This is a genomic window from Pseudomonas sp. S2_E01 (genome assembly GCF_054668365.1).
The window spans coordinates 743,599-972,506 of the sequence record NZ_CP162762.1 but is presented as its reverse complement, the minus strand read 5'-3'; the positions used below and the strand labels follow the sequence as shown (position 1 = coordinate 972,506).

Below are 228,908 nucleotides of genomic sequence, written 5' to 3'. Positions count from 1 at the left end.
GGCTTCCAGGATGCCGGCGGCGAACGCGGCGATGAGTTCCAGTATTCGGACCTGATCGCCCAACATTTCGGCACCCGGCATCACCAGTTGCGCATCGACGAAAAAGAAATCATCGAGCAACTGCCCGCGGCGTTCCGCGCCATGAGCGAGCCGATGGTCAGTCATGACTGCATCGCCTTCTACCTGTTGTCCCGGGAAGTGGCCAAGCACTGCAAGGTGGTGCAAAGCGGCCAGGGTGCGGACGAATTGTTCGCCGGTTATCACTGGTACCCACAGGTGGATGGTGCCGCCGATCCTTATGCGGCCTATCGCGAGGCGTTTTTTGACCGCAGTTACGACGATTACGCTGCCACGGTACAGCCGAAGTGGCTGACCGCGAATGACGCTGCCGGTGACTTCGTCAAAGAACATTTCGCACAACCCGGTGCTGACGCTGCGGTGGACAAAGCCTTGCGCCTGGACAGCACCGTGATGCTGGTGGATGACCCGGTCAAACGCGTCGACAACATGACCATGGCTTGGGGGCTGGAAGCGCGTACGCCGTTTCTGGACTACCGCCTGGTGGAACTGTCGGCGCGCGTGCCGGGCCAATTCAAGTTGCCCGACGGCGGCAAGCATGTGTTGAAGGAAGCGGCACGCCTGGTGATCCCGAGCGAAGTCATCGACCGCAAGAAAGGTTACTTCCCCGTGCCTGGCCTCAAGCATCTGCAGGGCGACACCCTCAACTGGGTACGCGACCTGCTGCTGGACCCGAGTCAGGATCGCGGCCTGTTCAACCCGGCGATGCTCGACCGCCTGCTCACCGATCCCCAGGGCCAGTTGACCCCGTTGCGCGGCTCGAAGCTGTGGCAACTGGCGGCGCTGAACCTGTGGCTCAGCGAACAAGGAATCTGACTGATGAAACCTCACGCCACGGCGTACAGCCAACGCCTGTTGCGCGGTCAGGCGCCCTCCTACGAACGCTTGCAGGCGCGACTGGCCGAAGACGGCAGCGAGCTGGCCGCCGACCCCATCGCCGTTCATTGCGGCTGGGGCCGGTTGCTGATCGGTCATACCTTTCCGGATCCGGCAAGCCTTGCTCGGGAATTGCTCAACGAGCAGCCCGGCGAACGAGATATTGCCCTGTATGTCGCCGCCCCCCAGCAGGTCTTGGGCCTGGAGCCAGCACAACTGTTCCTCGACCCTTCCGACACCCTGCGTCTTTGGTTCAGCGATTACCGCCAGGCCACCCGCGTGTTTCGGGGTTTTCGCATTCGCCGCGCCCAGAGCGAGGCGGATTGGCAAGGCATCAACCAGCTCTATCAGGCGCGAGGCATGTTGCCGATCGACCCTGCCCTGCTGACACCTCGTCATCTGGGTGGGCCGGTGTACTGGCTTGCCGAGGACGATGACAGCGGCGCGGTCATCGGCAGCGTCATGGGCCTCAATCACCAGAAGGCCTACAACGACCCGGAACATGGCAGCAGCCTGTGGTGCCTGGCCGTTGACCCGCATTGTTCACGCCCCGGTGTCGGCGAAGTGCTGGTGCGGCATTTGATCGAGCACTTCATGAGCCGCGGCCTGAGCTACCTGGACCTGTCGGTGCTGCATGACAATCGCCTGGCGAAAAACCTTTACGCCAAGCTCGGCTTTCGCAACCTCTCGACCTTCGCGATCAAGCGCAAGAACGGCATCAATCAGCCGCTGTTCCTTGGCCCCGGCCCAGAGGCCGAGTTCAACCCCTACGCGCGGATCATTGTCGACGAAGCGCATCGGCGCGGCATCGAAGTTCAGGTCGATGACGCCGAAGCCGGTCTGTTCACCCTGGTCCATGGCAGCCGACGCGTGCGCTGCCGCGAGTCCCTGAGCGACTTGACCAGTGCCGTCAGCATGACGTTGTGCCAGGACAAAAGCCTGACCCACAAGGTGTTGAAAAACGCCGGCCTGAATCTGCCCGCGCAACAACTCGCCGGGAATGCCGATGACAACCTGGCGTTTCTCGACGAGCACGAGCGGGTGGTGGTCAAGCCGCTGGACGGCGAACAGGGCCAGGGCGTGGCAGTGGACCTGCGCGACATCGAGGAAGTGCAACAGGCCATCGAAGTCGCCCGCCAGTTCGACACCCGCATACTGCTGGAAAGTTTCCACGAAGGTCTCGACCTGCGCATTCTGGTGATTGGCTTTGAGGTGGTGGCGGCGGCGATTCGCCGACCCGCTGAAGTCATAGGCGATGGACACCATTGCATCCGCGCGTTGATTGAAGCCCAGAGTCGCCGACGCCAGGCAGCCACCAGCGGTGAAAGCAAGATCCCCATGGACCAGGAGACCGAACGCACCCTGCAGGCAGCTGGCTACGAATACAGCAGCATTCTGCCGGCAGGCGAGCACTTGTTCGTACGGCGCGCGGCGAATCTACACACCGGCGGCATTCTCGAGGACGTCACTGCGATCCTGCACCCGACGTTGATCGATGCCGCCGTGCGCGCCGCGCGGGCGCTGGACATCCCGATGGTCGGCCTCGACCTGATGGTGCCAGCGGCAGATCAGCCGGAATATGTGTTTATCGAAGCCAATGAGCGTGCCGGACTGGCCAATCACGAACCGCAGCCTGTGGCTGAGCGGTTTGTCGATTTGCTGTTTCCGCACAGTCAGGCGGTGGTCTGAATAACGCCATCGCGGCCGTGCGATGGCGTCACCCCAGACACCCAACGAGGAGTTTCCATGACCCACAAAACCCCCGAACCGGATCTCAATTACCTGCAAAAAGTCTTGCTGGAAATGCTCGCCATACCGAGCCCGACCGGCTTCACCGACACCATCGTGCGCTACGTTGCCGAGCGCCTCGAAGAACTGGGCATCCCTTTCGAAATGACCCGACGCGGTACCATCCGCGCCACGGTCAAGGGTAAGAAAAACAGCCCCGACCGCGCCGTTTCCGCTCACCTGGACACCATCGGCGCCGCCGTCCGCGCGGTGAAGGACAATGGTCGCCTGACCCTCGCCCCGGTGGGCTGCTGGTCCAGCCGATTCGCCGAGGGCAGCCGCGTCAGCCTGTTTACCGATAACGGCGTGATCCGTGGCAGCGTGTTGCCACTGATGGCGTCGGGGCATGCGTTCAATACGGCCATCGATGAGATGCCGATCAGTTGGGACCACGTTGAACTGCGCCTTGACGCCTACTGCGCGACACGTGCCGACTGCGATTCGCTGGGCATCAGCGTCGGCGATTTCGTGGCGTTCGATCCGCTGCCGGAGTTCACCGAAAGTGGCCACATCAGCGCTCGCCACCTCGATGATAAAGCCGGTGTTGCAGCGTTACTGGCGGCGCTCAAGGCCATCGTCGACAGCGGCGAGGAACCGATGATCGATTGTCATCCGTTGTTCACCATCACTGAGGAAACCGGCAGTGGCGCGGCGGCGGCGTTGCCCTGGGACGTCAGCGAATTCGTCGGGATCGACATCGCGCCGGTCGCCCTGGGCCAGCATTCCAGCGAGCACGCCGTCAGCGTGGCGATGCAGGACTCCGGCGGCCCCTACGATTACCATTTGTCCCGCCACCTGCTACGGCTGGCCAGCGACAACGAGTTGCCCGTGCGCCGTGACCTGTTCCGCTATTACTTCAGCGATGCCCACTCGGCCGTCACCGCCGGCCACGACATCCGCACCGCCCTGCTCGCCTTTGGCTGCGACGCGACTCACGGTTACGAACGTACGCACATCGACAGCCTGGCAGCGCTCAGTCGCCTGCTCGGCGCCTACATCCTCAGCCCGCCGGTGTTCGCCAGCGATGCCCAACCGGCCAAGGGCTCGCTGGATCGCTTCAGCCATCAAATCGAACATGACACGCAGATGGAAAGCGATACGCGGGTGCCGTCGGTGGACAGTCTGGTGGGGCAGCGGTCGGAGGGTTGATCTGACATTTGGGTTGCCTGACCTGGCTCTATCGCGGGCAAGCCCGCTCCTACAGGGGTTGCGGTGAACCTGTAGAAGCGGGCTTGCTCGCGATAGCCATTCACCCGGTACCCCATCATCCCGGGCTAGCCGCAACCCGCCATTCACCGTAGCATCGCGCCATTGTTTAGCCGAGGTGCCTATGCTGATCCCCCACGACCAACTCGAAGTCGATACCCTGACCCGCTTGATCGAAGACTTCGTGACCCGCGACGGCACGGACAATGGCGACGACACGCCGCTGGAGACCCGCGTACTGCGAGTTCGCCAGGCGTTGACCAAGGGCCAGGCGCTGATCGTCTTCGATCCGGAAAGCGAGCAATGCCAACTGATGCTCAAGCACGACGTGCCCAAGCATCTGTTCGACTGACAGCGTCAGGTGGCCTCGTTTTTCGCCAGTTTGGCCTGGATACGTCTGTGCACCTCCGCCCGGTGCACGGTGACACTTTTTGGAGCTTCGATGCCAAAACGCACGTTGTTGCCGTTGACGGCTACAACACGGAGGGAGATGGTGTCACCGATAGAAATCATTTCACCCACAACGCGGCTGAGTACAAGCATGGCATTCGTCCTTCAGGGTTATCGAGCCCTGAAGATGCACGGTGCGTAGCGGCCCTTCAATGCAGTGGGGGAAAAACAGTCTCGCCCTACAAGGCTAAACGTACGACTCCCTAGGAAACGTCCGACAAAGCTGGGCGAAACGTCAGGAAGCGGTGAAGCGCGGGCCAAACAGGATGACACTCGCACCGATCACGCACAACGCAACGCCAATCCAGTCCGAGCCCAACGGACGAATTCGCTCGACCACCGCCAGCCAGCCAATCGACGCAATGATGTAAATGCCGCCGTAGGCAGCGTAGGCGCGCCCTGCATAGGTTGCTTCGACACGGGTCAGCAACAGCGCGAACAGGGTCAGGCTGAGCAGCGCCGGGACCACCCACCAGACACTCTTGCCCTGGCGCAACCACATCCAGAAAGCAAAGCAGCCGGCGATTTCAAACAGCGCGGCAAGAAAGAACCACAGGTAATTGAGCATGCCAGGTGTCTCGTTAGGTTGACCAATGGCGGCCACCCTAACGACGACGTTTCGTTGGGGCAAGTTCAACCGGCGGTTTGTTTGGCCTTGGCGCGCATTTTATCGGCCATTGCAGTCATTTCATCGTAAAGCAGCTGCGGGTTTTTCTGCTTGAGCGCCCAAGCCATGCGCCCCTGCTCGTGGGGCAGGATCATGAACTCACCCGCCTCAACCTGCCGATAAATGTAATCGGCAATATCCGAAGCGGTAATGGGCGAACTTTCCAACAGTTTGCCGACCTGGGCTTTCATCGCCGGGGTGGGGCCACGGAATGAGTCCAGCAAGTTGGTCTGGAAGAATGAAGGACACACCACATGCACACCGACTTCCTGCTGCGCCAGCTCCACCAGAAGGCTTTCGGACAACGCCACGACACCGGCCTTGGCGACGTTGTAGTTGCTCATGGCCGGGCCCTGCATCAAGGCGGCCATCGACGCGATGTTGATGATCCTGCCTTTGCTTTTTTCCAACAGCGGCAGGAAGGCCTTGCAGCCTTTGACCACCCCCATCAGGTTGATCGCGATCTGCCAGTCCCAGTCTTCCAGCGACAGCTCGCTGAAAAAGCCACCTGAGGCGACACCGGCATTGTTGACGATGACGTCGATGCCACCGAATTTCACTTCACAGGTCTGGGCAAACGCTGTCAGTTGACTGTAGTCACGCACATCGCAGCGCTGTATGAATCCGTCGCCACCGGCTTCGCGAACGAGTTTCAGGGTTTCCTGCAAACCAGGTTCGCTGACATCCGACAAGGCCAGTTGCCAGCCTTCACGCGCCCAGCGCAGCGCGATTTCGCGACCCAGGCCCGAGCCCGCGCCAGTGATCATCATGCGATTTTGCATAGCAAACAGCCTTGTTGTTCCCGAGGAAGATGCCTGAGTGTAGCGAAGGACCCTGACCGACCCACGCTCCATCAGATTGCTGAATAGCCCGAACAAACCCTGGACAGGGGCACGACAAGTTGCCCATTGAAAAGAAATAAGCGAACTCGCAAAAAACATTAAAAAAACATGGAATTTTCTTTCAAGTGCAAGAGTCGGACTTGGTAAGCAGCTTGGGTTTATAGCAATCCAGCTGACTATTTAGCGCCAGGTAATTCCAGAATGCTTCCCACAAGGAAATAGACATGGGCACAATCTTAATCATTATTCTGATTCTCCTGCTGGTAGGCGGTCTGCCGGTATTCCCTCACTCAAGAAGTTGGGGTTACGGCCCGTCGGGTATCATTGGCGTAGTGTTGGTAGTGCTGCTGATCCTGCTGTTACTCGGCAAGATATAAAGCAACAACAAGCGAAAAAAAGGCAAAAAAAAGAGGCCCTGCGAAGGGCCTCTTTTTCATTGCGTCTATAACTTATTCCGGTACGCCGTGGACCACACCAGCGGTGTTGTCGATCAGGCTCTTGGTCGCGGTCTGGATGAACGACTCAAGTTTCTGCCGCAGGGCCGCTTCGTCTTCCGACGCGGGGATCATCTCACCTTTCGGATTGGCGCCCAGCTCGTAGTGGTACAGTTTGGGCGGCATTTCCTTTGGCAGCACCAACACGCGATCGGCGGTGAGCAAGGCAACCGTCTGGTCGCTGCCCGACGGCTTGATCACGCCGAAGCCCTTGTCGCCTTCCGGCAGGTTCAGCAAGTCGCGACCCCAGCACTGGTGAAGCACGTCGCCACCGATGCGCCCCATGATGGTCGGCACGATGTCGATCTGGGTGCCCACGGTGTGGTCAACCTGGCCGAACTTGTCCTGCACGCCTGGCCCGATCAACAACATCGGCACGTTGAAACGACCCAGGTCCATTTCAGTGATCTGCTGCTCGTTGCCGAAACCGTGGTCGCCGACGATCACGAACAGCGTTTCCTTGAAGTACGGCTCCTTGCGTGCCTTCTCGAAGAACTGACCCAGCGCCCAGTCGGAGTAGCGCATGGCGGTCAGATGCTCGTTGAGGCTGCCGCGGTCAGTGACACGTTCTACCGGCAACGGCGTCGGCAAGGCGTACGGCGTGTGGTTGGACAGGGTTTGCAACAAGGCATAGAACGGCTTCTTGTCCTTACCGTCGCGAGCTTTCAACTCCTCCAGGCCACGGTTGAACATGTCCTGGTCGGACACGCCCCAGGTCGGGTCGGAGAACACCGGGTTGACGAAGTCATTACGCCCGATGAAGTTGGTCATGCCCTGGTTGCTGAAGAAGCCCGACTGGTTGTCCCAGGCAAAATCACCGTTGTAGACATACACGTCGTCGTAATCGCGGGCACTGAGCAATTGCGGCAGGCCGGACAGCTTGTGGCTGCCTTCCGGTGTCTGCATCAGATACTCGAACCCGGGCAGGTTCGGGAAGCAGGCCATGGTGGCGAACATGCCCTGGTGGGTGTGCGTGCCGTTGGAGAAGAAACGGTCGAACAACAGGCCTTCTTTCGACAGCTTGTCAAAGTAAGGCGTGATGTTGCCCGGACGGCCCAGCGCGCCGACCGAGTGACCGGCGAAGCTTTCCATCAGGATGACCACGACGTTCTTGATCGGCAGGGTCTTGTCGGCGTTCGGCGAATAGGTGCGGCGAACGGCGGCGGTCTCGGCATCGACCAGCTTGTCACTCGGCGTCAGCAGCATGTCGCGTACGGTCTGCTGGGCGACGGGTTGCTCAATGGTGGCTTTCCAGATGTTGTCGCGATCTTCAGAAAACCGGCTCTTGGCCGCGGCAATCAAGGAGAGCGTGCCGTTGAGGCCCAACTGGTTGGCGAAGTTCGAATCGGTGGTGTAGACGTCACCCCAGCGCAGCGGTGGCCCCTGACGCAGGGTGCCGCGAGCCGCGACCACGCAGATCAGCAGGCAGACCACGAAAACCACTGCCCGCATGTACCACGGGGCGACCTGACGGGCACCGATGCTGCCACCGCTGAACGGCCCGCGTGGCCGGGTTGCACGGTCGGCACCCTTGAATGCCAGGGTCAGGATCAAGGTACCCACGGCCCAGGCCAGCAGGTAGCGAACCACCGGGAAACCGTACCAGAGCATGCTCATCACGGTTTTCGGGTCTTCCTTCACGTACTGGAAAACCAGGCCGTTGAGACGTTGGTGGAACTCGCGATAGAAGTCCATCTCCATCAGGCCAAGGAACAGCGCGATGCTCGATGCGATGGTCAGCCACAGTCGGAAGAACCCACGTGCGGCCATCGCCCGGGTACTGAACAGGGCCAGTACCAATGGAATGATGAGGTAGACCACCAGGCGCAGGTCGAAGCGCAGGCCGTTGGCGAACGCCTCGGCAAAGGTCGAGGCCGGTGTGTCGAGGATCATCGCGCTGTTGTAGACCAGCAGCGCCAGGCGCAGCAGGCTGAACATGACCATCATGACCAGGGCGCACAGCAGCGTGTAGGCCAGGTGGGATTTGACGGTGGGTTGCAGCAGGCGACTAGAAGCTCGCTGCTGATTAAGGGCGTCCGGGATTGCCATGTCGTTTTAGGACCCTTGGAAGTTAAAGTTGCAAAAGGCAGCTGCGCCCAGCCCTCTGTTGGCCAATTCTCGGCCCCGGGGTTTGCGCGGTGCGCAAATGTTGCACGATCAATCGTGGCATTGCCATTGATTAGTGAGCGGCACAGTTACGCGGGCGGATTGTCTTGGAGACTTTGTGAAAATTTCGTTCAACGCATATTGAGAAACAAAATAAAGTGCGCTGTCTGTAGGAGCGAGCTGGGTCGCGATTCTGCGTATCAGCTTGCATATTTGCTCCCTGACCCACCGAATCGCGAGCAAGCTCGCTCCTACCGTAAAATGAACGATCTGAATGGGGCGTTTTTTTACTTCTCGGCCTTGGCCTTCAAAGCCTTCAGGGTATTGAACGGCGCATCCACCACGAACTTGTTGGCAACCATCGACGGCACGCTGCCGCCCGGCTCCGTGTGGACCTGATAGGTCACTTCGACCTGATCACCCTTGGGAACGAACTTCCAGAAACCGTCGATCTTGGCCACCCGCACGAAACCCTTCTCCTCTGGAATGTAGTTCGGTACGCCTTCGAGTTTACGGGTCAGGCTGCCGTCGGCGCCTTCGGTGGTGGTGACATGCAGCACCGAATCACGCGGGGTCACCGGCCATGGCGTATTGAACTGGCTGTAGGTCCAGCTCTGGTTCCCTTCGTGCTTGAGCAGTTTCTGCAGTTTGCACTCGTGAATCCAGGCGCAGGCACCTGCCACGTCATCCTGCAAGGCGCGCAACTTGGCCACGGTGGTTTTCATCAGGGTGACCCCCTGATAGGCCTTGTAATCGGAGCCGGCCACTTCAGTCAAGGACACCTTGATACCGTCCTCATTCTTGGCCACTTTCCAGTCTTCGGCCTGGGAGACACTGGTCGCCAGCATCAGCGTCAACCCACACAGCACAGCCATTCGATGCAGCGAACTCATAGTCTTATTCCTTATTGTTGAAGTTCCGTTCGTAAACACATCACGCCGCCGTCATCTGCTCCCACCAGCCCAGCAACCTGATCGCCTCTTCGCTGCTGGCGCCGCAAACCTCGACGTCGGCCTTGAAGCCCGAGCACACGGCAGGACGCTCCGGTTGGCCGAAAATAGCGCACAGGTTTTCGACAGACAGCTGCGCGCAACGTTCTCCTGCGGCTTTGCCATGGGGCATGCCGGGAATCGGGGAGCTGATGGAAGGGGCAATGCAGCAGGCGCCACAGCCTTCACGGCAGTTCATGACGAAGGGTTCCTCGCGACGGGCGATGTGTGATTGGACGGCCACAGAATAACGACTAAAACAGTTGTTTTAAATTACTGGCCGCGAGTTTTTACGCGCAAACGGGCGTGACTGACCAGTCTGCGACAAAGCGCCTGCGAATCAGCGCTTGAATTCGAACTCCAGCGCGGCGCCGTCCACCTCACGGCGCTCTTCGTTACGCAGTTGCAATTGCATTTCGTTGCTGATCAGCCGCCCGTTGAGCTGGAAGGGAGAGGCCTTCTCACCAAACATTTGTGGCAATACCGCCGGACGCTTGGGCAGCGCAACGGTGCCGACCGGATCCAGCTCCTCGACCATGTCCCGGGGCAGACTCAAATCCAGGTTCGCCGAAGGCAGCGCAGTCTTCGCGACTTCGCTCGCGGGTTTGGACTTGGAGACAATCGGCGCGCGCTTTTTCACCTTGGTCGCATTTTTTGTGACTGGCGCGGCTTTCTTGACGGGTGTGGCTTTCTTGGCCGGAACAGCTTTCTTGACGGGAGCGGCTTTGTTGGCAGCCGCTTTCGCCGCAGGTTTTTCCTGCACTGAAGCCGCCTTGACGCTTGGCGCCGGTAGGATCAGCGCCAGACACACCGCCAGGCATACAGAGGAAAACAATGATTTCATGGACCCAACGGAGCTCACGGCACTATCGGCGAGGGACATATGCTCGCTCGTTGGGCACAACAAGACAAGCTTGCTGGAGGGCGACTTGTATCAAAAGACGCCAGTCGTCTCCTGGCACAGTTGTGTGGCCAACATGCCCAGGGTCATCAACGCCCGTTCCGCCTCACGATTCCATGGCGTACCGCAGTTGAGCCGGATGCAATGGTTGAACTGCTCGGTGTTACTGAAAATCAGCCCCGGCGCGATACTGATGCCTTGTTGCAGCGCACGCACATGCAGTTCCTGCGTGTTGACCCTGCCGGGCAGGCTTACCCATAGAATGAAACCGCCGGTGGGCCGGGTCATCTGAGTGCCTTCCGGAAAGTACTGCTGCACCGCGAGCTGGAAGGCGCTGAGATTCTTGCGGTATTCCTGGCGGATGAACCGCAGATGCCTGTCGTATCCACCGTTTTCCAAATAGGCAGCGATGCCCATCTGCGTCACGCTGCAGGCGGAATGGGTACTGAACGTCTGCAGCCGCTGGATTTCCTGCTGGTACTTGCCGGCGATCATCCAGCCGATGCGCACCCCCGGTGACAAGGTCTTGGAGAAGCTCGAGCAATAGATCACCCGGTCCAGCCGGTCGTAGGCCTTGAGCGCTTTGGTCCGCCCCTGTTCGAACATCAATTCGCCGTAGATGTCGTCTTCGACCACCTGGATATCGAAATCCGAGGCCAAGCGCAGCAATTGTTTCTGCCGCTCTTCGGGCATCGTGCCCCCCAGCGGGTTGCCCAGGCGCGTGGTCAGCACCAACGCCTTGATCGACCACTGGTTGGCCGCCAGCTGCAAGGCTTCCAGGCTCATGCCGGTGGCCGGATCACTGGGGATCTCGATGACTTTGAGGCCCAGCAGGTCGGCCAATTGCAACAAGCCGTAGTAAGTCGGTGACTCGGCGGCGATCAGATCGCCTGGCCGTGTCAGCACGCGCAGGGACATCTGCAGGGCATCGACGCAGCCGTGGGTGATCACCACTTCGGAGGGATCGACCACCACGCCCGCATCGCGCATGCGAATTGCCACTTGGCGGCGCAGCGGTTCGAAACCGGGGCTGAACATGTAGCTGAACGCCCGCGGACTATGGAATCGGGTGACTTTGGCCAGTTGCTGATGCAATGCGCGAACGGGCAGATAGTCAACGCTTGGCACGGCCGCGCCCAGGGGAAACACCCCTTCACGGCGCGACTCGACCAACACTTGCTGGATGATGCTGCTGCGGGTAACCAGCCCAGGGCGCTCTACCCGTGCGATGTCCGGCGTCGGCGCCGTCAGGGCTGGCGTCTGGTGCACGTAGTAACCGGACTGCGGCCGGGCACGGATCAGCCCCTGATCCTCGAGGTTTGCGTAAGCCTGCAACACAGTGGCATGGCTGACGTTGAGCTGCGAGCTCATCTTGCGTACCGAAGGCACGCGCTCCCCCGGTTGATAGACACCCCGACGGATGTCTTCGGCCAGTTGTTGAGCAATACGTTGGTAGAGCAAGAGGTTGGTCATGACGCAGCACTCGATTTCACGGGCATTTTATTCTTGTGTGAAACAATACCGGAACAGTTTAGAAGTGTACGGGGACAGTTACCACAATAGTCGACAGTACAGTGCAGTGTCAGCAAAATCTGTACTGCTTACATCAAGAGTGTGAGCCGTTGGCAGGCGTAAAAAAACCCGGCACTGACTGGCAGGCCGGGTTTTCCAGTAACGCCGCCCTCAGCGGGCGGCGCCGAGCTGGCCTTTTTCGTCGGAGAACACGATTTCCACTCGACGGTTCTGCGCGCGGCCCCGTTCGGAGGCGTTCACGTCCACCGGGTATTCGTCGCCGTAACCTTCGACCTGGATGCGCTTGTCGTCGATGCCCAGGTCCATGAGTACATCCGCCACCGACTGTGCGCGGTCACGGGACAGCTTGAGGTTTTCCTGCTTGCCGCCGGTACTGTCGGTGTACCCTTCGATGCGCACGACGCGCTTGGGGTTGAGCTGCAGGAACTGGACAATCTTGAGCACCACGCGGTTGGCAGAGCTTTTCAGCTCAGCTTCACCGGTATCGAACAGCATGTCGCCGAGTGTCATCACCAGGCCGCGATCGGTCTGGGTGGTGGCGAGCGCGACGATCTGTTCTTCCAGCCACTTGCCCTGCTGCTGCACGCTGAGCAGCTTGGATTCGCGCAAAGCCAGTTGCAGGCGCTGTCGCTCCAGCTCGAGCTTGGCCGCACGCTCTTCATTGAGCACCAGATTGGTGTGCTCCCGGGCGATTTCGCTGTAGCGGCGACTCAGGTAGGCGTAATGCACCACGTCTGAACCGCTGCCCCAGTAACTGGACAGGCGGTCGGCACGCGCCAGGGATTCGCCGGCGCGAATCACGTCCTTGGGGGCGATGCGCAACACGTTGGCATCTTCCTTGACCTTCTGGAAATCGGCACCGGCATCCTGCAACGCAGTTTCGCTGCGTTGACCGGCACAGCCGTACAGACTGGCGCAGCCGGCGAGGATCAGGGCCCCGACAATCCTGGAATCGAGATTCATTGGGCATCCCCCACTTGCTTGCGCAGTCGGGTAATGCGGCTGTTGAGCACCTTCAATTGCTCTTCGCTCTTGAGCGTCAGCACCTTGGCTTCGGCCAGGCGTGCGTCCAGCTCGGCCTGTTCAGCCCGCATCCGCGCATGTTTGTAGGATTGATCGGCCATATCGCCCTGAGCGCGACTGAACTTGTCTTCGGCCAGTTTCATTTCCGGCACTTCGTCGGCGGTGGCCCCTACGGCCTTGGCTTGTACCAGTGCCTGCTCGGTCAGGCGGAACTGTTCATTGGGCGCCGGATCGGCTGCACACCCCGCCAGGGCCATTACGGCCAAGGCAGCGAAAAGAGGTCGAATACTCACTAAAAATCCCTACTGTTTTGGGGCACCGGCGGGGGGCTGTTGGGGTTGGGAGAGTTGGGTTTTCCAACGCTCGATATTGCGCAACAGCGCGGCCTCGGCCAGTCCGGACGCGGGCAATTCTGTCATCTTTTTGGCCAGCTGTCCGCGCAACCACGGATCGTTACAGGCCGAATTATGGGATATCGCCAGGTACAGGCCCGGTTTATCCACCGGTTGGGCTCGCGCCACCAAGTCGTTGGCCATGCCCAATGCCTGCACGGCGGCCATGCCTGAGTAACGCCCTGCCAGTACATATTCCACCTCGCCCAGCAGCAGTTTCTGGAACGCCTGCGTCAGGTTGGCTGTACGAACGAGGGCCAGTTGTTGCTCGGCGAACAGGCTGAATGCCGACGTAATCCGGGACTTTTCCGACAGTGCACCAGGGTGGCCGTGAAGGTCATGCGCGTCGTTGTAAACCAGCGCCGAGTCCTTGCGTGTCCAAACCAGGTAATCGTTTTCCAGCAATGGCGGATGGATGTAGTCCAGGCTTTGCAGTTCACTGAGCGTCAACGGCGCGTCTGCCAGCATGTCCATGCGTCCACTGCGCACCTCTTCCAGGGCTTGGGCGCGTTTACCGGCATAGAGCAACTCGACCTTGATCCCCAACTCCCCTGCCACTTGCTGCAGCAGATCGGCACTGGCCCCGATCAGGTGCTTGGGATTTTGCGGGTCCTGCCAAAGGTACGGCGGCGCATCCGGGCTACCGGTGACCACCAAGCGCTCGCACTTGCCGGCGGCGACGGACAGGCCCGGCAACAGCGCCAGCGCACTCAATATCAGACGCAGATTCATACACCTCCCGTAATCCCCCCTGTAGGAGCGAGCTTGCTCGCGATGGACGACAGAGCACCGCGGGGTGTCAGGCGCCCAGCGTTTTCGTTGACAACCATCGCGAGCAAGCTCGCTCCTACAGGGGGGCAGAAAAATCGAAAGCAAAAAAAAGCCCGACCAAAAGGTCGGGCTCTTTATAGGTCAAGCGGCTGGATTAGACCAGCTTCTCGAACTCGGGGATGGCTTCGAACAGGTCTGCCACCAGGCCGTAATCGGCCACCTGGAAGATCGGCGCTTCTTCGTCCTTGTTGATCGCAACGATCACTTTGGAGTCTTTCATGCCGGCCAGGTGCTGGATCGCGCCGGAGATACCGACCGCGACGTACAGCTGTGGCGCAACGATCTTGCCGGTCTGGCCGACCTGCATGTCGTTGGGTACGAAACCTGCGTCGACCGCGGCACGCGAGGCACCGACGGCAGCGCCCAGCTTGTCGGCCAGGGCGTACAAGTGCTTGAAGTTGTCACCGTTCTGCATGCCACGGCCGCCGGAAACGACGATCTTGGCAGCGGTCAGTTCCGGACGATCGGACTTGGCCAGTTCCTCACCAACGAAGCTGGAGATACCAGCGTCGTGAGCCGCAGCGACGGCTTCAACGGCAGCCGAACCACCTTCGGCGGCAACCGGGTCGAAACCGGTGGCACGTACGGTGATCACCTTGATCGCAGCGTTCGATTGCACGGTAGCGATGGCGTTACCCGCGTAGATCGGACGCTTGAAGGTGTCGGCGCTTTCTACCGAGATGATCTCGGAGATCTGGTCAACGTCCAGTGCAGCGGCAACGCGCGGCAGGATGTTTTTGCCGTTGGAAGTCGCGGCAGCCAGGATGTGACTGTAGCTTTTGCCCAACTCTGCAACCAGCGGAGCAACGTTTTCTGGCAGCTGGTGCGCGTAGGCCGCGTTATCAGCATTCAGGACCTTGCTCACGCCAGCGATTTTCGCGGCGGCTTCGGCCACGGCGCCAGCGCCCTGGCCAGCGACCAGAACGTGGATGTCGCCACCGATTTTGGCGGCGGCAGCTACGGTGTTCAGCGTGGCCGGAGCCAGGGCTTTACCGTCGTGTTCAGCGATTACCAAGATAGTCATTGTTAGATTACCTTCGCTTCGTTTTTCAGTTTCTCGACCAGTTCAGCCACCGACTTGACCTTGATGCCTGCGCTGCGTGCCGCAGGCGCTTCGACTTTTACGGTCTTGTTGGTGGAGGCGGTGGAAACGCCCAAAGCGTCCGGAGTCAGCGTCTCGAGAGGCTTCTTCTTGGCTTTCATGATGTTTGGCAGGGACGCATAGCGCGGCTCGTTCAAACGCAGGTCGGTGGTGACGATGGCCGGCAGCTTCAACGAAACGGTCTGCGCGCCGCCATCGATTTCGCGAGTCACGGCAACGCTGTCGCCAGACACTTCGACCTTGGATGCGAAGGTGCCCTGACCGTAGCCGCTCAGTGCAGCCAGCATCTGGCCAGTCTGGTTGTTGTCGCTGTCGATGGCTTGCTTGCCCAGGATCACCAGTTGCGGCTGCTCCTTGTCGACAACGGCCTTCAACAGTTTGGCGACGGCCAGGGATGTCAGATCTTCAGCGGATTCGACGAGGATGGCGCGGTCGGCACCCAGAGCCAGTGCGGTGCGCAGCTGCTCCTGAGCGGTGGACGGTCCGACGGAGACGACGACGATTTCAGTCGCAACGCCTTTTTCTTTCAGGCGTACGGCTTCTTCCACTGCGATTTCGCAGAATGGGTTCATCGACATCTTCACGTTGGCGAGGTCGACGCCGGAATTGTCCGCCTTGACGCGGACCTTGACGTTGTAATCCACAACGCGTTTGACAGCTACAAGAACCTTCATGGATTCCTCGTTACTCTCCGGTGAAAAGAAAGTCGCCTGGGCGTACCTGGCGGTTGATGCTCATCGGGCGCAAGGGCACCTCCAAAAACGCCGGCCTGTGTGTCAAGTGATGGACGCTCATGATGTTGATGACCGTTCGTCAGGGGTGACTACTCGGTCATCGCATTACACGGCGTGTAAACTGCGCGGATAACCCCACGCCTTGCATCACCTTCTACTGCCATCGCCCTGTCTTTAGGGGTGCTCTTGAAACCACCGGTCAGCCTACGGCGAGCGCAAAACCGACCGTATCTTGACCGGAACGCCTATTCCGGTCAATACGGCAAAATAGCCGTTCATAAGCCGCGTGACTTTGATTTATCTGGCTTTGAGCCATTTCAAACAAACGTTTGTATTGGACGCTGAGAGTGGTGTAGATATAATGCGCCACCCAGAGAGAAAGGTGGCTCATCGATTGTCCTCTTCCCCGTTCACGCAGGGATTCATGGATGCGACACCAAACCTCCAAATAGAAAAAAACCGTTGAGCCTTGAGTAGGAGAAAACCTGTGGAACGCGAATACATGGAATTCGACGTGGTCATCGTCGGTGCCGGCCCCGCTGGTCTTTCCGCCGCCTGCCGGTTGAAGCAGAAGGCTGCTGAAGCCGGTAAGGAAATCAGCGTCTGCGTGGTCGAAAAAGGCTCTGAAGTGGGTGCTCACATCCTGTCCGGTGCCGTGTTTGAACCGCGCGCCCTGAACGAATTGTTCCCGGACTGGAAAGAACTCGGTGCACCGCTGAACACGCCGGTGACCCGCGACGATATCTACGTACTGAAGAACGCCGACAGCGCGCAAAAGATTCCTGACTTCTTTGTGCCCAAGACCATGCACAACGAAGGCAACTACATCATTTCCCTGGGTAACCTGTGCCGCTGGCTCGCCCAGCAGGCCGAGAACCTGGGCGTGGAAATCTACCCGGGCTTCGCCGCCCAGGAAGCGCTCATTGACGAAAACGGCGTGGTTCGCGGGATCATCACCGGCGACCTGGGTGTCGACCGTGAAGGTCATCCCAAAGAAGGCCTGTACACCCCCGGCATGGAACTGCGTGGCAAATACACGCTGTTCGCCGAAGGTTGCCGTGGCCACATCGGCAAACAGCTGATCAAGCGTTTCAACCTCGATACCGAAGCCGACGCCCAGCACTACGGCATTGGTCTCAAGGAAATCTGGGAAATCGACCCGGCCAAGCACCAGCCAGGCCTGGTGGTCCACACCGCCGGTTGGCCAATGGACATTATGGGCACCGAGAACACCGGTGGCTCGTTCCTCTATCACCTGGAAAACAATCAGGTGTTCGTCGGCCTGATCGTCGACCTTTCCTACAGCAACACCTACCTGTCGCCGTTCGACGAGTTCCAGCGCCTCAAGCATCACCCGGTGCTCAAGCAGTACCTGGAAGGCGGCAAGCGCATCAGCTACGGCGCACGCGCGATCTGCAAGGGCGGCCTGAACTCGCTGCCGAAAATGGTCTTCAAGGGTGGCGCGCTGATCGGTTGCGACCTCGGCACCCTGAACTTCGCGAAGATCAAGGGCAGCCACACCGCGATGAAGTCGGGCATGCTCGCTGCCGAATCGGTGGCTGACGCGCTGTTCGCCGACAAGGACGGCAGCGAAGAGCTGACTTCCTACGTCGACGCGTTCAAAAACAGCTGGCTGCATGAAGAACTGTTCGCCAGCCGCAACTTCGGCCCGGCGATCCACAAGTTCGGCGCTATCGTCGGTGGTGGTTTCAACTGGCTGGACCAGAACATCTTCGGCGGCAAAATGCCGTTCACCCTGCACGACAACAAGCCGGATTACGCCTGCCTCAAGCTCGCGGCCGACTGCAAGAAGATCGACTATCCGAAACCGGACGGCAAACTCAGCTTCGACAAATTGAGCTCGGTGTTCATTTCGGGGACCAACCACGAAGAAGAACAACCCTGCCACCTGAAGCTCACCGACCCGAGCATTCCGCTGAGCAAGAACCTGCCGCTGTACGACGAACCGGCACAGCGTTACTGCCCGGCCGGCGTTTATGAAGTCGTGACTCAGGAAGACGGCGAGAAGCGCTTCCAGATCAACGCCCAGAACTGCGTTCACTGCAAGACCTGCGACATCAAGGACCCTGCACAGAACATCACCTGGGTGACACCCGAAGGTGCCGGCGGCCCGACTTACCCGAACATGTAAGCCGGTTGCTCTGATAAAAAGGCTCCCTACACGGGGGCCTTTTTGTTACCCACAATTCCTGTCGGAGCGAACACGTCAGAAACTGCGCTCGAAACAGCGCCTGTGCCGCAATTGTGCGTCGAGCACCTCGAAGCTCAGACCTTCAGACCAAGCTCCGCCGACAGCCGGGCTGTGACCCCTTTGATCAGGGGAATCAGCTCGGCCATTTTTTCCAGTGGCATGTACGGCACCGTGCTCGCAATGCTGATGCCGGCGACGATGCGCTTGCTGGCATCGCGTATCGGTGCGGCGACGCAGCGGATCGACGGTTCGTTGTCTTCCAGGTCGAAGGCGTAGCCACCGGCCACGTACTCGACCATGCGCTGGCGGAACTGCGCCCAGGATTGCTCCGGGTGCTGCGGCCAGAACTGATTTTTCCCACCTTCTGGCAAGCTGACTTCGTACAACCGTTGCCATTCTTCCTCGGTGTCATCCAGCATCAGCGCCTTGCCGATCCCGGTGCGTGCCAACGGCATGCGGTGGCCAACCCGTGAACGCATTTCCGGGCCGTTGCGCCCTGGGTTCTTGTGCAGATACAAGACTTCGTCGCCTTCGCGAATCGCCAGGTGAATGGTGTCGCCGGTCAACGCCGACAACTCATCCAGATACGGCCCGGCCAGGGTCACCAGCGGCAGCTCTTCACGGGCCTGGAAACCCAGCTCGATCAACTTCGGCCCCAGCAGATAACCGATCTGCGGCACCACGCGTAAGTAACGCTCGTCCACCAGGCAACTGGCCAGTCGATGCGTGGTACTGCGCGTGGTGCCGATCAGACGGGCGATTTCCTTCAGGTCGCGTGCACCACTGGCCACGGCCTGCACGACACCCAAACCGCGAAGCAAAGTCTGGGTGCCAGTGGGCGCAGCGTCCTTGGTGTGTTTTGCAGCGTCTTCCTGCATATCCAGCCTTTAGCGTTGAGCGAGTGAACGGGCGGCATTATGGTCGCCCGAGGGCTGCGACTACAACTCGATACGCTCGACCTTGCCCACCAGCAGGATGTAGGAAAGCGCACCCAGCAAGGCCAGAACCGAGATGTAGGTAATGGCTGGCGCGAAGGAATCTCCGCTGGCGAGGAAACCGATGACGATCGGCGTGGCGATGGCCGACAGGTTACCGATGAAGTTGAAAACGCCACCGGTCAATCCCAGCAGACGCGCCGGTGCCAGGGTCGAAACCAGCGACCAGGTGATGGACGCCAGGCCGTTGCCGAAAAAAGCCAGCGCGAGGAAGGCAATCACCAGCGGCGTCGATTCGACGAAGTTGGCCCCGATGATCGAGGTCGAAATCAACAAACCGCCGATGATCGGCAACTTGCGGGCAAAGCCCACGGAGTAACCACGACGGATCAGGAAGTCCGAGAAGAAACCCGAGCAGAGCACGCCCACGAAGGCCGCCAGGAACGGCAACGATGCCAGCAACCCGGACTTGATGAAGTCCATGCCACGGTATTTCACCAGGTAGGTCGGGAACCAGGTGAGGAAGAACCACAACGTCGAGTTGAGGCAGAACTGGCCCAGGTAGATGCCCCAGAGTTTGCGTTTGGTCAGGACGATGCCCAGGTCGGTCCAGCTGAATTTGGCTTTGACCTTGGCTTGTTCCTTCTGGATGTCCACCAACCCGCCGCCTTCGCGGATCAAGTCGATTTCAGCCTGGTTGGCGCCCTTGAAGTCCCGTGGCTCACGATACACGGCGTACCAGATCACCGCCCACAGGATGCCCACCGCGCCGGTGGTGACAAACACCATGTGCCAGCCGAATTCATGCTGCAGCCAGGCGAGGACCGGCGTCAGGAACGCCAGGCCGACGAACTGCCCGGAGGTGTAGAAACCGATGGCCGTGGCGCGCTCGCGCTCGGGGAACCAGGTGGTGACCACCCGGCTGTTGATCGGGTACGCAGGGGCTTCCAGGGCGCCGACCGCCATGCGCAGGACGAACAGCGCGATGAAGCTGCCAGCGAAGCCGAGCATCACCGTGGCGATCGACCACAGCAACAATGCGGCAGTGTAGAGAATGCGCGGCGGAACACGATCGACCAGCCAGCCGCCGGGGATCTGCATGGCGGCATAGGTCCAGCCGAACGCGGAGAAAATCAGCCCGACATGAATCGGGTCGATGCCCAGGTCGCTGGTCAGCGCCGGGGCGGCGATGGACAGGTTGCTGCGGTCCAGGTAGTTGATCACCACGGTGATGAACAGCAGGACCATGATGAAAAAACGCTTGCGGCTGGGCGTCACCAGTGACGCCTGCCCGGTGAGGGTTTGCGATTGCATGGGGGGTGCCTCTTTTTATCTTTATTGAGGTCGAGCTGAAGCGCTGAGTCAGTCCCCTTGTGGGAGCGGGCTTGCTCGCGATAGCGGTGTGTCATTCGACATCGATGCCGGCAGACAAACCATCGCGAGCAGGCTCGCTCCCACAGGGGGCTATAAGATGAATCAAACGAGACTCACCACTCGGCAAAACTGCCATCGGCATGACGCCAGATCGGGTTGCGCCAGCGGTGGCCGACCGCTGCACGCTCGATCACGTATTCCTCGTTGATCTCGATGCCCAGGCCCGGGCCGTTGGGGATCTTCACCATGCCCTGGTCGTAGTCGAACACCCGCGGGTCCTTCACGTAGTCGAGCAGGTCGTTGCTCTCGTTGTAGTGGATGCCCAGGCTCTGTTCCTGGATGAACGCGTTGTAGCAGGCCGCGTCCAGTTGCAGGCAAGCCGCCAGGGCAATCGGGCCCAGCGGGCAATGCAGCGCCAGCGCGACGTCGTAGGCCTCGGCCATGTTGGCGATCTTGCGGGTCTCGGTGATCCCCCCGGCGTGAGAGGCGTCGGGCTGGATGATGTCGACGTAGCCTTCGCTCAACACACGCTTGAAATCCCAGCGTGAGAACAGGCGTTCGCCCAGCGCAATCGGCGTGCTGGTCAGTGGTGCCAGTTCCTTCAACGCTTCGTAGTTTTCACTGAGCACCGGTTCTTCGATGAACATCAGCTTGTACGGGTCGAGTTCCTTCATCAGCACCTTGGCCATTGGCTTGTGCACCCGGCCATGGAAGTCCACGCCAATGCCGACGTTCGGGCCGACCGCATCACGCACGGCGGCAACGTTGGCCAGGGCCAGGTCGACTTTTTCGAAGGTGTCGAGAAATTGCAGTTCTTCGGTACCGTTCATTTTGACGGCCGTGAAACCACGAGACACCGCTTCTTTCGCCGCGCGGGCGGTGTCTGCAGGGCGGTCGCCGCCGATCCACGAATACACGCGAATCTTGTCGCGAACCTGACCACCGAGCAGGTCGCTGACCGACACGCCCAGCGCCTTGCCCTTGATGTCCCACAACGCCTGGTCGATGCCGGCGAGTGCGCTCATGTGGATGGCGCCACCCCGGTAGAAGCCGCCGCGGTAAAGCACGGTCCAAATGTCTTCGATGTTGCGTGGGTCTTTGCCGATCAGGTAGTCGGACAATTCTTCGACGGCAGCCGCGACAGTGTGAGCGCGGCCTTCGACCACGGGCTCGCCCCAACCGGTCACGCCTTCATCGGTTTCGACCTTGAGGAAGCACCAGCGCGGCGGAACGATGAAGGTGGTCAGCTTGGTGATTTTCATCTGATTGTCTCTCTTGTTAGATGCAGCGCATGCAGCGCCGAAAATGCTTAGCGAAGAGCCTTCCAGGCCGCGACGTAGGCCTTGGCATTGGCCGCTACTTGCTCGGGCGACATGCCCGGCTTGAACAAACCGGAACCGAGGCCGAACCCTCGAACGCCAGCGTCGATGAACACTTGCATGTTGTCCGGGGTGATCCCGCCCACCGGTGCCAGGATGGTTCCGGCCGGCAACACGGCCAGCCAGGCCTTGACCACCGTCGGACCCATTTGCTCAGCCGGGAACATCTTCAGCACATCGGCGCCTTCAGCCAGCGCGGCAAACGCTTCGGTAGGCGTCGCCACACCCGGTGACAGGAACAATCCGGCCGCCTTCGCCGCGCGCAACACCTTGGCATCGCTGTGCGGCATGACGATCACCTGGCCACCAGCGGCTTTCACCTGCTCGACCTGTTCCGGCGTCAACACCGTGCCGGCGCCGATCAGGCAATCGGCAGGCAAGGTGCTACGCAGGATGCGGATACTTTCGTACGGTTCGGGTGAATTGAGCGGCACTTCGATGACGCGAAATCCGGCGGCGTACAGCACTTCGCCGATGGCCGCCGCTTCTTGCGGACGCAGGCCGCGCAGGATGGCAATCAGACCGTTTTGCGCCAGGGCTTGCTTGAGCATGTCAGACCTCCAGTCAGGTTTAACGCGAGGGTTGTTGGGGGACGAGGCCAGCGGCAACCGCCAGTTGCCACAAACCGCGCTCGGTGGCCTGCTCGGCCAGCGTCACACGAGCAAAACCGCAGGCGTCGAGGGCCCGGCTGTAGCGGGAGCAGAGTTGGCTGTTGCCAATCAGAATGACCGAAGGCAGGTGCACGCTGCAGCGCCGACGACGCAGTACGGCGGCCAGCGCCGTCAGTTCATGGCCGATGAGCAGGCCGGACAGGTAATCCGCTTGAGCACTGGCGCTGAGCTCGCCGGTCAGGCCGAGGCTGCGGGCACTGAACATCGTCGACAGCGGACCGGTTTCGCCCTCGGTCGACAGCGCCACTTGCACGCCACGGTCAAATGCAGCGCTGTCAAAGGACCCGCCGCGTTGTTGGGTGCGTCCCAGAATGCTGTGATCGCTGAGCACCGCGAAGACTTCGCCGGTCATGAAAGTGTCGAAATGCACGATGCAACCGTCGGCCACTTCCACCCACTTCGAATGACTGCCCGGCAGGCCGATCAGCAGATCGTCACCCTTCTCTTCCGGCAGACGTTGCAGAACGCCCAGGACCTGGGTTTCTTCGCCGCGCATCACATTGGGCAGGCGCGAACGCTGGATCACGCCCGGCACGATATGCACGTCGACACCGCGCACACTGCGCACGGTTTGCAGCGAAGTGCCCAGATTGGCGACATTGGCCGGTGTGTCGCAGTACGCCGCTTCGCGCCAGCCCTGGGCGCTGCCGACCATGCCACAGGCAATCACCGGCAGACCAGGTTGGGCGTCAAGCCAATCGCCGCAGGCATCAAGGAACGCCAGTTCAAAACCGTCGGTGCACATCACGCCGCCGATGTCTCGCGGCGTGACGGGCAACTGCATGATGCCGCACGACAGCGAGCGCTGTTCCAGCACCTGGCCATCTGCAGCGAGTTTGTAAGCACGTAATGAGGTTGTCCCCCAGTCGAGCGCGATCAATTGCGCCAGCATCGCTTCACCTGTTTTGTTTATTGGGCAGTGAGTGAGCCGGACTATAAACCCGCAAAGGGATAAATCTCAATATATAAATACTTATCCCATATTGTGAGACAAAACAAAAAAAAGACCGCAGCCATTGCGATCTTCTCAAATGTTTGGGAGCAGTCAGTTGCCTTGGGCAAACTCGCGCAACACCGCACCATCCATCCGGTAACGCACCCACTCCTCTTGCGGTTGCGCCCCCAGCGACTTGTAGAACTCGATAGCCGGCGTGTTCCACTCCAGCACACTCCACTCGAAACGCCCGCAATCATTGGCGCAGGCGATTTTCGCCAGGTGGCGTAGCAGGGTCTTGCCTGCTCCGCCGCCGCGCTGTTCGGGTGTGATGTACAGGTCTTCCAGGTACAGGCAATTGCTGCCCAGCCACGTCGAATAGCTGAAGAAGAACACGGCGAAACCGATCGGCACGCCGTCACGCAGGCAGATCAGGCCATGGGCCGTGGCGCCTTCGCTGAACAGGCTGCGTTCGATGTCGGCAACGCTGGCGATGACTTCGTGGCGGGCGCGTTCGTAGTCGGCCAGTTCGGTGATGAACCCGAGGATTTGCGGGGCATCGCTCGGGGTCGCCGGGCGGATCTCGATGGTCATGGACGGGCCTTCGTCAAAATGGAAAACGTCATGGTATGTCGACGCGGCGCACGCGTCACAGGGATTTATCCCAAGCCCTGCGCATTACTCCGGTCATTACTCATCCTGAAATCGAGAACCAGAGACCTAACATCCTCGCCTCGCGTGATAGATAGAAGACTCTTTGCAATGAACGGGTCAAGGAACCACGTCATGTCCAGTGCTCCACCCCAAGTCTCGCGCAAGCTGTTTGGCATGTTTTGCCTGGCCAGCTATCTGTTGTCGCTGTCGTACGGCTCGACGTTTCTGTTGTCACTGCTGATCGGTGCACGCGGGGGGAACGAACACGATGCCGGTAGCGTGATCTCTGCGGCAATGCTCAGTACGTTCGCGGCGGTGATCGTCTCCGGGCATTTGTCCGATGTGTTCGGTGCGGCGCGCTCGATTGCGTTGTTCGGCGTTCTGCTGGTGGTGGCCAGCCTGGGGTTCGCCATGACGCCGGGCTTCGGGCACCTTCTGCTGTTTTTCGGCCTGTTGCTGGGGTTGGGCTGGGGCGTCTTCTATACGCTCGGGCCGATCATCGTCGCCAGCCTGGTCGTGCCCGCGCAACGCGCCAAATACTTCGCCCTGCTGTCGGGCAGCATGATGACCGGCATCGGCAGCGGCCCGTTGCTGGGGCGTGCGGCCAGCGCACTGGGCTACCCGCTGACTTCGGCGTTTTACCTCGCGGCACTGGCCAGCCTGATCGGCGTCGTGCTGTTCTGGCGCCTGGACGCGCGGTTAAACAAGGCGCCCTCGCCCACCGCCAGCGTCGCGCGCATCTCGTGGAGAGCCACCTTTGAAGTGCTGTCGTCCAGGGCGGTGCTGCCGATCGTCATGGTGGGTCTGGGCGGTTGCGTCTTTGGTGGCCTGTCGAGTTTCCAAACCAGCTATGCGACATCACGTTCGCTGGATTACTCGCTGTTCTTTTTCGGCTTCATGGGCGCCGCAATCAGTAGTCGCATGTTGATCGCGGGCTTCGTGGTCAAGCGCGATCCGCTGCGCGCTTCATGCCTGTTGTCGGGGTTGATGATGGGTTCGATCGTGCTGTTCGGCTTTGTCGTCGACAACAGCTTCACCTACGTGCTGGCCGCAATGACGCTTGGCGTAGGCTATGGACTGACGTACTCGGTGATCAACGGCCTGGCCGCCAACGAAGCACCCGGCGGAGTCACCGCGCAAGCGTTGCTGCTGTTCAGTCTGTCGTACTTTATCGGCGTGTTCGGCTTCCCGTTGCTGGCGGGCAAGATCATCGTCGAACAAGGCATGGGAACACTTTTGCTGACAATTCTGGCGGTGGCGTTGTTGAACTGGTTGATCACCGTAGGCCGCCTGCTCTGGCGCCGGTTCAACCTCAAGACGCCACAGCCGGCCTGAACCGTTCGTCGTTCATCAGGCACCAATCCAAAGGGAGGGTGGACCAACATCAGGTAAGGACTCTTAATGAAATGGAGACGACACCATGCTCATGTCCCGACTGACCGCCCTCACCTTCGCTACCCTGTTGTCCTCTGCAGCGTTCGCTGACACTACCGCCTCAGGAACAGGCCCGACCGACCCAGTCACCAAACCTCAATCTCCAGCCATTCAAAGCGCGCCCGGTATCAACACCGATGGCGGCGGCGTCGATCAGAACCTGCCGCCGTCTACCGGCACCGACCCACGCACCAAAGGCAACGACACGGGACGCCAAGGCGTACCAGACGGCGCCACTCCGGACAATACCGGCACTCGCTCCAAAACCACCACTGGTGGTTCGGGCTCCGAAGGCGGCGCCAATCAGTAAATCGCCACGCCAGTAATCCATTGCCATGAAAGAGGTAACCATGAACGTCGATGAAAACCTTGAGAAAGAAGTCCTGACCCGTTTGCTGCACGCTCATCCGAGCGGGCTGGGTAAAGAGGTCCTGGACAATTACCGGGGAGAGAAAGTCGTGGCCAGCACCCTGGCCACACTGCAGGAGCGCGGGTTGATCCAGCAGGGTCACGTGGTGTGCAACGAGGCTGGCGAGCACTCGTTGAACCTGCCGATCAAGCTCAGTGCCGCCGGGGTCGAGGCGGCGCGCAAGCTGGATGTCTGACGCGAAAAATCCGGTCGCCGCCACGAGCGGCGGCGACTTTCGATGCATACACCAGGAGAATTGCCATGCCTCGTGGAAGCAAAGACAAGTACACCGCCGAGCAAAAACGCAAGGCTGAACACATCGAGGAAAGTTACGAGCACAAAGGAGTGTCGAAAGATGAAGCCGAGGCTCGGGCTTGGGCCACGGTCAACAAACAGTCAGGTGGCGGGGAGCGCAGCGGATCGGGTCGTAAGAAGCCGGCGCGGGCGAAGTCCGAAGATCGCAAGGAGTCCTCGAGACGCGCTGTGGCCAGCCGTGAGGGGCACCCGCGAAGCAGCAAGGCCTCCCGAGAAACCCAGACCGTAGCGAGCTTGAAGAAAGAAGCCTCGGCGAAGAAGATTCCGGGGCGCTCCACGATGCGCAAGCAGGAGTTGATCGAGGCGTTGCGCAAGGCCGGCTGAGTCTTGAGTGTTGCAATGAGGCTGATGGCCTCTTCGCGGGCAAGCCCGCTCCCACAGATTGGATACGCCCCTGTAGGAGCGAGCTTGCTCGCGATGGGGCCGGTACAGGCACCGGAATTTTGTGTTGAAGCCTATGGCCTCTTTGCGAGCAAGCTCGCTCCTACAGGGGCACGCATTCAGCAGAAGGAATAAAATCTCCCGTGGGAGCGGGCTTGCTCGCGATGGGGCCTGCTCAGGCTCTATAAGGACTGGCGAATAAACGCATCCACCTCAGCAGCCCCAGGCGCCGTCGCCGGCCCCCAGCGCGTCACCGCCAAAGCCGCCGCTGCATTCGCCCGCCGCGCCGCCGCGAGCACCGGCAGGCCTTGCGCCAACCCGGCGAGGAACACCCCGGCATGGGCATCACCGGCACCGTTGCTGTCCACCGCTTCGACTTTGAAACCCGGTACATGACTGCGGATGCCACCCTGATTGATCCAGCAGCCCCGAGGCCCGTCACGCACCACCATCATCACCTTGGGCGAAAGCAATCCAGCCAACTGACCGAGTGCTGCGTCGAGGTTCGATTCCCCGGTGATCTTCAGCGCCTCAACGCTGTTGCTGGTCCACACATCAATGCGCGGCATCAAGGCCCGCAACAACGGCGCATCCGGTGAGTCCACCAGTGGCCCCGGATCAAACACTACGCTGATTGCCGCAGGCAGCCCCAGCACCCAATCCACCAGGGCCTGGGCCTTGCCGACCTGCGACAGGCTATAGCCACTGACGTAGACAAAGTCTCCCGCCTCGACCGGCACGCCGGCCAGTTCCTCGGCGGACACCTCACCTTCTGCACCGATGTAGGAAATGAAGCTGCGCTCGGCTGACGCCTCGGTAACCGCCACGCACAAACCGGTATCGCGCTCGGCAGGCTGGACGATGCCAAGGTGAATGCCTTCAGCCGCCATCGCCGCCCGGGCCAGGTCGCCGAAACGACCATTGCCATGACGCCCGAGGTAAACCACTGGCAAGCCATTGCGCTGCGCAGCGGCCATCACATTGAAGCCGCCGCCGACCTCAAAATCGGCGGACTGGGCCAACACATCGCCACCCGGTGGTGGCAGCTTGTCTACCGCCATGACCAGGTCGATGATGACCTGGCCGGTGTGTAACAACTTAGGCATGAGCATTCTCAATCACGGCAGCACGACGATCCCTGGCCCCGCCGAGTACAGCGTAAATCCCACCGGCGACCAGGAACGTCACGATCCAGCCCAAGCCGTTATGACCGAGCCAGGAGTCGGAGAGGAAACCGCGAAACCAAACGGTCTGTTCGGTGGTGCCAATCGTGGTGAAGCTGAAACCCAGCACGATCGCCACGGCCCAGGCACCGAACGCCCGCCATTCGACGCCGCCGCGATACCAGTAGGCGCTGCTCGGGGTGACATCCAGCAAGTCGGCAGGGCTGTAGTAGTGACGGTGAATCAGGTCGACTACAAAGATCCCGACCCAGGCCGTGATCGGCACCGCCAGCAGGGAAATGAACGTGATGAACGGGCCGTAGAAGCTGTCAGCGATCAGCATGAAGTAGATGGAGCCGGCGAAGATCGCCACGATGTCGACCACAACCGCGTACACGCGCTTGACCTTCAGGCCCAGGGTCAACGTAGTCAGGCCAGCGGAGTACACCGACAGGTTGTTGGACAGCAGCAGACCGCCAAATGCGGTGATCAGGTACGGCACCGCCATCCAGGTCGGCAGCATGTCGCGAATCGCGACGATCGGGTCAGTGGCCGACGCCAGGTCATTGTTGCCCACCGACAGCAGGCCGCCGAGGGTGATCAGCAGCACCAGTGGAATGCCGGCACCAAACGCTGCCGATGCAACCAGGCGCACGGCCTTGACGCTGCGATGCTGGTAGCGCGACATGTCGGCACCGGCATTGGCCCAACCGATACCGGTGCCCGCCGCCATGGTGCCGATGCCGATGATCATTGCGCTCATCGGCGCCGGCGTGGCGTTGAACACGGCACTCCAGTCGATGGTGGCGCAGAGGAAGCCGCCCACCAGAATGTTCAGCGCCCCAAACACATAGGTCGCCCATTTTTGGATCACCAGCAGCGTCGCGTGGCCTAGCCCCGACACCGACAACGTCAGGAGCACGAAAATCGCGATGAAGACCAGCGTCAGCAAAGGTGCGCTTTTCGCTTCCACCGGCGAGCCGAACAGGATCGAACACAACGACAGCAGTACGAAGGCCGCAGTGGTGGTGTTGACGGTTTCCCAACCCAGACGCGACATCAGCGAAACCAGCGTCGGGCCGATGTTGCCGCGCACGCCGAAGATCGCCCGCGACAGCGTCAGGCTCGGTGCTCGGCCACGACGACCGGCAATGGAAATGATCCCCACCACCGCGAAGGAACCGGCGGCCCCGAGAATCGCGACGATGATCGCCTGCCAGATCGCCAACCCCCGAAACGCTACCAACGTGGCCCCCAGCGGCAGGCCGAGGATGGAAATGTTGGCGGCGAACCAGACCCAGAACAGTTGCAGCGGATGCCCGTTGCACTCCGCTTCCGGTACCGGTTCGATCCCCCGGGTCTCCAGTTGCCCGGCGCTTTGCCCGACGTTTGATGAACTCATGTAAAAGGCTCCTGTTGCCATTTTTGTGCTTGTGGGCAATTGCAGAAATCGACAAAACATCCCGGCGGTCCTGGCCGTGTTGTGCGATCCATTGCGGTGAATAATTCGATAAAGCGGTGCACCCCTGTAGGAGCGAGGTTGCTCGCGATGGTAGCCCAGACACCGCGGGGATTCAGACATCCCGCGTTATCGTTGACGACCATTGCGGGCAAGCCCGCTCCTACAGGGTGTGCGTCAGCGCAGTGCGAGAAGCCCTTGCACCAAAGGCTCCAGCTTCAACCCGTTGACAGTCTTGACCTGCTCGATCATCGAGGCTGGCCAGCTTTCAAGGCCCAGGCAGGCCCCCAGCATAGCCCCGAGAATCGCCGCGATGGTGTCGGTGTCGCCACCCAGGCCGGCGGCCATGCACAGCGCGTCGAAGGCATTCATCTCACCGATGGCCACTTGCTGCGCCAACGCGAACGAAACCACCACCGACTCCTGCGACGCCACGGACGTGCCGATCACGTCGTAAAGCAGATCCGCAAGCAACGCCTTGTCACGATCAACGCTGATGGTACGCGCCCAACTGATCCGCGAGGCAATGCGCCCGCCCGCGACCCAGTGTCCATGCTCTTCGGCCTGCTGTGCGATCTGCTGGCCGAGGTTCAACGCCTCGCCCAGATCCATGCCGTTGATACCGGCCGAGACCACCGCCGCCACCGCCGCCGCACTGGAGATGCCCAGCGTGGTGTTATGGGTGACCTGGCAGGCCTGCACCACGGCAGCGATGAATGCCTGTGGCTTGGCGACATCGGCGGCAATGCCCACCGGTGTAATGCGCATCGCCGCGCCGTTGGTGGTGCCGTAGCGCCCGGCTTCTTCAGGCGAATGGCCGGCAAGGATCATCTCGATGGCGCGCTTGGTCGACGGGCCGAGCAAATCCTGCGAGCCCTTGGCCTGCATCGCCGCTTCCCATTCGATCAGTCGCTGCGCCAGCAACGCAGGTTCGATGGTGCCCCGGCCATCAACCAGCAACTGGCCGACCAGGATCGCCTGCTCGGTGTCATCGGTGATGGAGCCCTTGGGCATGTTGGCGGCAATCGGCTGATGGGGGCCTGCATCTTCCAGGCGTGTGATCTCGCCGAAACGGGACTGGATTTCGGCACGGCTCAGCGATTGGGTCGGCATGCCCAGCGCATCACCCAGGGCCAGTCCGTAGAATGCGCCCAGGGCACGATTGAGCGCCGTCATTGTGTATTTCCAAATTGCAGGTGCAGGCGAAAATGTACGGGATCGAGCAGGCTTTCGACCTGTTCCATGAAACGGTTTTGCCGGTCGTAGGTCGTCCGCAACGCTTTGAGGAATACGGTGCCGGTGGGGCGTCCGAGTAGCTGGGCGTCTTCGGCACTCAAGGGTTCGGCGCCAATCCACTGGTCGCCGCGTTCGCCGATGTAGCCGTAGGCGGCCAGGGTAATGGTCAGGGAGTTGTCGATCAGGCCGACTCGCGGCAGGCTTTCCAGGCCCCCGGTGGCAGGCATCAATGAGCGTTCAAGGGAGACCAGCGTGCCGTCGTTGGCGCGACGGCGGCGGTCGAGTGTGATGAACTGGTCGGTGCCAAAGCGCGACAGCAGGTCCGGTCGCGTGACCGCCTCCAGCCGCAGTACTTCGGTATTGACCAGCGCCCCGCTGTCGGCCAGTGCCTGCGCCCAGCCGCTGCGCTGATCAAGCACCACGCCGTCGAAAGTGACGATGGAACCTACTCCGCTTTGGGTCGCAATGTATTTGCGCCGTTTCAGTTCGGCCAGCGCTTCACGCAGCGTGCCGCGGCTGACCTTGAATTCTTGAGCCAACTGATGCTCACCCGGCAATAGAAAACCGTCCTCCAACAGACCGCTTTCAATGCGCCGGATGAGTTCGTCGACCACCCGTTGTTTCTTGTCGAATCGTACCTGTCTAATCATGTACAAATTGATACCCGAAACATGCTGTTACGGGCAAGGAATATTTAAGGGAGGTGACAGGTGGAGGGCTGACCGCTGCGCGGTCAATCGCGACGGTTCGACGCCTCGACAAGCTCGCTCCTACAGTGATCGCATTTCAACTGTAGGAGCGAGCTTGTCGAGGCGTCGAACCGTCGCGATTGGCAATATCAGATCAACACGATTCTCAACGCTGCTTCAACCGGTCAATCACCACCGCCAACAGCAGGATCGAACCGCGAATCACATACTGGTAGAAGGTGTCGATGTTCTTGAGGTTCATGGCATTCTCGATGATCGCCAGAATCAACACCCCGGCAATCACATGCCGGATCATGCCAATACCGCCACTGAGCGATACGCCACCCAGAACGCAAGCCGAAATTACCGTCAGTTCAAAACCCTGGCCAATCATTGGCTGGCCCGAAGTCATGCGCGACGCCAGGATCACCCCGGCCAATGCGCCGATCACGCCGTGCACGGCGAAGATGATGATCTTGGTCCGGTCAACGTTGACGCCGGCCAGCAACGCCGCTTCCTGGTTGCCACCGATGGCCATGGTGTTGCGTCCGTACGTGGTGTAGTTCAGCAGCCAGCCGAAAAACAGGAAGCAAACGATGGTGATCAGGATCGGCACCGGTACGCCGAACAACTGGCCGTTGCCGTAGACGAAGAACGATTCCTGGGACACGCCCACCGCTTTGCCGTTGGCGAAGATGTAGGCCAGGCCACGCACGATTTGCATGGTCGCCAGCGTAGTGATCAAGGCATTGACCCGCAGCTTGGCAATCACGATGCCATTGATCAGCCCGACGATCAGCCCCATGCACAGCGCCGCCGCCACGCCGAGGAATACGCTGTCGGTGTCACGCATCACCACCGCCGCGACCACACCGGCACAGGCAATCACCGAACCTACCGACAAGTCAAAATGCCCCGATGCCAGGCAATACAGCATCGTGCACGCGGCAATGCCGGTGGTGGAGATCGCCAGGCCCAGGCCGCGCATGTTGAGCGGCGAGAGGAAGTTGTCGATCAGCAGTGTGCAAAGCACGAAGATACCGACCGCTGCCGCCAGCATCGCCCAGTCATCGAGAAAGCGCCGCAGGTCCAGCGGTTTGCGCGTCGTCGGCAGGGTTTCGTTTTGGGTTGTCATCATAGTCACCTCTCAGTTCGCCACGCCGTCAGCGCGTTGGCGCGGCAAAGCCAGTTGCAGCAGGTTGGATTCATTGGCCTGTTCGCGGCTTAGCTCGCCACGCATTGCCCCTTCGCACATCACCAGGATCCGGTCGGAAATGCCCATGACTTCCATCAGGTCGCTGGACACCACGATGACCGCGATCCCACTGTCGGCCAGGTTATGAATGATCTGGTAGATCTCGGCCTTGGCGCCGATGTCGATGCCACGAGTGGGCTCGTCGAGCAGCAGCACCTTCATCGGCATCGACAGCCATCGACCGAGGATCGCCTTCTGCTGGTTGCCGCCGGAGAGAAACTTGATCTGTTGTCCGGCATGGGGCGTTTTCACCCTGAGCGCCTTGATCTGCTTGTCAGCATTGTCCTTTTCCCAGAGCCCGCGAATCAGGCAGCGGAAACCGGAATGGGCCGGGCGTGCGCTGATGTTGATGTTTTCGGCGACACTGCCCAACGGAATGATGCCCTCCTTCTTGCGGTCCTCCGGACACAGCAGAATGCCGGCGGCGATCGCGTCCCGGGGTGAGCGTAGTTGCAATTCATGACCGCGCAATTCCAGGCGTCCGGCGCTGCTGCGCTCCAGGCCACTGAGCAGGCGGAACAGCTCCGTGCGCCCGGCACCCACCAGCCCGAACAGGCCGAGGATCTCGCCTTTGTGTGCGTCGAAACTCATCGGCTCGCGCAAGCCCGGCCCGAGGAGGCCATCGGCTCGCAACGCCACCGCCCCCCGCTTGCGCGGACGGTAATCGTAGATGTCCTGGATGTCGCGGCCGACCATGCAAGTGACCAGTTGATCGTGGGTCAGCTCGCTCATGTCCTCGAAGGTACGCACGTAGCGGCCGTCCTTGAAGACCGTCACCGCGTTGCAGATGCGGAACACTTCTTCCATGCGATGGGACACGTAGAGCACCACTTTGCCTTCATCGCGCAGGCGACCAATGATTGCCATCAAGCGATCGATCTCCCGCGCCGACAGGCTGCTGGTCGGTTCGTCAAAGGCGATCACGTGCGCGCCTCGGGACAGGGCCTTGGCGATTTCCACCAGTTGCCGCTGACCAAGAGACAGGCGCCCGACTTTCTCCTGCGGGTCGATTTCGTCCGCCAGGCCCTTGAGGCAGGCCAACGCCTGCTGGCGCAACGCGCCGCGATTGATCAGGCCGAAACTGGCGGGCAGATGCCCGAGAAACAGGTTTTCGGCGACGGTCATTTCCGGCACCAAGTGCAGCTCCTGGTGAATCACCGCCACCCCGCTGGCGATGCTGTCGGCCGTGGACTTGAAGGCCATCGTCCGTTCACCGATCTGTAAATCGCCGCTGCTGGGCGTGTAGGCACCGCCGAGGATTTTCAGCAGGGTCGACTTGCCGGCGCCGTTCTCGCCCATCAAGGCATGGACCTGGCCTGGATGTGCGACGAAGCTGATGCCGTCCAGCGCCTTGACGCCGGGAAAGGTCTTGCCGATCCCGTTGAAACGTAAACTGCCGCCGGCGCTGTCTTGTTGTGTTTGTACTTGCGCGTGCATAAACCACCTCATCCCACGGATCAGGCAGCCCCGTTGCCAGGGCCGCCGGGGAAATCAATCGAGCCTCAGTTCCACAGGCCGATTTTTTCCAGTTCCTGCTTGAAGTTGTCCCGAGTGATCAGCGTCACGTCGTCCATGGCGGTGTACTTCGGCGGCTCCTTGCCGGTGGTGACCCACTCGAACATCATGCTGGCGGTGTTATAGCCTTCGATGTGCGGGCTGGGCAGCATCGAACCGAAGAAACCGCTGTTGGGCTTTTTCAGTTCACCGATGGCATCGGTGCCGTTGATGCCGATGCCGATCACGTTGGCCGCCGCAAACCCGGCGCTTTCGGTGGCGCGCACGCCGCCCAGCACGGTGTTGTCGTTCATGCCGCCAATGATCAGGTTTTTTGCCGCGCCCGGCAGTTTCACCAATGCAGAGTTGGTGGCGTCCATGCTGCCCGGCACGTCGAGGGTCTTGAGCGCCGAGAACAGGATGTGATCCTTCGGCATCCCGGCGTCTTCCAATGCCTTGACCGAACCGTCGGTGCGCTTCTTGCCTGTGTCCAGTTCGTTGTAGGTGTTGATCACCGCGTAGGTGTCTTTCCAGTCCCAGCCACGTTTTTTCGCTTCGGTGGCCATCGCCGCGCCCTGCTTCTGCCCGACCTCGTAAGCCGCCATCCCGAGGTACGGCACGTCTTCCATGAATTTGCCGCTGGCATCGACGAAGCGGTCATCCACGGCAATCACTTTCAAACCGTTGAGCTTGGCCTTGGCCATGATTGCCGGGCCCAGGGAGACGTCCGGCGGACAGATCACGAAACCCTTGGCGCCGTTGGCGGCAAGGCTGTCGATGGCAGAGAGGGTTTTCTCGCCGTCCGGCACGGCAATCTTGATCACGGTGAAGCCCTTGTCCTTGCCGGCTTTTTCCGCGAAGGCCCATTCGGTCTGGAACCAGGGCTCTTCCGCCTGCTTCACCAGAAAACCGATTTTGATTTCCTCGGCAGCCAGCAGCGTACTGCTCAGGCTGACGGCGGTAACCGCCAAGGCAACACGGCACAGGGAACGGATCCCACGACGACGATTCATAAGCTGACTCCTTGTTATTTTTTTTGAGCGTTAGTTGAAAGCCAATCAAAGGTTACTGCAAATAGTCATATTATATGATGATTGAATTACAGCCGCACTTTAGCGCCTGGAACCCCGGTTACTCAGTCGTGGTACAGCACCGAGCGACCACCATCGATGGTGATGCATGAAGCATTGATGAAGGGCGCTTCATCACTGGCCAGGAACACCGCGGTCATCGCCACTTCCATGGGCTGGCCGATGCGCCGTGGTGGATGCAGGTCGAACGCCCGTTGACGCTCGGCGTGCGGGTCGGCAAAACCGTTCCAGTAATCGATGTTCAGTTGGGTTTCGATGTAGCCTGGGGCGATGGCGTTGACCCGAATGCCCTTGGGCGCGTACTCGATGCCCAGCGCACGGGTCAGGCCGAGCAACCCGTGCTTGGCCACCGGATAGGGAAAACAGCCTGGAATGATGTGGCTGGAATGGGTCGAAGCGATGTTGATGATGCTGCCGACACCCTGTTCGATCATCTGTGGCAGTACGGCCTTGCAACCGAACCAGGCTCCGTCCAGGTCGATGGCGAAACAACGGCGCCAGTCTTCCTCGGTCATTTGCAGGGGATCGCGAAATACATTGACGCCTGCGCAGTTGACCAGCACGTCGATGCGGCCGTAACGCTCGACCGCCAGCCGTGCCATAGCATGCAAGTCCTGTGGGCTGGATACGTCGGCCCTGATCGCCTGGACGTCGAAGCCCTTGTCGCGCCAGAGAGCAGCGACTGCCTCGACCTTCTCGCCCTGGATATCACTGATGATCAATCGGGCCTGCTGGCAGGCGAAGGCCGCAACGATTGCCTCGCCGATGCCCTGGGCTGCGCCGGTCAGCAGTACGACCTTGTCTTTCAGGCGCTCACCCTGCGGCGGCTCGGGCACCGCTGGCAGCGAAAGGAGCTCAGCCATGCAGCGCGACTCCCTTTTCCAGGCACGACAAAAACCGGGCATCCATCGATGTCCGGTTGAAAATCCTGTAGGTAAATCGTTTCATCACTTCACCTGTTTTATTCTTTTTAAGTGTGAGTGCGTGCAACTGATGGATCTGACTATAAACCCGGCGGGCAAATAATCTCAATATATAATTTTACATCCCATATTTTGGGATTTAACCGGAAAATCTCGTACAGAGCTTTCCGGGCACATCGACCTCAATGGCCAGCACCGCGCCGTCCAATGGATGATTCTTCGGGCTCGCGGCACTGGTGACGTAGAGCGTTTTCAGGTCCGCGCCGCCAAATACACAGCTGGTAGGGCGACTGACGGGTAGCTCGATCACCTGATCGACCTGCCCCTGCGGGGTCAGCCTGAGCAGACAACTGCCGTCCCACCGTGCGTTCCAGATGAAACCTTCAGCATCCATCGCCGACCCGTCCGGCCCGCCGCGCTCATGGGGGCCGAACCACACTTGCGCCGGCTCCAGACCGCCATCGGTGCGGATGAAATACTGGTAGAGCACGCCGTCCAGGCTGTCGGCGAAATACAGCGTGGTGGCGTCATCGCTCCACAACAGGGTGTTGGGAATACCCAGCCCACGCAGCAACGGCGTGACCCGCGCATCCCGGTCGACGCGAAACAGACCGCCGCTGCGTCTCTCCAACGGCAGGTCTTCACCGCTTTCACCAATGTTGTTCTGCATGGTGCCGAGCCAGAGCCGGCCCTGCGCATCGCAACGGGCTTCGTTACCCCGATTGCCAGGTTGGGGGTCGGCAACGCAGAACAGCGTCAGCCTGGGTTCAAGACCGGGCGAATCGAGGTCCAGCCGATAGACGCCACTGCTCAACGTCACCAGTGCGTCGCCACTTTCACAGGGAATGAAGGCGGACACGTGCTCGGGCATCTGCCAGATCTGCACGTTGGCTCCGATCAGGCGCAGTGCCTGACGCCCGGCGATATCGACCCAATACAGCGTCTGGGTCGGTGCGTCCCAGAACGGCCCTTCACCCAATTGCGCACGGTGTTCGGTGACTGCGGTGAAACTCATGAAACCTCCGGCATTGTTGTTTTTATTGGGAGAGCCAGGTCAGCCTGCTTTCTTGTCGGCCATGACCTGTGGGTAAAAACGTTTGATCGCCAGGTCCGCATTATCGATCAGCGTCATGCAAGCCCACACGCCCCGCGCCGAATCCCGAGCGGCGATGGCGTCGGCCATCTCCTTGTGGATGGGCAGCGTGCGGCGCAGTTCGTCAGGGTCGGCGGCGGACACTTCGAACGACACCGCCAGCAACGCGCCGAGCGCCGGGACCATCTGCTCGATGAATTGGTTGTGGCTGGCGGCGAGGATGCACTCGTGGAAGCAGCGATCAGCCCGGTTGTAATCCGCATCGCTGCTGACCGCGCGCTCCAGGGCGTTGTAAGCCAGCAGAATCGCCTCCACCTGCTCGACCGTCGCTCGCTCGCATGCCCAGCGCACCGCCATGGGTTCGATGGTGCGACGCAAGTCCAACAGGTCGTCGACGAAGTTCTCCGGCAGACCGCTGCGCGACAGCCAGCCGACAACTTGCGGATCGAAGAGGTTCCAGCGTCGCACCGGTAGCACCCGTGTGCCGACCTTCGGCCCGACTTCGAGCATGCCCTTGGCAACCAGGGTTTTGATGGCTTCGCGAATGACCGTACGACTGACGCCGAGTTGCTCACCCAGATCGGCCTCAACCTTGAGGGCTTCGCCTGGCTTCACATGGCTCGCGGCAATCCAGCAACCCAGCCAATCGACTGTTGATGCATGAAAGCTGCTGGACATGGACACCTCGGACCTGATTACTGTGGAGGCCTACGCTAATCATCATATGATTGGGTGTCAATTTGAATTTCAGGAGAACCACTTTTTTACATGTGGGAGCGGGCTTGCCCGCGATTGCGGTGTGTCAGATGAGCATTGATTGACTGACACACCGCCATCGCGAGCAAGCCCGCTCCCACTGGGATCTCTCACTCGTGAGATTTCAGGTCAGGGCTCGAGACCAATGGGGAAGAATTGGCCACCACTCCGAACCCCCAACCACTGCTGCCCATCGATCTCGCGACTCACCGCCAGCTCCACCATCTGGTAGAACACATTGCGATGAATCAGGGCTTCGAGATTGGTGCGCACATGCACGTAAGGGGCGGGTTCGTCGGTCCGAGTATCGATCACCACGCGAATCGGATGGTCGGGCCCGGCTTCGGTGGTTTCCTCGACGTTGGTGGTAAAGCGCAGGATTTGCGACTCACCCTCGCCTTGCACATCCAGGGTCACCGCCACGAACGGCGCATCGTCAACCTTGATGCCGACTTTCTCGACCGGGGTGACCAGGAAATAATCATCGCCATCGCGGCGGATGATGGTGGAGAACAGCTTGACCATCGGCTTGCGCCCGATCGGCGTGCCCAGGTAATACCAAGTGCCGTCGCGAGCGATGCGCATGTCGATGTCGCCGCAGAACGCAGGGTTCCACAAGTGGACCGGTGGCAAGCCTTGGGTCTTGGGGATCTGCCCCAACAGGTCGTTGGCTTTTTGCGGGCCACTCATGGCGTTCTCCTGACGATTACTGGTCACTGAGCCCCAGCAGGCTGCGCGCATATTGTTCCAGCGGCGGGCCCATCAGGTCTTCCGGCTTTTTGTCGTGGAACGTCAGTAAACCGCCACGACTCTTGATGCGTGCAGTATCAATCAAATACTGGGTGCTGGTCTCGATCAACATGACCTGAATGACACCCGTGTCGACGCCGAGGCGGTCCACGGCTTCCTGGTCCAGCCATTCGTCAGAGTTACCGATACGGTCATCGGACTTGGCGAAACGGGTATAGAGCAGATAATGGGCACCCACTGCACGGGCTTCACCCATGGCCTGGTCCAGGCCTTCCGGCGCCCGAGCACGGCGCACCATCGGGAAGTATTCGATAAAGCCGTCAAAGGCGACTTCGGCGATCACATTGGGTCGCGGATACACGGCACTGTTCGGCGGCGCAAAGGCACCCTGGGCGATGTACACAAACGAATCCGGTTGAATGCGCAGGTTGTTCACGCGACGGCTATCGCTGTGGTCGAGCAGACCCGCGTCGCTCATGTGGTAGCGAGTCCCTTCAGCCATGTCGCTGACATTCATGCAGCCACCAAGCGCCAAAACGGCCAGCAGCAAAACCAGGCTACGCATCCTACCCTCCAGGAGCCGGTGACGGAAAACCGGCGAATGGCCATGGGATGCAGCTTCCGCGCCAGCTTGATACCTCGGCGGTGTCTGAGCCACCATCGCGAGCAAGCTCGCTCCTACAGGATCAGGACAGGATCAGCCGCCGATGATCTTCATGACAGTCGCCCCGCCGGAAAACGCCACATCCTGCTTGTCGCCCAAGGCTTTCATCAGCAAGCGCTGCAAGGCCGGCAAGGCTTGATGACGCGGCTTGTCCAGCAGATCGCCAACGTAGTGGCGGTTGCTCGACGACAGGCAGCCATGCAGCCAGCCGGTCGAGGACAGGCGCAAGCGCGAGCACGTTCGGCAGAAGGGCACGCTTTCGTTGGCAATCACGCCGAAATACCCTTGGCCCGGAATCTCGTAGCGCACCGCTGTGGCATCGACCGGTGCATCGGCCTGAAGGTATTCATGGTGATGGCCGATCAGGCTCAACAGTTGTTGCAGGCTGACGAATTGCTGTACGAACGCATTGGAGTCACTGGCAAGGTGGCCCATGCGCATCAGCTCGATAAAGCGCAACTCATAGCCGCGCTCCAGACAGTATTCGAGCAGGGGCATCACCTGGTCCAGGTTCTGTCCGCGCAACGGCACCATGTTGACCTTGATCTTCATACCGGCGGCACTGGCCTGCGCCATGCCATCGAGCACCGTCGCCAGATCGCCGCCGCGAGCAATACTGCGGAATGCACCGGCATCCAGGGTATCGAGCGAGACGTTGAGACGGCGGATACCGGCGTCGACCAGCAATGGCAGTTTTTTTGCCAGCAACTGGCCGTTGGTGGTCAGGCTGATGTCTTCAAGCCCCATCTGGCCGACGGCGGCCATGAAGGCTTCGAGCTTGGGACTGACCAGTGGCTCGCCACCGGTTATCCGTAAACGCTCGATGCCGGCGGCTTCGATCAGGTACGCCACGCCTCGGGCCATGGCCTCGGCCGACAGTTCATCCTGCGCAGCGACCAGCCGCTTGCCGTTCGGCACGCAGTAGGTACAGGCGTAATTGCAGGCTGAAGTCAGGCTGATTCGCAGATTGCGGAAACGCCTGCCTTGACGGTCAACGATCATGATCACTCCGGCACAGGGAAATCGGACTCACTGAAACTTGACTCACAAATCAAGTTTTAGCAAGCCCCATGCCTGAGTATATTACTGTGGTACTGCGCCATATAGCGAAATCATGGCGCGATGACGCAGCGGGATAACTCAGCTGCTCGGGGTGTCGGTATCACGCTTGCGCTTGTTGCCCATGCGTACACCGATGTCCATCAGGAACTGGAAGAAACCTTCCTGATCTTCCAGCACATTGCTCCAGAACGGCGAGTGATACAGCGCCACCGCGCCGTGCACCAGCGCCCAGGATGCGCAGTAATGGAAGTATGGAGGCACGTCTTCAAGTTTGCCTTCGCTGATCCGGCCCTTGATGAGCAGCGTCAGGCGTTCGAAGTTCGAGGCGCGGATCTTGTGCAGCTCCTCGATCATCTCCGGGACCTGGTTGCCCTTGACCACCTTTTCCTCAAGGCGATCGAACAAGCGGTAGCGTTGCGGATCGCGCATGCGGAATTCGAAGTAGGCCCGGGACAGGGCTTCCTTGTCCTTGTCGACGTCGGCCGAATGCAACAGCTCGTTCAGGTCGCGCTCGTAGTCGAGCATCAGGCGCAGGTAAATCTCCGCCTTGGACTTGAAGTGCTTGTAGATTGTGCCTTTGCCGATACCGACGGCATCAGCAATCATCTCGACGGTGACACTGTCTTCACCTTGGTCGAGGAACAGCTTGAGCGCGGTATCGAGAATTTCCTGCTCGCGGCGACGAAATTCACGGACCTTACGAGGTTCTTTATGCATAAGAAAAGGTCTGTCGGGGTCAAAATTCGAAGCCGCGTATTATGCCTAACTTGCGCAAAAATGCACGGATCATCCGCGCATTCCTCTGTTTGTCGATGATTTCTCGCAAGGTTCTGTTTTGATGAGAACGCTTCCGAAGCGGCTGTATTCCAAAATTGTTTAAAAACCGCGACCGGTGAACTGGACTCGGCGCAATCCTGATCAATACTTCAACTGTCGGCGGGGCATCTCCCCCAAGTGTCTCGCCGATATTGGTACCAACGGACCGCGTACCATTGTTTTACTCCTAATGGTCTTAACCCGGATTCACCCCCCAGAACCCGGGTTTTTTTTGCCTGCGATTCAGCCTTTTACATGAGCCAGCGGGAACAGACGCTTGAAGTTCGCCGTGGTCTGTTCGGCAAATCGTGCGTAGGATTCGCCGCGCAACATCGCCAGGAACTCTGCCACTTCCCGCACATATTGCGGCAGGTTCGGCTTGCCGCGATACGGGATCGGGGCCAGGTATGGCGAGTCGGTTTCCACCAGCAATCGGTCGGCAGGCACCTTACTCGCTACATCCCGCAGCGCATCGGCATTGCGAAAAGTGACAATACCGGACAGAGAAATGTAATAACCCATGTCCAGCGCTTCCTTGGCCATCTCCCAATCTTCAGTGAAGCAGTGCAGGACACCGGCCTGGGGCAACGCGGCTTCGCGCAGCAGGCTCAAGGTATCGGCCCGGGCACCCCGGGTATGGATGATCACCGGCTTGCCGGTCTGCTGCGCGGCTTGCAGGTGCAGTCGAAACGACTCCTGCTGTAACTGCGCCGCTTCGGGCTCGTAGTGATAATCCAGCCCGGTCTCTCCGATCGCCACCACCCGTGGATGGTTGAGCTCGCGCAGCAGCCAGTCCAGCGCTGGTGCGGCACCGGGTTGCACGTCCAACGGGTGCACGCCCACCGAACAGTCGACATCCTCGTAGCGCTCGGCCAGGGCTTTGACGTCGGCCGCATTATCGGCACTCACGCCAATGCACAGAAAATGTCCTACGCCGCGCTGCCGCGCGGCATCGAGTGCGGCATCGAGAGAGCCATCGTGTGCGGCGAGGTCAAGGCGATCGAGGTGGCAATGGGAATCTACAAGCATAAAAAAGTTGGCAACTTACATCGTATGGGTGGGACGGTCGGACTTTAGGGCTCCGACCAGATGGGTTTCGATTCGACTGCGCGCGGCGTTATCGCCATCGTTGAATTGAACACCAACGCCAGCGGCACGATTGCCTTGGGCACCTTTGGGTGTGATCCAGGCAACTTTGCCAGCCACCGGAATTTTCTCCGGCTCGTCCATCAGGTTCAGCAGCATGAATACCTCGTCACCCAACTTGTAGCTCTTGTTGGTCGGGATAAACAGCCCGCCATTCCTGAGGAACGGCATGTAGGCCGCGTAAAGCACGGACTTGTCCTTGATGGTCAAGGACAAAATGCCGTTGCGCGGCCCCGGGTTCTCGGCTTCATTCATGCTGACCTCCACTGCTGATAGTCAGAGTCTAGGCATAGTCGATCACTTCTGGATAGGCAAAGACGCCCATTGCACCAGCAAGGCTTCCAGCAACAACACGCGATTGAGATTGGCCTTGCTGAGCACTTTCTGGCGCTGGGCGAGGATCCAGTCCTGAATATTCAAGGTTTTTTCCTGGCTGGTTTTCTGCGCCAGGTACTGCACGACCTTGCGCATATCGGACAATCCCAACCCGTCTTCATCCTGGGTCAACTGATAGCGCAGGATCAGGCTCGACCAGTCGCAAAACCAGTCGAACAGCAACAGCAGCGGCACCGAATTCCAGCCCTCGGCCAATTGCGTGGGGGATTGTTGCTGCTTGAGCAGCTTCTTCACACCGTCGACCACCAGTGCTCGTTGCTCCTGTACGCCTTGAGCGTGCAGGCTGACCGCTGCCAAGGGCGAACCGGCAGCGAGGGTCAGCAGTTCGTTGCGCTCTTGTTCATTGCAATCGGGCAGAGCGGTCGCCAACCACGCCAGGCTCACGGCCTCGCTCGGCAACGGGCAGGCTTGCTGCACGCAACGGCTCTTGATGGTCGGCAACAGGCGGCTGCTCTGATGGCTCACCAGCAATAGCACCGTATCGCCGGACGGCTCTTCAAGACTTTTGAGCAAGGCGTTGGCGGCGTTGATGTTCATCGACTCGACTGGCTCGATCAGCACCACCTTGCGCCCACCCAACTGCGAGGTCTGAACCACGAAGCTGACCAGGTCACGCACCTGGTCGACCTTGATCGCCTTGTCGGCTTCTTCGGGCTCCAGAATGTAGTTGTCGGGGTGGCTGCCGGCCTTTAGCAACAGGCAGGATTTGCATTCCCCGCAGGCGTTCTGAGCCGTCGGCTGCTGACACAACAGCTGTGCCATCAGGCGCTCGGCCAACGCACGTTTGCCAATTCCCGCCGGCCCGTGCAGCAAATAGGCGTGCGCATGCTGCTTGCGACCGGCCAATTGCTGCCAGAGGCTGTCCTGCCACGGGTAGGCTTCAGCCACGGCTCAGCTCCAGCAGGCGCGGTAGCAGCGCATCCAGCGACTGTTGAACCTGCGCCAGCGGCTGTGCGGCGTCGACGAGCACGTAGCGCGCTGGCTCGGCGGCGGCGCGCTTGAGGAAAGCACCGCGCACCGCATCGAAGAATGTGCGCCCTTCCCGCTCGAAGCGATCCAGGCGACCCCGTGCGCTGGCACGGGCCAGGCCCACTTCCACCGGCAAGTCGAAGATCAGCGTCAGGTCAGGACGCAGATCGCCCTGGACGAAGGTTTCAAGGGTCGCGATGCGCTCCATCGACAGGCCGCGGCCACCACCCTGGTAGGCGTAGGTCGAATCGGTAAATCGGTCACACAGCACCACCGCACCCCGCCCCAGCGCCGGGCGAATCACCCCGGCCAGATGCTGGGCGCGGGCAGCGAACACCAACAGCAACTCGGCATCCGGATCCATGATTTCTTCGACAGGCGTCAGGAGGACTTCGCGGATCCGTTCGGCCAGCGGCGTCCCGCCCGGCTCCCGGGTCAGCACCACTTCAAGACCGGCGGCACGCAAGCGCTCGGCGAGGTACTCGCGATTGGTGCTCTTGCCCGCACCTTCAGGGCCTTCCAGGGTAATAAACAAGCCAGTCACAGGCAGTCCTTAGTCGAGTTCATTGCGAGCCTTGCGGCGTGGCGGCGTCCGTTTCGGGCGCAACAGCAGGTTCTTTGGCAGGTTCTTCAGTCGATTGCGGGGCCGATTGTTCAATGGGCGCAGACGGCGTCACGGGCGGCAATGCCTGCGGCGAAGTGTCTGGTGAATCTGGCGTGATCGGCGCCGGCTCACCCGTGGCTTCCGGCGCCGTGACTGGCGCGGGGCTTGAGCGGTAATCGGCGCGACGCTTGAGCTGGAACTCACGCACAGCGTTGTTGTGGGCATCCAGGTCATCGGAGAACACGTGACTGCCATCGCCCCTTGCCACGAAATACAGGCTGTTGCCAGCCACCGGGTTCAGAGCGGCATGGATCGCCTCGCGGCCAACCATCGCAATCGGGGTCGGCGGCAGGCCCGCAACCATGTAGGTGTTGTAAGGGTTGGATTCCTTGAGGTGGGCGCGGGTCAGCTTGCCAGCGTAACGATCGCCCAGGCCATAGATCACCGTCGGATCGGTCTGCAGCAGCATGCCCAGTCCCAGGCGACGCACGAACACCCCGGCGATCTGCCCACGTTCTTGCGGCACACCGGTCTCCTTCTCGACCAGCGAGGCCATGATCAGTGCCTGGTAAGGCTCGGTGTACGGCACATCTGCGGCGCGTTGCGCCCATTCCTTGGCCAGGACTTCATCGAGGCGATCATAGGCTTTTTTCAGCAGCTCGACGTCGGTCATGCCCCGTACAAAGCGGTAGGTGTCCGGGAAGAAACGTCCCTCCGGGAAGATGCCCTTGTGGCCGAGCTTGTCCATCACCTCGCTATCACTCAAGCCGTCGAGCGTCTGGTCCAGCTTTTCAGCCTTGGCCAGGGCAGCACGTACCTGGTGGAAATTCCAGCCTTCGACCAGGGTCAGGCTGTACTGGACCATTTCGCCACGCTTCCACAGGTCGATCAGCCCGTCGACAGTCATGCCGGGCTGCATGCGGTACTCGCCGCTGTGCAATGGCTGGCCGGCCAGGTTGAAGCGCCAATACACGCGCAACCAGAAGGCATCCTTGATCACGCCATCGGCTTCAAGTCGGTAAAAAGTGCGGGTGGGCGTGGTGCCCTTGGGCACGTCCAGCAGCTCTTCCTGGGAAATATTCAAAGGCTGGTGTAACGCCGTATGGATCTTCCAGGCCGAAGCGCCCAGACACAACCCTGCCAGAACCAGGCCGGTTTCCAGCAACAGCAAGAGTTTACGTCTCACGTATCAAGCATCCAGTAGCGCACGGGAAATGTGTTGGAGTTTACGGGTGAGCGGCCCAACCGGCCAGCTCAGCGCTGCATAGGCGCGCACTGGCCAGACGCCGTAGACGCTGTTGCAGACAAACACTTCGTCGGCCCATTGCAGTTGTTCGAGGGTGATATCGGTGATTTGCGTGGGAATTGCCGACGACTCGGCTTGAAACAATAATTCCGCACGCATCACCCCGGCCACGCCGCAGCGCTTGAGATCGGCGGTGATCAAGACACCATCGCGTACGATGAACAGATTACTGAATACCCCCTCGATCACCCGCCCCGCGTGATCGAGCATCAAGCCTTCGGCATATTCGGTGTCCTGCCATTCGGCACGGGCAATGACTTGTTCGAGGCGGTTCAGGTGCTTGAGCCCGGCGAGCAAGGGTTGCGCGGACAGGCGCGTGGTGCAGGGGAACAGCCGTACCCCCTGTTCTGCATGAACGGCAGGATAAGCAGCGGGCGGATTGCCCTGCAGGATGCGTCGAGCCACAGCTGCCGGGTCGGGCGCGTAACCGCGCAGACTGTCGCCGCGCGTGAGGATAAGCTTGAGTACACCCTCGCCCAGTGCTGCGGCATAGGCCAGCAACTCGCTGCGGACCAAGCCGTGATCGGCGCTGATCGAAAGCCTCGAACAGCCATGGGCCAGACGCGCCAGGTGGCGATCCAGCAGCAACGGCTGGCCGCTACGCACGGCAATGGTCTCGAACAGACCATCACCGTAAGCCAGGCCGCGATCCTTCAGCGACAGAGCGTCAGCCGGCTGACCGTCGACCCAACTGTCCATCAGCCTGCGAACCGCCGGAACACGAGCGAGCCGTTGGTGCCACCAAAGCCGAAGGAGTTGGAGATGACCACGTCGATATCCATGTTGCGCGCCGTGTGCGGCACGAAATCGAGATCACAACCTTCGTCCGGTTCATCGAGGTTGATGGTTGGCGGCGCCACCTGGCTGTTGATGGCCAGCACGCTGAAGATCGCCTCGACCGCGCCCGCCGCACCCAGCAGGTGACCGGTCATGGACTTGGTCGAACTGACTGCCAGCTTGTAGGCGTGATCACCGAATACCGACTTGATCGCAGAGGCTTCAGCCAGGTCGCCAGTCGGCGTCGAGGTGCCATGGGCGTTGATGTACTGGACCTGATCGGCATTGATCCTGGCATCGCGCAGGGCATTGGTGATGCAGCGCGCAGCACCGGCGCCGTCTGCAGGTGGCGACGTCATGTGGAACGCGTCGCCACTGGTGCCGAAACCCACCAGCTCGGCGTAGATGGTCGCACCACGAGCCTTGGCGTGTTCCAGCTCTTCAAGCACCAGCGCACCGGCACCGTCGGACAGGACGAAACCATCACGCCCCTTGTCCCATGGACGACTGGCGCGGGTGGGCTCGTCATTGCGGGTGGACAATGCACGCGAAGCGCCAAAGCCGCCCATGCCCAGGCCGCAAGCAGCCATCTCGGCACCGCCGGCAATCATCACGTCCGCTTCGTCGTACATGATGTTGCGTGCCGCCATGCCGATGCAATGCGTACCGGTGGTACATGCGGTGGCAATCGCGTAGTTGGGCCCCTGTGCACCCAGGTGGATCGACAGGAAACCGGAAATCATGTTGATGATCGAGCCTGGCACGAAAAAGGGAGAAATCCTTCGTGGGCCGGAATCGTGCAGGGTGCGGCTGGTTTCTTCGATATTGGTCAGTCCACCAATACCCGACCCCATGGCCACGCCAATGCGCTCACGGTTGGCATCGGTGACTTCAAGGCCGGCATTACGCACCGCCTGGAAACCGGCCGCCAGCCCGTACTGAATGAACAGGTCAAGCTTGCGAGCTTCCTTGACCGACAGGTATTCCTCGACATTGAAGCCCTTTACCGAGCCGCCAAAACGGGTGGAATAGGCAGAAAGGTCGGTGTGTTCGATCAGACCAATGCCACTGCGGCCAGCCAGAATGCCCTGCCAACTGCTTGGCACATCCGTGCCCAGTGGCGACAACATACCCATACCGGTGACTACGACGCGTCTACGCGACACAACACTCTCCTTTTTCTAATGACGACTTTGCATCAGGCCTAAAGAAAAAACCGCACGCCGTGACGGCAGTGCGGTTTTTCCACGACAGCAAGCAACGATTACAAACGATTAACCCTGGTGGGAGTTAACGTAGTCGATTGCAGCTTGTACGGTAGTGATCTTTTCAGCTTCTTCGTCAGGGATTTCGGTCTCGAATTCCTCTTCCAGAGCCATCACCAGCTCAACGGTGTCAAGGGAGTCGGCACCCAGGTCTTCAACGAAGGAAGCAGTGTTGATCACTTCTTCTTCTTTAACACCCAGTTGCTCGGCAACGATTTTCTTGACGCGCTCTTCGATGGTGCTCATACCTTGTTTTCACTCCTAATGGACAAATTCAGGCAGCTGGCCAGTGGGTAAGTGTATAGAAAGGCTTTTCAGCTTTTCAACTGAAAGCTTCACTCCCCGTACCCGGTGACCCTCTGCCTATAAATAGATTGCAGCTTTATAACGGATTTTAGACAGCTCGTATGACATTTTTTTGAAGCAATCCGTCACATTTTAACCTACATGTACATCCCGCCGTTCACCGGGATTGTAGCTCCGGTAACGTAAGCCGCACCGTCGGATGCAAGAAAAGCGACCACGGACGCGATCTCTTGCGCTTGACCCAGACGGCCCAGCGGAATTTGCGTCTGCAAGGCTTCACGCTGCGCCTCGGGCAGTTCGCGAGTCATATCGGTGTCGATGAACCCAGGGGTCACCGAGTTTACCGTAATCGAACGCGAACCGACTTCACGCGCCATGGCACGACTGAAACCTTCCAGGCCAGCCTTGGCGGCGGCATAGTTTACTTGGCCTGCGTTGCCCATGGCACCCACTACCGAGCCAATACTGATAATTCGCCCCCAACGCGCCTTGGTCATGCCACGCAAAACGCCCTTGGACAGGCGATATAGACTGTTCAGATTGGTATCGATCACGTCGAACCATTCGTCGTCTTTCATGCGCATCATCAGGTTATCGCGGGTGATACCGGCATTATTGACCAGGATCAAAGGCGCACCGAACTGCTCCTGGATGCTCGCCAGCACGGCGGCAACAGACTCATCGTTGGTGACATTGAGCTCCAGGCCGGTGCCTTGAATACCGTTTTCCTTCAGGGTCGCGGCAATACGCTCGGCGCCGGAAGCGGAGGTCGCGGTGCCGACGACGATGGCACCCTGGCGACCCAGTTCCAGGGCGATAGCCTGGCCAATACCGCGGCTCGCACCGGTGACCAGTGCAACTTTACCTTGCAGACTCATGCAAGCTTCTCCTGATTCAGGCCAATGCTGCACGGGCGGCAGCGAAAGCGTCTGGGGTGTTGAGGTTGGATGTCGATACGCCTTCGGCGCAGCGTTTGTTGAGACCGGCCAGTACTTTGCCAGGACCGCATTCGACCAACTGGGTCGCGCCTTTGGCGGCCAGGGTCTGAACCGATTCTACCCAGCGCACTGGCTTATAGAGCTGTTCGAGCAGATCGCGCTTGAGGGTTTCCAGATCGGCCGGCACCTGAGCGCTGACGTTCTGTACCAACGGAATCTGCGGCGCCTGCCAATTGATGGCCGCGATCGCCTCGGCGAAACGCTCAGCCGCCGGACGCATCAGTTCGCAATGGGACGGCACGCTGACCGGCAATGGCATGGCACGCTTGGCACCACGAGCCTTGCAGCCTTCGATGGCGCGTTCGACCGCTGCCTTGGCACCGGCGATGACCACCTGGCCAGGGGAATTGAAGTTGACCGCACTGACCACTTCGCCTTGCGCCGCTTCGGCGCAGGCAGCCAGCACGTCAGCATCTTCCAGGCCAAGGATGGCAGCCATGCCGCCCTGCCCGGCCGGAACGGCTTCCTGCATCAACTGGCCACGACGCTCGACCAGTTTCACCGCGTCGCCCAGGCTCAGGCTGCCAGCAGCGACCAGTGCGCTGTACTCGCCCAGGCTGTGACCCGCGACATACGCAGGGCGCGCGCCCCCTTCGGCCAGCCACAGGCGCCACAGGGCGATCGAGGCGGTCAGGATGGCCGGCTGGGTTTTATCGGTTTGATTGAGTTGCTCTTCCGGCCCTTGCTGGGTCAGTGCCCACAGGTCGTAACCGAGCGCGTCGGAGGCTTCTTTGAATGTTTCGAGGACCACCGGATGTTCCGCGCCCAGCTCGGCCAGCATGCCGAGGGACTGCGAACCCTGTCCTGGAAAGACGAATGCGAGGGAAGCAGACATGTAACAAGCCCCTAATGATCTTGTCGTCGAAGAATTGACGTCCCGGCAGGGGACGCAAGAAACTGACAGTTTGGATGGCCAATTGAACCAAGCGGTCACATTTAAGCATTGTCCGACGAAAACGCCTAAAGCAACAAATCCTCGAGCCGACCGTGAATGCGCTCTGGCAGGTTTTCCTGAATTTCGATCACGGCCCGCGAAATGGCGCTCTGAAACCCCTGAACACCAGCAGAACCATGACTTTTCACCACAATTCCCTGCAAACCCAGGAAACTTGCGCCGTTATGCCGCGCAGGCGCGAGGTCCGCTTGCAGGCGCCTCATCAGTGGCAGCGCCATTGCACCGACCAATTTTGATGCAAAGTTTTTTTGAACAGCGCTTCGATGCGCCCCGAAATCATGGTCGCCAACCCTTCACTGGACTTGAGCAGGATGTTGCCGACAAAGCCATCACACACCACCACATCCGCTTCGCCACGATACAGGCCATCGCCCTCGACAAAACCGATGTAATTGATACCGCGTGCGCTTTGCAGCAAGGTTGCCGCCAACTTGACCTGCTGATTGCCCTTGATGTCCTCGGTGCCGATGTTCAGAAGAGCCACGCGCGGACGAACAATTCCCAGCGTTTCTGCGGCCACCGAACCCATGACGGCAAACTGCAACAGGTGCTCGGCGCTGCAATCGACATTCGCCCCCAGATCGAGCAACTGACAATAACCCTTCTGCGTCGGAATCGCCGCAACCATGGCCGGCCGGTCTATCCCTGGCAGCGTCTTGAGCACGAACCGCGACAACGCCATCAGCGCACCGGTATTGCCCGCACTGACGCATGCCTGGACCTTGTCATCGCGCAGCAGCTGCAGCGCCACACGCATTGACGAATCGGGCTTGCCACGCAGCGCCTGGGCAGGTTTTTCATCCATGGCAATGACTTGCGACGCTGGGGCAATCGACAGGCGCGAGCGATCCACAGCCGAATGGCCAGCGATCAATTCTTCAAGGAGGGACGGTTGACCGACGAGGGTCAGGTGCAGCGAGGGGGTAGCAGACAGGCAAGCGAGGCTGGCCTGGACAATGCTGCGGGGACCGAAGTCCCCGCCCATTGCGTCAATCGCGATGACTTGAGCGGACAAGTGATTACTCGTCAGCGCCCTTGTCGATCACTTTACGACCACGGTATACGCCTTCTGGCGATACGTGGTGACGCAGGTGAACTTCACCGGTGGTTTTTTCTACAGACAGGGTGCTAGCCTCGAGAGCATCGTGCGAACGACGCATGTCACGGGCAGAGCGGGATTTTTTGTTCTGCTGAACAGCCATAATTGATTAACTCCTAAACGTTTGGGTCACGCTTTAACTGCGCCAATACACTGAACGGGTTGGACCGCGTTACCTCGTCCTCGCTCGGTTCGGGTTCATCTGCTCCCGCCGGCTGCTGGCATTCTTCCGGATGATGAGCAGGCACAATGGGCAAGGCGAGCAGAAGCTCCTCCTCGATCAGTGACTGCAGATCCAAAGGATCTTCGCCCAGTTCCAGCACGTCATAACCTTTCGGCAACGACTGGGTATTCGCACCCTCCTTCACCACAGCATAACTGCACTCGCTATGGATCGGCAGGGTGACCAGCTCAAGACAACGCTGGCAAACCATTTTGACTTCGGTGTCGATAAAGCTGTGGATCACCACAGATTTACGTTCATCTCGCTCAAAAACGAGTTTGGCCTGGACCGTACCGACAGTGTCGGAAAGCGGGTCGCAGAGTCTCTCCAAATTGGCCAGCAGCAGTTCACCTTGAAGGGTGGTGCCACGGTCAGCCAATTTGCGCGGGTCAACGTGAGGTGGAATCGGGTCATTCAACATAGGCGCAGCATTATAGGGATGCCCCCGGCCATGTCAAAGGAAATTCGGCCCTGTCCGTCACCTGCAAGCCTCGCTAGAATTCGCGCCTGACATCCGGAGATGCCCATGCTGCCTTTATTACTCGCTTCAAGCTCGGTCTATCGCCGAGAATTGCTGGCCCGACTGCAGCTGCCGTTCATCTGCTGCTCGCCGGATATCGATGAGAGCCGCCTCCCGGACGAGCCCGCCGCTGAGCTGGTGCAGCGCCTCGCCCGGGAAAAAGCCCTGGCCCTGGCCGACCGTCACCCCAACCACCTGATCATCGGTTCTGACCAGGTGGCGGTGCTGGGCGATCGCATTATCGGCAAACCCCATTCCTTCGAAAAGGCCCGCGAACAGTTGCTCGCCTCAAGCGGCGCCAGCGTGACCTTTCTGACTGGCCTCACCCTGCTCAACAGCCAGACCGGCCACTGCCAGGTCGATTGCGTGCCCTTCACCGTGCACATGCGCACACTGAACAGCGCACGTATCGAACGCTACCTGCATGCCGAGCAACCTTATGATTGCGCCGGCAGCTTCAAGGCCGAAGGCCTTGGCGTCAGCCTGTTCCAGAGTACCGAAGGCCCTGATGCCACGAGCCTCGTTGGCCTGCCACTGATTCGCCTGATCGACATGCTGATGGCCGAAGGCATTGAAATACCCTGAAACCCAAGCAGAAAAAAACCGGCCACAAGGGCCGGTTTTTTAGGCAACGAAGGCGCTCAGCGCAGCGAAGGCCCCTGAAACCCCATCCACATTGCCAGATGCTCCGCGACGCTGGCACCGAGCTTCTTCGAGAATCGATCGAACGGTGATTCCTGCACGGTGAAGTCCACCAGCTCTTTTTCGCCGATCACATCACGGGCAACCGAACTGGCATTACCCAGGCCGTCGATCAAGCCCAATCCCAGCGCCTGCTCGCCAGACCAGACCAGCCCGGAAAACAGCTCCGGATGCTCCTTGTCCTTGAGACGATCACCGCGCCCCTGCTTGACGCTATTGATGAACTGCTTGTGCGTGGTATCGAGCACCCCCTGCCAGAACGCCGTTTCTTCAGGCTTCTGCGGCTGGAACGGATCGAGGAACGCCTTGTGCTCACCGGAGGTGTAGGTCCGACGCTCGACACCGAGTTTTTCCATGGTCCCGACAAAACCATAGCCGGCCGCCGTGACACCAATGGAACCCACCAGGCTCGCCTTGTCGGCATAGATCTGGTCGGCGGCACTGGCGATGTAGTAGGCACCGGAAGCACCCAGGTCGGAAATCACCGCGTACAACTTCGTATCAGGGTGCAAGCCGCGCAGGCGGCGAATTTCGTCATAGACATACCCCGACTGCACGGGACTGCCACCCGGACTGTTGATACGCAGGATGACACCCTTGACCTTTTCGTCCTCGAACGCGGCGCGCAGGCTGCCGACGATATTGTCAGCGCTGGCCGGCTCCTTGTCCGCGATCATGCCATTCACATCGATCAGCGCCGTGTAGGCGCCACTACGGGTGGCGGCCTTTTCCATGTCCATCAAGGGCGTGAACAGCGCCAGCGCAACGAACAGGTAAACAAAGGTCAGGAGTTTGAAGAATATCCCCCAGCGGCGCGATCTGCGCTGCTCCTGCACACCCGCCAGCAGGGTTTTCTCCAACAGCTTCCAGCTTTTCTCGTCGCCGCTCTCTGCACTCGCCTTTGGCGCCTTCCATTCGTCGGTCATGCCCATCTACCCCAGCAAAATCCTGTTAAGCCCGCTGACTCAGCCAGGCATGCAACTCTGAAAAACGATCAATCGCCAGCGTCGGCTCGAACAATTTCAACGCCTCGATCGATTGGGCGCCGTAGCTGACCGCCACCGACCCCATGCCGGCGTTGCGCGCCATCTGCAGGTCAAAGGAGGAGTCCCCGATCATCAGCGCCTGTTCCGGACGAACTTCGCAGTGCGCGAGGATCTGCTCGAGCATCAGCGGATGCGGCTTGCTGGCGGTTTCGTCAGCGGCGCGAGTGATGTCGAAGTAGTTCTCCCAACCGTGGGACTTCAGCACGCGATCCAAACCGCGACGCGCCTTGCCGGTTGCGACCGCCAGATGGTAGCCCTCGGCTCGAAACGCCTCCATCGATTCCACAACACCTTCAAACAGTGGCGAAGGTACGGCTTCCGAAGCAATGTAGTGATCTGCATAGTGCTCACGAAACGCAATCAACTCGCTGTCACTGATCTGCGGGTACAACGTACGAATGGCTTCCGGCAGGCCCAGGCCGATGATGCCCTTCACGGCAAAATCGTCGCGCAGCGCAAAGCCCGAGCGTTCGGAAGCGACGTGCATTGCCTCGACTATCCGACCAATGGAGTCGGCCAAGGTGCCGTCCCAGTCGAAAATCAGCAACTTGTAATCAGAGGGGTGCACTCAAACGCTCCACAGTCCTGGCCCACATTTCGTCGACTGGCGCCTGTAACTTCAATTCGCCACCATCGGGGAGCGGAACGGTCAGCATGTAGGCATGCAGAAACAGACGCTTGCCACCCAGATCGCGGATTTCCTTGCTGAAACCCTCTTCGCCGTACTTGGTGTCACCCGCAATGCAGTGCCCGGCATGCAGAGTGTGCACGCGGATCTGGTGAGTGCGACCAGTAATCGGTTTTGCTTCAACCATGGTGGCAAAATCGCCGAAACGACGCAAAACCTTGAATACTGTCAGAGCATCCTTACCTTCTTCGTCAACTTCGACCATACGCTCGCCAGACCGCAGGTTGCTTTTCTGCAAAGGCGCACGCACCTGCTTGATCGACGACGGCCAATTGCCGCGAACCAGCGCCATGTAGCGCTTGTCGACGCCATCACCGCGCAACTGCTCGTGCAGGTGGCGCAACATGCTGCGTTTTTTGGCGATCATCAGCAGCCCGGAAGTGTCCCGATCCAGGCGGTGAACCAGCTCCAGCTCCTTGGCGTCGGGGCGCAACTGACGGAAGGCCTCGATAACACCGAAGTTCAAGCCGCTGCCGCCGTGAACTGCGATCCCGGCGGGCTTGTTGATCACGATCAGTGCCTTGTCCTCAAAGACAATCGACGCCTCGAGGCGCTGCAAGAGCCCTTGAGCGAGCGGCATCGGCTCGTCGCGCTCAGGCACGCGAACCGGCGGCACGCGCACGATATCGCCTGCCTGCAGCTTGTATTCGGGCTTGATCCGACCTTTGTTCACGCGCACTTCGCCCTTGCGCAAAATGCGATAAATCAAGGTCTTGGGCACGCCTTTGAGTCGGGCGAGGAGGAAGTTATCAATACGTTGGCCGGCATATTCCGGCGAGACCTCAAGCAGTTGAACGCCTGGAGTCGAGGGGGCAGTAGTCGTCATGGCGCGGATGATATCAATTTTTTATGGAATTGAAGCACTTAATCATTACTGCTATAGTCGCGAACGCCGCCAAAAGCGGCCTGGACAGCGGATTAGCGGTCAAAAACCGCCCCTGACCAAAGCAATTCACCAGGACGCGAGGCCGTCCTACGGGGCTTTCGCTACGTAACGGTGGAGTTTGCAGCTGTAACGAGCGCAGGTGACATGAGGCCTGAATCACGCCGCAAAGCAGAGTTTTTCACTCGCCACGCGAGCCATATTCACGGCCAGTTCACAAAGTGCAGTCGGCTGCGGATGACCCCGAGCGAAGGCTTCGGAAACAACGCCTAAATTAGCCATGATGCGTGACCTCCCCTTTCGGAGCTCACGGTAAATGCCAACCCGCTGCGGATTCTGCGCGCGGCAGCACCCGAATTATCAGGGATACGTGTAGGGTGGAGATGCACAACCGCTGGACTGTGTAGCAATAGGCTTTCCCAAGACGCTTCATCTCGTCCACAGCCGCCGGTTGATTCCTCCTCCTGACTGAGTGCTTAAGTAGCCACAGCAAGCAGGACGCGTACGTCGCGACGAAGGCCCACATTGGCCGGACCTCGCTGGACACGGGATTGGCCAACCACTCCCGACGCACCTGACACCGACCGTGAGAAGTCGTGTGTGCCGAACGCCGTTTCCGGCAGCCCGGAAACCGACGGTACTACATGAAAAGAATGCTGATTAACGCAACTCAACCCGAAGAGTTGCGTGTTGCACTGGTAGATGGCCAACGCCTCTACGACCTGGACATCGAATCCGGTGCACGCGAGCAAAAGAAGGCCAACATCTACAAAGGCCGGATTACTCGCATCGAACCGAGCCTGGAGGCCGCCTTTGTCGATTTCGGCTCCGAGCGCCACGGCTTCCTGCCCCTCAAGGAAATCTCCCGCGAATACTTCAAGAAGGCACCTGAAGGCCGCGTCAACATCAAGGATGTCCTGAGCGAAGGCCAGGAAGTCATCGTCCAGGTCGAAAAAGAAGAACGTGGCAACAAGGGTGCCGCCCTGACCACCTTCATCAGCCTGGCTGGCCGTTACCTGGTCCTGATGCCGAACAACCCGCGTGCCGGCGGCATCTCCCGTCGCATCGAAGGCGAAGAGCGCAATGAACTGCGTGAAGCCCTGAACGGCCTGGTTGCCCCCGCCGACATGGGTCTGATCGTGCGCACTGCCGGCCTGGGTCGCAGCAGCGAAGAAATGCAGTGGGACCTCGATTACCTGCTGCAACTCTGGACCGCCATCAAGGAAGCCTCGCTGGATCGTTCCGCGCCATTCCTGATCTACCAGGAAAGCAACGTCATCATTCGCGCCATCCGTGATTACCTGCGCCAGGACATCGGCGAAGTGCTGATCGACAGCGTTGAAGCACAGGACGAAGCCCTGACCTTCATTCGCCAGGTAATGCCGCAGTACGCCAGCAAGATCAAGCTGTACGAAGACAGCGTACCGCTGTTCAACCGTTTCCAGATCGAAAGCCAGATCGAGACCGCTTTCCAGCGCGTCGTTGAACTGCCTTCCGGCGGCTCCATCGTCATCGATCCGACCGAAGCCCTGGTGTCAATCGACATCAACTCGGCGCGCGCCACCAAAGGCAGCGACATCGAAGAAACCGCCCTGCAGACCAACCTTGAAGCGGCCGAAGAAATCGCCCGCCAGTTGCGCCTGCGCGACATCGGCGGCCTGATCGTCATCGACTTCATTGACATGACCCCTGCCAAAAACCAGCGCGCCGTGGAAGAAAAAGTCCGCGAATGCCTGGAAGCCGACCGCGCTCGTGTGCAAGTCGGTCGCATCTCGCGCTTCGGCCTGCTGGAAATGTCCCGTCAGCGCCTGCGCCCATCGCTGGGTGAAAGCAGCGGCATCGTTTGCCCGCGCTGCAACGGCACCGGCATCATCCGTGATGTTGAATCGCTGTCCCTGGCGATCCTGCGCCTGATCGAAGAAGAAGCCCTGAAAGACCGCACTGCCGAAGTCCGCGCCCAGGTGCCGATTCCGGTTGCAGCCTTCCTGCTCAACGAAAAACGCAACTCGATCACCAAGATTGAACTGCGCACCCGTGCCCGTATCGTCATTCTGCCGAACGATCACCTCGAAACGCCGCATTTTGAAGTGCAGCGTCTTCGCGATGACAGCCCGGAAGCCGCCAACAGCCAGTCCAGCTACGAAATCGCTGCGGCCGCGGCCGAAGTCGAAGAAGTCCAACCGGCTGCTGCGACCCGCACCCTGGTTCGCCAGGAAGCTGCGGTCAAGACGGCTCCAGCCCGCGCCAACGCTCCGGTTCCAACCGAAGTCCCTGCCACTCCGGTAGCGGCCCCGGTTGCCGCGCCAGAGCCAAGCCTGTTCAAGGGCCTGGTGAAGTCGTTGGTCAGCCTGTTCGCGACCAAGGAAGAGCCTGCTGCCCCGGCCGTGGTTGAAAAGCCAGCCGCTGAGCGTCCAGCACGCAACGAAGAGCGTCGTAACGGCCGTCAGCAAAGCCGCAACCGTAACGGTCGCCGCGATGAAGAACGCAAACCTCGCGAAGAACGTGCACCGCGCGAAGAGCGCGCGCCACGTGAACCGCGCGAAGCCCGTGAAGAAGCACCGGCCGCTCGCGAAGAACGCGCACCACGCGCCCCGCGTGAAGAACGTGCACCGCGCGCCCCTCGCGAAGACCGCAAGCCGCGTGGCGAGCGTGAAGAGCGGGTTCGTGTACTGCGTGAACCTCTGGATACCGTTGCACCGGAAACCGCTGCAGTTGCCGCCACCGAAGAACGTCCGGCCCGTCAGCCGCGCGAAGAGCGCGCTCCACGCCCACCGCGTGAAGAGCGTCAACCGCGAGCCGAACAAGCCGCTGCTGCCGTAGCCGAAGAAGAACTGACCGGCAACGAAGAGCAACCGGGTGAAGACGGTCAGGAAGGCGCCGAAGGTGATCGTCCACGTCGTCGTTCCCGTGGCCAGCGTCGTCGCAGCAACCGTCGCGAGCGTCAACGCGATGCCGACGGCAACGTGATCGAAGGCTCGGAAGAGTCGCCAGCCACCGAAGGCAGCGAAGCACCAAGCGCCGCCGACCTGGCCGCTGGCCTGGCGGTCACCGCCGCTGTCGCCAGCACCGTGATCAGCGCTCCGGCCGAAGCACAGGCCAACGAGCAAGCCGAACGCGCCACTGCCACCACGCTTGAGACTGCCCCAGTCGAAGCGCCGGTCGTTGAAGCGAACACGCCCGTGCAAGTGACCGCCGCTCCGGAAATCGAAGTGGCTCCAGCGCAGTCTGAAGCCCAACCGCAAGCTGAAGCAGTTGCAGAGCCTGCGGTGGTTGTGGAAGAAGCGCCGGCTGTGGTTGCCGAGCCAGCCGTCGAAGTCGCGGCTGAAACCGTGACCGAAACCGTGCGCGAAGTTCGTGAAGAACAAACCGCCTTCAACTGGGTGGCCGAACCAGCCGTTGTCGAAGCGCCAGCGCCAGTCGCCGAGCCGGAAACTGCCGAAGCCATGGTCAGCGAACCTGTGGTGGTAGCTGCCGAACCAGCCCCCGTGGTAGAGGCCCCGGTGGTTACCCAGGCACCGGCACCCGTTGTCGAAGCGGCTCCAGCCAGCGCACTGACTCCAAGCGGCCGCGCGCCGAATGACCCACGTGAAGTGCGTCGTCGCAAGCGCGAGGAAGAGCGTCTGCAGAAGGAAGCCGAACTGGCCGCCGCTGCTGCTCCCGTTGAAGCGGTTGCGGTCGAAGAGCCAGCACCGGTTGCTGCTGAAGTGGTCGAGGCCCCTGCCCCGGTCGCTGAAGAAGCTACCGAATCGGTGATCCACGAAGCTCCGCGCTCCGTTCAGGAAGCCGTGGTGCAACACGAAGCCGAGGAAAAGGAACACGAGCCTAAACCGCTCGCCTGATCCTGCTGCAACTGAAAGCCCCGCCTGGTGACGCCAGGCGGGGCTTTTTTATGTCTGAATGCCTGTGGTGCCCGGGTACGCAGTCCACCTGTGGGAGCGGGCTTGCCCGCGATGGTCGTTAACGATAACTCGGGGTAGCTGGGAGGTCACCGATAGCTGGGCCACCATCGCGAGCAAGCTCGCTCCTACAGGAGTGTCGATCTACCCGGAGAAGATTAATGCCTCAGGGACATCCACATCCCACAACACTCCAGGATCATCCACTGGCACCTCAGCCACCTTCGCCGAGACGAACAATGGTTTGGCGCCACGGTCTCCCGACAGCGCCATCAACCCGGGACCGAACGAACGCCCAAATCCCACGGGATGGCCATACTCGCCGTTGATCACAGGCACACTGATCCCATCATCCGTCACCCCCGTCAGCACTTTCTCGAAGGTGGACGACAGGATGAACGGCATATCGCCCAAGGCGATCAGCCACCCGGCGAGCTGCGGACAAGCCGCGACCCCGGCCGCGATGCTGTCGCCCATGCCGGTGGATTCGATCAGGACAATCTCGAAACCATAGGCCTGGGCCATGCGGATGACTTGTGGACGGTCTTCGGTGGTGACCAGCACGCGCTTCGTCAGTCCAGCCGGCACACTCATCAGCACCTGCTCGATCACCGAACGCACGGCGCCATCGCGCCCGGCGCAGTCAGCCAGCAACTTGTCCCGAGCACCACCCGCTGCCTGCCGGAACCGGGTGCCCTGCCCCGCAGCCAGGACGATGACGCCGATGGACTCGTTCATGCACTTTCCTTTTTCTGCTTCAACTCGATGCCATTTTTGATCGCGACGATTTCAGCCAGCAACGACAACGCGATCTCCGCCGGGGAATGGCTGCCAATGTGCAAACCGATCGGGCCATGTAACCGTCCGATGGCCGCTTGAGACAAGCCTAGCTGAGCCAGGTTGGCTCGACGTTTCTGGCTGTTGACCCGCGAACCCAGCGCACCCACATAAAAAGCCCTGGAATCGAGGGCCGTCAGCAGCGCCATATCATCCAGGCGAGGATCATGCGTCAGCGCCACGATGGCTGTGCGCTCGTCGGTCTGGATGTTCAGCACCGCTTCATCCGGCATGCCGGAGACAAAGCGCCCGTGCTGTTCCTCCCAGCCGTAGACGAATTCGGTGCGCGGATCGCAAATCAGCACTTCGAAATCCAGTAGGCGCGCCATCTCGGCCACATACCGGGACAACTGGCCCGCGCCGATCAACAACAAACGCCAGCGTGGGCCGTAGATCGCGCGCAACGTGTGTCCGTCGAAACTCAGCACCTCGCTCTTGCCCGCTGGCTGCAAGCGCACCTCACCGGTGGCGACGTCCAAAGTGCGGGCGACGATTTCATGGGCCTCGCAACGTGCCAGCAACTCGGCGACCCAGGCGGGATCCCCCACGCGTTCCTCGGTCAGGCGCAAGGTCCCACCACAAGGCAAACCGAAGCGGGCCGCTTCCTCCTGGGTCACGCCATAGGTGATCAACTGCACGGGCGGCCCGTCTGGCGTAATCCGTCCATCGTGCAGGCGGGTGATCAGGTCATCCTCGATACAGCCACCGGACACCGAACCAATCACCACGCCGTCTTCGCGCAAGGCCAGCATGGCGCCAGGGGCCCGGGGCGCGGTACCCCAGGTCTGGACGACGCTGTACAACATCACCCGCTGACCGGCCTGACGCCACTGCAATACACTGTGCAAGACATTCAGATCGACGCTGTCCATCAAACGTCAGCCTTCTGCCAACCCTGCAATTGGTAACGTACCGGCAAATTGCGGATGCGCTTGCCGGTCGCCGCGAAGATCGCGTTGCACAGTGCCGGCGCTATCGGTGGCACGCCCGGCTCGCCGACGCCGCCCAACGGCACTTCGCCCGGTGGAGTGACCAAATGCACCGCGACTTCCTTCGGCGCCAGGGACATGCGCGCCACTTCGTACATATGGAAGTTGTCCTGCTGGACCTTGCCGTCCTTGAAGCTGATTTCCCCCAGCACCGCGTTGCCCAGCCCCATCACGCAGGCCCCCTCGAATTGCGAGCGAATCCGCTCGGGGTTGATCTGCGGACCGCAATCCACCGCGATATCAGCCTTGTGCACAATCAGGGTGCCATCGTCCTTGACTTCAACCTCGATCACCGCCGCGACGTAGGTGACGAAACTATAATGCACCGCCAGCCCCAGGCCACGGCCCTTCGGCAACTGTCGCCCCCAACCGGCGGCTTTTGCGGCGGTTTCCAGCACGGTACGCATGCGTCCGGTGTCGATTGGATAACGCTCGGGCGATTCGCCGTAGTTCCATTCTTCACTCAAGGTGCGCGGATCGATCTGGCGATCCGGGCCGAGCAACCTGACCTGGTACTTGAGCGGGTCTTCGCCAGCCTTGTGCGCCAGTTCATCGACAAAGCTCTGGATGGCAAAACCGTGGGGAATGTTCGACACGGAGCGATACCAGCCCACTCGGGTGTGCACCACGGCTTCAGGGTTTTCCAGGCGTACGTTGGGAATCGCGTAGGCCATGTTGGTGAAACCCATGCCTAATTCGAAAGCCGCTTCGTGGTTCATGCCCGGTGCGAACAACGCGGTGATGCTCGGTGCCACGGTACGGTGCAGCCAACCGGACGGCAGGCCGTCCTTGTTCAGGCCGGCCTTGAGGTATTCCGCCGAGACGGTATGGAAGTAGGAGTTATGGATGTCGTCTTCGCGGGTCCACTGCACGCGCACCGCCTTGCCAGGAAATTCCTTGGCGAGCACGGCCGCTTCAATGATGAAATCCGGTTTGGATTTGCGCCCGAACCCGCCACCGAGCAGGGTGACGTTGAAGGTCACCTTGTCGAACCCGATACCCAGCCGTTCACCAATACGCTCGCGGGTGACCTGTGGCGCCTGGCTCGGTCCCCAGGCTTCGCAAATGCCATCCTTGAAGCGGGCAATGGCGACCATCGGTTCCATCGGCGCTTGTGCCAGGTGCGGCAAATAGTAGGAGGCTTCCAGTGTGCTGCTGGCACCGCTGATAGCCTTGTCGATGTCGCCGGTATTGCGCACGACCTTGCCCGGTTTCAGGGACGCCGCTTCCAGTTCCTTGCGGTAGGCAATCGAATCGTAGCTGGCATTGGGGCCGTCATCCCACTCAATTTTCAGTGCCTCACGCCCCTTGATCGCCGCCCACGTGTTGCTGGCAACCACGGCCACGCCACCCAACGGCTGGAATTCAGAGGGCAATGGTCGGCTTTCGATTTGCAGGACCTTGATCACCCCGGGGACCTTCAGTGCCGCGCTGTCGTCCAGCGACTTGACCTTGCCGCCGTAGACCGCCGGACGAGCGATGGTGGCGTAGAGCATGCCCTCGAAATGGACATCGGCACCGTAGATGGCACGACCGTTGACGATGTCTGCGCCATCGATTGCACGGGTGCCTTCCTTGCCAATGTAGCGGAACTCCGATGGCTGCTTGAGCCGCAGGCTGTCGCGGGCCGGTACGGCCAGTGCACCAGCAGCGGCGGCCAGGGCGCCATAACCCAGCTCTCGACCGGACGGCTTATGGATGACCTTGTGCAATTGCGCATGGCACTCGCCGACCGGGACTTTCCACTGATCGGCGGCCGCCTGTTCCAGCATGGTCCGCGCAGCCGCGCCACAGCGGCGCATCGGCTCGTACCAGTGACGCATACTGCGCGAGCCGTCGGTGTCCTGGTTACCGAAGCGCACTTCGTCGCCCGGTGCCTGCTGCACTTTCACCAGGGCCCAGTCGGCCTCCAGCTCGTCGGCCACCACCATGGTCAGGCTGGTGCGCACGCCCTGGCCCATTTCCGAGCGGTTGCACACCACCGTCACCGTGCCATCAGCGGCGATGCTGACGTAGACCTTGGGATCATCGATCCAGCCGTTGGGCATGCCCTCGGCGCCGAATTTTTTCTCTTCGTCGGCGGCGAACGCATCCTGCCACCCCCAACTCGCTGCAACCACCAGAGCACTGGTGGCGCCCACGCCCTTGAGGAAGCCACGGCGGCTGAGGTTGCTCAGGGCAAAATCATTGGGTAACTGGCTCATGCCTTGGCCTCCTTCAGGTGAGTGGATGCCTGCCGGATCGCGGTCTTGATTCGGTTGTAGGTACCGCAGCGACAGAGGTTGCCAACCATCGCCTCTTCGATCTGCTCATCACTTGGATTGGGGTTGGTCTTGAGCAGTGCAGTCGCCGACATGATCTGCCCGCCCTGGCAAAAACCACATTGGGCCACGGCGCTGTCGAGCCAGGCCTGTTGGACGACTTGCCCGACCGGGTCCGCGTGCAGGTTGTCGATGGTGGTGATGTTCTGGCCCACCACGGAGCCGATGGGCGTGATGCAACTGCGCGCCGGCGAGCCTTCGATGTGGATGGTGCAAGCGCCGCACAGGCCCATGCCGCAGCCGAATTTGGTGCCGTTGTATCCCGCCACGTCGCGGATAGCCCAGAGGAGCGGCATGTCCTCAGTAACATCGAGCTGATGGTCTTGACCATTGAGTTTCAGGGTAATCATGGGCACGCCCGCATAGTTATAAAGGTTATGGGGTCGAGCAATCTGCCGCTGGTTGACAGCGGTTGGCATCACGCAGATCGGCTCAGGCTAACAGGCTCTCTTGTGCAGACGCGAGCGTCTGAACCGGGCCTTTTATGGAACAAATGAGGGTTATCGTTAGCTGACTAAGTTAACCCAGTATTAACAAAAAAGCCCTGCAGGGCAGGGCTTTTAGTTGCAAGCTTCAAGCTGCAAGCCTCAAGTAGAAGCAAGACAGCAAAACCCACACACCTGATTGTAGCTTGCAGCTTGCAACTCGAAGCTTGCCGCTGCATCTCTAATACCGGTTAGGCTCCATTTCCAGCTCAACATGGAAACGTTCTGCAATGTCTTTCTGGATGCGCTGCGCAAGGTTCAGCAATTGCAGGCCCGTCGCCTCGCCGTAGTTGACCAGCACCAGCGCCTGCGCCTTGTGCACGCCAGCATCGGCGTCGCGAAATCCCTTCCAACCTGCACGCTCGATCAGCCACCCGGCGGCCAGTTTCATCTGCCCGTCCGGTTGTGCATACGCCACCAGATCGGGGTACTGACCCTTGAGCTGCGCAACCAGTGCGGCCGAGACGAGCGGGTTCTTGAAGAAGCTGCCGGCATTGCCGAGGACGGCCGGATCCGGCAGCTTTTCATTACGAATACTGCAGATCGCCCGGCTGACATCGGTGGCGGTGGGCTGGTCGACGCCTTGCTCAGTCAGGCGCTGACGCACCGGGCCGTATTCCAGGTGCAGATGCGCGACGCGATTCAAGGCAAACCGCACCCGCAGGATCAACCATCGACCGGGCTCTTGTTTGAACAGACTGTCGCGGTAAGCGAAGTTGCACTCGTCCAGATTGAAATCGCGCAGCTCACCCGTCTGGCGGTCCAACGCGGTCAGGCCGGCGAACACGTCCTTGATCTCCACGCCATAGGCGCCGATGTTCTGCATGGGCGCGGCACCGACGGTGCCGGGAATCAAGCTGAGGTTTTCCAGCCCCGACAATCCCTGGGCCAGGGTGTGCTGAACGAACGGATGCCAAGGCTCGCCGGCCTCGGCCTCGATGACAACACGACTGCCGTCATCGCTCAGGATGCGAATGCCACGGCTGGCCATGCGCAGCACCAGCGACTGGATATCGGCAGTCAGCAGCAAATTGCTGCCACCGCCGATCACCAGCAACGGTACGTCCTGCTGTGCGGCATAAGCCAGGGCTTCACGCACATCGGCATCGCTGTGAGCCTCGGCAAACAACCGGGCCCGGACATCCACGCCAAAAGTATTGAACGGCTTGAGGGAAACCTCGCGCTGTACCCGCAAACTCATAACCGCCCCTTCAATTCGATGACCAACTGATCACTGGCGCGCTCGATCAGGTCGAGCACGCGTTCGAAACCCTGATCGTCGTAATACGGGTCCGGGACTTCGTCGATCTCCGACGGGTAGCGACGCAGGAACAGGTCCAGCTCGGCCTTACCCGAGGCTGGTTGCAAGGCCTTGAGGTTGCGCAGGTTGCTGTGATCCATGGCGAGGATCAGGTCATAAGTGGCGAAATCGGCGCGAGTAACCTGTTGGGCGCGCTGGGCGGACAGGTCGTAGCCACGCTGCTTGGCGGCGGCCTGGCTGCGCTTGTCCGGTGCTTTGCCGACGTGCCAGTCGCCGGTGCCGGCCGACGCCACTTCAACCTGATCGGCCAGCCCCGCTTCGCGCAGTTTATGGCGCAACACGCCTTCGGCTGTCGGCGAGCGGCAGATGTTGCCCAGGCAGACGAACAGAACGCGCATCAGGCCTCCAGCAGGCGACGAACGCGTTCGAGGTCTTCGGGGGTGTCGACACCGGTCGGCGGTGCGATCAGCGCGTCGGCCACGTGAATCCGGACGCCATGCCACAGGGCACGCAGTTGTTCCAGTGATTCGGTGTTTTCCAGCCAGCACGGGCCCCAACTGACGAAGTCATGCAGGAAACCGGCGCGGTAGGCATAGATGCCGATGTGACGGCGATACGGCACGCCTTCAGGCAATTGCTCGCAGCTTTTGGCGAAGGCATCGCGGGCCCAGGGCAGGGTCGCACGGCTGAACGTCAGCGCCAGGCCGTTGAGGTCACTGACCACCTTGACCACGTTGGGATTGAACAGGGTCTGGACGTCTTCGATCGGCTCGGCCAGGGTGGCCATGCGCGCTTCGGTGTGGGCGGCCAGGTTGGCGGCGACCTGATCGATCACGCTCGGCGGGATCAGCGGTTCGTCACCCTGGACGTTGACCACGATGGCGTCGGGCGCCAGGCCGAGTTTGCTGGCGACTTCGGCGAGACGGTCAGTGCCGGAATTGTGGTCTTCACGGGTCAACACCACTTCGGCGCCAAAGCCGTTGCAAGCCTCGACGATGCGCGCATCGTCGGTCGCCACCACCACTCGCTGGGCACTGCTCTTGCTCGCCTGCTCCCAGACGTGCTGGATCATCGGCTTGCCGGCAATCAGCAACAGCGGCTTGCCCGGCAAACGGGTGGAGGCATAACGAGATGGAATGACGACGGTGAAGGCGGTGGTCATTTATCCAGGCGCTCGTCGGTGGTCAGGGTGCGGGCTTCGGTTTCAAGCATCACCGGGATTCCGTCGCGAATCGGGTACGCCAGGCCGGCGCCCTTGCTGATCAGCTCGGTTTTATCGGCGCTGAGTTTGAGCGGGCCCTTGCAGATCGGGCAAGCGAGGATGTCGAGCAGTTTGGTGTCCATGAGCATTCCCTGGAGAACAACGGTTTAAGGCAAAAGACGAGCCGGCAACAGACGCATCAACTGCGTATCGAACCAGGCCACGAAGGCCGGCGATGGCGCAGCATCGACCGTCAGATACCACCAATCGGCGGCGGCGAAGGCACGGCACTTCACCGCGTCCTTTTCCGTCATCACCAAGGGCAATGACGGTGTGAAATTCAAGGCCTGCACGCTGTATTCGGCGTGGTCGGCAAATGCATGAGGAACAGGTCGCCAGTGTAGCGTTTCGAGGGTTGTGAAGAAACGCTGCGGGTTACCGATCCCGGCAACGGCGTGTAACGCCTGGCCGTTCGGGAAATGATCGAGGGGACGCCGTTCGCCATTCTGCAGGTTGACCAGTGCGGTGGGTTGCAAGGTGAAGGCAAATCCGTCCGCCCGGTCATCGGCAGCGCCGTTGTACAGCACGGCGTCGACGCTTTGCAGGCGCTCGACCGGCTCACGCAGCGGCCCGGCGGGCAGGCAGCGTTTGTTGCCCAGGCCACGGGCAGCATCGATCAAGACCAGTTCTAGGTCGCGAGCCAGGCGATAATGCTGCATGCCGTCGTCGGACAGGATCAGATCCAGCGGTTCACTGGCCAGCAACGCCTTGACCGCGTTGCTGCGATCGGGATCGATCATCAGCGGCACCCCGGTGCGCTGGACGATCAGCAGCGGTTCGTCACCCGCCACGTCGGCGTCCTGATCGGACTCGACCCGCCACGGCAGTTGTGGCGGCTTGGCACCATAACCGCGACTGACCACACCGACCCGCAGGCCACTACGCTGGCAATGCTTGATCATCCACAGGATCAGCGGCGTCTTGCCCGTGCCGCCGACGGTGATATTGCCGACCACAATGAGCGGCACCGGCGGCTGATAGATCTCACCCTCGCCTGCCAGGAAACGCTCGCGCTTGCGCGTGACCACACGCCGATACAGCCATTCCAGTGGCTGCAGCAGTTTCAGGGCCGGGTGCCCCTGGTACCACGCGGCGAGCAGGCGATCGGACATGGCCATCAGGGCGCGGGCGGCGCCGCCTCGACTGTGGTCATGCGCAGGTGGCTGAAACCCAGTTTGCCGGCGGCGTCCATCGCGGTGATCACCGACTGATGCTGGGTCTTGCCATCGGCGCTGATGGACAGTGGCAGGTTGGTGTCGCCACCGGACTCTTTCTGCAGCGCATCGATGAGGGTCGCCAGATCGCTTTTTGGCAGGATCTGGTTGTTCAGCGCGAACACACCCTCAGCGTTGATGGTGAGGTCCAAGTGCTTGGCCTGCTCGTCATCGGCCGACGCACCGGTGACCGCCTGCGGCAGCTCGACGCGCAGTTGGGTTTCGCGGGTGAAGGTGGTGGTCACGACAAAAAACAGCAGCAGGATAAACACCACGTCGATCAATGACGCGAGGTTGATGTCCACGTTCTCCCGTTGCTTGCGACGGAATTTCACGCTTTTTTACCCTCGTACAGATCCACGTCGCGATCGCCCTGTACCACTTCAACCAACTTGATCGCTTCCTGTTCCATGCCCACCACCAATTCATCGATGCGTCGTTGCAGGAACCGGTGGAAGAACACCGACGGGATGCCGACCATCAGGCCCGCTGCGGTCGTGATCAGGGCCTTGGAAATACCACCGGCCAGCACGGAAGCGTTGGTGGTCATGCCCGTGCCCATGAAGGCGCTGAAAATGTCGATCATGCCCAGCACCGTGCCCAGCAAGCCCAGCAGCGGAGCCATGGCGGCGATGGTACCCAGCGCATTGATGTAGCGTTCGAGTTCGTGAATGACCCGCGCCGCCGCTTCTTCGATGCACTCTTTCATGATCTCGCGACCATGCTTGGAGTTGGCCAGGCCCGCGGCCAGGATCTCGCCCAATGGCGAATTGGCGCGCAGTTCCTTGAGCTTCTCCTTATTGAGTTGCTTGTCCTTGATCCACACCCAGACCTGGCCGAGCAGATGCTCAGGCGTCACACGGCTGGCGCGCAGGGTCCACAGACGCTCGGCGACAATCGCCATGGCCGCGATGGAACTCAGAATGATCGGCAGCATCATCCAGCCGCCGGATTTGACCAATTCCCACACAGTGTCAGTCCCCTCGAAAAAGTGCGCCACTCTAACATAGGGGGTGGGCGCACCGAAGACCGTGATGTCGCATCCGGTCGTTCTTCGATCCCCCCTTTTTATGGTGCGGCCCGCCAGAAGCGCCGTTGTTGACGCATCGTCCAGGCCGGCTCGAAACGCCCGAGCCGCAGACGAATGGCGCCCTGCTCAGCGCTGTCGTGGACGGTCATGCCACGTTTTCGATACCGGGCCATGACCGTGGGATGTGGGTGGCCGAACGAATTACCGTTGCCGCGCGAGATCAACACCGATTTGGGTTGCAGCGCGGCCAGCAGTGCCATGGACGAAGAACTGCGGCTGCCATGGTGCGGTGACTGCAACCAATCGGTGGGCACTGCCAGTGGGCTGTCGAGCAAGGCGCGCTCGGCCGGAACGTCGATATCACCGGTGAGCAGCAGGCGCTCACCATTGGCTTCGACCTGCAGCACACAGGATTTTTGATTGCTGCCCGCCGCCTCGGCCCATTGCCATAGTTGAAAGCTCACGCCGTCCCAATCCCATCGCTGCCCGCTTTCGCAGGCTTGCGCGTTCAGGGTGACGGGCAGCGCGAGCGGGTCGCCGCTGAGGACTCGTGCCACCGGCAATCCATTGGCAATCGCCCGCGCCCCACCGGCATGGTCGGCGTCGGGGTGGCTGATCAGCATCAGGTCGAGCTGGTCCACACCCAGTTTGCGCAACGTTGGCAAAACCACTCGTTCGCCGAGGTCGAAATCACCGAAGCGCGGCCCGGTATCGTACAGCAGGGTGTGATGCCGGGTGCGTATCAGGATTGCCAGCCCCTGGCCGACATCCAGTTGCCAGACTTCGGCAATGCCTTCAGGGAGCGTTGGCCTGGGCGGGAAAACCAGCATCAGCAACAGCGGCCATCCCAGTGGGCGCAGCACAATGCCACGGGGCAGCAACAGCAGCAGCGCGCCCAGGCTGCCCAGCCCCCACGCCCAAACTGGAATGGCCACCGACACCCACGCGGGCACGGGGTCCGCGAGCAAGCCAAGGCCCCAGAACAACCAATCGATCAACCCGCCTGCCAGCCACAGTACACTTTCGCCCACCAGGGGCACAGGCAACAGCAGCGTGCCGAGCAAGGCCAGCGGCAACACCAACAGGCTGATCCAGGGCACCGCCAGCAAATTGGCCAGCGGGCCGCTGAGGCTGACCGGCAATCCCAGTATCAGCAGCAACGGCCCAAGGCCGAGGGCAATCAACCATTGCGCGCGCGTCCAGGTTTGCCACCATCGCCAGGGACCGAGTCGGCCGCCGAAGGTAAAGATCAGCACCGCCACCGCCGCGAACGATAGCCAGAAACCTGGCAGCAAACTCACCAGGGGGTCCAGCAGCAACACCGCGTCGAGCGCCAGCAACAAGGGCCACCAGGCGCCGAGGTGGCGAAAACGCAGGCGCCATAACAGCACCAGTCCGATCATCACGCAGGCCCGTCGCACTGGCACTCCGAACCCCGCCAACAGCCCGTAGGCCAGCGCTGCGGCAAACGCCAGTGCGCAGGCCCAGGGTAACCACGGTAAAAGGTTCGGCCAGAGCCCATAACGCGCCAGCCCGGCAATCAACAGGTACACCATGCCCGCCAACAGGCCGATGTGCTGGCCCGAGATCACCAGCAGATGCACAGTGCCGGTGTCTTGCAATACTTGCCAGTCTTCACGATCCAGCCCGGCGCCATCGCCCAGCACCAGGGCCGTCAACGCACCGGTCCGACCCTGGGCATCCACCGCCTGCAAGCGTTGGCGGACAGTGTCGCGCCAGGCCCAACGGGCTTCAACAAGGCGCTGGCCATCCTTGATGGTACCGGTGGCGCCGATGCGTTGCGCCAGCAGCCAGGCGTCGTAATCGAAGGCATGCGGGTTGAGCAGCCCGGCCGGACGTTTCAATTTCACCGCCAGGCGCCAGCGCTCGCCGCTGCTGATCGGTGGCCCGCCATACCAGGCCAGACGCATCATTCGAGGCATCCTGGCCTCCCGCGAACGTACGTCAATCAATTCGAAACGCACCACCGCGTCGCTGCTCTGGGGCAACCCAACCACGCGCCCCTCGACCCAACGGGTTTCCCCGTCGAGGTCCGCCGGCAATCGATCATCCAGCGCCCACTGTGCATTCGCGCAGGCCCAACTGAAGCCAAACAGGAAAAACGCCAACGGATAAGTCCTGAACGGCAACCACATCAAACCCGCCACGGGCAGTACCAGCCACAACCCTGCCGGCGGTAATACCGGCAAAAAGCGCAGGGTCAGCAGCCCCAACGCCAGCGCCATCATCCCTGTGCGCATAAGCCCGTCCTTGAGAGTCCCCTCCCTAGTGATAGCCGGCTCACGGCACGAGCGTGGTCAATAATTGTCACAAACTCTGAATGGGCGACTCGTAGAATCCAGACATACTTGCAGCCTTAACCGACCGAGAAGCCTTATGCCCCGGCGCTTATTCAAACGATACATGCCAGACCCGACCAGCATCAGGGAACATCAATCCTTACGCTTTCTCGGCACCCTGCTGCATGACCCGAACCTCTGGCACCTCAACCGACACTCGGTGGCGCGGGCGATGGCGGTGGGTCTATTCGCGGCGTTCCTGCCGATTCCCATGCAGATGCTGGTGGCGGCCGCCCTTGCCGTACTGGTGCGCGGCAATATGCCGATTGCTGTCAGCCTGGTCTGGCTGACCAATCCGATCACCATGCCAGCGGTGTTTTTCTGCACGTACCAGATGGGTGCCTGGCTGATGAATGTGCCCGCCCGGCACTTGCCCGACGAGCTGACATGGGAGTGGATCAGCGGCGAATTGTCGACGTTGTGGCAGCCATTCCTGCTGGGATCGGTGGTCACAGGACTGTTGCTGGGCGCGCTCGCCTATTGCCTGGTGATGATGTACTGGCGCTGGTGGGTCAGCCGGCAGTGGGCGCGGCGCAAGAAAAAGCGTATGCAATGAACACAAAAGGCCTCCATCTGGAGGCCTTTTCAATGGCACAACGCAACCCCTGTAGGAGCGTTAAGTCCGCATCCCCCGCCCACTCACGAGCAACCGCGCGCAGCCGATGTACAACACCACCGTGGCCACCAGCATGAACGTAATCGCCACACTGATCCTGATGTCCGAAACGCCCAGGATTCCGTAGCGGAAAGCGTTGACCATGTGCAACACCGGATTGGCCAGCGATACCGTCTGCCAGAACGGCGACAGCAGCGAGATCGAATAAAACACCCCGCCCAGGTAAGTCAGTGGCGTCAGCACAAAGGTCGGGATGATCGAAATATCATCGAAGTTGCGTGCGAACACCGCGTTGATGAAGCCCAGCAGCGAGAAGATCGTCGCCGTCAGCACCACCACCAGGATGGTGAGCCCCAGGTGATGCACCTGCAAGTGGGTGAAGAACATCGACAGGACCGTCACGATTAGCCCGACCATCAACCCGCGCAGCACGCCGCCCAGGGTGAAGCCGATCAGAATCGTATGCGGTGACACCGGCGACACCATCAATTCCTCGATGGAACGCTGGAACTTGCTACCGAAGAAACTCGATACCACGTTGCCGTAGGAGTTGGTGATCACCGACATCATGATCAGCCCGGGCACGATGTACTCCATGTAACTGAAGCCACCCATGTCACCAATCTGCCGGCCAATCAGGTTGCCGAAGATCACAAAGTACAGAACCATCGTGATGGCGGGCGGCAGCAGCGTTTGTGGCCAGATCCGGGTAAAGCGCCTGACCTCACGGTAAACGATGGTGTTGAGGGCGACGAGATTGGGTCGCAGCTCGGAATTCATACCGCCACCTTCGACAGATTTTTCTCCACCAGGGACACGAACAACTCCTCGAGGCGATTGGTTTTGTTACGCAGGCTCAGCACTTCGATGTTCTGCTGCGCCAACTGGGTGAACAGCGCCGTGATACCCATGGTCTTCTCGACCTGGACTTCCAGGGTATGCGCGTCGAGCAATCGGCTCGGGTAACCGAGCAACTGCGGCGCCACGCTCAGGGCGTTCTTCGTGTCGAGCAGGAACGTCTCCACATGCAGCTGGCTGAGCAGCTGTTTCATGCTGGTGTTTTCGACGATGGTGCCGTGATCGATGATACCGATGTGGCGGCACAGCTGCTCAGCCTCCTCCAGGTAATGCGTGGTGAGGATGATGGTGATGCCTTTCTGGTTCAGCTCGGTCAGGAACGACCACATCGAACGGCGCAGTTCGATATCCACCCCCGCGGTCGGCTCGTCGAGGATCAACAGACGCGGTTCATGAACTAGAGCGCGAGCGATCATCAGGCGCCGCTTCATGCCGCCGGACAGTGAACGCGAAGGTACATCGCGCTTGTCCCAAAGGCCGAGCTGCGTCAGGTACTGCTCGGCGCGCTCCTTGGCGACTTTCGGCGGAATGCCGTAATACCCGGCCTGGGTCACGACGATGTCGAAGGTCTTTTCAAACTGGTTGAAGTTGAATTCCTGCGGCACAACGCCAATGGAGCGCTTGAGCTGCGCAGGATTCTTGTCCAGGTCGTGGCCAAAGATGTTCACCGTACCGCTGGTCTTGTTCACCAGGGTGGAGAGAATGCCGATGGTCGTGGATTTGCCGGCACCATTGGGGCCGAGCAAGGCGAAAAAGTCACCCTCGGCGACGTCCAGATCGATACCACTCAGGGCCTGGAAACCGTTGCCGTAGGTTTTGGTTAGCTGCCGGATGGACAGAGCGGAACTCATATCGGATCTACGCACCAAGAAGGGAAAGAAGGAATAAACGAGGGTGGGCGGCGCACAAGGCAGCCACGGCACATGAGTGCAATGGTGCTTGTCGCCGCCAGACAAGTACAGTGAAGTGTGTCGATAGTAAGTATTAAGTCAACGCGGTCATGACCGCTTTTTTGTACGCTGGACGCTCTTTCAACCGTGCATACCAGGCCTGCAGATGAGGTTGCGGCGCACGCTCGATCGGCATCTCGAACCAGGCATAAATAAAACTGCCGAGGGGGATGTCGCCCATGCCGATTTCATCACCCGACAGGTACGGTTTCACGGCGAGCGCCTCATTGGCCATCGACAACAACGTGTCGCATTCCTTGATCGCGGCGTGGATCGCAGGCCAGTCCTGTTGCTCGGCCGGCGTGCGCAGGACACCCCAGAACACGGTTCGGAACGGGCCGGCAAAACTGGAAGTGGTCCAGTCCATCCATTTATCGGCGAGGGCACGCTGCTTCAGGTCGGCCGGATACCACGCGGTGCCACCGGCATGCAGGGCCAGGAGGTAACGTACGATGGCGTTGGACTCCCAGAGTACAAAGCCGTCATCTTCGATCACCGGCACTCGCCCATTAGGATTCATCGCGCGGTATTGCGGCGTATCGACCACACCAAAGGCGCCACCGGCGTCGATGGCCTCATAGGCCAGGTTCAGCTCCTCGGCGGCCCACAAGGGTTTCCTGACATTCGACGAATTTTTCCGACCCCAGATCTTCAGCATGTCTGCCTCTTTATGGATGAATGCGCAGGCAGCATACGCTGGATCAGGCGCGGCTCAAATCGCTCTGCATATCACCCAGCAGCAGCGGCAGTTCATCGCTGAACAGATGCGGGTAGCACTGTTGCAGATGCTCGAAGAAGAAGGTTTCGGGTACGTCGGCGAACTGACCGTGATCGACCAGATACTCCATCAGTTGCTCACCGTCACGATTGAAAGGGTGGAAAACGCTATCGTTGATGCCATCGAATTCCAGCGGCGCCACGTTGAACAGTTCACACAATTGCTGGTTGAACGCCGGCGTGGCCTTGACCCAGGCGCCGTTCAGGTACAGCTCGGTATAACCGTGCATGGCGAACACATCGCTTTTGAGCAACGCCAGTAAGCGAGGGGTCGACAAATGGTTGCGAACATCGGCCAGGCCAATTCGCGCGGGGATGCCGCAATGACGCGCGGCCCCCGCCAGCAATGTGGCTTTGGGCACACAATAACTTTCACCGGCGGCCAGTGCATAACTGCCACGCAAGCTGTGCGGATCACGACTGAATGTGTAAGGGTTGTACCGCACAGCCTCGCGCACCGCGTAGTAAAGATTGATGGCCTGCTCGAGCGGATCGCGCCGGCTGCCACGGTGTTTCTCCGCGAACTCCACGACCGACGGGTGGTCACTATCGATGAAGCGACCGGGATTCAAATACTCGTGCATGCGATTGATCTCCTGGGGGTGCCCCCGAGTCTAGCGACAGGCTCAGCACAGAGATAACGACGTTTCGGCCAAACTTGGACGCTTTGCCGCCCGCTCTCGAACGATTGGTGTGATCCGCTGCCAACCGCTCCTACAAACTCATCGAAGGTTTCTCACGATTTCTGTCTCACCGCTCTGGTCAACCTGTTCGGCCGATGCCGTCTAAGCTCTGAAGGTTGTTTTTGCCCTTGTTTCACGGAGGATTAAATATGCTGCTGTTGTGGATACTGGTTCTGGTTGTCGGGATTGCGTATTTAGCCCACCGTCGCGTCGCCCCCCTGCCCGCCTTGTGTATCGTTGCCGTTTATGTCGTGGCGATGGGCGCCTTCAGTCGCGCGCCTGGCTGGCTACTGCTGATCTTTTGGCTGCTGATCGCCGCTGTCGCAGCGCCCTTGCTGTTGCCTGACCTGCGTCGCAAATTTTTCAGCGCGCCGCTCTTCGACTGGTTTCAGAAAACGCTGCCGCCCATGTCCGAAACCGAGCGAGATGCCATCGACGCCGGCACGGTCTGGTGGGACGGTGAACTGTTCAGCGGCCGCCCGGACTGGGACAAACTGCTGTCCTACCCCAAGGTGCAATTGACCGAAGAGGAGCAGGCGTTCATCGACGGGCCGACTGACGAACTCTGCGCGATGGTGACCGACTGGCAGATTGGCCAGGACATGGACCTGCCCGCCGAAGCCTGGGCCCACATCAAAAACAACGGCTTTTTTGCGCTGATCATTCCCAAGGAATACGGTGGAAAGGGCTTCTCGGCCTACGCCCACTCCCAGGTGGCGATGAAACTGGCCACCCGCAGCGGCGACCTCGCCTCAACCGTGATGGTTCCGAACTCCCTTGGCCCGGCAGAGCTGTTGCTGCACTACGGCACCGACGAACAACGCAACCATTACTTGCCACGCCTGGCCCGTGGCGATGACATCCCCTGTTTCGCCCTCACCGGACCACTCGCCGGCTCGGACGCCGGTGCAATGCCCGACACTGGCATCATCTGCAAAGGCCAATGGAACGGCGAGGAAACCCTCGGCCTGCGCCTGAACTGGGAAAAACGCTACATCACCCTCGGCCCGGTCGCCACCCTGCTCGGCCTGGCGTTCAAAGCCTATGACCCGGACCATTTGCTGGGCGATGAAGTGGACCTTGGCATCAGTCTGGCGCTGATCCCCACCGACACGCCCGGTGTGGAAATCGGCCGTCGACATCTGCCGCTGGGCGCAGCATTCATGAACGGCCCCAACGCCGGCAAAGACGTGTTCATTCCTCTGGACTTCCTGATCGGCGGCCAGGAAATGCTCGGCAAAGGCTGGATGATGCTGATGAACTGCCTGTCGGTGGGGCGGTCGATTTCGTTGCCGGCAGTCGGCACCGGTGCGGCAAAATTCACCAGCCTGGTGACCGGCCAATATGCGCAGATCCGCGAGCAGTTCAACGTGCCACTGTCGGCGTTCGAAGGCATCCAGGAAGCCATGGCGCGCATCGGCGGCAATGCCTGGATGATGGACGCAGCGCGGATGCTCACCGCCAACGCGGTGGACCTGGGCGAGAAACCGTCGGTACTGTCGGCGATCCTCAAGTACCACCTCACCGAACGCGGCCGCGAATGCATCAGCCACGCCATGGATGTCCACGGTGGCAAGGCCATCATCATGGGGCCCAACAATTACCTGGGGCGCAGCTGGAATGGCGCACCCATCTTCATCACCGTGGAAGGCGCGAACATCCTCTCGCGAAACCTGATGATCTTCGGCCAGGGTGCGATCCGTTGCCATCCTTTCGTCCTGAAAGAAATGGCCTTGGCCGGTCGCGAGGACAAGCAGCAAGCCCTCACCGAATTCGATGGATTGCTGCTCAGGCATATCGGGTTCGCCGTGAGCAATGCGGCCAGTACGTTGGTACTCAACCTGGGCTTCGGTCACTTCGAGAGGGCGCCAGGCAACAAGCTCAGCCAAGGCTACTTCCGCGCCCTCAACCGCCAGGCAGCCGCTTTCGCCATGCTGGCCGATTTGAGCATGATGCTGCTGGGCGGTGAGCTGAAGCGCCGCGAACGCCTGTCGGCACGCCTGGGAGATGTACTCAGCAACCTGTATCTGGCGTCGGCCGCACTCAAGCGTTATCACGACCTGGATTCTCCCGAACACATGGCGCCTCTGTTCACCTGGGCCATGGAAGAAAGCCTTGGGCAGTCCGAGCGAGCCCTGGATGAGTTGCTGACCAACTTCCCCAACAAAGTGCTCGGTTGCCTGCTTCGGGTCATCGTGTTCCCGTTCGGTCGCCGTCACAAAGGCCCATCGGACAGGCTCGGCGCCGAAGTGGCAGCGGTGATCGGCCGGGCGAAGGGTGATCCAACCCTGGAAGAATTGCTCGGCGGCTGCTTCCGCCCACAATCGCCCGTTGACGCCGTGGGCGCGCTGCAACACGCCTGCAACCTGTTGAACGCGGCGCAACCGGTGCATAAAAAGTTGCACGTGGCGCTCAAGGGCGGTCAGTTCAAACCGCTGGCTGGGGAACACGTCATCGACGCGGCGCTGGAGGCTGGTGTCTTGCAGCCCATGGAAGCGCATAACCTGCGTGAAGCCGAAGTGGCGCGGCGCAAGGTGATCGATGTGGATGATTTCGACAAAGAAGAGTTGGCACCGACGCCAGGGAAAGTCCGCTGATCCTGCCAACCATGTAAAAACGGGCGCGGGAGCTTTATACTCCCGCGCCCGTTTTGCTCTTGAGGACTTATCTCGTGTCCAACGTCGTTGCCGATCATCTCGTCTTGCTTGACCACTTGCGCAGCATCCTGGTCGCCGTGGGTGAGGCCGAACAGGTTCCCGAAGAAAGCCATGCCCTGTTCCTGGAGCGCTTCGACGAACTGCGTGCATCGCTGCCGATCGATCCGATCGAAAGCCAGTACCTGGGCCAGGACATCCTGTGCCAGGTGATGACCCGCTACCCACAGATCGCCCACCTGGTCCCACGCGACCTGTTGTGGTACTTCGCCGGTGACTGCCTGCACTACATGCCCGACGACGAAATCGACCTGTATCAGGCACTGGAAGAACGTCGCTACGAGGCAGAACAGAACGACGAACCGTTCGACTGGCATCAGGAAAAACAGTTGCTGGCGATGTCGAACGACGACAGCAAGCACTGACACCAAAAGGCCCGCATCGCGGGCCTTTTTTATTGGAACTCTGGCCGACGGGGGGCGGGTTGTTTGCCGGGTTTGCCCAGTGTCGGCTCTTTCTCAAGGCATTCCACCAGATAATCGATCAACACCCGCAGCTTCGGCGGCAGGTAACGAGTGGGCGAATGCAGCAGCCACGCACCGCCGTGGTATGAGGCGAGAAACGTCCAGTCTGGCAGCACCTGTACGAGCAAGCCCTGCTCCAGTGCATGACGCGCGGTGAAATACGGCAGGCTGCCAATCCCGATGTGCTGCAACACTGCACCCAGACGCACCCCGGTGTGATTGGCGGCATAGCGCCCGCGCACGCCAACGGTGACAGCCTTGGTGCCCTTCTTGAATTTCCAGCGTGCATCACTTGGCGTTTCGCCCAGGTAGATGCAGCTGTGATTGAGCAGGTCATGGGGATGAGTTGGCGTGCCATGCTCCGCCAGATACTGCGGTGTCGCACACAGCAGGTGATCGATGGTCAGCAATTGTCGCCCTACCAGCCCCGCAGGTGGATGATCGGTGATGCGAATCGCCAGATCGACGTGATCGTCGATCAGATCCACCTGGCGATCCTCGAGCAACAACTCCACATCCACCTTGGGATAACGCCGCAGAAACTCCGGCATGTGTGGGTGTATCACAAATCGACCCACTGCCTTGGGCACGCTGAGACGGACCAACCCTTGTGCTTCATCGGTGAACTGGCCGCTGATTTCCATCACCGATCTGGCGGCGTTGACCATCTCCTGGCAACGCTTGAACACCTCTTCGCCACCGTCGCTCAGGCGCAATTTACGTGTGGTGCGTTGTAGCAAACGCATGGCCAGCGCCTTTTCCAGGCGCGAAATGCTGCGGCTGACCGCCGACGGTGAACTGCCCAACTGACGTGCAGCCTCGGAAAAGCTCCCGGTCTCGACAACCTTGACGAAAATGGCCATTTCACCGAGTAACGGCAGGGGAAGATTTATGCTCACGACGCAACAGTCCTTTGATGTTTGAACGGATTATCACGCAATTGCACGCTTCATATAATGAAATACATAAACGTGAGTGAGAGCATGGAATATGACGCTTCGCCTCTTTTTCCATAGTGATGACCTCAAGGCCGACGTGGAAGTGCTTCACCCCTGACCTCATGGAGCTGAGATGCAGTTTTCGATTTACCTGGGAGAATTCCTGGCGTTGGCGACCATCCACTTTCTGGCCGTGGTCGCCCCCGGACCCGATTTTGCAGTCACCATTCGCCAAAGCGTACGTTTCGGACGTGGCATAGGAATCTGGACCGCCTTGGGCATTGGCGCTGGCATTTCCGTGCACGTGCTCTACACCGTGCTGGGGGTTGGCGCACTGATGCACACCCTGCCCTGGCTGTTGACGGTGGCCAAGATCATCGGCGGCGCCTACATCCTGTACCTCGGTGTCAGCCTGTTACGCAGCCAACCGAAGACAGTGCTCGAAGGTGAAAAGGAGGGCCATGAGCCGGCTGTCGAACAAACCCGGCTCAAGGCGTTCACCACAGGATTTCTGACCAACGCGACCAACCCGAAGGCCACGTTGTTCTTCCTGGCGATTTTCACCACCCTCATCAGCACCTCGACACCCCTTGTCATCCAGGCGCTTTACGGGTTGTGGATGTGCTTCGTCAATGCCCTGTGGTTCGTCATTGTCGCGCTGTTTTTCTCCAGCAACCGAGTGCGAGTGCTGTTCATACGTATGGGACACTGGTTCGAACGCACGATGGGGGTGATGCTGATTCTGTTCGCAGGGCGCCTGATTCTGTCGATGTAAAGCAGCGCCCACGCAAACGGCCCGCTCAGCCTGACTGACGGGCCTTTTTTTCCGGCCTGGAGACGAATTGCAGACAAACAAAAACGCCGCTCAATGAGCGGCGTTTTTGTGAATTTGGAGCGGGAAACGAGACTCGAACTCGCGACCCCGACCTTGGCAAGGTCGTGCTCTACCAACTGAGCTATTCCCGCAAATGGCGTCCCCTAGGGGACTCGAACCCCTGTTACCGCCGTGAAAGGGCGGTGTCCTAGGCCACTAGACGAAGGGGACACGCTACCCGGAACACATGGTGTGTGTTTCGGTGTCCAGATCCCGCATCCTAAGATTGGGTTCTGGTTTCACTCAGTATCACCCGAAAGCAACACTGTTTAAAATTGGAGCGGGAAACGAGACTCGAACTCGCGACCCCGACCTTGGCAAGGTCGTGCTCTACCAACTGAGCTATTCCCGCATTGGCGTCCCCTAGGGGACTCGAACCCCTGTTACCGCCGTGAAAGGGCGGTGTCCTAGGCCACTAGACGAAGGGGACACACGTACAACATTCACTGCCTGCCGCGTTTCGCTGTGTGCTTTACGCTGCAAGTGGCGCGCATTCTATGGATGGATTGAAGGGTCGTCAACCCCCGAATATAAATTTATTTAAATCAATGACTTCGCCCCGCTTTGCGCCACGATTCAGGCTTTTTGCTCGCCCGTGGTTTGGCGCCTATATTCTGACACTCGCCAAGACGTTATAGTCCACCCATGAAAAACATGATGGCAATGTGCAATTTGATTGTGCCTGCTTATATAAGAAGCGTTGCGGTCGATACAGTGACAAGCGCATTCGATCCAACCCGTCGAGCGGCCCTATGCGGCCCCATGCCAAGCCACTAAACTCGCTCGCGAATCCCATAAAGAGGTCTTACCGTTGACTCCACTCATGATCACCCTGCTCGTCGTAGCCGGGATAGCACTTTTGATCGCCATTGGGTACATGAACCATGTGGTGGAAGCCAACAAACTGGAACGGGCTCGTACCAAGGTCGAACTCAATGACCGTTTGCGCCGCTGCGGCGAGATCACCGAGACCTTTCCGGGCCAGTTGATGACCCCGGCCCTCAAGCTGCTGTTGACCCGCCTGGAGCTGAACGTCTGCCAGCGCCTGTTGAACCTGGAAAAAACCAGCGCCAACCTGAAGTCCCGGATCAACGAGCTGAGTACGCTGATCGGCCAAGGTGAATCGATCCCGGTCAACAATCCGCCCGCACCGATCCAGACCGAAGCCAAGGCCAAGGATGTTCGCTTCCTGCTCGAGGCCCTGCACGGTCAGATCACCCGTGCGGCACAGGATGGTTTCCTGCCGCCAAACGAGGCCAAGCGCTGGATCCGCGAAGTTCGCCACATCCTGGTGTTGTTGCACATTGAGTTCTTCAACAACCTGGGCCAACAGTGCCTGCAACAAGACCAGCCTGGCCAGGCACGTCTCGCTTTCGAACGCGGCGTGCAATACCTGCGCAAGCAACAGGAACCGCAGGTCTATGCCGAACAACTCGAATACCTGGAAAAACTCCTGGCCCGCGCCAACGCCCAGGTCATGGACCAACACGCGCAGTCCGAAGACGAGGCAAACCAGTTGAACGAAGGCCTCAAGGAAGTCGAGGCGGATTGGAAGAAGCGCGTGATCTACGACTGATTCATGGCTCGGATGCTCGCACAACGGCCGCACCGAAGCTGAATGAGCGAGCATGTCGCAGCGTCGTGATGGTCATCAACGATTATGCGGGCTGTCTGAATGCCCGCGGTGCCTGGGCTACCATCGCGACGGTTCGACGCCCCGACAAGCCCGCTCCTACAGGAGCGGGTTCAGCTACAACCTGAAATGCCCCACCATCCCCTTAAGCTCACTGCCCAATTGCGCCAGCTCGATACTCGACGCTGCGTTGCCCTGCATCGCCAACGATGACTGATCGGCACTGGCGCGGATGCTGGTCACGCTGCGGTTGATCTCCTCGGCCACGGAGCTCTGTTCCTCGGCGGCTGCGGCAATCTGCTGGTTCATCTGCTGAATCAACGACACTGCCGAAGCGATACTGCCCAGAGCGCTCTCGGTCTGGAGCGCATCACTGACCGCCAGCTTCACCAACTCGCCACTGCTCTGGATCTGCTGCACCGACGACTGCGCCGCCGCGCGCAAGGCGCTGACCAGGCGCTCGATTTCCTCGGTCGATTGCTGGGTTCGCTTGGCCAGTGCCCGGACTTCGTCGGCGACCACTGCAAAGCCCCTGCCCTGCTCACCAGCCCGCGCAGCCTCGATAGCCGCATTGAGCGCCAGCAGATTGGTCTGCTCGGCAACACTCTTGATCACGCCGAGCACGGCACCGATGTTCTGGATTTCCGCACTCAGGCTCTCGATACTGGAACTGGCCGAGGACGCCGAATCCGCCAGTTGCTCGATCCGCGCCATGCTCTGACGTACCACGGCCTGGCCACTCTCGACTTTGCCGTCCGCTGTCTGCGCCGCCAGTGCAGCCTCCTCGGCATTGCGCGCCACATCATGTACCGTCGCGGTCATCTGGTTCATGGCCGTGGCGACCTGTTCGGTTTCCTCTTTCTGGCTGCTGACCTCCAGATTGGTCTGCTCGGTCACCGCCGACAGCGACTGAGCGGAGCTGGCCAACTGCTCGATACCCGCCTGCAGACCGCTGACGATTGTGCTAAGCCCCGCCCCCATCTGCTGCATTGCCTGCATTAACTGGCCGATCTCGTCCCGGCGAGTCACCTCGATCGTGGCGCTCAAATCGCCTGCCGCGATCTGCTGGGCAACGCCGATCACTCGACGCAACGGCCCTACGATCAAACGAGTGATGACCAATGCCGCAATCAACCCGACCAGCAAAGCCAATGCCGACGAAGCGATAATCAGCAGCGCGTTCTTTTTCAGCTCGGTCTGCATCGATTGGTCTTCGGCGACGTAAGCCTGGTCAACGCGCTCCATCACTTGGGCCGCGCGCTGATTCAACTGCCCGTAGACGGTTTTTTCCTGGGCCAGAAGATCTGTATATTCCGCGAGTTTTTCACTGAAACCGCCGATATGCCCCACCACTTCATTGAGGACCGTCAGGTAACCCTCATCCTTGACCGTGGTTTTCAGTTGCTCGGCCTGGGCCAGCGCCTGATCGGCCTGTTCGATCTTGCCTTGGGCGCTATCATCGCCCTTGCGGCTTTGATCCAGGCGCATACGCGCTTCGTTCATGGCCTGCAGCATCAGTCGCGATACCTGGCTGACCTGACTGGCCTGCTCGATGAACTGGGCGCCGTCCTTGCCTTCGGAATCCTTCAGGGTGTAGGCGCCATCATCAGCGAGGCCCGATTGCAGCACATCGAGATTATTGGCGACGCTGGACACCGACCAACTGGCCATTTCCAGCGCCAGATCCTTGGCTTGGCTGAGCGAGACAAACTCGTCAAAGGCCTTGCGATAAGCCGCCAGGGACTGCTCGACATCGTTCATCACCGGGACGTTGGTCGGTGACTGTTCCTTGAGCTGATTAGCCAAGGCAATCAGCCCATCGACGCCCTCGCGCAGGGCTGTGGCAACTTTTGGGTTGCCATGCAAGGCGTACTCCTGCTCGAGCAGACGCACCTTGAGCAGGCCGCTGTTAAGCGACGACATCTGCTTGAGACCATCGAAACGCTGACTGATGGTCTGCAGGGACCAGATGCCAATGGCGGCGACCAATGCCGTCAACAACAGCACCAGCACAAACCCGATACCCAGTTTTTTCGCCATACCGAGGTTGGCAAAACGTCCTTGCACGGCCGAAATCATTGCACTGAGTCCCCTGACATAGTCTGTAGACGCAGATTCGCAACGGGCCTGTGTCAGCACAAGTCTCTGACGTCGGAATAATGGCAAAAAGCTACGCCAACGTCGTTTTCAGAACGCTTGAGGTCGATCCGAAGCGGTGGCCTGAAAGAACGCCCGGGCTCGGGGGTCGCAGGCACACGCTACATTGATACGCTGCCAGTCGCTGGCCTCGTCCGCAGGGCTGAACGCCGTGGCGGACGACAACAAAACCCCAAGGCGCTGGGCGTGCTGCCGCATCTGAGCGTAGTTGGAGAAACGAGGTCTCGCCCAGATAAACAAGCCGCCAACGGGCTTGCCGAAAACCTCCCAGTCGGCATCGTCCAGCAGATGCAGCGCAACCTCGCGGTCATGCCGCAGACGCTGGCGCAAGCGCAGCAGAAGCTTGCGGTAGGCACCACTGGCCAGCAAACACGCCAGCACCGCTTCACAAAACCCGGAAGCCCCCAGGCTGCTCACCCGCTTGAACTCGGCCAGACGCGATATCACCTCGGCACTGGCCATCACAAAGCCGACCCGCAATGAACTGCTGAGCGTCTTGGAGAAGCTGCCGACGTAGATGACATCCTCATCAAGCGCGGCCAGCCGGGTGCCGGGGCTTGCGTGCAGGTCGGCGTAGACGTCGTCTTCGATCACCTGCACGCCGTGACGCCTGCTCAGTTGCAGGACCTGTTGTGCCACCATCGGAGCCAGATTGCTGCCCGTCGGGTTGTGATAAAAACTGTTGATGAACATCGCTCGCGGCTTGTTCTTTTGAAGCAGCGCCTCGAGCACCTCGATGTCAGGCCCGCGTGGTGTACGCGGGACTTCGATCATCGACACCCCCTGCAACCTGAGCAACTCGAACAGCTGAGAGTAGCCGGGACTTTCGACCACCACGCAGTCCCCTGGCTTGAGCAGGACTCGTGCGATCAGGTCAAGGCCCTGGCTGGCGCCGGCGGTGGTCATGATGCGTTGATCATCTGCGGCAATGCCCAATCGATTCAAGCGTTTGCCAATTTGGCGACGCAATGCCGGCAGCCCCAGTGGTGTGCTGTAGTTGAACAGGCTCGCCATGTCAGTGCGGCTGACCTCGCGAATCGCGTACGTCAGATCATCCGTCTCCCGCCAGCTCTCGGGGAGTCCACCGCCTCCCAGGGATAATTCACCCGCCAACGGCTGCAACTCCATACCCTCGAACCAGGGTGGACCTGCGATGGGTAACGGGGGCGTCGCAACAATGAACCGACAGCCATGACGCGAGGACAACATGCCCTGCGCGACAAGGCGATCGCACGCTTCGACCACACTGGACTGGCTGAGCAGATTGATCCGGGCGATCTGCCGGGCGGAGGGCAGACGCGTTCCCGGCTCAATGGCACCCTGGCGTAGCCAGCACGCCAGCGCATCGACGATTTGTTGCACGACGGGCACCAAAGCCTGTCGATCAATTCTCAATTCCATGAGCAAGCAAACTCCTGTTCGTTTGACCGAATCAGTAAATCACAAGCGCGCTCAATGGGTTGTGCGACAACGCCGCCAAAATTGGCGGTTCTAACCATTTGAAACAAAAATGCGGCGAAGAGGACATCCCTGTGGAAGCGAGCTGGCTCGCCTCACAGAAGGGGAGAAAAAGGCGGTGAGCAGCGTCGCGTCAGAAAGCGGTGACGCCCCCGTCCACTGCCAGTGAATGCCCGGTGGTAAAGGCTGCACCATCGCTGCACAAGTACAGCACGGCGCTGGCAATTTCCTCGACCTTGCCGATGCGCCCCACGGGATGCATGGCATTGGCGAACTCGCCTTTTTTAGGATCCGCTTCATAGGCGCGGCGGAACATATCCGTATCGATGACTGCCGGGCACACCGCATTCACACGGATTTTCTTCTTGGCGTATTCGATGGCCGCCGATTTGGTCAGGCCGATCACCGCATGTTTCGATGCCGCATAAATGCTCATCTTCGGCGCGGCGCCGAGGCCTGCGACCGAGGCGGTGTTGACGATCGCACCGCCGCCCTGGGCCAGCAACAGCGGCAACTGATATTTCATGCACAGCCAGACGCCTTTGACGTTGACGCCCATGATCGCGTCGAACTCATCGACGGTGCCTTCCGCCAGTTTGCCTTTTTCGATCTCGATGCCGGCATTGTTGAAGGCATAGTCAAGTCGACCATAGGTCTTGACCACCTCATCCATCAGATTTTTTACATCGCTTTCCAGCATGACATTACAGCGCACAAAGGTCGCTTCACCGCCGGCGGTGCGAATCAGCGCCACGGTGCCTTCACCACCTGCGGTGTCCATATCCGCCACCACCACGTTCAAGCCTTCGGCAGCGAACGCCTGGGCGGTCGCTCGGCCGATACCATTGGCGGCCCCCGTTACGACAGCAACCTGGCCGGAAAACGTCATGCTCATTGTTTTGTCCTCGAAGTGATGAACGCGTGGCCCCAGTCTAGTCACAGGTTTTACTTGCACGGCAGCACTATCAGAAGGCCAGTTGGGTTCCCATGAGTGCCAGTGATGAAACCAATGCTCCAATTATCACTGCACTGGATCAGCCTGCATTCGCCGTATCAGCCAAACTTGCGACCTTGGCCCTGAAGGTCTATCAACAAGGCTTCATTCGCCTTTGAGTGCCTGTCATGACTTCCCAGACCAATCGTCAGTTCCTGCTCGCCAAACGTCCGGTGGGCGCGGCTACCCGCGAGACATTCACCTATCAGCAAGTACCGGTCGGCGAACCGGGTGCGGGTCAGATCCTGGTCAAGAACGAGTACCTGTCCCTGGACCCGGCCATGCGCGGCTGGATGAATGAGGGCAAGTCCTACATCCCGCCGGTGGGCATCGGCGAAGTCATGCGCGCTCTGGGCGTCGGCAAGGTCGTGGCCTCGAACAACCCGGGCTTTGCGGTCGGGGACTACGTCAATGGCGCACTGGGCGTGCAGGATTACTTCCTGGGTGAGCCGCGCGGGTTCTACAAGGTGGATCCGAAACTGGCGCCACTGCCGCGTTACCTGTCCGCACTGGGCATGACCGGCATGACCGCCTACTTCGCCCTGCTCGACGTAGGTGCACCCAAGGCCGGCGATACCGTGGTGCTGTCCGGCGCGGCGGGTGCGGTTGGCAGCATTGCCGGACAGATTGCCAAGATAAAGGGTTGCCGGGTCGTTGGCATTGCCGGCGGTGCGGACAAGTGCAAATTCCTTGTCGAGGAACTGGGTTTTGACGGCGCCATCGACTACAAAAGCGAGGACGTGCTCGCCGGCCTGAAGCGCGAGTGCCCGAAAGGCGTCGACGTGTACTTCGACAACGTCGGAGGCGACATCCTCGATGCGGTACTGAGCCGCCTGAACATGAAGGCACGCGTGGTGATCTGCGGCGCCATCAGCCAATACAACAACAAGGAAGCGGTCAAGGGCCCAGCCAACTACCTGTCGCTACTGGTGAACCGCGCGCGGATGGAAGGCTTCGTGGTGATGGACTACGCCGCCCAGTTCGCCGCTGCCGGCCAGGAAATGGCGGGCTGGATGGCCCAGGGGCAGCTCAAGAGCAAGGAAGACATCGTCGAAGGACTGGAAACGTTTCCAGAGACGCTGATGAAGTTGTTCAGCGGGGAGAATTTCGGAAAGTTGGTGTTAAAGGTGTGATCCGACACTCGGATTGATCACGCCCCTGTAGGAGCGAGCTTGCTCGCGAAGCGCTGTGTCAGGCTACTGTGTTGCCATCTGATACACCGCTATCGCGAGCAAGCTCGCTCCTACAGGGGGGGGATGGGGTCAGGCCAGTTCTGCAACGACCGCCGCCAATGCCTTCGACGGATCCGCCGCCTGGCTGATTGGACGACCGATCACCAGATAATCGGAACCCGCATCCAACGCCTGGCGTGGGGTCAGGATGCGGCGCTGATCGTCCTGGGCACTGCCGGCCGGACGAATCCCCGGTGTCACCAGTTGCAGCGATGGGTGCGCCGATTTCAGCGCCTGGGCTTCCAGCGCCGAGCACACCAACCCGTCCATCCCGGCTTTTTCCGCCAGCGCTGCCAGGCGCAGTACCTGTTCCTGCGGTTCAATGTCCAGACCGATACCCGCCAGGTCCTCGCGCTCCATGCTGGTCAGCACCGTCACGCCGATCAACAGCGGCTTCGGCCCGGAGCGCTTGTCCAGCTCTTCACGGCAGGCGGCCATCATGCGCAGGCCACCGGAGCAATGCACGTTGACCATCCACACGCCCATCTCCGCTGCGGCCTTGACCGCCATGGCAGTGGTGTTCGGGATGTCGTGGAACTTGAGGTCCAGGAACACTTCGAAGCCCTTGTCGCGCAGGGTGCCGACGATTTCCGCGGCGCAACTGGTGAACAGCTCCTTGCCAACCTTGACCCGGCACAGTTTTGGGTCCAACTGGTCGGCCAGTTTCAGCGCGGCGTCACGGGTGGGGAAATCCAGGGCGACGATGATAGGAGTCTGGCAGGCGGACATGTGTGGGCTCTCAGGCAGGACGAAATCGGCGCGCATTGTAGCGGAACCAGCGCGGCAGCGGGACCCGATGATCGGTAAATCATCGCCCGCGCCCCGGCAAGATTAGCCCTTCAATCGATTGTGTCGAGACCGATACACTCACGACACGCCCACAACACCCACGCCCGCTACCCTCGGCAGCCGCAACACGTCCTTACAGCACTTCCCGCCTCAGGGCCGGACGCCTATGCTGGAACCACAACCTCGCAGCCCATCTTTGTGGTTGGCAGCCTGAATGGCAGATGAACGCACGCATGCACAGCACTCAAGCCCCCTCGAACGACGATCAAAAAGCGCCCGGCGACGACAAACGCTGGAGCATCCGGGCACTGATCGTCGACGATGACGTTCCGATCCGTGAACTGATGATCGATTACCTGGCTCGTTTCAACATTCACGCCAGCGGGGTCACCGATGGCGCCGCCATGCGACAGGCCTTGCAGGCGGAACATTTTGACGTGGTGGTGCTCGACCTGATGCTGCCCGGTGAGGACGGTCTTTCGCTGTGCCGCTGGCTGCGTGCCGAATCGGATATCCCGATTCTCATGCTGACTGCACGATGCGAGCCGACCGACCGCATCATCGGCCTGGAACTGGGTGCCGACGATTACATGGCCAAGCCCTTCGAACCGCGAGAACTGGTGGCGCGCATCCAGACCATTTTGCGCCGCGTGCGTGACGACCGCACCGAACAGCGCGCCAACGTGCGCTTTGACAACTGGCGTCTGAACAGTGTGCTGCGCCAGCTGATCGCCGCCGATGGGCTGGTGGTGCCGTTGTCCAATGCCGAGTTTCGCCTGCTGTGGGTGTTCATCGAGCGCCCTCGCCGGGTGCTCAGCCGAGAGCAACTCCTGGACGCGGCACGCGGTCGCTCGATCGAGGCCTTTGATCGAAGCATCGACCTGCTGGTGTCCCGCCTGCGCCAGAAACTCGGGGATGACCCGAAAGCGCCACAATTGATCAAGACCGTTCGCGGCGAAGGCTATTTGTTCGACGCCCGGGATATCGGCTGATGCGAGCGCGCTTCGATACGCTGTTCGGTCGCCTGTTTGGCGTGCTGTTGCTGGCGATCATCCTGGCGCACCTGCTGGCCTTTGCCTGGTTTCATCACTACGGTCCTCCGCCGCCACCGCCGCCGCCCGGATTCGCCGAAGGCTTCGACGGCCGTCCGCCACCGGATCCACGTTTCGAGAACCGACCACCGCGCCCCTGGTTCGGCGGGCCGTTGGTGCCGCTGACGTTCCAGTTCGTTTCGCTGATCATTGCAGCCTGGTACGGCGCCAAACTGCTGAGCCGACCGATCCAGCGCCTGAGCGACGCCGCCGAACGCCTGAGTGAAAACCTCGACAGCCCACCGCTGGACGAGTCCGGCCCCCGGGAGGCCAGGCAGGCCGCGTCGACTTTCAACCTGATGCAGAAACGCATCATCGGGCAAGTGCAGCAGCGTTCGCGCATGCTTGGCGCGGTTTCCCACGACCTGCGTACTCCGTTGTCGCGGCTCAAGCTGCGCCTGGAACAGATCGACGACAACAGGCTGCAAAGCCAGATGCGCCAGGATCTGGACGACATGATCAGCATGCTCGACGCGACCCTCACTTATCTGCACGAACAGCGCACCAGCGAAGCCCCTCAGTGGATGGACGTGCAGGCATTGGTCGAGTCCCTGAGTGAAAACGCCCAGGACCAGGGCGCCGATGTCCAGGCAAACGGCCACTGCGCGCCCCTGCAGGTCCAGCCCATGGCCTTGCGCTCGTGCATCAACAATTTGATGGATAACGCCCTTCGTTACGCCGGGCAGGCGCGGATCGAACTTGAAGACAGCCGCGAGCAGCTGATCATCCGGGTCATCGACCATGGGCCGGGAATCGCTGCGGATAAACGCGAGGCCGTGTTCGAACCGTTCTTTCGCCTGGAAGGTTCGCGCAACCGTAATTCCGGTGGTGTCGGCCTGGGCATGACCATTGCCCGCGAAGCAGCGGAACGCCTGGGCGGGCAATTGACGCTGGAAGAAACGCCGGGCGGCGGTTTGACCGCCGTCATCCGCCTTCCCCGCATGGGAGCAAGCCCTCTCCCACCTTGTGTTTAGCGATCGGTACAAACCTCACACACCCACGACAAACAGCTCCCCGACTCTGCACAAGCCGGTGCACCCGCCGGTTTTCCATTCCAGGGAGTGAGCCCGATGATCGGTAGCGTCAGCAACTATATGAGCTATACCAGCAGCGTCACCAGTACCAGCAATGCCCGCAGCCAGCAGTTCCAGAAAGAGCTGCTGGGCAAACTCGACACCAACAGCGACGGCTCGGTGGATCAGGATGAGCTCAACAACGCCCTGTCGCAGAAGTCCGACGATGGCCTGTTGGTCAGCCTGAGCAAGAATTTCGCCGACCTGGACAGCGACGAAAGCGGCAGCCTGAGCAGTGAAGAAATGGCAGCGATGGCACCCCCACCGCCACCACCCCGTGATCAGGCACCGGACACCGAGCTCGCTGACGCGCTGATCACCGCGCTGGACACTGATGGCGATGGCGCCATCAGCAATGACGAGTTGACCACCGGTTTGACCAGTGCCGGCAGCAGCGCCGACAGCAGCGAGATTTTTTCGGCCCTGGACAAGAATGAAGACGGCGTCGTCAGCAAGGACGAACTGGCCGCCAGCCTCACCCCGCCACCCCAGCAAGCATCCAGTGAAGACGCGTTCAGCCAGCTCGATACGGACAGCTCCACTGATCAAGCGAGTGTGACCCAGGCGCTGGAAAAAATGATCGCCAACCTGAGCAAGCAGTATTCGCTCGACAACGTCGCCACCGTGGGCAAATACCTCAACGTGGCCACGTAATCCCCGGCGACCTGACGACCACCGCGAGCAGGCTCGCTTCTACAGAGGTCCGCGTTCTCCTGTGGGAGCGGGCATGCCGAGGCGTCGAACCGTCGCGATGGTCGTCAACGATGACGCGGGCCGCCTGAATGCCAGCGTTGCCTGATCCTCCATCGCGAGCAAGCTCGCTCCTACAGGGACACCACCGGATCTGTAGGAGCGAACTTGTTCGCGATGGAGGTCAACGATGACGCGGGCCGCCTGAATGCCAGCGTTGCCTGATCTTCCATCGCGAGCAAGCTCGCTCCTACAATGGGAGGCGTTTTCAGGGTTTTGCCTGGCTCTTGCTCCAATCGTTCAACAGGCTGTACGCCACCGCCAGTAACGTCGGGCCGATGAAAAGGCCGATGAACCCGAACGCAATCAACCCGCCGAACACCCCCAGCAACACGATCACCAGCGGCAGGTTGCCGCCACGGCTGATCAGGTAAGGCTTGAGCACGTTATCGACCCCACTGATGATGAACGTGCCCCAGATGCCCAGGAACACCGCCATCCCGTACTCGCCTTTCCAGGCCAGCCAGGCCGTCGCCGGAATCCAGACCAAGGGTGGCCCCATGGGAATCAGGCTGAGCAGGAAAGTGACGATACCGAGCACCAGCGCGCCCGGCACGCCGGCGATGAGGAAGCCGATCAACGCAAGGATTGCCTGGGCTGCAGCCGTGCCGATCACGCCGTTCACCACTCGCTGCACAGTACCCGCCACGAGTTCGATGTAGTAACCGGCACGATCACCGATCAAGCGCTGCAGCAAGCCATGGACGAAGGCGGCCAGGCGTGGCCCGTCGCGATAGAAAAAGAACACGAAGACGATGCTCAGCGTCAGCTCCAGAATGCCGCCGCCAATCTGCGCGCTGCGCGCCAGCAACCAGTTGCCGACCTGCCCCAGATAGGGTTTGAGCGACGCCAGCAATGCCGCACCTTGCTGGTCGATGCTGTTCCAGACCACCATCAGCCGCTCGCCCACCAGCGGAACGCCGCCCAGCCAGTCCGGCGCCTCGGGCAGGCCTTCCATCTGCACATCCTTGATGAATGCCGTGGCGTCGCGCACATGATCCGCCAGGTTGAAACCCAGCCACACCAACGGCACCGCCACCAGCAGCATCCAGCCCAGGGTCAGCACTGCCGCCGCCAGGGATTCGCGGCCGTTGAGCCAACGGGTCAGCAACAACATCAAGGGCCAACTGGCGAACGCGAGCACCGCGCCCCAGAACAACGCCGACCAGAACGGCGCCATGACCCAAAGGCTCGCGCCAAACAGCACCAGGAGCAGGATCTGCACCAACAGCCGATCGTTATTGATCATCCGGATCTCGAAAAAAGTCAGTCTGCAAAAGAATAGGCGAATGCGCCCCGCGCACCCGCCTGGTACAGCTTATCGCAACAGCTCCATGTGCAGACCCGAGCCTTCGACGCTACCGGTTTCAAGGCGCGCCGTGCGCACGCCCTGGCCAATCAGCGCCTGACGCCAGGCTTCGGCATTCGGCCCGGACACGCTCACCCGCAGGGTAGTGTCCAGATTCAGGCCACGCGACAACAGACGCAGCCAGGTCTCCTCGGGGGCGCCGGTCAGCTGTGGAAAATCGAGCTCCCCCGTGCTTTTGAGCTCACGCAACAAGGTCGCGGAGGTTGGCAGCAATTCCCCCAGCGGCGCAGTCGCGTCAAACTGCTCAACGTGCAGGTAGGCCTTGCGATTGCCCCGGGTGATGCCGTACAGCGCCACCAGCGTGTTGTCGTTGGGCGCCGCCAGTCGTAACAGCAGGTATGCCTGCTGCTCATCGGAACCATAGAGCTTGGCGTTGCCGAAGACTTCATTGGCCCACAAGCTGCTCTCGCCACAATCGCGGGCCTGGCACCAGAACAGCAACTGCGCATCCTGTTTTTGCAACGCTTCGCGAGCAGTGGTGAACGCAGCGTTGGAGGTATGCTCCGGTGGCAATTCGTAGGTTACCGAAGTGGTATGCCCCCGCGCGCTGACCTGGCCGTCGAAGCGCAACTGGCCGCTGATCTTGCGAATCGAACCCATCGGATAGATCCGCTCGAGTTCGGTCGCGGGACGATAGTCGACGATCTGCGAATCGGTCATGCGCGGCACGATCGGCAAATCCTGACTGCCCGGAACATCCGCGGCAAATGACAGAGAACTGAAACTACAGAACGTCAGCAGGCTGAGTGAACGTATGGATAAGGTCATCGGATCAGCATCGCCCGGGCACCCTCGGTGTAGAGATCTTTCATGGTTGTCTCCCCATTCAACCCGACCAGCCTCGACAGTTGCCGAACGCAAGTCAAGGAATGGCGAAGAACCGATTGAAACAGTCTGCTACAAGATCCGCTCCGGACTCGTCATTCAGGTGCAAATGATGACCGCCTGGCAGCTGTTCAAGGCTAAAGGGTAGACGCTCCAGCAACTCGGGGTGTTTGGCGAGCATGCCGTCGGCCGCGACAACCAACAGCGCTGGGCAACTGATACGGTGGACGAAGGCCATCGCCTGCTCGGTGGTCAGGCGCAGCGGCGACGGCAGCGTCAGGCGATTGTCCGTTCGCCAGGTGTAGCCACCCGAGACTGGCATCAGGCCCCGTTGTGCCAGCAGCTCGGCGGCTTCTCGACTGACGGCCACCAGGCCCTTCATGCGCGCTTCGATGGCGCGGTCGAGGGTGGCGTAGATAGGCTTGCGTTTTTCCCGCAGGTCCAACTGCGCTTGCAGTGCCATGCCCATGCGCTCGGCGGCGTTTTCACCTTTGTCCGTCGGCGGGATGACGCCATCGATCAGGGCAAGATGGGTCACGCGCTCAGGCATCGATCCGGCGATGATCAGCGAAGCGATGGCACCCATGGAGTGCCCCAGCAGCGCAAACCGTTTCAAGCCCATTTGCTCGGCGACTTGCAACACATCGTGGGCATAGTCCCACATGGCATAACCGGCACCCGCCGGACGATGCCCGGAATGACCATGACCGGCCATGTCCAGTGCGACGATGCGCAGCCCTTTGAGCTTGGGCGCCAATCGGGCAAAACTGTTGGCGTTGTCCAGCCAGCCATGCAGGGCAATGACCGGCAAACCGTCTTCTGGACCGAACAGGTGCGCTGCCAGTTCGATATGCGGCAGGCTCAGGCGAACTTCTTCGACCACCGGCTTCATGCGCAATCCCGTTGTTGTCGACCGCCCCAGCGGCTGAACAGGTCCTTGAGCAGCGTGGCGGTGTCCTGTGGCCGCTCGAGGGGAAACATGTGCCCGCCCGGCATGGTCAGGGACTCGCCCTGTGGCAGGCGCCCGACGGAACTGGCGTGATGACGCATGACCACACGGCTGTCACGCCCACGCACGACCGCCAGCGGCACCTTCAAATGACGCGTATGGCCAGGGCTGGTGTGGGGCACGCCACGGTAGATGCTGATTTCGGTGGCGGGATCGAAACGCAGGCGCAACTTGTCACCTACCGGTTCCAGACCGTGTTGCAGGTAGGCGTCGAAGCATTCCGGATCGAAACTGCGGAACAGGGTTTTACCGGCGAAATAGCGCCGGGCGCTGTCGAGGTCGGCAAACTCTTCCTTGCGCCCCAGCGTACGCCCCGCCGGTGTCAGGCGGTCGATGAAGCCAAAACGCTTGGCTGCTCGGATCACCCACTGATCGGCGCGGGTGAGCACTGGCGAGTCGAGCATGACTACGCCTCGGTACAACTCAGGGCAACGCAACGCCGCATGCAGGTGCAGCACGCCACCGAAGGAATGCCCCACCCCCCAAATCGGTTGCGCCTGTTGTTCGAGGTGGTGAATCAGCTCGTCCACCAGGTTATGCCAGTTGTCATCCGCCGGGAAACGCGGGTCATGGGCGTGCTGCGGCAAATGCGCAACCTGATACTCGGGCGCCAACGCCGCGAACAACTTGCCGTAGGTCCCCGAGGGAAAACCGTTGGCGTGAGCGAAAAATACCTGCTGCGACATACCGGCGAAGTCCAAAAACAATGACAGGCGTTGATTGTCCGCAAGACAGGGACCCGCAGCAATGACCGTAACTGCCAGGAATGATGACAGTCCGGTCAGGCGAATACCCCGCCGTTTGCAATCAACGCGCCGGCGGGTTCTCACCCAGTGGCACCACCGCCATGGTCAGGCGTGACACGCAACTGGCCTTGCCCTCGTCACTGGTCAGGCGAATGTCCCAGACGTGGGTGGTGCGCCCGATGTGGATGGGCTTGGCGACAGCGGTCACGCGCCCGCTGCGCAGGCCGCGCAAATGGTTGGCATTGATTTCCAGGCCCACGCAGTAGAACTTGCTGGCGTCGATGCACAAGTAGCTCGCCATGGAACCAACGGACTCGGCCAGCACCACCGAGGCGCCCCCATGGAGCAAACCATAAGGCTGGTGGGTGCGATGGTCGATCACCATGCTGGCAGTCAGGGACTCGTCGTCGAAGGTTTCGAAGCGGATGTCCAGCACTTCGCCAATGGTGTTCTTCTGAATTGCGTTCAATTGCTCGATGTTCGGAGTGGTACGCCACAAACTCATCGCAGGCATCCTTTATTGATTTTGTTCGTGACTCAATCCTGCCACAGCACCGCATCCCTGTGCTCGCTCCATTCTGCAAAACGCGAACCGTAAGCCGCCTCGATCACATTGCGCTTGATTTTGAGGGTCGGCGTGAGGAAACCGTTCTCCACCGCCCAACTGTCCTTGACCACCACCAGGCGATGCAGACGCTCGTGCTTGTCGAGAACGCCGTTGACCTCCTCCAGCAGTTTTTCCAGGCTCGAGTGCAGTCCCGCGCGCGCGGCACCCACGGCGTCCTGTTGCCCGACAGCCGACAGCACGCACAGCCCCAGTGGCGCGATCAGACCGTCGCCGACCACACACACCTGCTCAATCCGGGAATGCACCGCCAGACGGTTTTCAATCGGTGCCGGCGCTACGTACTTGCCTTTGCTGGTCTTGAAGATTTCCTTCAGCCGCCCGGTCAGGCGCAGGTTGCCTTCGGCGTCCTGCTCACCCTTGTCACCGGTACGCAGGAAGCCGTCCCCGGTGAGGGTGTCTGCGGTTTTCTCCGGCTCCTTGAAATAGCCGAGCATGGTTGCCCCGCTGCGCACCAGGACTTCGCCGGATTCGTCGATCTTCACTTCAACATTCGGGCACGGCTTGCCGATCCAGCCTCGCTTGTTCTCGCCGGGCCGACCGATGTGGGAATACCCGCAGCTTTCGGTCATGCCATACACCTCCAGCACGTCCAACCCAAGCTTGCGGTACCACAGCAGCAAGGTCTGAGGGACTGGCGCCGCCCCGGACAGGGCCACCCGCAACGCATCCAGCCCAAGCCCGGCGAGCACCTTTCGCCCTACCCGCTTGCCAATGAAAGGCAAACCCAGGAGCAAATCCAGGCGCTTGGCTGGGATCTTGCCGTATACGCCCATCTGGAACTTGGTCCAGATCCGTGGCACGCCGAACAATGCCGTGGGGCGCGCACGCTGCATATCGGTGAGGAAAGTGTCCAGGCTCTCGGCAAAAAATACGGTTTGCCCGGTGTAGATCGAAGCCAGTTCGACGAACATGCGTTCGGCAACGTGGCAGAGCGGCAGGTATGACAGCAGTCGATCCGACTCATTGAGACCGAACAACTGGGTGCCGCCGCTGGTGGCGAAACCCAGGGTGCCAAAGGTGTGCATGACACCCTTGGGCAGACCCGTGGTGCCGGAGGTGTAAATGATGGTCGCCAACCGATCGGCGGCAGGCATCGGATTGTCCAGGATCGGCGAGCAGGCTTGCAGGTCGTCCCAGCTGTAACTGAAGCTGCCCGGCGGGTGCAGCGGCAGGCTGATGGTGGGTAGATCGGGACTGACTCCACGGGACATGGCGGGCCAGTCATCGAGCTTGCCGATGAACGCCAGGGCCGCCTCGGAGTGTTGCAGCACCTGCGCGACGGAATCGGCGGTGAGGTTGGGGTACAACGGCACCGACACATGCCCGGCCATCCAGATCGCCAGGTCAGCGATGATCCAGTGGGCGCAGTTTTTCGAGATCAGAGCGATGTGGCTGCCCTGCGGCAATTCACGGGCCCGCAACCAGTGCGCCGCGCACCGGGCTTGATGACCGACGTCTGCCCAGGTCAGGGTTTCGACCTGGCCGCCGCCCACTGGCTGAACCAGGTAGCGCTGACGGGGATGACGGGCTTCACGCTCGTAGAAGACGTCCAGCGGCAAACGAAAAGCAGCAGACATGCGACTCGCTCCTTTGTTTTTGGTCTGGAGCAAGCGTAGCCAACCAAGCGGTTGCTTGGTTGATTACTTCACAAAAAGATACATATCACCGCATCTACGGGTGCTTGATACCATTCAGCTTCATCGCCCCGGCCACCGGGAGATCGCCCTCCAGTTCGGCCAGGCCCGCGGTCTTGACCGCTTCGGGCTCCTGCACGTGGCCGTGTTGCAGGTAACCCAGCAAATTACCCACCAGCGGGTTGTGGCTGACCAGCAACGCGTGGTCCACCGAGACCAATTGTTCGGCAACCGCTTGCGGGCGGTTGTCTGGGGTCAGCCATTCCACAGTGCGGATGTCCGGTGCGAAACCCAGGGCCGTGCGCACGATCTCGGCGGTCTGCTGTGCACGCAGGTAGGGGCTGGCGTAAATGGCCGTGATGGGACGCCCCATCAACTCGGCCGCTGAGCGTAAAACCTCTTCCCGACCGTGGGCCGTCAGTGCCCTTTCGGAATCCGGACGTTTGCCGTAAGGCTCGGCTTCACCATGACGCAATACCCAGAGTTTCATAGCTTGGGTTCCTCATCTCGGGTCGGATGCGGCGCCGGCGCCACGACGTGCGCAGCTTCACCTTCCGGGGTGCGCGGCGTCGGCCAGTCGGCGAACGGCCAGGGTTTCTGGTCGCTGTGGAACGTGCCGAATCGACCGATCTGGGCCAGGAACTGGCTCAGGCTGTCGCCGAAATTCATCAGGCTGGCGCTCGGAGCGCCATAAAACAAACGATAGACCAGTTGCACCAGCACCACGGCGCCGAGCATGAACTGCGCCACCTGCCACACCAGCAGGAAAACGATCATCCATAACACCCGCAGAAGGATCGACTCGTACTGGTCTTCTACTTTCGGTTCGCTCATGTGCAATGCCCTGCCCTTGTCTATAGCGTGATCAGTTGAAACCACTGGTGGAAATGAAATCGACATCAGTTTTGGGTTCGCCGCGCATCAGCAGTTCAATCACCTGACTGAGCGTGCGCCCTTCGAACAGGATCGCGTGCAGCCCGGCGACCAGCGGCATATATACGCCGACTTCCTGGGCCTTGGCCTTGAGCACTTTGAGCGTGTTGACACCTTCGGCCACTTCGCCCAGGCGCGCCACGGCGTCTTCCAGGCTCAAGCCCTGGCCCAGTGCAAAACCGACCTGATAGTTGCGGCTCTTGGGCGAAGAGCAGGTCACGATGAGATCACCGACCCCCGCAAGCCCGAGGAATGTCATCGGGTTGGCACCCTGATTCACTGCGAAACGGGTCATTTCCGCCAGTGCACGAGTGATCAGCATACTTTTGGTGTTTTCGCCCATGCCCAGTGCCACTGCCATGCCAGCGATGATCGCATAGACGTTTTTCAACGCCCCGCCCAGTTCCACGCCAAAACGGTCGGCGCTGGCATACACGCGAAAGGTACGACCGTGCAGCGCAGCCTGAACCTGCTGGCAGAGCGCTTCGTCTTCGCTGGCGACCACGGTGGCGGTCAACGCGTGCTCGGCGACTTCCCGGGCCAGGTTTGGCCCGGACAACACACCTATGCGCGCCTGGGGAGCGATCTCTTCGAGGATCTCGCTCATCAGCTTGAATGTGTGGGCTTCGATTCCCTTGGTCAGGCTCACCAGCATCTTGCCGCTCAGCAGCTGCGCGTGAGGGGCCAGCACCGACCGCAGCGCGCTGGAAGGCAGCGCAACGAAACACAGCTCACACGCCGCAAGCGTCGCCAGCAGGTCCGTGGTGGGCTCCACGGCAGCAAGCACCTTGATGCCCTTGAGGTAGCGCGGGTTCTCGCGATTGACCGCAATGGCTTCGGCCTGTGCGGGGTCACGCATCCACAGGCGAACCTGGTGCCCGTTCTCGGCCAGCAGATTAGCCACGGCGGTACCAAAACTTCCGCCTCCCAGAACCGCAATCGGGCGCTGTTCAGTCATATGCAATCCGTTAATCCATACCAGTGGCGATGCCGGCATTATACGGAGCGGCCCAGTGACGGACAGCCCCCGCATCAAATACCGGCACTTGTATGAAGATGACCAATAATGACGAGGAAAATGCGGTCATCGTGACTGGAAAAGTCGATGGGCTCGGTTAACATGCGCGCCAGTGATTCGCTATCAAGGATGTGTCGTGTCGTTTGGCTCTGCTTCAACTCGCTCGCCGCTGGTCCTGGCGCTGCTCCTCAGCCCGCCGTTGCTCGCTGACGACCTGTTCACCGACAGCGAGCAACTGCCACAGGTGCTGACGGCCACGCGCCTGAAACAGTCGCCCGCCGCAGTGCCCGGCAGCATGACGGTGATTGACAGTGAACTGATCGACAGCAGCGGCGCCCGGGACATCAGCGAACTCTTGCGCCTGGTGCCGGGCATGATGGTCGGCAACATCACCGGCAATCAGCCCGCCGTGAATTATCACGGCACCAACGCCAGCGATGCGCGGCGTCTGCAGGTGCTGATCGACGGTCGCTCGGTGTACCGCGCCGGCCTGGCCACGGTGGACTGGAGTGATATTCCCGTGGCCATGGAGGACATTGAGCGCATCGAAGTCTTCCGCGGCCCGAACACCGTCAGCTATGGCGCCAATGCGCTGATGGCGGTGGTCAACATCATCACCCGCCACCCGGCTGACAGTTTCGGCACGCGATTGAAGGTCACCCGCGGTCAGCGCGGCATCGACGACTTCTACGCCAGCCAGGGCGTCGGCTGGGACACTGGTGACCTGCGCCTGTCGATGTCCGGCCAGCAGGACGACGGCTTCGATTCGGACCGTCATGGCGCCGATTACCGTGACAGCCGACGCCTGAACCGCATCAACCTCGCCATCAGCCAGGCGCTCGACGAGTGGCAAAGCCTGGACTGGCAATTCAATGCCAAGGAAGGCAGTAATCAGCGGCCATACACCTACCGGCCGGTGTTCTCGGGGATTACCGCCGCCGGCAACAATTCCGACGTGAACGCCAAAGACTATGCCGGCTCGTTGCGCTGGAACCTGGACATCAATCCTGAACACAGCCTTTATATCCAGGGTTCGGCCCAGCACTGGGATCGCCAGCAGACGTGGCGGGCCTGCGACGCCGAAATTTCCTTCAGTCCCGAATTGACCGAACTCTGGCAGCTCAACCCCAATTACACCGAGCGACTGGCGCGCAACATCACCCAATACCTGGGTCCCGGCGCCCCGACCGGCACGGCGGCGCAACAGACGCTGGCCAACCAGGTGCTGGACCAGTGGCGCGCAGGTGCCGGGCAAAGCCTGTGCGGCGACATTGACCAGAGCATCCGCGAGTCGCGGTACGACCTTGAATTACAGGACACCCTCAGCCTGTCCGACAGCCTGCGACTGGTCAGCGGCATGAACTATCGTTACGACCGGGCCGACTCCGAGACGTACTTCAATGGCAAGTTCGATGACACCACCTGGCGTACCTTTGGCCATCTCGAGTGGCGGGCAACCGAGCACTGGCTGTTGCAGGGTGGCGCGATGTTCGAGGACACCCGGTTGACTGGCAGCTCGTTGACTCCGCGAATGGCGGTCAACTACCTGATCAATCCTCGCCATGGCCTGCGCGCGGTGTACTCGGAAGCGATCCGTTCGCCGGACATGTTCGAGAACAATGTCAACTGGAGCTACCGGGTCACCAACCTGCAACCTGCGGCCTTCGGTCAGAGCAGTGCGCGTTATTTCGTCAGGACCCGCGGCCCCGGGGACCTCGACAAGGAACGCATGCGTTCCAGGGAAGTGGGCTACAACGGCTATTTCTCCGAGTGGGGACTGGCCGTGGACGTGAAGGCGTTCCACGACGAGATCACCGGCATGATCAGCGAGCCCTTGCGCAATAACCAGTACATCGCCAGCAACGCCAACAGCTCGCGTTTCACCGGGGCGGAAACCCAGGTCGACTGGCGCCTGGGCAGTGCCGACCGGTTGCGCCTGACCTACGCCTATGTCGATGCCCGGTCAAGCAACCCGCTGGACGCCCGACAGACCGCCCGCAACAGTGGTTCCGCTGGCTGGTTGCGCAACTGGGGCCAGGGCTGGAACAGCGCGCTCTTCTACTATGGTGATGACACCCTCAACGGCTATCGCTTTGAACGGGTCGATACACGCATCGCCAAACGCATAGGCTTGGGCAAGGCCACGCTGGAGCTGGCCGGCGTGCTCCAGCAACGCCTCGATCATCAGCCCACCACCTTCGTCGACAACCGTTATGACCAGCAGCGGGTCATGTACTTCAGTGCGGAGCTGGTGTTCTAGATGCCGCCGCGCCTGTCACGGACGATGCCCTCCCTTGGCCGCCTGCTGGCCGGGTTGTGTCTGGCACTGGTCGCTTGGCTGGGGAGCCTGTCCGCCCGCGCCGAGGATATTTTACTGACGGGTGCCGAAGACAGTCCGGGCATGCAGGCCTTCGCCACGGCCCTGGGCGAACTGCGCCCCACCGACACCGTACATTTTCAACCGCTCAGCCAGTTGCCGGCACCGAGCCAGTTACCCAGGAAAACCCGATTGATCCTGCTCGACCTGCCGAGCCTCGACTGGCGCCTGCAAGACCCCCGAGGCCCCGCAACGCTGGCGCTGCGCATCAGCCGCCTGCAAGCCCGCGAACGACTGGGAGCCACGCTGCCCCCATGGCTGACCCTGCTTTGGAGCGATCCGCCGCTGGATCGACAATTGCATCTGACCCGTATCCTGTTGCCCCAGGCCAGGCGAGTCGGCGTACTTTACGACCGTCATAGCGAATTTCTTCTCAATGAACTGCGTCTGGCCGCCAGGAAGCTGGACCTGGAGATCGTCACCCAGCGCTGGGACAATTCCCATGACAGCCGCCCTTTACAGGCCTTGCTGAAGAACAGCGACGTGTTGCTGGGCCTGGAGGATCCCGACCTGTACAACTCAAGAACCGCGAAAAACCTGTTGCTCAGCAGTTACTCGCGCCAGACCGCCTTGATCGGTCCCAGCGCTGCTTTCGTCAGGGCCGGCAGCCTGGCCAGCAGTTACAGCGACCAGAGCGACTGGCTGACGGTTCTCGACGAACTGCTCGACCGCCCGACGGACAGTTGGCCGCGCGCGCATTATGCCAATCACTTCAAAGTCTTGAGTAACCCACAAGTGGCTCGTTCATTAGGTATTGAACAGATCGATGAAGCCCGGGTCGCAACACAGTTGGCCGCAGGAGAAAGCCGCCCATGACTTTCCGTCGTCGCTGGGACATCAACACCCGCACGCAAATCATCAGCCTCGGCCCGGCGCTGCTGCTCACCCTGCTATTGATCAGCTTTTTCACCTTCGTGCGCATCCAGGATCTGCGCCAGGAGCTTAACCACACCGGCCAACTGATTGCCAACCAGTTGGCGCCGGCGGCGGAATACGGGGTGATATCCGGCAATAACGAAGTCCTCGATAGCCTGCTCAAAGCCACCCTGGCCACACCGAACGTTCGCTTTTTGGAAGTCCAGGACAGCGCCAACCGGATTCTGGTGTACGTCGAACATCCCTCGGAATCCCACAGCCGCTCGCAGCAGGTCGAAGTGTTTCAGGCACCGGTTCGGCTGCAACGGATCGCGCTGCACAACGACTTTTTCCCCGGTAGCAAGGTGGCCAACGCAGCGCCTGCCGAAGATTACCTGGGCCGGGTGATCGTCGGCCTGTCCAACGATGCCTTCAGCAAACGCCAGCAAGAAATCCTGTTCAAGGCCGGCATCCTCGCGCTGTTCGCCCTGCTGTTCACCTACCTCATCGCCCGGCGCCTGGCCGGCAGCCTGTCGCAGCCGATCCGTGACATTGGCAACGCCGTCAAGGCCATACAGGGCGGCGACTACACGACTCCATTGCCGATTGTCGACGACACCGAACTCGGCGCGCTGTCGCAGCACATCAATAACCTGGCCAGCGGCCTCGAACAGGCCAGCCGCGAACAGCACCAGGCCATGGCACAACTGATCCAGACCCGGGAGGAGGCAGAGAAGGCCAACAATGCCAAATCCGATTTCCTGGCGATGATGAGCCACGAACTGCGCACACCGATGAATGGCGTGCTGGGCATGTTGCAACTGTTGGAGACCACCGAGATGACCGAGGAGCAGGTCGAGTACGCGGCGTTGGCTTCGGAGTCCACCGAACACCTGCTCAAAGTCATCAACGATATACTCGACTTCTCGCGCATCGAACGCTCTGAACTGGAACTGGAACACATTGCGTTCAACCTGGCAGACCTGATCGGTAGCTGCGCCCAATCGTTCCAGCACAGCGCGGCGCAGCGGGGGCTCCATTTGGCGCTGCAAATTCCCGAAGACATGCACGCCCTGCAGGTTCAGGGCGATCCGACACGAATCCGCCAGATCCTGGTGAATCTGGTCGGCAACGCACTGAAATTCACCGAGCAGGGCCGCGTGAGCATTGAAGCGCAATGGCAGGCGCTGGACCACGAACTGTTCTGGTTTACATGCACCGTACGCGATAGCGGCATCGGTATTCCGGCCGAGAGTCTGGAGTCGATGTTCAACGCCTTCCAGCAAGCCGACAGTTCCATATCCAGGCGATACGGCGGCACTGGCCTGGGCCTGCCAATCGCCCGCACGCTCGCCGAACGCATGGGCGGTACGCTGCGTGCCCAGAGTGAGGAAGGACGCGGCTCGGCCTTCACCCTTGAGATTCCACTGGCGCGCCATAAACAGCCGTTGCCCGTACTGGCGCCTCGGGTACCTGCGGGTAACAGCGACGGTGCGGGCCGCAATGTGCTGTTGGTCGAAGACAACCCGGTCAACCAGACCGTGATCGAGGCCATGCTACGCAGCCTGGGCTTTACCGTCAGCGTCGCCACCGATGGCGCTCAAGCGGTACGCAGTGCCGAAAGCCTGATTTTCGAAGCGATCCTGATGGACTGCCGACTGCCGATCATCGATGGCTACGAAGCCACTCGACAGATTCGCCAGTTACCCGGTTGCAGCGACGTACCGATCATTGCACTGACCGCCAATGCCCTGCAGGGCGACCGCGAAACCTGCCTGTCGGCGGGAATGAACGATTATCTGGCCAAGCCGTTCAAACGTACGGATTTGCAGCAGATTCTCCAACGATGGGTGCAGTGATACAGGCCTTTCGAGCATCTGTGACTGGCGTGAAAGGCGAAATTGCGGCAGTCTTAGGCACCCGAATAGCCTCGAAAAGGGGCTTGAATAATAATTTCAGTGCACAAGTGTACTTTCATGTCCTTGGTGCTGTGACTTTCACTACAACGCAATAGTCTATGAGTAGGCTGCCGAATCGAGGCATGAACGCTTCGATCGGCCGGGAAGATTTGCCCCACCTGCCGCATGGGATTATTGAGGAGCTCGCATGACCAAACAAAACGCCTTTACCCGGGAAGACCTGCTGCGCTGCAGTCGCGGTGAGCTGTTCGGCCCAGGTAACGCGCAACTGCCCGCCCCTAACATGCTGATGGTTGATCGCATCACCCTGATCAGCGAAGAGGGTGGCAAGTACGGCAAAGGTGAATTGGTCGCCGAGCTGGATATCAATCCGGACCTGTGGTTCTTCGCCTGTCACTTCGAAGGTGACCCGGTGATGCCAGGTTGCCTGGGCCTCGATGCCATGTGGCAGCTGGTTGGTTTCTTCCTCGGCTGGCAAGGCCTGCCGGGCCGTGGCCGCGCGCTGGGTTCGGGCGAAGTGAAGTTCTTCGGTCAGGTGCTGCCAACCGCCAAGAAAGTCACCTATAACATTCATATCAAGCGCGTCCTCAAGGGCAAGCTGAACCTGGCCATCGCCGACGGTTCGGTCACTGTCGACGGTCGCGAGATCTACACCGCCGAAGGCCTCCGGGTCGGCGTTTTCACCTCCACTGACAACTTCTAAGGGTTATCCGCATGCGCCGCGTCGTTATCACTGGTCTGGGCATCGTTTCGTGCCTGGGCAATGACAAAGAGACCGTCTCCGCTAACCTGCGTGCAAGTCGCCCTGGCATCCGGTTCAACCCGGAATATGCCGAAATGGGTCTGCGTAGCCAGGTTTCCGGCTCCATCGACCTCAACCTCGAAGAACTGATCGATCGCAAGATCTATCGTTTCGTCGGCCACGCGGCGGCTTATGCCTATCTGGCCATGAAAGACGCCATCACCGACTCCGGCCTGACCGAAGAGCAAGTGTCCAACCCGCGTACCGGCCTGATCGCCGGTTCCGGTGGCGCGTCCACGCTGAACCAGATGGAAGCGCTGGACATCCTGCGCGAGAAAGGCGTCAAGCGCGTTGGTCCATACCGCGTAACGCGGACCATGAGCAGCACCGTTTCGGCCTGCCTGGCGACGCCATTCAAGATCAAGGGCCTGAACTACTCCATCGCTTCTGCCTGCGCCACCAGTGCTCACTGCATCGGTACCGCCATGGAACAGATCCAGATGGGCAAGCAGGACATCGTGTTCGCCGGCGGCGGTGAAGAAGAACACTGGAGCCAGTCGTTCCTGTTCGACGCCATGGGCGCCCTGTCCAGCAAGCGCAACGACACCCCGGCACAAGCCTCCCGCGCCTACGACGCCGACCGTGATGGTTTTGTCATCGCTGGCGGTGGCGGCATGGTGGTAGTCGAGGAACTGGAACACGCCCTGGCTCGTGGCGCGAAGATCTACGCGGAAATCGTTGGCTACGGCGCGACGTCCGACGGCTACGACATGGTTGCCCCAAGTGGTGAAGGCGCGATCCGCTGCATGCAGCAGGCGCTGTCCACCGTCGATACCCCGATCGACTACCTGAACACCCACGGCACCTCGACCCCGGTCGGCGACGTCGCGGAAATGAAAGGTGTACGTGAAGTGTTTGGCGAGAAGGCACCGGCCATCAGCTCCACCAAGAGCCTGTCCGGTCACTCCCTGGGCGCCGCCGGCGTTCATGAAGCGATCTACTGCATGCTGATGATGGAAGGCAACTTCATTGCCGGCTCCGCCAACATCGACGAGCTGGACCCGGAAGTGGCTGACCTGCCAGTGCTGACCAAGACTCGCGAAAACGCCAAGATCGACACCGTGATGAGCAACAGCTTCGGTTTCGGTGGCACCAACGCGACGCTGGTACTCAAGCGCTGGGAAGGCAAGTAATCCCCTTCTGCTGCGCCGTAACTGAAAACGCCCCGACTGGTTCGGGGCGTTTTTTTGCCTATCCCCCCTCCTCTGTAGGAGCGAGCATGCTCGCGATGGTCGTCAACGATAACGCTGGCTGCCTGAATGCCCGCGGTGACTGGGCTACCATCGCGAGCATGCTCGCTCCTACAGGGGGGCGTAATCACCTGTTCAAGATGAAGCATTTGTCATGCAACCAAACGCCCTGCGACCGAATGTCGCGGATTTTGCGGGCTGTAGCACTGTTGCGAATTTCGCAATGAATCTTTACCGATTTCGCGCGTTTACTTAGCCGGCTAACAAATCCTATAACTGAGTCCTGCACACGCCTTGCTGCAGATCACAGAAATTGGAGCTAGCAGATGACTGTAAAAGTAACTGAACGCGACGATTCACACATGTCCCATGAAGGCGTAGCCGCCGGTATCCGGATCTGGGACGTGCATCAACAAGACTTGCTGGTCGGGATGTTTCATAACGAAATCGACGCCCACAACTACAAGGCCGAACTGGAAATACAAGAGCGGCAACGCGAGCTACGCTCCGCATGAAACCACAGCATTAAAAACGACAAACCCCGCCATGAGCGGGGTTTGTCGTTAGGCAAGCAGGCTTACCACATCAGATCGTCAGGGATCTGGAAAGCTGCGTACGGATCGTCCTCAGCCGCCGCTTCTTCGGTCTGCACATTCAACTGCACGATGCGCTGCGGGTCGCGCTCCTGGATCTTCAGGGCCGCTTCACGGGGGATCACTTCGTAACCGCCGCCATGATGCACGATGGCCAGCGAACCGTTGCTGAGCTTGTTGCGCATCAGCGTGTTGACGGACAGGCGCTTGACCTTCTTGTCGTCGACGAAGTTGTAGTAATCCTCAGTGGTCAGCTTTGGCAGGCGCGTGGCTTCGATCAGTTGCTTGATCTGTGCGACACGGGCCTTGGCTTCGGCTTTCTCCTGCTGCTGGCGATTGAGTTCCTGGTCGCGCTTGACCTTCTCGGCCTTGGCTTCCTGGGCGGCACGCTGCTGGGAGTCATCGAGTTCAATCTGCCCCTTGTGGGCCAGACGTTGCTGCTTCTGCTTCTCTTTGCCGACCTGCTTGGCCTGCTTTTGGTTGACCAGCCCTGCTTTGAGCAACTGGTCGCGAAGGGAAATGCTCATGGTGCTTGTTTCTCGCTTGGGCCGCTGCTCAACCGCAGCTGGGTAAATTCTTTTCCTGGCGTTTGGCTTCGCCCCACAGGGCGTCCAACTCTTCGAGGGTGCAATCTTCCATGGGTCGGTGGGTGTCGCGCAATGCCTGTTCGATAAAACGGAAGCGTCTTTCGAACTTGCCGTTGGCGCCACGCAGCGCAGTTTCCGGATCGACTTTCAAATGACGCGCCAGATTGACCACCGAAAAAAGCAGATCACCGACTTCATCGGCAATCGCTGAGGGGTCGTCAGCGGCCATCGCTTCGAGGATTTCGTCGAGTTCTTCACGCACCTTGTCCACCACCGGCAAGGCATCGGGCCAATCGAACCCCACCTGCCCCGCACGCTTTTGCAGCTTGGCCGAACGGGACAATGCCGGCAACGCGGCAGGCACGTCATCGAGTAACGACAATTGCTCAGGCGCCTCGGATTTCTCGGCGCGCTCCTCGGCCTTGATCGCTTCCCAACGCTGCTTGACCTGTTCCTCGCTCAGGCGCGGAACATCCAGCGGTGCGTACAAATCGCCCGTGGGGAATACGTGCGGGTGACGGCGGATCAGCTTGCGCGTGATGCTGTCGATGACGCCGGCAAATTCGAAGCGCCCTTCTTCACGTGCCAGTTGGCTGTAATAAACCACCTGGAACAGCAAATCACCCAGCTCGCCCTGCAAGTGATCGAAGTCACCTCGCTCGATGGCGTCGGCCACCTCGTAGGCTTCCTCAAGCGTATGCGGGACGATGGTGGCGTAGGTTTGCTTGATGTCCCAGGGACAGCCGAACTGCGGATCGCGCAGACGGCTCATCAGGTGCAGCAGGTCTTCAAGGCTGTACATCATTCACTCTCACCACATCTGAACCTGTAGGGGCGACGGTGCGACGATTCGACTTGCTCGCGATGAGGGCGTGTCAGCAGTATTTGATTGCCTGACACACCGCTATCGCGAACAAGCTCGCTCCTACAGTGGGTCTCATGGTCTCATGGGGTTCGGTTACGCCGCGTCTCGATGATGTTCGGCAACTGTGAAATCCTGCCCAGCAACCGCCCCAGTGCATCCAGGCCTGGAATCTCGATGGTCAGGGACATCAGTGCGGTGTTGTCCTCCTTGTTCGAGCGCGTGTTGACCGCCAGCACGTTGATCCGTTCGTTGAGCAGCACCTGGGAGACGTCACGCAGCAGACCGGAACGATCGTAGGCACGGATGATGATGTCCACCGGGTAGGTGAGCACCGGCACCGGGCCCCAACTGACCTGGATAATCCGCTCCGGTTCGCGACCGGCCAATTGCAACACCGAGGCGCAGTCCTGACGGTGGATGCTGACACCACGGCCCTGGGTGATGTAGCCGACGATGGCGTCCCCCGGCAGTGGCTGGCAGCAGCCGGCCATTTGCGTCATCAGGTTGCCGACGCCCTGGATCTGAATGTCGCCGCGCTTGCCCGGCTTGTAGCCGGTGGCCTTGCGTGGGATCAGCTCCAGCTGTTCGTTGCCGCGCTCCGGCTCGACCAGTTGCTGCGCCAGGTTCACGAGTTGCGCCAGACGCAAATCGCCAGCACCGAGCGCGGCAAACATGTCCTCGGCGGTTTTCATGTTGGCCTTGTCGGCCAGTTTCTCGAAATCCACCGCCGGCAGGCCGAGGCGATTAAGCTCGCGCTCCAGCAGGGTTTTACCGGCGGCAACGTTCTGGTCACGCGCCTGCAACTTGAACCAGTGGACGATCTTCGCCCGCGCTCGGGACGTGGTCACGTAACCCAGGTTCGGGTTCAGCCAGTCGCGGCTTGGCGTGCCGTGCTTGCTGGTGATGATCTCGACCTGCTCGCCGGTTTGCAGGCTGTAGTTGAGCGGTACGATGCGCCCGTTGATCTTCGCGCCACGGCAGTTATGGCCGATTTCGGTGTGCACGCGATAGGCAAAGTCCAACGGCGTTGCCCCCTTGGGCAAGTCGATGGCGTGACCGTCCGGGGTAAAGATGTAGACCCGGTCCGGCTCGATATCGACGCGCAGTTGTTCGGCGAGGCCGCCGATATCGCCAAGCTCTTCGTGCCACTCGAGCACCTGACGCAGCCAGGAGATTTTTTCTTCGTAGTGGTTGGAGCTGGGTTTGACATCGGTGCCCTTGTAGCGCCAGTGCGCGCAAACGCCCAGCTCGGCTTCTTCGTGCATGGCATGAGTGCGGATCTGCACTTCCAGCACCTTGCCTTCAGGACCGATCACAGCGGTGTGCAGCGAGCGGTAGCCGTTCTCTTTCGGGTTGGCGATGTAGTCGTCAAATTCTTTCGGGATGTGTCGCCACAGCGTGTGGACGATCCCCAGCGCGGTATAGCAGTCGCGCATTTCCGGCACCAGCACACGGACCGCGCGCACGTCGTAGATCTGGCTGAACTCCAGGCCCTTGCGCTGCATTTTGCGCCAGATGGAATAGATGTGCTTGGCCCGCCCACTGATGTCGGCTTCGACACCGGTGGCCTGCAACTCGCTCTTTAGCTGGCACATCACGTCGCTGATGAAGCGCTCGCGATCCAGGCGCCGCTCGTGCAGCAGCTTGGCAATTTGCTTGTACTGGTCGGGCTCGAGGTAACGGAAGGACAGATCCTCCAGTTCCCACTTGATATGACCGATACCCAGGCGGTGCGCCAGCGGTGCATAGATGTCGAAAACTTCACGGGCAACGCGATTGCGCTTCTCGTCATCGGCGGTTTTTACCGCACGGATCGCGCAAGTGCGTTCAGCCAGTTTGATCAAGGCAACACGCACGTCGTCGACCATGGCCACGAGCATCTTGCGCAGGTTTTCCACCTGCCCCTGAGTGCCCATCACCATGGATTTACGCGGACTCAGGCTGTCGCTGATCGCCGCCATGCGCAGCACGCCGTCGATCAGTTTGGCCACCACCGGACCAAAGCGCTGGCTCACGGCCGGTAGCTGGATCTGCCCTTCGCGGACGCCGCGGTACAGGACCGCAGCGACCAGGGAGTCCTGATCGAGTTTGAGGTCGGCGAGAATCTCGGCGATCTCAAGGCCCGTGCTGAAACTCGAGGTCCCTTCGGACCACAGGTTTTTTGCCGCATTGGCCTGTTGTTCTGCCGCACGAGCGAACTCGCACGCGTCCTTCAAGGCTTCGCGATCCAGTGCCATGTCGACACTGACCGCATGATCGAGCCAAGCCTCGAGATTGATAGTGCCGTCGGTGTTGATCGGCTGGTGTGCTCTCACCTGTACCATCTTGCTTTACCTTCCCTACGACGCAGATTCAATGCGTCAAATCGCTGACCTTCGTTGCCGGTGCACTCGCGGGGCGAGACGAGTGCTGCACGGGCGGGTCAGTCGGACCAGACGAGCCGTCCTAGCTCGCTTCAAATAACGCCATGGCCTCGACATGTGCCGTCTGAGGAAACATATCGAGAATCCCGGCACGTTTTAACCGGTAGCCCTGCTTGATCAATTCGACCGTGTCGCGCGCCAGAGTTGCAGGGTTGCACGACACATACACCAACCGTTCGGCGCCCAGTGTCCTGAGTTTGCGTACCACCTCGAAAGCGCCGTCTCGCGGTGGATCCAAGAGTACCGCACAAAAGCCTTCGCGCGCCCATTCGGCATCGGTCAAAGGCTGGGATAAATCGGCCTGAAAAAACGTCGCATTATGCAGATTGTTGCTCGCGGCGTTCGCGGCAGCCCGATCGACCATCGCCTGCACACCCTCGACCGCCACCACTTCGCGAACGACCTTCGCGAGCGGCAAGGCGAAGTTGCCCAAACCACAGAATAGATCGAGAACACGCTCATCTGCTGTCGGTTTCAACCACTGCAGCGCCTGGGCGACCATCGTTTCGTTGACCGCGGCGTTGACCTGGACGAAATCGCCCGGCCGGTAAGCCAGTTCCAGATCCCACTGTTCGAGGCGGAAGCCCAGGCTCTGATCGCCGTCGACCGGGTGTGGTTGGCCCTCGCCATGCAGCCACAATTGCGCCTCATGGAACGCGCAGAAATCCTTGAGGACGGTCAGGTCGGCATCAGACAACGGCGCCATGTGGCGCAGCAACACCGCCAGCTTCGTTCCGCTGAACAACTCCACATGCCCAAGAGCCTGCGGTTTGCTCAAGCGACGTAACATCTCCGGCAGACGCGTCATGATCGGTTGCAAGGGCTGTACCAGCACAGGGCATTCGTCGATGGAGACGATGTCCTGACTGCCCGCCGCACGGAACCCCACCTCGAGCTTTTTCGCCTTGAGATCCCAACGCACCGCCACGCGGGCGCGTCGGCGATAAGCAAACTCCGCACCGGTCAATGGCGCAGCCCATTCTTCAGGCTCGACGCCTGCAACCCTGGACAATTGCTCCGCAAGCATGCGCTGTTTCAGGGCAAGTTGTTCATCGTGCGGCAAATGCTGGACACTGCAACCGCCGCAACGACCGGCGTGTTTGCACGGTGCCGGACGCCGCAGCTCGCTGGCGGTGAACACCCGCTCGGTACGCGCCTCGACCACTTTGCCGTGGGCACCCAACACTCGGGCCTCGACTTCTTCCCCGGCCAGTGCGCCAAGCACAAACCAGGTACGACCTTCGAAAAATGCGATGCCGCGACCGTCACTGGCCAGGCGTTCGATGCTCAAGCGCTGCTTCTTGCCGGTCGGAACCTGCGGCGCCTTGGTGCCACCGGTGGGCTGGAAGCGCAGGCCTTTCTCATGCTTGGCCATCAGTTGGGCGCGTCGAAAATGCCGGTGGACAGGTAACGGTCGCCACGGTCGCAGATGATCGCGACGATCACCGCGTTTTCAACTTCTTTGGACAGGCGCAGCATGCCGGCCACGGCACCGCCCGAGGACACGCCACAGAAGATGCCTTCTTCGCGGGCCAGGCGACGGGTCACGTCCTCGGCTTCGCTTTGCGCCATGTCGATGATGCGATCCACGCGGTCAGCCTGGTAGATCCTGGGCAGGTACTCCTGCGGCCAGCGGCGGATGCCGGGAATCGACGCGCCTTCCATCGGCTGCAAGCCGATGATCTGCACGTTACCGTTCTGCTCTTTCAAATAGCGCGACGTGCCCATGATGGTGCCGGTCGTGCCCATGGAGCTGACGAAGTGCGTGATGGTGCCCTGGGTCTGCCGCCAGATTTCCGGGCCGGTGGTGGTGTAGTGCGCCTCGGGGTTGTCACCGTTGGCGAACTGGTCCAGCACCTTGCCACGGCCTTCGGCCTCCATGCGTTGGGCGAGATCGCGGGCACCTTCCATGCCTTCTTCCTGGGTGACCAGGATCAGCTCGGCGCCGTAGGCGGTCATGGCGGCCTTGCGTTCGGCGCTGGAGTTGTCTGGCATGATCAGGATCATCTTGTAACCCTTGATCGCGGCGGCCATCGCCAGGGCGATCCCGGTGTTGCCCGACGTCGCTTCGATCAGCGTATCGCCGACGTGGATCTGCCCGCGCAATTCGGCACGAGTGATCATCGACAGCGCCGGACGGTCCTTGACCGAACCCGCCGGGTTATTCCCTTCAAGCTTGAGCAATAGGGTGTTGCTGGTGGCGCCAGGCAGGCGCTGCAAACGAACCAGCGGAGTGTTGCCGACGCAATCGGCGATGGTTGGGTACTGCAAGGTCATGGCGTATTCGCAATCCAGACTGCGGGGGCGCCTATCATACCGGCAAACGTGGGCAGGCCATATCACGCAAAGTGTGGTGCTTATGGCTTATGGGAATAAGCGATTCATTTCCTGTGGGAGCGCGTGTGTCAGGCGCCCAGCGGCGCTCTCGGGTTCATCGCGAGCGTGCTCGCTCCTACAGGGGCGTCGTCTTCGGCCAACAGGCGTATGTTCAGGCGCAATCCGCTGCCGGTGTTCTCAGCCCAGAGTTGTCCACCCTGGCGTTGCACCGCGTTGCGCGCGATGCTCAGGCCCAGGCCGAAGCCACCGTTGCCCGGGCGTGAGCCGTCCAGGCGAATGAACGGCGAGAAGATCCGCTCCAGGTCTTCTTCATCCACCCCACCGCCCTCGTCTTCCAGCCACAAATGCCAGAAGTCACCCTCCCGGCGGCCATCCAGGCGCACGATGCCATCCGTCGGGGAGTGACGAATGGCGTTGCGCAGGATGTTTTCCAACGCCTGTGCCAGGGTGTTGAGGTTGCCGCGCACCCAGCAGGACGCGTCCACCCGGCATTGCAAGCGGCCCGAGGGGCAGGCGCTTTCGTAGCAGGCGTTTTCCGTGAGCATTTCCCATAGGGCCTGAACCTGAATCGCTTCGTCAGGCAACGGCGCGCGCTCGGTATCGAGCCAGGCCAGTTGCAGCGTGTCCTCGACCAGGCGCTGCATGCCATCGACTTCGCGGCCGATGCGCTCGCGCAGTTGCGCCAGGTTCTGCTCGCCTTCGCTGGCCACGCGCAAACGGCTCAAGGGCGTGCGCAATTCATGGGACAGATCGCGTAGCAGTTGTTGTTGCAGGGCCACGGTGCTTTGCAGGCGTTCGGACATGTGATCGAACGCGCGGCCCAACTCGCCCAGTTCATCGGAACGGTTGGTGGTTCGCCGCGACAGGCGCACGCCCAGTTGGTCGGCACGCCAGGCGTTGGCCTGCTCGCGCAATTGATTGAGGGGCACCACCAGCAGGCGATACAACCCGATACACAGCAGCAGGGTGAACAAACCGGGAATGACGCCATTGGTGATCACGCGCCAGAACATCTGATAGCGCCCGGGCTGGAAGCGCTTGGGCAGTTCAATCACCAGGCTGCCGGCCGAAGGATCACCGGGAAACGGCACGCGCATCCACGGCAGGTTGTTCTTGTGGATCGGCCAATCGAGGCCACGCAGGAACGTCAGGCGTTCGATCTGCTGATCAGTCAGCGGCAAGTTGCTCAATGACTGCAAATCACCGCTGATTACGCCCGACCATCCGTGCTCACGCTGGCGCATCAGCGCAAGCCAGGCATCGACGCCGTCGCTTTGCCCCTGGTGCCACGCCTGTTCGGCTTCGGCAGCGTATCGCGTCAGTGTGCCCCGGGCCTCGTCCGAGAGAAACTGGTTGCGTTGCTCCATGTAGCGACCCCAGGACCAGCTCAACCAGATCATCAGCAGACAGAAGCACACCAGCAGACAGGCGAGCTTCCAGAACAACGAATGTCGGCCCGGCAGGTCAGTCCACTTCATGGTCGGCACTCAAGACGTAGCCTTTGCCCCAGACCGTGCGCACTTCGCGCTCGGTGTAGCCGATGGCCTTGAGCTTGCGGCGGATCTGGCTGATGTGCATATCGAGACTGCGGTCGTGCGCCGAGTACCCGCGCTGCAACACGTGCTGATAAAGGAAGGCCTTGCTCAACACCTCATCACCGTTGCGGTTGAGCGTGTCGAGCAAGCGGTATTCGCTGCGGGTAAGGCCGGCGGCCTGTTGACCGCAGAACACGTCAGAACTTTCTTCATCAAAGCGCAGGTTGTCCGCTGCCGGCGCAACCGGTTCGATGGCCGGCCGCCGGTCAAGCGCGACACGGCGCAGTATCGCCTCCAGGCGCACGCACAATTCGGCCATGCTGAAGGGCTTGGGCAGGTAATCGTCGGCGCCAAGGCGAAACCCGCTGATGCGATCGGCCTCGGCCCCCAGTGCAGACATGAGCACCACCGGGGTGGAATGGCTCTGGCGCAACTCGGTCAACACCGACAGGCCATTGAGGCCCGGCAACAGAATATCCATCAATACCACGTCGAAGGTTTTCTCACGGGCCATCGCCAGGCCCTCCTGCCCGTTCTGGCACCAGGTGACCTGGAAACCGCTGCGGCGCAACTGCTCGTGTACGTAGGCACCGAGCACCAGGTCGTCTTCGATGGAAAGAATTCGGGGATGGCCAACAGCGCTGGGAGTCATGATTATCTGCAAATAATTCTCAGTTGATGATTATTCAAGATTGCCTCGCCCGGGACAAGCCGAGGTTGACTGGCACCCTCAAAGCCCCGGCCAACCCGACGAATGGCGACATCAATTTTACGAGCAATGCCCGCGAGCAAATCGCTACACTGCGCAAATGGCGCGCACCGGACGTGCGCGCCGGTTCCTAAATGGCGGGATGCGGGAGAGTGGCGTGCTCAAGAAACTGGGAATAAAAGGTCGCGTGCTGTTGCTGACCTTGCTTCCAACCAGCCTCATGGCGTTGGTGTTGGGCGGCTATTTTACCTGGGTACAGCAATCGGACCTGCAAACCCAACTGATACAGCGCGGCGAAATGATCGCCGAACAGCTCGCGCCTCTCGTCGCCCCGGCCATGAGCCACAATGACGCCGAGTTGTTGGAGCGCATCGCCACCCAGTCCCTGGAAACGCCCGACGTACGCGCAGTGACGTTCCTTGCGCCAGACCGCACGCCGCTGGCCCACGCCGGCCCGACCATGCTCAATCAAGCCCCTCTGGGCAATGGCTCGCAAATGCTGCGACACAGCGGCAACGACGCAACCCGCTACCTGCTGCCCGTGTTCGGCAAACACCGCAACCTGGCCGGCGACCTGATTCCCGAAGAAACCGAGCGCATGCTGGGCTGGGTCGAACTGGAAATCTCGCACAACGGCATGCTCCTGCGCGGCTACCGCAGCCTGTTCGCCAGCCTGTTGCTGATCGCCGCCGGCCTGGCCGCCGCGGCGTTGCTGGCGTTGCGCATGGGCCGCACGATCAACCGGCCACTGAACCAGATCCAGCAGGCAGTGGCGCAACTCAAGGACGGTCACCTGGAAACCCGCCTGCCGCCCCTCGGCAGCCAGGAACTGGATGAACTGGCCTCCGGCATCAACCGCATGGCCGGCACCTTGCAGAATGCCCAGGAAGAGTTGCAGCACAGCATCGACCAGGCCACCGAAGACGTACGCCAGAACCTGGAAACCATCGAGATCCAGAACATCGAGCTGGACCTGGCGCGCAAGGAAGCCCTGGAAGCGAGCCGGATCAAATCCGAATTCCTCGCCAACATGAGCCATGAGATTCGTACGCCGCTCAACGGCATTCTCGGCTTCACTCACTTGCTGCAAAAAAGCGAATTGACCCCGCGCCAGCTCGACTACCTGGGCACCATCGAAAAATCCGCTGACAGCCTGTTGGGCATCATCAATGAGATCCTCGACTTTTCGAAAATCGAGGCCGGCAAGCTGGTGCTCGACCACATTCCGTTCAATCTGCGTGATCTGCTCCAGGACACACTGACCATCCTTGCCCCCGCCGCCCACGCCAAGCAGCTGGAACTGGTGAGCCTGGTGTACCGCGACACCCCGCTGTCGCTGGTGGGCGACCCGTTGCGCCTCAAGCAGATCCTCACCAACCTGGTGAGCAACGCGATCAAGTTCACCCGCGAGGGTACGATCGTCGCCCGCGCCATGCTGGAAGACGAACACGAAGACAGCGTGCAACTGCGTATCAGCATCCAGGACACCGGTATCGGCTTGTCCAACGAGGATGTGCGCGCACTGTTCCAGGCCTTCAGCCAGGCCGACAACTCGCTGTCCCGGCAGCCCGGTGGCACCGGCCTGGGCCTGGTCATTTCCAAGCGATTGATCGAACAGATGGGCGGCGAGATCGGCGTCGACAGCACCCCTGGCGAGGGGTCGGAGTTCTGGATCAGCCTCAACCTGCCCAAGACCCGCGACGATGCCGAAGACATGCCCGGTGCGCCGCTGCTCGGACGTCGCGTCGCGGTACTGGAGAACCATGAACTGGCGCGCCAGGCCTTGCAGCACCAACTGGAAGATTGCGGCCTGGAAGTCACGCCATTCAACACCCTGGAAAGGCTCACCAATGGCGTGATGGGCGCCCACCAGACCGATCAGGCCATCGACCTCGCCGTGCTCGGCATTACCAGCAACGACATGCCACCCGAACGCCTCAACCAGCACATCTGGGACCTCGAACACCTGGGCTGTAAAGTGCTGGTGCTGTGCCCGACCACCGAACAGACGCTGTTCCATCTATCGGTGCCCAACCCCCACAGCCAGCTTCAGGCCAAACCGGCCTGCACCCGCAAGCTTCGCCGGTCGTTGTCCGACCTGGTCAACCCGCGCCAGACACGCAGCGAGCCCGGGGAACCGGTCGCCAGCCGCGCTCCGAAAGTGCTGTGTGTCGACGACAACCCGGCCAACCTGCTGCTGGTGCGAACCCTGCTTGAAGACCTCGGCGCCAAGGTACTCGCGGTCGAAAGCGGCTACGCTGCCGTCAAGGCCGTACAAAACGAAACCTTCGACCTGGTGCTGATGGACGTACAGATGCCTGGCATGGATGGACGCCAGAGCACCGAAAGCATTCGCCAGTGGGAAAGCGAACGGCACAGTACGCCGATGCCGATCGTGGCGCTCACCGCCCATGCCATGGCCAACGAAAAGCGCGCCCTGTTGCAAAGCGGCATGGACGATTACCTCACCAAGCCGATCAGCGAACGGCAACTGGCCCAGGTGGTGCTGAAGTGGACTGGCCTTGCCTTGCGCAATCAGGGGCCGGACCGGTCCAGCGACGGCCATGGCAGCGGCCACGAACTGCAAGTGCTCGACCAAGAGGAAGGCTTGCGCCTGGCTGCCGGCAAACAGGATCTGGCCGCAGACATGCTGGCGATGTTGCTGGCTTCGCTGGAAGCTGATCGCGAGGCGATCCGCGTGGCGCGCGAGACCCACGACCACACTGCGCTGATCGAACGGGTGCACCGCCTGCATGGCGCCACCCGTTATTGCGGGGTGCCGCAACTCAGGGCCGCCTGCCAACGCAGCGAAACCCTGCTCAAACAGCAAGACCCGAAAGCCGGCGCCGCGCTGGAAGAACTCGACCGGGCGATCAATCGCCTGGCCGCCCATGCGCGGATTAATGCTTGATCAAACCGCTTTCTGTAGGAGCAGCCGGTCGACGCTCGATTGCTCGCGATGGTCGTCAACGATGACGCGGGCAGCCTGATTCCCCAAGGTGTCCTTGAGTCCATCGCGAGCATGCTCGCTCCTACAGGATTGCAATCTTCCCCCCCAAGGAATAACGCATGCGTACGATTCTCTTCAGCAGTCAGAACTACGACCGCGACAGTTTTCTGGGCGTCGACCTTCCCGCAGGCATCGAGTTGCATTTCCAGTCGGCACGGCTGAGCCTGGACACCGCGGCGCTGGCCGAGCAGTTTGAGGTGGTCTGCGCGTTCATCAACGATGATCTCAGCGCTCCCGTGCTCGAACAGCTGGCCGCCGGCGGCACCCGACTGATCGCCCTGCGCTCGGCCGGTTACAACCACGTCGACCTGGCCGTGGCCAAGCGCCTGGGGTTGACGATCGTGCGGGTGCCAGCCTATTCCCCCCACGCGGTGGCTGAACATGCGGTGGCGTTGATCCTGGCGCTGAACCGGCGCCTGCACCGCGCGTACAACCGCACGCGCGAAGGTGATTTCACCTTGCACGGGCTGACCGGCTTCGATCTGGTGGGCAAGACCGTCGGCGTGGTCGGCACCGGGCAGATCGGTGCGACCTTCGCGAAGATCATGCACGGTTTCGGCTGCCAGCTCCTGGCCTATGACCCCTACCCCAATCCCCAGGTCCAGGCGCTGGGCGCACGGTACATGGAGTTGCCGCAGTTGCTCGCCCAATCGCAGATCATCAGCCTGCATTGCCCACTCAATGCGCAAAGCAAGCACCTGATCAACCGCGACTCCCTGGCGCACATGCAACCCGGCGCCATGCTGATCAATACCGGGCGCGGTGGACTGGTGGACACGCCGGCGCTGATCGACGCCTTGAAGGACGGCCTTCTGGGATACCTGGGCCTGGACGTCTATGAAGAGGAAGCCCAACTGTTCTTCGAAGACCGCTCCGACCTGCCGCTGCAAGACGACGTGCTGGCTCGGCTGTTGACCTTCCCCAACGTGATCATCACCGCGCACCAGGCGTTTCTGACTCGCGAAGCCCTGGGTGCGATTGCGGCGACTACGTTGCAGAATATTGCCGCCTGGGCTGCCGGCAGCCCGCAAAACCGGGTGGATGTCGACTGAACCAGATCGAAGGTCGCTTCTGCGCGCAGTGCGGCAACGATGTCCGTGCTAGCATTCCGCGCAGATTTGGAGGACCCATGGTCGAACACGATTTCCGCTACAACCTGATGAACCCGCAACACACCCTCACCGAATGCCGCGCCCTGGTACCTGGGCGTTATCAGGTCACCGGCAACGGTGGCTCGATTCGCAACAATGACGTGCTGATCGTGACCCTCAAAGGCGCCAAGGACCTGTCCATGCGCCTGACCGTCGAAACGGTTCGCCACCTGATCAACCCGCCCGGCCAATGGGTCGCGGTGGCCAATGGTCCGGTTTTCGGCGAGTTGGCGATCCACACCTGGAAGGTCAATTGCGACAGCTGCGCCAAGGAGCTGAGCTTCGAGTTCGCGGTCGACGCCAAGTTGGGCAACAAGGCTGAAAAGCCAGCCGCCACTGCGCGGATTGCAGAGCTGGGCTGGAAAAGCGTTGGCGAAAAGCACCTGTGCCCGAAATGCCAGGAGCCTGCGTGATGAAACGCCTCGCCCTGACTGCGATGGTCAGCGCCAGCCTGTTGGGCTGCGCTGCCGAGCCGGTGCAACTGCAACAAAACCGCAGCTACATCCTGGAATGGATCGGTGAGCGGCCATTGATGGATTACAGCCACCTGACCATCACCCTCGGCGAAGATGGTCGGGCCTATGGCAGTGGCGGCTGCAACCACTGGTTCGCGCCCTACACGCTCGATGGCGACAAGCTGAGTTTCGGCAAGATCGGCAGCACCCGCAAAATGTGCGCGCCAGCGCTCATGGAGCAGGAAAAACGCTTCCTCCAGGCGCTGGAAGGCGTGCAACGCTGGGACGTGTCGTCGATCGAGCAGATGCGTTTCTGGCCTGCCGAGGGCAAGCCGCTGCGCTGGTGGCTTGAAGAGGGTTGAGCCCTTCACACTGATCGGTCCCGCGTTTGCGCGCGAGACCGATCACGTCGCTCAGTTGGTCGCTTGCAGGGCCTCCAGCTTGGCCATGACCCCCGCCGCTGTCTGTTCGCCCATCAATTGCTCGCGCACCTTGCCCTTGTTGTCGATGATATAGGTCACCGGCAGCGCTTCGCTGCGCGGTAGATCGAAAACTTCGCTTGGGTCCTGTGCGAGCACGGTGAACTTGATGCCCAGCTTTTCACTGGCGCTTTTCAGTTCTTCACCCTGCACGTTGTCGAAGTTGACCCCGAATACGCCGATTTTCCTGGCTTTCAATTGCTCGGCCAGTGTGTTCAGTTCCGGGATCTCGGTGCGGCACGGGCCACACCATTCCGCCCAGTAGTTGAGCACCAGCCATTGCTTGTCCAGTCGTTCGGACGCGACTTTCTGGCCGTTCTGGTCGATCCCATAATCGTTGCCACAGCCCCCCAGCATCAGCGCTGCGAATATCGCGAATGCCGCTGCCAATCGCCTTGTCATGTCGTGATCCTTGTTCAAAATTGAATGCGCCTGCGACCCATCGCCTCCCAAGGTTCAGGATTGCGCGCTGCACAGTTAGAATAGCTGCCACCTTACGCCAAATGCGACCCGCACATGACCGATCTGACGCTTTATCACAACCCGCGCTGCTCGAAATCCCGTGGCGCGCTGGAACTGCTCGAAGGCCGTGGCCTGACCCCGACCGTGGTCCGTTACCTCGATGAACCGCTGGATGCCGCGCAAATCCAGGGCTTGCTGAAAAAGCTCGGGCTGAGCGCCCGGCAGATCCTGCGTACCGGCGAGGATGAATACAAAACCCTCAACCTCGCCGACGCCACCTTGAGCGAAGCGCAGTTGATCGCTGCGATCGCCGCGCACCCCAAACTCATGGAACGCCCGATTCTCGCCGTCGGCGACAAAGCCGTCATTGGTCGTCCACCGGAGCAGATCCTGGAACTGCTGCCATGAGTACGCCGTACATCCTGGTGTTGTATTACAGCCGCAGCGGCTCGACCAACGAGATGGCCCGGCAGATTGCACGGGGTGTCGAGCAGGCCGGGATGGAAGCGCGCCTGCGCACCGTGCCGGCCATCTCCGCAGAATGTGAAGCCGTGGCGCCGGACATCCCCGTCGAAGGCGCGCTGTACGCCAGCCTCGACGACCTGAAGAACTGCGCGGGTCTGGCCCTGGGCAGTCCGACGCGCTTCGGTAACATGGCGGCGCCGCTCAAGTACTTCCTGGATGGCACCAGTAACCTGTGGCTGACCGGTGCGTTGGTGGGCAAGCCAGCGGGCGTGTTCACTTCGACCGCCAGCCTGCACGGCGGCCAGGAAACCACTCTGCTGTCGATGATGCTGCCATTGCTGCACCACGGGATGCTGATCACCGGACTGCCCTACAGCGAATCGGCGCTGCTGGAAACCCAAGGCGGCGGCACCCCCTATGGCGCCAGTCATCACGCCGGTGCCGATGGCAAAAGCGGCCTGGACGCCCACGAAGTGGCGCTATGCCGCGCGTTGGGCATGCGGCTGGCCAAGACCGCACAGAAACTGGAGGGCTGAGGGTGGCCAAGAAGACGAAAGTCCTGCCCGCCATTGAATGGCTCGAACCGCGCGTGCGGGCCATGCGTGTGATCAGCCTGCTGTGTTTTGTCGGCCTTGTGGCGCTGCTGTGCGTCTACTACCTGCTGGTAGCGGATCTGCACGGTGCCCGGCCCTGGGTGATCCTGTTGATCGAACTGGTGCCGTTGCTGTTGCTCGCCCCCGGGATGATCACCGGCAGCCCGCGTGGCCACTCATGGATGTGCTTTGCCGTGAACCTGTATTTCATCAAGGGCGCGCTCGCCGCGTACGACCCGAACCGGCAGTGGTTTGGCGTGCTGGAAATGGGCGCGAGCCTGGCGGTGTTCTGCTCGGCGTTGTTGTATGTGCGGTGGCGGCATCAGTTGAACCGCAAGTTGGCGGGGGAAGGTCAGGTCTCTGTCGCCTGACAGCCCCCCTGTAGGAGCGGGCTTGCCCGCGATAGCGGCGGCACCTCCAGCATCAATGTGTCAGGAGTACCGCCATCGCGGGCAAGCCCGCTCCTACAGGGATCAGTGATTGGCGGTGTAAGCCAGCATCATCGAGATCTGGCTCATTGGCCGCCCGCCGCTCTCTTCGTGCCACTGGTTGAACACGTCCTGCACCAGGGCGAGGTCGCGCAGGCTGGTCGGCACCTTGTCGATGATCTTCTGCGCATTGAGCGCCGCGACAACGTCATAGCTCGGAACAAAGGTGTCCTTGCCGACCATGCGCAGGAAGCGGGGGGCCGATAGCCCGCCCAACTGACTGCCGCGCTTTTTCAGGTACGTCCACAATCCGACGATGTCGGTCACTGGCCAGTCGGCGATCAAGTTGCCAAAGCTGCCCTTCTCATGGGCCACGTCGAGCACGAACTGCGCATTGCGCGGAACACTCTTGAGCTTGCCCAGGTGGCGGATGATCCGCGCGTCCTGCATCAGGCGCTCAAGGTGTTCGGCGCTCATCAGCACGACCTTTTCTGGGTCGAACCTGAAAAACACTTCCTCGAAGGCCGGCCACTTGGCGTCCACCAGGCTGTGCTTGAGCCCGGCGCGGAACACGCGCAAGGCCATGGTCGAGAGGTAGCGATCGTCGGTGATATCGCGCAACTGCGCAGGGGTCTTGGGAACGGGAAGATGGGCTTGCAGTTCAGCGGCCGAACCGAAGCGGTTCAGGCAGTACTCGTTCAGCCACTTGTAATCGCGCATGCCCTCTCCTGAGGTGTTTGATCAGAGATTCACGACATTGACGAAGCGCGAGGCCGCCGTTTCGTCGATCTTCAGGCTGGTGAAATCGAACAGGTTGCGGTCGGCGAGTTGCGACGGGATCACGTTCTGCAGACTGCGGAAAATGCTCTCGGTGCGGCCCGGCGTCTTGCGCTCCCACTCCACCAGCATGTCCTTGACGACCTGGCGCTGCAGGTTTTCCTGGGAGCCGCAGAGGTTGCACGGAATGATCGGGAACTGCTTGAAGTCCGAATAGGCCTGAATGTCCTTTTCGTTGCAGTACGCCAACGGGCGAATCACCACGTTGCGCCCATCGTCGGCGCGCAATTTCGGCGGCATGGCCTTGAGCGAGCCATTGAAGAACATGTTGAGAAAGAAGGTTTCGACGATGTCATCGCGGTGGTGACCGAGGGCCATCTTGGTCGCGCCGATTTCATCGGCAAAGGTATAGAGCGTGCCACGACGCAGGCGCGAGCACAGCGAGCAGGTGGTCTTGCCTTCCGGGATCAGTTCCTTGACGACCGAGTAGGTGTCTTTTTCGACAATGTGGTACTCGACACCGAGGGTTTTCAGGTACGCCGGCAGCACGTGCTCGGGGAAACCCGGCTGCTTCTGGTCCATGTTCACGGCAACGATCTCGAACTTGATCGGCGCAACTTTCTGCAAGTGCATCAGCACGTCGAGCATGGTGTAGCTGTCCTTGCCACCAGACAGACAGACCATGACCTTGTCGCCGTCCTCGATCATGTTGAAATCGGTGACGGCTTCACCCGCCAGGCGGCGAAGGCGCTTTTGCAGTTTGTTCTGGTTGACCGAGAGAGTGCCCATGACGCGAAATCCGTGAGGTGTGACGAAAGGCCGGCATTTTACGCATAAACGCCGGGCGGGCGAAGCGCTCTCTGTCTGCTGTGCCGGCACCACGGGGGTAGTGCGTTGGAAATATCCGACGGCAATTAACAGCCCTGTTTACAGCGCGATTTGCTCTAACCCCTCTGCACCTGCGCCAGTAAGACCTTCCTATACTGCGACATAAGGTCGCATAGATATCCAGACCTTTACTGGCCGCATTGGCCTGTAAGCGCTCCACTGGGGGGCGACGGTAAAAACAAGAGGAGTGACTGGCATGATCCATCACGTAGTGGGGCTCTTCACCCACCCCGACCAGGAATGGAAAGACATCCGTGGCGATCAGGAAGAAAGCATCAGCCACATGTACCTGACCCACACGCTGATCCTTGCGGCGATCCCCGCCGTGTCGGCGTTTATTGGCACCACACAGGTCGGCTGGGTTATCGGCAACCGTCCGCCGGTCATGTTGACGATGGAAAGCGCGCTATGGATGACAGTGATGTCGTATCTGGCGATGCTCGGGGGCGTGGCCGTAATGGGCGCTTTCATTCACTGGATGGCGCGTACCTACGACGCCAATCCGAGCCTGGCACGCTGCGTCGCGTTTGCGACCTACACCGCGACCCCGCTGTTCGTCGGCGGCCTCGCGGCCCTGTACCCGCACATGTGGCTGGGGATGATCGTCGGGACGGCGGCCATCTGCTACACGGTGTATCTGCTGTACGTGGGTCTACCGACCTTCATGAACATTCCATCGGATGAGGGATTCCTGTTTTCAAGCTCGGTGCTCGCCGTCGGCCTGGTCGTACTGGTGGCCATCATGGCGTTCACGGTCATCGTCTGGGGACTCGGCGTGGGGCCGGTCTATACCAACTAGCGACGCGTCACCCAATCAAGAAAATCTGCCAATACGGGCCGCCGCAAGGCGGCCTTCTAATATCCGGATACCAGGGGTACAACGACCATTCGGCACCTGGGCGATTCGCAAGGCCCCGGGGTTGCGGCATACTCGACGTCTCTGGAGATCCATCAAGCATGCCCGAGCAACTCAACACCCGCGTCGAAGACTGTTTCCAACAAGCCGAATCCTTTTTCAAACGACCTTTCAAACGCCCTGTGGTGAGCCTCAAGCTGCGCGGGCAAAAAGCCGGTGTCGCGCATCTGCACGAGAACCTGCTGCGTTTCAATCCGCAGCTGTACCGGGAAAACACCGAAGACTTTCTCAAGCAGACCGTGGCCCATGAGGTCGCGCACCTGATCGCGCACCAATTGTTCGGCGACACCATCCAGCCCCACGGCGAAGAGTGGCAGTTGATCATGCGCGGGGTGTACGAATTGCCGCCCAATCGCTGCCACACCTATGACGTCAAGCGCCGCAGCGTGACCCGCTACATCTACAAGTGCCCGTGCGCCGACAGCGATTTCCCTTTCTCGGCCCAGCGCCACAGCCTGGTGCGGCAGGGCCGGCGGTATCTGTGCCGGCGGTGTCGCAGTACGTTGGTGTTCAGTGGGGAGATGCGGGTGGAGTAGCTGGTTTTTGTAGTGGCTGGACTGGCCCCATCGCGGGCAAGCCCGCTCCCACAGTGATCTATGGCGTTCGCAAAACCCCTGTAGGAGCGGGCTTGCCCGCGATGGGGCCCGCCAAACCACTACAGAATTACCTTGGCCCCCCGCAGCTGCGCAATCCGCTGTTCAGTGAACCCCAGCTCCCCCAGCACCTGATCAGTATGCGCCCCCACCCCCGCGCCGATATGCCGAGACTGAGGTAACCCATCGGAAAACTTCAACGGGCAAGCCATCTGCGCCTGGCTCGAACCATCCCCCCGAGGCACCTGTGTCACCACTTGCCGCGCCTGCAACTGCGGATGGCTGACCGCTTCGCCGAGGCTCAGCACCGGCTCGACACACGCATCCAGCTCGGCGAACAACGCGCACAACTCCGCGAAGTCATGTTTCTCGAATTCGATCTTCAATGCCTCCTTGAGCTGCTTCTGCCGGGCAGGCTGCGGCGACAGGCCCAGGGCTGCCAGTTCTTCGAGTCCCAGCGCCGTGCACAATTGCTTCATGAAAGCCGGCTCCAGGCTGCCCACTGACAACCAGCGGCCGTCCCGTGAACGGTAGTAATCATAGAAACTGCCACCATTGAGCACCTGGGTCTCGCGCCCCGGCTCCTCGCCACAGGCCAGGTACCCGGCGCCGGCCAAGGCATTCAGGCTGAAGGCACAATCGGTCATGCTCACATCCAGGTACTGCCCGACACCGCTGTGCTGGCGGGCGATCACCGCCGCCAGCAGTCCGGCGACGGCGTGCAACGAGCCGCCGGCGACGTCCGCCACCTGCATGCCCAGCGGCAGTGGCCCGGCGTCAGCGCGGCCGGTGTAGCTTGCCGGCCCTGCCAACGCGAGGTAATTGATGTCATGACCGGCGCGATCCCGGTAGGGACCCGTCTGCCCGTACCCGGTGATGGACACGTAGATCAACCTGGGGTTGATTGCTTTCAGCGCTTGATAACCCAAGCCCAGTCGCTCCATCACACCAGGGCGAAACTGCTCCAGGACAATGTCGTAGTCGTGCAGCAGGGACTTGATGATCTCCAGTGCCTCGGGCTGCTTGAGGTCGAGCGCAAGGCTGCGCTTGTTGCGATTGAGGTAGGCATGGCTCGCCGACACGCCCCGGTCATGGGGCGGCAGCACGCGCAGCAGATCAGTGCGGGTCGGCGACTCGATGCGCAATACCTCGGCGCCCATGTCGGCCAGAAGCAGCGAGGCAAACGGCCCCGGCAACAGTGTCGAAAAATCCAGAATCTTCAGCGATGCCAATGGACCGAGCATGAGTGACCTCCAGGTGCAATAACTCAAGCCTAGGCAGCCGTTGGCGTTGCGGCAATCACCCGAAGTGTCAGTAACTGTGACCGTTACGCTCAAATCACAGGCATGAAAAAACCCGCCGAAGCGGGTTTTTCCTATGCGGCGGGTTTACTTGACGCTGCTCGGGGTTGGGCCTTCGGCCACGCCCAGGTCGTCTTCTTCACGCTCGTCAGCAATACCGCGGCCACCAGAGGCCAGTTCGGCTTGCAGCACGTCGGTGTCCAGTTCCTTGACCCACTTGGCCACGACCACGGTAGCAACGGCGTTGCCGACCAGGTTGGTCAGGGCACGGGCTTCGGACATGAAACGGTCGATACCGAGGATCAGCGCCAGGCCGGCAACCGGCAGGTGGCCTACCGCGGACAGGGTGGCAGCCAATACGATGAAACCGCTACCGGTCACGCCAGCAGCACCTTTGGAGGACAGCAGCAACACCACCAGCAGGGTGATCTGGTGAGTGATGTCCATGTGGGTGTCAGTCGCTTGAGCGATGAACACGGCCGCCATGGTCAGGTAGATCGCGGTACCGTCAAGGTTGAACGAGTAACCGGTCGGGATCACCAGACCCACGACGGATTTCTTCGCGCCCAGGCGCTCCATCTTGATCAGCATGCGTGGCAGTACCGATTCCGAAGAAGAAGTACCCAGCACGATCAGCAGTTCTTCACGGATGTAGCGGATCAGCTTCAGGATGCTGAAGCCGTGAGCGCGAGCGATACCGCCCAGCACGATCAGGATGAACAGCAGGCAGGTGATGTAGAAGCACGCCATCAACTGGCCCAGTTGCACCAGCGAGCCGACACCGTAGGCACCGATGGTGAATGCCATGGCACCGAAGGCACCGATTGGCGCGAGCTTCATGATCATGTTGATGATGTTGAACATCACGTGGGCGAAGCGATCGATGAAGTCCAGAACCGGCTTGCCGTAGGCACCCAGGCGATGCAGGGCGAAACCGAAGATCACCGAGAACATCAGCACTTGCAGGATATCGCCAGTGGCGAAGGCGCCAACGATGGTCGACGGGATCACGTTGAGGATAAAGCCGACGACGCTCTGGTCAGCACCGGCCGAAACGTACTGAGCGACTTTCGAGGCGTCCAGGGTGGCCACGTCGATGTGCATGCCGTTGCCCGGCTGAACGACGTTCACCACCACCAGGCCTACCAGCAATGCGATGGTCGAAACGATTTCGAAGTAAAGCAGCGCGTAGCCGCCGGTCTTGCCGACCGACTTCATGCTCTGCATGCCAGCGATACCGCTGACAACGGTGCAGAAGATGATCGGGGCGATGACCATTTTGATCAGCTTGATGAACCCGTCACCCAGTGGCTTTACCGCCACACCGAGCTGAGGATAGTAGTGACCGAGCAGGATGCCGATAACGATGGCAACGATCACCTGGGCATACAGGGATTTGTACAGTGGCTGACGAGTCGTCATTGCAAAGTTCCTCAAGAGCGCGGCGCGACAACATCCACCTGTTGTCGACGACACCTCATTTGCGAACCCTCCTGCACTGGAGGGATTTGTTTTTTCGAGCTGCACGAAAGCAGACATCTGTCGGTTGTATCGCAAGCGGCGTGCCACTTTTTCCAAAATGCCTGTGAGCCTTTTGCCATCAGGGCTCTACGGTTCACGCGGCAATGGCTCGCCAGCCAAACAGTGGCGGATTTCCGCCCATCCGCCAGGGCTCGTCCTACAATTTGGCGGATATCCGCCTTGTTCGGCCGCTGCCTGCATGGCTACCATTCGTCGTCAAATGCCGGATCTGCCTGCCATGCGTGAACGCACCATCGCCAGTCATTTTGCGCGCGCCGCCCTGGGCGGTGCCCGTCGCCTGGGTCATGACTGTTCAGAACTGTTGCACCAACTGGGCATCAGCCCCGAATTGCTGGGGGAGCCCCGGGCGCGAATCACGCCTGAACAGTTCACCCGGTTGATTCAAGGGTTGTGGCTGGCGCTCGATGACGAATATCTGGGATTCGGGCCGGTCCCGAGCAAGACCGGCAGCTTCGCGATGATGTGTCATGCCGTGATCCATTGCCGCAATCTCGATCGGGCACTGCGCCGTGGCTTATTATTTTATAGCTTATTCCCGGGCGGCCCGCGCCTGACCTTGGCCCGTGAAGATGAATTGATCCGCCTGAGTCTCGACGACGCACGCTTCCATGACCCGGACCATTTCCTCACCGAAAGCCAGTTGCTGGTCTGGCATCGGCTCGGCAGTTGGCTGATCGGCCAGCGCATTCGCCTGGAACAAGTGACCTTCAGTTACGCCAGGCCTGCCCACGGTGCCGAATATGACCTGTTGTTCCCCTGCCCAATGGAATTTGGCACGCCCCAGAGCAGCCTGCTGTTCCACAGTCGATACCTGAACATGCCGTTGTTGCAGGACGAACGCACCCTCAAGCATTTCCTCGAACGCTCCCCCGCCGACCTGTTGTCGCGCCCGGATGACGGGGACAGCCTGAGCAGCCGGCTGCGGCGCCTCCTCAGCCGTGACAGCGCGCGCTGGCCGGACCTGGAAGCCGTGGCCGCGTACCTGCACATCAGCCCGCAGACCTTGCGGCGGCACCTTCGCGAAGAGGGTTCGAGCTTTCAGGAATTGAAGGATCAGCTGCGCCGCGACATCGCGATTTATCATCTGGGACGCGCGGACCTGTCGTTGCAACAGATCGCCGAGCAGCTGGGGTTTTCCGAGCCCTCGGCGTTTCATCGGGCCTTCAAGAAGTGGACGGGGCTGACGCCGGGGGCCTATCGGGCGCAGGAAAGCCGAGCGCCAGCGCCGCCTACTTCAACGGCGGAATGACCAATGCCAGGCCGGGATAAATCTTGTCGGGATGTTCCAACACCGATTTGTTCGCCTCGAAGATCAACGGAAACTTGGCAAAATCGCCATAGAATTCCTTGGCAATCCGGGCAAGGGTATCGCCTCTTACCACCACATACATGTTCTGCTGGCTGACCGGCGGGACGGCCAATGTGGCCGGTGACTCGAAGCTCACATCGCCCAGCGCTTGTATTTCTGCGATGAACCGACCCAGGTTGTTCGCCGTGGTCGCGTGGATGTCGTGCATGAGCACAATGGAATGGTTGCGCTTGCGAATCTGCTCGACCCCATGGGCCACCCAGCCGCCTTCGCGGTAGTCACTCTTCCAGTCCAGGGTATCGACACTCCATAGCACTTGGCGATAACCGAGGTCTGCGATCGTGCGATCAACCAGTGCATCGTGGGCGCCATAGGGCGGTCGCATGATCGGGTCCGGCGCCTGGAACGGCGCCAGGGCCTGCTCGGTTCTTTTGATCTGGTCGATGATGGTGTCCTTGTCCTGGCCCACCAGCCGAAGGTGATCGTAGGTGTGATTGCCGATCCGGTGCCCTTCACCCAGGATGCGCCGGATGCGCTCGCCATGTTTGGCGACCAGGTTGCCCACGATAAAAAAAGTCGCCTTGATATCGGACTTGGCAAGCGTATCGAGCACTGTGTCGGTCTGGGTCTGCCGAGGGCCGTCGTCGAACGTCAGCCAGATTTTTTTCTTTTCCATCGTTGAGTCCTTTAATGGCCAGTAATGCTGCCTCCTCGTCGAGGGGCTACGCCTATTACCAGCCAGCGAAGGACTGAATACCAACGAAAAACTGTTGCCTTATTTATTCATAACTTGTTGATACAAAATGAAAATATCAGAAACACAAGTTGCTCAGAGCACCGGAAAATGGATCCTGAACGCCGCCCCGCCCATTGGCGAATCTCCCAGAGTCAGCCGAGCGCCGTAGCTTTCGATGATGTCCTTCACCACCGCCAGCCCGATCCCCTGCCCCGGGTGCTGGCGGTCCAGGCGTTCACCGCGTTGCAGGATCCGCGCACGCTGGTCCGGCGGCACGCCCGGCCCGTCGTCCTCGACGCAAAGCTCGATGCCGCTCAGGCTTTCGCGCACGCTGATGCGCACTTCGCCCAGGCACAGGCGATAGGCGTTTTCCAACAGGTTGCCGAGCATTTCCAGCAAGGCGCCCTGCTCGATCGGCACATAGCACGGTTGCGGCAGGTCGAAGGCCACCCGCACGCGCTTGTCGCGGTAGACCTTGTCCAGGGTGTCGCACAGGCTCTGCAACACGGGCTGCAAACGCACCTGATGGCGCACCAGGCCGCTTTTGCGCAGGCTCGCGCGCTGCAATTGATAGCCAATCTGCTGACTCATGCGCTCGATCTGGGTTTGCAACACCCAGGCCTGGTCGCGATCGGCGGGCCGTTGCGCCATGTCTTCACTGACACCTTGCAACACGGTCAACGGGGTTTTCAGGCTGTGGGCCAGGTCGTCGAGGGAATCGCGATAGCGGCTGCGCTGCTCGCGCTCGCTGTGCAACAGTCGGTTGAGCGAGCCGGTCAGGCGCAACAACTCGCGCGGGTGCTGTTCGCTTAAGCTTTCGCGCGCGCCGCTTTCGATCTCGTCGAGTTCCTGGCTCAACCGACGCAACGCCTGCAAACCCCAGGTCAGGCCTATCCACAGCAGCGCCAGAAGCACCAGCAGTGCCGCGCCGAAGCCCAGGTAGAGGTTTTCCCGCAGGCCTTCGAGGGTATTTTCATATTCGCGCACCGGTTGCAGGGTGACGATGCTGAACGCCGCGCTTTTGCCACCCAGCAGCTTGACCTCGACGTCATAAACGAAAAACTCCTTGCCGTCGGCTTCCTTGATTCGCGCGAACTCGTTTCCGCGCCCGTCGTAGCGCGGCTTGTAATTGATGTGTTCCTCGCGGGTACCTTTGGAGCGCCAGACCAAATGGCCGTCGCGGTCATAGATATAGCCGAGCAGGCCGCTGTCAGTCAGGTTGAAGCGCTCATCGGGCAACTGCGCCGGCATCTGCAAACGGTTGCCCTCGACCCGGGCAGCAGAGATCAGCGTGGTGACATCCGAGGCCAGGCGTTGCTCGATCGAATCCTGCAACGCCAGGCTGAACGCGCCCTGCATCGCTGGCAACAGCGCCAGCATGAACAACACCGCCAACAGGGTGGCGGCCAGCATCAAGCGAACACGAAGCGAACGGATCAAGTGCAGCGCTCATTAAACAGGTAGCCGAGGCCACGCACGGTGTCGATCGGCTTGAAACCCGCCGGGCCTTCGAGCTTGCGCCGCAGGCGGCCGACCAGCACTTCAATGACGTTCGGATCACGCTCGTCATCATCCGGGTAGAGCTGCTCCATGAGGCGGTCCTTGGCGACCACCTGCTGGTGGTGGCGCATCAGGTATTCGAGGATGCGGTATTCGTAGGCAGTCAGCGCCAGCGGCTGGTCGTCGAGTGAGGCCTGCTTGCGGTTGAGGTCGAGCAACAGCGGGCCGGCGACGATGGTCGACTGAGTGAACCCGCTGGAGCGACGCAGCAACGCGTTCAAGCGCGCATCGAGTTCCTCGAACTGGAACGGCTTGACGACATAGTCGTCGGCACCGGCGGCGAGGCCTTCGACTTTGTCCTGCCAATTGCCGCGGGCAGTGAGGATCAGGATGGGGAAGGTCTTGCCGCGCGAACGCAACTGGCGAATCAGGTCGAGCCCGCCCATACCCGGCAACCCAAGGTCGATCACGGCAAGGTCGTGGTTGAACTGCTCGGTCTGATACAACGCCTCTTCAGCGTTGGGCACCGACTCGACCACGTGGCCGCTGTCCGTCAGGCGGGTTTGCAGGTGATGGCGCAAGAGCGCTTCATCTTCGACGACCAGCAATTTCATGAGGCTCTCCCGGGCAAGTCAACATCTCCAGAGGTGTACCGAGTGGGTGCTGCCACCCACCGGGTCAGACAGATCGTAAACGCCAAGCAGGTATTCCTGACGCAGTTTAATGCCATTGTAGGTACCCGACACCTTGTCATAAGCGGCGTAGTAGTGGCCTCGACCGTTTTGTTGCGCCAGACGCACACCCCAGACACTGTCCTGGATCACGCCTGCGGCGTTCGGGTGGTTGAAGTTCAGCGCGTTAGCCTTTTTCAGCCTGTTGTTCTGATCGAACGCCGGGCTGGAAAAGTTATCGTCGCTTGCATGGGCCGCTACGCTTGCGCCCATCACCGTGAAAGCCAGAAGCAGGTTCTTCAACGTAGTCATTGACGAGTTTCCTCAGGTGCAATGTGCTTTTCGGGTATGGCACAAGGTTACCCACCGGGCCCTGAACTGCCCCTGAACGTACACTGAACCTCCGCTGAACCAGATTGACGGCTACGCTAAGCCCTTGTTTGAGCCCCTTGTTGCAGGAGATCTTTGCATGCGCGTACTCATCGCTGTCCTTTTACTGACCCTGAGCGGGCTTGGCCAAGCCGCAATCAAAACCCAGGAAATGCCCTATCAAACTGCCGACGGCACAAAACTGATCGGCTATTACGCCTACGACGACGCCATCAAGGGACAACGCCCGGGCGTGGTGGTGGTGCACGAATGGTGGGGGCTCAACGATTACACCAAGCGCCGAGCCCGTGACCTCGCGGCCCTGGGCTACAGCGCGCTCGCCATCGACATGTACGGCGATGGCAAGAACACCGAGCATCCCAAGGACGCCATGGCCTTCATGCAGGCCGCGTTGAAGGACGCCGACGCCTCCAGCGCCCGCTTCCAGGCCGGGCTCGATCTGCTGAAGAAACAGGCACAAACCGACCCGGACAAGGTGGCGGCGATCGGTTACTGCTTCGGCGGCGCCGTGGTGTTGAATGCGGCGCGCCAGGGTGTGCCACTGGCGGGCGTGGTGAGTTTCCACGGCGCGCTGGCGACCAATACGCCGGCTGAGCCTGGCAAGGTGAAAGCGAAGATTCTGGTCGAGCATGGCGCGTTGGACAGCATGGTCACGCCGCAAAACGTGGCCGCCTTCAAAAGCGAGATGGACAAGGCCGGCGCCGACTACACCTTCGTCAGCCTGGAGGGGGCCAAACATGGCTTCAGCAACCCGGACGCGGACCGCCTGGGCCATGGCGATCATGGCGGCCCGGACATTGGCTACAACAAGGCGGCGGATGACAAGTCGTGGGCCGATATGCAGGCGTTTTTCAAGAAATTGTTTGGTTGATTGCATAGACCGAGTTGAATCCATCGCGGGCAAGCCCGCTCCCACAGGTGATTTGCGTCGTACAGAAAATCCCTGTGGGAGCGGGCTTGCCCGCGATGGGGTCACCTCGGTCTCGGATGAGACTACCCAGCCCGCAACCAACCCGGCAAAATGCCGACATGACTCCCATCCCCGCACTACCCGCCTGCTGCACCCCGCTCGATGCCGACTGGCCGCTGCCGTTCGTGCTGCCCGACACGGTACTGCTCAGCACCCATTTCGACAGTTCGCGACTGACCGCCGATGACTTCCGGCAAAGCGCCATCGAGCCACCGGCCACCGTCCAACGCTCGGTTGCCAAACGCCAGGCCGAATTTCTCGCCGGGCGAATCTGCGCACGGGCCGCGCTGCAACAACTGGAAGGGCTGAATGAGGTTCCGGCCATGGGTGAGGATCGGGCCCCCGTCTGGCCGTCGCACATCAGTGGCTCGATCACCCACAGCACCGGCCGAGCGGCGGCGATCGTGGCGCGTAAAAGCGATTGGCGCGGCCTGGGCATGGACCTGGAAAACCTGCTCAACGCGGAACGGGCGCAGCGCCTGGCCGGGGAAATTCTCACCCCCGCCGAACTGCAGCGCATGGCGACCGGCCGCCACGATCAACAGGCGCTGCTGGTGACCCTGACGTTTTCCGTGAAGGAGAGTCTGTTCAAGGCGCTTTATCCGATTGTGCAGCAGCGCTTCTATTTCGAGCACGCCGAGGTGCTGGAGTGGAGCGAGGCTGGGCAGGTGCGGTTGCGGTTGTTGGCCGATCTGTCCGCGGAGTGGCGGCATGGCACCGAGCTGGAGGCGCAGTTTGGGGTGAAGGATGGGCAGTTGTTGAGTTTGGTCAGCATCAAGACCTGAAGAGGTTTGTTGTTTTGGCCGGCCCCATCGCGAGCAAGCTCGCTCCTACAGGGCAGGCTTGCTCGCGATGAGGCCGGGCCAGACAACACAAATCTCAGCGCTTCTCCTGATCCCTCGGCCAACTCAAACTGAAACACGCCCCGCCCAGGCTCTTGCTCTTGCTGATCAAGGCCCGGCCGTCATGCCAATGGATGATCCGCCGCACGATGGACAAACCCAGGCCATGCCCGCCGGAAGCACGCGTGCGGCTGTCATCGAGGCGCAGGAACGGCGTGAAGATTTTCTCCCATGCCGACTCGGGCACCCCCGGCCCGTCGTCTTCGATATCGACCCGACAACGTTGCTGGCCGACCTGATAACTGACAGTCACCCGCGACTGGGCGTGTCGCATGGCGTTGCTCACCAGGTTCTGAATGGCTCGGTGCAGGTAACGCGGCTCTGCCTCGACCCAGGCGTCGTCGCAATCGGCCGCCGACAGGCACAACCCGCGCTGGACCGTGACATCCGCGCGCAGCGGCGCCAACTCCTCGATCACCTGATTGACCAGCGCGTCCAGGTCGATGCGTTGGAAGTTCAACGCCGGCGAGCCCTGCTCCATACGCGCATAGGTGAGCATTTCGTCCACCAGCCGATCAAGGTCTTCGATGTCGTGGTCCATGCCCTCGCAGTATTTTTCCAGCGCTTGCGGCGTGGTGGCCGACCCGATCATCTCCAGGCCAAAACGCAAACGCGCCACCGGCGTTCGCAATTCGTGGGACACGGCGCGCACCAGTTCGCGCTGCACCGCCAACAATTGCTGCAAGTGTTCGGCCATGCCGTTGAAGGCCGCCGCCAGACGCCCGACCGAGTCCGCACCACGCGCCGGCACCCGGGTTTCCAGGCTGCCCTGGGCGATGCGCGTGGCGGCGGCTTCCAGGCCGCGTAGACGACGCTCCAACTGGCGCACCAGCAAATAGACGATCAGACCGATCAGGCTCAGCCCCAGCGCCGCGATCAGCACCAGCCATTGTGGCGGATAAGGATTCATCTGGTACAACGGACCGATTTCCAGCACCCAGGGCGTACCGACCATGCCGGCGAACACCCGGATCGAATCGCCCTCCTTGCCCAACGCCATCACCGTGTCCCCTTCCGACACACGGCGACTCTGGTCTTCGTCCATGTCGGCCTCTTCGACCGTGACGAGCCGCAAGTCGAAACCGAAGCCTTTCTCTTCCTTTAACTGCGCCAGGCGTTTGGCCTGTTCGGCCACCGGGACGCGCACCAGTTCGTCGGTGAGCAGGTAGATTGTTGCTCGCGCAAGTTGCTCGCTGATCTGCTGCACCTCGCCGGTGAGCATCAACTGTTCCTTTTCACTGACCAGCCGGTACACCCTCGCCGCATGCGGACCGGTCTGTTCCACCAGCGCCTGACCGCGCAGCACGCGGGTGCGCTGGGTCAGGTCAAGGTCGCTCTGGGCGAAGGTCTTCAGTGCCAGCGGAATGCCCAGCAAACGCTCCCAGACCAGCAACGCCCGGTGGCGCTGGGTTTCATTCATCGGTTGCAGGTTGTCGGCCATCAGCGAAAACGTGCCGTGGGCCAGGCGCTCGCGGTACTGCTCGCTGCGCACCTGGTTGAGCATATGCAACGCCAGCACCCCAAGCACCGCCACCAGGATCAGCGCCGCGCACATGCCGCCGTAGATGCGCAGGAAGATCGAGTTCACAGCGACGGGTCTACGCAGGCTTCAGGCACGAACAGATAGCCTTTGCTGCGGATGGTCTTGATCAGGCGCGGGTGATCGGGGTCATCGCCAATCTTCGGACGGATCCGCGAGATGCGCACATCGATGGAGCGGTCCTGGCCGTCATAACCGATACCGCGCAACGCCGTGAAGATCTCCTCCCGTGACAGGATGCGTCCGGCATTGGCCACCAGTAGCCACAGCAGGTCAAACTCGGCGCTGGTCAATTCGATGCTGTTGTCATGCAGCCAGGCTTCACGCAACGCGCTGTCCACCACCAGCGGACCGAACTGCAGGCGGCGCTGTTTTTCCGCCGCCGGCTCAGGCGACTCGCTACGGCGCAACAACGCCTGGATGCGCGCGAGCAACAAACGCGGACGCACCGGTTTGCACACGTAGTCGTCGGCCCCGAGGTCCAGGCCGAGGATCTGGTCGGTATCATCGGTACGCGCGGTAAGCATCAGGATCGGGCCGTCATACTTGTCGCGAACCTTGCGGCAGATACTCAGGCCGTCTTCGCCGGGCAGCATCAGGTCGAGGATCACCAGGTCCGGCTGCTCCTTGATAATGCGGGCCGCAGCCAGCGCTCCATTGCCCTCGATCGACACGCGCAGGCCATTGGCTTGCAGGTATTCGCGGGTCAGCTCGGCCAGACGCTGGTCGTCCTCGACAATCAATACCTGCCAGGCTTCTTGCTCCACGGTGACCTCTGCTTGCCAACAACACTGATAAAGGAAGGATCCACCCGTCTTTTTGTCATGTTTGGGGGGATAAGAATGCGTACGCACCGGCCGATTGTATAAACGCCACTCGTCCAGAACACAAGCCGGCAAATGCGTTCGGACAACCCGCTTTTTTGTGATAGGGTTCGCGCCCTTCGAAATCCGGATGGCTGTTTTCGCTCATTGAAAATCAGTGAAAATTCGCTCGATCCAGCAGGTTCGCGGCCTACACGCGGATTCACCCTGTCACACACAATTTACGCACAGGTTTATCCACAGGCAGTACGTTGCAACCCCCCTCAAAACGCATTATCTTGTAGCACGGCGCTAAAAAAACCCTACATATAGGGTTTTCCCTTAGAAAGGCCAACCACATTTCAAACCGGTAACTCAAGCGTTTTATCGCCTGTTCCCGGTTGAACCCAGCGTGATTTACAAGCCCAAACCGCTCCCGCGGATGGCACCGTTTTTTTTCAGGCCAGCAGGGCCAGGACGGTACGGGTGTTGCAGTCAAGACTGCCACCCGGAATGGAATCCGGCAGCAAGCCAAGGCTCGCTGCCAAAACTTCGGCAAGGACGCGGCATCAATAGCCTTTTTCCTACTGCCCCGAAGTTGTTATGCCCGACGCGTGTCGGTTGTAGTGCTTCAGGACAGAACGGTGGGCACCGTCATGGTGCCCAAACAAACATAAAGAATGTGGAGACAACCCCCATGCAAACCGACACAACTCGCGAGAACCCGCAAGGCACCTTGCCGCAGGCTGTGGATTCGAATTCGGATCTGTCCGCCACCGCGCCTGGCCAGTTGCGCGTGATCAAGCGTAACGGCACTGTCGTTGCTTACACCGATGACAAAATCACCGTCGCCATCACCAAGGCGTTCCTCGCAGTTGAAGGCGGCACCGCTGCCGCCTCGTCGCGCATCCATGACACCGTGGCACGCCTGACCGAGCAGGTCACCGCGACCTTCAAGCGTCGCATGCCATCGGGCGGCACCATCCACATCGAAGAAATCCAGGACCAGGTCGAACTGGCCCTGATGCGTGCCGGCGAGCAGAAAGTTGCCCGCGACTACGTGATCTACCGTGATTCGCGTGCCAAGGAGCGTGCGGCACACACGCCGGCCGAAGCCACCGTCAACGCTCACCCCTCGATCCGCATCACCCGCACCGACGGTAGCCTGGCGCCGCTGGACATGGGCCGCCTGAACACCATCGTGACCGAAGCGTGCGAAGGCCTGGAAGAGGTCGACGGTGACCTGATCCAGCGCGAGACCCTGAAGAACCTGTACGACGGCGTCGCCCTGACCGACGTTAACACCGCCCTGGTGATGACGGCCCGGACCCTGGTAGAACGCGAGCCGAACTACTCGTTCGTGACCGCCCGCCTGCTGATGGACACCCTGCGTGCCGAAGGCCTGGGCTTCCTCGGCGTCGCCGAAAGCGCTACCCACCACGAAATGGCCGACCTGTACGCCAAGGCCTTGCCTGCCTACATTGCCAAGGGTGTCGAGTACGAGCTGGTCAACCCTGAGCTGGCCAACTTCGACCTGGAAAAACTCGGCAAGGCGATCAACCACGAACGCGACCAGCAGTTCACCTATCTGGGCCTGCAAACCCTGTACGACCGTTACTTCATCCACAAGGATGGCGTGCGTTTCGAACTGCCGCAGATCTTCTTCATGCGCGTGGCCATGGGCCTGGCCATCGAAGAGAAAGACCGCGAAGCCCGTGCCATCGAGTTCTACAACCTGTTGTCGTCCTTCGACTACATGGCTTCGACCCCGACCCTGTTCAACGCCGGCACCCTGCGTCCACAGTTGTCGAGTTGCTACCTGACCACCGTGCCGGATGACCTGTCGGGCATCTATCACGCGATCCACGACAACGCCATGCTGTCCAAATTCGCTGGCGGCCTGGGCAACGACTGGACGCCGGTTCGTGCACTGGGTTCGTACATCAAGGGCACCAACGGCAAGTCCCAGGGTGTGGTTCCGTTCCTGAAAGTCGTGAACGACACCGCCGTCGCCGTGAACCAGGGTGGCAAGCGCAAGGGCGCTGTCTGCGCCTACCTGGAAACCTGGCACATGGACATCGAAGAGTTCATCGAGCTGCGCAAGAATACCGGTGATGATCGCCGTCGTACCCACGACATGAACACTGCCAACTGGATTCCTGACCTGTTCATGAAGCGCGTCTTCGATGACGGCAAGTGGACCCTGTTCTCGCCATCCGAAGTACCGGACCTGCACGACCTGACCGGCAAGGCCTTCGAAGAGCGCTACGAGTACTACGAAGCCCTGACCGAGTACCCAGGCAAGGTCAAGCTGTTCAAGACCATCCAGGCCAAAGACCTGTGGCGCAAGATGCTGTCCATGCTGTTCGAAACCGGCCACCCATGGCTGACCTTCAAGGACCCGTGCAACCTGCGCAGCCCGCAGCAACACGTGGGCGTGGTTCACAGCTCGAACCTGTGCACCGAAATCACCTTGAACACCAACAAGGACGAGATCGCTGTCTGCAACCTGGGTTCGATCAACCTGCCAAACCACATCGTGAACGGCCAGCTCGACACCGCCAAGCTGCAACGCACCGTGAACACTGCCGTGCGCATGCTCGACAACGTGATCGACATCAACTACTACTCGGTGCCACAAGCGAAGAACTCCAACTTCAAGCACCGTCCGGTTGGCCTGGGCATCATGGGCTTCCAGGATGCGCTGTACCTGCAGCACATTCCTTACGGCTCCGATGCCGCCGTGCAGTTCGCCGACAGCTCCATGGAAGCCGTCAGCTACTTCGCGATCCAGGCCTCCTGCGACCTGGCTGACGAGCGTGGCGCCTACGAGACATTCCAGGGTTCGCTGTGGTCCAAGGGCATCCTGCCGCTGGATTCGCAACAGATCCTGATCGAGGCTCGTGGCCAGAAGTACATCGATGTCGACCTGAAGGAAAGCCTGGACTGGGCACCGGTTCGCGCCCGTGTACAGAAAGGCATCCGTAACTCGAACATCATGGCCATCGCACCGACCGCGACCATCGCCAACATCACTGGCGTTTCGCAGTCGATCGAACCGACCTACCAGAACCTGTACGTGAAATCGAACCTGTCGGGCGAATTCACCGTGATCAACCCGTATCTGGTTCGCGATCTGAAGGCTCGTGGCCTGTGGGATTCGGTCATGATCAACGACCTGAAGTACTACGACGGTTCGGTACAGCAGATCGAGCGTATCCCGCAAGAACTCAAAGAGCTCTATGCGACCGCGTTCGAAGTGGACACCAAGTGGATCGTCGACGCCGCCAGCCGTCGTCAGAAGTGGATCGACCAGGCTCAATCTCTGAACCTGTACATCGCCGGCGCTTCGGGCAAAAAACTGGACGTCACCTACCGCATGGCTTGGTACCGTGGCCTGAAAACCACTTACTACCTCCGCGCCCTGGCTGCGACCAGCACCGAGAAGTCGACCATCAACACCGGTAAGCTGAACGCTGTTTCCAGCGGCGGCAACCACGGTGACGATTCGGTCCTGGCAGCGCCAGCCGGTCCTGCTCCAGTGCCGAAGGCCTGCGCCATCGACGAGCCGGATTGCGAAGCTTGCCAATAAGCTGAGCCGGCAGGCGCTGCAAGGCGCCTTCCCCGACAACCCCCGACCAGTCCCCTGGATTGTCGGGGGTTTTCTTTTGCCCCGCCCCGGCCCCCGCCCCCCCCCACCCTGTAGGAGCGAGCACGTCGAGGCGTCGAACCGTCGCGATGGTCGTTAACGATGACGGGGGCTGTGTGGGGCCCGCGGTGTCTGGGCTACCATCGCGACGGTTCGACATGCTCGCTCCTACAGGTTCGCGCCCAGGCAACACAAAAAGCCGGCCATAAAAAAACCCCTCTTGCGAGGGGTTCTTCATGCAGCGCCAACCGTATCAGGTCATCTGAATGATGGTCTGCATAATGGTGCTCTGGGTCGAGATGGTCTTGGCGTTCGCCTGGTAGTTGCTCTGCGCCTTGATCAGATCGACCAGTTCGCTGGTCAGGTTGACGTTGGACTCTTCCAGCGAGTTGGAGTTGATCGAGCCCAGGGTGCCGGTGGTCGGTGCATCGTACCCCGGGATACCCGAAGCGAAGGTTTCCTTCCAGCTCGTGCCGCCCACTGGCTGCAAGCCTTGCTCGTTGGTGAAGCTCGCCAAGGAGATCTGGCCGATGGCCTTGGTCTGGTTGTTGCTGAAGTTGGCCAGCATCACACCGCTGCCGTCGATGGTCAGGTTGGTGATCTGACCGGTGGCGTAACCGTTCTGCGTTGGGATCGAACGCGCGGTATCGGCGTTGAACTGGGTGGTGTTGCTCATGGAGATGGTAATGCCAGCCGGATCGGAGGCAGCGCCGTTCGCGCTCCAGGTGCCGTTGACCACTTTGCCCGGAATCCAGCCGGTGATTTTCAAGTCAGGACTGACCACCGGTGGAGTTCCGGGGGTGGTCACCGACACCAGCTTGCCGGAGGTGTCGAAGGCCATGGTCGAGGCCACCGGAGGGGTCGCCGGATCGGTCGGATCGGTGCCATCAGGGTTGCGACCGTCGACCAAGCTATAGACTTTCCAGGTGTTGTCACCCGTCTTCACCATGTACTGATCAAGGGCGTGCTGGTTGCCCTGGGTGTCATAGATCGGTGTGCTGAACTGCTTGGTGAAGGATTCCTGCTTGCTCGGGTCGAATGGATAGGTGGTCTGATTGATCGCCGTTGCCGTGGAGTTCAGGTTGATCGTCGACGAAATGGTCGTCGTGGTCTTCGGCGACAGGTTCGAGGTATCGATGCGCAGGTCGGTCAGGATGCCGTTGATGATCTTGCCGTTGGCATCCACGCCGTAGCCTTGCAGGCGCGCAGTGCCGTCGGAGTTGGTGACGTAACCGTCCTTGTCGACCTTGAAGGTACCGGCACGGGTGTACGACAGCGAGCCGTTTTCGTTCAGCACGAAGAAGCCCGAACCGTTGATGCCCATGTCCAGCACGTTGCCGGTGTTGTTGATGTCACCCTGGGTGAACTGCTGGGAGACGTTGGCCAGGCGCACACCATTACCGATAACTTTAGAGCCGGAGCCCAATCTCGTCGCTGAGTAAACGTCTTCGAATTCCGCGCGGGACGATTTGAAACCGGTGGTCGCCACGTTGGCGATGTTGTTGCCGGTCACGTCCAGTTGCTTGTTGGCTGCGTAGAGACCGCTAAGGCCGATGTTAAAAGACATGTTCCACTCCTTTGTGCCGGGTTAGTCGGCTCTTACATACCAATAGTTTGGACTTTGGACAGGGCGATGCTGCCCAGCCCGGCCAGATTGAGCATCAACTCACCGCCGGTCTGGCTGATGGTCACGCTGTTGACGGTGGCTGGCAGGTAGGTCACCAGCGAAGTTGCCTTGCCGTCGTAGGTCGCGGTGGCGGCGAAGGTGTAGGTGCCCGCCGTTGCCACTTCGCCCGCATCATTCTTGCCGTCCCAGATGAAGCTGGACGTTCCGGCCTTCTGGCTACCCAGGTCGATGGTGCGGATAACCTTGCCATCGGCGTCGGTGATCTTGACCTTGACCGGGTCGACCGAAGCAGGCACGGCGATGGTCCCGGTGAAGCTCTTCGAGGTGTCGACTACGGCCTTGTCGCCCGGAGCAATAACAGAGCGGCCTACCAGCGACGACGCTTGCAACGCCTGGGACGAGCTGTAGTTGCTGGCCAGGCCGCTCACGGTGTCGTTGAGGGTGGTGATGCCTTCCAGACTGCTGAACTGCGCCAATTGGGCAACGAACTCGCCGTTGTCCTGAGGCTCCAGCGGGTTCTGGTTTTTCAACTGCGTGACCAGCAATTGCAGGAACGCATCCTTGCCCAGGGCCTTTTTACCGGTGGCGCTGTTGGTCGCGGACGCCAAGCCGTCGGAGCTGGTGTTATTGGTCTTGATCGAAGAGTTGGCCAGGATGTCTTTGAGGCTAAGGCCGCCGGTAGTATCAGTAACACTCATCTGAGTCGCCCCTTATCACTGACCGAGGGTCAGGACCTTTTGCATCATGGTTTTGGCGGTGTTCATCATTTCAGCGTTGGTCTGGAACGAGCGACTCGCGGAAATCATGTCGGCCATTTCTTCCACCACGTTGACGTTCGGGTAGTAGACGTAACCCTTGGCGTCGGCCGCCGGATGGTTGGGTTCGTAGCGCGCTTCGAGGTTGCTCTGGTCTTCGACCACGCCGAGCACCTGCACACCCTGGCCGGCAGCGTCCTGGTTCTGGAACAGTGAATCGCTGCCGCCACTCTGGCCGCCCTGGAACATGGTGGCGAACACCGGGTGACGCGCGCGGTAGGTCTGGTCGATGCTCGACGAGACGGTCTCGGCGTTGGCGATGTTTGACGCCACGGTGTTCAACCGGGTGGTCTGGGCGCTCATGCCGCTACCGGCAATATTGAAAACGCTGGCTAGCGACATGTTTATTCTCCACGCAGGGCTGAGACCAGCCCTTTGAATTTGCTGTTGAGCAGGGTGAAACTGGCCTGGAAGTTGACCGAGTTTTCCGCGTAGTTCGATTGTTCCAGTTGAGCATCAACGGTGTTCTGGTCGATCGACGGCTGCATCGGCGTGCGATACATCAGCGACTCGTCGCCGTTGCCCAGGCCCTGCGCTTCGATATGACGGCTATTGGTCATGTTCAGGGCGAAAGTACCGTTCTTGGTCTTCTCGCTCTGCTCGGCGAGCACTTTGGAGAAGTCCAGATCCCGAGCCTTGTAGTTCGGGGTGTCGGCGTTGGCGATGTTGTTGGCCAGAACCTCGGCACGCTGGGCGCGGAAGCCCAGGGCTTGTTCGTGGATACCGAGCGCTTTATCGAAGCTGATGCTCATGTCGGGAAACCTTCGGGAGACCTGATTTTTCGTACGAAGGTTTTAGCAAGCGGCGTGCCAACTCGGCGAACCCCCGGTTTACGGGGCTTCGCGTAAAAGGGGCTGGTGCCAATGCCAGAAAAGCGGCAATCGTTTTCCGCCGCCTGCCGCTTTTCTGCCGCTTTGCGCCGAACATCCCCGCCGCCGCCCCTCCTGTAGGAGCGAGCATGCTCGCGATGACCGTCCAGACGACGCTGGCTGCCTGATACCCCTCGTTATCGTTGACCACCATCGCGAGCATGCTCGCTCCTACAGCGGGAGAGGACCATCGGGCATAAAAAAACGGGAGCCCTGTCGGACTCCCGTTTGTTTGTCGCAAGCAATCACTTCGCCTGGTAAATGATCCCCGGGCTGCACTGGACCATCTGGTAATGATCCGGCAGACCGTTCAGCGCTTCGGAGGCGCCGAGGAACAGATAGCCACCAGGCTTGAGCGTGCTGTGAATGCGCAACAGGATGTCTTTCTTCACCTCGGCGGAGAAGTAGATCAGCACGTTGCGGCAGAACACGATGTCGAACTTGCCGAGGCTCGCGTAACTGTCCAGCAGGTTGAAAGCGCGGAATTCCACCCGACTCTTGATCGGTGCCTTGATCGCCCAGCGGCCCGGCCCTTTCGGGTCGAAATAACGCTGCAGGCGTTCCGGCGACAAGCCACGGCCGATGGCCAGGCTGTCGTACTCGCCGGTCTTGCAGTTGATCAGCATGGAGCCCGACAGGTCAGTCGCCACAATTTGCACGCCCGCCTTCAACTGACCGATATTGGTCCGCTCGAACTCGTCGATGGACATCGAAAGCGAATAGGGCTCCTGCCCCGAGGAGCAGGCGGCCGACCAGATGCGCAGGCGCTGGCCGGGAGCCGCCTTGATCGCTTCGGGCAATACCTTGTTCTTCAAGACCTCAAACGGATAGGTGTCACGAAACCAAAGGGTTTCGTTGGTCGTCATGGCATCGACCACCATCTCGCGCAAACCGCTGCGCGGCTGGGTCTGGATGCGCTGCACCAGCTCACCCAGGGACTTGATGCCTTGCTGCTCCATCAGTTTGTTGAGACGGCTCGAGACAAGGTACTGCTTGTTTTCACCCAGCAAGATGCCACAGGCTTTTTCCAGGAACACCCGGAACTGTTCGAAATCCAAATTACCCGTAGACAATGCTGCCGCCTCTTAAATCGTGTGAACCGCCAGGGGCAGAAGGCCCCTAGCTGATATCTGCTGCTTTGATCCGGTCAACCACCCGGGATGCCAGGTCATCAGGACGGAATTTGGCAAGGAAGTCATCGGCACCGACCTTCTTGACCATCGCCTGATTGAACACACCCGACAACGAAGTATGCAGGATGATATGAAGCTTTTGCATACGCGGGTCGTTGCGGATTTCCGCCGTCAGGGTATATCCATCCATTTCCGGCATTTCGATGTCGGAAATCATCATCAGGAACTCTTCTTCCGGCTTTTTCCCATCGTCGACCAGCTTGCGCAAGTAGTCCAGCGCTTGCCGCCCGTCGTTCAACGCCACCACTTCGACACCGACCGTCTGCAGGCAACGCGTGACCTGCTTGCGTGCCACTGACGAGTCATCGACGGTCAGCACGCGCAGCGACAAGGCCTTGTGCTGGGTCTCGACGTCGACCACGCCCACGGAAATCGCTTCGGGCGTCGGCGCCACTTCCGCCAGTACCTTCTCGACGTCGATGATTTCGACTAGCTGATTGTCGACCCGAGTCACAGCCGTCAGGTAGTGATCGCGTCCGGTGCCCTTGGGCGGCGGATGAATCTCCTCCCAGTTCATGTTGACGATGCGCTCCACCGAGCGCACCAGGAAACCCTGGGTCTTGGTGTTGTACTCCGTGATGATCACGAAGGGGTTGCTTTGATCTTTCAATGCTCCGGAACCGGTTGCCATCGCCAGATCAAGAATCGGAATGGTCGCTCCCCGGATATTTGCCACACCGCACACGACAGGACTGGACTTGGGCATCACGGTCAGCGAGGGGCATTGCAGCACCTCTCGAACCTTGAACACGTTGATCCCGTAGAGCTGCTGGCCGTCGAGACGGAACAACAACAGCTCCAGGCGATTCTGCCCTACCAGTTGCGTGCGCTGGTTTACCGAATCCATTACACCAGCCATGCCCAGACTCCTACACCAACGCTAGTTGTGTTGCGACGCACATTCATCACTAAACGGCACGGCGCTTGCTTTTTAACTTTTATGAACACAGAACCGACATTTTTTCGACGCCTGACATCCACCTCCCGCAGATTGCTCTGCGCGATATCGGCCGTCTGCCTGTTCAACGCTGGCAGCCCTGCCCTTGCTGACGCAGTTACCTTGCCTGACATGCTTATCGGCGTCACCCAAGGCTTTCTTGAATTCACCGTAGAGGACTACCTGGCCACCAGTCAAACCGAAGGTCGTTACGAAATCGAGGTCAAACAGCTCGACCCGCGCCTGCGCATGCCCATGTGCGACAAGGAATTGACAGCCAGTCTGGAGAGCCCTGCCAAGCCATTGGGCCGTGTCACGGTCAAGGTTCGCTGCGAGGGCAGCTCCCCGTGGACAGTGTTCGTGCCCGCTCAAGTGCGCCTGTTTCGCGAGATAGTGACCACTGCCCGCCCCCTGCGTCGCGCCGACATCGTCGAGCCCGGTGACGTGGTCATGCGCGAGCGGGACATCGGCCAGGTTACCCAGGGCTATCTGACCACCCTGGACCAGGCGATCGGTCAGCGACTTACCCGACCAATGGTCGCTGATCAGGTGATAACCCTGGTCAATCTCGAACAGACTGAAGTCATCCGCAAAGGTGATCAGGTGGTGATTACTGCCCGTAGCGGCACGCTGAGCGTGAGGATGCCCGGCGAAGCACTGTCCAACGGCGGCATGAGCGAGCAGATTCGCGTGAAAAACCTCAACTCCAAACGGGTTATCAAGGCGCAAGTGACCGCGCCTGGGCAGGTGGAGGTGGCCATGTAGCAACTCTGATCGCGAATCAGTGGCGTTGCCCTGGGCTGTTCCCTAAACTGTGGCGCATGCGGAAGACGTGCTGGCGCTTGCAGGCTCATTGATAAAATGGGTCTAAAGTTTTCACTGGGATAGCCGAGAACATGGCAAGCGTCCAAATATTCAGAGGTTTTTTACCATGGTCATCGATTTCAGCCGTTTGAACAGCACCTCGCCACTAACGGGCAATACACGTACCAACGCCGCCAAGGACACCGCCGAAACTGGCCAGTCCAAAGCGTTGAATACCCCGGCCGAACAGGCCAGCACCGTTAAAAGCGGGGAATCGGTACACCTCAGCCATGAGGCTCAACAGTTGCAACAGGTCACTGACAAGCTGCGTGATCAGCCTGCCGTCGACAAAGCCCGGGTGGCCGAGTTGAAAGCAGCGATTGCCGATGGCAGCTACAAAGTCGACAGCAACCGTGTAGCCAGCAAACTGCTCAATTTCGAAGCCCAGCGCTAGGCTCCGGTCTGCGCCAGGCTTTTGGACGCTTAAAAACCAAGGCCAGCCATGCACGATACTAATTTACTGCAACTGATCACCGACGACTTCGCTCCCGCTCAACACCTGCTGGAGTTATTGCAAACCGAGTCCCTCGCCTTGCACGGTCGCGACATGCCTCTGCTCGAAGAGATTCTGGCGCAGAAGCAGGCAATGATCATTCTGCTCGAACAGCATGGCCGCAAACGCAGTGAAATTCTCGCCAGCCTGAACCTGCCGCTCAATCGCAATGGCCTGGAGCAATTGGCCAGCCAATCGAGCATCGGCCCGCAACTGCTGGAACAGAGCGATGTGCTGACCGATCTGTTGGCTCAATGCCAAGCGGCAAACGCCAATAATGGCCAGTCGATTCTGGTCCAGCAGGCCGCCACGGCCAACCAGCTGAAAATCCTCACCGGCGGTGAACCGCCAGCACTCTATGATGCACGCGGATCTACCGCGAAACTTGCGAAGCCGCGCCCGCTCAGTCAGGCTTGAGCCTGCAAATGATCACGCCCTATGAAGACTCGCAACATGCTGGCACTATAGTGGCCAGTTGTAGTCATATTTTGTCTGGAGATTGATGTGTCCAATGCCTTAAATGCGGAAGATTCCCCGCAGCCACCCAAGGTGCTCACCACGCCTCTGGAGATCTCCGGCAACCTGCGCCAATTGCAAGACAGCCATGATCCGCTGATCATTACTTTCCACGAACGGACCCAGCGCTTTCAGAGCTACCTGGTGAACGTCGACCGCGACAGTGGCACGATCAAACTCGACGAAATGATCCCGCGCGATGGCGAGCGTTTCCTGCTGGCCGGCGAGCCGTACAAGGTCGAAGGTTTTCATGATGGCGTGCGTATCGCTTGGGAAAGCAACGGCCAACCGACGCTCGACGAGTCCGGCGGCGAGCGCGGCTACCTTGCCCCACTGCCGGACGAAGTGGTTTACCACCAGCGCCGCAACGCCTTCCGCGCCGCCCTGAAGCTGGCGCAACTGGTCGACATCGACCTGGACGGTGAAAAGCTCAAGGCGCCGATTCGCGGCAAACTGCTGGATATTTCCGCCACCGGCTGCAAGTTGCGCTTCGATGGCGACATCACCGCCAGCCTGCAACTGGGCCAGGTCTACGATCGCTTCGCCGCCGCCCTGCCTTTCGGCAAGATGACCGCGCCGGTCGAACTGCGCTACCTGCACTTCGAAGAAAGAATCTCCACCACCTTCGCCGGCATCCGCTTTCACAACATGAGCGGGCTGGTGCAGCGCCAGGTCGAACGTTTCGTCTATCAGTTGCAGCGTGAAGCACGTCGCTTCGATAAAGACGATATGTAACGTCTGCTACCTCGGCAAATGTGCAGGGTCTTGCCGCATCGCAGCAAGACCCGTGGCTACACCTGGCGTCCTGCCACTCCTATTTTCTTTCTGAACAACGCCCCAGCTAACACAAACGAGCTTATTGTGGGCATGACTGCGGCTCCGGCAGATGCAGCGGCATCTTGATCGGGTATTGCGGGCTGCCAAAGGCGTAGCAGGAGGTGGTGACCGCAAGCTCGTCGCACGGCAGGAAGTGCACGGTGAGGCCGCAGACTTTTTGTCCGGTGTAGTCGGGGATGGGGACGGTTTTGCTGTGTTGGCGTTTTTGGGCATTGATGTTGTCTAGCCAAGCATCGTATTTCGCCTCATCAGCAAGACCCGGATTGTCGTAGGAGTAAGCCACACCAGTTTCCCAATCAACACGCACCATCATTCCCGGTTTCCAACGCAAAGGCGCGGCATAACAACATCCTCCTCCCCCGCCCTGGTACGGGCCAATGATGTCGAGACCCGAGCGCCCGTCCACCCTGAAGCGATTAATAGCCCAGTGGGTATGGTTGATCGCTTCGAGGGTGCTGGCATCAACGTTTGCCGACGTAGCCATCAGCATGCCGATTGCGCACATCACGTAACGACCCTGAATACGCTGGAGCCTGCCCCACATGCTTCGCGCTCGATGCCCGGCAACGTGCTCAAACCGTCTCATCGCGAACCTCCCTGGCTTGTGCGCCGAAGCTCTCCCAACGTGCGCTGAGCCTCTTTTGCATCTCGGCCAAACCCTCGCCATCCAGGATCGAAGGTGGCCTCGGTCGCGGCTGGGAATGGCGATTGTCGGCTACCATCCCGCCGTTGCCTTCCTTGAGCAGCACCAACTCCCGTCGGTTGACTTCGCCGAAGAACACCATGCGCTCACTGAAGTACGTGCCCCCTCGCTCACGGCCTTTGGCGTAGAGGAACCAGGCGCGCGAGTCGTGGACCTGATCGTCGAATAAGGCACGCAGTAATCCGCTGGCCTCCTGCGCATTGCGGCTTTCATCGACGTTGTGGCGCGTATTTTCATCGACGTGGTTGCGTTCGAATTTAGGTGGCGGGAACAGTTGGCTGACGCGCTCCCTGCCCATGGCCTTGATTGCCGCGCGCTCGGCCCGTGCGTTGATCGCGAGTCGATTGGCCAAAACCCCAGGGAGCAACGCCACGCCTACCAGCCAGAGCGCTATCGTCTCGATGTTCTCGATGTTGCGGTAGTCCAAGCTGAACTCCTGGGCGGCTTCACGCAGTTGGGTTTGCGCCATGTCCGGGTCGAAGTCCTTGATACCGGGCTCCATGGGTTTCTTTTCGGCGCCCGGGACGCGTTCGTTGATCAGCTGTTCTTTTCGGATATTTTTGATGGCGTCCTGTTTTGCTTCTCGCGCGGCCTCAGCTTTTTGCTGCACATAAGGATCGACTTGCGTGTCGCTTGCCTGTTGGTAAAACGCTGTTTGTCTGAGGCTGGAAAAACCGTAGCGGTCGATACGCCAGGCGGTTATCCAGCCCAGTTGGTTGCGCATGGCCCCTTCCAAATTGATAGAGGCTGTTAGGGGTTCGTAGTAGTCCGTTTGCTCGGGGCTTAATGGCTGGCGAGGAGGCAACAAATTTAGAGTTACTTCGCGCCAGGCGTTGAAGCGGAGAGCCAGATCGGGGGAAACACCGAATTCGATCTCGACATCTGTTTCCATAGCACGCCAGAACTCATCTCTCATCTGCACTGGCAGGGACTTTGGCGGTACTTTCAGTGGTGCTCCATGTGCGAACGCGTCGGAATACAGATCGTGTAAAGCTATCTGCGACAACAAATAACGGTCATCTCTTCCAGCGGCCTTCCCCTGATCGCCCGGCGGATACCCTCCACCCACATCCGAATGCACCCCCGGATAAATCACCTCCATGGAATTAACCGGATACCCACCGCTCGCCCGACGAATCGACTCCGATGGAAAACACAACCGCTGCTCATGACTGGCCACCAGATGCAGGCAGCGCTTGACCAACCGGTCCGGTATTTCCTGGCTGCTATCGGCCCAGCCCATATGCCCGTCCGCCCCAAACGCAATATCGGCGAGACCCACCGACGCCACGGTGTCCAGCAACCCCAGATACTCGACGCTGACGGGGAGGGTCAGGTCCTTGAACTTCAGCGAGGGCGTTGTTGCATCGCGGTCCAGCAACTGGTTGAGCCAGTTGACGAAGGCTCTGGCCGCCGCCGCACCGCGGGAAAACCCATACACATAGAGCTTGATCCCCAACAGTTTCGGGCGCGCCGGCAAATTGTCTGCCAGCGCTGTGCGTAAGGGCTGTTCAAGGGCTGCGAGCTGTTTGTCAAACACATTGGCTCGATTGGCCTCCCCACCGGACTCCATCCCCACCAACGTACCCATGGATTTGACGGCGCCGAGCAGCGCAACATTATCCATTCGGGGTAAATCCAGACTGCGCCTGAGCGCATCGATGATCATCAACAACGCCCAGTTGATGCGCTCCTCGCCATACCACCCGGTAGCCATGCCCAGTTGGGTGTAATCCAGGTCGCCCACTTCGGCAAAGGGTGTGCCGACACCGGGCATGTAATATTTGAAATACTGGTTGTTGCCGGCCCCAGGAGCATCGGTCAGCCCCCGAGCCTTGCTGCTGGGGTGCCCGGTACCGCCTGCGTGGCCGGTACCAATGCTGGCGCGGAACATCCGAGCAACGTTAGTAGGGTTCGCAGGCGTGGACAGATAGAGGTCGTTGTTTAGGTTATTGCCGGTGCCGTCGAAACACAGGCTGATGTGCAGCGTCTTGCAGCACGGCAGCAAGGCACGCCGCCCCGCCGCTCCGCTCAGGGCGTCGTGATAGTCGGATTCCCAATCGGTTCGGCGCAGCAGGTTATGTTGAACTTGCCACTCTTTTTTCGGCAGCCTACCCAGTTCAGGAAAGGGTGGTGGATACCAAACGCCGGCATGAGTCAATTCGGACATGATTGCGGCTCCGGCAGGTTCAACGGGGTTTTGATGGGGTACTCAGGGCTGCCATAGGCGTAACAAGAGGTGGTGACTTGAAGCTCGTCACAGGGCAGGAAATGCACGGTGAGACCGCACACTTTTTGACCTGTGTAATCGGGTACGGGCACAACCTTGGTGTATTGACGCTTCTGCGCCTTGATCTGTCTTGCCCACTCAAGATATTTAGGCCAATCCGCATAACCTGGAGATCCCTCCGCGTAAGCCACTCCCGTTTCCCAATTAACACTCACCGTCATCCCCGGCACCCACCGCGAAGGCGCGATATAACAACACCCTCCGCCTCCCCCCTGATAGGGACCGATGATGTCCAGACCCGATTGTCCATTGACCGCGAATTGATTGATGGCCCAATGGGTGTGGTTGATCGCTTCGAGAGTTCCTGCCGAGGCTTTTGGGGGAGTCAAAATTGACACCAGAGCACCGAGAAGAACGGCACGATAACCGCCGCTTGAAAATGTCGGCATGGGGTTCATTTCCTTATGTCGTTGGTGGATTAACACCGGCGCCCTGCAACTTGGCGACGGCATAGGCTTCACGCTCCGGGGCGAACACAAGTCCACTCTGGTTTGCCTCGAGCATGGCCGCAAAACACCCATCAAATTGCTGCTGGGCGCTCCAGTCGCCCGGCATCGCTTGACGATGGCGCTTTATCGCCATCAGGGCGTCGCTGACGCAGCTAAATGCATCCAGCTGCAGGTCACTGAGTTCGATGTGAACGAAGTCGAGCGGGCTCCGCGGCCGATCAGGACTGCCCATCAGCCACCGAGGTTCACCATCGATATCCAGCCAGCTCCAGAACCACGCCGGGCGCAATAACACCTGCTGCTGATCGGCTTGCAGCACATGACTGAACAACAACGGGAATATCCGCGGGTCGTAGTAACGCAACAGCCCCAATCGCCCCACATGGCGGGCTTCCAGGCATTGGCCCAGATATTCGGCCAGCACTCCGAACGGCCAACAGGACGCCAGCACCAACAATTGCGATCGATTTTTCAGGAATTGGATCAGTCCCTTCAGCCATTGCCGCTGAAGCGGCTGCGCAAGATCGACCCGCACCAACAAAGGCGCCAGATCCTCGGCGCTTTCCTCGGGCAATCCACTGAACAACGATTGCCAGGGCAGCGCCGGCTCGACGCTCAGGACACTGGGCAGCAACGGGGCGCCGCCCGCCTGGTCGATGATGATGTCCAGGCAGGTGATGGAGACCTCGGCGCAGGACGAGTCCAGTTGTTCGAGCCAGGTGTCGCTCATGATCGACGTCATGCCTGGGCCCTCCCCGTGTACAAACAGGCCGGCACGCCAAGAATCGGGTGGAAGTCGAGCGCCCAGAGTTTGTGGCGGCTTTGGTCGAAGAAGATCGGGGGTGCATTCATGCTCAAGCCTCCCTGGCCTGGATGGAGTGGCGGGGAGGTTTTCATCTACCCGCGTTGGCTGCGGGTCAGTGTTCTAGAAGCTGAAAATTGTTGAAATAGGACGATTCTGATGGGGGCGTAGGATGCGTCCACATTTTGAGATGCAGGATCAGTAGGAATTTTCTTAGGTCGAGCCCCCAAAAAAACGGGCAGTCCCTTGCGGTGACTGCCCGTTTTTTTATGCGCGTCTTTCAAGCCCCTCAGGGAATGGCGTCCGGCAGCGTCGGGTCCTGGCCGTCTTGTGGACGCTGCGCAGGTTTGGGGGCTGGTTGCTCATCTGCGGTTGTGGCTGCAACTTCTGCCTCAGTTTCTGCCGCAGGCGCAGGTTCCGGCGCAGGCTCGACCGGGCTCTGCATCTGATCTTGCACCGACTGCTCATCCACCCGCGGGTCCAGGGCGGCCGCCAGCGGCGAGCTGGCCATGCTGTCCGGCATGGCCACGTGGTGCAGCGGCGCATCGTCCACCTGATGCAGGTTGGTGACGGCTTTCGGCCGGATCCGCCACACCAGCACCAAGGCGAAGAAACTGAAGAAGGCATACAGCATGTGGCTGCCGAACGTCTTCATCAGCACACCCGCCACCAGCGGCCCGATACTGGCACCGACCCCATAGGTCACCAGCAGCATCGCCGTGAGCGACACCCGGCGATCGGCCTCGACGTGGTCATTGGAGAACGCCACCGCCAGCGGATACAGGCAGAACTTCACCAGCGAACAAATGAAACCGATGATGAACAACACTTCCAACGGCACCTGCTGCATGATCGCCAGCGGCAATGCCGCGATCGCCAGCACCAGCGCAAAACAGCGGATCAGCAGCGCCCGGTCATAGCGGTCGGACAACCAGCCCAATGGCCACTGCACCACCAGCCCGGCAAAAATGCAGCTACCCATGAACAAACCGACCTGCTCGGTGGACAAGCCCTGCTGCGCCGCATACAGCGGCGCCAGACCGTAGAACGAACCGATGATCAACCCGGCCCCAAGCACCGTGCTCAACGATTGCGGCACGCGCTTGATGAAGAACCGTGGCTCCATCGGCGCCGGGCGCAAGGGTGCCGGGTGAATGCGTCGGGTCAGGGCCACCGGCACCAGGCACAGGGCAAAACACAGGGCCACGAGCATCAACAGTTCCAGGCCGAGCGCCGGGTGCATGACCAGGATCAGTTGACCCAGCACCAGGCCCAGATACGACGCAATCATGTAGCCACTGAACACCGTGCCGCGCTGTGGCGCGTCGGCCTGCTCGTTGAGCCAGCTCTCGATCACCATGTATTGGCACATCATGCCCAGGCCAACGATGACCCGCAGGAAAATCCACGCCGGCAACCAGTCCACCAGGCCATGGCCCAGCACCGCCGCACCGACGATCCCGGCACAAGCGGAGTAAGCCCGGATATGCCCGACCCGTGCGATCAGCCGGTGACCGATCTTGCCGCCCAGTACCAGGCCAAAATAGTTGGCCGCCATCAACGCACCGACCCACAGGCTGTTGACGTTGTCGGCCGCCAGGCGCAAGCCCAGGTAAGTGCTCAACAGGCCTGAGCCGATCAGCATCATCAGCGAGGCGAAATACAGCGCTCGAAAAGCTTTCCAGATCTGGCGCATCGGCGTTCCGAGCGGCTCCTTGCGGTGAGATACGGGCTAACGAAAACGATAGCCCGAAGACGAAAGTTCGTCAGGCCTGGGCAGCCAGGACACGGCGTTCCCAGGGGGTAATTTCATCAAAAAAGCTGGTCAGTTCCAGGGTCTTCGAAGCCACGTAGCCTTCGATGAACTCCTTGCCGAACAGTTCCTTCGCCAACGTGCTACAGCTCAGACGTTCGAGGGCGGCATGCAAGGTACAGGGCAACGAAAGATTGTCCGGCACCGAAAACTCACCCTGGATCGCCGCGCTCGGCTCCAACTGGTGTTCAATTCCATGCAAACCCGCCGCCAGGCTGGCAGCAATGGCCAGGTACGGATTGGCATCTGCGCCCGGCAAGCGATTCTCGACCCGGCGTGCAACCGGTGAACTGGCTGGAATGCGCAAGCCTGCCGCGCGATTGTCATGGGACCAGCAGGCATTGTTGGGCGATGCGAACGGGTGGCACAGGCGCTGATAGGAATTCACGTTCGGCGCGAACAACGCCGTGAAGTCCGCCATTGCGGCCTGCTGCCCGCCGATGAAATGACGGAAAGCCGCCGTCGGCTCTCCCGTCTCGTCGGTGAACACGTTTCGCCCGCTGCCGATCTCGACGACGCTCTGGTGGATGTGCATCGAACTGCCCGGCGTGTGCGCCAGCGGCTTGGCCATGCAGACCACGGTCAGGCCATGCTTGAGCGCCACTTCCTTGAGCAGGTGCTTGAACAGGAAGGTCTGATCGGCGAGCAACAGCGGGTCCCCATGCAGCAGGTTGATCTCGAACTGGCTGACGCCCATCTCGTGCATGAAGGTATCGCGGGGCAGCCCCAGCGCGGCCATGCATTCGTAAACTTCCTTGAAGAACGGACGCAGGCCGTTATTGGAGCTGACACTGAACGCCGAATGACCTTCCTCGCGACGACCGTCCAGGCCCAGCGGCGGCTGGAAAGGTTGCGTCGGGTCGGTGTTGGGCGCGAAGACGAAGAACTCAAGCTCAGTGGCCACCACCGGTGCCAGCCCCCGCGCCGCGTAACGCGCAATAACTGCCTTGAGCTGGCCACGGGTCGACAGCGCCGAACTTTCGCCCGTCAGCTCATCGGCATCGCAGATCGCCCAAGCCCGCGGCGACGGGCTCCAGGGCAAGCGGTGAATCTGTGCGGGATCGGCCACCAGCGCCAGGTCGCCGTCATCGCTGCCGTAAAAACGTGCGGCCGGATAGCCACCCATGATGCATTGCAGCAGCACGCCCCGCGCCATCTGCAAGCGTCGCCCCTCCAGAAATCCCTCGGTCGTCATGACCTTGCCGCGCGGTACGCCATTGAGGTCCGGCGTGACACATTCAATCTCATCAATGCCGGTCAGTCGCTGTGCGAGTGAACCCTGGCCATCGGTCATCATGACGCAATCCCTTGTAGTGCAAGCCGCGAACGGCGACCGTACAAAATAGGCTGCGCCTGTTCACAATTTCAAGCAGCGACAAACAAAATCATCACTACGGCAGATAAAGGCTGAAAACGCCGCCGCCCAGCGGCCCGCCATTGCTGATTCGCGTGTGGCCGCCCACGCCGTTGCGCTGGTGCAACGCCGCGATGCGTCCGGCGAAATACAGGCCCAGCCCGGTACTGCCGCTGCTGTGGTTGATGCCCTGCACGTAATCGGCCTGGCGCTCGATCATCTCGGCCGGATAGCCGTCACCATCATCATTGATCGTCAGCACCAGTTGCCCGGCCTCATCGCTGACGGTGATCAATACCGCGTGACGGGCGTAACGCACGGCGTTATTGATGCAATTGCCCAGCACCGAGGCGATCAACTCGCGATCGAAGAATCCCAGTGGGCTTAATGGGTCCACTTCATACGTCGCCATGATGCCGCGACTGGCGAACACGTCCTGATGGCAGGCCAGTTGCGCTTCGATGAAATCGTCCAGTTCGTGATAGGCCGGTTGCAACGGCATCTGGTTGACGCCGAGCTTGTACAGCCCGAGCAACTGCACGAGCATGCCGTTGAGGTGAGCAAATTCGAATTCGATCACCCCCTGCTCCGGCGCATGCCGGTCCGGCTCGGGCAAGCGCTCCAGCCATTGGCTGTGGGCCTGCATCAATAGGGTCAGGGAGTTCTTCATGTCGTGCACGGTGGAGGCAATCACCGTGGAAAAATCCAGTGCCGGGTCGTCCTTGCTCATTCGCCAAACGCCTTGATTTTCAGTTTCTGATAACGCGAGTAACGCGCATCGGTGTCAGGCATCAGGCCGACCATTTTCAGGCAGGCCCGACATTCTTCAAGTTCCGCCGAAGGCACACTGGTGTCAGTGCCGTGCAGCAGCGATTGCGCCATGTTCAGCGCGATACTGATGTTTTTCGGCTGCATCGCCAGGGCCTTGCGGAACACGGTCCGCGCCTGAACCAGATCGCCAGTCTTGTACACCCGTACACCCTGACGATTGAGATCCGCGGCGGCGTTACTGGAATTGAGTATCGTCGGATCGTCGGTTAGCTTGGCGATGTTTTTCATGACGTTCGGGTCGTCGCCGTAGATTTCCGCGCAGTTTTTCAGCATCGAATTCCCGGCGTCGGCCTGGCCGAGCATCTGCAACTGCTTGGCCACCAGCAACGCGGCCTCGGGGCTCATGAACTGCTCCATGCCATCAAGGCGCATCAGCGCTTGCTCGGTGAGTTTGTCCGCCGTTTCGGCATCGTTGAGCAACAGGCTGGTGGCTTTCATCAGGCGCGCCCGAATCTGCAGGCCCGGGTCACTGGGGTTTTCCTTGGCCACGGCACTGAGGGTGGTGTTGATTTCCAGGCGCGTGCGGGTGTCCAGGCCCCTGTCGCTGCCTTTGCTGATCAAGGCATGGGCCAGGCCGAGGTTGCTTTCGGCATCCTTGTAACGCGATTGCGCGCCCTGGTTGACCGCCTGACGATAGGCCCTGGAAGCCGTGTCGAAGTCTTCGTTGGTCATCGCCAACTTGCCCAGCAGCGCTTGCCGGCGCACCGCCAATGGCGACAAACGAATCGCCTCCTCCAACACCTGTTGCGCGCCCTTGGTATCACCTTCGGCGACCAGTACATCGGCCATGCCGTCGTACAGCGCCGGCATCATCGGGAAGACCTTCAAGGCTTTCTCATAGACGCCCTTGGCCTGGGCGACCTGGCCGCGCTTGAACAACAGCTGCCCCAAACCGGCAAAGGCCCATGGCAACGGCCGGTCGGCAATGATGCCGTCATAGAGGCGCTCCAGCGCCTCGTTCTGATTGAGGTCACGCAAGGCATCGGCGCGGTAGCGCAGGCACAACGGCGAATAACGGATGTCTTGTTTGCACAGGGCGATGCAGGCATTGAGCACCTCGGCCGGCTTGCCGCGATCGAGCGCCTGCAGGATCGGCTTGAGCAACGTCTTGCGTTGCTCAAGGCGCTCCAGCCGCTGGGCCAGGCCCGAGCGGTTGAAGGGTTTAGTCAGGTACGCATCAGGCTCGTGCTCCAGGGCACTGAGCACCATCGCCTGGCTCGTCTCGGCGGTGACCATGACGAACACCGCCTCATGGCTGATCAGTTTCTCGAACATCAGGTCTTCGAGCACCTGTTGCCCGTTTTTTTTGCCGTCGCCGAGATGGAAGTCCTGCAGGATGAAATCGTAGGACTTCTGTGAGCACATCTTCAGTGCCTGCTCTCCGGTGTCCGCAGTATCGACATCCTTGACGCCCAGCTCACGCAACATCGAACGCACGGAACTGCGGAAATCGGAGAAATCATCGACGATCAGAAAACGCTTTTGGTGATACGACGACATCGAAGATTTCCAGGCAATGTTAAGAATAAGATCTGAGCTGTCCGGGTTATCGGCCAGCCATGCCATTCTCTTGAAGCAACGGGCCTGCGAAATATCTTCGAGCGGCGAAATCATCCAGCGTATTGCAAACCTGGAGCGTCAGGGCCGCTTGCCAACCTCCGCGGCCTGCGCCGTCCACGGTTTGACCTGCTCGCTGAGCGTCAGCCCCAGGCCCGGGCGCGTCGGCACCAGCATGCGGCCATCGCGGGTTTCCAGGCGCTCGTTGAACAGCGGCTCGAGCCATTCGAAGTGCTCGACCCAAGGTTCGGTCGGATACGCTGCCGCCAGATGCACATGCAACTCCATCGCGAAATGCGGGGCCAGCATCAGCCCTGCCTGCTCGGCCATTGAAGCCACCTTCAGATACGGCGTGATGCCGCCCACGCGAGGCGCATCGGGCATCAAGAAGTCGGCACCGCGCAGTTTGATGAACTCGGCATGCTCGGCCACGCTGGTAAGCATTTCCCCAGTGGCGATCGGCGTATCGAATTGCTGTGCCAGTGCGGCATGGCCTTCGGCGTCGTAACAGTCCAGCGGCTCTTCGATCCAGATCAGGTTGTACTCCTCGAACTGGCGGCACATGCGCTGGGCAGTCGGCCGATCCCATTGCTGGTTGGCATCGACCATCAGCGGGAAGTTGTCGCCCAGGTGTTTGCGCACGGTACTGACGCGCTGGATGTCGATGGCGCAATCCGGCTGCCCGACCTTCAACTTGATGCCGCCAATCCCCTTCTCGCGGGACAGGTCGGTGTTCTTCATCAGTTGATCCAGCGGGGTGTGCAGGAAACCGCCCGAGGTGTTGTAGCACCGCACCGAATCACGTTGCGCACCGAGCAGGCGCGCCAGTGACAGGTTGGCGCGCTTGGCTTTCAAGTCCCACAACGCTACGTCGAACGCACCGATAGCCTGGGTCGACATGCCGCTGCGTCCGACCGATGCACCGGCCCAGCACAGTTTGGTCCACAGTTTGGAAATATCGCTGGGGTTTTCGCCGATCAGCGCCGGGGCAATTTCCTGGGCATGGGCAAACTGGCCCGGGCCGCCGGCACGCTTGGAGTAGCTGAAACCCAAACCGCGATGGCCGTCGATGGTCTCGATTTCGGCGAACAGAATGGCGATCTCGGTCATGGGTTTTTGCCGACCGGTGAGCACCTTGGCATCGCTGATCGGGTTGGCCAGCGGCAGAATGACCGAAGACACGCGCACCCAGGCGATGCGGTCATCATCGGAGGACTTGAGGGTAGTTTGTTGTGCGAGCATGGGGCTCTCCTTCAATGAAAGGTGAAAGGTTCAGGAACGCTGGGGATTCAGATCGGCGCTCGCCGGGGTGTCCTCGAAGTCATCGAGCTCCAGGCGCTTGAGTGGCCCGACAATGAACAGGTAGGCGAAGGCGCCCAGCAGCCCCATGCCGGCGACGTACATCAGCGCCACGTCGAAGGAGCCCAACTGGTTGATCATCACGCCGATGGCGATTGGGGTGACGATGCTGGCGAGGTTGCCGCAGAAGTTGAACATCGCCCCGCTGACGCCCATGGCCCGAGCCGGGGACACGTCGCCGACGATGCACCAGCCGAGGTTGCCGACCCCCTTGGCAAAGAAGGCAACCGACATCACCAGAATCACCAGGGTGATCGACTGGGTGTAGTTGGCGACCACGATGCTGCTGGAGAGCAACAGCCCGCAGATGATCGGGGTCTTGCGCGCGGCTGTGAGGCTGAAGCCCTTGCGCAGCATCCAGTCCGACCAGACGCCGCCGAGCACCCCGCCCAGGCATCCGGCGATGGGTGGAATAGCCGCCACCAGCCCGACCTTGAGCATGGTCATGCCCTTGGCCTCGATCAGGTAGGTTGGGAACCAGGTGAGGAAAAACCAGGTGATCGACGTCAGGCAGAACTGGCCCAGGTAAATGCCCGCCATCATGCGGTTGCCACCAATGGCCTTCATGCGCTTCCAACTGAACGGGGTCTTCACGTCGCCGATGGTGGGCAGGCCGCCACCCGCTTCGATGTAGTCGATTTCCGCCTGGTTGACGCGTTTGTCCTTGCGCGGCTCATGGACCATGCGAAACCACAGCAGGCCTATGAGGATGCCGGCGCCCCCGGTGACCCAGAACACATGCTGCCAACCCCAGGTGCTGACCAACCAGACCATCAGCGGCGTGAACGCGGCCAGGGCAAAGTATTGGGCAGACTGGAATACCGCCGTGGCCAGGCCCCGCTCATGTCGCGGAAACCACATCACCGTCAGGCGGTTGTTGGCCGGGAACGCTGGCGCTTCGGCAATGCCCATCATGAAACGCAGGACGAACAGCGCGAGAAAGGCCGAGCTGAACAGATCGACGTAACCCTGCAAAAAGGTGAACACCGACCAGATGATCAGGCTCATGCCCAGCACCAGCCGAGAGCCAAAACGGTCGAGAATGATGCCGCCCGGGAGCTGCATCGAGGTGTACGCCCAACCGAATGCCGAGAAGGCGATGCCCATGGTCATGGCGTCGAAGCCAAGATCGGTGCGCATGCTCGGGGCAGCAATCGACAGCGTGGCGCGGTCAACGTAATTGAATACCGTGACGATGAAAATCATCACAAGGATGAGATAGCGGACGTTGGTCTTCGCTATCGACTGCGTGGGATTGATCACTCTTGTTTTCCTTATTGTGAATTGCAGCGGTGTATCCGTTTGGCGTTTATCGCTCCTGTTACCACCAGATGATTGCGCAATCATCATTAGCTTTTAAAAAGGTCGCACTCGGCAGAAACGAGGCGACCTTTTGAATGGATACTACACTGATTGCGCAATCATTCAACACCGTCATGCTATGAAGTTTGCGATTTTCAGTTCAGGTACTGGCGCGGTCGATGAGGGTAAAGCCCGTGTCGATGCGTACGGGATCCTGCGCAGACGCCGGGTTTTCGAATCGATCCAACAAGGCCTGGGCCACTTGCAGGCCGATGGTCTTACCGTCGACGCTGACGGTCGACAGGGCCGGGTACACATGGGCCGCACTACTGAGGTCGCCAAAACCCATGACCGCCAGGTCCGTCGGCACCTTCAGCCCGCGACTGGCAGCCTCGGCCAAAACGCCTTGGGCGACGGTGTCCGAACTGCAGACAACAATGTCGGGGCGGGTCGACTGATCGAGCAAACGTTGCAACCCTTCACGCCCGACTTCAAGGGTGGCGGGCGGCGCCAGGACTTGCATGGGCACCTCCCCCACACCCAGTCGCTTGAGTTCGGCAATCAGACTGTGGCAACGACGCAGGCCACGGGGATCGCTGATGCTGACCACCGAAAAGCGCTTGTAGCCTTTGTCGACCAGGTGCCGAGCAGTCGCCTCGCCAACTTTTTCGTGGGAAAACCCAACCAGCATGTCGAGCGGGTCCTCACTCAAGTCCCAGGCCTCGACCACGGGAATGCCCGCTTGCGCCAGACGCATACGGCTGGATTCAGTGTGCAATGTGCCGGTCAGCACAATGCCATCCGGACGTCGACCGAGTACCGCTTCAAGGAGATTTTCTTCCTGTTGCGCCGAGTAGCCCGTCAGGCCAAGCAGCGTCTGATAACCGGCCTGGGTCAGGCGGTCCATGAGCGCTTGCACGGTGTCGGCAAAAATCGAGTTGGCGATGGTGGGCAGGAAAATGGCGACCAGGCGGCTTTTGTTACTCGCCAGGCCCCCGGCCAGCATGTTGGGTACGTAACCGGTCTGGCGCACCGCTTCACGGACTTTGTCCCGAGTGGCTTCGGAGACCAGTTCCGGCCGGTGCAACGCCCTGGACACGGTCATCGGCGAAACCCCGGCGACCTTGGCCACGTCGATAAGCGTCAGGCTCGAGGGTGTCCGGGTGTCGGTGGAGAGCGTTGCCGGTTTCTTTGCCATGAACAATTCCGAAGACGCAGCCCCCCGTTTCTGGAGCCACGAAAAAAGCAGTAGGTGAAGGCGCCAAACTTATCAAAGGTCGGCTGAATATTCACGCTACTGCTTTGTATTCGAACGGGCTATGGGTGAATCAGACTTCGCCCACCAGCACATCGGCAATCCGGATACTCAACGCCGCACCGGTCAGTGTCGGGTTCACACAGGAAGACGATGGCATGACACTCGTGCCGGCGATGAACAGGTTCGGGTGGTCATGGGTGCGACAGTCACGATCGACTACCGAGTCCTTCGGATTGTCGCCCATGATCGTCGTGCCCATGATGTGCTGACGGTTCTGGAAACCCACGTCGGTGCTGACGATGTCGGCATCGAGCAACTTGGCGAACTGCTTGAAGTCTTCCAGGGCCTTCTCTTTACCGGCGTGCCAGTAGTCCGGAACGCTGTAGTAGATTTCAGGCACAGGCAGGCCGATCGCATCGAACTTGGTCTTGCTCGGGGTGACGCGGTTTTCCGGCAGCGGCAAGGTTTCGAAGTCTACCGCCCAGTTCAACGAACGCGCCGATTGCAACTGAATCTGTTGATCGAGCTTGGAGCCCAACACACCTTTGGCGATCAAGTTCGAGGTGATCTGCGAGGTCGGAACCGTGTTGCGCACCTTGATCTTGTAGCTTGGATACTGCTCGCGGAACGCACCGTCACGGCTGTTCAGGTAGACCAGCAACTGGGTAGGCCCCTGGCCTGGCCACATGTCTTCCTTGGTCATCACGTTCATGCTGATGCCAGTGTGGTCCATCAGGTTGCGACCGACCTGGTCCGAAGAGTTGGCAATGCCGTTCGGGTATTTGTCGGACGTCGACATCAGCAACAGCTTCGGCGACTCGATGCCGTAGGCCGCGAGCACGAAGGCACGGGCGGTCAGCTTGTGCTTGGACTTGTCCGGGCGCATGTACCAGACGGCGGTTATCTTGCCGTCATCACCCGCCTCGATTTTGTAGACCACCGAGTTATCGAGCACCTTGGCGCCGTGGCGCTCAGCCTCATCGATGTGCATCGAGCCGTCGTACTTGGCGGCGGTCGGGCATACCGGGTTGCAGTTGTTGTTGCCGGCGCACGGCGGCCGCTTACCGTAAGGACGGGTTGCCCGGCCATTAGGTTCAAGGATGGGGTTGTAACCGCCCTTGCTCAGCAGCTCGGACAGGCGCTTGAACATGTAGCTGGGCTTTAGCCCTTCCATCGGGTACGGGATCGAGCGCGGCGGATAGGCATCGCCACCCTGCCCGCTTTCATCCTGGCCATCGACGCCCGATACGCCCAGCTCGGTTTCGGCTCGCGCGTAGAAAGGCTCGAGCTCGTCATAGCTGATGGGCCAGTCACGACCCCGGCCGTACAGCGATTTAAGCCGGAAGTCGTTGGGCAGCATGCGCCACAGCGACGAACCGAAGTGCCAGGTGGTACCACCGACCACACGCAGGTAGGAGGTGTTGTATTTCACCGGCCCCACCTGCTGCAGATAGTCGCCGTAGGTGGACGGCGCGTGAGGCAGGCTCGGGTAAGGCGACCCCGCACCCTGCAACTTGGCGTTGGCCAGCGACAGTTTCACCGGGGCATTGCGGAAGGTTTCCACGATGTCACGGCGATTCACCCGGGGACCGGCCTCAAGCACGATCACCGATTTGTTTGCCTTGGCCAGACCGGTAGCGATCAGGCCGCCCATGACGCCGGAGCCGATGATCACCACATCGGCATCGAATTGATCGCTGCTCATACTTTCGAACCTTCAATAGCTGCTGGTTTGGCGCCCCATGTAGCCGGGCCGCCACCGTAAGTTGGGATGATGAGAATGCCGTGGGTCGGCTGGTACATCAGGGCTTGGGAGTAAGCCACCAGCTCCGCGTCCGCCGGCTCACCGACGATGCCCAGGTACCAGGCCGAAATGATGCTGGTGGCCGTCGCCTTCAGCGACGCATCCGGTTCGGGCTGCGCCAGGTACTCATCCACATGCTTGTAGCCACGGGCCTCGATCAATTGCTTGAGGGCGATGGCGTTGGTCGAGAAATTCGGCGCGCGCTTATCCAGCGCTGCAAAGTAACGAGCGGCCAGCACCGGATTGACCGGGCGGCTCACCAGGAACTGCGACAGCGCAACAAAGTCGTCGCTGGAAACCTGTGCAGCCAGCACTGACTGCCAGGGCATCACGCCAGTGACCAACGCCGTCAGGCCCAGGGCCACGGAACCGCGCAACAGATTGCGACGAGAGAAGCCCGCCGGGGTTTGAATCACTGCTTGTTTGTTCGTCGTGTCCATTAATCAGGCTCCCTTGCGACGACGGGAAATCGCGAACAGGCCAATCAGCACGCACACGAGGATGATTGCCGGGACCGTGTATTTCGCCATCACCGCCAATGGCGCCTTCGGGCCACCTTCACGGACCTGCGCGACATCGGCGGCGGTGACGACGCTGGTGGCATTGCCATAGCGCGACAGCACGTAGTTGCTGACGTCGGCGATCTGCTGATCGTTCAGGCGGTCGGTGAACAGCGCGTCCGGGCCAAAACCCGGCATGTCGATGGCCACGCCGTCGACTTCGCGATGCACGCCATAGACGATGGTCGCGATCAGGTTGTCCGTGCGAGCGGTGGCAGTGTTGTGGAACAGCGAGGGGAATTCCTTGTTGCCCTGCCCGTTTGGTTGATGGCAGTTGGCACAGGTGCCGCTGAAGATGTGCCAGCCTGGATTGTCCTCAGGCTTGCCACCGCGCAGGGTCAGTTCATCCACCGAAGCCTGGCCGTACTCGTGACGAGCCTTCGCCTCGCCGGTCTTGATTGGCGTGGTCTGTTGCAGATAGGCGGCGATGGCCTTGAGGTCCGCATCGCTCAGGTATTGCAGGCTGTGTTCCACTGCCTCGGCCATCGGTCCCGCAGCCTGGGCCTTGCCTTCGACATGACCGGTGCGCAGATACGTGACGATCTCGTCGTTGGACCAGGCGCCGATACCGCTGACCTTGTCGGAGGTGATGTTGGGCGCGTACCAACTGCCCAGCGAGCCACCGGCCAGTGGCTTGCTGTTGTCAGCCGCCATCAACAGGTTGCGCGGGGTGTGGCAGGTGTCGCAGTGCGCCAGGCCATTGACCAGGTAGTCGCCGCGGTTGACCTCGGCCGATTTGGCCGGGTCCGGGCTGAAACGCTTGTCGCTGTGAAACAACGCGTTCCAACCCATCATCGAGGCGCGAACGCTGAACGGGAAGTCCAGCGAGGTTTTCTGGTTCGGCGTATCGACTGGTCGCACTTCGTGCATGAAGTAGTCGTAGAGTTCGGCGACATCGCTGTCGGTCATCTTCGAATACGAGGTGTATGGCATTGCCGGGTACAGGTGGGTGCCATCGGGCGTGACCCCGTCACGTACCGCACGGGCGAACTGCTCGGCGGTGTAGTTGCCGATGCCCGCCGTTTTCGACGGCGTGATGTTGGTCGAGAAGAGGGTGCCCATCGGCGAACTGAGCGCGTAACCACCGGCGAAAGGCTTGCCTCCCGGCGCCGTGTGACACGCCACGCAGTCGGCGGCGACGGCCAGGCGCTTGCCGGCGGACGCATGACTGTCGAGCGTCTCGGTGGAGGCTGCGGCGGCCGTGGCCAACGTCAGCGTAATCAATCCTGCAAAGGCGCAAGCCCTGCGTTTTCCCTTATCAATGCGACGCGGCATCAGTCCTTCCCCAGGCAACTGGTTTCTGTGTTTTTCACGGTCGTGAAAATCAGGAACACCTGTCCCCGCCATCATGAAAAATCATGCTGAAGAGGTACGATGTCGTATGAATTTGCGGGGAATATTTCACACAATGTAACACTTGGCAACAAGAAGAAAAGGCCAAGTGCCATCTTATGTATGTTTGTGCTGAGCGCTCTAGGTCGGCGCTTCTGACGATTGATAGGGAAATGATGGCGAACTAATATGGCTCCTGCACGCGAAAATCAGCTCATCTTTTTGTTACTAAAAATGAGCAAAAACCCTTCAGCCATTAGCGATCCCGCCGATAGATGTACGACGACTATTAAAAGTTTTCCGGCAACAACCGAAAACTAACCGCCTCCCACACACTCGCAGGATGCCTTATGAGTTGGATCAACGACGCAAAACTCTCGACCAAATTGATTACAGCTTTCGCGCTGTGCGCGTTCATCACCCTGGGAGTCGGCCTGCTGGGAAGCCGGGGAGTGAGTGAACTCTCGGGGAGCCTGAGATCGGTGTTCGACAACAATCTGGTCGGCGTGATGAATATCGCGCAGACGAAGATCAAGGCGGTCGGACAGACCCGCGACATGTATCGACTCTACGTCGCGACCGCCGCTGGCCTGCCACAAGCGACCAAGGATGAATTCCTTTCCTCGATGGCAGCCAACAAACTGGCGAGCGAAAAAGCGTTCGCAGAATATCGACGCACGCAGCTGGCCGACGATGAACGCGCCGCCGCCGACCGAATGGAAAAAGCCTGGCCTGTCTACCAGGCGATCGTGCAAAAGTATCTGGACCTGATGAAGGCCGGCGACGTGGAAAACGGTCGAACGCTGTTGCTCGGTGATTTGCAGAAGAATTACCGCGTGGTCATGGACGAACTGACCCTGATGAACGACTCCAACGACCAGCAAGTCAGCCAAGCGGCAAACAATGCGGTGCTGTCCGAGTCGTCAGCCAAGACCTCGCTGTACATCGGCATCGCCCTGGCCTTCATTGCCGCCATCTTGCTCGGCCTGTTCATCAGCCGCTTGATCAGCCGCCCGATCGCTTACGCCGTGGCAAGTGCCCGCAGCATTGCCGGCGGCGACCTGACCCAACACATCACCAGCCCCGGTCGCGATGAAGCGGGCCAGCTGCTCACCGCCTTGGCCGACATGCAGGGCAGTCTGAAAAACACCATCCAGCAGATCGCCAGCGCCGCCGACCAATTGGCCTCGGCCGCCGAAGAGCTGACCGCCGTGACCGACAATGGCAGCCGTGGACTGGTGCGCCAGAACGACGAAATTCAACAGGCCGCCACTGCCGTGACGCAAATGACCTCAGCCGTGGAAGAAGTGGCGCGCAACGCCGTCTCCACTTCCGAAGCGTCCCAGGCGACCAGTCAGCAAGCCAGCAACGGCCGCGACCAGGCGCGAAGTGCCGTCAGCGCAATCAACAACGCCACCAGCGAAATCGCCACCTCCACCACCATGGTCAAGGACCTGGCAGACCAAGTGCGCGACATCGGCAAGGTCCTCGACGTGATCCGCGGGATCGCCGAGCAGACCAACCTGCTGGCCCTGAACGCCGCCATCGAAGCCGCACGAGCGGGCGAACAGGGCCGCGGCTTTGCCGTGGTCGCCGACGAAGTCCGCGCGCTGGCCGCCCGAACACAGGCTTCCACTGGCGAGATCGAAGGCATGATCAACAGCGTGCGCACCAGCGCCGACGAAGCCGTGGGCGCCATGGGCAAGAGCCAGGCACTGGTCAGCGAAACCCAAACCCTGGCACAAGCCACCGGCCAGGCACTGGAACAGATCGCCGACGGCATCGCCCAGATCAACGACCGCAACCTCGTCATCGCCACCGCGTCTGAAGAACAGGCCCACGTGGCCCGCGAAGTGGATCGCAACCTGGTCAACATCCAGGACCTGTCCACGCAAACGGCGGCAGGCGCGCACCAGACCAGCGCTTCGACGCAGGAGCTGTCGAATCTGGCGGCTTCGTTTAATGCGTTGGTGAGTCGGTTTCGATTGTAATGAGGCGACGGGGGACGAGGTTGGCGTGCAATGCGCTGGCCTCACCCTGGTTTTCGCTAACTAAATAGCTCAAGCCGACGAAGCGGACTCTCGGTCTCTCCGAGCAAATGGAAACAGTGGGTCACAGTCTTTAGCTTCCGCCTTGACGTTACGGTTATACCCTTGAAAACAGAATCACTCAGGCAGCTTGGCCGTAAACCGCCCATCTGCTTAACGGCCGATTTAACAGGGACTACCATCACATGGACGACAGGGAGCGATTCCATTTCGCTGAGAAGGTTTATTACTACGAGCTGGAGAGAAAAGAAAAACTGATAGCACGATTGAGCCTGCCGCTTGCAATTCTGGTCGCCTTACTGAGCTTTTTCTCCTACATGCTCGACAAAGCACCAGCCACAGCGGACGGGGGCGTAGGGGTGTTTTTCTGGATATTTTATTGGTATGCCTGCATATGCCTGGCAGTAGGCGTGTGGAAATTTTGGAGGGCGTGGAATCTACGAGTGTTCGATAAAGCCCTTTCCACTTTGGAAGATATCGAAGCGTACAGGACCCAGATGCTCAAACTCTACGCGGCGTTCGATGACGGCGTGGAAGAGACGGACAAGCAGATGTCCATATTCATTTACAATCAATACATCACGGGAGCTACAACGAACGCGCTGAACAATGATCGCCGCCTGGAGTACCTGAACGAGCTTTCAACGTTCATGGCCGCGATAATCTTGTTCGCACTGCTATCGTTCGTACCATTTTATGTCTTCCACCATCCCTAGGTGATCGAAATGACCACACAAAAACCGCCGCCGCCGCCACCACCACCGATGCGATTTGTGCGGGACGACAAGCCTCGCCCCGGCTCGTCGCGCCCAGCCGAGCCGCCTAAGCGGCCCCGCTAAAACGCAAGAAGCAGAGAAGGCAGTACGTGCCTTCTCTCCCCCCGCTACCGATCGCGCGCAATGCGCTGGCCTGACCCCGCCAATCATCGGCTTGTTGCGATCACACCCGCCATGTATTGATTCAGATCGCGCAGGTCCTGAACGCTCCAGGCGTGCGCTGGCAGCTTCACACCGTTCTCGCGCAATGTCCTTGGAATCAGGTCTCCATTGGGCCGCAGTATGACCGAAGAGACGATTACCCCAGGGTACTCATTCAACCGTTTCTTGAACGTGGCCGTTGTCAGGTCGGGTGTTGCAGGGGTGCTTTTATGAGCCAGTGGGCCGGTGGCCTGGAGATCTGTCCCATGGCACATGGCGCACCGCTGAAGAAAGAGATTTTTGCCATTCACACTATCCGCAAAGGACAGGGACGGGAGGGATAGCAGACTCAGCGAAGCGATGAGTAATAACTTCATTTCGAGGCGGCCTTCCTTGTGCCGTGAACACCAAAAAGCCCCTCCGGGATCATGCCGGGAGGGGCTTTACGCCTGCCAACACCGCTGGAAAAGCAAGCATGTGGGCAGAGGAGACCAGAACGGCCCGAATAGGTGGTGTCCCAGGGCAGGTTCGAACTGCCAACCTTCCCCTTAGGAGGGCCAAATTCAGACCAATAAGCAAAGGGTAGGACCAGTGATTACGGGACTTACAGTCCGGTTGCGTCCGATAAAACAGCTCCGTATAGTGTTTTTTGCACCCACAATGCACCCACGGAGATCAGGTGAAAGAAAAGCTAACCGGCAAACTACTGTCATCCTTGGAAGTCACCGGCAAGGAGTACGAGGTCCACGATACCATCGTGATAGGCCTATACGTACGTGTAACGGCGGCCGGGGCCAAGTCGTATATTGTCAGATGGGGACGCGCGCGCAAAAAAGCGTTGGGACGAGTCGGTATCCTTACACTCGACCAAGCCCGCCAAGAAGCAACTCAGTACTTATATGAAGCGCGCAAACACGGCGAGCCTCTGGCAGTCACCCACGGCCGGAAAGGTACTGCCCTCCCCTCGCTACGCGAGTTCATCGACGACATATATATGCCGTGGTTCAAAACTCACCACAAGGGCCACGAAAAAACGTTGCACACCCTGGACAACAATTTCGACACGATCATGGCTCAGCGGATCGACGCAATCACCGGTCGCGATCTCGACCAGATTCGCACTACCTGGATGAAGACCGGCAACAAGCCCTCGACCGTCAACCGCAAAATGGGCTCAATCAGCGGCGTGTTTAGCCGGGCGGTAGAATGGGAGTACATCACAGCCCACCCTGTGGCGAAGCTAAAGCAGCTAAAGGTCGATTCTATTGGAGTGGTGCGATACTTGTCCGACGACGAGGATAAACGCTTGCGCTCGGCACTTGATGCACGCCAAGACGAAATGCGGCGTGAGCGTGAAAGTGCAAACAAATGGCGTGCAGACAGAGATCAAGAGCAGAAGCCGAGCTTACTAGACCTGCATTTCACAGATCACTTAAAGCCGATGGTTATCGTCTCACTGAAAACGGGGATGAGACGCGGGGAATTATTTAACCTCAAATGGTCATCGGTAAATTTCGATACAAAGACCATAACTGTCACTGGTGATACAGCAAAGACCAGCGAAACTCGACACGTTCAAATGAATACAGAAGTCGTTACGACCCTTAAAGAGTGGAAAAAGCAATCTACGTCCGACCACTATGTATTTGCAAACCGAGAAGGCGACCGCTTTGAGGACGTCAAAAGCGCATGGCTCAAACTACTCAAGCGTGCCCAGGTGATAGGCTTTCGGTGGCATGACATGCGCCACGACTTCGCATCAAGGCTTGTGATGGCCGGAGTGCCGCTTAACACGGTACGGGATTTGCTGGGCCATGGGGATATAAAGACGACATTGTGTTACGCACACCTGGCACCCGGAACTAAAGCCGCGGCTGTCGAGCTTATCTGAATTTACTAGGCTTATGGTTTCGCCTCTATCATCTTCAGATATTCGCCAAAAGATACCGATACAGACTTATTTTTAATTCGAAATTCGGCATAGTCCTCGAGCGACGGCATCAACCGATTGATCGTATCCAGATCAACTTTTGGAATTCTATACTTGGTGGTGTATTTGATAACACCTTCCGACTTTGGAAAGATCTCACTATCTCCAGAAAATACATCCGGCGACCACAGAATGGCATCGACAATCTTGTGGTCCTTCGGGCTCAACGCATCGCCTGCTAAAAAGAAAGTCCGCAGTTTCTTGAGGATTGGCTCATCAGGTGAATGAGCCAACTGCAAAGCTTCTAGCAACCTCCAATCCCCACCATTCAAAACACGCTCGTCGACATCTATATCGACTTCTTGAACCTTGAATTTCGCCGCAGCTTCGAGAATCAAATCCTCAAGTACACGAGTTGAGGTTTTCTTCATCGCGTTCGCCAATCCTTCAAGACAAGCCTTTGAGGTCGCGCTAACGCGCAGGTGAATTGTTTCTGCTTTCTTCCTAACTGCCATCGTCGAATTCCAGACGTCTGTGGATTTCAGCAAGGTTGCCACATCACAGACGGACACACAACGAAAACGTGTTGACACAATTGTGGCACCACATCTAATGTGGCACCACAGACGCGACATCCCGTTGCGTCATGAAGCCACAAAGGCCGCTTGATGAACAAAAATAGCTCCTTGGACCCGATATCAGTCGGGGTGGACGATGCCGCACGCTTGATTGGCGTTGCTCGATCCATGTTTTACGAAATGATTGCTAACGGGGAGATCCACACGTTCAAGCTGGGGAGACGGAGGTTGGTGAGGGTGAAAACCCTAGAGGCTTTCATCAAACGACAGGCTCAGGAAAACGGCCGATGAGCCTCCGCATAGTTGATTTCACTGGAAACGTACTCGGCATCTTGGTGCTACCAGAAACCATCCTATTAGCAGATTTGGAAGCCCTTCGGCGCCTCGGCGCCCACAGAATTGAGGTAGTAACACACTAAGCTTGCTCAGGGACTGTTTGATTGAAGGTGGGGATGCGACGGACGTGAATAGCGACCTTAAACGTTTAAGGTCGCTGTTGATGGGTCTAGCTGCGTAATTGTCTAGACTTGACCACCCATTTGCATTCAACCTGACCAGTTGTTTACGTCGGATCTGACCAGCGCACTGGGTGCGCCTTGACCGGCAGGAATCGACCCAATACAGCCGGTCAGCACCACCAGAAATCGGCGAATATCTGCCCTTCGCTTCGCCTATCGCCCACAACCCCAGTCATCCTGGCTACTAGCCCTTGAAGCTTTTCGAAAATTTAAGATTGAACCTGTTAGGACTGGTGATGGCTTTGGACAGTTTCGTGCCGCTGCCGATTCGTTTGAAGTAGCTGATATCCCGCTTCATGTACTTGTCCAAATCATCCCAGTCCGGCGCACGTCCCAACGAGCGCGCGGAAAAATCGTTCTCCTCCAGTACTCCCAGCATCTCGGGGTAGCGCTGCTTGTAGAAATCCCAAGCGGCCAAGAACTTCGTGCGGACATGCGGCACTTGATGGTTGCGCATTTGGTTGTATATATCTTGGAGAAAACGAACCTGCCATGTGACGTAAGGGGCAATATCCCCCATATGAATCTGGTAGTCCTCAACAGGAAAATGGCCACCGGTATGTTTATTCAGCTGCTCCAATGAGCGGTTAAGATAGACGAAGGAATAGTCAGCATTGAACGGTGCCAAGCGGAAAAATTGGTTGTACTTTGCGCACTCGTGGTCCATGAACAAGCCAAGCGACGGAATATCCTTTTCAGCCAGATATGCTGAGATCAAGGCAGTGCCATAGAAACACTCAACGTGCTTCAGATCGTAGTGGGAGAAATCGCCGGCCACGAGGGCCGCGCGGAAGTAGATATCCTGACCGGTAAGCCGGTGGTGTAAGTCCTCGGCGAACTCCGTGAGGTACCATACTAGATATTCCCTCTCGGCGTCGTTGGAGGCCGGCTCAATGTTGTAGACCAGAACCGTGTCTGAGAAAACGATAGTCTTGAAACTGTTATGTTTGTGTACATTCAGGCTATCTAGAATCGAATAGATGCGCGCTACCTTCCTTGGTTCTTTGCGTACCATATCGGTAAAGCCCAGAATATCTATGTAAAGGAGAAATCGGTCCGTCATCCCAAGGTTCCCTGTCTTACTGGAGGCGGGCATCATCGCCAGTTTTGAGCCGTTTTAATAGCCCTCCGTGCCGCTCACTATGGCTCCGGGATTTCAACAAAATCGGCTCAGAGCTGAGCGCCTGAGTACCCGTTTTGGGTCGGCACCTGTCCTTTATTGCCGCTGTCGCCTCAGTCAGCTTTGGTTCGGTCTCCAGTGGCGGCATCAATGCACAGCGAACCTAAATCCTTCAGGCACGGTCGCCAGGTGCTACAGCTGATCAAGAGGAGACTCGCTACTGGAGAAATTCGTCATACTGATAGAATCGTTCTCGCTAACATCCCTCCGAGAATCGGCATGAACCCAGAACTAACTGAAGAAGAGATGCGCCGGGCCTTATTCGGTGCTGACGAGCCGTTTGCGCAAGACATTACGCCTCCCGTGCAAAAGCCTCGCGCGGATATCATGATCACGCAGTCGGCGAAGGTGGCAGAGAAAAAGAAGATTGCGAAAGCATTTACGCCTAGGCTGAAAGTCACGCTTCGGGTGGGTAATGAATTTGAAGGCAAGACGCACGAGATGATTCATGAGGCCGATACGTTGAGCACCCTCCTAGCTGAGCAGGAAGCGACTAGGGTGGCACGGAAAAAATTCCGATTTGTGGAAGTGGTTTCGATCGAGTCGATGTAGATGGATTTTCACTAGGCTAACGGGCTAGTCGTTGAAAGGCTTTCATTTGGTGGCAAACCCGAACAACCTTGGTGGAAGGCCCCCCGCCCTGGCGTCAGTGGCGGTAATCGGCCGATTGTGTTGAAAAAGTCGGCCATGGTTTCCACCGCAGAAAAGTATGCGCTTGAGATTGAAATCTTTATTTTGAACAGAGGGTTCCGGGCTCAGATTTCGCGTAGCTGCGCGCAAAAAAGGCATCTTCAGCAGTCAATACATGCGCAGCCTGGAAGGACCGACTTTTCCAACACAATCGGTCGAAAGCTGTCCGTCGCGGAGTCAGCGCTGCGACTCTTCGGCAACTAGTGGTACAAAACTGGCCGATAACTGCCCTTCACAACGCGCTGCTTTGGGCCTCAACGCGGAAAATCCAGCAGCAATTAGTGCCAAATGCTGTCCCTTCACTAGGCATAATCGCCTCCAACGGGTGATTTCTCGTAGTAGCTGTAGTCACCTTCATCCCCAGCGAACACGTAACCTGCGTCCTCATACAGATGCTTAGCAGGGTTGTGTTTTATTACGCCAAGAACCAGTCGCGCCGCGCCGCTTTTAAAAGCCTCGCTTTCAAAGTGTTTGAGCAACAATGCGCCAATACCTTGTCGACGGTAGTCGGTCAACACATTGATGGAGCTTAGAATTGCTTCCTCATTCTTTACTTCCCAGAAGTAATAACCAACTACCTCACCTTCCATTTCCGCAATAAACATTCGAGATAAATTCGACACCCACTGCTCCAAGTGCCGATCGATCGCGCCATTCCATCCAGGTGCAGACCCGGGCTCAAACTCTTCGATGTAAGCGCGCTCAAGCCTAAATACGAGGGATAAATCTTGAGGGGTTGCTTGACGGAGTTCAGGTATCACGCAGGCTCTCCAATTTCGTGACGTCTAATCATTGTATTAAGTGAGAGGTTTGAATATTTGCATCGAAGTCGTCGCTCGAGCACTCCTCAACAACCCACTGGACGGCAAAGACCGCCTTCGTTCCTGGCCTGTTAATTCGCAAATGCCAGGCCAAGGTTACGATGCTCACACATCCCGAATCTCGTAAGCATTGACCCAGCATTGCGCGCCAAACTTAGGAAGCTTATGGCAAGAAATAGTCAACTCCAATCTCGGTAGCTAATGTCTCTTTCAACGCCGCGGAAAGCCTGTTCACCGCGCCCAGCGGCCCGTGGTGAATACCGACTTCGATTATATCGCCCGCCGGGTTTCGACTGAGTGTCAGGACACCATGCAGGTTACTCCCGCCAAACGCTCGCGCGTCATATTCGACTAATTCCCGCTCCCCTAACGTTCCTTGAAAAACCACCGAATGTGATTCGTACAACCCGCCTGCGGTTTGGACCACCTTGATAATCGCATCACGGCCTTGCAGCGGGCGATTGAGGACAGACGAAATCAGGAGCGCGTCTGGCGCCAATTGATTTAGCCAGGGAGGTGACAGAGACTGTGTAGTTGGCTCGCTCATGGCGCAATCCTCAATACCACCTTGCCGGTCGTGCTTCCTTGTGCCACCAGTGCGTGAGCCTGCGCTCCCTCAGTTAACGCAAACTCATGGCTGACATGCGGAGTTAGTTGACCTGATTCAACCCACGCTGCCAGTTGCTGAAGGCCGGCGCTGTCAGCCTCAACAGCAACGCTGGAGAAACGCCGTCCGGCAGCGGCAGCCAACGCTGGCATGTGGCCGTTGCTGAGCCCAATGGAAGTGACGACGATGCCGTTAGGTTTGAGAACCGGTAAAGACCGCTCGGCGTAACCATGGCCAACGGTATCAAACACTACATCGATGTCACTCAGCACCGTTGTAAAATCAGTCGCTTGATAGTCGATCACCTCGTCGACACCGAGGCTGCGCACGAAGTCGAATTTCGAGGCACTGGCCGTCGCAATGACGTGCGCGCCTAACGCTTTGGCGATTTGCACTGCGACGTGACCTAACCCACCGCCGCCGCCGTGAATCAACACCCGCTGGCCTGGCTCGACCTGTGCAATTTCACTTAACGCTTGTAACGCTGTCAGCCCAACCAACGGTAGCGCTGCTGCCTGTGCGTGACTAAGGCGCTTCGGTTTCAACCACAGATGACGAGATGGGGCGGCAATGTATTCCGCGTAGGCACTGACGGCTCGTGGGAAGAGCGGCATGCCGAATACTTCATCGCCCACTTTGAAGCGCGTGGAGCCAACTTCGATTTCCTCTACCACACCAGAAACATCCCAGCCGGGTACAAACGGTGCTGCACCTAGCAGAGGGAATGCGCCTGACCGCACAAGCAAGTCCACCGGATTGATAGAGGCGGCATGCACCCGCACCAGCACCTCAGTGAAATTGCGAACTGGTTTGGGTACATCGACCAACTCAAGCACCTCAGGGCCGCCAACACGGTATTGAATCAAGCTTTTCATGGTTTGGTTTCTCAAGTAACGCTCTAAACTAGAGCCGGTGTGGCTATACTCTGCGCAACGATCTCTTTTGTAAATTAGGCACCTTTTAGTGCCATAGGTACCCAATGGATACTACATTTAACCATCTTTCGCGGTCCCAAATCGGCAAAATCAGGGCCGGTGATATTTACGATGTGGCGTGTCCGTCGCGTAGCGTGATTCAAATGCTCGCGGATAAATGGACCATCCTGGTTATCGACTCACTATCGTCAGGGCCTATGCGCTTTGGCGAACTGCGCAGACAGGTGGGCGGAGTAACGCAGAAGATGTTGACGCAGACTCTGCGTTTGCTGGAGCGCGATGGTCTGGTATTGCGGGTGGTGTATGCGAGTGCCCCACCTAGCGTGGAATATTCGCTGACGCCGCTTGGCGATAGCATCACCGCGATTACGGAGCAGATGTGCCGCTGGGCTCAGGAGAATATGAAGCCGGTGCTGGTAGCCCGACTCGACTACGACTCGCGCGTGGCGCTTGAACAGCAACCTCAGTCTGGTGCGGCAGTAGGCAATCGCGCACGACGCCAGCTCACGTAGTGACCGTTAAGATTTTCGTTTCAGAAGAAAATGAGGTGCTGTTTACTTGGACTGCTCTAAACGTCCGCTTATGGCCGATTGTTGCCTGTCGCGACCGGCCGCTTCTGGCGAATAGGGGTTACTCATTTGCGTCGGTGAGGCCGGGTGCTATGCGATCGCTAAACCCTCATCAGGATAGGTGATGACAGCTTCGTTAAGTCGCAGCTATCCGCTCTCGGATCACTCTGATACAGGTAATCGGGCGGGCAAGCCCGATTGGGCTCTCACGCTCAACTGTGCCAACCAAATATCGTGCTGTTCAATCAAGCCTTGAGTGAACCCTTCAGTCGCCCAGATACCTAGCGTACTGATTTGAGTTTCATCCGTAATCAGCAAAGTTCCCCCGTCAGCAAGCGGATGTAGATACCAGGTGTGATAGGCCTTTACTCCGTCAGCAACGGCGATCCATGCGAGACGCCGCTCAGTCTCAAAATCATGAACTGTCGAGGTGAGGCGAAATCCGAAGGTCGTCCATTTAAAAACAGAGCCGGCTTGTAAGAAAGGGCCAGGCCACACCACAAAATCGACGTCCTGAGCGTTTGGGTACCATTGCGGCCAGCTTTCTGCGTATGTCAGCCATGCCCAAACAGTAGCAGGGGATGCAGGAATCACTAGATGGTTACGGGCGTACAGGGGGGCATTTTGTGGATGATAGTCACTGGGCCATCGTATTTGAGACCTGACGTTAGCCAGTACAGTTTGAAATGTTGATTCAGTCATTTGCATATCCTCCGTTGAAACACCATGGAAGTGGTTGTAGGTCTACGATCTGTTGACCAAATCCGCCTATTCCGGCCTGGAATTGCCTTGCGCCAACGTGGGGCGTTCTTCCCAACCGCCACCCAGCGCACGAATGAGATTGACGGTGGCAATGGCTTGCAGTCCTCTCAACTGCACTGCTCCCTGGCGCGATTGAAGTGCCGTGCGCTCGGCATCGATCACCGCGAGGTAAATGACGTTGCCTTCCATGTATTGGCTGCGGGCAATTGCTGACGCTCGTTCTGAAGCCGCGACCGCGCGATCCTGCTCTGCGGTTTGAACCCGTAGGATCCTCAAGTCGGACAGACCGTCTTCCACCTCCTGAAAGGCGATCAGCACCTGCTCGCGATAAAGTGCCACGTCCTGTTCATAAAGCGCCCTGGCGTTTGCCAGGTTGCCCTTGCGTAGCCCGCCATCGAAGATCGGCACATTCAGCGCCGTGCCCACAAGCGGACCGAGCAGGAAGGTGCGGCTACTCCACTGGAACAGGTTACCCAGCGAGCCGGACTCAAAGCCGGCAGCTCCGGTCAGGTGCAACGCAGGGAAAAATGCTGATTTGGCCATGCCGATCCGGGCATTGGCTGCCGCCATTGAGCGTTCGGCGGCGGCGATATCCGGTCGACGCTCCAACAGGGATGACGGCAAGCCCGCTGGAATACGGATGTCTACGGTTTGCTGAGAACTCGGTTTCAGCGAAAACTGCGCCGGCGTTTTACCCAGTAGCACCGCCAAGCTGTGCTCTGCCGCAGCACGCAGGCGCTGTACCGACAACGCATCAGAGCGCGCGATAGCCAACTCCGATTCAGCACGGGCGACATCCAGCTCACTGATGTCGCCCAGTTCAAATCGTTGCCTTACCAATGCGAGTGCTTGCGCACGCAACCTCACAGCGTCTGCAAACGCATCGATTTGCGCATCCATTTGCCGCAGCACGAAGTAATTCTCTGCAACGTCAGCCTGCACGCTTAACTGCACCGAACGCATCAACGCTTCGCTGCGCTCAGTTTCAGCATCGGCGGCATCCACCATAGAAGCAACGCGACCGAACAGGTCGACCTCGTATGACACACCTGCCTGTGCGCGCCACAGGGTTTGCTGCGCCCCATCGCCCCGATCCGACTGCGACGGAGATTGTGACGCTGGCGACAGACGTTGACGTGTAGGACTGAATCCGGCTTCGAGAGTCGGGAACAGGCCGGCCTGCGCAGTTTGGTTTAGCGCTCGGGCTTGCTTGAGCCTCGCCGCTGCAACATGCAGGTTCTGGTTTTCCTGCATGGCTTGATGCTCAAGGTCGTTGAGCACAGGGTCATTGAACACGGTCCACCAAAGCCCACGCTCCAGCGCTTCAGAGGGCTCGGCAGTTTTCCAGCTCCCGCCCTCCTCGTTTGATAACTGTGCCTCATCCTTGAAAGCCGAGGGTGGCACCAGAGCTTCTTTGTCATAACCCGGTTGCAGGGAACAACCCGCCACGGTCAACACTGAAAAAACCCCTGCACAGCGCCCCAGAAATGAACCTAAGGAAAATGCTTTCATGATTCTGATACTCACTGTGGGTGCGCAACGCCGGGGCCGCTGTGAACATGGCCGGCTGCAACGCTCTGAAGACTTGGGTGCATTCCGTGCTTATCAACCAGATGTTCGACACCCGACAATTTGCGCAGCAGCACGTAAAACACCGGCGTCAACATCAAGCCGAACAGCGTCACGCCGAGCATGCCGAAGAAGACCGCGATGCCCATGGCCTCGCGCATTTCCGCACCCGCTCCGGAAGAAAACACCAGCGGCACCACCCCCATGATGAACGCGATGGATGTCATCAGGATTGGCCGCAGGCGCAAGCGGCTAGCTTCGACTGCCGCCTCGATGATGGTGCGGCCCTGCATCTCCAACTCCCTGGCAAACTCTACAATCAGGATCGCGTTCTTCACCGACAGTCCAACCAACACCATCAACCCGATCTGGGTAAAAATGTTGTTGTCGCCGTCGGTCAGCCAAACACCGATTAACGCCGAAAGGATGCTCATCGGCACAATGAGGATAATTGCCAGCGGCAAGGTCAGGCTTTCATAGAGAGCTGCCAGCACCAGGAACACCAGCAACACACTGATCGGGAAAATCCACAACGAAGCATTACCCACCAATACCTGCTGATAGGTCAGATCCGTCCATTCGAATTTCACGCCACGGGGCAATACTTCGGCAGCAATTCGTTCGACAGCTGCTTGCGCCTGGTCGGACGAATAACCTGGTGCCGGGCCACCATTGATGTCTGCAGCCGGGTAACCGTTGTATCGCACCACCGACTCTGGACCATAAGTGGTAGTGACCTTTACCACTGACGACAGAGGCACCATCTCTCCGGCGGCGTTACGGGTCTTGAGCAGCCCGATGTCCGCCGCGGTGGCACGGAACGGCGCGTCGGCCTGGGCACGAACCTGATAGACCCGTCCAAACTTGTTGAAGTCGTTGATGTAGGTCGACCCCAGATAGATTTGCAGCGTGGCGAACACGTCGGTCACCGAAACCCCCAATTGCTTGGCTTTTACTCGGTCCAGTTCGACGTTGAGTTGCGGCACGTTGATCTGGAAGGTAGTGAACGACGGGCCTAACTCGGGCGCCTGCGCCGCCTTCGCCAGGAATGCCTGGGTCGCGTCATTCAACGCTTCATATCCTAGCGAGCCACGATCCTCGATCTGCAACTTGAAGCCACCCAGCGTGCCGAGTCCCAGCACAGGTGGCGGAGGAAACGCCGCCACACTCGCCTCTTTGATCTGCGAATATTCGCCGTTCAATTGAGCGACGATGTCCTCTGTCGATTCGCCTTCGCCGCGCTGGATCGAAGGCTTGAGGATCATGAAAATAACCCCCGCGCTTGATGAGTGGGTGAAGCCATTAATCGACATCCCCGGATACTGAACGGCACGCTCGACACCCGGTATCCGGTGCGCGATTTCGGCCATGCGCCGCACCACCTGCTCAGTACGTTCCATGGAGGCGCCATTGGGCAATTGCGCCACGGCCAGCACATAGTCCTTGTCCTGTTGCGGAACGAATCCGCCTGGCACGACTTTGCCCATGAAAACTGCCGCACCGAGAAGCAGACCGTAGATGACCAGCATCACCATTTTGCGGTTGACTAGACGATTAACCCCATGGCCGTAAGACTTTGAGCCGCGGTTGAAGACGTTGTTGAACCCATCGAAGAAGCGCCCGAAGAGGCGATCCATCACTCGGGTCAACCAGTCTTTCGGAGCGTCGTGACCTTTGAGCAGCACCGCCGCCAGCGCCGGTGACAGGGTCAGCGAGTTGAACGCAGAGATCACTGTCGAGATGGCAATCGTCATCGCAAACTGTTGGTAGAACTGCCCAGTCAATCCTGACATGAACGCCAGCGGCACGAACACCGCGACCAGTGTCAGGGCAATCGCAATGATCGGCCCGCTGACTTCCTGCATGGCTTTGTAGGTCGCATCGCGGGGTGACAGCCCAGCCTCAATATTGCGCTCTACGTTCTCGACGACAACAATCGCATCGTCGACCACGATACCGATGGCAAGCACCATGCCAAACAGCGAGAGCGCGTTGATCGTATAACCGAATGCCAGTAAAAGCGCGAACGTGCCGATGATCGACACCGGTACGGCCAACAGCGGAATCAGCGACGCGCGCCAGGTTTGCAGGAAGACAATCACCACCAGCACTACCAGGGCGATCGCTTCGAACAGCGTCATGATCACTGCATTGATGCTTTCCTGAACGAACTGACTGGGGTCATAGGCAATTCGGTATTCCAGATCCTCAGGCATGTCGGCCTGCAACTCGTCCATCGCGGCGCGAACATCCCGGGAAATCTGCAAAGAGTTCGCGCCGGGTTGCTCAAAGATCACCACCTGTGCCGACTGCTCGTTATCCAACAGCGAGCGCAACCCGTATTCGGCCGCACCGACCTCAACCCGTGCTACATCGGAGAGATGAGTCACGGCGCCGTCGACCGAAGACTTGAGGATGATGTCCAGGAATTCCTGCTCAGTTTTCAGTCGACCCTGAGCGTTGATACTTAACTGCAAAGGGACGTTCGTCATCATCGGTGCGCCGCCGACCATCCCCGCTGCGACTTGTACGTTCTGCTCGCGAATGGCATTGACCACGTCGGTCGCCGTCATGTTCAGGCGCGCGATTTTCTGCGGGTCCAGCCAGATGCGCATGGAGTAATCGCCACCGCCCCACAACCTCGCCTCGCCGACGCCGGGAATGCGCGCAAGCCGATCTCGCACGTTGATCAGGAGATAGTTACGCAGGTAGGGCATGTCGTAGCGACGGTTCGGTGAGACCAAGTTCACCGCGATGGTCAGCGTCGGCGATGACTTGATTGAGGTCACCCCCAGGCGCTGGACTTCTTCGGGCAGGCGCGGAAGCGCTTGGGCTACTCGCGTCTGGATAAGCTGCTGGGCAAGGTTGGGATCGGTGCCCAGTTTGAACGTCACCGTGGTGGTCATGTTGCCATCGCTGGTCGCCTGCGACTGCATGTACAGCATGTCCTCGACGCCATTGATTTGCTCCTCGATAGGCGAAGCAACCGTGTCGGCAATCACCTTGGGATTTGCCCCAGGGTACTGGGCATGCACAATCACAGAAGGCGGTACGACTTCCGGATATTCCGAGGAAGGCAATTTCATCAGAGCGATGAGCCCGGCGAGTACGACCAGCACTGACAAAACACCGGCGAAAATCGGCCGATCGATAAAGAATCTTGAGATATTCATGGGACTTGCTACGCCTTAGGCCGCGGGCTTGATTGAAGGAGCCAGGCTCGCCATATCGACGCTTTGAGCATTTACTGAGTCTTGTGGCCGCACGCGTTGCATACCATTGACGATCACCCTGTCTCCGGCTTTCAGGCCGCTCAATACCACACGCAGTCCGTCATGCAAGTTACCCAGTACCACCTCGCGGTATTGGGCGCGATTCTGCTCATCCACCGTCAGCACGAACTTGCGCGTCTGGTCGGTTCCGACCGCCGCATCATTGATCATCACTGCCGTGTGCGGCTGACCACCGCTGACCTTGATGCGGGCGTACAGGCCCGGTAGAAGTGCGCCGTTGGCATTATCGAAACGGGCGCGTACACGGATGGTGCCCGAGCGGCTGTCCAGTTGATTGTCGACCGAATCGATCCTGCCTTGACGGGAATAGCCAGATTCATTGGCCAGCCCCAGCGATACCGGTACCGCCAGACGAGAAGCACCACTGAGGTAGCTCAGATATGTCTGCTCATCGACGTCGAACGAGGCATAAATCGGAGACACCGACACCAGCGTAGTCAGACGCGGCGCAGCGGCACCACTCGCAACGACATTGCCCAGCGTCAACTCCGCGCGGGACACCCGACCGGCCACAGGCGCAACTATCTGGGTGTAGCCAAGATTGATCCGTGCGGAATCCAACGCGGCCTGCGCTGTTTTTACCTGCGCTTGGGCTTCGCGCAGTGCATTGTGTTTTTCGTCCCGATCACGCTTGGAGATCGCGTTGGCATCGATGAGCCGGTCAGCACGCGCGGCGTCCGCCGTGGCGAAAACTGCGCGCGATTGTGCCGCGGCCAACACGCCCGCGGCACGGTCCAATTCAGCCTGGTAGGGTTTGGGGTCGATGCTGAACAACAGTTCGCCTCGCTTCACCAGACTTCCGTCCTTGAAGTGAACGCCAACAATCGTGCCGCCTACCAACGGCCGAATGGCAACCTCATCAATCGCCTCCAGTCGACCGGAGTAGGATTGCCACTCTGTAATGGGTTGCGACACTACAACCGCAACACTGACGTCAACGACCGGCGCCGGAGCGCTGGCTGCTTCGGCAGAGCTGATAAATGTACCTTTGTGACGCTGCGCAAAAGGTACGCCCGCAGCACAAACAACTATAAAGAGCGCACCTAGCGCTACGGACACACTTTTACGACTAGCTAACATCATGATGATTCCTGGTAATCGGATCAGATAACGCTAGGACTTGCGACCTATCGCCGGGGCCGGACCAGTTCATCGGATGGATCACACAGGACCGGAGGCGTCCATTGTGGAAGCCTCTTACGGATTGATAAACGATGCGCAGGGACACCCATTGTGGCGTTTATCGACACAATGAAAATCGAGGAAAATCAGCCAGCCAACATGTTGACGATCCAATTGATCAGCGGGCTGGATGCCGAATGCGGGTGCCAGGCCACAATCAACTCATATCCAGGGGGACTGACATTTTCTTCCAGTTGCACGATTTTCAAACCGGGGTATGGCAGAAGGCGGGAGGGAATGAACGCCACAGCGCCAGTGGCTTTGACCATCTGCCCAACCAGTAGAAAATGCGGCACCGAGAGAATGATGTTGCGTTGCAAGCCGCGTTGCTCGAACCAACCATCTGCCGAGCCCTGCAAATTGGCCCTGGCGGGCGAAACCACCACATGAGGCTGTCGAGCCAATGCGTCCAGACTGACCACACCATGGCATAGCTCAGACGCTTCTTGCGCGACGCACACATAGTGCTCATGAAACAGAGTCCGCCGCGGAAAGTTCGCCGGAACGTACTCAGGAAGGGAAATCGCAATGTCGATCTCACCGCTAGCCATTTTTCCAGCCAGAGAATCGATTTGCAGCTCGCTCAGGATCAACTTTAGATGGGGGGCCTGCTCACGAATGTCACTCAGACGAGGAGCGAGGGCGACATAGTGCGCGTAGTCCGCCCCACAAATATTCACCTGAGCAAACGCCTGTGCTGGATCGAAAGGTGCTCGATCTATTAGCCGATCAAGTGCGCAAAGGATTTCATTCACTTCGCCCGCCAGTTCCTGTGCTAGCGACGTGGACGTAACTCCACGGCCCGTGCGCACGAACAACGGATCGCCAAAAACCTCCCTTAACGTCGCCACATTAGCGCTAACGGCTTGCTGAGTTAGCCCCATCTGGTCGGCGACAACACTGAGATTTTTTTCCTTGAGCAATGCGGAAAAAATCCGCAGCTGTTTGATTCCTAGTCTCGCTACTCTGTTCATATTTGTATCTTATACAAAAAATGATTGTTTGTTGTTGTATCAGCTGCGCCATAGGCTGCGATCCATAGCCTCCAACACGGTCCTTCCATGCTAAGCCTTTCCACGCTGCCGTATTACGCTCAGCCGGCATTTCGCCGCACCTTTGAAGAAGGTCAATTGACACTGGGCGCGGTCTTTCCTATCGAAGCCTACTCAGGCGCATCCCCAACCATGCAGCACCAGGCAGAACGAGCACGGCAAGCAGAAGCCGCGGGATTTGCCGCGTTATGGGTTCGTGATGTGCCTTTACTGGATCCTGACTTCGGTGATGTCGGTCAAGTGTTTGACCCATTTGTTTACCTTGGTTACATCGCTGCACAAACCGAACGTATCGCGCTCGGAACAGCATCTAGCGTGGTGCCTCTTCGCAATCCCTTGCACTTGGCCAAAGCGGCCACAAGCGTCGACCAACTGAGTGGCGGTAGACTGCTACTCGGGGTTGCCACGGGCGACCGTCCGGTGGAGTTTCCGGCATTCGGCGTTAATCCCGAACACCGTGGTGAACTGTTTCGCGAATACATCGAAGTACTGAGAAAATCGCAAACCACTCGTTTTGAGGCCTTGCGATGGAGTAATGGCCTGCTGTCTGGCGGCGATATGGTCCCCAAGCCCTTCGCCAATGAAATACCTTTGTTGATTACAGGAAACAGTCGCCAATCCATTGAATGGATCGCTGCCAATGGCCATGGCTGGATCAATTACCCGCGACCGCCAGAGCATCAGCAAGCCATCATTCGCCACTGGCGGGCGGTCGTGCAGCAACAATGTGGCGAGGTCTTCAAGCCTTTTTGCTGCTCGCTCTACGTCGAACTGACCGATAATCCCGACTTCCCTCCACACGCCATTCATTTGGGTTATCGGCTGGGCCGCAACCACTTGAAAGCGCTCCTAGAATTGCTGCGCGATATTGGCGTTAATCACGTCATGCTGAATTTCAGATTCGGCCAGCGACCGGCCCAAGAAATGATCGAGGAGTTGGAGCAGTTTGTGGTGCCACATTTCAGCGCTAGAGCGAACTGAAACAACCCGTGAATCACCGATTGGCCACCAACAATAACTCGATCCGATTCATCGCGGGGATGAGCGCGGTGGCAATTTTTATGGCTTTGGCGGTAGGACGCACACCGTGCTCGGCCCGAAGAAATAAACGATCGCGGAAGTGCAATCGCAATTGAGCCAGCGAGTTACTCACCGCAGGTTGCTTGACGCCAAGACAAAGGGCCGCCCGGGACACGCTGCACTCACGATAGACCACTATGAAAGTAGTCATCAGATTGAGATTGAAATCTATGAAACACTTTTCATTAATGGCCATCAGTCACTCGCATCTGCACGCGGATGAGACTGAGGCAACTTGGGAAAAACATATATGCAACGTATTGCCCGCCCATCTGAACCTATCCGAAGTCCGAAAAAGAATGCTGTTTCGTTGAGAATAAACAGCAACCGCCTGTTGATAAACGATGCCGAAGAAGACGCTTTGTGGCGCCAGGAGAGACAATGATCAGACGGTCTGATATTTCGATGCCCGATATAGTGACATTCACCGCCGTTGCTCAAACCGGGAGCTTCACTCGCGCCGCTGAGGGCCTGGGCACAGATAAATCCAACGTCGGAAAAGCCGTGCAACGCCTGGAGAAACGCCTTGGCACCCAATTGTTCCAGCGGACCACGCGGGTAATTCGTCTCACCGAAGATGGGGAAATCTATTTAGTGGGGGCTTTGACCGCTCTGGATTATCTCAAAGAGGTGGAACATTCCCTTAAAGTTCGGCGCAGCGAGCCAATTGGACGCGTGCGACTCAATCTCCCCGCAAGTTTTGGCCGTCTGCTTTTGCCCACGTTCGCAGCCCTCGCTGGGCGCTATCCGAAACTCACCCTGGAACTGGCCATCACCGATCAGGTGTCAGACCCTGTTGCAGAAGGCTGGGATATCGTCGTGCGCATCGGCGAATTGCTGACCGACAGTGAAATGACCGTGCGAAAGTTGTGTGACACGACCTTTGGACTTTATGCATCTCCGGACTACATCGCTCGCAGGGGCGACCTTAAATCGGTGAGTGATATCGCCAACCACTCAGCGTTGATCTTCCGTGGTCGTAACGGTCGTTTGCGTCCATGGACGCTACTTGATGAAGGCCATATCAGGGAAATCTCCCCTGAGCCACAAATCATCACATCAGATACACAGGTCATCATCGACGCTATGGTTAAAGGCCTCGGCGTCGGCCAAATACTCGACCGCATGGCCCAACCGTATATCTGTGAGGGCGCGCTCGTGCATTTGCTGCCTCAGTCAAGTACAGCCGGATTACCTGTGCATGCTTTGATCCCCTCAGGACAAAAAATGTCGGCAAAAACTCGGGTAGTTTTGAATCATTTGTCAGAGAGCTTGAGATTACCCGCAACCTAACACAATCCTGAGTTCAGTTACCGGTAATAGCTGGAGAACTACAACGGCGACTGATATCAGAAATAATGATGTGTTATGCAACTATAAAATAGCGGCCCATTTAAATCACCACTATCACACCTACTGGAATTAATAAACACTAAACCCTTGCCCTGAGGCGAATGGTTTTTAATTATCACTATCGGCGAAGTCGATTATACCGAATCCAGAAAGCCGATAAGCTATTACCAAGCGAAGCATAAAGCCATACGAATCAACCTTGTCTTTTTGTTCCGCCTACCTTTGGTTTTACTTTTGACCCGCCCGCAAGCGGGTCTTTTTTTGCCTGAAATAAACAGAACGTTATTGTGGTAAAAAACGCCACAAAGTGTTTCGACAAACATCATTTATCAACTCATCAACCAAGATCATAATCTCGACACTCATTCGGATCTCAGACCGAAAGGACGCAAGAACCATCTATTTCCAAAATGCTTTGCGCTTAAGTAGGTCAACAGACTTAGCCCGGAGGTCAAATGCCACTGTTAGAGGCTCAAGCGTTTTATCTTCTAAACACTAAGAGCATAGGCTTTAGCCAGCCCATTGATATATTCGGTTGCGATACTTGGATGGTAAACCATCTGAGCGGAGCAACCCGCGCTCGCAGCAGGCCTGCGGACTATTCAATACTTCATTCCGAAAGATTCAGCACTCCAAAACTTGTACCAACACTCGACTAAAAAATATTGAATTGCTGACTGAGTGTTTATTTCCATCCACCAAAGGAAGTCAGAGTTATGAGTAATCTTAATGGCAAACGCGCACTGGTCACAGGCGCAAGTCGTGGTATTGGTAAAGCAATCGCCCTAGCATTAGCAGCCAAGGGGGCGGACGTTGCGATTACCTATGAACGATCTCATGAAAAAGCAGAGGCACTGGTAAAACAAATCAAGGAGAGCGGACGCAACGCTGTGTCATTCCAAGCCGATAGTTCAGACCCCGAAGCGGTCAAAAACTCCGTCAATCAAGCCGCTCAGGCTCTGGGCGGTCTGGACATACTGGTAAACAATGCAGGAATTTTCCAGTACGGTCCGCTCGATGAATTAGAACTTGACACTCTAAATTCAGTGTTAAACATCAATGTTAAGTCTGTAGTGCTGGCAAGTCAGGCTGCACTGGTTCATTTACCTGATGGTGGCCGCATTATCAATTTAGGTAGCTGCTTGGCTGAACGCGTACCGATGACCAATCTAAGCATTTATTCAATGAGCAAAGCGGCACTCATTGCACTGACCAAAGGCCTGGCGAGAGACGTGGGCGCACGTGGCATTACTGTAAACATCGTACACCCCGGCCCTACAGATACAGACATGAACCCCGCCGATGGCGCCGGTGCCCAGGCGATGCGAGATGGCATGGCGCTGGGTCATTACGGCAAGGTCGAAGACGTAGCCAACATGGTGGCATTCCTTTGCGGACCGGATGCACGGCATATAACCGGTGCAGGGTTTACCGTTGACGGTGGCTTCAGCGCTTAGAGCATCCTCACCGGTTTATAAATCACGTTCAATTCAAGGAGCTGGAATAATGACTATCGGCTATACCGGGGGATGGGTTGCAAAGTCAGGCCTACTGATTAATAACATGACGAACGGCAACTCTGTATCGAATAGTGTCAAAGTCAGACAGATGTTGGCTCTGGTAGGAAATAATCCTAATGCTCTTAACACGGCAAAAATGGATGAACAGAAAGTCTATAAAAACGTCAAAGGCTTCGACCCTGAAAACGTATCGTCAAAGCAGCTAGGAAATCTTAGTGCTTTTTTAAGAGGTCAAGGATTGATTTCCGATATAACCTCCATGACATTAATGAAAGCCGGAGATAGATTCGATAGATTTGGCCTACAGAATGATCCAGACGCCAAATTCAACGCACTGGAATATTTCGCCATGCAATTAGATAGCATTCAAGCCAACAGCATCAAGGGCGACAAGTACGCTGCTAGCCTTGTACCAGAATACACGACGGCTATCCATGTCCTGAGAAACTTACAATCTTATGGAAAAGGTAATGGCATGACAGTAAATACCAAAACATAAGAAAACAACCCCCCTGAATTCAAGCCACGCTATTAAACTTTAGCGCAAATTCTTTCAATGTCTCGACCATCAAGCCCCGAGGCATGGCCCCGTTGCAGAAGAATCGCTTGGAATTTTTGAGAGCAATTCGGTGAACGCATCTCGCCGGTGGCTCCTCTTCTCTAACGTCCGCTTTTGGCCGATTTCTGCCGGTCAAGGCACGCCCATTGCGCGGGTCAGATCCGATGCAAACAACTGGGCAAGTCGAATGCAAATGGCTGGTCAGTTGCAATGCAAACGGGTGGTCAAGTGGAATGCAATTCTCCATCTAGCTGTGAGACGTTGAGGAGCCGAGCTCTTTTTTGATTCTATAAACCGTGGCCATCCCGACATTCGCAGCTTCGGCTATCTCTTTGACTGTCATGTTTGAAGCCGATTGACCTTTGAGAAGCTTTTCAACCCGCTGCCATTTCTCAATGCTCTTCCGTTTCCCTACCGCTTTCCAAGAAGGATCAGCCGCTCTCTTGTTGGCAATACCCTGCCTAATCCGTTCGACACGTTTTTCTTGATCAAGACGAGCCATGGTCGCCATTAAATCAATGAGCATGTTATTAATTACATGCATTACAGAGCCTGCAATGTCGCTGCGACCGTTGAGGCCTCCATCCAGATGCTCCCAGCTAGTAGGTAAGTCGGCCACTACCAGCCTCAAACCTTTTGAATTAATCGTCCCCTTAAGGGCTTCCCAATCCGCTTGGCTGAGCCGGGAAAGGCGATCTACTGATTCAACACACAAAACTTCCCCAGGCTCCGCAATGGTCAGCAGCCTGTGGAGTTCAGGCCGTTGCAATTTGGTACCAGAGAAATTGTCGGCATAGACCCCGGCCACTACATAATTTCGGCTGGCTGCAAAAGCCATCAAAGAAACACGGGCCCGGTTCGCATCCTGATCTTTTGTAGACGCTCGCAAATATAGGTGTGCAAGGACCATACAGGAACACTCTCATTAAGACATAAAAACAGATAGAACAATGATAATCTATCATTTAGACTTCTGCCAATATCTATTTGATAGCGCGGCTTACAGCTCCAGCGATTCTCTTAAAGGTAGACACAAACGATAGGATGCCTAACCACTCCCTCACAGCGCCGATGTAGACAGGATGATGGCAAATGAGTAGCGTCGCAGGTTCATCGGTTTTGCAAATTTAGGACACCCGTGTAGGAACCACTTACGCACGGACGCGCTGGAAAACAAGCTCCGGATATCTGCAAGGAAGGCATCATGCCAAATAAAATCAGCATCAACGAAATCTATGACAAGCCCTTAAACTTTTTAATCGGTGCAGGCGCTTCTTATGGGCTCTTCCCAACTTTAGCTCTTGATATTAAAAATATCTGGGATGAAAGCCAGACCATTGAAACTTTGGCGACCCACTTCCAGCACGAAAATAACCAGTCACTCTACACATTGCTATTCATGCACTATTATAAAGAATGCATCGAACCTGTAATGCAGTTCAGTCTAGCTCAGATCAAAGAAGACACAGAAAAGTCAAGCGTTACTAACAACTATGAAAATTTCTTAGTCACAATATTAGCAATCTTACAAAGTAGGAAGGATTACGAAAAAACCTGCAATCTATTCACAACAAACTATGATGGATGTTTTGTTCATGTGGCTGATGACATACTTAGAAAAGGAACTACTGATTTCATCATAAATGATGGGACGCGAGGGTTCAACAAACGCTATCTACAGGCCAAAAATTTCAATAGCCTAGTTTCGCAAACTGGGATTTTCGAACGTCACCGCACCACGATACCACAAATAAATCTAATTCATTTACATGGATCTGCGTATTGGTATAAAGACGGAAGCAGTATAACTGTCGACTACTCCAACAATAGAGCGGACCATCTGATCGATGATTTACCACTCGAAAAACTCTCCGAATTTTCAAGCCTATTGAAAGACAAAGATGGTTTAGTAGAGAATATTCCCAACTTTGAAATAAGTCAGCAAGAGCAGGATTGCTTTTGGAAAAAATACTCGACACTGCCTATCGTTAATCCAACCAAATGGAAGTTTCACGAGACAGTGTTCGAAGAGCATTATTATCAGATGTTACGACTGCTCAGCTACGAGCTTGAGAAGCCAAACGCGGTCTTCATAACGTTTGGGTTTTCATTCGCAGATGAACACATCCTAAATCTAGTAAAACGATCTTTGTCGAATCCATCACTGCAAGTGTTCATATGCTGCTTCCACCAACACGAACACGAATCTATGAAACGGCTATTCGATATATATAAAAATGTTGAGCTTATTTCCACGGACGAATATCTCAACTTTAGAAACTTCAATGATAACGTTTTTACGCTCACCGAGCAGTTAGGCGCTCACCACTTGTCTTCCGGAGACAGCCAATGAGCATTAAGATAGGAGAAGTGATAGGAGTACATGGAATAAAGGTTACGCTAAAAGTATTCGAAGAATCAAACAGAGAAACCCTATTTTATGAAGGCGCTAAATATAAAGGAGTTTCAATCCGAGAATATATTTCAATCAGAAGGGGTTTCAGAGACATCATCTGCATAATCGAAGGCGAGTACCTAGACGAGAATAGATATGAGCAACACTCTGAAAAAATGCAATACATCAGAAAAGTCGAAGCCAAACCAATAGGATACTTTGAACACGACAAATTTAATGAGGGCATTAAATTTCTTCCGATGATCAAAGATCCAGCTTTTTTAATGCAAGAAGCAATGATCTCGAAGATTTATACGCGAAACCAAAAAGAAGGTTTTGTTATTGGAAAAATGCTGAAAGAAGAACTGCCTATATCGTTACCTTGGGAAAAACTATTCAACAGTCACATTGGTATATTCGGAAACACAGGCAGTGGGAAGTCAAATACACTGGCAAAACTGTACACAGTGCTATTTGAACAGAAGGCAGATGCTATAGGTCAGAAAAGCAAGTTTGCTATTCTAGACTTCAATGGAGAATATACAACGGGCCAATTTATTGAAGGCAGTAGGAAATCGGTACTAAAGCTAGACACATCGATAACAGATGGAGATAAATTTCCGTTAGCGCCGGAAGAGTTCTGGAACTCTGACACCTTATGTATTCTTTTCCAAGCTACCGCGAATACCCAACGACCTTTCCTAAATCGGTTAATAAACGGAAGAGCAAAATTTATTGATGCTCCTAATAGTTTACTGAACTACATCCGAGGAACTTTTCTGGCGGTATTTAGCGCAACTGCACCAAAGCCAGAGGCGCTCGATCTTTTAAGGCGGGTTGTAGATAGCGTAGGGGCTGTGGGCCTCGGCACAATGCTCCGAGAAATTTCCTGGCATGGTGCTGCTAATAAATTCCACCGATCTAGAGATAATTTGTTTTTTCAGGCAGATGGCATTGCTTTCCAAAATACTTTTGCCCTAGCCGTTGCGCAACTCACAATTGGCGATACGAATCAATTTGATGAACTAATAACTCGGGCAGATCTTCAGTTAATCCACGACCTACTGCACGGGCACGTACAATTTGAGCATATTCAGCCACTTTTAAAAAGGATAGACTCTTCCCTATCGGGCCTGAAAAAAGTTATCGTTATTGGGGAAGAGGAAGATAAAACAAAGCTTCTAACAGTAATATCCTTACGAAAATGCAATCAGGATATCAAAAAAGTTTTGCCTTTGCTGATAGCTAAGCATTTCTATCATCAGCACAAGAATACCGTTAAAAATCCACCCGACAAGACGATGCACCTGATCATCGATGAAGCTCATAATATTCTATCCCAGCAGTCATCAAGAGAGCACGAAAGCTGGAAAGATTACCGACTTGAGCTTTTTGAAGAGATCATCAAAGAAGGCCGAAAATTTGGTATGTTCATCACACTTTCGAGTCAGCGCCCGGCCGATATTTCCCCAACTATAGTATCGCAGCTTCACAATTTCTTTATCCACCGGTTAGTTAATGAGCGCGATCTATATCTGCTAGACAATACTATCAGCACTCTTGACAATCTCTCTAGGAGCTTGATTCCTAATCTATCTAAAGGCTGCTGTATCATCACAGGAACGTCTTTTGATTTACCTATGACTTTACAAATTGAAAAACTGAATTTTGCTAGGCAGCCCGACAGTGAAGATGTCAATCTTGAAAAGCTCTGGGCTAGTGAGTAGAATTTTGATGACCTAATCTAAAGAACGCGTGTACATCATTTTATATTGCCATGGCGAAGCTGTTACTCGCCATGCTTTTTCTGGGAAATGCAAATATGACATAATCTCTTTGCGAAGTTTCCGTATATTTATATCACAGCCCTGAAGCCCCATAAAAGCAGCTTCGTAGACAAGATCTTTAAATGATGACCAGTTGTTTTCATTTTTCAACATGACCTGACCATATTTAATTTTGACAAGAGGCTCATACTTTACGTAAAACTCTTTGTTGAATGTATCACTGGCCTCAATGCGCTCTAGCGCCATATAGGCCATGACCATTAGCTCTCTTAACTTCTTGAGCATTGCACTACGCTCTATATCAAGTTCAATAAAACGAGTCAGACTATCCATATAAGCTAAAAATTTAGATTCATCACGCTTAGCTGGCTTATACAACGGCCTGCGGGTAGCAGCTTTATAACGATCACTTAATTCATTGAAACTCAAATCCAAAAGCTTATCCATGGTTAGCTGATTATCAGACTCCATGATTTTTTTAGCAATCTGAACTCTCTTAGATTTCCTGACCGAGCAACTTCTTATGTAGTTAGTTAATACATCTCCTAAGAATTCTTTAATTAAGCGCAAGACTTCTTTATTTGGAGTATCTCCTCCCACAGTCCAAACCGGATCAAGATCTTCAACACCGATGTAGAGACCGCCTCCCGCGTGGCTATTTCTGAATATATTATTCTGATAGTCTCCTCCATAATAAAGATTTCTATAATGGAGCAATCCAATGAATTGATTGCCCTTAACTGGTGCTACATGGCACAAATGCACATGTCCCGCAGGTCTATTCCTAATCAACTCCATTGTTCTGGCGAGAGACTCAAGTGTATGGTCGCTCAAAATCTGGACTGTACCCGCGTATTTACATTGAGCAACCACGTAGCGCATCTCGTCATTCAGCAGGAGGTTATCTTCTCTATGCTGCATACGAATCGATAAGTTTTGAGCACGTTTTTTTATGCGGTGCTGCCTTTTTCGACAAGTTGGAGTGCAATACACCTGATTTCGAGCTTGCTTGGATTCATTAAACAATTTTTTATTACAAGCAGGACATGTTATTGCCATGATTACTCTCCTTATTGAGTAGTAATCATTTACAGTTTTCTAAGGCGTCACCCATATCCTGACTAGTAAAACTTGATCATCGAACCAAGTAGACAGCTGATCCGAATGATCAGTACATCAACGAAACATGAAAGAGACGCTATCACAGACCTGCGAACAGGCTTTTTAGGTCCGAGTTGAGGGCAACGGCAAGGGTATTGATCGCGTCAAGGCTAGGATTGGCCCCGCCGGTTTCGATTCTGGACATGTACGTACGCGCGAAACCACAACGATCAGCAAATTCCTCCTGGGTCATGCCTGTGGCAAGACGGAGTTCACGAACACGATGACCAAAGCGATGACGTAGGGAAGGAGGCATTCCCAGATGATGTGGTGATGTGATCTAATCGTGAACACACTAATCGTGACATTGGGTGCTTTATGACCAGCCTTTTGGCGAAATCTTGGATACCAGCCTGCTCGCCTATAGCCAGCCTTCGCCAAGGCATCAGTTTGCGATGGTCGACCCCATCACCAGAACCATAGGTTTGTATGGTTTCAGAGTATCGAGTAATTAGGCCCCATCTTGATTGCTTTTACTTCCCTCACTTTTACATAAGCATCAAATTCTACGCTGATAAGGAAGTTGGATATGCACAGATTATTTGCGATGCTCTGCTTCACATTACTATGTCCCTTGTCTCATGCCGCTTTGCCACCTTCCCCCTTGACTATTTCGGCGGCTCAGGAGGTGGCAAACGAATTCAAGGACCACTATGAGGATGACTTTAATTACGATATGTCAAGAGTTGCTCAGTCCATACTCCCTACGCCAGAACGGTCATATGTTTATGCTAAGTACATGAATAAAGCGTTCGAAAAAGCCGGTTATAGCTTGGACGAGACTTTATATGATTTCTTCAAGACTGGTGGTGCAGCTGGGGGGGTCGCAGGCCATCCTAATATTTTATTTGCTCAAAAACTAAATCTCACTGTATATGCTGCTGCTTTGAAGAATGCTGATATCGCTAACGCGTTTATCCAGGCTAATGCTGTTTCTGAAAGAACAATACTGTATGCAAAAGATGTTGCGATAGATTTTCCAATTACAAATGTTGATTATGTGGTTGACGCAACTCCAGGATATTTGATACCGGGCAGCGAAGGGTACAGCCGAGAAAACGGGAGATTCATAGGTCAAATAAAAATTGGGGCTGGCCCTTGGAAAGGCTGGTTGTACTTCGAGTCTGAAACACGTCGGGGTGAACAGTACGGTATCGGAGTTGCAGATATTGCAGGTCTTGACGATGATGAAGCAGAGGTATTCAAAGCGCTAAATGGGAAAAGGGTAAAAGTTGAGGGTACTTACTTTATGGCTAAAGGACAAACGGTGGGAGACCCTAACACCAGAAATTTAGCAATCGACCCGTTACTTTTCGATATGAGTCACAGGTTGACCTTTAAAGTTCTATAACATCCCTGGGTCAAAAAGGATTCTCCGTGAGCACTCTCAAATACCTAGCCATTGCGGCAATTTCAAGCGTTTCAACTTTCGCATTCTCCCAGCAGTTTACCTACTTTTCATACCAAGAAGACGGATATGCTGGAAGAATGCTCGTTGCGAACGAGCTAGCGTACGGCAGCCCTGTACAAACTATTGCTGTACATATACAGACTGTAGATACCAGCACCCATCACGAGTGTGATGTTTGGGCTATGGAGAACACTGTATCCAGGATCGAGTCGAATGGAGAGATATCTACATCGATGCGGGTGGTAGATGAAAATAAAAAAGCTACCGGTGAAACTTTTAATGTTGTACTAGGGAAGTCAGGAGCTGTAATTACGTCGTTCACGCCAAGTGAGTATTGCGGAGTTTCAGCGACTTTCTCCGGTCATTGGGTGCGTAGTCAAGAGGAAACCAGTGGCGAAAATGAAGAGGAAGGTGAGCAGGATGCGTTGTGAGTGTTGGTAATTATTAATATAGATGTCCACTCTCGACTGCCTAGCCAATTATAAAAAACTAATAGGCCCCGCCATGGAGTTTCAAGCGGGGCTTTTTTATTTCAGGCTGATTCCAGTACCGCACTCTGCTGGAATACTCCACAGCCCTTTGCAGTAGGTTTATCAAGGTCTCAGGTGGGTTCATCATATGCCATTGTTTGCCGGTGGCCGTGCTGCGCAGACGAGCCTTCTGGCATTGCTCCTATACACCTTAAGCGTGACCGAAATGTAAGTATTAGCACTTTTTGGCACAGGGTTGCTGCGAAAGGTGAGTAGACGGATTTGACAGCCATGTCGCTATATAAGGTTGTTCGCGTGCCCTTTGAGTTGCGCAGGCTCATACTCGCTTTTTAGTCATGAAGTCTGTTTGGTGGCTCTTTGGAAAACGAAACCTTCCTGCTTTGTTTCAAGATAAAGAAGAAAATACTTGGATACCAACTGTCTAGTCTGTTCTAGTGGCAGATTTTTCACCTCCCCCTCCATCTTGTGGAAGAACTTATCTCTGATTCCCTTTATTCTCTTGAACTCTGCTATGTCCGCATCAGAGTTTGTCCTATCGTAGAGGTTTGACAAGGCAGCAAACTTATCTGCCAAACGATACTTGTCATTCATTACAATGAGCATGCGGCTCGAGAACTCTTTATGTGTCGTTGCGCCGTTGATGCTTATCGTAATGCTCGATTGCAGCTCCTTAAACTGCTTCGCAACGAAAATCTCTAGAGCTGTCCATGCTGCAATAAAGGCGTGAAGATGGCCGCTCTTATCTGGAGTAAGGGATTCTGAATAGATGGAAATTAAGTCTTTTAGTTCTTTGTCGTGATGAAAAATTGAAGAGAGTCCTTTGGCGACTGTTATTTCATCCATGGAGATTTCTGACATTGTGCCCCCTTCAAAAACCTCCACGGGGTTTAGAAATTCTATTATCGATGACTCCTTGTTTGTGACGTAGTACTGCTCGTGAATGAAGTCATAGTTTTTCGAGAGCAAATTTCCTCTGGCAAATGTCATCGCCGCCGAGACAGTTTTAAACGCATTTTCCGCATTGTATTTTAATGGCGCCTTGACGTAGGCTTGAATTTCGGAATTTTCTTCATAATAGCTACTGACAACTTCGAGCGGTAGATATGACTCTACATGTATCACGGCATGGTTATGAGCTTGAAGGATGAAAGTGTTTCGACGAATGCTATTTTTCTCCTTAGTCTTTTCGTGAAGCTTGTCAGAGTTTTCTTTATTTTGCGGGCAGAGGACTCTATCTACCAGTTCTATATAGCCTTTTAAGCCTAGAAGACGAATCGACACATTCTCATCATGTAGCAATACAGAGTTCAAGTCTGGGCTTGGATTGTAAATTCCTGTTGCGGCGTAAACACAGCAATAGTTAATGATTGCACCGCTTTTATCCGTCATAGAGCTCTCGGGGGGGGGAAATGTGTTGAGGAGGTTCAGAAAGTGTCGGAATAATATCAAAGCTTTTAGCTGTCTGCGTCTCCGCTTCGCGGACCACGCTGCTCCAGGTTAGCTTGCCGCCACCGAGCTTGTTCGCCGGCTCGTCAAAATCAATATTCAAATCATCAGAGGGGCCCGGTGTTGGTCGTTAGGAAAACTGGGCATAAGAAAACATGCTTGGGGAGCATTGCTGTCCGTGCGAACAGACAATGCTCCAGCTTTCGGTTAATAAAGATTTTCAAAAAGTGAGCCTGTCGCATTAGCCTCGGTACTTTTCGGAGCTTCCTGTATCTGTGCAGAGCCTCCACTCCAAGAGTCAGCAAATGCTGAGCGCTCCAGCCCTGCGAAATCCAGTAGCACGCCGAGGAAGGACTTTTCCTCCAATTTGAGTTGGTCGAACCCACGTGGCTTCATCCTAAATCCTTCGGATTCTAATGAGCGTGCTAATTGAAATAGTGAAACGCCTTTCATCTGCGTCAACACATGGTCCGTGATCACTTCGGCAGGGATATTTTGGAGGTCTGTACGTATCGAGTTAAGCATTGATTGCGAAACTGCCCGGCCATTAGGTGTGTAGCGCTCAATCAGAGCGGCAGCAACTCGAACCTTTTCAAGTCCAGGGCCTTCCTCTTCATCACCGAATCTAATGATATTGGAGATGGTTTTGCGTCTGTCTTCTGCTGACTTAAAGAAAACTTTTGCAAGACAGAAATCTAGTGTCAGTGCAACTATTGATGCAGCAATATATGCTAGTCGCAGCGCTGTCTCGGCTGCAGGACTACTGGGGTGACTGGACGCTAGTAAGCGTGCAAAGGCAATGAAGTGATCTAGCGATCTGTTCACCGTCCCTGGGCCAAATCCATCAATTAATCCAGCTTTAAGGTCTTGGTAGCCAGTTTGAAATTCCTTGCTCCTACGGCCCTTATCTATCGACTTGATTAACTTGTCGAGATCTTCTTCGCTGAGTCTTTCTGGAAATATGATTTTTTCGCTTTCCGACATTCGCTTGAGATCCGCACCATCAAGGATCGATATTCCAAGGCGCGTTGCAACGTCCTTAATTACAGACCGGCAATCAGTCGTTGCGACGTGTGCCCCATCAACCTGGAGCAATTCAAGCAAACCCTTAGTCCACAACACGCGTTCGATAGCCTTAGGCTTCAGCTTTGACTTCGCGTCCACGATCTGACGTCTGCGAGAAGAACCATTTGATTGCTCATAGATCCATATGTCGACATCTGTTAAGTCGTCACCATCAAGTTGTAGTGGCACACCACGGACTGCGTACATTCCCGCTCGAAGAAAGTAAGCTCGAAGAAGCTCCTCTAGTACGTAGCCCTTATCTCCAGTCTTGGCCATTTATCAGATTCCTCTCTTGCTCCGAAGTGTACTCAAGATATCATGCGTATGGCGCTTGCTCGGCTGTGACTGTCTTTTTCTTGTTTGCTCGCGTGCGTACTCTGGCCCTTGATAATTAGTCATCGGAGCGCTTGGGGGCGTATTTATTGCTTCCGCATTTGCATTCCCGCGCTTAAGAACTTGAAGGGCAAGCTCACCAACTTCCTTTTTTAGCAGTTTCATACGGAACATACCAGAATTAGCGGGGAACAATTGGATGACTCGGTTCTGCTCCAAAACGCGATAGTCTGCGCCGATAGCTGAAGCGGGGCCAATAGTTCGGCCTGCAATCAGCGCGTCCAAGATCCAGTCGAAGCTAAGAATCCGCCCTTGTGAGGCTGGGCGTAGTTGCATTCCATATGATAAAGCAGACACAAGGGCTTTTGCCATGTCGAAAGTGTCGTCGATCAGTGGGTTTACATATTTGTGGAAAGCGCCAGGTAGCGTCACAAAAGCATGATCGCCTCGCTCGTTAGAAACTGTATTTACCTCTAGAACGCCAGCCGCCTTGAGTTTCTCAAAAAGCGGCACTCCGAGCTCCCTTTCGCAATTGTCAGCGTAAATGCAGCCTACGCTTTTAAGTTTCTCTGTTATGGATAGAAAACTACTTTGCTCTGCTGTTGAAAGAGAGGAAAGTACTCGAGCGGATTTGCTTACTGAGTCCTTTTTGAACAGGTTGCCATTAAACAGCAAAATATTCGAAGGGTCATCGCCCTCTTGATCTATGAAGCCAATCTCAGTGGAGCGCCGTATGAAATCATCAACGTCAGATGACTTCATTTTGTAACTGTCGCCAACGAACTCTTTGGCAATGATGAGCGAGACTGGAGCTTGAGACGCCATTTCCCCAATAGCAATCGCTGCGTGCTCATGCATACCCGGTTGAGCATCTTTGAAAATGTCGGCTGCATGTGACAAAACTGCGCGGGTCGTCACACCTATAACTTGTATTTCATCCCCGCCGGTATCAATCAGACGCTTAGCCTTGAGGAGCTCTAGGTAGTGCGGAAGCTCAACCCGAGGGTTCAGGCCGGTAGCCATAGCGATTGCGGCAACTTCCTGCTTCCCAAGATTGGATTCTTTAGTTTCCCCGAGTCGCATTAGAAGCTGTGCAGCCTTTCCGGCTTCGTCTATAACGGAATACTCTGCCGGCGCGGCAGTATCCGAAGCAATTTTCCTAGAGTGGTGAATAATCCACGCGCCAGTTGTCTCTTTATCCAAGCTCAAGTCCATCTGCTGCCCCCATTAGGTCCTTGATGAGCTGCTTTGCACTGGAGGTCTCTCCAGCGCTCCAAGCACGCAGGTTACCTGATTTTTATGTCGGGCCACCATAACGCCATCCTTCCAGTGCGTACGCTACGCGCAGCGAATCTACAATGTTTTGAAGCTCCGCGCTTCACGGGGGGCTCCAGAGGAGCGGAGCAAGCCGTAAAGGCTCGCCTCATGAATTGCGAGAGAGCCGCGCTGAGTGCCAAAGCGTCCCTATTATCTATACGAGTACCCAATTGAGCGCCTTTGTTGCTTTCATATTTCCTAGGGCTTGTGTGAATATTGGCTTGTACGTGTCTGATTCGATTCCTGTCTCGGTACCAGTAAAATAAGAGCTTCCCGGCTACTGATCAGTTTTTAAAAATGCCCGTGACAGCAGGGTGACAGCATTCTGCTCGATAATGTGGTGCGGAAAGGGCGGATTCGCAATACGCCGGCTACGATCAAGCAAGGACGAAGTAGGAGACCGGTCATGGCAAGTTACCCGCAGCGAGTTTGGGAAAATATCATTCCGCTGTCTGTAGGCAAGACGCTGCCAGAGGCCTTCGAGGAGTGGTCTTTTAAGGATGTGGTGAGGGATCACGAGCACCCGACTGAGACATGTGAGCTTTGTGATCAGGAGTCGCTCCGCTATCAGTTTGAGATTCGAAACGCGTTCACAGGCCACGCGCTTTGGGTGGGTTCTCAGTGCATCCTCAGATTCGGTGTTTCGGTATTTGAAGCGGGCCGTAAACTCTCCGCAAAGGACACGCAGAAAAAGCTGGATCGTTTGACGCAGAAGATGCGCGACGATGCTTGCTTGCGATCGCTGCAGAAGCTCGCCGACGCAGAGGGCGGCTCAATACTCGCTAACGCCCTTCGCTACTATCAAGGTCATGGGTACCTTTCCCCGAAATTCGCCTTCGTGGTTCTGTGGAGGCTGAAGGAGAACGACATCGACCATAGCCCTTCTTTTTTCAAGGTTGCCCTTCGGCGTGATCAGCATAAAAAGGACCTGCGAGAGATGAAGCTATCGAGTGTTCATATGATCTGGCCGGCGCTGTCTTCTTCTCAACGCGAACTGTCAATAAGGCTTGGGCATCGCCCGCCACCACCGCCTTTACCGTCACCGCCATCATTTCCAAATCTTCCACCCTTACCGCTTTCTTAAGGGTTACTGTGGCCCCGGTTCCGTCGTGGTTGAGCATGAGGCGTGTCGAGCTGCGGCGCGCACTCCAAGACCTGCCGCCAGTAACTCCTTCACACGCTTGTGCAGATCCTCGTCTGTCGGCCGGCCCTGGTACTTGCCGGCGGCCCTGGCCTTTTCGATGCCCTGAGCCCCTGGCAACGGCCGCCCTTATGAGCTGAACCGCACTCAAGCGAAGCTAACAAGCCCGAAGTTGGAATCCCGGCCAAAAGCGTCAAGGATGTAGAAGGCCGGCGAATGCCAGTCCCGACATGGATGAGCGAAGAGCGAAACCGCTACTCACACCGGAACAGATCAGTCATGCGCGACACTTGATTGCCGAAGAGCATAGGCCTGTGGCAGAGGCAGCCCGTCTATTGGGGGTTCATCGAGGCGTCGTATGTGGCGATCGCGATGTTGATAGTCAACGTGGAAACACCCCAATCGAGCGCGAGGTCATTCTCGGCAATCTCGAGTGTAGGCAATGTTTACAAAGACGATGGAGGAAGGGTCATAGACGCAAAACGAGCCCTGAAAGGTCCGCTGCTGCACCCGCTATGCACCCACGGGCTTGGCTGGGGCAACTCAGATTTAGCTGAAGAGCCCATAAAATATGGTGTCCCAGGGCAGGTTCGAACTGCCAACCTTCCCCTTAGGAGGGGGATGCTCTATCCAATTGAGCTACTGAGACACAAGTCGACCACGAGAGAACGCGGTGCGATGGACGGCGTGCATGTTAACGGCCACGTCGGCATTTGTCATGTCGTCCGTAGGGCTTTTTAAGTGTAGGCAGGCGCCCGCCACAGAAGCGGGAATTGTTGATCGGGTAATTTGCATCACTGCAATATGCCATCAATGCAAATTGCAATGCAGCCGCACCTAAAAACTATCCTAACGTATTGTTTTTAAATGATTTAATAGTCACTAGACTGTTGGCACGCCGGCTGCTTTGAATGTTCACATAGAAGATTGGAGGCCGGTCGACATGAACAAGGCTCTCTTGCTGGCGAACGCAATCGCTTTGGCCACCCTGCTGGGTGCTCACCCCGAGAACGATCCTGATCCGATGGCGCAGCGCACGCCTCATTACCTGCAAATCCAGAAAGCCCCGCAATGGGCGATGCTCAGTGATCAGCAAGGCCTCATAGGCCGGGACCAGGACATGAAGCCACTGCCACCCTCTTCTGATCGCCTGGTATTTTGACCCCACCACCCAAGGAGCACTGCATGTCCAAATCAGCCGCCGGTTTTTTTATCCTCGCCCTTTCAAGCGGCATGCTCCATGCGTCGCAGGCTTTGGATTCGTTTGTTCCCCTGGCCGCCTGTGGCGTGTTCACTGCACTGTTCGTACTGGCACTGATTGCGGGTCGCAGGATCAAGTTTGATCCGGTCTTGCGCTGAGCCGCAGCAGGTCCAGTAACTGGATTACCGTGGTGGCCAAGTCGCCGGAATTGTCGAGTCGATGGATGTATACCGCATCGTCGGACATGAACATTTCATTACGCTTCAAGCGCGCGTCAATCTCCGACAGGCTCTCCCGCCCACGCCGCAGCAGACGCTCACGCAATACGTCATCCTTGACCGTCAACAGGATAGGCAGCAATGCCGGGTAGCGCTCCAATGCTTGAGCCAGATGCCCGCGAGAGCCATTGACCAATACATCACGGCCATTCTCCAACCACTGATCAATCGACGCCGGGATTGCGTAATCCAGGCCATGGGCACTCCAGCACAGCGCAAACTCCCCCGCCCGCTGCCGGCGCTCGAACTCCTCGCGAGAGACTGGGATTGCATCTTCGCCCAGCGCCTGCGCCGAACGGGTGATGATTCTGCGCGCCACTTCACACCCCAGGGCCAGCAAGGGCGTTCGCGCCGCCTCGATCAAGCTGTCCTTGCCCGAACCGGACGGCCCCATCAGGTAAATCAGCCTGCCTTTCATCCTGAATCAGCCCCTCGTGATCGAAATGCCACTAGTAAATCGGCCATTTGCCACTATTCTGTATAAGATAAGGAAATGTGATTGAGTTCGCATAGTTTGCACCGTTGGGCGTCTTCGGACACCCGCCGTCGGGCAACAGGACGCGGTCGGCGATACGGATCTGGGCTCGCTTTTCAAACCAGTCCGCATTTCTGATAATTGGTGCTGGCATATCGCCTTTATCCAGTTCAATATTTGTCACAGAATTGACGCCAATCAACTGGCTACTTTGAGGCATGATGCGAGCCTCTTTCAATTCAGGTTGAACATTTGGCCGGAGCGCTTGTCCTAACAGACATCGTGCGGCCAATCCCGTGAACCGCTCCCCTGAACTAACCGGTTAAATATATGCGCCCAGCGAAACAGATAACTTACTCCAGCCGTACGGCTGACAAGTTCGTCGTACGCCTGCCAGACGGAATGCGTGAGCGCATTGCCGAGGTGGCCCGCAATCATCATCGCAGCATGAACTCCGAAATCATTGCGCGCCTGGAGCAGAGTCTTATTCAGGAAGGCGCATTGGGCGAAGAGTTGAGCATGCGCCTGGACAGCCCAGAGCTGTCGCTGCACGAACGCGAACTGTTGCAACGCTTCCGCCAGCTCTCCCATCGCCAGCAAAACGCTCTCGTTTCGCTGATCGCGCATGACGCTGAAATGGCCGCAGACGCCACCTGATTGACCTGAATGCTCAAAGCCAGCCTGATCGCTGGCTTTTTTTTGCCTGAAATTCACCCATAAAAAAACCCGCCGAAGCGGGTTTTTGTGTTTTGCGGGCCTCAGAGCAGAAAGATCGTCGCCAGCCCCAGGAAGATAAAGAAGCCACCGCTGTCGGTCATCGCCGTGATCATCACGCTGGCGCCCATCGCTGGATCGCGGCCCAGTCGCGCCAGGGTCATGGGGATCAATACCCCCATCAACGCCGCCAGCAGCAGATTGAGGGTCATGGCGGCAGTCATTACTACACCCAGCGACCAACTGCCGTACAGCATGTAGGCAACCGCACCAATGACCCCCCCCAGACCAGGCCATTGATCAGGCCGACCGCCAACTCCTTGCGCATCAACCGCGACGTGTTGCCGGTGCTCACCTGATCCAGCGCCATGGCACGCACAATCATGGTGATCGTCTGATTGCCCGAGTTACCACCGATACCTGCAACGATCGGCATCAACGCCGCCAACGCCACCAGTTTCTCGATCGAGCCTTCGAACAAACCGATCACGCGGGAGGCAATGAAGGCCGTGATCAGGTTGATCGCCAGCCACGCCCAGCGGTTGCGCAGGGACTTCCAGACCGAGGCGAAAATATCTTCTTCTTCACGCAGACCCGCCATGTTGAGAACTTCGGTTTCGCTCTCTTCACGGATCAGGTCGACCATTTCGTCGATGGTCAGACGGCCGATCAACTTGCCGTTTTTGTCGACCACCGGCGCGGAAATCAAGTCGTAACGCTCGAATGCCTGCGCGGCGTCGTAGGCGTCTTCATCCGGGTGGAAACTCACCGGATCGCTGGCCATGACTTCCGCGACTTGCTTGTCCGGGTCGTTCACCAGCAACCGCTTGATCGGCAACACGCCCTTGAGGATGCCGTCGTAGTCGACCACGAACAGTTTATCGGTGTGGCCTGGCAGCTCCTTGAGGCGACGCAGGTAACGCAAGACCACTTCGAGACTGACATCCTCACGGATAGTCACCATCTCGAAGTCCATCAGCGCACCGACTTGCTCCTCGTCATAGGACAACGCGGAGCGAACGCGCTCACGCTGTTGCGCATCGAGGGTTTCCATCAGCTCATGGACGACGTCACGGGGCAGCTCCGACGCCAGGTCGGCGAGCTCATCGGCATCCATGTCCTTGGCGGCCGCCAGGAGCTCGTGATCGTCCATGTCGGCGATCAGTGTTTCACGAACCGAGTCGGATACTTCGAGGAGAATGTCACCGTCGCGATCGGCCTTGACCAGTTGCCACAGCGTCAGACGATCGTCCAGCGGCAGGGCTTCAAGGATGTAGGCAACGTCGGCGGAGTGCAGGTCATCGAGTTTGCGTTGCAGCTCGACGAGGTTCTGCCGGTGAACCAGGCTTTCGACCCGGTCTTGATTCGGGCCCTGCTCGCGGTGCGTCAGGTCTTCGACCATGCGCTGACGCTGCAACAGCTCAATCACTTGAGCGAGGCGATCCTGCAGGCTTTCCTGTGTTTTCTTTACTTCAATTTCAGACATAGGCGAACTCCACTCCCAGCAGCGGAGCACGCCAGGAGGATCAATCAGTCAATTCTTGATTGGAAAAACGGTTTACTGAATGTCTACTGGGTAAGTCCATGGAGGTATTCCACAAGCCCCGGCGGGGCTGACGGGCGCAATGATACACCGCCCGACGTTTTTTAACGTTAAAAAATCTTGGCCTAAACAAGCGCTTGCAAGACAAACTTGAGCGCCATCCTGATCCATGAAAGTGCGACGACTCATTCTGAAAAGAAAACACACCCATGCAGAAAAATGTAGCGGCTAACCTTGAGTCAGACCGTCACGAAGGACGTTTGATGCCATCGGATACCCATTATTTTTTGCTGACCGCCCTGCTTGGCCTGCCGCTTGAGGCACCCGCAATCACCGTTCACCGATGCGAGTCCGCCAGCGGGCACCTCACGTTCACCACACGGGGTTGCGCGAGCGCAGATACACAATCGCTGCAAGAGGTACACACCTACCTGCCTGGCACAATGGTCCCCCTGATGCCGGAAGCCGATGCCCGCCAACCCGCTTACACCAGGAGAGCGCCAACCATCGTTGGTCAGGCCCAAGACACCTGCGGCAACCTGATCAACGCCAGGCAACGCCGGGAAGGCATCATCAATCAGCGGGTTGTCGCCGGCATGAGCCAGCAGGATGTCGAAAGCGCGCTCGGCAAGCCCGACAAGGTGACCGTGCGCAATTCAGCCACGATTTACCGCTACGACAACCAACGGGGTCGCAGTGCGCATGTCGAATTCGATGAGAAAGGATGCGTGAGCGGAAAAGCCAAATCCCGGACAGCAAAAAGCCCGCGTTAAACGCGGGCTTCTTGGTATATGGTGCACTCGACAGGATTCGAACCTGTGACCGCTCGGTTCGTAGCCGAGTACTCTATCCAGCTGAGCTACGAGTGCATTTGTGTTTTTATACCAGATCACAACTGGTTGAAGCCAAGTCATTTACATCACTGCAAACAACTCTTAAATGGTGCACTCGACAGGATTCGAACCTGTGACCGCTCGGTTCGTAGCCGAGTACTCTATCCAGCTGAGCTACGAGTGCATTTGTTGCCGCGCATTATAGGCCGTCAAATCTTTTTGTAAAGCGCTTTTTTCTAGTAATTTCAACAACTTACCGAAGAAGCCAGATTACAACGTACTACGCAAATAATGGCGGAGAACGGGGGATTCGAACCCCCGACACCCTTTTGAGGTGTACTCCCTTAGCAGGGGAGCGCCTTCGGCCACTCGGCCAGCTCTCCGCAACACGGGGCGTATATTAACCAGCTTCTTCCCCGTTTGCAAACATAAAAAACGATAAAAATTAATGGCTTGGTTCTTCGTCCTTCTCTTTCTTTATACGCAGGTAAATTTCCTCACGGTGCACCGCAACCTCTTTCGGCGCATTGACGCCGATGCGCACCTGGTTTCCTTTGACGCCGAGCACGGTCACAGTGATTTCGCCATCACCGATGATCAGGCTTTCTGCACACCGACGAGTCAGAATCAGCATACCTTTCTCCTCACGCATTTCATTTCGGGAACAACAGTCTGCAAAAAAAAGGCACTCGACCGACAACCGCAACGATCGCTGCCCTACATGCCTGAGTATTGACCAGCGCAGACAAAAGAACGCTGCGCCATTCAAAAAAACAAAAGGGCGCGGTCAGACCGCGCCCTTTGGCAAACGCATCACTCGCCCTGGCGGGCCGGTGCGTCCAGTTCGAAAGCCGTGTGCAGAGCGCGCACAGCCAATTCCAGGTACTTCTCTTCGATGACCACGGAAACCTTGATTTCCGAAGTCGAGATCATCTGGATGTTGATGCTTTCCTTGGCCAGGGATTCAAACATGCGGCTTGCGACGCCTGCGTGGGAACGCATCCCGACGCCGACGATCGAGACCTTGGCGATTTTGGTGTCGCCCACCACTTCCCGGGCACCAATTTCACGGGCCGTGTTTTCCAGCACGCTCTGGGCGGCCTGGTAGTCATTGCGATGCACGGTGAAGGTGAAGTCGGTGGTGTTATCGTGCGCAACGTTCTGCACGATCATGTCGACTTCGATGTTCGCGGCGCTGATCGGGCCAAGAATCTTGAATGCAACACCCGGGGTGTCTGGCACGCCACGGATGGTCAGCTTGGCTTCATCGCGGTTGAAAGCGATGCCGGAAATGATCGGCTGTTCCATGGTTTCCTCTTCATCGATAGTAATGAGGGTGCCCGGACCCTCCTTGAAGCTGTGCAGTACGCGCAGCGGAACGTTGTACTTGCCGGCGAACTCCACCGCGCGGATCTGCAACACCTTGGAACCGAGGCTGGCCATTTCCAGCATCTCTTCGAAGGTGATCTTGTCCAGGCGCTGAGCCACGGGCACCACACGCGGGTCGGTGGTATAGACGCCGTCGACGTCGGTGTAGATCTGGCACTCGTCTGCCTTCAAGGCTGCCGCCAGTGCCACGCCGGTGGTGTCGGAGCCGCCACGACCGAGGGTGGTGATATTGCCGTGCTCGTCGACGCCCTGGAAGCCGGCGACAACCACCACGCGACCGGCCTTCAGGTCCCCACGAATTTTCTGGTCATCAATCTGCAAGATACGCGCTTTATTGTGAGCGCTGTCCGTCAGGATACGCACCTGGTTGCCGGTGTAGGACACCGCTGGCACGCCTCGCTTGATCAGCGCCATGGCCAACAGTGCAATCGTCACCTGCTCGCCGGTGGAAACGATCACGTCCAGTTCACGCGGAACCGGTTGACCTTCGCCACTGATTTGCTTGGCCAGATCGATCAGACGGTTGGTTTCGCCGCTCATTGCAGACAGCACAACCACCAGGTCATCGCCGGCATCGCGGAATTTCTTAACCTTGTCGGCAACCTGCTCGATTCTCTCGACAGTGCCGACCGAGGTGCCTCCAAATTTCTGTACGATCAAAGCCATTTCAAAGCCGCCTCTGCCCATGAAGGGCGCCCAAATAATCACTCAAACAGCGCGCCGGCCCGCCACGGGGCCGCGGGCCGGGCACGCTGCCTTATAAACCCTGCTCTACAAATGGAACGGTCAGGGCCAGTGCCGCGTCCAGTGCGTCGGCGTCGGTACCACCGCCTTGCGCCATGTCCGGACGACCACCGCCCTTCCCGCCCACTGCCGCAGCGGCCTGCTTCATCAAATCACCGGCTTTGAGTTGGCCAGTCAGGTCTTTGGTTACGCCTGCAACCAGAACGACCTTTTCCTCATGGACACTGCCGAGCAGGATCACTGCGCGGCCGAGTTTGTTTTTCAGTTGATCGACCAGCGCCAGCAGCGCCTTGCCGTCCTGACCGTCCAGACGGACGGACAGCACTTTCACACCCTTGACGTCCAGGGCGGAAGCCGACAGATCGTCGCCCGCCGCGCTGGCTGCCTTGGCTTGCAACTGCTCGAGTTGTTTCTCCAGCAGACGGTTGCGCTCCAGCACAGCCGACAGCTTGTCGATCAGGTTGTCGCGGCTGCCCTTGACCAGGCTGGCCGCTTCCTTGAGTTGTTCTTCGGCAGCGTTCAGGTACGCCAGTGCCGCTGCACCGGTGACGGCCTCGATACGACGCACACCTGCCGCCACACCGCCCTCGCTGATGATTTTCAGCAGGCCGATGTCGCCGGTACGGTTGGCGTGGATACCGCCACACAGCTCGACGGAGAAATCACCGCCCATGCTCAGCACACGTACGCTGTCGCCGTACTTCTCGCCAAACAGCGCCATGGCGCCTTTCTTCTTGGCGGTGTCGATGTCGGTTTCTTCGGTTTCAACGGCGGAGTTCTTGCGGATCTCGGCGTTGACGATGTCTTCCAGTGCCTTGATCTGTTCAGGCTTGATCGCTTCGAAGTGGCTGAAGTCGAAACGCAGGCGCTGGCTGTCGACGAGCGAACCTTTTTGCTGCACGTGATCGCCCAGCACTTTGCGCAACGCGGCGTGCAGCAAGTGGGTAGCGGAGTGGTTCAGCGAAGTGGCATGACGCACGTCGGCTTCGACCTGGGTTTGCACCGGCGCCGCAATGGTCAGGTTGCCCAGGGCCTGCACGCCGTGGTGCAGGAATGCGCCGCCGGTCTTGGTGGTGTCGCGCACGTCGAAACGACCGCTGCCGGTCTGGATGTAGCCGCAGTCGCCGATCTGGCCACCGGACTCAGCGTAGAACGGCGTCTGGTCGAGCACGACCACGCCCTCTTCACCTTCATTCAATACGTCGACCGATTGCCCGTCCTTATAGAGAGCAACGATTTTCGCCGAGCCGCTGGTGGCGTTGTAACCGGTAAATTGGGTGTCCACATCAACCTTGACCAGGCTGTTGTAGTCCATGCCGAAGGAGCTGGCGGAACGGGCACGGACGCGCTGGGCTTCCATTTCACGCTCGAAGCCTGCTTCGTCGAGGGTCAGGTTGCGTTCGCGAGCGATGTCACCGGTCAGGTCCATCGGGAAGCCGTAGGTGTCATAGAGTTTGAACACCACGTCGCCCGGCACCACGTCGCCCTTGAGCCCGGCCAGATCCTGCTCGAGGATTTTCAGGCCCTGCTCCAGGGTCTTGGCGAACTGCTCTTCTTCAGCCTTGAGCACGCGTTCGATGTGCGCCTGCTGGGATTTCAGTTCCGGGAAGGCTTCGCCCATCTCGGCGACCAGGGCCGCGACGATCTGGTAGAAGAAGCTGCCCTTGGCGCCCAGCTTGTCGCCGTGACGGCAGGCGCGACGGATGATCCGGCGCAGTACGTAACCACGGCCTTCGTTGGACGGCAGCACGCCGTCGGCAATCAGGAAACCGCAGGAACGAATGTGGTCAGCCACGACTTTCAGCGAAGCCTGGGCGTCATTGGTGCAACCGATGGCCTTGGCCGACGCGTTCAGCAGGCTCTGGAACAGGTCGATTTCATAGTTCGAATGAACGTGTTGCAGCACGGCACTGATACGCTCCAGGCCCATGCCGGTGTCCACCGACGGCGCAGGCAGCGGGTGCAACACGCCGTCGGCGGTGCGGTTGAACTGCATGAACACGTTGTTCCAGATTTCGATGTAACGGTCGCCGTCTTCTTCCGGCGAGCCCGGTGGGCCACCCCAGATGTCGGCGCCGTGGTCGAAGAAAATCTCGGTGCAAGGACCGCACGGGCCGGTGTCGCCCATGGTCCAGAAGTTGTCGGAGGCGTACGGCGCGCCCTTGTTGTCGCCGATACGGACCATGCGCTCGGCCGGAACGCCGACTTCCTTGGTCCAGATGTCGTAGGCTTCGTCATCGCTGGCGTAGACGGTGACCCACAGTTTTTCTTTCGGCAGGTTCAGCCACTTGTCGGACGTCAGGAAGGTCCAGGCGTACGTGATCGCATCGCGCTTGAAGTAGTCGCCGAAGCTGAAGTTACCCAGCATTTCGAAGAAGGTGTGGTGACGGGCGGTATAACCGACGTTTTCCAGGTCGTTGTGCTTGCCGCCGGCGCGCACGCATTTCTGGCTGCTGACGGCGCGGGTGTACGCGCGTTTTTCCTGGCCCAGAAAGCAGTCCTTGAACTGGTTCATCCCCGCGTTGGTGAACAGCAGGGTCGGGTCGTTGCCCGGAATCAAAGAGCTGGAGGCTACACGGGTGTGGCCTTGCTCTTCGAAGAAGCGAAGGAAGGCTTCACGGATTTCTGCGCTTTTCATTAGGTTCTTCCACGGAGGCTGCGGCCAAAGGCCTGTTCGAAACGTCACCAGACGAAACGACGGCAAAGGGCCGCATTATATCGGCCCTGCGCGCGGGGTACAGCGTGTTTATACGATAGAAACGGTCAATTGGACCGCTAACGCTATCACTTATGTGAAAACTCGACGAATGTCGCGACGACTTGCTCGATTTGTGTGCGGCTGACGTCCATGTGCGTCACCATTCTCAGACGGGCGGCAGCGCTGAGTTTGATCCCGCGTTCAGCGGCAAACGCTTTGAGTGCCTCGGCTTTGTCGCCGATCTGCACATAGACCATGTTGGTCTGCACCGGCTCGACCTCGTACCCCGCTGCGCGCAGGCCGTCGGCCAGATGCTGGGCGTTGGCATGGTCATCGGCCAGGCGCTGGACATTGTGGTCCAGCGCATACAGCCCCGCTGCGGCGAGGATGCCCGCCTGGCGCATGCCGCCGCCGACCATCTTGCGCAGGCGCCGGGCCTTGGCGACCAGTTCATTTGACCCGCACAGCACTGACCCCACCGGCGCCCCGAGTCCTTTGGACAGGCAGACCGACACCGAATCGAAATGCTGGGCAATCTCGCGAGCCTCCACCCCAAGCTTGACCGCTGCGTTGTACAGGCGGGCGCCGTCCAAGTGAAGTTGCAGGCCATGTTCACGGGTGAATCGGCGTGCCTCGGCCAGATACGAGAGCGGCAACACCTTACCTTGCATGGTGTTTTCCAGCGCCAGCAAACGGGTGCGAGCGAAGTGGAAGTCATCCGGCTTGATCGCGGCCGCTACCTGGGCCAGGTCCAGCGAGCCGTCGGCCTGGACTTCCAGGGGTTGTGGCTGGATCGAGCCGAGCACCGCGGCGCCGCCGCCTTCGTACTTGTAGGTGTGGGCCTGCTGGCCAACGATGTACTCGTCGCCACGTTCGCAATGCGCCATCAACCCCAAGAGGTTGCTCATGGTGCCCGTTGGCACGAACAACGCTGCGGCAAAACCCAGGCGCTTGGCCAACTCGGCCTCCAGACGATTGACCGTCGGGTCCTCGCCATAGACGTCGTCCCCGGTGGCCGCCCCGGCCATTGCGTCGAGCATCCCTGGAGTCGGTTGGGTGACGGTGTCGCTGCGAAGATCGATAACGCTCATGAATCTGGCCTCGGTTTGCAGGAAATGATTGTCAGGGGGGATTACTGCGGTCATGAGCGCGATTAATCAACCCTTGAGGGCGGCTGATCCAACAAAAAAAACGATGGCAATCATCTGAAAGCATCAATGCGTGCACGGGAAAGATATGTTACAAAAGCTGCGCCGCCAGACATTCTGCCGGCAAAACGTTCTCAGGGCGGGGTGTAACTCCCCACCGGCGGTAATTGCGCGCAATGCGCATAGCCCGCGAGCGCTTGGTGACAGCACGGTTTTGATCGTGGTGGCGGCAAGGTCAGCAGACCCGGTGTGATTCCGGGGCCGACGGTCATAGTCCGGATGAAGAGAGAACGGGATTAACGCCAAAGGGCCGCCTGCGAGCACTCGTGCGAGCGCGTACCCTTAGATCCCCTTCGATTCATATGCCCTGTTTGTTCATTAAACAGGAGTCAGAACATGCAACCCACCGCAATCGATAGCAAAAGCAAACACCCTCATGGCGAGCGCGTCGCGTTCATCCAGGCGTGCTGGCACAAGGAAATCGTCGACCAGAGCCGTAAGGGCTTCGTCGCAGAAATGCTAGCCCAGGGTTATCAGGAATCGGACATCGACTTCTTTGAACTCGGTGGCGCCTTCGAAATCCCGTTGCACGCCAAGTTGCTGGCCAAAACCGGCCGTTATGCCGGCATCGTCGCCGCCGGCCTGGTGGTGGATGGCGGCATCTATCGCCATGAATTCGTCGCCCAGTCGGTGATCAGCGGCCTGATGCAGGTGCAACTGGAAACCGAAGTGCCAGTGTTCTCAGTCGTATTGACCCCGCACCACTTCCACGCCGGTGAGGAACACCAGAAGTTCTTCTTCGAGCATTTTGTGCACAAGGGCCAGGAAGCGGCGAGGACGTGTGCGGATACGCTGAAAAAAGTGCGGGCGCTGCATCGCAGTGAGCCGCGGGCGGTAGCGGTGTAAACACCGCATCACTTGTAGGAGCGAGCATGCTCGCGATGGTCGCCAACGATAACTCCGGGCTGCTGAATACCCGCGCTGTCTGGGCATTCATCGCGAGCATGCTCGCTCCTACAGAGGGATCTGTTCTAAATCAGACCAGGTTTTCGTCAGTGGTCGGCACGATCAGGATGCCCGCGCGCAAGCCGTTCTTGACCTTCGGGTTGGGGAAAATGATCCGGGCGCCCTCTTCCTCGATGATCCAGCGGGTCTGGGCGATGTCTTCGGCCAGCAGGTAACCCACTTCCAGTTCCGAAAAATTCTCGATGTCCGCCGGCAGGTTCAGGCGGAAGCTGTCGCTGTGCTTGATGATTTCGCGCGCCACGCTGAATAGCTGCAAGCCGTCCAGCTGGGCATCGGCCTGGGACGGTTCGTTGCCTTCGATGATCTGTTTGAGGCGAGTTTCCAGCAGGTTGACGTTGACTCCATCGTTCTGCCCGAACGGCCGCGCCTTGCCCAGTTCCAGAGTGAAGGACTCGGCCCCCAGCTTGTCGTAGGTGTAGGAGCTGAAGACGATGGACGGCTTGTTCTGCAACAACACCGCTTCCATACCCGCAGCACGCAGACGCGCCAGTTCACGGCGCGAATGCTGGCGACCTTCTTTCCACGGGTACAGCGCGAATTGCTCGATCTTCGATCCACGGATCGCCGTGTGCAGGTCGTAGTGCAGCCGTTCACGATCCGGCAGGCTGAAGAAACTCGCCGCCAGGCGCTCCAGTTCACAGGCGCGCAGCGCCTCTGAACCGCTGCTTTGTTCGTGACGGCCATTGAACAGCCGATTGACGTCCTGCTCGACGAAGCGCTCGCCCTTGCGAATCGCTTCAGGGTTGCCGAACAGGAACAGGATACGGGCGCGCGGCTTGAGGTCGCCGCGGGCGATGTCGTGCAACAGCCGATCGAGCAATTCGATCGGTGCTGTTTCATTGCCATGGATGCCCGCCGACAGCAGCAGGTCCAGGCCATTGTCACGGGCTTCGGGCGGCCGGACTTCCAGCGCGCCCTCGCTCAACCAGCGCATGCGCACGCCTTCGACAGTCAGTTGAGTCTTCTCCGCCGGTTCACGGCCGGCGAGGGTCAGTTCAAGCAGTTTGCCGAGGGCGAGCATAGAGCGGTTCCCTTAGTGGTCGTGGTTGCAATCCGGGCCGTGAACGTGACCGTCTTCGTCGCCGAGGTCAGCCGGTTCCATCTCCAGTTGCAGACTAACCAGATTAGTCGCCAATGGGCGAAGCAGCAGGTTGGCGTATTCGGCGTCACCTTCTTCGACATCCACGCCGATCAGCAGTTGGCCGCGACCGTCCTGCTGGATCCACAGCTCCTTGCCTTGCCACAGGACCGCGACGCGGGTGCAGGAGGTTTCCAGTTGCGTGCCGTCGGTGTCTTCAAGGATCAGCTGCAGGGTATCGCTCATGTTTTTTACGCTCTCGACTTCAATTGATCTGGAAAGGATAAACCGCGCCCAGTTTAAGGATTTGTGTCAGTTCATCCAGTGCCGTCCGGCACTCAAGCAGCAATTGCGGGTCCGCCAGGTCGCTTTCGGCCATGCGGTCGCGGTAGTGCTTGTTCACCCATTCGGTGAGGGTGCCGTACATCGGTGCCGTCATGATAACCCCTGGGTTGACGGCCGCCAGTTCGGTTTCATTGAGCGCCACGCGCAGCCTCAGGCAAGCTGGGCCGCCACCGTTCTGCATGCTTTGCTTGAGGTCGAACACCTTGACCTCGCGAATCAGTCCGCCCGAGCCGGTCAAACCCTGCAGGTATTGCCAGACACGTTCGTTGCCACGGCATTCTTCCGGCACGATCAACAGCATGGAGCCGTCAGGACGCGACAGCAGTTGGCTATTGAACAGGTAGGACCGAACCGCGTCTTCGACGGTTACCGCCGAACGCGGTACGCACACCGACTGAAATTTCCCACCGACCTTGGCGAGCTTGTTCGTCAGCTCGGCCAGCATTGTGTCGGTCTCGAGGAAGGCGTCCTCATGGTAGAACAGCACTTCGCCATTACCGACGGCGATCACGTCATTATGGAACACGCCCTGGTCGATCACTGACGGGTTTTGCTGGGCGTAGACCACGCCATCGTCCTTCAGGCCGTGCAGGCGTGCGACGGCCTGGGACGCTTCGAGGGTTTGACGGGCCGGGTATTTCTGCGGCGCCGGGTAGCGAGTGTCGAACGCGCTGCGACCGAACACGAAGAACTCGACGCCGGCTTCGCCGTACTCACGGCAAAAACGCGTGTGGTTGGCCGCGCCTTCGTCACCGAACTGCGCCACCGCCGGCAACGCGGCGTGGTGGGCGAAGTGTTTCTGATCAGCGAACATCGCCCCCAGCACGCGGCTGGTGGTGGGGTGCTCGATGCTGCGGTGGTATTTGCAGTTGAGGTTGGCGGCGGTGAAATGCACACGCCCATCGGCCGTATCGGCGCTTGGGCTGACCGTGGCGGCGTTGGCCACCCACATGCTCGACGCCGAGCAACTGGCTACCAGCAGAGGCATGGCCTCTTTGGCGGCGCGTTCGATCACCTGCGCATCGCTGCCGGCAAAGCCCAGGCGACGCAGCGCGGCCACATCCGGGCGCTCTTGTGGCGCCAGCACGCCCTGGGTAAAGCCCATGTCCATCAAGGCTTTCATTTTCGCCAGGCCTTGCAGCGCGGCTTCCTTCGGGTTCGAAGACTGCTGGCTGTTGCTCTGGGACGCGACGTTACCGTAGGACAAACCGCCGTAGTTATGGGTCGGCCCCACTAGACCGTCAAAATTGACTTCACAGGATTTCATCAGCGAGGCTCCACGAGGATCTGTTGTTATAGGCTTCAGTAACAATTTCTGAGATTGCGGCGTGGCCATCGCGGGCAAGCCCGCTCCTACAGGGGTTATGTGTCGGACACACATCCAGTGTGGGAGCGGGCTTGCTCGCGATGGGCATCACGCCATCTTCACGCCCGGCGTCAAAGTCGCCGGCATCACCAGGCTCGGGGTCTCCAGCGAGGCCACCGGGTAGGCGCAGTAATCCGCTGCGTAGTAGGCGCTGGCGCGGTGGTTGCCCGAGGCGCCGACGCCGCCGAACGGTGCGCTGCTCGCGGCGCCGGTCAGCTGTTTGTTCCAGTTGACGATACCGGCGCGGCTTTCCAGCCAGAATTGCTGGTAACGCGCCTCGGAGTCCGACAGCAAGCCAGCGGCCAGGCCGTAGGCGGTGTCGTTGGCTTCGGCAATGGCTGCCGCAAAATCAGCGTAGCGAATCACTTGCAGCAACGGGCCGAACAGCTCTTCATCCGGACGCTCGGCCACCGCCGTCACGTCCAGAATGCCTGGGGTCAGCAATGCCGCCTGGGCCTGGGGCTGGGTCATTTCCAGCAACGCCGTGGCGCCGTTGGCCAGCAGATGCGCCTGGGCATCCAACAAGGCCTTGGCCGCGCCCAGGGAAATCACCGAGCCCATGAAGGGTGCCGGTTGCTGATCGAAGGCACCGACCTCGAGGGTCGAACTCACGGCCACCAGCCGTGCCAGCAACGCATCGCCCCAGGCGCCCTGCGGCACCAGCAGGCGGCGTGCACAGGTGCAACGCTGGCCGGCAGAGATGAACGCCGACTGGATGATGGTGTACACCGCCGCGTCCACGTCGGCGACCTCGTCGACCACCAGCGGGTTGTTGCCGCCCATTTCCAGGGCCAAGATCTTGTCTGGGCGGCCGGCAAACTGGTTGTGCAGATGATTGCCGGTACGGCTGGAACCGGTGAAGAACAAACCGTCGATGCCTGGATTCGCCGCCAGGGCGATGCCGGTTTCCCGCGCACCCTGGAGCAGGTTCAGCACGCCTGCCGGCAGGCCAGCTTCGATCCAGCACTTGACCGTCAGCTCTGCGACCTTGGGCGTGAGTTCGCTCGGTTTGAACAGCACGCTATTGCCGGCCAGCAACGCCGGCACGATGTGACCGTTGGGCAGGTGACCAGGGAAATTGTACGGGCCGAACACCGCCACCACGCCATGTGGCTTGTGGCGCAACACGGCGGTGGCGTCGCCCAGCGGGCCGCTCTTCTCGCCGGTGCGTTCGCGGTAACTCTGTACCGAAATGGCAATCTTGTTAACCATGCTGGTGACTTCGGTGGCCGCTTCCCACAACGGTTTACCGGTTTCCTCACCGATGGTGCGGGCCAGTTCATCCGCGTGATTTTTCAGCGCGGCGGCGAAGGCTTCCAGCACCGAGATGCGCTCCTCCAACGTACGACGAGCCCAATCGGGAAACGCCTGGCGTGCCGCCTGTACGGCCGACTCGACCTGGGCGGCAGTGGCGCCCTCGCCGGCCCACAACACTTGCTGGGTCACGGGGTTCAGCGACTGAAAGGCTTCGCCCTGGCCGGCCAGCCATTCACCTGCGATGTATAACGAATTCATTATTTCGACTCCCGGGCAGCGGACAGCGGAACGGCGCGCACCTGATCGCCAGCGGTGAGTTGCAGGCGCTTGGCGGTCTGTTGGTCAACCACCAGCGTGCCGGCGGCGAAGCGTGCCGGTGCAGCCGTGATGCGGCAGTCTTCGCGCTTGCGGTTATGAATGATGAACGGCGTGGCGTCATCGCCCGGCGTGCCGATGGCCAGCACCAGCGCCTGGCTGTCGCGCACCGCGCGAATCTTGGCGGTTTCGCACTCGATGGCCGGGCCTGCGTCGAAGATGTCGACATAACCCTGATAGCTGAACCCCTCGCTGCGCAGCATCGACAGCGCAGGCTCGGTGTCCGGGTGCACCTGGCCGATGACGTTGCGCGCATCCGGCGACAGGAAGCAGGTGTACAGCGGAAACTTGGGCATCAGTTCGGCGATGAATGCCTTGTTGCCCACGCCCGTCAGGTAATCGGCCTGGCTGAATTCCATCTTGAAGAAATGCCTGCCCAGACTCTCCCAGAACGGCGAACGCCCGGCCTCGTCGGACACGCCGCGCATTTCGGCGATGATCTTGTTGCCGAACAGTTGCGGGAACTCGGCGATGAACATGAAGCGCGCCTTGGACAGCATGCGACCGTTCAGGCCGGTGCGGTAATCAGCGTGCAGGAACAAAGAGCACAGCTCGGAGTTGCCCGTCAGGTCGTTGGCCAGGAACAGCGTCGGGATTTCGCGGTAGATATTCAGCTCTTGCGAGGCGCTGACGGTCAGGCCGACGCGAAAGTTGTACCACGGCTCACGCAGGCCCACGGCACCGGCAATGGCGGAAATGCCGACGACACGGCCGTCGTCGTCTTCGAGCACGAACAGGTAGTCCGCATCGCCCCGCCCGGCTTCGCCGCGAAAGGTCTTCTCGGCCCAGCCGACCCGATGGGTCAGGCGTTCTTCGTTGGCCGGCAAGGTGGTCAGGCCGGTGCCGGTGCTGCGGGCCAGGTCGATCAGAGCGGGTAAATCGCTGCTGCGTACGGGACGAACGATCATGCTATCTCCTCAAACGGGCCGCTTGCGCCACCCGCCAAATGTAAGGCGTTAAACCGCCACCAGGCGCACGCTGGCACCTTCGCCGACGCCCAGGGCTTCGGCGGCTTCCAGATCCAGGGTGACGGGTTTGCCCGGCGCGTAATCGAGCTCGAGCAACACGGCGCGGTAATCCTGCAACTGGGCATTGGCCACCAGGTATTGACGCCCTACCCCTTTGACCGTCTCACCGATTTTCACCGGCACCACGCGGCTCTGGGCAATCGAGCGAATGCCGGATACACGGGCGTGCAGGGTCGGACCGCCGTCGAAAATGTCGATGTAGTGGTCGGTCTCGAAGCCTTCGCGCATCAGGATGTCGAAGGTGATCTGCGCCCGCGGATGCACCTGGCCCATGGCTTCCTGCGCGGAGTCCGGCAACAGCGGCACATAGATCGGGTAGTGCGGCATCAGCTCGGCGAGGAAGGTACGGCTCTTCAGCCCGCACAGGCGCTCGGCCTCGGCATAGTTGAGGTCGAAGAAGTTGCGGCCGATGGCGTCCCAGAACGGCGAGTCGCCGTTTTCATCGCTGTAGCCAACGATCTCGGTCACCACTGAATCGGCGAAACGCTCCGGGTGGCTGGCAACGAACAGCAGGCGTCCGCGGGAATTGAGTTCCGCCCAGGGCGAACCCACCAGGTCGCGGGTCACATAGAAACTGGTCAGCAGACTGTTGCCGGTCAGGTCGTGGCACTGCGAGAGCACGTGGATCTTGTTATGAATCTTCAGCTCGCGGGAGGCGTGCACGAAGGTTTCATTGCGAAAGCTGTAGAACGGCTCGGAATAACCGGCCGATGCGACAATGGCCGAGCATCCGGCGAGCTTGCCGGTGGCGGTGTCTTCAAGGACGAAGAAATAGGATTCTTCGCCGTTGAAGCTGACCTCGGCGGCGAAGGAAGCTTCGCTCGCGGCAATCTTGTCGCTCAGGCGTTCAACGTCATCCGGCAAGGAAGTGACACCAATCGGACTGTCCGCAGCCAGACGCTGTACCTCGCCCAGATCAGCCATTTGCGCGGGGCGCATCACCAGCATGGTGTCACTCCTTTTTTCAACTCTTTGAGGAAAATAAGCCGGGCCTTTCAACCCCTTGTGGTCCCTTCTGTGGGTGTTCCACAGTGGAAATTTCCCACAGGAGATCTCGGCCCGGCATACAAAAATTCTGATCGACGCCCGAAATATCAGGGCGCCGAAGGGTCTATCAGGCTTGCGTCAGTTTTGCCGCCGCACGCTCGAAGCGGTCCAGGCCTTCGTCGATGTCGGCGTCTTCCACCACCAGGCTCGGGGCGAAACGCACCACGTCCGGGCCGGCCTGCAGGACCATCACGCACTCTTTTTCAGCGGCGTTGAGGATGTCCTTGGCCTTGCCTTTCCAGGCATCGGTCAGCACGCAGCCAATCAACAGGCCCATGCCACGCACCTGGGTGAACAGGCCGTATTTCTCGCCGATCTGCTCCAGGCGTGCCTTGAACTTGTCGTGCTTGGCTTTCACGCCGGCCAGTACTTCCGGGGTGTTAACCACGTCGATCACGGCTTCGCCAACGGCGCACGCCAGCGGGTTGCCGCCGTAGGTGGTGCCGTGGGTGCCGACGACCAGGTGCTTGGCCAACGCGTCGGTGGTCAGCATCGCGGCGATCGGGAAACCGCCGCCCAGGCTCTTGGCACTGGTCAGGATGTCCGGGATCACGCCGTAATGCTGGTAAGCGAACAAGTGGCCAGTGCGGCCCATGCCGGTCTGCACTTCGTCGAAGATCAGCAGCGCGTTGTGTGCGTTGCACAGGTCACGGGCACCTTGCAGGTATTCAAGTTCAGCCGGGATGACGCCGCTCTCGCCCTGGATCGGCTCGATGATCACCGCGCAGGTTTTGTCGGAAATGGCGGCTTTGAGCGCTGCCAGATCGTTGTACGGCACGTGGGTGATACCGGTGATTTTCGGACCGAAGCCGTCGGAATACTTCGGCTGGCCACCCACGTTCACGGTGAACAGGGTGCGGCCGTGGAAGCTGTTGACCGTGGCAATGATCTCGTATTTCTCGCTGCCGGCGCGGTCGAAACCGACACGACGGGCCAGCTTCAGCGCAGCCTCGTTGGCCTCGGCACCGGAGTTGCAGAAGAAGGCACGCTCGGCGAAGGTCGCGTCGATCAGCTTGTGCGCCAGGCGCAGGGCCGGCTCATTGGTGAACACGTTCGATACGTGCCACAGCTTGTTCGCCTGCTCGGTCAAGGCACCGACCAGTGCCGGGTGCGCGTGGCCCAATACGTTAACGGCAATCCCGCCAGCGAAGTCGATCAGCTCACGGCCGGACTGGTCCCACACGCGGGAACCGGCGCCACGTACCGGAATGAAAGCGGCAGGCGCGTAGTTGGGAACCATTACCTGGTCGAAATCAGCGCGTTCTACCGCAGCGTGCTCAACGGACATCGGAGTCTCCTGAAGAGGAACACCCGCCTGAAACTGGCGAGCGATGGGGGGATTGTAAGGACAGTTTTCAGCCCGTCCTTGTCGCCAAGCGACAACTTCTTATAGCGCAAACCCCGGTTTCAGCCGGGTTTACGGCAATGCGACATATAGCGTCGCAAAGGCGCAGTTTAAACTGCGCACGGGCTCAGAGGCAGAGGCGCACCGCGCTATCCGACAAATATGTACCGCAGATGCCATGGCCATCCCTGATTTCCTTTTGCGCTTTCCCTACGCTCAAGGAACAGTCACATGCAGGTGCAGCAAGATTTCCAGGTGAGTACGGCGCCCGCGGAACACCCCGACAGCCACTATCAGCCCCTCATCGACGCCCTGCCATCATGGCTCGGCCAGATATCCCCGGCCCATCGCCAGGCGCTCAAGGCCAGCCAACCGCAGCTTGCCGACGCACTCCAGTCGGCAACACCCGAGCAGCATCAACGGCTCAAGGCACTCACCGCCGCACACTGGACCGCGCAAAGCGCTGTCGACGAGCGTCTGGCGCACTTGCAGGATGCCAGCCGCTTTGCCGAACCCCTGCTCAAGGACGCGCTGAAGAATCGCTTCGGCCTGGACCTGGACGTGCGCAGCACCTTCCTGCGCCTCTACATCCCGGTGACGGTGCCAGGCTTTGCGATCCAGACCGGCGCCCGTGCCTGGACAGTGTCGTTGCTGGACGCGGCGCTGCATAACTTCGAAGAACGGGAAAGTGCAGACGATGCCTACGAAAGCGCCTCGACCTTCATCACCGCGCCTTCACCCACGGGACAGTTCGACACGCTACCGCTGATCCAGGCGTCGATGAGCATCGCGGCCTTTATCCGGCTGTGTCGGGAAATCGACATCGGCGCCCGATACGAGGCCTGTCTGCGAGAAAGCCTGGGCCTTTCTGAGCCGGTGGGCGCCGCCGTGCTGCGCTTGAAAATCAACACCAGCCAGCAGGCCGCGCTGAAAGCGGCGGTGCAATGGGCGCGGATGAAGGGCGATCTCAGTGAAGTGTATGCGCGCCTGATCGGCGGGCTGGCCGATGGGCTGCAAGGCATGCGCATCAATGGGCAGGCGTTGCGTTGTCATGACTTGACGATGATGTCCGCGCGCCTGACCGGCATCCTGGTCTTCGCCACCGATCTGCAAGCCTCAACGCGGGTCGGCAGCGTGGTGGCGTACATTCCTGATGATCCGCTGCACCCGATAAAGGAGTACACCTCTACCACCGAGATGGCCGGTGAACTGACCCGGCAACTGCGCGCCAGGGACTATCAGCAGTTCTTCAGCCGCTTTATCGATCACGAACGCCTGGGGCCGTTTTTCGCCACGCTGAACAGCCGGCTGACGCAAGTGACCTGGCATGAACCGGTAAAAGGCAGCGCCCTGCCCGCCTGGCGGGAGGAACCCATCGAGCCACCGAATCTGCAGCTTGTGGCCACCGCGTTCAGTGGCGAGATGTGGCAGCACCTCTATCAACGCAAACTGGACAAAATCCTCAGCGACGCCCGCACCCTTGCCGTGCCGACTGCCTACGTCGACCAGAACGCCCGCTGGGCGCGCTGGAATGCTTTTGTCAGCCTGGCTTCAAGCATCGTCCAGGCCGCCACGTTCATCGTCGCGCCATTCGTGCCGGTGTTGGGTGAACTGATGATGGGCTACATGGCTTACCAACTGCTCGAAGATGCATTCGAGGGGATCGTCGATTGGGCCGAAGGCCAGACGGGCATTGCCTTCGATCACTTGATGAGCGTGATGGAGTCGCTGGTGCAACTGGGGGTGTTCGCCGCAGGTTCGAAGCTTGTCGCAGGCCTGTATCGCCAGGTGCTGCCGCAGGAAGTGGTGGCCTTCATCGACCGTTTCCTGCCGGTCGAGCGCGCCAATGGGTCAACGCGCTACTGGAAGCCGGACCTGCATGCCTATCAACACCCGGCTATACCCGCCGCGGATGCGCCGATCAATGAGCTTGGCCTGCGCCAGCACCAGGGCAAACAACTACTGGCCATCGAGGATGCGCATTACGCCGTGAGCCAGAACCCGGTGACTGGCCGATACCAGATCGATCACACCACCCGAGTCGATGCGTACAAGCCGCCACTTCGCCACAACGGCGAGGGCGCCTGGCACACCGAACTCGAACAGCCGCTGGAGTGGGACGGCGATACCGCGTTGCGGCGTCTTGGCCACCACGTCGAGCCGTTCTCCACCATCCAACGCCAGCGAATTCTCAAGGTCAGTGGCTACTCCGAGGACGGGCTGCGCAAGATGCACGTCAACCAGCAAACCTTGCCGCCGTTGCTGGCCGACAGCATTCGGCGCTTTCGGATCGACCTCGACCTGGGGCAACTGCTCGATCAACTGGCCAGCGACCTGCCCGATCAATACACGCGGGCCGATCCGTTGACGCAGTTGCAACTGCTCGGCGAACAGCACCGCTGGCCGGCAAACAAACGCCTGCAATTGATCGATGCGGGCGGGCAAACCGCCTGGACGTCATCGGCCGATGAACGCCTGCCGGTGACGCAGATCCGTCTGGATAAACTGATCGAACGCGACCTGCTGAAAACCCTGCTGCACAGCCTCGACGAAAGCGAGATCAAGCACCTGCTCAATGAGGAATTCGGCCAGCCGACGCTGGCGCTCGATGTGCGCACGCGTACCCTGCGAAAGCAGGTGCTGCGCCTTGCCCGCAAATACCGCGCTGCGCTGTTCGAATCTCGCTACAAGGCCCTCGAACACACCGATGACGTCCTCGCCCGACAGGTCGCCCAACACAATCGGCAGCTACCCGCCAGCATCACGCGCGAGCTGCTCGACACCGCCACTCCGGATGAACGACAACAGATCCGCCAGGGACAACTGCCACCCCGCCAGCAATCACTCATCGCAGTGGCCAACCAACACGTGCGCATCACCCGCGCCTTCGAAGGGCTGGAGCTGGCGTCGGTCAGCAACCCCGACACCGACCTCCTGGCGCTGCAAAGCCTGCAACGCTTGCCCGGTTGGAGCGGCCAGGTGTGCATCGAGATGCGCGACCGGTCGTATGACGGGCCACTGTTGACGAGCATCGCCGCGCCACAGGCGTCCTCGCTGAAGGTCCTGGTGCGCCAGGCCGATGGTCGTTATCAACCCTGGGACGATCGCGGCCAGCCGCTGCACTCGCTCACCGACTTCTATACCAGTGTTCTGTACGCCCTGCCGGACAGCGAGCGCCAGGCTCTGGGCATTCACATAGGCCAGGGTGAGCCGCTCAAAACCCTGGTGCGTGAACATCCACTGGGACGCAGCGAGCTCATCGTGAAGCTGTACGAGACGCCGATTCATGAACCGACCGTCGACACGCTCAGACTGACCGGCAGTGACGGTTATCGACGGATATTGCGCACGGTCAACACCTCGGCCGAACAGCCATTGACACTTGAGCAACGGGTGCAGGCGCTGTATCCGCAACACTCTGCGCAGCAGATCCAGGCGACGCTGGCAGACCTGCAAAATCATCCGGCGGGCGCACGGGCCGAACTGTCGCGCCTGCGCAACGAATATGCCCGGCTGACTCATGAGCTCAGTCGTTGGGACAATGCGCTGCCGACCGTCGATCACAACGGCACCGCGCTGACCGCCCCCGAGCTTCACGAAGCGCGTCTGGCCCGACGCTTTCTCAAGCACTCTCTGGAAAAAAGCTGGCGCCGTGAAGCCGACAGCGCAGTCGGACACATGCTATTCATTCCAGGCTCGATACGCGGCGACCTTCCTTCCATCAGTGGCGACTTCAGCCACGTCGCCTGGCTCCAGATCAACGGCCGCAACGGCACCACTCACCTCAAGGGCTTTCTGCAGAACTTCCGCGGTTTGCTTCACCTGGAACTTCAGGACTTCTCGATGCCAGGCCTGCCCGAGTCAATCACCTCGATGCCGGCGCTGCGCCAACTGGTGGTGCGCAACTGTGGCATCACCCTGTCGATTGCCGATCAACGGGTATTGGCGTCGTTGCCGAACGTGTCGATTCTCGATTTACAGGACAACCCGTTGGCGCGCCCGCCCGACGTGCACGCGCTGGCGCAGTTACGTGAACTCAACCTGGCCAACACCGGGATCACCCTGCCCCCGGCCGACCTGCTCAATCACCCTCGGCTCATTGCCGTCAACCTTTATGGCAACCGCATCACCGAACTGCCCCCGCCGCTCCTGACCCTCGGCGCCGAACTCAGCAACGGCTTCAATTTTGCCAACAATCCACTGTCGGCGGCCGCCCGGGAGCAGATCAAGATTCACTACAATCGCACCGGCAAGGATTTCGGCGTATTGGCCGAACAGGTGGACACCGATCGGGTGCGTGCCCTGTTCCCCGAGCAGAACGTACGCCAGGCCACCGACCTGTTGTATCGCTTGCCCGGCACGCTCGCCGAGGGTCGAGAACAGCTCAGCCGCTGGGAGGGCGAAATTGTCCGGCTGCTCGCTGACCTTGCGCAGTGGGAAAACGACATCCCCGACCGAAGTCCGGTGACCGGCCAACAGCTCAACATCAACGAAACCTTCACCGAGCACACCGCGAGGACCGCCTTCTCCCGGCAGCTCGAGCAATTCTGGCGCACGCGCCACACTGATCATCCGGACCGTTTCAGTGCCGCACTGACATTCTGTGGCGACCTGCCCGTCCTGAGCGCCGACTTCAGCCACGTGTCAATCCTGAAGTTGACCGGCAACGTGCACGTTAGCGCCGTGGACTCTTTGCTGCAGCGCTTCGGCGGCCTGCAAACCCTGCAGCTCAATGACTTCAACCTGGGCCAGGTCCCCTCTGCCGTCTCACGTATGTCGCAGCTACACACCCTGACCCTCAATCGCTGCGGTGTGGTACTCACCCCCGAAGGGCAATCGCGGCTGGCGTCACTGACCCAACTGAAAATTCTCGAACTGGCCAACAACCCCTTGGGCACGCCGCTCGACCTGACGTCCCTGCCACACCTTTATTTCCTCGACCTGTCCAGCAGCGCCCTGTCTACGCTGCCGACGGGCCTGGCCGATCACCCGCAACTCAAGACCCTGATCTTCAGCGACAACCAGATCAGTGAACTGCCCGACCCCGTGCTCAAGCTGTCCGCCCAACGCATCGACGGATTCGACTTTGCCGACAACCCCTGGTCGGCGGCCACCCGCGAGCGGATCAAGACCCGCTTCCGCGAAATCGGCCGGGATTTCGGGGTGCACGCCGAGACAGCGGACATCGTCCTGGCCCAGGAACTGTTTCCGGCGCTGGACAACCAGGACGCCAGTGACGTGATCTACAATTTGCCCGGCACCCTGATCGATGGTCGCAAGCAACTGCGGCACTGGCGTGTGGAGTTGACGCAACTGATCGCCGACCTCAAGGCCTGGTCATTGCAAGCACCCGAACGTCACCCGCTCACGCAGCAACCGCTCAGCGCCGAGCAACACCTGGCCAATCACGTCGCCCGCACCGAGTTCGGGCAAATCCTCGAGCGATACTGGCGTGACCGACCTGATCCCGAGCTCAAGCGCGAAAACCATTTCACCCTGCGCACGACATTCCTTGGCGACATGCCGCGCCTGACGGCAGACTTCAGCCATGTATCGTTGCTGAGCCTGCAGGGCAATCCGGCGGTGGGTGCAGTCGATTCATTTCTCGAGCCGTTTACAAACCTGCACGTTCTCAACCTGCACGACTTTGCCCTGGACCAGGTGCCCAGCGCGCTCACGCGGATGCCGGTGCTGCGGGAACTTTCCCTCACCCACTGTCGATTGGCCATGACGCCTGACGGCCAGACCGTGCTGTCATCACTCGGCAGCCTGGAGTCCCTGGACCTGAGTGACAACCCGCTGACCGTCGCCCCCAGTCTTGAAGGCATGCCGCTGTTGAATGAGCTACGGTTGCCCAACACCGGTATCGAGCACCTGCCCAAAGGCATGACCGAGCTGCATAACCTGAGCCTGGCGATGCTGCACGGCAATCGGATCAGCGACCTGCCTCCCGACCTGTTCGCCATGGAAGCGGACAGCGCCGAGGGCATCAACCTCGCCAATAATCCGTTATCCGCCACCAGTCGAGAACGGATCAAGGCCGGGTATGCCGAGAGCGGCAATGACTTCGCCGTGCGAGCCGAGGAGGCGGACATCCAGCGCACGCGCGCGCTGTTCCCGGAACTGGATGAAGAAGACGCCAGCCACATGCTCTACGCATTGCCCGGCACGTTGGATGAGGGTCGCGCCCAACTGGCGCGCTGGGAGCAAGAGCTGGGCCGAATGAGCCAGGAGCTCGACCTGTGGATCGCCGACATTCCGGCGCAACACCCCATGACGGGCCAGTCGCTCAACGCAGACGAGCTCGCCGCCGAGCGCACCGACCGGACCGAGTTCGCCCAGAAGCTGGAATATTTCTGGCGCCACCGGCTGCCGCAAACCGCCGCGCTGCGAGATAACTCGTTCATCGCCAAGCCGACGTTTCTCGGTGATCTGCCCGCGCTGACCACTGACTTCAGCCATGTGTCCGCGCTGTCCCTGAGCGGCCACCCGGCGGCGGGCATTCACCCGCGTTTCCTCGAATGTTTTACCGGCCTGCAACACCTGGAACTGCGCAACTTCAACCTGGGCACGATGCCGAAGGCCATCAGTGGCATGCCATCGCTCAACTACCTGGTGATGAGCCGTTGCGGTGTGGTGTTTGACAGCGACGGGCAGGCGGTCCTGTCCTCGCTGACGCGCTTGAAGATGCTCGACCTGTTCGACAATCCGCTGGGCACTACGCCGGATGTCACACCCTTGAGATCGCTGACCTTCATCGATCTGTCCAACACCGCCATCGAGCACATGCCCACCGGCTTGCTCGACCTGCCGCAGTTGTCGACGGTACTGCTGCGCGACAACCACATCACTGAGTTGCCCGAGGCGATCTTCGAATTACCCGGCGCCAGTGGCGATGGTTTTGACTTGAGTAACAACCCGCTGACCGCCGCAACGCTGGAGCGCGTCAAAGCCTATCGGCAAAAAAGTGGCAGCGACTTCGGCGCCTGGGCAGCGCCGGCCGATATCGACGTGGCCATCGCGCTGTACCCGGACTTGACTAGCGAAGAAGCCAGCCACCTGTTCCTCGCCCTGCCCGGAACACTGGCAGACGGCCGCGCTGAATTGACA

214 protein-coding genes, 8 tRNA genes, 6 pseudogenes and 1 riboswitch (2 of these 229 only partly in view) are annotated in these 228,908 nt (G+C 59.1%); of the genes and pseudogenes, 68 read left to right on the top strand and 160 right to left on the bottom strand.

The features are described 5' to 3' along the window. The 4 genes from AB4O36_RS04615 to AB4O36_RS04600 all read left to right on the top strand — a co-directional run. Positions 1-894, top strand: the 3' portion of a protein-coding gene (locus tag AB4O36_RS04615; protein ID WP_460141142.1) for an N-acetylglutaminylglutamine amidotransferase. Its footprint begins 879 nt before the window's first position; only the last 894 of its 1,773 coding nucleotides appear in the window; its start codon lies beyond the left edge, outside the window; it ends in the stop codon at positions 892-894. A 3-nt stretch (positions 895-897) separates the two neighbouring features. Next, on the top strand, positions 898-2,643 hold the full coding sequence (ngg, locus tag AB4O36_RS04610; protein ID WP_460141141.1) for an N-acetylglutaminylglutamine synthetase: 1,746 nt from the start codon (positions 898-900) through the stop codon (positions 2,641-2,643). A 57-nt stretch (positions 2,644-2,700) separates the two neighbouring features. Continuing rightward, on the top strand, positions 2,701-3,891 hold the full coding sequence (locus AB4O36_RS04605) for an osmoprotectant NAGGN system M42 family peptidase (RefSeq protein ID WP_460122007.1): 1,191 nt from the start codon (positions 2,701-2,703) through the stop codon (positions 3,889-3,891). A 181-nt stretch (positions 3,892-4,072) separates the two neighbouring features. Then, positions 4,073-4,300, top strand: coding sequence for a YheU family protein (locus AB4O36_RS04600; protein WP_003199186.1), 228 nt, complete (start codon positions 4,073-4,075; stop codon positions 4,298-4,300). 5 nt (positions 4,301-4,305) lie between these two features. Here AB4O36_RS04600 and csrA (AB4O36_RS04595) read toward each other — a convergent pair whose 3' ends face one another. The 3 genes from csrA (AB4O36_RS04595) to AB4O36_RS04585 all read right to left on the bottom strand — a co-directional run bounded on the left by csrA (AB4O36_RS04595) (position 4,306) and on the right by AB4O36_RS04585 (position 5,847). After that, positions 4,306-4,491 (bottom strand): carbon storage regulator CsrA, encoded by a 186-nt coding sequence (csrA, locus tag AB4O36_RS04595; protein ID WP_460122006.1) that lies wholly within the window; start codon positions 4,489-4,491, stop codon positions 4,306-4,308. 142 nt (positions 4,492-4,633) lie between these two features. After that, a complete protein-coding gene (locus AB4O36_RS04590) occupies positions 4,634-4,966 on the bottom strand; it encodes a YnfA family protein (protein WP_460122004.1) in 333 nt (110 codons plus the stop codon). A 65-nt stretch (positions 4,967-5,031) separates the two neighbouring features. Next, positions 5,032-5,847 carry an SDR family oxidoreductase gene (locus AB4O36_RS04585; protein ID WP_460122002.1) on the bottom strand — a complete coding sequence of 272 codons (816 nt, stop codon included), beginning with the start codon at positions 5,845-5,847 and terminating at the stop codon, positions 5,032-5,034. Between the two features lie 278 nt (positions 5,848-6,125). Between AB4O36_RS04585 and AB4O36_RS04580 the strand changes: the two genes are divergently transcribed. Continuing rightward, complete coding sequence (locus AB4O36_RS04580; protein WP_174602692.1) at positions 6,126-6,284, top strand: DUF3309 family protein; 159 nt, start codon at positions 6,126-6,128, stop codon at positions 6,282-6,284. Positions 6,285-6,356: 72 nt separating this feature from the next. Here AB4O36_RS04580 and AB4O36_RS04575 read toward each other — a convergent pair whose 3' ends face one another. From AB4O36_RS04575 to AB4O36_RS04530, 10 genes are all read right to left on the bottom strand, one after another. After that, complete coding sequence (locus tag AB4O36_RS04575; protein ID WP_460141140.1) at positions 6,357-8,450, bottom strand: LTA synthase family protein; 2,094 nt, start codon at positions 8,448-8,450, stop codon at positions 6,357-6,359. A 344-nt stretch (positions 8,451-8,794) separates the two neighbouring features. Then, positions 8,795-9,400: an START domain-containing protein gene (locus AB4O36_RS04570; protein ID WP_460141139.1), complete on the bottom strand. Its 606-nt coding sequence runs from the start codon at positions 9,398-9,400 to the stop codon at positions 8,795-8,797. A 40-nt stretch (positions 9,401-9,440) separates the two neighbouring features. Then, positions 9,441-9,695, bottom strand: coding sequence for a YkgJ family cysteine cluster protein (locus tag AB4O36_RS04565; RefSeq protein ID WP_460121996.1), 255 nt, complete (start codon positions 9,693-9,695; stop codon positions 9,441-9,443). Between the two features lie 141 nt (positions 9,696-9,836). Further along, positions 9,837-10,340 (bottom strand): translation initiation factor 2, encoded by a 504-nt coding sequence (locus AB4O36_RS04560; protein WP_460141138.1) that lies wholly within the window; start codon positions 10,338-10,340, stop codon positions 9,837-9,839. Between the two features lie 90 nt (positions 10,341-10,430). Further along, the gene (locus AB4O36_RS04555) at positions 10,431-11,870 is read right to left on the bottom strand and encodes an aminotransferase-like domain-containing protein (protein ID WP_460121992.1); all 1,440 of its coding nucleotides are present in this window, start codon (positions 11,868-11,870) and stop codon (positions 10,431-10,433) included. Positions 11,871-12,080: 210 nt separating this feature from the next. After that, positions 12,081-12,893: an OmpA family protein gene (locus tag AB4O36_RS04550; protein WP_460121990.1), complete on the bottom strand. Its 813-nt coding sequence runs from the start codon at positions 12,891-12,893 to the stop codon at positions 12,081-12,083. Next, positions 12,890-13,246: a DUF4398 domain-containing protein gene (locus AB4O36_RS04545; RefSeq protein ID WP_460121989.1), complete on the bottom strand. Its 357-nt coding sequence runs from the start codon at positions 13,244-13,246 to the stop codon at positions 12,890-12,892. Before AB4O36_RS04545 ends, AB4O36_RS04550 begins: the two co-directional genes overlap by 4 nt. 9 nt (positions 13,247-13,255) lie before the next feature. Beyond that, positions 13,256-14,077, bottom strand: a complete 822-nt coding sequence (locus AB4O36_RS04540; protein WP_460121987.1) for a substrate-binding periplasmic protein — start codon at positions 14,075-14,077, stop codon at positions 13,256-13,258. Positions 14,078-14,270: 193 nt separating this feature from the next. Then, complete coding sequence (locus AB4O36_RS04535) at positions 14,271-15,200, bottom strand: electron transfer flavoprotein subunit alpha/FixB family protein (protein ID WP_460141137.1); 930 nt, start codon at positions 15,198-15,200, stop codon at positions 14,271-14,273. A 2-nt stretch (positions 15,201-15,202) separates the two neighbouring features. After that, positions 15,203-15,952 (bottom strand): electron transfer flavoprotein subunit beta/FixA family protein, encoded by a 750-nt coding sequence (locus AB4O36_RS04530; RefSeq protein ID WP_192306085.1) that lies wholly within the window; start codon positions 15,950-15,952, stop codon positions 15,203-15,205. Positions 15,953-16,499: 547 nt separating this feature from the next. Between AB4O36_RS04530 and AB4O36_RS04525 the strand changes: the two genes are divergently transcribed. Continuing rightward, entirely contained in the window at positions 16,500-18,164 is a 1,665-nt protein-coding gene (locus AB4O36_RS04525) for an electron transfer flavoprotein-ubiquinone oxidoreductase (protein WP_460141136.1), read from the top strand. Positions 18,165-18,298: 134 nt separating this feature from the next. On the opposite strand, the gene AB4O36_RS04520 is transcribed toward AB4O36_RS04525, so the two are convergent. The 6 genes from AB4O36_RS04520 to AB4O36_RS04495 form a co-directional block, all read right to left on the bottom strand. Next, positions 18,299-19,102 carry an IclR family transcriptional regulator gene (locus AB4O36_RS04520; protein WP_460121981.1) on the bottom strand — a complete coding sequence of 268 codons (804 nt, stop codon included), beginning with the start codon at positions 19,100-19,102 and terminating at the stop codon, positions 18,299-18,301. A 60-nt stretch (positions 19,103-19,162) separates the two neighbouring features. Then, positions 19,163-20,473: an MFS transporter gene (locus AB4O36_RS04515; protein ID WP_460121980.1), complete on the bottom strand. Its 1,311-nt coding sequence runs from the start codon at positions 20,471-20,473 to the stop codon at positions 19,163-19,165. Positions 20,474-20,646: 173 nt separating this feature from the next. Further along, entirely contained in the window at positions 20,647-21,795 is a 1,149-nt protein-coding gene (gene dgoD, locus AB4O36_RS04510) for a galactonate dehydratase (RefSeq protein WP_224536146.1), read from the bottom strand. Between the two features lie 47 nt (positions 21,796-21,842). Further along, positions 21,843-22,463: a 2-dehydro-3-deoxy-6-phosphogalactonate aldolase gene (locus tag AB4O36_RS04505; protein ID WP_460141135.1), complete on the bottom strand. Its 621-nt coding sequence runs from the start codon at positions 22,461-22,463 to the stop codon at positions 21,843-21,845. Positions 22,464-22,482: 19 nt separating this feature from the next. Continuing rightward, the gene (locus AB4O36_RS04500; protein WP_460121976.1) at positions 22,483-23,475 is read right to left on the bottom strand and encodes a 2-dehydro-3-deoxygalactonokinase; all 993 of its coding nucleotides are present in this window, start codon (positions 23,473-23,475) and stop codon (positions 22,483-22,485) included. A gap of 153 nt (positions 23,476-23,628) precedes the next feature. After that, positions 23,629-24,111, bottom strand: a complete 483-nt coding sequence (locus tag AB4O36_RS04495; RefSeq protein WP_460121974.1) for an N-acetyltransferase family protein — start codon at positions 24,109-24,111, stop codon at positions 23,629-23,631. Between the two features lie 192 nt (positions 24,112-24,303). Between AB4O36_RS04495 and AB4O36_RS04490 the strand changes: the two genes are divergently transcribed. The 4 genes from AB4O36_RS04490 (at position 24,304) to AB4O36_RS04475 (ending at position 26,653) form a co-directional block, all read left to right on the top strand. After that, positions 24,304-25,506: an MFS transporter gene (locus tag AB4O36_RS04490; RefSeq protein WP_460121972.1), complete on the top strand. Its 1,203-nt coding sequence runs from the start codon at positions 24,304-24,306 to the stop codon at positions 25,504-25,506. Between the two features lie 85 nt (positions 25,507-25,591). Continuing rightward, positions 25,592-25,915, top strand: a complete 324-nt coding sequence (locus AB4O36_RS04485) for a hypothetical protein (protein ID WP_460121970.1) — start codon at positions 25,592-25,594, stop codon at positions 25,913-25,915. Between the two features lie 40 nt (positions 25,916-25,955). Then, on the top strand, positions 25,956-26,210 hold the full coding sequence (locus AB4O36_RS04480; protein ID WP_460121968.1) for a hypothetical protein: 255 nt from the start codon (positions 25,956-25,958) through the stop codon (positions 26,208-26,210). 65 nt (positions 26,211-26,275) lie between these two features. Beyond that, positions 26,276-26,653, top strand: coding sequence for a Rho termination factor N-terminal domain-containing protein (locus AB4O36_RS04475; protein ID WP_460121966.1), 378 nt, complete (start codon positions 26,276-26,278; stop codon positions 26,651-26,653). A 239-nt stretch (positions 26,654-26,892) separates the two neighbouring features. On the opposite strand, the gene AB4O36_RS04470 is transcribed toward AB4O36_RS04475, so the two are convergent. From AB4O36_RS04470 to AB4O36_RS04340, 27 genes and pseudogenes are all read right to left on the bottom strand, one after another. Further along, on the bottom strand, positions 26,893-27,816 hold the full coding sequence (locus AB4O36_RS04470) for a PfkB family carbohydrate kinase (protein ID WP_460141134.1): 924 nt from the start codon (positions 27,814-27,816) through the stop codon (positions 26,893-26,895). Continuing rightward, positions 27,809-29,275 carry a purine-cytosine permease family protein gene (locus AB4O36_RS04465; protein WP_460121963.1) on the bottom strand — a complete coding sequence of 489 codons (1,467 nt, stop codon included), beginning with the start codon at positions 29,273-29,275 and terminating at the stop codon, positions 27,809-27,811. Before AB4O36_RS04465 ends, AB4O36_RS04470 begins: the two co-directional genes overlap by 8 nt. Positions 29,276-29,509: 234 nt before the next feature. Further along, the gene (locus tag AB4O36_RS04460) at positions 29,510-30,508 is read right to left on the bottom strand and encodes an ADP-ribosylglycohydrolase family protein (RefSeq protein WP_460121961.1); all 999 of its coding nucleotides are present in this window, start codon (positions 30,506-30,508) and stop codon (positions 29,510-29,512) included. Next, a complete protein-coding gene (locus tag AB4O36_RS04455; RefSeq protein ID WP_460121959.1) occupies positions 30,505-31,218 on the bottom strand; it encodes a GntR family transcriptional regulator in 714 nt (237 codons plus the stop codon). Before AB4O36_RS04455 ends, AB4O36_RS04460 begins: the two co-directional genes overlap by 4 nt. A gap of 205 nt (positions 31,219-31,423) precedes the next feature. After that, positions 31,424-32,392 (bottom strand): L-arabinose ABC transporter permease AraH, encoded by a 969-nt coding sequence (araH, locus tag AB4O36_RS04450; protein WP_460121957.1) that lies wholly within the window; start codon positions 32,390-32,392, stop codon positions 31,424-31,426. A 12-nt stretch (positions 32,393-32,404) separates the two neighbouring features. Beyond that, the gene (araG, locus tag AB4O36_RS04445; protein ID WP_460121955.1) at positions 32,405-33,949 is read right to left on the bottom strand and encodes an L-arabinose ABC transporter ATP-binding protein AraG; all 1,545 of its coding nucleotides are present in this window, start codon (positions 33,947-33,949) and stop codon (positions 32,405-32,407) included. 65 nt (positions 33,950-34,014) lie between these two features. Beyond that, a complete protein-coding gene (locus AB4O36_RS04440) occupies positions 34,015-35,019 on the bottom strand; it encodes a substrate-binding domain-containing protein (RefSeq protein WP_460121954.1) in 1,005 nt (334 codons plus the stop codon). Between the two features lie 122 nt (positions 35,020-35,141). Beyond that, the gene (locus AB4O36_RS04435; RefSeq protein ID WP_460121952.1) at positions 35,142-35,960 is read right to left on the bottom strand and encodes an SDR family oxidoreductase; all 819 of its coding nucleotides are present in this window, start codon (positions 35,958-35,960) and stop codon (positions 35,142-35,144) included. 199 nt (positions 35,961-36,159) lie between these two features. Then, positions 36,160-37,035, bottom strand: a complete 876-nt coding sequence (locus AB4O36_RS04430) for an SMP-30/gluconolactonase/LRE family protein (RefSeq protein WP_460141133.1) — start codon at positions 37,033-37,035, stop codon at positions 36,160-36,162. A gap of 39 nt (positions 37,036-37,074) precedes the next feature. Beyond that, positions 37,075-37,791 (bottom strand): FadR/GntR family transcriptional regulator, encoded by a 717-nt coding sequence (locus AB4O36_RS04425; RefSeq protein WP_460121948.1) that lies wholly within the window; start codon positions 37,789-37,791, stop codon positions 37,075-37,077. 207 nt (positions 37,792-37,998) lie between these two features. Beyond that, entirely contained in the window at positions 37,999-38,559 is a 561-nt protein-coding gene (locus AB4O36_RS04420) for a DUF1285 domain-containing protein (protein ID WP_460141132.1), read from the bottom strand. 16 nt (positions 38,560-38,575) lie between these two features. Continuing rightward, positions 38,576-39,184 carry a DUF4823 domain-containing protein gene (locus AB4O36_RS04415; RefSeq protein ID WP_460121945.1) on the bottom strand — a complete coding sequence of 203 codons (609 nt, stop codon included), beginning with the start codon at positions 39,182-39,184 and terminating at the stop codon, positions 38,576-38,578. Positions 39,185-39,316: 132 nt separating this feature from the next. Then, the gene (locus AB4O36_RS04410) at positions 39,317-40,285 is read right to left on the bottom strand and encodes a GTP 3',8-cyclase MoaA (protein WP_460121943.1); all 969 of its coding nucleotides are present in this window, start codon (positions 40,283-40,285) and stop codon (positions 39,317-39,319) included. Positions 40,286-40,423: 138 nt separating this feature from the next. Then, on the bottom strand, positions 40,424-41,062 hold the full coding sequence (locus AB4O36_RS04405; protein ID WP_008031613.1) for a TetR/AcrR family transcriptional regulator: 639 nt from the start codon (positions 41,060-41,062) through the stop codon (positions 40,424-40,426). Between the two features lie 342 nt (positions 41,063-41,404). Continuing rightward, entirely contained in the window at positions 41,405-42,190 is a 786-nt protein-coding gene (locus AB4O36_RS04400; RefSeq protein WP_460121940.1) for a TatD family hydrolase, read from the bottom strand. Positions 42,191-42,205: 15 nt separating this feature from the next. Further along, positions 42,206-42,562: a PilZ domain-containing protein gene (locus tag AB4O36_RS04395; RefSeq protein ID WP_460121938.1), complete on the bottom strand. Its 357-nt coding sequence runs from the start codon at positions 42,560-42,562 to the stop codon at positions 42,206-42,208. A gap of 42 nt (positions 42,563-42,604) precedes the next feature. Continuing rightward, the gene (locus tag AB4O36_RS04390) at positions 42,605-43,591 is read right to left on the bottom strand and encodes a DNA polymerase III subunit delta' (protein WP_460121936.1); all 987 of its coding nucleotides are present in this window, start codon (positions 43,589-43,591) and stop codon (positions 42,605-42,607) included. Beyond that, positions 43,584-44,216: a dTMP kinase gene (tmk, locus tag AB4O36_RS04385; protein WP_460121934.1), complete on the bottom strand. Its 633-nt coding sequence runs from the start codon at positions 44,214-44,216 to the stop codon at positions 43,584-43,586. Before tmk ends, AB4O36_RS04390 begins: the two co-directional genes overlap by 8 nt. Before the next feature lie 19 nt (positions 44,217-44,235). After that, positions 44,236-45,462, bottom strand: coding sequence for an endolytic transglycosylase MltG (gene mltG, locus AB4O36_RS04380; RefSeq protein WP_460121932.1), 1,227 nt, complete (start codon positions 45,460-45,462; stop codon positions 44,236-44,238). Between the two features lie 3 nt (positions 45,463-45,465). Beyond that, positions 45,466-46,281: an aminodeoxychorismate lyase gene (gene pabC, locus AB4O36_RS04375; RefSeq protein WP_460141131.1), complete on the bottom strand. Its 816-nt coding sequence runs from the start codon at positions 46,279-46,281 to the stop codon at positions 45,466-45,468. After that, the gene (fabF, locus tag AB4O36_RS04370) at positions 46,281-47,525 is read right to left on the bottom strand and encodes a beta-ketoacyl-ACP synthase II (RefSeq protein ID WP_460121928.1); all 1,245 of its coding nucleotides are present in this window, start codon (positions 47,523-47,525) and stop codon (positions 46,281-46,283) included. The genes pabC and fabF overlap by 1 nt, the downstream gene beginning before the upstream one ends. A 108-nt stretch (positions 47,526-47,633) precedes the next feature. After that, entirely contained in the window at positions 47,634-47,870 is a 237-nt protein-coding gene (acpP, locus tag AB4O36_RS04365) for an acyl carrier protein (RefSeq protein ID WP_368554645.1), read from the bottom strand. Between the two features lie 197 nt (positions 47,871-48,067). Continuing rightward, the gene (fabG, locus tag AB4O36_RS04360) at positions 48,068-48,808 is read right to left on the bottom strand and encodes a 3-oxoacyl-ACP reductase FabG (RefSeq protein ID WP_460121926.1); all 741 of its coding nucleotides are present in this window, start codon (positions 48,806-48,808) and stop codon (positions 48,068-48,070) included. Between the two features lie 16 nt (positions 48,809-48,824). Beyond that, positions 48,825-49,763 (bottom strand): ACP S-malonyltransferase, encoded by a 939-nt coding sequence (fabD, locus tag AB4O36_RS04355; protein WP_460121924.1) that lies wholly within the window; start codon positions 49,761-49,763, stop codon positions 48,825-48,827. A 125-nt stretch (positions 49,764-49,888) separates the two neighbouring features. Beyond that, a pseudogene (gene plsX, locus AB4O36_RS04350) lies at positions 49,889-50,898 on the bottom strand (phosphate acyltransferase PlsX). Positions 50,899-50,902: 4 nt separating this feature from the next. Then, positions 50,903-51,085: a 50S ribosomal protein L32 gene (gene rpmF, locus AB4O36_RS04345; protein ID WP_003179396.1), complete on the bottom strand. Its 183-nt coding sequence runs from the start codon at positions 51,083-51,085 to the stop codon at positions 50,903-50,905. 13 nt (positions 51,086-51,098) lie between these two features. Next, complete coding sequence (locus tag AB4O36_RS04340; protein WP_368554651.1) at positions 51,099-51,626, bottom strand: YceD family protein; 528 nt, start codon at positions 51,624-51,626, stop codon at positions 51,099-51,101. 105 nt (positions 51,627-51,731) lie between these two features. Here AB4O36_RS04340 and AB4O36_RS04335 point away from each other — a divergent pair, with 105 nt between their 5' ends. Then, on the top strand, positions 51,732-52,310 hold the full coding sequence (locus tag AB4O36_RS04335; protein ID WP_460141130.1) for a Maf family protein: 579 nt from the start codon (positions 51,732-51,734) through the stop codon (positions 52,308-52,310). Between the two features lie 56 nt (positions 52,311-52,366). Here the strand turns inward: AB4O36_RS04335 and AB4O36_RS04330 are convergent, their stop codons facing one another. Genes AB4O36_RS04330 through rluC form a run of 3 tightly spaced genes read right to left on the bottom strand, consistent with a single transcriptional unit; the run spans position 52,367 to position 54,987 of the window. After that, the gene (locus tag AB4O36_RS04330; protein WP_460121920.1) at positions 52,367-53,353 is read right to left on the bottom strand and encodes a S49 family peptidase; all 987 of its coding nucleotides are present in this window, start codon (positions 53,351-53,353) and stop codon (positions 52,367-52,369) included. Between the two features lie 25 nt (positions 53,354-53,378). Next, complete coding sequence (locus tag AB4O36_RS04325) at positions 53,379-54,041, bottom strand: HAD-IA family hydrolase (RefSeq protein WP_460141129.1); 663 nt, start codon at positions 54,039-54,041, stop codon at positions 53,379-53,381. Beyond that, complete coding sequence (gene rluC / locus AB4O36_RS04320; RefSeq protein ID WP_460141128.1) at positions 54,028-54,987, bottom strand: 23S rRNA pseudouridine(955/2504/2580) synthase RluC; 960 nt, start codon at positions 54,985-54,987, stop codon at positions 54,028-54,030. Before rluC ends, AB4O36_RS04325 begins: the two co-directional genes overlap by 14 nt. Positions 54,988-55,688: 701 nt before the next feature. On the opposite strand from rluC, the gene rne reads away from it, so the two are divergent. Next, complete coding sequence (gene rne, locus AB4O36_RS04315) at positions 55,689-58,883, top strand: ribonuclease E (protein ID WP_460121915.1); 3,195 nt, start codon at positions 55,689-55,691, stop codon at positions 58,881-58,883. A 201-nt stretch (positions 58,884-59,084) separates the two neighbouring features. Here rne and AB4O36_RS04310 read toward each other — a convergent pair whose 3' ends face one another. The 12 genes from AB4O36_RS04310 to AB4O36_RS04255 all read right to left on the bottom strand — a co-directional run bounded on the left by AB4O36_RS04310 (position 59,085) and on the right by AB4O36_RS04255 (position 70,599). Beyond that, positions 59,085-59,678, bottom strand: a complete 594-nt coding sequence (locus AB4O36_RS04310; protein ID WP_460141127.1) for a nucleotidyltransferase family protein — start codon at positions 59,676-59,678, stop codon at positions 59,085-59,087. Continuing rightward, on the bottom strand, positions 59,675-60,649 hold the full coding sequence (locus AB4O36_RS04305) for an XdhC family protein (RefSeq protein ID WP_460141126.1): 975 nt from the start codon (positions 60,647-60,649) through the stop codon (positions 59,675-59,677). The genes AB4O36_RS04310 and AB4O36_RS04305 overlap by 4 nt, the downstream gene beginning before the upstream one ends. Then, positions 60,649-62,970 carry a xanthine dehydrogenase family protein molybdopterin-binding subunit gene (locus AB4O36_RS04300; protein ID WP_460141125.1) on the bottom strand — a complete coding sequence of 774 codons (2,322 nt, stop codon included), beginning with the start codon at positions 62,968-62,970 and terminating at the stop codon, positions 60,649-60,651. Before AB4O36_RS04300 ends, AB4O36_RS04305 begins: the two co-directional genes overlap by 1 nt. After that, on the bottom strand, positions 62,967-63,437 hold the full coding sequence (locus AB4O36_RS04295; RefSeq protein ID WP_460121908.1) for a (2Fe-2S)-binding protein: 471 nt from the start codon (positions 63,435-63,437) through the stop codon (positions 62,967-62,969). Before AB4O36_RS04295 ends, AB4O36_RS04300 begins: the two co-directional genes overlap by 4 nt. Before the next feature lie 316 nt (positions 63,438-63,753). Further along, on the bottom strand, positions 63,754-64,773 hold the full coding sequence (murB, locus tag AB4O36_RS04290) for a UDP-N-acetylmuramate dehydrogenase (RefSeq protein WP_460121906.1): 1,020 nt from the start codon (positions 64,771-64,773) through the stop codon (positions 63,754-63,756). Then, a complete protein-coding gene (locus AB4O36_RS04285) occupies positions 64,770-65,231 on the bottom strand; it encodes a low molecular weight protein-tyrosine-phosphatase (RefSeq protein ID WP_460121904.1) in 462 nt (153 codons plus the stop codon). Before AB4O36_RS04285 ends, murB begins: the two co-directional genes overlap by 4 nt. Further along, a complete protein-coding gene (kdsB, locus tag AB4O36_RS04280; protein ID WP_460141124.1) occupies positions 65,231-65,995 on the bottom strand; it encodes a 3-deoxy-manno-octulosonate cytidylyltransferase in 765 nt (254 codons plus the stop codon). Before kdsB ends, AB4O36_RS04285 begins: the two co-directional genes overlap by 1 nt. Further along, positions 65,992-66,177: a Trm112 family protein gene (locus AB4O36_RS04275; RefSeq protein ID WP_187677807.1), complete on the bottom strand. Its 186-nt coding sequence runs from the start codon at positions 66,175-66,177 to the stop codon at positions 65,992-65,994. Before AB4O36_RS04275 ends, kdsB begins: the two co-directional genes overlap by 4 nt. Positions 66,178-66,201: 24 nt before the next feature. Continuing rightward, on the bottom strand, positions 66,202-67,212 hold the full coding sequence (gene lpxK, locus AB4O36_RS04270) for a tetraacyldisaccharide 4'-kinase (protein WP_460121901.1): 1,011 nt from the start codon (positions 67,210-67,212) through the stop codon (positions 66,202-66,204). After that, on the bottom strand, positions 67,212-67,643 hold the full coding sequence (locus AB4O36_RS04265) for an ExbD/TolR family protein (RefSeq protein ID WP_460121899.1): 432 nt from the start codon (positions 67,641-67,643) through the stop codon (positions 67,212-67,214). Before AB4O36_RS04265 ends, lpxK begins: the two co-directional genes overlap by 1 nt. After that, the gene (locus AB4O36_RS04260; protein WP_460121897.1) at positions 67,640-68,278 is read right to left on the bottom strand and encodes a MotA/TolQ/ExbB proton channel family protein; all 639 of its coding nucleotides are present in this window, start codon (positions 68,276-68,278) and stop codon (positions 67,640-67,642) included. Before AB4O36_RS04260 ends, AB4O36_RS04265 begins: the two co-directional genes overlap by 4 nt. 98 nt (positions 68,279-68,376) lie before the next feature. Continuing rightward, on the bottom strand, positions 68,377-70,599 hold the full coding sequence (locus tag AB4O36_RS04255; RefSeq protein ID WP_460141123.1) for a DNA internalization-related competence protein ComEC/Rec2: 2,223 nt from the start codon (positions 70,597-70,599) through the stop codon (positions 68,377-68,379). A gap of 136 nt (positions 70,600-70,735) precedes the next feature. On the opposite strand from AB4O36_RS04255, the gene AB4O36_RS04250 reads away from it, so the two are divergent. After that, the gene (locus AB4O36_RS04250; RefSeq protein ID WP_460141122.1) at positions 70,736-71,254 is read left to right on the top strand and encodes a DUF2062 domain-containing protein; all 519 of its coding nucleotides are present in this window, start codon (positions 70,736-70,738) and stop codon (positions 71,252-71,254) included. A 60-nt stretch (positions 71,255-71,314) separates the two neighbouring features. On the opposite strand, the gene AB4O36_RS04245 is transcribed toward AB4O36_RS04250, so the two are convergent. The 4 genes from AB4O36_RS04245 to AB4O36_RS04230 all read right to left on the bottom strand — a co-directional run bounded on the left by AB4O36_RS04245 (position 71,315) and on the right by AB4O36_RS04230 (position 74,483). Continuing rightward, positions 71,315-72,094 carry an ABC transporter permease gene (locus tag AB4O36_RS04245; RefSeq protein ID WP_460121891.1) on the bottom strand — a complete coding sequence of 260 codons (780 nt, stop codon included), beginning with the start codon at positions 72,092-72,094 and terminating at the stop codon, positions 71,315-71,317. Next, positions 72,091-73,023: an ABC transporter ATP-binding protein gene (locus tag AB4O36_RS04240; protein WP_460121889.1), complete on the bottom strand. Its 933-nt coding sequence runs from the start codon at positions 73,021-73,023 to the stop codon at positions 72,091-72,093. The genes AB4O36_RS04245 and AB4O36_RS04240 overlap by 4 nt, the downstream gene beginning before the upstream one ends. Before the next feature lie 133 nt (positions 73,024-73,156). After that, the gene (locus tag AB4O36_RS04235; RefSeq protein WP_460121887.1) at positions 73,157-73,780 is read right to left on the bottom strand and encodes a glutathione S-transferase family protein; all 624 of its coding nucleotides are present in this window, start codon (positions 73,778-73,780) and stop codon (positions 73,157-73,159) included. 43 nt (positions 73,781-73,823) lie between these two features. Further along, positions 73,824-74,483: a transglutaminase-like domain-containing protein gene (locus AB4O36_RS04230; RefSeq protein ID WP_460141121.1), complete on the bottom strand. Its 660-nt coding sequence runs from the start codon at positions 74,481-74,483 to the stop codon at positions 73,824-73,826. Between the two features lie 248 nt (positions 74,484-74,731). On the opposite strand from AB4O36_RS04230, the gene AB4O36_RS04225 reads away from it, so the two are divergent. Both AB4O36_RS04225 and AB4O36_RS04220 read left to right on the top strand, forming a co-directional pair. Further along, entirely contained in the window at positions 74,732-77,179 is a 2,448-nt protein-coding gene (locus AB4O36_RS04225; protein WP_460121884.1) for an acyl-CoA dehydrogenase, read from the top strand. A gap of 74 nt (positions 77,180-77,253) precedes the next feature. Then, positions 77,254-77,661, top strand: coding sequence for a PA2817 family protein (locus tag AB4O36_RS04220; RefSeq protein WP_460121882.1), 408 nt, complete (start codon positions 77,254-77,256; stop codon positions 77,659-77,661). Positions 77,662-77,690: 29 nt separating this feature from the next. Here the strand turns inward: AB4O36_RS04220 and AB4O36_RS04215 are convergent, their stop codons facing one another. Continuing rightward, complete coding sequence (locus tag AB4O36_RS04215; protein ID WP_460141120.1) at positions 77,691-78,659, bottom strand: LysR family transcriptional regulator; 969 nt, start codon at positions 78,657-78,659, stop codon at positions 77,691-77,693. Positions 78,660-78,831: 172 nt separating this feature from the next. Between AB4O36_RS04215 and AB4O36_RS04210 the strand changes: the two genes are divergently transcribed. Beyond that, a complete protein-coding gene (locus AB4O36_RS04210; protein ID WP_460121878.1) occupies positions 78,832-79,473 on the top strand; it encodes a LysE family translocator in 642 nt (213 codons plus the stop codon). A 115-nt stretch (positions 79,474-79,588) separates the two neighbouring features. Here the strand turns inward: AB4O36_RS04210 and AB4O36_RS04205 are convergent. The 4 genes from AB4O36_RS04205 to AB4O36_RS04190 all read right to left on the bottom strand — a co-directional run bounded on the left by AB4O36_RS04205 (position 79,589) and on the right by AB4O36_RS04190 (position 80,002). Continuing rightward, positions 79,589-79,664, bottom strand: a tRNA-Gly gene (locus AB4O36_RS04205). Positions 79,665-79,667: 3 nt separating this feature from the next. Next, positions 79,668-79,743 (bottom strand) — tRNA-Glu (locus tag AB4O36_RS04200). 105 nt (positions 79,744-79,848) lie between these two features. Then, positions 79,849-79,924: transfer RNA gene (locus AB4O36_RS04195), tRNA-Gly, on the bottom strand. A 2-nt stretch (positions 79,925-79,926) separates the two neighbouring features. Then, positions 79,927-80,002 (bottom strand) — tRNA-Glu (locus tag AB4O36_RS04190). Between the two features lie 393 nt (positions 80,003-80,395). On the opposite strand from AB4O36_RS04190, the gene AB4O36_RS04185 reads away from it, so the two are divergent. Next, a complete protein-coding gene (locus AB4O36_RS04185; protein WP_460121877.1) occupies positions 80,396-81,148 on the top strand; it encodes a hypothetical protein in 753 nt (250 codons plus the stop codon). Positions 81,149-81,322: 174 nt separating this feature from the next. On the opposite strand, the gene AB4O36_RS04180 is transcribed toward AB4O36_RS04185, so the two are convergent. From AB4O36_RS04180 to AB4O36_RS04165, 4 genes and pseudogenes are all read right to left on the bottom strand, one after another. Further along, on the bottom strand, positions 81,323-82,027 hold the full coding sequence (locus tag AB4O36_RS04180; protein WP_460126585.1) for a methyl-accepting chemotaxis protein: 705 nt from the start codon (positions 82,025-82,027) through the stop codon (positions 81,323-81,325). Between the two features lie 204 nt (positions 82,028-82,231). Further along, a pseudogene (locus tag AB4O36_RS04175) lies at positions 82,232-82,408 on the bottom strand (HAMP domain-containing protein); the annotation flags it as partial. Positions 82,409-83,392: 984 nt separating this feature from the next. Further along, on the bottom strand, positions 83,393-84,763 hold the full coding sequence (locus tag AB4O36_RS04170; protein WP_460141119.1) for an aminotransferase-like domain-containing protein: 1,371 nt from the start codon (positions 84,761-84,763) through the stop codon (positions 83,393-83,395). Between the two features lie 190 nt (positions 84,764-84,953). Next, the gene (locus AB4O36_RS04165; protein ID WP_460121873.1) at positions 84,954-85,715 is read right to left on the bottom strand and encodes an SDR family oxidoreductase; all 762 of its coding nucleotides are present in this window, start codon (positions 85,713-85,715) and stop codon (positions 84,954-84,956) included. A 92-nt stretch (positions 85,716-85,807) separates the two neighbouring features. Here AB4O36_RS04165 and AB4O36_RS04160 point away from each other — a divergent pair, with 92 nt between their 5' ends. After that, on the top strand, positions 85,808-85,933 hold the full coding sequence (locus AB4O36_RS04160; protein ID WP_460121871.1) for a hypothetical protein: 126 nt from the start codon (positions 85,808-85,810) through the stop codon (positions 85,931-85,933). Positions 85,934-85,942: 9 nt separating this feature from the next. Further along, a complete protein-coding gene (locus AB4O36_RS04155) occupies positions 85,943-86,947 on the top strand; it encodes an NADP-dependent oxidoreductase (RefSeq protein WP_460141118.1) in 1,005 nt (334 codons plus the stop codon). 129 nt (positions 86,948-87,076) lie between these two features. Here AB4O36_RS04155 and pyrF read toward each other — a convergent pair whose 3' ends face one another. After that, positions 87,077-87,775, bottom strand: coding sequence for an orotidine-5'-phosphate decarboxylase (gene pyrF / locus AB4O36_RS04150; protein WP_460126584.1), 699 nt, complete (start codon positions 87,773-87,775; stop codon positions 87,077-87,079). Between the two features lie 293 nt (positions 87,776-88,068). Here pyrF and AB4O36_RS04145 point away from each other — a divergent pair, with 293 nt between their 5' ends. The 3 genes from AB4O36_RS04145 to xopAW all read left to right on the top strand — a co-directional run bounded on the left by AB4O36_RS04145 (position 88,069) and on the right by xopAW (position 90,653). Next, the gene (locus AB4O36_RS04145) at positions 88,069-88,827 is read left to right on the top strand and encodes a response regulator (protein WP_460121867.1); all 759 of its coding nucleotides are present in this window, start codon (positions 88,069-88,071) and stop codon (positions 88,825-88,827) included. After that, positions 88,827-89,900: a sensor histidine kinase gene (locus tag AB4O36_RS04140; RefSeq protein ID WP_460141117.1), complete on the top strand. Its 1,074-nt coding sequence runs from the start codon at positions 88,827-88,829 to the stop codon at positions 89,898-89,900. Before AB4O36_RS04145 ends, AB4O36_RS04140 begins: the two co-directional genes overlap by 1 nt. A gap of 96 nt (positions 89,901-89,996) precedes the next feature. Further along, positions 89,997-90,653, top strand: coding sequence for a XopAW family type III secretion system calcium-binding effector (xopAW, locus tag AB4O36_RS04135; RefSeq protein ID WP_460141116.1), 657 nt, complete (start codon positions 89,997-89,999; stop codon positions 90,651-90,653). 304 nt (positions 90,654-90,957) lie between these two features. On the opposite strand, the gene AB4O36_RS04130 is transcribed toward xopAW, so the two are convergent. The 9 genes from AB4O36_RS04130 to AB4O36_RS04090 all read right to left on the bottom strand — a co-directional run bounded on the left by AB4O36_RS04130 (position 90,958) and on the right by AB4O36_RS04090 (position 98,851). Next, positions 90,958-91,998, bottom strand: coding sequence for an AI-2E family transporter (locus AB4O36_RS04130; protein ID WP_460141115.1), 1,041 nt, complete (start codon positions 91,996-91,998; stop codon positions 90,958-90,960). Positions 91,999-92,067: 69 nt separating this feature from the next. Continuing rightward, complete coding sequence (locus AB4O36_RS04125; RefSeq protein WP_460142108.1) at positions 92,068-92,874, bottom strand: DUF4892 domain-containing protein; 807 nt, start codon at positions 92,872-92,874, stop codon at positions 92,068-92,070. Positions 92,875-92,980: 106 nt separating this feature from the next. After that, the gene (locus tag AB4O36_RS04120; RefSeq protein ID WP_460141114.1) at positions 92,981-93,835 is read right to left on the bottom strand and encodes an alpha/beta hydrolase; all 855 of its coding nucleotides are present in this window, start codon (positions 93,833-93,835) and stop codon (positions 92,981-92,983) included. Further along, positions 93,832-94,638: an alpha/beta fold hydrolase gene (locus AB4O36_RS04115; protein ID WP_460121858.1), complete on the bottom strand. Its 807-nt coding sequence runs from the start codon at positions 94,636-94,638 to the stop codon at positions 93,832-93,834. The genes AB4O36_RS04120 and AB4O36_RS04115 overlap by 4 nt, the downstream gene beginning before the upstream one ends. A 121-nt stretch (positions 94,639-94,759) precedes the next feature. Further along, positions 94,760-95,203 (bottom strand): hotdog fold thioesterase, encoded by a 444-nt coding sequence (locus AB4O36_RS04110; RefSeq protein WP_460141113.1) that lies wholly within the window; start codon positions 95,201-95,203, stop codon positions 94,760-94,762. Positions 95,204-95,235: 32 nt separating this feature from the next. After that, positions 95,236-96,903, bottom strand: a complete 1,668-nt coding sequence (locus AB4O36_RS04105; RefSeq protein ID WP_460141112.1) for an AMP-binding protein — start codon at positions 96,901-96,903, stop codon at positions 95,236-95,238. Positions 96,904-96,997: 94 nt separating this feature from the next. Beyond that, positions 96,998-97,450: a phosphohistidine phosphatase SixA gene (sixA, locus tag AB4O36_RS04100; protein WP_460141111.1), complete on the bottom strand. Its 453-nt coding sequence runs from the start codon at positions 97,448-97,450 to the stop codon at positions 96,998-97,000. Continuing rightward, on the bottom strand, positions 97,447-97,794 hold the full coding sequence (locus tag AB4O36_RS04095) for a DUF4389 domain-containing protein (protein ID WP_460141110.1): 348 nt from the start codon (positions 97,792-97,794) through the stop codon (positions 97,447-97,449). The genes sixA and AB4O36_RS04095 overlap by 4 nt, the downstream gene beginning before the upstream one ends. Positions 97,795-97,825: 31 nt before the next feature. Beyond that, positions 97,826-98,851, bottom strand: a complete 1,026-nt coding sequence (locus tag AB4O36_RS04090; RefSeq protein ID WP_460141109.1) for an NAD(P)H-dependent glycerol-3-phosphate dehydrogenase — start codon at positions 98,849-98,851, stop codon at positions 97,826-97,828. A gap of 196 nt (positions 98,852-99,047) precedes the next feature. Between AB4O36_RS04090 and AB4O36_RS04085 the strand changes: the two genes are divergently transcribed. From AB4O36_RS04085 to AB4O36_RS04060, 6 genes are all read left to right on the top strand, one after another. Then, complete coding sequence (locus AB4O36_RS04085) at positions 99,048-101,171, top strand: TonB-dependent receptor plug domain-containing protein (protein WP_460141108.1); 2,124 nt, start codon at positions 99,048-99,050, stop codon at positions 101,169-101,171. Then, a complete protein-coding gene (locus tag AB4O36_RS04080; protein ID WP_460141107.1) occupies positions 101,172-102,104 on the top strand; it encodes an ABC transporter substrate-binding protein in 933 nt (310 codons plus the stop codon). Next, on the top strand, positions 102,101-104,002 hold the full coding sequence (locus tag AB4O36_RS04075) for an ATP-binding protein (RefSeq protein WP_460121842.1): 1,902 nt from the start codon (positions 102,101-102,103) through the stop codon (positions 104,000-104,002). Before AB4O36_RS04080 ends, AB4O36_RS04075 begins: the two co-directional genes overlap by 4 nt. Before the next feature lie 247 nt (positions 104,003-104,249). Then, positions 104,250-104,765, top strand: coding sequence for a 3-hydroxyacyl-[acyl-carrier-protein] dehydratase FabA (gene fabA / locus AB4O36_RS04070; RefSeq protein WP_003227150.1), 516 nt, complete (start codon positions 104,250-104,252; stop codon positions 104,763-104,765). A gap of 11 nt (positions 104,766-104,776) precedes the next feature. Further along, positions 104,777-105,997 (top strand): beta-ketoacyl-ACP synthase I, encoded by a 1,221-nt coding sequence (fabB, locus tag AB4O36_RS04065; RefSeq protein ID WP_460141106.1) that lies wholly within the window; start codon positions 104,777-104,779, stop codon positions 105,995-105,997. Positions 105,998-106,380: 383 nt separating this feature from the next. Further along, positions 106,381-106,569 (top strand): hypothetical protein, encoded by a 189-nt coding sequence (locus AB4O36_RS04060; protein ID WP_460121838.1) that lies wholly within the window; start codon positions 106,381-106,383, stop codon positions 106,567-106,569. A gap of 62 nt (positions 106,570-106,631) precedes the next feature. Here AB4O36_RS04060 and AB4O36_RS04055 read toward each other — a convergent pair whose 3' ends face one another. The 7 genes from AB4O36_RS04055 to AB4O36_RS04025 form a co-directional block, all read right to left on the bottom strand. Then, positions 106,632-107,174, bottom strand: coding sequence for a DUF2058 domain-containing protein (locus AB4O36_RS04055; protein ID WP_460121836.1), 543 nt, complete (start codon positions 107,172-107,174; stop codon positions 106,632-106,634). 28 nt (positions 107,175-107,202) lie between these two features. Further along, positions 107,203-108,036 carry a nucleoside triphosphate pyrophosphohydrolase gene (mazG, locus tag AB4O36_RS04050; protein ID WP_460126580.1) on the bottom strand — a complete coding sequence of 278 codons (834 nt, stop codon included), beginning with the start codon at positions 108,034-108,036 and terminating at the stop codon, positions 107,203-107,205. A 143-nt stretch (positions 108,037-108,179) separates the two neighbouring features. Then, the gene (gene relA, locus AB4O36_RS04045; protein ID WP_460141105.1) at positions 108,180-110,423 is read right to left on the bottom strand and encodes a GTP diphosphokinase; all 2,244 of its coding nucleotides are present in this window, start codon (positions 110,421-110,423) and stop codon (positions 108,180-108,182) included. 121 nt (positions 110,424-110,544) lie between these two features. Continuing rightward, complete coding sequence (gene rlmD, locus AB4O36_RS04040; protein ID WP_460121831.1) at positions 110,545-111,897, bottom strand: 23S rRNA (uracil(1939)-C(5))-methyltransferase RlmD; 1,353 nt, start codon at positions 111,895-111,897, stop codon at positions 110,545-110,547. Continuing rightward, positions 111,897-112,799, bottom strand: a complete 903-nt coding sequence (gene cysM / locus AB4O36_RS04035; RefSeq protein WP_460141104.1) for a cysteine synthase CysM — start codon at positions 112,797-112,799, stop codon at positions 111,897-111,899. The genes rlmD and cysM overlap by 1 nt, the downstream gene beginning before the upstream one ends. A gap of 128 nt (positions 112,800-112,927) precedes the next feature. Further along, positions 112,928-114,337, bottom strand: a complete 1,410-nt coding sequence (locus tag AB4O36_RS04030) for a histidine kinase sensor domain-containing protein (protein ID WP_460141103.1) — start codon at positions 114,335-114,337, stop codon at positions 112,928-112,930. After that, a complete protein-coding gene (locus AB4O36_RS04025; protein ID WP_460141102.1) occupies positions 114,324-115,046 on the bottom strand; it encodes a response regulator transcription factor in 723 nt (240 codons plus the stop codon). The genes AB4O36_RS04030 and AB4O36_RS04025 overlap by 14 nt, the downstream gene beginning before the upstream one ends. A 26-nt stretch (positions 115,047-115,072) precedes the next feature. Between AB4O36_RS04025 and AB4O36_RS04020 the strand changes: the two genes are divergently transcribed. The 5 genes from AB4O36_RS04020 (at position 115,073) to AB4O36_RS04000 (ending at position 120,081) form a co-directional block, all read left to right on the top strand. Continuing rightward, entirely contained in the window at positions 115,073-115,237 is a 165-nt protein-coding gene (locus AB4O36_RS04020; RefSeq protein ID WP_460141101.1) for a hypothetical protein, read from the top strand. 23 nt (positions 115,238-115,260) lie between these two features. After that, a complete protein-coding gene (locus AB4O36_RS04015) occupies positions 115,261-118,014 on the top strand; it encodes a response regulator (RefSeq protein WP_460141100.1) in 2,754 nt (917 codons plus the stop codon). A 158-nt stretch (positions 118,015-118,172) separates the two neighbouring features. After that, positions 118,173-119,165 carry a 2-hydroxyacid dehydrogenase gene (locus tag AB4O36_RS04010; RefSeq protein WP_460121821.1) on the top strand — a complete coding sequence of 331 codons (993 nt, stop codon included), beginning with the start codon at positions 118,173-118,175 and terminating at the stop codon, positions 119,163-119,165. Positions 119,166-119,242: 77 nt separating this feature from the next. Then, a complete protein-coding gene (locus tag AB4O36_RS04005) occupies positions 119,243-119,677 on the top strand; it encodes a hypothetical protein (protein ID WP_460141099.1) in 435 nt (144 codons plus the stop codon). Continuing rightward, positions 119,677-120,081, top strand: a complete 405-nt coding sequence (locus AB4O36_RS04000; protein ID WP_460121817.1) for an META domain-containing protein — start codon at positions 119,677-119,679, stop codon at positions 120,079-120,081. Before AB4O36_RS04005 ends, AB4O36_RS04000 begins: the two co-directional genes overlap by 1 nt. A gap of 51 nt (positions 120,082-120,132) precedes the next feature. Here the strand turns inward: AB4O36_RS04000 and AB4O36_RS03995 are convergent, their stop codons facing one another. Continuing rightward, complete coding sequence (locus AB4O36_RS03995; RefSeq protein ID WP_460141098.1) at positions 120,133-120,600, bottom strand: TlpA disulfide reductase family protein; 468 nt, start codon at positions 120,598-120,600, stop codon at positions 120,133-120,135. Positions 120,601-120,714: 114 nt separating this feature from the next. Here AB4O36_RS03995 and arsC point away from each other — a divergent pair, with 114 nt between their 5' ends. From arsC to AB4O36_RS03980, 3 genes are read left to right on the top strand one after another with little or no spacing between them, the layout of a single operon-like run. Next, positions 120,715-121,068 carry an arsenate reductase (glutaredoxin) gene (gene arsC, locus AB4O36_RS03990; protein ID WP_460121814.1) on the top strand — a complete coding sequence of 118 codons (354 nt, stop codon included), beginning with the start codon at positions 120,715-120,717 and terminating at the stop codon, positions 121,066-121,068. Beyond that, positions 121,065-121,661: an NAD(P)H:quinone oxidoreductase gene (gene wrbA / locus AB4O36_RS03985; protein ID WP_460141097.1), complete on the top strand. Its 597-nt coding sequence runs from the start codon at positions 121,065-121,067 to the stop codon at positions 121,659-121,661. The genes arsC and wrbA overlap by 4 nt, the downstream gene beginning before the upstream one ends. A 2-nt stretch (positions 121,662-121,663) precedes the next feature. Then, positions 121,664-122,089 carry a DUF2069 domain-containing protein gene (locus AB4O36_RS03980; RefSeq protein ID WP_460121810.1) on the top strand — a complete coding sequence of 142 codons (426 nt, stop codon included), beginning with the start codon at positions 121,664-121,666 and terminating at the stop codon, positions 122,087-122,089. A gap of 102 nt (positions 122,090-122,191) precedes the next feature. Here the strand turns inward: AB4O36_RS03980 and AB4O36_RS03975 are convergent, their stop codons facing one another. Further along, on the bottom strand, positions 122,192-122,866 hold the full coding sequence (locus AB4O36_RS03975; protein ID WP_460121808.1) for a DNA-3-methyladenine glycosylase I: 675 nt from the start codon (positions 122,864-122,866) through the stop codon (positions 122,192-122,194). A gap of 21 nt (positions 122,867-122,887) precedes the next feature. Next, on the bottom strand, positions 122,888-123,712 hold the full coding sequence (gene ttcA / locus AB4O36_RS03970; protein ID WP_460121806.1) for a tRNA 2-thiocytidine(32) synthetase TtcA: 825 nt from the start codon (positions 123,710-123,712) through the stop codon (positions 122,888-122,890). A 295-nt stretch (positions 123,713-124,007) separates the two neighbouring features. Here ttcA and AB4O36_RS03965 point away from each other — a divergent pair, with 295 nt between their 5' ends. Together AB4O36_RS03965 and AB4O36_RS03960 are read left to right on the top strand one after the other, a co-directional pair. Next, on the top strand, positions 124,008-124,610 hold the full coding sequence (locus AB4O36_RS03965; RefSeq protein ID WP_460121804.1) for a Yip1 family protein: 603 nt from the start codon (positions 124,008-124,010) through the stop codon (positions 124,608-124,610). Between the two features lie 158 nt (positions 124,611-124,768). Continuing rightward, on the top strand, positions 124,769-125,263 hold the full coding sequence (locus tag AB4O36_RS03960; protein ID WP_460141096.1) for a SprT family zinc-dependent metalloprotease: 495 nt from the start codon (positions 124,769-124,771) through the stop codon (positions 125,261-125,263). 119 nt (positions 125,264-125,382) lie between these two features. Here AB4O36_RS03960 and AB4O36_RS03955 read toward each other — a convergent pair whose 3' ends face one another. Both AB4O36_RS03955 and AB4O36_RS03950 read right to left on the bottom strand, forming a co-directional pair. Then, positions 125,383-126,564, bottom strand: coding sequence for a CaiB/BaiF CoA transferase family protein (locus AB4O36_RS03955; protein ID WP_460141095.1), 1,182 nt, complete (start codon positions 126,562-126,564; stop codon positions 125,383-125,385). Between the two features lie 144 nt (positions 126,565-126,708). Beyond that, positions 126,709-128,043, bottom strand: a complete 1,335-nt coding sequence (locus AB4O36_RS03950) for a dicarboxylate/amino acid:cation symporter (protein WP_460121799.1) — start codon at positions 128,041-128,043, stop codon at positions 126,709-126,711. A 337-nt stretch (positions 128,044-128,380) separates the two neighbouring features. Between AB4O36_RS03950 and AB4O36_RS03945 the strand changes: the two genes are divergently transcribed. Then, positions 128,381-129,412 carry an AraC family transcriptional regulator gene (locus AB4O36_RS03945; RefSeq protein WP_460121798.1) on the top strand — a complete coding sequence of 344 codons (1,032 nt, stop codon included), beginning with the start codon at positions 128,381-128,383 and terminating at the stop codon, positions 129,410-129,412. On the opposite strand, the gene AB4O36_RS03940 is transcribed toward AB4O36_RS03945, so the two are convergent. The 4 genes and pseudogenes from AB4O36_RS03940 to AB4O36_RS03925 all read right to left on the bottom strand — a co-directional run. Further along, complete coding sequence (locus AB4O36_RS03940) at positions 129,393-130,148, bottom strand: polysaccharide deacetylase family protein (protein WP_460121796.1); 756 nt, start codon at positions 130,146-130,148, stop codon at positions 129,393-129,395. The genes AB4O36_RS03945 and AB4O36_RS03940 overlap by 20 nt on opposite strands. A 153-nt stretch (positions 130,149-130,301) precedes the next feature. Continuing rightward, the gene (locus tag AB4O36_RS03935) at positions 130,302-131,648 is read right to left on the bottom strand and encodes an ATP-binding protein (protein WP_460121794.1); all 1,347 of its coding nucleotides are present in this window, start codon (positions 131,646-131,648) and stop codon (positions 130,302-130,304) included. Beyond that, positions 131,645-132,322 carry a response regulator gene (locus tag AB4O36_RS03930; protein WP_368554731.1) on the bottom strand — a complete coding sequence of 226 codons (678 nt, stop codon included), beginning with the start codon at positions 132,320-132,322 and terminating at the stop codon, positions 131,645-131,647. The genes AB4O36_RS03935 and AB4O36_RS03930 overlap by 4 nt, the downstream gene beginning before the upstream one ends. 45 nt (positions 132,323-132,367) lie before the next feature. After that, positions 132,368-132,691: pseudogene (locus tag AB4O36_RS03925) on the bottom strand (hypothetical protein); the annotation flags it as partial. 157 nt (positions 132,692-132,848) lie between these two features. Here AB4O36_RS03925 and AB4O36_RS03920 point away from each other — a divergent pair. Both AB4O36_RS03920 and AB4O36_RS03915 read left to right on the top strand, forming a co-directional pair. Then, a complete protein-coding gene (locus AB4O36_RS03920; protein ID WP_460121792.1) occupies positions 132,849-133,640 on the top strand; it encodes a dienelactone hydrolase family protein in 792 nt (263 codons plus the stop codon). Between the two features lie 158 nt (positions 133,641-133,798). Next, a complete protein-coding gene (locus AB4O36_RS03915; RefSeq protein ID WP_460121790.1) occupies positions 133,799-134,524 on the top strand; it encodes a 4'-phosphopantetheinyl transferase family protein in 726 nt (241 codons plus the stop codon). A 94-nt stretch (positions 134,525-134,618) separates the two neighbouring features. On the opposite strand, the gene AB4O36_RS03910 is transcribed toward AB4O36_RS03915, so the two are convergent. Together AB4O36_RS03910 and AB4O36_RS03905 are read right to left on the bottom strand one after the other, a co-directional pair. After that, complete coding sequence (locus AB4O36_RS03910) at positions 134,619-136,229, bottom strand: ATP-binding protein (protein ID WP_460121788.1); 1,611 nt, start codon at positions 136,227-136,229, stop codon at positions 134,619-134,621. After that, complete coding sequence (locus AB4O36_RS03905) at positions 136,226-136,948, bottom strand: response regulator (RefSeq protein WP_460121786.1); 723 nt, start codon at positions 136,946-136,948, stop codon at positions 136,226-136,228. The genes AB4O36_RS03910 and AB4O36_RS03905 overlap by 4 nt, the downstream gene beginning before the upstream one ends. A gap of 733 nt (positions 136,949-137,681) precedes the next feature. Here AB4O36_RS03905 and AB4O36_RS03900 point away from each other — a divergent pair. Beyond that, a complete protein-coding gene (locus AB4O36_RS03900) occupies positions 137,682-140,576 on the top strand; it encodes a ribonucleoside-diphosphate reductase subunit alpha (protein WP_460121784.1) in 2,895 nt (964 codons plus the stop codon). Positions 140,577-140,886: 310 nt separating this feature from the next. Here the strand turns inward: AB4O36_RS03900 and flgE are convergent, their stop codons facing one another. The 7 genes from flgE to AB4O36_RS03865 form a co-directional block, all read right to left on the bottom strand. Beyond that, positions 140,887-142,200, bottom strand: a complete 1,314-nt coding sequence (gene flgE, locus AB4O36_RS03895) for a flagellar hook protein FlgE (protein WP_460121782.1) — start codon at positions 142,198-142,200, stop codon at positions 140,887-140,889. Positions 142,201-142,232: 32 nt separating this feature from the next. Then, positions 142,233-142,958 (bottom strand): flagellar hook assembly protein FlgD, encoded by a 726-nt coding sequence (gene flgD / locus AB4O36_RS03890; RefSeq protein ID WP_460121780.1) that lies wholly within the window; start codon positions 142,956-142,958, stop codon positions 142,233-142,235. Between the two features lie 15 nt (positions 142,959-142,973). Further along, positions 142,974-143,417, bottom strand: coding sequence for a flagellar basal body rod protein FlgC (flgC, locus tag AB4O36_RS03885; protein WP_046046514.1), 444 nt, complete (start codon positions 143,415-143,417; stop codon positions 142,974-142,976). 2 nt (positions 143,418-143,419) lie between these two features. After that, entirely contained in the window at positions 143,420-143,827 is a 408-nt protein-coding gene (flgB, locus tag AB4O36_RS03880; protein ID WP_368554742.1) for a flagellar basal body rod protein FlgB, read from the bottom strand. Further along, positions 143,808-144,107 carry a hypothetical protein gene (locus AB4O36_RS03875; protein ID WP_460121778.1) on the bottom strand — a complete coding sequence of 100 codons (300 nt, stop codon included), beginning with the start codon at positions 144,105-144,107 and terminating at the stop codon, positions 143,808-143,810. The genes flgB and AB4O36_RS03875 overlap by 20 nt, the downstream gene beginning before the upstream one ends. 82 nt (positions 144,108-144,189) lie before the next feature. Further along, positions 144,190-145,017 carry a protein-glutamate O-methyltransferase CheR gene (gene cheR / locus AB4O36_RS03870; protein ID WP_460121776.1) on the bottom strand — a complete coding sequence of 276 codons (828 nt, stop codon included), beginning with the start codon at positions 145,015-145,017 and terminating at the stop codon, positions 144,190-144,192. 46 nt (positions 145,018-145,063) lie between these two features. After that, a complete protein-coding gene (locus tag AB4O36_RS03865) occupies positions 145,064-145,996 on the bottom strand; it encodes a chemotaxis protein CheV (protein WP_460121774.1) in 933 nt (310 codons plus the stop codon). 81 nt (positions 145,997-146,077) lie between these two features. On the opposite strand from AB4O36_RS03865, the gene flgA reads away from it, so the two are divergent. The 4 genes from flgA (at position 146,078) to AB4O36_RS03845 (ending at position 148,682) form a co-directional block, all read left to right on the top strand. After that, complete coding sequence (gene flgA / locus AB4O36_RS03860; protein ID WP_460121772.1) at positions 146,078-146,839, top strand: flagellar basal body P-ring formation chaperone FlgA; 762 nt, start codon at positions 146,078-146,080, stop codon at positions 146,837-146,839. A gap of 166 nt (positions 146,840-147,005) precedes the next feature. Continuing rightward, a complete protein-coding gene (flgM, locus tag AB4O36_RS03855; protein ID WP_460121770.1) occupies positions 147,006-147,332 on the top strand; it encodes a flagellar biosynthesis anti-sigma factor FlgM in 327 nt (108 codons plus the stop codon). 48 nt (positions 147,333-147,380) lie between these two features. Beyond that, positions 147,381-147,848: a flagella synthesis protein FlgN gene (locus tag AB4O36_RS03850; RefSeq protein WP_460121769.1), complete on the top strand. Its 468-nt coding sequence runs from the start codon at positions 147,381-147,383 to the stop codon at positions 147,846-147,848. Between the two features lie 87 nt (positions 147,849-147,935). Further along, complete coding sequence (locus AB4O36_RS03845; protein ID WP_460121767.1) at positions 147,936-148,682, top strand: flagellar brake protein; 747 nt, start codon at positions 147,936-147,938, stop codon at positions 148,680-148,682. A 121-nt stretch (positions 148,683-148,803) separates the two neighbouring features. On the opposite strand, the gene AB4O36_RS03840 is transcribed toward AB4O36_RS03845, so the two are convergent. The 14 genes from AB4O36_RS03840 to AB4O36_RS03775 all read right to left on the bottom strand — a co-directional run bounded on the left by AB4O36_RS03840 (position 148,804) and on the right by AB4O36_RS03775 (position 166,141). Further along, positions 148,804-149,289 (bottom strand): DUF3304 domain-containing protein, encoded by a 486-nt coding sequence (locus AB4O36_RS03840; protein ID WP_460142107.1) that lies wholly within the window; start codon positions 149,287-149,289, stop codon positions 148,804-148,806. 67 nt (positions 149,290-149,356) lie between these two features. Further along, the gene (locus AB4O36_RS03835) at positions 149,357-151,657 is read right to left on the bottom strand and encodes a T6SS phospholipase effector Tle1-like catalytic domain-containing protein (protein WP_460121765.1); all 2,301 of its coding nucleotides are present in this window, start codon (positions 151,655-151,657) and stop codon (positions 149,357-149,359) included. Continuing rightward, a complete protein-coding gene (locus tag AB4O36_RS03830; RefSeq protein WP_460121763.1) occupies positions 151,645-152,175 on the bottom strand; it encodes a DUF3304 domain-containing protein in 531 nt (176 codons plus the stop codon). Before AB4O36_RS03830 ends, AB4O36_RS03835 begins: the two co-directional genes overlap by 13 nt. Positions 152,176-152,179: 4 nt before the next feature. Next, entirely contained in the window at positions 152,180-152,968 is a 789-nt protein-coding gene (locus AB4O36_RS03825; RefSeq protein WP_460121761.1) for a DUF4123 domain-containing protein, read from the bottom strand. Positions 152,969-153,317: 349 nt separating this feature from the next. Then, on the bottom strand, positions 153,318-154,724 hold the full coding sequence (locus AB4O36_RS03820) for an MFS transporter (RefSeq protein WP_460121759.1): 1,407 nt from the start codon (positions 154,722-154,724) through the stop codon (positions 153,318-153,320). Positions 154,725-154,794: 70 nt separating this feature from the next. Further along, on the bottom strand, positions 154,795-156,036 hold the full coding sequence (locus AB4O36_RS03815; RefSeq protein ID WP_460126577.1) for a glutamine synthetase family protein: 1,242 nt from the start codon (positions 156,034-156,036) through the stop codon (positions 154,795-154,797). 196 nt (positions 156,037-156,232) lie between these two features. Next, on the bottom strand, positions 156,233-156,925 hold the full coding sequence (locus AB4O36_RS03810) for a sensor histidine kinase (RefSeq protein WP_460121757.1): 693 nt from the start codon (positions 156,923-156,925) through the stop codon (positions 156,233-156,235). Further along, a complete protein-coding gene (locus tag AB4O36_RS03805; protein ID WP_460121755.1) occupies positions 156,922-158,526 on the bottom strand; it encodes a response regulator in 1,605 nt (534 codons plus the stop codon). The genes AB4O36_RS03810 and AB4O36_RS03805 overlap by 4 nt, the downstream gene beginning before the upstream one ends. A gap of 138 nt (positions 158,527-158,664) precedes the next feature. Next, complete coding sequence (locus AB4O36_RS03800) at positions 158,665-159,825, bottom strand: L-talarate/galactarate dehydratase (RefSeq protein WP_460121753.1); 1,161 nt, start codon at positions 159,823-159,825, stop codon at positions 158,665-158,667. 30 nt (positions 159,826-159,855) lie between these two features. Next, on the bottom strand, positions 159,856-161,148 hold the full coding sequence (locus AB4O36_RS03795; protein WP_460126575.1) for an MFS transporter: 1,293 nt from the start codon (positions 161,146-161,148) through the stop codon (positions 159,856-159,858). A gap of 256 nt (positions 161,149-161,404) precedes the next feature. Continuing rightward, entirely contained in the window at positions 161,405-162,442 is a 1,038-nt protein-coding gene (locus AB4O36_RS03790; protein ID WP_460121752.1) for a LacI family DNA-binding transcriptional regulator, read from the bottom strand. Positions 162,443-162,572: 130 nt separating this feature from the next. Then, positions 162,573-164,207, bottom strand: coding sequence for a GMC family oxidoreductase (locus AB4O36_RS03785; RefSeq protein ID WP_460121750.1), 1,635 nt, complete (start codon positions 164,205-164,207; stop codon positions 162,573-162,575). Then, the gene (locus AB4O36_RS03780; protein WP_460121748.1) at positions 164,204-164,746 is read right to left on the bottom strand and encodes a sugar dehydrogenase complex small subunit; all 543 of its coding nucleotides are present in this window, start codon (positions 164,744-164,746) and stop codon (positions 164,204-164,206) included. Before AB4O36_RS03780 ends, AB4O36_RS03785 begins: the two co-directional genes overlap by 4 nt. Positions 164,747-164,749: 3 nt before the next feature. Further along, the gene (locus AB4O36_RS03775; protein WP_460141094.1) at positions 164,750-166,141 is read right to left on the bottom strand and encodes a c-type cytochrome; all 1,392 of its coding nucleotides are present in this window, start codon (positions 166,139-166,141) and stop codon (positions 164,750-164,752) included. Between the two features lie 407 nt (positions 166,142-166,548). On the opposite strand from AB4O36_RS03775, the pseudogene AB4O36_RS03770 reads away from it, so the two are divergent. The 3 genes and pseudogenes from AB4O36_RS03770 to AB4O36_RS03760 all read left to right on the top strand — a co-directional run. Further along, positions 166,549-167,331: pseudogene (locus AB4O36_RS03770) on the top strand (MCP four helix bundle domain-containing protein); the annotation flags it as partial. Beyond that, positions 167,326-168,189 carry a methyl-accepting chemotaxis protein gene (locus tag AB4O36_RS03765; protein WP_460126573.1) on the top strand — a complete coding sequence of 288 codons (864 nt, stop codon included), beginning with the start codon at positions 167,326-167,328 and terminating at the stop codon, positions 168,187-168,189. The pseudogene AB4O36_RS03770 and the gene AB4O36_RS03765, both read left to right, overlap by 6 nt. Before the next feature lie 242 nt (positions 168,190-168,431). Continuing rightward, positions 168,432-168,962 carry a hypothetical protein gene (locus AB4O36_RS03760; RefSeq protein ID WP_460141093.1) on the top strand — a complete coding sequence of 177 codons (531 nt, stop codon included), beginning with the start codon at positions 168,432-168,434 and terminating at the stop codon, positions 168,960-168,962. Positions 168,963-169,168: 206 nt separating this feature from the next. Here the strand turns inward: AB4O36_RS03760 and AB4O36_RS03755 are convergent, their stop codons facing one another. Then, a complete protein-coding gene (locus AB4O36_RS03755; protein WP_460141092.1) occupies positions 169,169-169,540 on the bottom strand; it encodes a c-type cytochrome in 372 nt (123 codons plus the stop codon). 302 nt (positions 169,541-169,842) lie between these two features. On the opposite strand from AB4O36_RS03755, the gene AB4O36_RS03750 reads away from it, so the two are divergent. After that, a complete protein-coding gene (locus AB4O36_RS03750; protein ID WP_460141091.1) occupies positions 169,843-171,054 on the top strand; it encodes a phage integrase in 1,212 nt (403 codons plus the stop codon). Between the two features lie 11 nt (positions 171,055-171,065). Here AB4O36_RS03750 and AB4O36_RS03745 read toward each other — a convergent pair whose 3' ends face one another. After that, positions 171,066-171,608: a hypothetical protein gene (locus AB4O36_RS03745; RefSeq protein ID WP_460141090.1), complete on the bottom strand. Its 543-nt coding sequence runs from the start codon at positions 171,606-171,608 to the stop codon at positions 171,066-171,068. Positions 171,609-171,761: 153 nt separating this feature from the next. On the opposite strand from AB4O36_RS03745, the gene AB4O36_RS03740 reads away from it, so the two are divergent. Beyond that, the gene (locus AB4O36_RS03740; RefSeq protein ID WP_260961246.1) at positions 171,762-171,962 is read left to right on the top strand and encodes a helix-turn-helix domain-containing protein; all 201 of its coding nucleotides are present in this window, start codon (positions 171,762-171,764) and stop codon (positions 171,960-171,962) included. A gap of 411 nt (positions 171,963-172,373) precedes the next feature. Here AB4O36_RS03740 and AB4O36_RS03735 read toward each other — a convergent pair whose 3' ends face one another. Continuing rightward, positions 172,374-173,252: a hypothetical protein gene (locus AB4O36_RS03735; RefSeq protein ID WP_460141089.1), complete on the bottom strand. Its 879-nt coding sequence runs from the start codon at positions 173,250-173,252 to the stop codon at positions 172,374-172,376. A 336-nt stretch (positions 173,253-173,588) separates the two neighbouring features. Between AB4O36_RS03735 and AB4O36_RS03730 the strand changes: the two genes are divergently transcribed. Continuing rightward, the gene (locus AB4O36_RS03730; RefSeq protein ID WP_460141088.1) at positions 173,589-173,921 is read left to right on the top strand and encodes a hypothetical protein; all 333 of its coding nucleotides are present in this window, start codon (positions 173,589-173,591) and stop codon (positions 173,919-173,921) included. Positions 173,922-174,361: 440 nt separating this feature from the next. Here AB4O36_RS03730 and AB4O36_RS03725 read toward each other — a convergent pair whose 3' ends face one another. The 3 genes from AB4O36_RS03725 to AB4O36_RS03715 all read right to left on the bottom strand — a co-directional run bounded on the left by AB4O36_RS03725 (position 174,362) and on the right by AB4O36_RS03715 (position 176,362). Continuing rightward, a complete protein-coding gene (locus tag AB4O36_RS03725; protein WP_460141087.1) occupies positions 174,362-174,820 on the bottom strand; it encodes an N-acetyltransferase family protein in 459 nt (152 codons plus the stop codon). Between the two features lie 223 nt (positions 174,821-175,043). Further along, the gene (locus AB4O36_RS03720; protein ID WP_460141086.1) at positions 175,044-175,427 is read right to left on the bottom strand and encodes a hypothetical protein; all 384 of its coding nucleotides are present in this window, start codon (positions 175,425-175,427) and stop codon (positions 175,044-175,046) included. Beyond that, the gene (locus tag AB4O36_RS03715; RefSeq protein ID WP_460141085.1) at positions 175,424-176,362 is read right to left on the bottom strand and encodes an NADP-dependent oxidoreductase; all 939 of its coding nucleotides are present in this window, start codon (positions 176,360-176,362) and stop codon (positions 175,424-175,426) included. The genes AB4O36_RS03720 and AB4O36_RS03715 overlap by 4 nt, the downstream gene beginning before the upstream one ends. Positions 176,363-176,466: 104 nt before the next feature. On the opposite strand from AB4O36_RS03715, the gene AB4O36_RS03710 reads away from it, so the two are divergent. Then, the gene (locus AB4O36_RS03710) at positions 176,467-176,934 is read left to right on the top strand and encodes a winged helix-turn-helix transcriptional regulator (RefSeq protein WP_460141084.1); all 468 of its coding nucleotides are present in this window, start codon (positions 176,467-176,469) and stop codon (positions 176,932-176,934) included. Positions 176,935-177,153: 219 nt separating this feature from the next. Here the strand turns inward: AB4O36_RS03710 and AB4O36_RS03705 are convergent, their stop codons facing one another. The 5 genes from AB4O36_RS03705 to AB4O36_RS03685 form a co-directional block, all read right to left on the bottom strand. Continuing rightward, positions 177,154-177,693 (bottom strand): SRPBCC family protein, encoded by a 540-nt coding sequence (locus tag AB4O36_RS03705; protein ID WP_460141083.1) that lies wholly within the window; start codon positions 177,691-177,693, stop codon positions 177,154-177,156. A gap of 66 nt (positions 177,694-177,759) precedes the next feature. Then, on the bottom strand, positions 177,760-179,265 hold the full coding sequence (locus AB4O36_RS03700; RefSeq protein WP_460141082.1) for an efflux transporter outer membrane subunit: 1,506 nt from the start codon (positions 179,263-179,265) through the stop codon (positions 177,760-177,762). Between the two features lie 11 nt (positions 179,266-179,276). Further along, positions 179,277-182,495, bottom strand: coding sequence for an efflux RND transporter permease subunit (locus tag AB4O36_RS03695; protein WP_310848079.1), 3,219 nt, complete (start codon positions 182,493-182,495; stop codon positions 179,277-179,279). A 15-nt stretch (positions 182,496-182,510) separates the two neighbouring features. Next, entirely contained in the window at positions 182,511-183,695 is a 1,185-nt protein-coding gene (locus AB4O36_RS03690; RefSeq protein ID WP_460142106.1) for an efflux RND transporter periplasmic adaptor subunit, read from the bottom strand. A 188-nt stretch (positions 183,696-183,883) separates the two neighbouring features. Then, positions 183,884-184,771: a LysR family transcriptional regulator gene (locus AB4O36_RS03685; RefSeq protein WP_310848081.1), complete on the bottom strand. Its 888-nt coding sequence runs from the start codon at positions 184,769-184,771 to the stop codon at positions 183,884-183,886. 87 nt (positions 184,772-184,858) lie between these two features. Here AB4O36_RS03685 and AB4O36_RS03680 point away from each other — a divergent pair, with 87 nt between their 5' ends. Beyond that, positions 184,859-185,830: an LLM class oxidoreductase gene (locus AB4O36_RS03680; RefSeq protein ID WP_310848082.1), complete on the top strand. Its 972-nt coding sequence runs from the start codon at positions 184,859-184,861 to the stop codon at positions 185,828-185,830. A 13-nt stretch (positions 185,831-185,843) separates the two neighbouring features. On the opposite strand, the gene AB4O36_RS03675 is transcribed toward AB4O36_RS03680, so the two are convergent. Next, positions 185,844-186,125, bottom strand: coding sequence for a LysR family transcriptional regulator (locus tag AB4O36_RS03675; RefSeq protein WP_310848083.1), 282 nt, complete (start codon positions 186,123-186,125; stop codon positions 185,844-185,846). A 185-nt stretch (positions 186,126-186,310) separates the two neighbouring features. Here AB4O36_RS03675 and AB4O36_RS03670 point away from each other — a divergent pair, with 185 nt between their 5' ends. From AB4O36_RS03670 to AB4O36_RS03660, 3 genes are all read left to right on the top strand, one after another. After that, positions 186,311-187,222: a LysR family transcriptional regulator gene (locus AB4O36_RS03670; protein WP_310848085.1), complete on the top strand. Its 912-nt coding sequence runs from the start codon at positions 186,311-186,313 to the stop codon at positions 187,220-187,222. Between the two features lie 776 nt (positions 187,223-187,998). After that, positions 187,999-188,739, top strand: coding sequence for an SDR family NAD(P)-dependent oxidoreductase (locus AB4O36_RS03665; protein WP_460141081.1), 741 nt, complete (start codon positions 187,999-188,001; stop codon positions 188,737-188,739). A gap of 49 nt (positions 188,740-188,788) precedes the next feature. Further along, entirely contained in the window at positions 188,789-189,301 is a 513-nt protein-coding gene (locus tag AB4O36_RS03660) for a hypothetical protein (RefSeq protein WP_460141080.1), read from the top strand. Positions 189,302-189,608: 307 nt separating this feature from the next. Here AB4O36_RS03660 and AB4O36_RS03655 read toward each other — a convergent pair whose 3' ends face one another. Further along, complete coding sequence (locus AB4O36_RS03655; RefSeq protein WP_460141079.1) at positions 189,609-190,271, bottom strand: recombinase family protein; 663 nt, start codon at positions 190,269-190,271, stop codon at positions 189,609-189,611. A 294-nt stretch (positions 190,272-190,565) separates the two neighbouring features. On the opposite strand from AB4O36_RS03655, the gene AB4O36_RS03650 reads away from it, so the two are divergent. Next, positions 190,566-191,714 carry a hypothetical protein gene (locus AB4O36_RS03650; RefSeq protein ID WP_354336395.1) on the top strand — a complete coding sequence of 383 codons (1,149 nt, stop codon included), beginning with the start codon at positions 190,566-190,568 and terminating at the stop codon, positions 191,712-191,714. After that, entirely contained in the window at positions 191,711-193,483 is a 1,773-nt protein-coding gene (locus AB4O36_RS03645) for an ATP-binding protein (protein ID WP_354336394.1), read from the top strand. Before AB4O36_RS03650 ends, AB4O36_RS03645 begins: the two co-directional genes overlap by 4 nt. A gap of 12 nt (positions 193,484-193,495) precedes the next feature. Here AB4O36_RS03645 and AB4O36_RS03640 read toward each other — a convergent pair whose 3' ends face one another. Next, positions 193,496-194,602, bottom strand: a complete 1,107-nt coding sequence (locus AB4O36_RS03640; RefSeq protein ID WP_460141078.1) for a hypothetical protein — start codon at positions 194,600-194,602, stop codon at positions 193,496-193,498. 142 nt (positions 194,603-194,744) lie between these two features. Further along, positions 194,745-194,960: a helix-turn-helix domain-containing protein gene (locus AB4O36_RS03635; protein ID WP_082441044.1), complete on the bottom strand. Its 216-nt coding sequence runs from the start codon at positions 194,958-194,960 to the stop codon at positions 194,745-194,747. Positions 194,961-195,233: 273 nt separating this feature from the next. Between AB4O36_RS03635 and AB4O36_RS03630 the strand changes: the two genes are divergently transcribed. Both AB4O36_RS03630 and AB4O36_RS03625 read left to right on the top strand, forming a co-directional pair. Then, positions 195,234-196,055, top strand: a complete 822-nt coding sequence (locus tag AB4O36_RS03630; protein ID WP_460141077.1) for a hypothetical protein — start codon at positions 195,234-195,236, stop codon at positions 196,053-196,055. 26 nt (positions 196,056-196,081) lie between these two features. Further along, entirely contained in the window at positions 196,082-196,546 is a 465-nt protein-coding gene (locus AB4O36_RS03625) for a hypothetical protein (RefSeq protein ID WP_054985394.1), read from the top strand. A 393-nt stretch (positions 196,547-196,939) separates the two neighbouring features. Here the strand turns inward: AB4O36_RS03625 and AB4O36_RS03620 are convergent, their stop codons facing one another. From AB4O36_RS03620 to AB4O36_RS03610, 3 genes are all read right to left on the bottom strand, one after another. Then, positions 196,940-197,995 carry a hypothetical protein gene (locus AB4O36_RS03620; RefSeq protein ID WP_460141076.1) on the bottom strand — a complete coding sequence of 352 codons (1,056 nt, stop codon included), beginning with the start codon at positions 197,993-197,995 and terminating at the stop codon, positions 196,940-196,942. 264 nt (positions 197,996-198,259) lie between these two features. Continuing rightward, a complete protein-coding gene (locus tag AB4O36_RS03615; RefSeq protein ID WP_460141075.1) occupies positions 198,260-199,393 on the bottom strand; it encodes a hypothetical protein in 1,134 nt (377 codons plus the stop codon). Between the two features lie 3 nt (positions 199,394-199,396). Then, positions 199,397-200,653 (bottom strand): hypothetical protein, encoded by a 1,257-nt coding sequence (locus tag AB4O36_RS03610; protein ID WP_149036698.1) that lies wholly within the window; start codon positions 200,651-200,653, stop codon positions 199,397-199,399. 520 nt (positions 200,654-201,173) lie between these two features. Between AB4O36_RS03610 and AB4O36_RS03605 the strand changes: the two genes are divergently transcribed. Further along, positions 201,174-201,851 carry a hypothetical protein gene (locus AB4O36_RS03605; RefSeq protein WP_354336389.1) on the top strand — a complete coding sequence of 226 codons (678 nt, stop codon included), beginning with the start codon at positions 201,174-201,176 and terminating at the stop codon, positions 201,849-201,851. Between the two features lie 3 nt (positions 201,852-201,854). On the opposite strand, the pseudogene AB4O36_RS03600 reads toward AB4O36_RS03605, so the two are convergent. Then, positions 201,855-202,019 (bottom strand): annotated as a pseudogene (locus AB4O36_RS03600) (recombinase family protein); the annotation flags it as partial. A gap of 461 nt (positions 202,020-202,480) precedes the next feature. Continuing rightward, positions 202,481-202,557, bottom strand: a tRNA-Arg gene (locus AB4O36_RS03595). Positions 202,558-202,851: 294 nt separating this feature from the next. On the opposite strand from AB4O36_RS03595, the gene AB4O36_RS03590 reads away from it, so the two are divergent. Both AB4O36_RS03590 and AB4O36_RS03585 read left to right on the top strand, forming a co-directional pair. Then, entirely contained in the window at positions 202,852-203,070 is a 219-nt protein-coding gene (locus AB4O36_RS03590; RefSeq protein WP_460141074.1) for a hypothetical protein, read from the top strand. A 23-nt stretch (positions 203,071-203,093) separates the two neighbouring features. Beyond that, positions 203,094-203,267, top strand: a complete 174-nt coding sequence (locus AB4O36_RS03585; RefSeq protein ID WP_460121739.1) for a PA3371 family protein — start codon at positions 203,094-203,096, stop codon at positions 203,265-203,267. On the opposite strand, the gene phnN is transcribed toward AB4O36_RS03585, so the two are convergent. Together phnN and AB4O36_RS03575 are read right to left on the bottom strand one after the other, a co-directional pair. Continuing rightward, a complete protein-coding gene (gene phnN / locus AB4O36_RS03580) occupies positions 203,242-203,805 on the bottom strand; it encodes a phosphonate metabolism protein/1,5-bisphosphokinase (PRPP-forming) PhnN (protein ID WP_460141073.1) in 564 nt (187 codons plus the stop codon). The genes AB4O36_RS03585 and phnN overlap by 26 nt on opposite strands. Before the next feature lie 31 nt (positions 203,806-203,836). Then, complete coding sequence (locus AB4O36_RS03575; protein WP_460126902.1) at positions 203,837-204,082, bottom strand: hypothetical protein; 246 nt, start codon at positions 204,080-204,082, stop codon at positions 203,837-203,839. 110 nt (positions 204,083-204,192) lie between these two features. Between AB4O36_RS03575 and AB4O36_RS03570 the strand changes: the two genes are divergently transcribed. Next, a complete protein-coding gene (locus tag AB4O36_RS03570; RefSeq protein WP_460121735.1) occupies positions 204,193-204,519 on the top strand; it encodes an Arc family DNA-binding protein in 327 nt (108 codons plus the stop codon). A gap of 101 nt (positions 204,520-204,620) precedes the next feature. Here AB4O36_RS03570 and mgtE read toward each other — a convergent pair. Then, positions 204,621-206,062: pseudogene (gene mgtE / locus AB4O36_RS03565) on the bottom strand (magnesium transporter). A gap of 320 nt (positions 206,063-206,382) precedes the next feature. Between mgtE and AB4O36_RS03560 the strand changes: the two are divergent. Then, the gene (locus tag AB4O36_RS03560) at positions 206,383-206,892 is read left to right on the top strand and encodes a cell envelope protein SmpA (RefSeq protein ID WP_460141072.1); all 510 of its coding nucleotides are present in this window, start codon (positions 206,383-206,385) and stop codon (positions 206,890-206,892) included. Positions 206,893-206,911: 19 nt separating this feature from the next. Here the strand turns inward: AB4O36_RS03560 and AB4O36_RS03555 are convergent. The 7 genes from AB4O36_RS03555 to ltaE form a co-directional block, all read right to left on the bottom strand. Beyond that, positions 206,912-206,988, bottom strand: a tRNA-Arg gene (locus tag AB4O36_RS03555). A gap of 71 nt (positions 206,989-207,059) precedes the next feature. Further along, positions 207,060-207,136: transfer RNA gene (locus tag AB4O36_RS03550), tRNA-Arg, on the bottom strand. Between the two features lie 108 nt (positions 207,137-207,244). After that, positions 207,245-207,335 (bottom strand) — tRNA-Ser (locus tag AB4O36_RS03545). Between the two features lie 62 nt (positions 207,336-207,397). Further along, a complete protein-coding gene (csrA, locus tag AB4O36_RS03540; RefSeq protein ID WP_002554426.1) occupies positions 207,398-207,586 on the bottom strand; it encodes a carbon storage regulator CsrA in 189 nt (62 codons plus the stop codon). A gap of 179 nt (positions 207,587-207,765) precedes the next feature. After that, positions 207,766-209,007 (bottom strand): aspartate kinase, encoded by a 1,242-nt coding sequence (locus AB4O36_RS03535; RefSeq protein WP_460141071.1) that lies wholly within the window; start codon positions 209,005-209,007, stop codon positions 207,766-207,768. 91 nt (positions 209,008-209,098) lie between these two features. Beyond that, on the bottom strand, positions 209,099-211,723 hold the full coding sequence (alaS, locus tag AB4O36_RS03530; RefSeq protein WP_460141070.1) for an alanine--tRNA ligase: 2,625 nt from the start codon (positions 211,721-211,723) through the stop codon (positions 209,099-209,101). A gap of 146 nt (positions 211,724-211,869) precedes the next feature. Further along, on the bottom strand, positions 211,870-212,874 hold the full coding sequence (ltaE, locus tag AB4O36_RS03525; protein WP_460121727.1) for a low-specificity L-threonine aldolase: 1,005 nt from the start codon (positions 212,872-212,874) through the stop codon (positions 211,870-211,872). Between the two features lie 183 nt (positions 212,875-213,057). Further along, positions 213,058-213,227, top strand: a riboswitch (FMN riboswitch). A gap of 100 nt (positions 213,228-213,327) precedes the next feature. On the opposite strand from ltaE, the gene AB4O36_RS03520 reads away from it, so the two are divergent. Continuing rightward, positions 213,328-213,837 carry a 6,7-dimethyl-8-ribityllumazine synthase gene (locus tag AB4O36_RS03520; protein WP_460141069.1) on the top strand — a complete coding sequence of 170 codons (510 nt, stop codon included), beginning with the start codon at positions 213,328-213,330 and terminating at the stop codon, positions 213,835-213,837. Positions 213,838-213,967: 130 nt separating this feature from the next. On the opposite strand, the gene astE is transcribed toward AB4O36_RS03520, so the two are convergent. The 7 genes from astE to AB4O36_RS03485 form a co-directional block, all read right to left on the bottom strand. After that, entirely contained in the window at positions 213,968-214,978 is a 1,011-nt protein-coding gene (astE, locus tag AB4O36_RS03515; protein WP_460121723.1) for a succinylglutamate desuccinylase, read from the bottom strand. Between the two features lie 12 nt (positions 214,979-214,990). Next, positions 214,991-215,281 (bottom strand): topoisomerase II, encoded by a 291-nt coding sequence (locus tag AB4O36_RS03510; RefSeq protein WP_368554776.1) that lies wholly within the window; start codon positions 215,279-215,281, stop codon positions 214,991-214,993. A 19-nt stretch (positions 215,282-215,300) separates the two neighbouring features. Then, the gene (astB, locus tag AB4O36_RS03505) at positions 215,301-216,647 is read right to left on the bottom strand and encodes an N-succinylarginine dihydrolase (protein WP_460141068.1); all 1,347 of its coding nucleotides are present in this window, start codon (positions 216,645-216,647) and stop codon (positions 215,301-215,303) included. 147 nt (positions 216,648-216,794) lie between these two features. Then, positions 216,795-218,264, bottom strand: a complete 1,470-nt coding sequence (astD, locus tag AB4O36_RS03500; protein ID WP_460142105.1) for a succinylglutamate-semialdehyde dehydrogenase — start codon at positions 218,262-218,264, stop codon at positions 216,795-216,797. Beyond that, positions 218,261-219,286, bottom strand: a complete 1,026-nt coding sequence (gene astA, locus AB4O36_RS03495; protein ID WP_460121720.1) for an arginine N-succinyltransferase — start codon at positions 219,284-219,286, stop codon at positions 218,261-218,263. Before astA ends, astD begins: the two co-directional genes overlap by 4 nt. Positions 219,287-219,334: 48 nt before the next feature. Continuing rightward, the gene (gene aruF, locus AB4O36_RS03490) at positions 219,335-220,354 is read right to left on the bottom strand and encodes an arginine/ornithine succinyltransferase subunit alpha (protein WP_460121718.1); all 1,020 of its coding nucleotides are present in this window, start codon (positions 220,352-220,354) and stop codon (positions 219,335-219,337) included. Between the two features lie 166 nt (positions 220,355-220,520). After that, entirely contained in the window at positions 220,521-221,741 is a 1,221-nt protein-coding gene (locus AB4O36_RS03485; RefSeq protein ID WP_460121716.1) for an aspartate aminotransferase family protein, read from the bottom strand. Between the two features lie 288 nt (positions 221,742-222,029). Between AB4O36_RS03485 and AB4O36_RS03480 the strand changes: the two genes are divergently transcribed. Further along, a protein-coding gene (locus AB4O36_RS03480; RefSeq protein ID WP_460141067.1) for a dermonecrotic toxin domain-containing protein crosses the window boundary here: on the top strand, positions 222,030-228,908 show its 5' portion. It continues 630 nt past the right edge of the window; the window shows 6,879 of its 7,509 coding nt (coding positions 1-6,879); it begins with the start codon at positions 222,030-222,032; its stop codon lies beyond the right edge, outside the window.

Bases quoted from the DNA above. Each gene is read 5' to 3' on its own strand.
- flgB (WP_368554742.1), bottom strand. From the start codon at position 143,827: ATGAGCATCAGCTTCGATAAAGCGCTCGGTATCCACGAACAAGCCCTG.
- AB4O36_RS04090 (WP_460141109.1), bottom strand. From the start codon at position 98,851: ATGACTGAACAGCGCCCGATTGCGGTTCTGGGAGGCGGAAGTTTTGGT.
- AB4O36_RS04530 (WP_192306085.1), bottom strand. From the start codon at position 15,952: ATGAAGGTTCTTGTAGCTGTCAAACGCGTTGTGGATTACAACGTCAAG.
- AB4O36_RS03955 (WP_460141095.1), bottom strand. From the start codon at position 126,564: ATGCTCGGTCCATTGGCATCGCTGAAGATTCTGGATTTTTCGACACTG.
- AB4O36_RS03965 (WP_460121804.1), top strand. From the start codon at position 124,008: ATGATCCATCACGTAGTGGGGCTCTTCACCCACCCCGACCAGGAATGG.
- AB4O36_RS04095 (WP_460141110.1), bottom strand. From the start codon at position 97,794: ATGAGCGAACCGAAAGTAGAAGACCAGTACGAGTCGATCCTTCTGCGG.
- arsC (WP_460121814.1), top strand. From the start codon at position 120,715: ATGACCGATCTGACGCTTTATCACAACCCGCGCTGCTCGAAATCCCGT.
- AB4O36_RS03805 (WP_460121755.1), bottom strand. From the start codon at position 158,526: ATGTCGTCGTATCACCAAAAGCGTTTTCTGATCGTCGATGATTTCTCC.
- AB4O36_RS03650 (WP_354336395.1), top strand. From the start codon at position 190,566: ATGCCAAATAAAATCAGCATCAACGAAATCTATGACAAGCCCTTAAAC.
- AB4O36_RS04160 (WP_460121871.1), top strand. From the start codon at position 85,808: ATGAGTGCCAGTGATGAAACCAATGCTCCAATTATCACTGCACTGGAT.
- AB4O36_RS04470 (WP_460141134.1), bottom strand. From the start codon at position 27,816: ATGCCTAAGTTGTTACACACCGGCCAGGTCATCATCGACCTGGTCATG.
- astE (WP_460121723.1), bottom strand. From the start codon at position 214,978: ATGCTCGCCCTCGGCAAACTGCTTGAACTGACCCTCGCCGGCCGTGAA.
- AB4O36_RS03620 (WP_460141076.1), bottom strand. From the start codon at position 197,995: ATGACGGATAAAAGCGGTGCAATCATTAACTATTGCTGTGTTTACGCC.
- AB4O36_RS04180 (WP_460126585.1), bottom strand. From the start codon at position 82,027: ATGACCGCGACGGTACATGATGTGGCGCGCAATGCCGAGGAGGCTGCA.
- rluC (WP_460141128.1), bottom strand. From the start codon at position 54,987: ATGACGACTACTGCCCCCTCGACTCCAGGCGTTCAACTGCTTGAGGTC.
- AB4O36_RS03810 (WP_460121757.1), bottom strand. From the start codon at position 156,925: ATGAGCAAGGACGACCCGGCACTGGATTTTTCCACGGTGATTGCCTCC.
- AB4O36_RS04515 (WP_460121980.1), bottom strand. From the start codon at position 20,473: ATGCAATCGCAAACCCTCACCGGGCAGGCGTCACTGGTGACGCCCAGC.
- AB4O36_RS03735 (WP_460141089.1), bottom strand. From the start codon at position 173,252: ATGACGGACCGATTTCTCCTTTACATAGATATTCTGGGCTTTACCGAT.
- AB4O36_RS03605 (WP_354336389.1), top strand. From the start codon at position 201,174: ATGGCAAGTTACCCGCAGCGAGTTTGGGAAAATATCATTCCGCTGTCT.
- AB4O36_RS04535 (WP_460141137.1), bottom strand. From the start codon at position 15,200: ATGACTATCTTGGTAATCGCTGAACACGACGGTAAAGCCCTGGCTCCG.
- AB4O36_RS04055 (WP_460121836.1), bottom strand. From the start codon at position 107,174: ATGAGCATTTCCCTTCGCGACCAGTTGCTCAAAGCAGGGCTGGTCAAC.
- AB4O36_RS03635 (WP_082441044.1), bottom strand. From the start codon at position 194,960: ATGCCTCCTTCCCTACGTCATCGCTTTGGTCATCGTGTTCGTGAACTC.
- AB4O36_RS03705 (WP_460141083.1), bottom strand. From the start codon at position 177,693: ATGACTGAATCAACATTTCAAACTGTACTGGCTAACGTCAGGTCTCAA.
- pabC (WP_460141131.1), bottom strand. From the start codon at position 46,281: ATGGACAGTTGGGTCGACGGTCAGCCGGCTGACGCTCTGTCGCTGAAG.
- AB4O36_RS04300 (WP_460141125.1), bottom strand. From the start codon at position 62,970: ATGAGCCAGTTACCCAATGATTTTGCCCTGAGCAACCTCAGCCGCCGT.
- AB4O36_RS04060 (WP_460121838.1), top strand. From the start codon at position 106,381: ATGACTGTAAAAGTAACTGAACGCGACGATTCACACATGTCCCATGAA.
- AB4O36_RS03820 (WP_460121759.1), bottom strand. From the start codon at position 154,724: ATGCGCCAGATCTGGAAAGCTTTTCGAGCGCTGTATTTCGCCTCGCTG.
- AB4O36_RS04605 (WP_460122007.1), top strand. From the start codon at position 2,701: ATGACCCACAAAACCCCCGAACCGGATCTCAATTACCTGCAAAAAGTC.
- AB4O36_RS04025 (WP_460141102.1), bottom strand. From the start codon at position 115,046: ATGACTCCCAGCGCTGTTGGCCATCCCCGAATTCTTTCCATCGAAGAC.
- AB4O36_RS03795 (WP_460126575.1), bottom strand. From the start codon at position 161,148: ATGATTTTCATCGTCACGGTATTCAATTACGTTGACCGCGCCACGCTG.
- AB4O36_RS03850 (WP_460121769.1), top strand. From the start codon at position 147,381: ATGCACGATACTAATTTACTGCAACTGATCACCGACGACTTCGCTCCC.
- AB4O36_RS04400 (WP_460121940.1), bottom strand. From the start codon at position 42,190: ATGCTTGTAGATTCCCATTGCCACCTCGATCGCCTTGACCTCGCCGCA.
- pyrF (WP_460126584.1), bottom strand. From the start codon at position 87,775: ATGTCCGCCTGCCAGACTCCTATCATCGTCGCCCTGGATTTCCCCACC.
- AB4O36_RS03790 (WP_460121752.1), bottom strand. From the start codon at position 162,442: ATGGCAAAGAAACCGGCAACGCTCTCCACCGACACCCGGACACCCTCG.
- AB4O36_RS03760 (WP_460141093.1), top strand. From the start codon at position 168,432: ATGGACGACAGGGAGCGATTCCATTTCGCTGAGAAGGTTTATTACTAC.
- AB4O36_RS04080 (WP_460141107.1), top strand. From the start codon at position 101,172: ATGCCGCCGCGCCTGTCACGGACGATGCCCTCCCTTGGCCGCCTGCTG.
- AB4O36_RS03920 (WP_460121792.1), top strand. From the start codon at position 132,849: ATGCGCGTACTCATCGCTGTCCTTTTACTGACCCTGAGCGGGCTTGGC.
- AB4O36_RS04250 (WP_460141122.1), top strand. From the start codon at position 70,736: ATGCCCCGGCGCTTATTCAAACGATACATGCCAGACCCGACCAGCATC.
- csrA (WP_460122006.1), bottom strand. From the start codon at position 4,491: ATGCTTGTACTCAGCCGCGTTGTGGGTGAAATGATTTCTATCGGTGAC.
- AB4O36_RS04255 (WP_460141123.1), bottom strand. From the start codon at position 70,599: ATGCGCACAGGGATGATGGCGCTGGCGTTGGGGCTGCTGACCCTGCGC.
- AB4O36_RS03640 (WP_460141078.1), bottom strand. From the start codon at position 194,602: ATGGCAATAACATGTCCTGCTTGTAATAAAAAATTGTTTAATGAATCC.
- AB4O36_RS04565 (WP_460121996.1), bottom strand. From the start codon at position 9,695: ATGAACTGCCGTGAAGGCTGTGGCGCCTGCTGCATTGCCCCTTCCATC.
- AB4O36_RS03830 (WP_460121763.1), bottom strand. From the start codon at position 152,175: ATGAACCCCATGCCGACATTTTCAAGCGGCGGTTATCGTGCCGTTCTT.
- AB4O36_RS03670 (WP_310848085.1), top strand. From the start codon at position 186,311: ATGATCAGACGGTCTGATATTTCGATGCCCGATATAGTGACATTCACC.
- AB4O36_RS03710 (WP_460141084.1), top strand. From the start codon at position 176,467: ATGGATACTACATTTAACCATCTTTCGCGGTCCCAAATCGGCAAAATC.
- fabA (WP_003227150.1), top strand. From the start codon at position 104,250: ATGACCAAACAAAACGCCTTTACCCGGGAAGACCTGCTGCGCTGCAGT.
- AB4O36_RS04155 (WP_460141118.1), top strand. From the start codon at position 85,943: ATGACTTCCCAGACCAATCGTCAGTTCCTGCTCGCCAAACGTCCGGTG.
- flgM (WP_460121770.1), top strand. From the start codon at position 147,006: ATGGTCATCGATTTCAGCCGTTTGAACAGCACCTCGCCACTAACGGGC.
- AB4O36_RS03570 (WP_460121735.1), top strand. From the start codon at position 204,193: ATGCGCCCAGCGAAACAGATAACTTACTCCAGCCGTACGGCTGACAAG.
- AB4O36_RS03630 (WP_460141077.1), top strand. From the start codon at position 195,234: ATGCACAGATTATTTGCGATGCTCTGCTTCACATTACTATGTCCCTTG.
- cysM (WP_460141104.1), bottom strand. From the start codon at position 112,799: ATGACCTTGCAGTACCCAACCATCGCCGATTGCGTCGGCAACACTCCG.
- AB4O36_RS04480 (WP_460121968.1), top strand. From the start codon at position 25,956: ATGAACGTCGATGAAAACCTTGAGAAAGAAGTCCTGACCCGTTTGCTG.
- AB4O36_RS04495 (WP_460121974.1), bottom strand. From the start codon at position 24,111: ATGACCATCGAGATCCGCCCGGCGACCCCGAGCGATGCCCCGCAAATC.
- AB4O36_RS04520 (WP_460121981.1), bottom strand. From the start codon at position 19,102: ATGCAGGAAGACGCTGCAAAACACACCAAGGACGCTGCGCCCACTGGC.
- AB4O36_RS04310 (WP_460141127.1), bottom strand. From the start codon at position 59,678: ATGAACGAGTCCATCGGCGTCATCGTCCTGGCTGCGGGGCAGGGCACC.
- AB4O36_RS03645 (WP_354336394.1), top strand. From the start codon at position 191,711: ATGAGCATTAAGATAGGAGAAGTGATAGGAGTACATGGAATAAAGGTT.
- phnN (WP_460141073.1), bottom strand. From the start codon at position 203,805: ATGAAAGGCAGGCTGATTTACCTGATGGGGCCGTCCGGTTCGGGCAAG.
- AB4O36_RS04490 (WP_460121972.1), top strand. From the start codon at position 24,304: ATGTCCAGTGCTCCACCCCAAGTCTCGCGCAAGCTGTTTGGCATGTTT.
- AB4O36_RS04600 (WP_003199186.1), top strand. From the start codon at position 4,073: ATGCTGATCCCCCACGACCAACTCGAAGTCGATACCCTGACCCGCTTG.
- AB4O36_RS04185 (WP_460121877.1), top strand. From the start codon at position 80,396: ATGATCACCCTGCTCGTCGTAGCCGGGATAGCACTTTTGATCGCCATT.
- AB4O36_RS04405 (WP_008031613.1), bottom strand. From the start codon at position 41,062: ATGCATAAAGAACCTCGTAAGGTCCGTGAATTTCGTCGCCGCGAGCAG.
- AB4O36_RS04340 (WP_368554651.1), bottom strand. From the start codon at position 51,626: ATGTTGAATGACCCGATTCCACCTCACGTTGACCCGCGCAAATTGGCT.
- AB4O36_RS04475 (WP_460121966.1), top strand. From the start codon at position 26,276: ATGCCTCGTGGAAGCAAAGACAAGTACACCGCCGAGCAAAAACGCAAG.
- AB4O36_RS04425 (WP_460121948.1), bottom strand. From the start codon at position 37,791: ATGTCCAGCAGCTTTCATGCATCAACAGTCGATTGGCTGGGTTGCTGG.
- AB4O36_RS03695 (WP_310848079.1), bottom strand. From the start codon at position 182,495: ATGAATATCTCAAGATTCTTTATCGATCGGCCGATTTTCGCCGGTGTT.
- AB4O36_RS04560 (WP_460141138.1), bottom strand. From the start codon at position 10,340: ATGAAATCATTGTTTTCCTCTGTATGCCTGGCGGTGTGTCTGGCGCTG.
- AB4O36_RS04030 (WP_460141103.1), bottom strand. From the start codon at position 114,337: ATGAAGTGGACTGACCTGCCGGGCCGACATTCGTTGTTCTGGAAGCTC.
- AB4O36_RS04505 (WP_460141135.1), bottom strand. From the start codon at position 22,463: ATGCTCAAGCAAGCCCTGGCGCAAAACGGTCTGATTGCCATCCTGCGC.
- AB4O36_RS04410 (WP_460121943.1), bottom strand. From the start codon at position 40,285: ATGATCGTTGACCGTCAAGGCAGGCGTTTCCGCAATCTGCGAATCAGC.
- astA (WP_460121720.1), bottom strand. From the start codon at position 219,286: ATGATCGTTCGTCCCGTACGCAGCAGCGATTTACCCGCTCTGATCGAC.
- AB4O36_RS03785 (WP_460121750.1), bottom strand. From the start codon at position 164,207: ATGAGCAGCGATCAATTCGATGCCGATGTGGTGATCATCGGCTCCGGC.
- AB4O36_RS03655 (WP_460141079.1), bottom strand. From the start codon at position 190,271: ATGGTCCTTGCACACCTATATTTGCGAGCGTCTACAAAAGATCAGGAT.
- astB (WP_460141068.1), bottom strand. From the start codon at position 216,647: ATGAAATCCTGTGAAGTCAATTTTGACGGTCTAGTGGGGCCGACCCAT.
- AB4O36_RS03840 (WP_460142107.1), bottom strand. From the start codon at position 149,289: ATGTGCGCAATCGGCATGCTGATGGCTACGTCGGCAAACGTTGATGCC.
- rne (WP_460121915.1), top strand. From the start codon at position 55,689: ATGAAAAGAATGCTGATTAACGCAACTCAACCCGAAGAGTTGCGTGTT.
- AB4O36_RS03865 (WP_460121774.1), bottom strand. From the start codon at position 145,996: ATGGCTGGTGTAATGGATTCGGTAAACCAGCGCACGCAACTGGTAGGG.
- AB4O36_RS04170 (WP_460141119.1), bottom strand. From the start codon at position 84,763: ATGGAATTGAGAATTGATCGACAGGCTTTGGTGCCCGTCGTGCAACAA.
- ltaE (WP_460121727.1), bottom strand. From the start codon at position 212,874: ATGAGCGTTATCGATCTTCGCAGCGACACCGTCACCCAACCGACTCCA.
- ngg (WP_460141141.1), top strand. From the start codon at position 898: ATGAAACCTCACGCCACGGCGTACAGCCAACGCCTGTTGCGCGGTCAG.
- AB4O36_RS03730 (WP_460141088.1), top strand. From the start codon at position 173,589: ATGAACCCAGAACTAACTGAAGAAGAGATGCGCCGGGCCTTATTCGGT.
- AB4O36_RS03940 (WP_460121796.1), bottom strand. From the start codon at position 130,148: ATGGAAAAGAAAAAAATCTGGCTGACGTTCGACGACGGCCCTCGGCAG.
- AB4O36_RS04485 (WP_460121970.1), top strand. From the start codon at position 25,592: ATGCTCATGTCCCGACTGACCGCCCTCACCTTCGCTACCCTGTTGTCC.
- AB4O36_RS04435 (WP_460121952.1), bottom strand. From the start codon at position 35,960: ATGGCTGAGCTCCTTTCGCTGCCAGCGGTGCCCGAGCCGCCGCAGGGT.
- AB4O36_RS04010 (WP_460121821.1), top strand. From the start codon at position 118,173: ATGCGTACGATTCTCTTCAGCAGTCAGAACTACGACCGCGACAGTTTT.
- AB4O36_RS04330 (WP_460121920.1), bottom strand. From the start codon at position 53,353: ATGACCGACGAATGGAAGGCGCCAAAGGCGAGTGCAGAGAGCGGCGAC.
- AB4O36_RS03585 (WP_460121739.1), top strand. From the start codon at position 203,094: ATGTCCAAATCAGCCGCCGGTTTTTTTATCCTCGCCCTTTCAAGCGGC.
- AB4O36_RS04420 (WP_460141132.1), bottom strand. From the start codon at position 38,559: ATGAGTGGCCCGCAAAAAGCCAACGACCTGTTGGGGCAGATCCCCAAG.
- AB4O36_RS03945 (WP_460121798.1), top strand. From the start codon at position 128,381: ATGCGTGAACGCACCATCGCCAGTCATTTTGCGCGCGCCGCCCTGGGC.
- AB4O36_RS04225 (WP_460121884.1), top strand. From the start codon at position 74,732: ATGCTGCTGTTGTGGATACTGGTTCTGGTTGTCGGGATTGCGTATTTA.
- AB4O36_RS04550 (WP_460121990.1), bottom strand. From the start codon at position 12,893: ATGAATCTCGATTCCAGGATTGTCGGGGCCCTGATCCTCGCCGGCTGC.
- AB4O36_RS03835 (WP_460121765.1), bottom strand. From the start codon at position 151,657: ATGTCCGAATTGACTCATGCCGGCGTTTGGTATCCACCACCCTTTCCT.
- araG (WP_460121955.1), bottom strand. From the start codon at position 33,949: ATGCACGCGCAAGTACAAACACAACAAGACAGCGCCGGCGGCAGTTTA.
- AB4O36_RS04005 (WP_460141099.1), top strand. From the start codon at position 119,243: ATGGTCGAACACGATTTCCGCTACAACCTGATGAACCCGCAACACACC.
- fabB (WP_460141106.1), top strand. From the start codon at position 104,777: ATGCGCCGCGTCGTTATCACTGGTCTGGGCATCGTTTCGTGCCTGGGC.
- AB4O36_RS04430 (WP_460141133.1), bottom strand. From the start codon at position 37,035: ATGAGTTTCACCGCAGTCACCGAACACCGTGCGCAATTGGGTGAAGGG.
- AB4O36_RS04415 (WP_460121945.1), bottom strand. From the start codon at position 39,184: ATGCGTAGCCTGGTTTTGCTGCTGGCCGTTTTGGCGCTTGGTGGCTGC.
- AB4O36_RS03755 (WP_460141092.1), bottom strand. From the start codon at position 169,540: ATGAAGTTATTACTCATCGCTTCGCTGAGTCTGCTATCCCTCCCGTCC.
- AB4O36_RS03520 (WP_460141069.1), top strand. From the start codon at position 213,328: ATGCAACCCACCGCAATCGATAGCAAAAGCAAACACCCTCATGGCGAG.
- AB4O36_RS04295 (WP_460121908.1), bottom strand. From the start codon at position 63,437: ATGATTACCCTGAAACTCAATGGTCAAGACCATCAGCTCGATGTTACT.
- fabG (WP_460121926.1), bottom strand. From the start codon at position 48,808: ATGAGTCTGCAAGGTAAAGTTGCACTGGTCACCGGTGCGAGCCGCGGT.
- AB4O36_RS04395 (WP_460121938.1), bottom strand. From the start codon at position 42,562: ATGAATGAAGCCGAGAACCCGGGGCCGCGCAACGGCATTTTGTCCTTG.
- AB4O36_RS04540 (WP_460121987.1), bottom strand. From the start codon at position 14,077: ATGAATCTGCGTCTGATATTGAGTGCGCTGGCGCTGTTGCCGGGCCTG.
- flgD (WP_460121780.1), bottom strand. From the start codon at position 142,958: ATGAGTGTTACTGATACTACCGGCGGCCTTAGCCTCAAAGACATCCTG.
- kdsB (WP_460141124.1), bottom strand. From the start codon at position 65,995: ATGACCACCGCCTTCACCGTCGTCATTCCATCTCGTTATGCCTCCACC.
- aruF (WP_460121718.1), bottom strand. From the start codon at position 220,354: ATGCTGGTGATGCGCCCCGCGCAAATGGCTGATCTGGGCGAGGTACAG.
- xopAW (WP_460141116.1), top strand. From the start codon at position 89,997: ATGATCGGTAGCGTCAGCAACTATATGAGCTATACCAGCAGCGTCACC.
- AB4O36_RS03675 (WP_310848083.1), bottom strand. From the start codon at position 186,125: ATGGCCATTAATGAAAAGTGTTTCATAGATTTCAATCTCAATCTGATG.
- AB4O36_RS04500 (WP_460121976.1), bottom strand. From the start codon at position 23,475: ATGCTGGCGCAATTGATCGCGCTCGACTGGGGGACAACCTCATTACGT.
- AB4O36_RS03680 (WP_310848082.1), top strand. From the start codon at position 184,859: ATGCTAAGCCTTTCCACGCTGCCGTATTACGCTCAGCCGGCATTTCGC.
- ttcA (WP_460121806.1), bottom strand. From the start codon at position 123,712: ATGGGCACTCTCTCGGTCAACCAGAACAAACTGCAAAAGCGCCTTCGC.
- AB4O36_RS03775 (WP_460141094.1), bottom strand. From the start codon at position 166,141: ATGCCGCGTCGCATTGATAAGGGAAAACGCAGGGCTTGCGCCTTTGCA.
- AB4O36_RS03485 (WP_460121716.1), bottom strand. From the start codon at position 221,741: ATGTCCGTTGAGCACGCTGCGGTAGAACGCGCTGATTTCGACCAGGTA.
- AB4O36_RS04000 (WP_460121817.1), top strand. From the start codon at position 119,677: ATGAAACGCCTCGCCCTGACTGCGATGGTCAGCGCCAGCCTGTTGGGC.
- AB4O36_RS04230 (WP_460141121.1), bottom strand. From the start codon at position 74,483: ATGCACGAGTATTTGAATCCCGGTCGCTTCATCGATAGTGACCACCCG.
- AB4O36_RS04335 (WP_460141130.1), top strand. From the start codon at position 51,732: ATGCTGCCTTTATTACTCGCTTCAAGCTCGGTCTATCGCCGAGAATTG.
- lpxK (WP_460121901.1), bottom strand. From the start codon at position 67,212: ATGGCCATGTCCGATCGCCTGCTCGCCGCGTGGTACCAGGGGCACCCG.
- AB4O36_RS04275 (WP_187677807.1), bottom strand. From the start codon at position 66,177: ATGGACACCAAACTGCTCGACATCCTCGCTTGCCCGATCTGCAAGGGC.
- AB4O36_RS03740 (WP_260961246.1), top strand. From the start codon at position 171,762: ATGAACAAAAATAGCTCCTTGGACCCGATATCAGTCGGGGTGGACGAT.
- AB4O36_RS04210 (WP_460121878.1), top strand. From the start codon at position 78,832: ATGCAGTTTTCGATTTACCTGGGAGAATTCCTGGCGTTGGCGACCATC.
- AB4O36_RS03995 (WP_460141098.1), bottom strand. From the start codon at position 120,600: ATGACAAGGCGATTGGCAGCGGCATTCGCGATATTCGCAGCGCTGATG.
- AB4O36_RS04460 (WP_460121961.1), bottom strand. From the start codon at position 30,508: ATGACGGCGCTCAATCGTGCCCTGGGCGCATTCTACGGACTGGCCCTG.
- flgC (WP_046046514.1), bottom strand. From the start codon at position 143,417: ATGTCGCTAGCCAGCGTTTTCAATATTGCCGGTAGCGGCATGAGCGCC.
- AB4O36_RS04105 (WP_460141112.1), bottom strand. From the start codon at position 96,903: ATGTCTGCTGCTTTTCGTTTGCCGCTGGACGTCTTCTACGAGCGTGAA.
- sixA (WP_460141111.1), bottom strand. From the start codon at position 97,450: ATGAAACTCTGGGTATTGCGTCATGGTGAAGCCGAGCCTTACGGCAAA.
- AB4O36_RS04465 (WP_460121963.1), bottom strand. From the start codon at position 29,275: ATGAGTTCATCAAACGTCGGGCAAAGCGCCGGGCAACTGGAGACCCGG.
- AB4O36_RS03975 (WP_460121808.1), bottom strand. From the start codon at position 122,866: ATGCGCGATTACAAGTGGCTGAACGAGTACTGCCTGAACCGCTTCGGT.
- AB4O36_RS04145 (WP_460121867.1), top strand. From the start codon at position 88,069: ATGCACAGCACTCAAGCCCCCTCGAACGACGATCAAAAAGCGCCCGGC.
- AB4O36_RS03815 (WP_460126577.1), bottom strand. From the start codon at position 156,036: ATGACGACCGAGGGATTTCTGGAGGGGCGACGCTTGCAGATGGCGCGG.
- AB4O36_RS03915 (WP_460121790.1), top strand. From the start codon at position 133,799: ATGACTCCCATCCCCGCACTACCCGCCTGCTGCACCCCGCTCGATGCC.
- AB4O36_RS03665 (WP_460141081.1), top strand. From the start codon at position 187,999: ATGAGTAATCTTAATGGCAAACGCGCACTGGTCACAGGCGCAAGTCGT.
- AB4O36_RS04130 (WP_460141115.1), bottom strand. From the start codon at position 91,998: ATGATCAATAACGATCGGCTGTTGGTGCAGATCCTGCTCCTGGTGCTG.
- AB4O36_RS03825 (WP_460121761.1), bottom strand. From the start codon at position 152,968: ATGACGTCGATCATGAGCGACACCTGGCTCGAACAACTGGACTCGTCC.
- AB4O36_RS03745 (WP_460141090.1), bottom strand. From the start codon at position 171,608: ATGGCAGTTAGGAAGAAAGCAGAAACAATTCACCTGCGCGTTAGCGCG.
- AB4O36_RS04440 (WP_460121954.1), bottom strand. From the start codon at position 35,019: ATGAATCGTCGTCGTGGGATCCGTTCCCTGTGCCGTGTTGCCTTGGCG.
- AB4O36_RS03560 (WP_460141072.1), top strand. From the start codon at position 206,383: ATGCCATCGGATACCCATTATTTTTTGCTGACCGCCCTGCTTGGCCTG.
- AB4O36_RS04305 (WP_460141126.1), bottom strand. From the start codon at position 60,649: ATGGACAGCGTCGATCTGAATGTCTTGCACAGTGTATTGCAGTGGCGT.
- rpmF (WP_003179396.1), bottom strand. From the start codon at position 51,085: ATGGCTGTTCAGCAGAACAAAAAATCCCGCTCTGCCCGTGACATGCGT.
- AB4O36_RS04120 (WP_460141114.1), bottom strand. From the start codon at position 93,835: ATGAAGCCGGTGGTCGAAGAAGTTCGCCTGAGCCTGCCGCATATCGAA.
- AB4O36_RS03720 (WP_460141086.1), bottom strand. From the start codon at position 175,427: ATGAGCGAGCCAACTACACAGTCTCTGTCACCTCCCTGGCTAAATCAA.
- murB (WP_460121906.1), bottom strand. From the start codon at position 64,773: ATGAGTTTGCGGGTACAGCGCGAGGTTTCCCTCAAGCCGTTCAATACT.
- AB4O36_RS03780 (WP_460121748.1), bottom strand. From the start codon at position 164,746: ATGGACACGACGAACAAACAAGCAGTGATTCAAACCCCGGCGGGCTTC.
- araH (WP_460121957.1), bottom strand. From the start codon at position 32,392: ATGACAACCCAAAACGAAACCCTGCCGACGACGCGCAAACCGCTGGAC.
- AB4O36_RS04140 (WP_460141117.1), top strand. From the start codon at position 88,827: ATGCGAGCGCGCTTCGATACGCTGTTCGGTCGCCTGTTTGGCGTGCTG.
- flgE (WP_460121782.1), bottom strand. From the start codon at position 142,200: ATGTCTTTTAACATCGGCCTTAGCGGTCTCTACGCAGCCAACAAGCAA.
- dgoD (WP_224536146.1), bottom strand. From the start codon at position 21,795: ATGAAAATCACCAAGCTGACCACCTTCATCGTTCCGCCGCGCTGGTGC.
- AB4O36_RS03690 (WP_460142106.1), bottom strand. From the start codon at position 183,695: ATGTTAGCTAGTCGTAAAAGTGTGTCCGTAGCGCTAGGTGCGCTCTTT.
- AB4O36_RS03930 (WP_368554731.1), bottom strand. From the start codon at position 132,322: ATGAAATTGCTGGTCGTCGAAGATGAAGCGCTCTTGCGCCATCACCTG.
- AB4O36_RS04115 (WP_460121858.1), bottom strand. From the start codon at position 94,638: ATGTCGCAGCAGGTATTTTTCGCTCACGCCAACGGTTTTCCCTCGGGG.
- AB4O36_RS04165 (WP_460121873.1), bottom strand. From the start codon at position 85,715: ATGAGCATGACGTTTTCCGGCCAGGTTGCTGTCGTAACGGGGGCCGCC.
- AB4O36_RS03510 (WP_368554776.1), bottom strand. From the start codon at position 215,281: ATGAGCGATACCCTGCAGCTGATCCTTGAAGACACCGACGGCACGCAA.
- wrbA (WP_460141097.1), top strand. From the start codon at position 121,065: ATGAGTACGCCGTACATCCTGGTGTTGTATTACAGCCGCAGCGGCTCG.
- AB4O36_RS04570 (WP_460141139.1), bottom strand. From the start codon at position 9,400: ATGAGTTCGCTGCATCGAATGGCTGTGCTGTGTGGGTTGACGCTGATG.
- mazG (WP_460126580.1), bottom strand. From the start codon at position 108,036: ATGTACAGCCTTGAAGACCTGCTGCACCTGATGAGCCGTCTGCGCGAT.
- AB4O36_RS03590 (WP_460141074.1), top strand. From the start codon at position 202,852: ATGAACAAGGCTCTCTTGCTGGCGAACGCAATCGCTTTGGCCACCCTG.
- fabD (WP_460121924.1), bottom strand. From the start codon at position 49,763: ATGTCTGCTTCCCTCGCATTCGTCTTTCCAGGACAGGGTTCGCAGTCC.
- alaS (WP_460141070.1), bottom strand. From the start codon at position 211,723: ATGAAAAGCGCAGAAATCCGTGAAGCCTTCCTTCGCTTCTTCGAAGAG.
- AB4O36_RS04585 (WP_460122002.1), bottom strand. From the start codon at position 5,847: ATGCAAAATCGCATGATGATCACTGGCGCGGGCTCGGGCCTGGGTCGC.
- AB4O36_RS04110 (WP_460141113.1), bottom strand. From the start codon at position 95,203: ATGAGTTTGTGGCGTACCACTCCGAACATCGAGCAATTGAACGCAATT.
- AB4O36_RS04235 (WP_460121887.1), bottom strand. From the start codon at position 73,780: ATGCTGAAGATCTGGGGTCGGAAAAATTCGTCGAATGTCAGGAAACCC.
- AB4O36_RS03535 (WP_460141071.1), bottom strand. From the start codon at position 209,007: ATGGCTTTGATCGTACAGAAATTTGGAGGCACCTCGGTCGGCACTGTC.
- AB4O36_RS03615 (WP_460141075.1), bottom strand. From the start codon at position 199,393: ATGGCCAAGACTGGAGATAAGGGCTACGTACTAGAGGAGCTTCTTCGA.
- AB4O36_RS03765 (WP_460126573.1), top strand. From the start codon at position 167,326: ATGCAGGGCAGTCTGAAAAACACCATCCAGCAGATCGCCAGCGCCGCC.
- AB4O36_RS03700 (WP_460141082.1), bottom strand. From the start codon at position 179,265: ATGAAAGCATTTTCCTTAGGTTCATTTCTGGGGCGCTGTGCAGGGGTT.
- AB4O36_RS03900 (WP_460121784.1), top strand. From the start codon at position 137,682: ATGCAAACCGACACAACTCGCGAGAACCCGCAAGGCACCTTGCCGCAG.
- rlmD (WP_460121831.1), bottom strand. From the start codon at position 111,897: ATGGCCAAGCATGAGAAAGGCCTGCGCTTCCAGCCCACCGGTGGCACC.
- AB4O36_RS03685 (WP_310848081.1), bottom strand. From the start codon at position 184,771: ATGAACAGAGTAGCGAGACTAGGAATCAAACAGCTGCGGATTTTTTCC.
- AB4O36_RS03960 (WP_460141096.1), top strand. From the start codon at position 124,769: ATGCCCGAGCAACTCAACACCCGCGTCGAAGACTGTTTCCAACAAGCC.
- AB4O36_RS03875 (WP_460121778.1), bottom strand. From the start codon at position 144,107: ATGCTCGCGATGGTGGTCAACGATAACGAGGGGTATCAGGCAGCCAGC.
- AB4O36_RS04245 (WP_460121891.1), bottom strand. From the start codon at position 72,094: ATGAATTCCGAGCTGCGACCCAATCTCGTCGCCCTCAACACCATCGTT.
- AB4O36_RS04455 (WP_460121959.1), bottom strand. From the start codon at position 31,218: ATGATTAGACAGGTACGATTCGACAAGAAACAACGGGTGGTCGACGAA.
- AB4O36_RS04075 (WP_460121842.1), top strand. From the start codon at position 102,101: ATGACTTTCCGTCGTCGCTGGGACATCAACACCCGCACGCAAATCATC.
- AB4O36_RS03715 (WP_460141085.1), bottom strand. From the start codon at position 176,362: ATGAAAAGCTTGATTCAATACCGTGTTGGCGGCCCTGAGGTGCTTGAG.
- AB4O36_RS03575 (WP_460126902.1), bottom strand. From the start codon at position 204,082: ATGCCTCAAAGTAGCCAGTTGATTGGCGTCAATTCTGTGACAAATATT.
- AB4O36_RS03950 (WP_460121799.1), bottom strand. From the start codon at position 128,043: ATGACGACTCGTCAGCCACTGTACAAATCCCTGTATGCCCAGGTGATC.
- AB4O36_RS04575 (WP_460141140.1), bottom strand. From the start codon at position 8,450: ATGGCAATCCCGGACGCCCTTAATCAGCAGCGAGCTTCTAGTCGCCTG.
- AB4O36_RS04555 (WP_460121992.1), bottom strand. From the start codon at position 11,870: ATGACCAACCTCTTGCTCTACCAACGTATTGCTCAACAACTGGCCGAA.
- relA (WP_460141105.1), bottom strand. From the start codon at position 110,423: ATGGTACAGGTGAGAGCACACCAGCCGATCAACACCGACGGCACTATC.
- flgA (WP_460121772.1), top strand. From the start codon at position 146,078: ATGAACACAGAACCGACATTTTTTCGACGCCTGACATCCACCTCCCGC.
- csrA (WP_002554426.1), bottom strand. From the start codon at position 207,586: ATGCTGATTCTGACTCGTCGGTGTGCAGAAAGCCTGATCATCGGTGAT.
- AB4O36_RS04285 (WP_460121904.1), bottom strand. From the start codon at position 65,231: ATGCGCGTTCTGTTCGTCTGCCTGGGCAACATCTGCCGCTCGCCGACA.
- AB4O36_RS04590 (WP_460122004.1), bottom strand. From the start codon at position 4,966: ATGCTCAATTACCTGTGGTTCTTTCTTGCCGCGCTGTTTGAAATCGCC.
- AB4O36_RS03660 (WP_460141080.1), top strand. From the start codon at position 188,789: ATGACTATCGGCTATACCGGGGGATGGGTTGCAAAGTCAGGCCTACTG.
- AB4O36_RS03800 (WP_460121753.1), bottom strand. From the start codon at position 159,825: ATGCTCGCACAACAAACTACCCTCAAGTCCTCCGATGATGACCGCATC.
- AB4O36_RS04020 (WP_460141101.1), top strand. From the start codon at position 115,073: ATGATTATTCAAGATTGCCTCGCCCGGGACAAGCCGAGGTTGACTGGC.
- acpP (WP_368554645.1), bottom strand. From the start codon at position 47,870: ATGAGCACCATCGAAGAGCGCGTCAAGAAAATCGTTGCCGAGCAACTG.
- AB4O36_RS04240 (WP_460121889.1), bottom strand. From the start codon at position 73,023: ATGAGTTCCGCTCTGTCCATCCGGCAGCTAACCAAAACCTACGGCAAC.